The following is a 168,632-nucleotide window of genomic DNA, read 5'->3' on the forward strand; positions in this document are numbered from 1 at the left end:
ATCGGAAAGGACGACGGCGGTGCTCGCCTCGAGCCCGCGGGTGTACCCGTCGCTGAGCACATCCGAGCGGCCGCACCCGACGAAGACGAGCAGGTCAGCCTCGTCCAGCCTCTCCGCGAGGGTGTCCGCCCGGCCGTAGCCCAACCATCCTGCCCAGGCCGGGCTGGCGTGCGGCACGGCATCGTAGGCCCGCCAGTCCGCGGCCACCGGGATGTTCGCGTCCTCGGCCCAGCGGGCCACGGCCCCGGCGGCCTCCCCCGTCCAGCCGTCCCCGCCGACCACCAGCAGCGGGCGCCGGGCGGCGGCCAGCCGGCCCGTGAGTCCATCGATCGCGGCGGGCGCCGGCGCGGCGGCCGGAAGCGCGAGCGGCGGCACGGGCCGGGCCTCCGTGGTCCGGACCAGCACGTCCTCGGGCAGCCCGATGACCACCGGACCCGGCCGGCCGGAAACGGCCAGCCGCATCGCCTCCGCAACCATCTCGGCGGCCCGGTGTTCATCGTCGAGCACCATCACCCGCTTGGCTGTGGTGGAGAACCAGCCGGAGAGGCTGAATTCCTGGAACGAGTCCCGCTCCCGGTCGGCCACCGGAATCAGCCCCACGAAGAGCACCAGCGGGGTGGCGTCCTGCCAGGCCGTGTGGACGGCGATCATCGCGTTGGCCGCCCCGGGCCCGCGGGTCACCATGACGATGCCGGGAGTGCCGGTGAGCCGCGCCTCTGCCAGGGCCATGAACCCGGCCCCGCCCTCATGGCGGGAGACCACCGTTTCGATGGGCGAGTCGTAGAGCCCGTCGAGGACGTCGAGGAAGCTCTCCCCGGGGACGGCGTAGGCGCGGCGGACGCCGTGCTGCTCGAGCTGGCTGACGATCAGGTGGCCGGCGGTGCTGGACATGAAGCGTTGGTTCCTTCGTTTGGTGCTGGTGTGGAAGTCGTGCTGGCGGTGTTCGCGGTAAGTCTGCAAACGATTGGCCTGTAATGGCTGGAATGGACGTCCAAACGAGCCACTACAGGCCAATCGTTTGAGAGGGTCGCGGCGAGAGTGCCGCGACCCGAGGGCTGGCGTCTAGTGCTTGAACCCGGGCAGGTTCACGCTCATCCGCGGCGCGAGCACGCCGGCCACAGCGGTGAACAGGCTCAGGAAGACCAGCATCGCGGCGGCCGGCCACCAGTGATTGCCCACGGAAGCGACGAAGCCCGTGGCCAGCAGCGGGACGAAGCCGCTGAGCATGCCCGCGACGTTCTGCGCGAAGCCCACTCCGGTGTAGCGGGTGCGGGCCGGGAACAGACCGGTCAGCACGGTGCCCGAGGCCGCGTACGGGAAGGACAGGGTCGCGACCGCCAGGACCATGCCGGTGATCACGAGGAAGTCGTTGCCGCTCTCGACCAGGACGAAGGACGGCACGGCGGCGATGGCCGACAGGATGCCGCCGTAGATGATGACCTTGCTGGCTCCGAAGCGCTCGGCCAGCCGCCCGCCGGCGATCAGGACGGGGATCTCCACAACGGCGGCAATCATGCCGCCCGCGAGCATCAGCGAGGACTCGTAGCCCAGGATCTTCACGCCGTAGTAGACCACGAACGCGGTAACCAGGTAGAAGCCGCCGACACCCAGCAGGGCCGCCGCCATGCCCACGATGATGTGCTTCCAGCTCTCGCGCAGCACCGTCCGGATCGGCGCCTGCTCGGTCTCGCCGGCCTCCATCAGCTCGGTGAACACCGGGGACTCGTCGAGGCGGGAGCGGATGTAGAGGGCGAGCAGCAGCATCGGGAACGCGGCCAGGAACGGAATGCGCCAGCCGAAGGAGTCGAAGCTCTCCTGGGAGAAGAGCAGCGTCATCACGAAGAAGCCGCCGGAGGAGAGGATGGTGCCGATCGGCGAGCCGATCTGCGGCAGCGCCGCGTAGCGGGCGCGGCGCTCGAGCGGCGCGTTCTCCACCACGATGGTCATGGCGCCGGACCACTCGCCGCCCACGAACAGCCCCTGGGCGATGCGCAGCAGCACGAGCAGGATGGGGGCGGCAACGCCGATCGCCGCATAGGTGGGCAGCAGGCCGATCAGGCCCGTGATGATGCCGATGCCGACGATCGTGACCATCAGGGTCTTGCGCCGGCCGATCCTGTCGCCCATCGCGCCGAAGATCATGCCGCCGATGGGACGGGCCACGAGGCCGACGCCGAAGGTCGCGAAGGACGCCATGGCGGCCGCCGTCGCGTTTTCGTTGGTGAAGTACTGGACGTTGAAGACCAGGGCAGCGGCGGCGCTGAAGAGGAAGAAGTCGTACCACTCCATCGCTGTGCCGACGAGGGCACCGATGGCGACCTTGGTCGCCTCCTTGTCCGAGATCTTCCTGGTCGCCCCGGCTTCGAGGTTCAGGGATTGCGTCATGGTGCCTCCGCACACTAGTGGGCCGGCGTTACACGGTCGCCGCGGCCCTCGCCTTCGAATGCATACCAGCTTGCCAGAGTGCAGCAGATCACACCCGCACGAATCGGGGCGGGTTTGGAGGGGTAGGATGTGCAAACGCACAAGATTGGAGGGTCCTGACGCGGTGGAAACGCCTTCGAAACAGCGAATTAACGACGGCGGCGCGGCCGCCCGCTGGAACGAGCTGCTTGACCGGCTCTCCGTCGACGCCCTGACCGACGCGTTCCTCGAGCGCGTGCTGCAGTTGGAGGACTACCGTGACGGGGCGCTTCCGGCCAGCGAGATCCGCCGCACCGGCGCCGCCTCCTTCGAAGCGCTGATAGAAAGCCTGCGGCCCGGGGCCGACAGCAGCCGGTTGGTCAGCGAACGCCAGAACATCGCGCTGGACGTCGGCGTCTCCCGCGCCCGGGCCGGCGTCCCCGTGGAGACGCTGATGACCGCGATCCGGCTGGACTTCACCGTCCTCTGGAGCCACCTCATGGCCCTGGCCGAGCCGGAGGACGCGCCGCTGCTCGTGCGCCGGGCCGAGACGGTGTGGCAGGTCGTGGACACCTACGCCGCGCAGACCCAGGTGACCTACCTGGCGGAGCGGCAGCGCATGGCCCACGAAGTGTCCTCGGTCCGGCAGGGCTATGTGGCGGCCATCTTCGGCCCCGCGGCACCGGCGCCGGAGCTGGTCGAACGCATTGCCGCCGAGCTTGGCCTGGAGCGGGACGGTCCTTTCGGCGTCGCCGTCGCGACGGTCGAGAACGCCGCCGCCCTGCGGATCGTCATCGCTCAGGCCGCCCGCCGGGGCGGCGAAATCTTCACCCATCCGCTGGCCGACGCGCTCGTCGCGTTCTGGATGCTGGACGAGCGGCACGGGTCCGCGCTCTACGAAGCCGCCGAGCGGATCGGCCGGCTCCGCTGCGGCCTGATCGAACGGGTGGACGGCCTCGCGGACCTCTGGAACAGCGCGCGCCTCGCACGGGACCTCGCCCAGCTCGCGGAGCCCGAGGACGGGGGCGCGCTCACGCTCGGCGTCGCCTGGTCTCGGCTGGCCCGGCTCCGGCTCGCGGCCGCCAACCTCCCGATTGCCCCGGACGTGGAGAGCGCCCTGGCCGGCTGCGGACCGGTGGAACGCGAGCGGCTGATGGAAGCCGTGCGCGCCTACCTCGCCACCGGCAGCGTCACCGATTCGGCCGCCCGCCTCTTCTGCCACCGCAACACGCTGATGAACCGGCTGCGCCGCTTCGCCGAGCTGACGGGCGTCGACCCCACCGTGCCCGCCCAGGCCGCCCGGCTGGTCGTCGCCTGGCTCTAGCGGCTCAACGCCTCTCGCAGACGGCGCTGCGCCGCTACCTCCGCCCGGCCTCGCCCGACGCGCCCAGCTCCTTCCGCACCAGCACCCGGCGCGCGCCCCGGCGGTCGATCGGCTCGAAACCTGCGGCCAGGAAGGTGCCGAGGGTACCGTAGTACAGCTCCTGCGGCGGAGTCCGCTCCCCTGCGGTGTCCACCGGATACCCCTCGACGGCGCGGGCTCCGTTCCGCTCCGCATACTCCACCGCGGCCTTCAGCAGCGTCAGGCCCAGGCCGCGTCCGCGCCCGCGCCGATCCACATAGAAGCACGCCACGGTCCACAGCCCCGCGGCGTCCTCGCCAGGCGCCAGCCGCGCGACGCTGGAGCGCCGCAGCCGGACATGGCACTGCCGCGGGGCCACCGAAACCCAGCCCAGCGGCTCGCCGTCCACCTTGGCCACCAGCCCAAAGGGTTCGCCCGCCTCGACCAGCCCGCGCACCAACTCCTTGCGCCCGGCGCTGCCGGCGGCGGCATAGTCGCGCGACCCCATGCGGAACCAGGAGCACCAACAGCCACCCTGCACGCCGCCGGGGCCGAACAGCTGCTCGAAAACCGGCCACGCCGCCGTCGTTATTTCCACGATTTCCACCGCCGGATCCTGGCCCATGGGACCAGCTTGCCAGCCTGCACGGCAGTTGCGAAGGGTCGGTCGCGGCGGGCAAAGAACCAGGCTGCGCGCGGAGAGCGGAGCCGCGTGCACAACGTGCCCGGCTACGCACGGGCAGGGCCCGGCTATGCGCCGAACGCCATCCGCAGGCCCAGCGCGAACATCACCACGGCGATCAGCGCGTCCAGGACCCGCCACGACATCGGCTTCGCAAAGAACGGGCGCAGCAGCCGCGCGCCGAAGCCGAGCGCGCTGAACCAGAGGATGCTGCCCAGCATGGCGCCGCCGCCGAACCACCAGCGCGCGCCGGCGGCCTGGCTGTTGGCGACCGAGCCGAGCAGCAGGACCGTGTCGAGGTAGACGTGCGGGTTCAGCCAGGTCAGGGCCAGCACCGTCGCCACCGCCGCCTTCCGGCTGAGCGGCCCCTGCTGCGCCGCCGCGGTCAGCGCGCCGGGCCTGATCGCCCGCTTGGCAGCGAGGATTCCGTAGGCCAGCAGGAACGCCGCACCGGCAAAACGGATAATAACGACGGCGGCCGGGGCCGCTTCGATCAGCGTGCCGATCCCCAGGATGCCCGCCCCGATCAGTACCGCGTCGGACAGCGCGCAGATCAGCACTGTCACCACAACGTGCTCGCCCCGGATGCCCTGCCGCAGCACAAAGGCGTTCTGGGCGCCAATGGCCACGATGAGGGCCAGCCCGGTGCCGAGGCCGAGGAGCGCCGCCTGGAGCATGTCCGCTGGAATCACCACAAGAGGCTACTACGGCCACCGGCTGCACCTACGCCGCCCCACCGCAGGACAGCGCCGGGCTTCGGCGCGGAGTTGGCCCGGGGCATTCCCAACGGAGCAGGAGGCCGATAAGTTGGTGGATTGAATCCCGCTTTGCCCCTCAGGAAGGACATCCCGTGGCCAATCCCAGCCCGATCGACATCCAGAAGGCCCTCGGCGGCGTCGACTACCCCGCCTCCGCCGCCGACCTGGTCAAGAAAGCAGAGGACTCCGGCGCGGACAGCAGCGTCATCGAGGCCCTGCGCGGCCTGCCGGACCGGCAATACGAGACGCCGGCCGAGGTCAACAAGGCCATCGGCGGCAGCTGACCGCCCCTGCTCCGCGGATGGGCTGATCCTCCCGGCGACGTGCACCAACGCCGGGTGGAAATGCGCCGGCCGGCCGCGGCGGCTACCTTGGTAGGGATCCCTTTCCCCACCCGAGGACTTCCATGCCGCCCCGCACCTTGTTCCGGTCAGTTGCGTTTGCCGAAGCAGTAACTTGGACGCTGCTGCTCATTGCCCTGTTCCTGAAGTACGTCCTGCACACCGGCGAGGCCGTGATGAGCATCGCCGGCGGCCTGCACGGGTTCGTGTTCCTGTGCTATGTGGCGAGCACCTGCTTCACGTGGGTGAACCAGAAATGGACCACCGGAACGGGCCTGCTCACCGTGGCCTCCGCCGTCGTTCCCTATGCCACCATTCCCGCGGAAAGGTCGCTGGACCGCCGGGGACTGCTGGGCGGTGGCTGGCGGCTGGCCGCAGGCGGAGCAGAACCGCGCGGACCGCTGGAAAAGCTCCAGGCGTGGGTCCTGCGGAAGCCGGCCACCGCCGTCGTCGTCGCGCTGGTGGCCGTTGCCGCCGTCTTCAGTTTCCTGCTGTTCCTCGGCCCGCCGGATACCTGGTTCGCCTAGCCGCTAGGCCGCCAGGGCAACGTCGGAACCCGATGCCACGGACACGCTGGCCAGCTTGTCGGCCTCCTCGGCTGCTTCCGCGGACCGGGCCGGTTGGGCCGTCTTGACCGGAAGGACAGCGCTCAGGTTGCACGGAACCGGGTCCTGGCCGGCTCCCGCTGGCAGGGCCTGCGCGTCGGCACACTCCCTCAGCTCCTGGGCGGCCTCTCTTGTTGCGGAGGCCGCCGCGAGATCCAGGACGATCCCGAGGCCCGGCATGAGGGTGTTCACCCGCCGGGCCACGGCATGGAGTGCCTGCACATTCCGGGAATCCACGTTCCCCTTCACTTCGATCCTGGCGCTGTCGCAGTCCACGTCCATGCTCACCAGGACCTTGAGTTTGTCGCCCTCCATGCTAGGCGGCTTCCGCCTTGCCCACGGACGCCAGGGCCGGCTTGCGGGCCGCGCGGCTCGCTTCGGCCTTGCGCCAGGCTGCCTCGTCCTTGAGGATCTCCTCGAAGGACTCGCGGAAGCGCTCCCGTTCCGCGGCCGGCACCAGCTGCAGGTAGACGGGGTGGTTGAAGACGCGCTTGCGGACCTGGTGGCAGAACGGCAGCACGGACAGCCGGCGGCTGTGCGCGTCCGCCAACGCGGTGCGGATCAGCCGGTCCTCCAAGTCCGTGTCCCGGTGCTCCTGGTCCACCGCCGTGTAAAGGAGCCACATCTGGTCGCCCTCGATGCGGTAGTGCAGGGACCCTGCGACCGCTCCATCAACGTAGGCGTCGTACTGCGAAGCACCAAAGTTGTTTCGAATGACCTGCATGCTCTCTCCTCTGTTTCTCCCCTTCAGTCCCGACCGTAGCTGGGGGCCGGCATTACGGGCTGAAGAGTCAGCGGAGCCTCGCCCTCAAGGATCGGCCCCGCCATCGGATCTTGCTTACAGGGTAAGCAAAGCATGCTTACTTTATTTCTGCAAAACGTTCCACCGGATTTGGTCGAATTTTTCGTCAGTTGCGCAGCGCGTCGAGCCGCTCGAGCAGATGCTCCAGCGATTCCTCGAACTCCTGCTCGGCCCGGTCCTCGGAGAGCAGGGCCTGGAACCGCTGCAGCAGCGGGTACTCCGACAGGTCGGCGGCGCGGGGCGGACGCGGCTCGACCTCTTCGGTCGGCCCGACGTCCGCCCCCATGGCCGAAACCTCGAGCAGCAGATGCCCCAGCAGGAAACTGCTGAAGGCGCGGTAGGCATCGACGGCCGCCCGACGGCTGAAGCCCGAGGCCGTCAAGGCGGCGAGGAAGGACTCCACCCAGCGCAGGCTACGCAGCGGCGGCCTGACCCAAGGCGCCTCGGTCGGCCGCGTGGCAATCAACGGAAACACCTGCGGACGCGCCATCGCCAGCCGCCGCAGCCCGTGCGCCAGGCGCAGCAGGTAGTCCTGCCAGCCGTGGACGGGCTCCACGGTGACTTCCGGGTCGCTGTAGAGCTCGTCCACAACGGTTTCCACGATGCCGTCCAGCAGGTCTTCCCGCGAATGCACGTAGCGGTAGAGCGACATCGCTTCGACGCCCAGTTCCCGCCCAAGCCGGCGCATGGTGAGCTGCCGAACCCCGAAGCGTTCCACATATTCGACGCCGGCGTCCAGGATCATCCCACGCTCCAGGCGGGCACGTTCGGCGCCGGGCTCCTGGCTTCCGCCATGGCCTGCTGACGCTGGACCGGACACTGACAGCCCCTTCCCTGCGGCTCAGTCCAGCGTACGCGCCGCGGGCAATGCCTGTCTCAGCATCCGGAACATCGGCCTGGTCGGGTTATGCCGAAGGAGAACTGGCCCCCAGGCATTCGACCGGCCCTTGCTTACGCCGTAAGCTTTCGGTATGGACGAAGAGCTGAAACACGTTTGGGTCGCCTCGGCGGCGGTCGAATCCCTGCAGGGTGAAATCGACCAGGCCGAAAGCCACCTGGACACCGCCATCGATGAGGCGGTGAAGGCCGGCGCCGACCCTGACGCCATCGGCAACGCGGCAAACCTCACCGCTCGCGAGCTGAGCGAACGGGTTCCGACCCTGCCGGTCGAGCCGGCCTAAACACTCTCCGAGCGAGAGGCTGGCGCTTTGCAAGCCAGCAAAACGGAAGCACCGCCGCAACTGACGCTGCAGCGGTGCTTGAATCCCGTTCCATCCTGAGGCCGGACCGGCTCAGGCTACTGTGCCTGCTGCCGATTCGCCGGACAGGCTGACCGTGAACACGTTGGGTCCGCTGCGCGTAACCCGCACCCGGTCCCTCGGAGCATTCGCCTTGGTGGATACGTGCGCAATGGCGGCTTCCAGGGTGTGATCCATCGTGGAGTGGTCCCAGATCTTGAGCGTCATTGAGTGCGATTCAAAGTTCATGCACCGCTGCTTTCTTCGTCGATTTCCGCCACCTCGTCGCTGAGGAAGCGGGTCCACTCTATCCGGCGACGCCTGGTCAGCTCATCGAATGTGACCGAAAGTGACCGTACGCACAAGCTTTGACCTGCCGGGCATCCATGGGCAGATCGGCCCGGGAACGCGCCTACTACCCGCTCTCGACCGCCATGTTGGCGAACCGCGAGTAGTGGCCCTGGAAGCCCACCACGATGGTCTTCGTGGGACCGTTACGGTGCTTCGCCACGATCACGTCCGCCTCGCCGGCGCGGGGAGACTCCTTGTCGTAGATGTCTTCGCGGTGCAGCAGGATGACCATGTCCGCATCCTGCTCGATGCTGCCCGATTCGCGGAGGTCGGAAACCATCGGCTTCTTGTCGGTACGCTGCTCGGAACCACGGTTCAGCTGCGAGAGGGCAATGACGGGCACCTCGAGCTCCTTGGCCAGCAGCTTCAGCGCACGCGAGAATTCGGACACCTCCTGCTGGCGGGATTCGACGCGCTTGCCGGATGACATCAGCTGAAGATAGTCGAGGACCACCAGCTTCAGGTCGTGCCGCTGCTTGAGCCGGCGGCACTTGGCGCGGATCTCCATCAGCGACATGTTGGGGCTGTCGTCGATGAAGAGCGGCGCGTCGTTCATGCGGCCCATCGTGGTGGCGATCTTGCCCCACTGCTCGTCCTTGATCGTGCCCTTGCGCAGATCCTGCAGGCCGATTGTGGCCTCGGCCGACAGGAGGCGCATCGCAATCTCGTTGCGACCCATTTCCAGGGAGAAGAACACGGTGGTCATATTGTTCTTGATCGCTGCCGAACGGGCAAAGTCCAGCGCGAACGTGGACTTGCCGACGGCGGGCCTCGCGGCGATGACGATCATCTGGCCGCCGTGCAGGCCCTGGGTGAGCTCGTCGAGTTCATAGAACCCGGTGGGGACGCCGGTGAGCCCTTCGCCGCGGTGCCCGGCGGATTCGATCTCGTCCACCGTGGACTCGATGATGTCCTTGAGCGGAACGTAGTCTTCGGCGCTGCGCCGCTCGGCAACGGTGTAGATCTCCGCCTGGGCCTGGTTGACGATGTCGTCGACCTCGCCGTCCTGGGAGTAGCCGAGCTGGACGATCTTGGTTCCGGCATTGACGAGGCGGCGGAGCACCGCACGCTCGCGGACGATCTCGGCGTAGAAGCCGGCGTTGGCCGCCGTCGGAACGGACTGGATCAGGGTGTGCAGGTAGGCGGGACCGCCGATGCGGGTGATTTCGCCGCGCTTGGTCAACAGGTCGGACACGGTGACGGCGTCGGCCGGCTCGCCGCGGCCATAGAGGTCGATGACGGCCTCGTAGATGCTCTCGTGCGCGGGCCGATAGAAGTCGTTGCCGCGCAGGATCTCGACGACGTCGGCGATGGCATCCTTGGACAACATCATGCCGCCCAGCACCGATTGCTCGGCGACGAGGTCCTGCGGCGGCGTCCTGGCGAAATCCGGTTCCCGGCTTGTTTGGGCGGAGTCCGATTGAACTGCTGTCACCGCTGCCTGCTTTCTGTCCTCGATGCTGCTTTCTGCCAGCCGGCGCACTCCTCACGGAGCGGCCGGCGGATTCCTGTGTATCAACCGCTTCCGACACTTCCGCCCGGCGCCGGGCAGGGCTGTATAGCCCCGGACGACGCCGAAACAAGGAGGAATACCCGGTACGTTAGTCCTCTTTGTGCGCCCCGCAAAGCCAGTTATCCACCGTGCCTGTGGATACATTGTGGATTGGACGGCGTGTCTTGTGCACAGACTGTGTGGACAACTGTGGATAACGTTGTTAACTCAGCAGTAACATGCCTTTGACCTGCACAAATACCCTGCACAGCCTGTGGATCAAAGAAAATCATCCACATCTTTTCCCCAAAGCTGTGGGTTTGACAAGCATGGGAATGGGCCGTAGGGGCTGATTTTCCACATGGTTATCCACAGGCAAGGCGACTTCTCCCGTGGATAACGCCCTGGCTCTTCGGGGCTGGGCCTGCATCGATGCCTGCTGGGACACGTCCAGCGACCGGCATAGCCCCAAAATCGGGTGGCAGCCATTCCCGACCCCACCGTAGGGTCCTGCCAGCGGGCCCGTAGGATTAATCACATGGAGTCCTTCCTGATCCCCCTGCTGATTGTCGTCGTCGTTGTGGTGCTGGGTCTGCTGGCCATGAAGTATCTGGGCAGCCGTTCCAGGACGGAGAACGACGGCGCGACCCGCGGGCGGTCGTCCCGGGGACCGGCGGCGGTGGCGTCCCGGGAGGAGTCGGTCAAAGCCAGCGCGCGGCTGAACCAGCAGCAGCACTCGGCCATCTACGCGCTGCTGGCACGCGGCGATGCGCTGAACGCGATCATGGAGTACCGGAAGGCGACCGGTGCCAAACTCCGCGAGGCGGCGACCGCCGTCGCGAGCATGTCCACCTATCCGCAGGCCTACGGCGCGCCGCCCGCGCCCTCCACGGAAGCGACCGAGGACGCGCGCGGATCGGGCCGCCCCGGTGACGTCTCCGCTCCGGACCGGCCCGAAGGTGCTGGCCGTCCCGGCACGGCCGGGGAAACCGGTTCAGGCCTGCCCGGAGACGCCGCCGGTCGCGGCCAGGCCGGATCTCCGGGCTCCGGCCCGCTCGGCCCGCCGGCGCACCCCGTGATCCCCGATACTCCCGAATCGCTTGCCGGGCCGGCTCCCGCGCCGCGCCCGGAGGCCGCCGATGCAACCGCGTTCGTTCCGCGGCCGAAGGAGGCGGCAGGGGGCTACCGTTACCGCGCGATTGTGTCCCAGGGCGACGAGATCCGCGAGATCGCCAGCACCCGGCTCAACGACGATGTCTTCGCCCGAATCAAGGACCAGGCCCTCGGCGGCGATCGAGAGGCCGCCGTCCGGCTCCTGATGGAGCACTCCGATGCGGACGAGCAGCAGGCAAGGGACTTCGTCCGCCTGATCCAGCCCGAGCCGCCTGCCAAGCCCGAGGGCTAGGCGGCGAGGACTCTGGCAGACTGAGGCCATGGCTGAGAACAAGACTGCCCCGACGGACGTTCCGGTAGACGGTTTCCTGGCGGGCGTCGAGCATCCGGTGCGCCGCGCGGACGGCGAGGCGCTGCTGGACCTGATGCACCAGTGCACGGGCGAGGAACCGCTCATGTGGGGGCCCTCCATGGTGGGCTTCGGCAGTTACCACTACCGGTACGCGAGCGGACGCGAGGGTGACGCGCTGGCCGTCGGGTTCTCGCCGCGCAAGGGCAACCTGGCGCTATACGGTCTCACGTACGCCCCCGGATCGGCCGAGCTGCTGGCGAGGCTGGGCAAACACAAGACCGGAGCCGCATGCCTCTACATCAACAAGCTGGCGGACGTGGACCTGGATGTGCTGCGCGAACTAGTCACCCTCTGCTACCGATTCATGACCACCCACGACCACGAATCTCTGCAGAGCCGACACTGAGAGAGCGACACTGAGCAGGGGACGAAGGATGTGCGTCAACCGCGCTTTCCGGATTCCCGCTTCAGCCGGGAGGCAATCGCCGCCTTGCGGGCGGCGATGAACGGCTTCCACTGCGCCCGGGGCAGGCCCTTGCCGCCAGTCGGGTCGGACCCAGTGTCCGCGGGTTGGGCCCAGACTTGGATGATGGCCCAGGTCACCGCAGTCAGCGGCACGGCCAGCACGGCCCCGATGATTCCGGCGAGGATGACGCCGGCGGCCAGCGCCAGGAGGATGACCAAGCCGTGCAGGCGCAGCGACCTTCCCATCACAATCGGCTGCAGGACATGTCCGTCGAGCTGGTTGATGCCGATGACGATGGCCACGACAATCAGTGCCACGACGGGCCCGTTGGCAACCAGCGCGATCAGGGCGGCAAGTATCCCGGCCACCGTCGCCCCGACCATCGGGACGAAGGCGCCGAGGAAAACAATGACGGCCAGCGGAAGGGCCAGGGGCACCTGCAGGATGAACAGCGCCGTGCCGATGACAACCGCCTCGATCACGGCGATGATCGCCGTGCCCCGCACATACTGGCCCAGCACGACGAGGGTCCTGGCGCCGGAGCTGCGCAGTCTACGTTGGCGCTCACCGTGGAAGGGCCGAAGGAAGAAGTCCCAGATCCGTCCGCCGTCCTTCAGGAAGTAGAAGAGCACGACGGCGCTCAGCAGGACGCCCGTGATGACCTCAGCCGCCGTCGAAACCCCGGCAAGGGCGCCCGCCCCGAACTGGCTGCTGGTGGCAAACCCGGTCACCGCGTCGATGCCCCTGTCAATCATCGCCTGGTCGATGGGCAGTGGACCGGAAACGACGAATTTCCGCAGCTCCTCGAACCCGTCGGAGGCGGCGGTGACCAGCTCGTCCCATTCGCTGCGGACCGCGAAGACAATGCCGGTGACAATGCCCCCGAGGACCACGATGGCGGCCAGGAACGTGATCCAGGTCGCCAGTGCGTCTGGGAGCCCCTTGCGGCGCAGGAAGGCGACCACCGGGTTGAGCGCCGAGGCCAGGATGAGTGCCACCATGAGCGGGATCACGATGAGCTTGAGCTGTATCAGCCCGTACACGGCAACGGATACGGCGATCAGGAGCAAAATGAACTGCGCGGCGCGGGTCCCGACCCGGCCGAATCCGTCTGCCCATAGTCCTCGAGCCTTCAGAGCACCCACGGTGGACGAGGTTGTTGTCATGGAAACCATCCCCTTATCTACTGCTGTTGCTCCCAGAATGCTCCTTCTGGCGTGGCTGTCCAAGGATGCAGCGGTAACAGGGAAGTCAGTCCTATCCAGCGCCGCCGGGTAACCGGACTGGGCCGGCCCCTGCAGCACGTCTGACGGCCGGGGCAGGGTGCACGCGCGGGCTGGACGGCCGGCTTGGAGCGATTGCCCCCCGCCTGTCCGGGGGACAATCGTCACCACCGGTGGGAAAATGGGTGCATGAGCATCAACGTGTCTCCTCACGAACCAGCCGCAGACAGCTCGCCGGAGTCACCGCTGCGGTTGACCTCAGTGGTGGCGGTTTCGCGGGAACGCTACGCGGCTGATCCTCCGGACAGATATACGGTCTCGGTCGCTTTTTCCCGGCGGGTCCTTCCCGCGGAAGCGAGGCTAATCCAGGGGCCGGAGACACACGAGCGGCTCAGGGAGCACGGCTACGGGCACGTCAGCTTGGTGATCAACGAGGCGCGGCTGGATATCGTCAACACGAGTCTGGAAGAGCTGAAGGCCCGTCTGGCCCCGGCCATCGGCTCCCTGATCCGCAAAATCAGTGACCAGACTCGGCGCGAACGGGAACTGCGGGACGAAGCGGCCCTGTCAAAGCGCAGGGCCGATGAGGCACTGCGGCAGGAAATCGAGACGTTGGCGCACAGCATTTCCTTCGACTAGACCTGCCCGTCCCGCCACCGGCTACGGAACCGTTTCTGACTAGTGTCCGGGCGCTAGTGTCCCGGCGCGCGGTACGACGGCGTCTTGCCTGCCGCGGCGTCGAGATCTTCAGGCGTCATGAGGGGTGTCAGGCGCAAATCCACGGCCCCGCTTGAATTGATCATCAGGGACAGTGCGGCGGCGCTGGGCTGGTCGGGTATGTCGAAGACTCCGAGTACATCGGTCTCCCCGAAGGCGTAGTAGATGCATTCCAGCGACCCGCCGACCGATTCCAAGGCCTGGACCACAGCCTCCCTGCGTTTGGAGCCCCCTTCTTTCATGAGGCCTTTGATCCCCTCGCCCACATACTTACCCTGAAACAAGTACTTGGTCATGACTGCTCCTGTACTGGCTGTTCCAGACCGCGGGCCCCGCCCGGACGCGCCGGACGACCCCTGGGCAGCGGTTCCGGAGATCTTCCCGACTGGGCTGTGGGCCGAGTCTAGGCCCGCCTCGTGAAGGTTGGCAACAATCCCAACCGTTGTCGTCCTTCCGGCCAGCCCCCATAATGACGGTGTGGCAACGTCGCTGCTGTACGGCATCGTGACTTCCAGCGCCCTGGTGCTCGGCGGGGTTATCGGTGTGTGGTTCCAACTGCCCAAGCGCGTTCTGGCGATCATTCTGTCCTTCGCGGCCGGCGCCCTGGTCACCGCGCTGACGTTCGAGCTGTTCGCGGAAGCCTACGAGCGCGGCGGTATCTGGCGCGCAGCCGGCGGCCTGTTGGTCGGCGCGGTGGTATTCACGACCTTGAGCGCGCTGCTCGACCGCTGGGCACAGGCCGGATCGACATCGGTTCCGGCAGACGAGTACCGGGGCAGCGCCAAGCTGGACACGGACGCCGCCGCCGCTGGCCACGCGCCTGCGGCTGCATCCACCCGGGGCGCGGCGGGCCTGGCCCTGCTCGCCGCCGCGACGCTCGACGGCGTGCCCGAGAACCTCGCGCTCGGGGTGGCGCTCGGCGAGGGAAGCGGCGGGCTGGCGCTGCTGGCCGCAATCTTCGTCTCCAACCTGCCCGAGGCCCTGGTCGGCGCGGCATCCATGCGCGCCCAAGGCATGACGAGGGCGGCCATCATCGGGCTGTGGGGCGCATGCTCCGTGCTGCTCGTCGCCGCCGTGGTGGTCGGCGCCGGGCCGCTGTCCGGCAGCGACCCGGAGACGATCTCCCTGCCGCTGGCCTTCGCGTCGGGCGCCGTGATCGCAGCTCTGGCGGACACCCTGATGCCGGAGGCGTTCGAGCACGGCGGTCCGGCGGTCGCCCTGGGCACAGCGGCCGGCTTCGTGCTCTCGTTCGTGCTGTCCCTCGCGTGACCTTTTCGGCAGTCCGGTGCGGGTCAGCCGGCCAGGAGCCAGACCCAAAGCCAGACGGGCGGGACCGCGGCGACAGTTCCGATAACCAGGGCGGCTAAGGCGGTCTTCCGGCGGGACGTCCGCCGGGCCAGGGCGACGGCGGACAGCATCACCCCGATCAGCGCGAACATGAGGACCGGCAGTGCGACGAACGGAGCAAGCACAAGTCCAGCCCCCTCGGTGCCGAGCCCGTAGGCCAGCATCAGCGCGAGCAGCAGCGCCCCGAGGAGGGACGAGGCGAGGGCCCAGATGGCGGAGCGCGGGGAGGTGCGGGAGGCCGGTGCTACGCCGGTTCGTGCCGCGGCCACCTTAGAGTTCCACCGTTCCGCGGATGACGGCCTGCACATCGCCGCCGACCCAGATTTCCCCGTCCGAGGCGGAGACGTAGACGCGCCCGTCGCGGCCCAGCCGGGTTCCCTGCCGGGCCACATAGCTCTCGGGAGCGAGGCCGGCGCCGATCAGCCACTGTCCCAGCGCGGCGTTCAGGCTGCCGGTGACAGGGTCCTCCGCCGGCATGGCCTCGAAGCCCATCAGCCCGCGCACTTCGAAGTCGACGTCCCCGCCGGGCGGGTAGGCGCCGATGAGTCCGACGCCGAAGGGCGCCAGGGCGGCATAGTCCGGTTCCACGTCGAGCACCGCCTGGGCATCGGCCAGCTGGAGGGCCTGCCACCGCGGCCCGTTGTGCGCCCACTGGTGGCGCAGGACGTCTGACCGCTCCAGCCCGAGGGCGGCGCAGATCTTCTGGACGTTCTCCTCCGGCAGTTCCCCCGTCCGCTGCAGGACGGGCGCGGCGAAAGCCAACCGTCCGCCGTCGTTCTTGATCTCCACCAGGCCCGCCGCGCACTCCTGCACGATCCGGCCCTCGGCGCGTGGCACGCCGCCGCCGCGCAGCCAGACATCCGCGGTGCCCAGCGTCGGGTGGCCGGCGAAGGGCAGCTCGCCGCTCGGCGTGAAGATCCGTACGCGATAGTCCGCCTCGGGATCGGCGGGCGGCAGCAGGAACGTGGTCTCGGAGAGGTTGGTCCAGTTAGCGAAGGATTGCATCTGCGCGTCGGTCAGGGTTTCGGCACCGCCGACGACGGCGAGCGGGTTGCCTTTGCCGGGACCGGTAGTGAAGACATCGACCTGGGAAAATTCGTGGGTGCTCACCGGTTCAGCCTACCGCCGGCGGCGGGGCGGACGGCGTCCGGCCGGGACTCGGCAGCCCGGCCGGACACTGGGTCAGCGCTGGGGCCGGAGCGCCTTGCGCCAGAGCACCGTCTCCGCGGCGTCGCGCAGGCTGACCGTGAAGGTGTCGTCCTCGTCCAGCTCGACGTGTCCGAAGAACTGCCCTTCCCCGGTCCGCGGGGACTGGTTGGTGTAGCCGGCCTTGCTGAAGACCACCTCGGGACCGAAGGTCAGGTCCATGTCGTTGGGGCCGAAGCTGCCGGCGTTGATGGGCCCGGCGACGAACTCCCAGAACGGGTCGAAGTCCTTGAACGCGGCGCGCTCCGGCGAGTAGTGGTGGGCGGCGCAGTAGTGCACGTCCGCGGTCAGCCAGACGACGTTCTTGACCTTGTTGTCCTTGAAGGCCTTCAGCAACCGGGCGAGCTCCAGCTCGCGTCCGAGCGGCGCCCCGTTGTCCCGGTTCGCGATCGACTCCTGCGCCTTGCCGTCCGGCACGATGATACCCAGCGGCAGGTCGGAGGAGATGACCTTCCAGATGGCCTTGGACCGGGTGACCTCGCGGATCAGCCATTGCAGCTGCTCCTCCCCGAGGATGCTGGTGGCGTGCGGCTCCACGCCGGGCGTGTTCTCGCCCTTGAAGGTGCGCATGTCCAGGGCGAAGACGTCCAGCTGCGGGCCGCGCTCGATCTTGCGGTAGATGCGCGCGGGCTCGAAGCCCGTGCCCTTGCGCAGGGCGCGGGAATCGGCGATCGGCATGTATTCCTGCCAGGCCTGCCGTCCGCGGGCGGCGAGGGTATCGACGTCGCGCACCGTGTAGCGCGGGTCGTCGAGGGTTTCGCCGTGCCACCAGTTGTTGGTGGTCTCGTGGTCGTCCCACTGCGCGATGACCGGGACCTCCGCGTACATGGCGCGCAGGTTGGCGTCCATCATGTTGTAACGGTGCCGCCCACGGAATTCATTGAGCGTCTCGGCCACCTTGGAGACCTCTTCGGTCACCAGGTTCTTCCAGATCCTGCCGTCCGGCTCCACGACTTCACCGGTGATCGGGCCGTCGGCGTAGACCGTGTCGCCGGAGTGGATGAAGAAGTCGGGACGGGTGCGGTGCATCGCGCGGTAGCCGAGCATGCCACCGATCTCCTCGTTGATGCCCCAGCCCTGTCCGGCGGTGTCGCCGGTCCAGACGAAGCTCTGCCCGCGCGCAACCTGGTTCCCGCGCACGCTGCTGCGGCCCGCGGCGGACGGTCCCGCCGCCGTCGTCAGTGACCCGATGCCGGCCTCGCTGAGCGCCCCGGCCTCGTCTTCGAACTGCAGGGTGAGCTGGAAGCGGCTGCCGGCGGGCAGGTTCCCGGCGTTGACCTTGGCGGTGAAGTCGGTGTCGGCATGCGCCCAGCCGCCGCGCAGGACGCGCTCGTAGGCACCCTTGCCGCGGAGCACGCGGCCATCGGCTCCGACCGTGCGGAGCGTGGCGATGAGGCGGCCCGGACCCGAGGCGCGGGACCAGAGCACGGCGGAGTTGCTGGTGACGTCGCCGGTGGCGATGCCGCTGGGGAGCGTGAGGCGCTTGCGGACCAGGGGCACGGCGGCGGGGCGGGCGGCGGCCGACGCCGGTGCGGCACCGGCCGCGGCGACGGTTCCGGCGGCGGCCAGGGTGCCGAGGACGAGGGAGCGGCGGGAAATCTCAGTCATGGAACCCACCATGTCCGGCGGAGCTGACGGGTTTCTGTCCCGAAGGTGAACGTTTCAGGACGGTTCGGAGAGCAACCGCCCTCCGGCGGCCGGACCGGTTAAAGTCCGTTGGGCCCCTGCCGAAGCAGAGGCCCAACGAATCAGTCCAGCGAGGGACGAACTAGCCCGCGACGACCTGCAGGTCGATGACGGCGGAGACGTCCTCGTGCAGGCGCACGTTGGCCTGGTAGTTGCCGACCGACTTGATGTGCTCAGGCAGTTCAACCTTGCGCTTGTCGATGGAACCCAGTCCTGCGGCCTCAACGGCGGCAGCAATGTCGCCCTGCTTGACGGTGCCGAACAGGCGTCCGGACTCGCCGGCCTTGACGGTCAGCTTGACCGGCTTGGCGGACAAGGTTGCAGCCAGCTGCTGTGCCTCTTCGAGGGAGGCAATTTCGCGGGCAGCACGTGCAGCCTTGATGGACTCCACCTGCTTCTCGCCGCCCTTGGACCAGGTCAGGGCGAAGCCGCGGGGCAGAAGGTAGTTACGGGCGTAACCGTTCTTCACCTCAACGACGTCACCTGCGGTACCGAGACCGGTCACTTCGTGGGTCAAAATGAGCTTTGCCATGTTGGTACTCTCTCCTCTTCGCTTCGCTTAGCCGCGGCCAGCGCCGGAGTAGGGCAGCAGTGCAACTTCGCGGGCATTCTTGATTGCCAGGGCGATCTTGCGCTGCTCCTGCACGGTTACACCGGTAACGCGGCGGGCACGGATCTTTCCGCGGTCGGAGATGAACTTGCGCAGCAAGGCTACGTCCTTGTAGTCGATGACGGTGACGTCAGCGGCCTTCAAGGGGTTGGACTTTGGTTTGGGCTTACGGAGTTCAGCCTTAGCCATCGTGGAGCTCCTTTATCTTGTGGAGCCCGCAGAACGTTTCTGCGGGATGGGGTCGACGGCGGTTGCCGCCTTGGGGTGAGGGACGCCCGGGGCGTCCCTCGGGTTTAGAAGGGAGGTTCGTTGGAATCCGGGCCGTTGCCCCAGGTGTTGGAGCTTCCGCCACCGGTCGAGGCACCCCAGGGGTCTTCCTGCGGGGAGGACTGCTGTCCGCCGCCCCAACCTTGGTTGGAGTTTCCGCCGAAGCCGCCCTGGCCTCCGCCACCGAAGCCGCCCTGGCCTCCGCCGAAGCCGCCCTGCCCGCCGCCGGAGCGCTGGGTGCGGGTGACCTTGGCCGAGGCGTAGCGCAGCGAGGGGCCGATTTCGTCGACCTCAAGCTCGATGACGGTGCGCTTCTCGCCTTCCTTGGTTTCATACGAACGCGACTTCAGCCGGCCCTGGACGATCACACGGGTTCCCTTGGTCAGGGTCTCGGCGACGTTCTCGGCGGCCTCGCGCCATACCGACGCCCGGAGGAACAGGGTTTCCCCGTCCTTCCATTCGTTGGACTGGCGGTCAAAAGTGCGCGGCGTGGAGGCAACGGTGAAATTCGCCACTGCCGACCCGGACGGAGTGAACCTCAGTTCGGGGTCGCTGGTCAGATTGCCAACTACGGTGATGACGGTTTCGCCTGCCATGGTGCCTCCTGATGTCTCGCCCCGTCCGGAAACCGGCGGAGCTGCGTTCGTAAAGAGTGGGCCCGGTTCAGCGGGCCCGAAGATCTATGCCGGAGCTACCGAAGTTACTCGGCGGAGATCTTCTGCTCCTCCGGGCGGGTGATCTTGGTGCGCAGGATGGTCTCGTTGAGCCCAAGCTGGCGGTCAAGTTCAGCAGCGGTAGCCGGAGTAGCGGTGAAGTTGACGACCGCGTAGATGCCTTCGGACTTCTTCTTGATGTCGTAGGCCAGGCGGCGGCGACCCCAGATATCGACCTTGTCGATGGTTCCACCGTCATTGCGGACGACGTTCAGGAACTTATCGAGCTGCGATTCCACGGTACGCTCTTCGACCTCGGGGTCGATGATTACCATCAGTTCATAAGCACGCATGTGAACCCACCTCCTTTGGGCTAAGCGGTCACGGTCTTTCCGTAACAGGAGGTTCTATTGCGTTGTCCGCGTGCAGAACCGCCGGGCCGATCAGGTGCTTTGGTTATTCTCACCAAGATTAGCTGCCGGCGGGCGCGGCACAGACCTATCGAGCTTAGCGGATACCCCGCCTGCCGCGTAAATCCGGCCGCCGCAGTACTCCTCCACAGGGGCGTCGGCTACTGGGTCAGCCCCTGCACATCGAGGACCTCGCAGCGCTGCACCCACCATTTCTCGCAGCCGACGGTGAGCACCGCGATGCCGGGATCACCGAAGCCGGTGTCGACCGCGGCGCTGACCTCGACGACGGACAGCTGCTCAATGCGCTCTGTGCGGACGGAGTCGGTGATTTCGAACGTGCCCGGGACCTGATCCTCCAGGTAGGTCGAAGCGCTGAGGGCGGCCTGGTCCGTGGCGGAGTTCAGGTGCGCCAGCTGGGTCATGACTAAGACCGCCACGACCGCGAAGGCGCCGGCGGCCACCAGCGTGAAGCCCAGCGCGGCCGCCAGGTTCCGGCCCACCGCCTGCCTCTTGCCGGCCGGCGACTCGGTCTCTTCTTCGTGGACCCGCTGGTCCAGCTCCTCTAAGTTCACAGTGCCCGCGCCTCCCCCTGCTCCAGACAGCCAACTCTAGTCCGAAGCACCTTGGGAAAGGACTGGGTCGAAGGTCAGTAGTCCAGGCCCTGGGTCGGAACCACCAGCCCGGTTTCGTAGGCGTAGACCACGGCCTGCACGCGGTCGCGCAGGTGCAGCTTGGCCAGGATGCGCCGCACATGGGTCTTCACCGTCGCCTCGGACAGGAAGAAGCGGTGCGCGATCTCCGCGTTGGACAGGCCTTCCGCGATGGCGCCCAGCACCTCGAGCTCGCGGGGCGTGAGGTCGTCGAGCAGCGGGTCCCGCTGCGGCGGGGCGGCCGGGCCGCCGGCAGGCAGCCCGCGGACGTAAGTTTCCAGCAGCCGCTGCGTCACGCGCGGCGCCACGACGGCATCCCCGCTGGCGACCAGGCGCACCGCCTGCACGAGTTCCTCCGGCGCCACGTCCTTGAGCAGGAAGGCGCTGGCCCCGGCCTGCAGCCCGGCGAAGGCATATTCGTCCAGGTCGAAGGTAGTCAGGATGATGATCCGCGCGTTCAGGCCGGCCTCGGTGATCCGGCGGGTGGCCTCGATGCCGTCCAGCACCGGCATCCGCACGTCCATCAGCACCACCTCCGGCTCGAGCCGGCGCACCAGCTCCAGTGCCTCGGCACCGTGCGAGGCCTCGCCGGCGATTTCCACGTCGTCCTCGCCCTCGAGGATCAGCCGGAAGCCCATTCGCAGCAGCGGCTGGTCGTCCACCAGCAGGACCCTGATCGGGTCCGGCGAACCTGTATTTTCCTCACCCATGTGCAAGCTCCTCCCCCGGCCAATGCAACGTTGCTTCAACTATCCAACCACCCCCGGGCCGGGGCCCGCAGGCCACCTGCCCGCTGTAGATGGCCGCGCGTTCCCGCATGCCCGCGATCCCCTGCCCGGCACCCAGGGACTTCACGTTCGCCGGGGCACGGCCGTCGTCGGCCACGCAGATGTACACCTGGCCGTCCGAACGCGCCACCGTCAGCTCGACTTCGCTCATCCCGCGGGCGTAGCGCAGCACGTTGGTCAGCGACTCCTGGATGATTCGGTAGGCGTTGAGCCTGAAGTTCGGGTCCTCGGGCAGCGGCGGCCCGCTCGTGACCACCTTTAGCGGCAGCCCGGCGGCGCGGAAGCCCTCGACCAGGTCCGCCAGCTCGCTGCCGGCCGGTTCCAGCGGCGCCATGGGCTGCTGGCCGCCCTCGCGCAGCACCCCGAGCACCCGGCGCATGTCCGCGAGCGCGGTCCGTCCGGTGGTGGAAAGCTGTCCCAGCACCTCGCCGGCGCGCTGCGGATCCTTCTTAACGACGACGGCGGCCCCGTCCGAGAGCGCGACCATCACCGACAGCGAGTGGGCAACGACGTCGTGCATTTCCCGGGCGATCCGGTTGCGTTCCTTCGCCGAGGCGAGCATCGCGTTGTCCGCCGCCCAGCGGTGCAGCTCCATGTCGTGCAGCCGGTCCCGCCGGACAGTGACACCGATACCCGCCGCAATCACGTTGAACAGGATCATGATCACGCCGGAGACCAGGCCGACGTACGGCGGCAGTTCGCCGGAGGCGATGCTCTCGGAGATCTCGGGCGGCAGGTTGATCCCCATGGCGGCCACCAACAGGGCCCCGGCAACGACTGCGCTGGCCACCGCGACGGCGGCGCGCACCGTCGTGGCGAGGGTGTAGATGGCAATCCAAATCCCGATGGAGCTGCTGCCCGTGCTGGTGTACAGCACGGTCAGGACGTCGCTCACCGCGGCCACGGCCAGCACGGGCCATGGGAAGCGCCGCCGGAAGACGAGCGCCGTGCAGACCGCCAGCAGCAGGACCAGGGGCAGCCACTCCCCCTTGCCGAGGGTGACCACTACGTTCGGCAGGCCGAAGAGCGCGGTGGCGGCAATCAGGACCCAGTCCATCGCGACCGGGTGGGCATGGAAGTAGCGGCGGATCGGGCCGCGGCGCTTGGAAGAGATTTCGGCGAAGGAGACGGCGGCCGTTCGCTCCGCTGTCTCCTTCGCCGAAGACTGTGCACTCATTCAGATGAGCCTATAGGTAAGGGATCAGACATCCCGGGTCTTGGTCGTGAAGGCCGCTGCCACCAGCAGCACCGCTGCCCAGGCGGCCATGACCAGTCCGCCCTGGAGCTGTGTCAGCGCGTCCTCGGGGATCTGCAGCGCCACCAGCTGGCGGCCTGCGTTGGAGGGCAGGAAGGGCTCGACGCCGTCCTTCACCCAGTCGAACTGCAGCATGCTCGCGACGATCGGCAGCACCAGCAGCAGGGCGACCAGCGTGACGATGCCGCCGGCGCTGTTGCGCAGCAGCGAGCCTAGCGCCAGGCCCATCAGCGCCACCAGGGCAAGGTAGACGCCGGAGAGCAGGACGGACTGCACCAGGTTCTCCACGTCCAGTCCGTACTCCAGTCCGTACTGGGAAAGCACCGGCTGGCTGACGAAGTAGGTGGCGAAGCTGGAGACGACGCCGACGATGGCCGCGACGACGGCGACGACCACGGCCTTGGCGGCGAGGGCGGGAATCCGCCGCGGCACCGCCGTCATGGTGGAGCGGATCATGCCGGTGGAGTATTCCGAGGCGATCAGCAGGACGCCCAGGGCGCCGATGATGAGCTGGCCGAAGTCGAGGCCGCCGGTCGCCATCATGGGGATCATCGACGGATCCAGTCCGACCGAGGCCGGGTCCTGGCCGTCCGCGCGGAGCTGCTCGATGCCCGAACCCATGCCCCAGGCACCGAGCACGCCGATGCCGATGCTGACGGCGACGGTGGTCGCCAGCAGGATCCAGGTGGAGCGCAGGGTCGTGAACTTGATCCATTCCGAATGCAGGACGCGGGCGAAGCTGACGCCCTTTCCGGAGACCCGCGCGGCGGGGCGGTTCATGGTTGCGGTGCTCATGGCCTTACTTCCCTTCCCCGGAGGCTGCCCCGGCGCCGGCCAGGACTTCCTGCGGCCCGGCTGCGGTGCCGGTGTTATGGGTGTCGATGTTCTGCGAGTGGTACTCCACCTCGTCCTTGGTCAGCGCCATGTAGACCTCCTCGAGCGAAGCCTGCAGCGGCGTGAGTTCGTAGACCAGGACCTGGTGGTCCAGCGCCGCCCGGGCGATGGTCCGGGCGTCGACGCCGGCGATTTCCAGCAGGGCGGCGTCCCGGGCCTCGATCGTGACGCCCTCCGCGGCCAGCACGCGGCCGAGCACCTCCGGCTGGTCCGTGCGGACGCGGGTGCGGAGCTGGCCGCTGCGGGCCAGGAAGTCCTGCATCGAGGCGTCTGCGATGATCCGGCCACGGCCGATCACCAGCAGGTGGTCGGCGGTCTGGGCCATCTCGCTCATCAGGTGGGAGGACAGGAAGATCGTGCGGCCCTCGGCGGCGAGGGCGCGGACCAGATTGCGGACCCAGAGCACGCCTTCGGGGTCGAGGCCGTTGACCGGCTCGTCCAGGATGACGGTCTGCGGGTCCCCGAGCAGGGCGGCGGCGATGCCCAGCCGCTGTCCCATGCCGAGCGAGAATCCGCCGACCCGCTTCTTCGCCACGGCGCCCAGGCCGGTCAGGTCGATCACCTCGTGGACGCGCTTCTTGGCGATGCCGTGCGTTGCCGCCATGGCCCGCAGGTGGTTGTAGGCGCTCCGCGAGGAATGCACCGCCTTGGCATCAAGCAGGGCACCGACTTCGCGCAGCGGCGCCCGGTGCTCCGCATAATGCCGGCCGTTGACCGTGACGTCGCCGCCGGTCGGACGGTCCAGCCCCATGATCATGCGCATCGTGGTGGACTTACCCGCACCGTTCGGACCGAGGAAGCCGGTCACTTTGCCGGGCTGCACCGTGAAGGAAATCCCTTGCACCGCAGGTTTCTTGCCGTACATCTTGACCAGGCCGCGTGCCTCGATCATGTTTGCCGTCCTTAGTTTCGGGTTGGGGGCCAAGAGATTTCCCCGCACTGACTACGCTACGGATCGGACGGCGCGCGGTAACCGCACCACGGGATGATCTTGCCAACCGCCGTCGTACTCCTCAGGGACTACGCTATGGCGCGGGGCGGACGCGCCGCTGCCGGGTGATCCCCTGAACGCACCCTGAAGGCGACCCTGAGGTCAGCCCCGGACGGGCTGCTGTTCCCGGGCCGCCGGCGCGGTGAGCAGGGACGCGACCATGAGCACCGCCACGGCCAGCAGCGCATTGCGGATGCCGACGTGTTCGCCGAGGAAGCCCAGGAACGGCGGACCGGCGAGGAAGGCCACGTAGCCCAGCGTGGACACCACGGAGACGCGCTCGGCGGCGAGGGCCCGGTCATCCGCGGCGGCGGACATGCCCATCGGGAAGCCCAGCGCCGCGCCGGCACCCCACAGCACCGCGCCGGCAACGGCCAGCGGGACGGAGGGGGCGAACACAAAGACCAGCAGTCCGGCGAGGGCGACGGCCATGCTGGTGCGCAGCACGGCCACGCGCCCCCAGCGGTCGATGAACCGGCCGCCGACCAGCCGCAGCAGGGTCATCGCGGCGACGAAGATGCCGAACATCACCGCGCCCGTCGCCTCGGTGGCGTCGAGGCCCGCCACCGTGGCCTGGGCGATCCAGTCGTTGGCGGCGCCTTCGGTGAGGGCGGCGCCAAGAACGACGACGCCGATCAGCACCGTGCGCGGCTCGCGCCAGGGGGCGAACCGGCTGCGCCGGGACTCGCCGTCGTTAAGCCGCTCCGGGGCGTGCGGCAGGAAGTACTTCGGCACCACCAGCAGAACCACCGTGACGATCACCGCCAAACAGAGCAGGTGGACGGCGAGCTGCACGTTGAGCACCGAGAGCCAGGCGCCGATCATCGCCCCGGCGAACGCGCCGAGGCTGAAGGCGGCATGGAACTGGGGCATGATGGTGCGCAGCAGCCGCCGCTCCACGTCCGCACCCTCGATATTCTGCGCCACGTCCCACCACGCCACCCCGATGCCGTAGCAAAAGAGCGCCGCGGCGGCTCCGGGTGCGGAACCGGCGAAGAGGGCCAGCGCCAGGCCGGAAGCGGCAATGGCCGCGACGACGCCGCCGGCCCGCACCGTATTGGCGGTACCGATCCTGGCGGCGATGGGGCCGGCCAGCGGCAGGGACAGGACGGAACCGAGTCCGAGCGCCAGCAGGAGCAGCCCGATCTCCCCGGCGGTGATGTCCAGCGCGGTGGCCGCGGCCGGAATCCGGGCGGCCCAGCTGGCGAAGACGAGCCCGTTCAGGCCGAAGACGGCGAAGGTGGCGGCGGCCGCGGTCCGGGCGGTCCGATCCGCGCTCACGGGCGACGCTTCCAGGGGTCTCGATGCACCGTTCCAGTCTGCCATCGGCGTCCGGCGGGTCCAGCCCGCAACACGAACCCGCCCCGCGGGCGGAGAGTGCCGGCTTGCGGGCTCCGTGGGCAGGGGCATCGTTTTGGCCCCGGACGCGCGAAATGGCCTGAAGTCAGGCCTCCCCAGTAGCCAACTCACTTCAAGCCATTTCGCAAAAGCAGCCGCGAATCTCAGATGTTGCCACCTCAGCCGGTCACCCGGCCGCCCCCAAGCGGATTATGCTGCTGCCGGTTGCGGGCCGGTTTCCCTTTCCGCTTCCAACACAATTAGTGTGGCCGATCCATGGAGCGTTTGACCATAGCCTGCCACCCTAGTTCACAAACGCTGGGGTAGCCTTGGGATCCACGTTCCCAGGAAGCGCGCCGGTCGAGGTCCTAGGGCGCGCACCAGTCGAGCAGCTTCGGCAGAGGCCAGGTGTTGATGATCCGCTCCGCCGGGACGCCGTTGCGGGCGGCGCGCTCGGCCCCGTACTGCAGGAAGTCCAGCTGGCCGGGCGCGTGGGCGTCACTGTCGATGCTGAAGAGGCAGCCCGCGTCGAGGGCCAGCCGGATCAGGTCGTCCGGAGGGTCCTGGCGTTCCGGACGGGAATTGATTTCGACGGCGACGCGGTGCTCGGCGCAGGCGGCGAACACTCGCTCGGCATCGAACTCGGACTGGGGGCGGGTGCCGCGGGAGCCTTTGACGAGCCGCCCGGTGCAGTGGCCGAGCACGTTGGTGTGCGGGTCCTTGATGCCCTTGAGCATCCGCCGCGTCATCGGGCCCCTCTCGGCGCGCAGCTTGGAGTGCACGCTGGCCACGACCACGTCCAGCCGGTCCAGGAGTTCGGGCGCCTGGTCCAGCTCGCCGGACTCCAGGATGTCCACCTCGATCCCGGCTAGCAGGCGGAAGCCGTCCCCGCCGCCGTCGTTAATGCCCGCCACAACGTCCAGTTGCTGCTCCAGCCGCTCGGGGCTCAGCCCGTTGGCGATCTTGAGGTTGGGCGAATGGTCCGTCAGCGCCAGGTACTCCCGGCCCAGCCAGCGGGCGGCGGCGACCATCTCCTCGATCGGAGAGCCGCCGTCCGACCAGCTGCTGTGGCTGTGCAGGTCCCCGCGCAGTGCCGCGCGCAGCTCGGCGCCGCCCTCGGCGAGCGGCGCCGCCGAGCGTTCGCGCAGCTTGGCCAGATAGTCCGGCACCTCGCCGTCGACCGCCTGGCGGATCACCTCGAAGGTCCGCGCGCCGATCCCCTTCATGTTCTTGAGCCGGCCGTCCCTGGCCCTGGCCGCCAGGTCCTCCTCATCCAACCCACCGATGGTTCCCGCGGCGCGGCGGAAGGCCTGCACCTTGAAGCTCGGGGCCAACTCGCGCTCGAGCCAAAACGCGATCTCATTGAGGGCGTCGACAGCATCCATGGCACCATCTTCCACCACATGCCGCCGCCCGGGGCGGGGAACGTCGCTTCGGGTCAGGCGTCGTCCCGGGCGAGGTTGCTGGAGAGTCCGCGGTGGGCGTCTGCCTGCTCCTGGAGTTCCTTGGCCCGGGTCTCAAACACCTGGACGGCGTCCGCCCCGGCAGCGAACCGCAGCGGCGGTTCATCGAGTTCGGTTAGCTGGATGAGGGCGCCGGCGAGCTTGACCGGGTCCCCACCCTGCTTCCCGTCCATGCCTTGCCAGGCCGCGACGGTCTGCCGGGTGCGCTCGGCGTAGTCCTCAATGGTCGAATCCGCGTAGCTGGTGGATTCCGGGGTCAGCAGCTCTGTGCGGAAGAATCCCGGTTCCACGATCATGCTGCGAATGCCGAACGGGGCGACCTCAGGCGCCAGCGACTCCGCCCAGCCCTCCACCCCGAACTTCGATGCGGCATAGGCCGTGAGGAACTCCCCACCTGTGATGCCGGCGGTCGAGGAGATGGTCATGATCAGCCCGGAGCGCTGCGCACGCATGACCGGCAGCGCCGCCCGGGTAACGTTAATTGGCCCGAACATGGTGGTTTCGATCTGTTTGCGGAAGTCCTCCGGGCTGATTTCCTCGAAGAACCCGGCATAGAAATTGCCCGCGTTGTTCACGAGCACATCGATTCGGCCGAACCGGTCGACGGCGGCCCGGACTGCCCGTTCCGCCGCGGCCGGGTCTGTGACATCGAGCTTCACCGCCAGGAGGTTCTCATCTTCTCCCACCGCCCCGGCCACCTTGTCCTGGTCGCGGCCCGTGGCAACGACCAAGTGGCCGGCGGCCAGCGCCGCCTTCGCAATGTCCGTTCCCATCCCGCGGCCCGCGCCGGTGATGAACCAGACCTTCTTCTCAGTCATGGTGTCCTTCTGCTCAGTCATTTGATGGCTTGGCCTTTCCTGGGTTGGCTTTTCTTGGCGGCGCCTGTAGGCGCGCCTCAAGGTCGGTGGAGCCGCCTGCAGGATCGCCGGCGGCAGTAGTTTCGGGCGGCGGGGCCGCCCAACTGGCTAGGAATGCCAGCGCGTTTTCCGATGCGGAGCCCGGCTCCGCAGTGAAGGTGAATAGGGTTTGGCCCTCGTCGCCCGGAAGGTCCAATGTCTCGTACTGCAGGGACAACTCCCCGGCGACCGGGTGGCGGAAGCGCTTGGTCCCCGTGGTGTGGATCCGCACGTCGTGCCCGGCCCACAGCGCCGCAAACAGCCCGCTGCGCGTGGTCAGCTCCCCTACGAGCTCGTTCAGCGCCCGGTCCTGGGGGTTACGGCCCGATTCCAACCGCAGCATCGCCACAGTGGCGGCCGCGATCGCGCGCCAATCGGGATAAAAGTCGCCTGCCCCAGGATCGAGGAAGAGATACCGTGCCTGGTTGGGCAGCCGGCCCGGAGCATCCGTCCCTGACGGTTCCGTGAAGTCGAAGACCGGCGCGTAGAGGGCACGGCCCAGCAGGTTTGCCGCGAGCACGTCCGAACGACCGTTCTGCACCATGGCGGCGACACCGGTCATGCTCCCCAGCAGGCGCACCACGCCGGCGCGGACCCGTTGCTGCGGCGGCCGGCGCCTTGCCCGCCGCGACGGAACGTTGGCACCCCGCGCCAGGTCCATCAGGTGCGCCCGCTCGGCTTCGTCCAGCTGAAGAGCGCCGGCCACGGCCTCGAGGACAGAGTCCGAGACGCCGCGGATGCTGCCGCGTTCCAGCCGCGTGTAGTAATCCGTGCTCACCCCGGCGAGCTGCGCCACCTCCTCCCGGCGCAGCCCCGGTACACGACGCAGCTCCCCGTAAGTCGGAATGCCGGCGAGCCCAGGGGTGACCTTCGCACGGCGCGACATCAGGAACTCGCGAATTTCTTCTTTTCTACCCACAATCACCACGCTACGCAGGCCGCACTGTGGATGGCAGTGTCTGTCAGACACCCCCACATCTGCCGAAATCAGCAGGGCCGTACCGGCGATTTCCTTCATCAGCAACCCGCCAGGTACCCCGCTGCCATGATGGAAATCTGAGACCCACGTGTCAGACGAAGCTGCGGAGGATGCTGTGGACAAGAACGACGAACATATTCTCGGCGACCAGGTGACGCACGTGGTCCGGATCGGCAACACGGTGCGCCGCCCGGTACGGGAGTTCACGGCGACCATCCAGGCCTATCTGGGACACCTGCGGGATCGCGGTTTCCAGGACGCGCCGGTTCCGCTGGGCTATGACGACGCCGGACGGGAGGTTTTGTCCTTTGTCCGCGGCGAGGTGCCGCTAGAGCCCCTGCCCGAGGCCGCCACGGGAGTGGACGTGCTGCGGTCGCTGGCCCGGCTGATCCGGCGGCTGCACGACGCCGCCGAGGGCTGGGTTCCGCCGCCGGATGCGGTGTTCGGCGGCATTCCCGGCGGCCGTCCCGATGGATTGGAGCCGCTCTTCGCAGCACCGGAGCTGGTGTCGCACCAGGACTACTGCCCCGGGAACGTGGTGTTCCGCGCCAGCCTTCCTGCGGCGCTGATCGACTTCGACCTTGCCAGGCCCACCACCCGGGTCGCCGATCTGGCCAACGCCCTCTACTGGTGGGCGCCTCTGCTGCATCCGGCGGACCGCGCGCCGTCGCTGCGCGATGCGGACATCCCGGCGCGGGTGCGCGCCTTCGCGGACGCCTACGGCCTGGACCGGGAGCGGCGTCGGGCCCTCACCGACGTGGCCCTGGTCCGCAGCCGGAACGCCCTGCTGACCATGGCTGCGGCCGCCGGGGCGGACCCGGTGTTTGCGCGCTGGTGGGAAGAAGGCCTGAAGGACAAACTGCCGCGGGCCGAGGCCTGGCTGCGCTCGGCTGCCCGGCCGATCAATGACGCCCTGCTGGACTGACGGCTTAGTTGTACTGGGACATGACGTTCGTCGGGGAACGTTGTGCGACGCTGGATGCATGGATCTTGAGGTGTCGCATGCGCTCACGATTCCCGCGGCGGAACTCAGGTGGCGGTTCTCGCGTTCGTCGGGGCCGGGCGGCCAACACGTCAACACCTCGGACAGCCGTGTCGAGCTCTCATGGAATATCGACGACTCGACGGCGCTTTCGGAGGGCCAGCGGCTGGTCCTGGCCGCGCGCCTTAAACAACGCCTCATCGCCGGAGCGATCACCGTGACCGCCTCCGAGCAGCGTTCCCAGCTGCGCAATCGCGAGATCGCCCTGGCCAAGCTCCGCGACCTCGTCGAAGAAGGTCTTGCTCCCGAAGGTCCCCGCCGCCGCGCAACCAAACCCACCCGGGGCTCGAACCGCCGGCGCCTCGCGGCCAAGGCGCAGCGGGCGGCGACGAAACAGCAACGAAGGCGGCCCCCTGCCGAGTAGCACCCGGTCGGCACTCACCCGAGGGGCAGCCGGGGCACCTGGCCCACAGGCACCGGGGGCTGACGGCTAGTCCCGCGCGTCCATCGCCGAGGCGAGCTGCTTCCGGGAGGAGATCTCCAGCTTCGGGTAGGACCGCGAGAGGTGCCACTCCACGGCCTTGATGGTGATGAAGAGTTCGGCGGCGATCTGCCGATTGGTCATGCCCTTGGCTGCCAGCGAGCAGACCCGGAACTCCGCCGCGGTAAGCCGGTCAGCCTTGTTTTCCGCGAGCAGCGGCAGCTGCGCTTCCTGCCCCGCCAGGAGGGTGCCCAGCCGGCGCGCCACCGCGGCGGCACCGATCCGGTTGCCGAGCACAAGCCCCTTGCGGGCCGCGGCGAGCCCTTCCTGCCGGTGGGCCGCGAGGAAGGCGCGGTCCTCCCCCAGCAGGCAGATCTCGGCCAGGTCCGCGAGGGCGAGGGCTTGGGCATACCGCCCCTCGTGTGCCTCGAGCAGTCCGATGGCCTCGTGCAGCATGGACACCGCCGTTTCCGGCGGCTGGGCCAGAGCCGCCACACGCAGCGTGACGCCGGTGAGCCGGGGAGCGCCGAAGCCGCGCACCCGTTCCAGGGCCTCGTCAGCCAGTGCCGCGGCATACTCCGCCTGGCCAAGACGGGCGGCGGATTCGATGGCGCTCCGGGTCCAGGCATTCAGCGTCGGGCCCAGGCCCGGCGCCAGGTCCATCGCCGCCGTGAAGTGCTCCAGGGCTGCGGCGTGGTCCCCATGCGCGGCCCTGACCGTCCCGTGCAGCTGCAGGGCCATGGCCTGCACCAGCGGAACCCGGTCCTGGTCCAGCGGAACCCGGCCCAGCAGCGCATCCGCGGCCGGCACGTCATCCCGGGCGATGTACACGCTGGCCAGCAGGAAGGCGGCGACCTCGAGGTAGGTGCGCCAGCCGCTCTCCGCCGCCCGCAGGCTCGCCTCCAAGTCCACCTGGGCCAGGCGCAGCCGGCCGCGGTTCAGGTGGACCGAGCCGCGGCAGTACGCCAGCGTGGCGTGCGCCATGACCGAGGAATTGGCCCGGGCCTCGGCGATCGCCGCGTCCAGCAGTTCGAGTGCCTCCGCGTCCCGCTCCCCGGCGTTGAGCGAGCCCGTGACGTAGTTGATGATGTTGGATTCGGCGCCGTTTTCCGCCAGCAACCGGCCCTTGCCGAAGGCCCGCACCCCCAGCTCCCCGCTGAGCCTGGCGTTCTCCCCCATGATGGCCAGCCGCAGCGCCTCCTGGGCGAGTAGCAGGCGGTCCCCCGGGCCGTCCTCCGAGGGGTCCTGGGCGAGGATCCCGGCAAGCTCCGCGGAGTACCGCTCGGCGACTTCCATCTGCTGGAAGCCCGCCCCGCTGGCCAGGGCGACCACCCGCCGTCGCAAATCCGGATCGGGGTCCGGGTCCCGTTCCACTTCCTCCAGCGCCTGCGCGAAGTACTTCGACGCACGCTCCAGCTGGTTGACGTTGTAGAGGGTGACGGCACCTTCCAGCAGCAATTCCACGCGGTCTTCGGTGCCGTCGGTCAGCTCGAGCGCCGTTACGCCGTACTTCTCCGCGTCTTCAAGCCGGCCGCTGCCGGCATTGGAGTGCGCCGCCTCGATGAGCAGTTCGCGACGCAGCTCCCGCGGCAGGTCGGACTCCGCCATGGCCCTTTCGCAGTACTGTGCGGCGAGCGCATGGGCCCCCTGCCGGCGGGCCTGTCCGGCGGCGGCCAGCAGCGTCCGGACGCCTTCCTCGTTCCCGTCCGGCTCGGCCTTGAGCAGATAGCCGGCGACCAGCGCCGGGTCCGCCCCCTCCGCCATCAGCACCCCGGCGGCCCGGCGGTACAGCGGCGGAACCGCATCCCCGAGATCGGCGAGCAGCGCCTCGCCCACCAGCGCGTGCTGGATGGCGGGCCTTGGCTTGGCGCCCGCGAGGAAGCGTGCGGCACGGAGGCGGTCCAGGATGGCGCCCAGGCTGCCCGCGTACGGCTTCGCCAACGCCTTCAGCCGCGGCATCGTGGCGTCTTTGCCCAGTACGACGACGGCGCTAAGCACCACACGCTCTTCTTCCGTGAGCCGGCGCAGGCGTTCGGTAAGGACGCTCTCCTCGCTTCCGGCCGCCTCCGGCCGGGCCGCTGCCACGTCCCGTTCCAGCAGCTCCTCGACGAAGAACGGCACGCCGCCGCTGGCCGCCTGTATCCGCTCGGCATCGATCCGGGCGGCGTCCGCCTGGCGTTCCACGATCCAGGCCTGGATCGCGGCGGAGGTCAGCGGCTTCAGCTGCCAGTGCAGCGGGACGCCCGACGCGCTGTCCCTGTTTACGCGGGAGCCGTTAGCGCGCAGCAGGCCCGCGGTGTCGAGCCCCTCCGGATGCTCCGAACCCGGCCCCGTCCGCACCCCGCGCAGGAGCAGCACCGGTACGTCGATCAGGAGGCTGCCGATGTCCAGCAGGGCCGCAAGCGAGAGCTCGTCCAGCCACTGTGCGTCATCCACGGCCGCCACGATGGGCCGGGTCTGACTCCGCGAACGCAGCACCCAGGCCGCCGAGTAGCTGAGGGCATCGCGCTCCGCGGGGACACCGGTGGAGGCGACGAACTTGTGCAGCATGGCGCCCTGCCCGTCGAAGGGCGGAGAACCGGCGGGAATCCGCTGGACCAGCGGCGCGAACCATTGCCAGAGCATGGCACCGGGCAGCTGCCGCCGGGCGTCGCCGGTGGCCCGCATGACTTTCCAGCCGCGCGCGGCGGCGTCCGCACAGATGGCGTCCAGCAGGGAGGTCTTGCCGATTCCGGAGGGCCCGCTGATGGTCAGCTCCGCGTCCCGGCCGCCGGCCACCGAAGCGGCCAGTGCGCGCCAGTGCGAGAGCTCCTCATCCCTCCCGAAAAGCCGTGGCTGTCCCATAGACCCGATCGTATGGCCGGCTCCGACAAATTGTGATTGATGCGTCACTTTGACGCGCCGGGAGTCTTTCTCCGGTTCACATTTCCGTCAGGCTCAGTCCTCCGGCACGCAGCGGTTGCGCAGTTCACCGATCCCCTCGACGCGCGTGACCAGTTCGGCCCCGGCCGGAATCCATTCCCGCGGCTTGCGCGCCAGGCCGACGCCGGCCGGCGTTCCGGTGGCGATCAGGTCACCCGGCTCCAGGGTCATGAACTGGCTGATGTAGGAGACCAGCGTGGCGCAGGAGAAGATCAGGTCCGCCGTGGTGCCCGACTGCTTCTGCACGCCGTCGAGCTCGCATTCGACCGCCAGTCCCTTCTCCGGGTCCAGTTCGTCCGCGGTGACGACGACGGGGCCCACCGGCGTCATCCGGTCCCAGTTCTTGCCCTGGAACCACTCGGACGTCCGGCCCTGCCAGTCGCGGACGGAGACGTCGTTCATTACGGTGTAGCCGGCGATGGCGTCCTTCGCCGCGGCCTCGTCCGCCTTGCGCACGGTTTGCCCGATGACGACGGCCAGCTCGGCTTCCCAGTCGATCTTGCTGCTGGCCTGCGGCATGACGACGTCGTCCGCCGGGCCCACCAGCGAGTTGTGGAACTTGGTGAAGATGGTCGGGTACTTCGGCACGTCCTGCCCGACCTCTTCGGCATGCGCATAGTAGTTCAGCCCGGCGCAGAGGATCTTGCCCGGCCGCAGGATGGGCGTTGCCAGCTCTTCGGCGTCGGGCTCCGGTCCCGGCTCCCCCGCCAGCGTCCGCCAGTCGCCGCGGGCCAGCAGCTCGCCCACGTCCTTGACGGGGAGATAGGCAGTGCCGGCCTCGTCCTGCCGGAAAGCCTGCGTGCTCCCGTCCCGCCGCACCGTACCCAGACGCATCCGGTCCTCCTGTCCGCGGCCCAGGCGCCGCCGTCGTTGTTTGTCCGTTGTCGCTGATGGCGGGGATAACCCGCCCCTGTGGCAGACTACCCGCTCGCCTGGTGCGTGCCGGGCCAAAAGTCACGGTGAGGTGTTGACCTGCGGACATTCCGGCGCGCTTCATTGATACAACCGCAAAAACGGTCTGGACCATCCTGGGAGCGCGTTATGCATCCTGCTGTCATAGACCCCAACTCGACCGACATCGCGCCGGTGGCCTTCCACCCGGTGCTGTGGGTGGCGGCGGCCTGCGTATTCGCCGTCATCATCCTGCAATCGGTGATCTACCTCAGTGCCATCCGCAAGGCCGGCGCGGCGGCCCACCTGACCGATCAGCAGGTGGGCCGCGCCGTCCGTGCGGGCGCCGTGGCGGCCATCGGCCCCTCGCTGGCCGTCGCGCTGGTGGCGGTCTCCCTCCTGCCGCTGTTCGGCACGCCGGCCGTCCTGACCCGCATCGGCCTGGTGGGATCGGCCGCCTTCGATGTCGCGGCCGCGGGCCTCGCGGCGGGAACCCAGGGCGCCGAGCTCGGCGGTCCGACCTACACGCAGAAGGTCTTCGCCATCGGGTTCGCCGCGATGACGCTCGGCGGGCTCATGTGGATGGTCGCGGCGCTCGTCCTCACCCCGATCCTGTCCAGGGGCGACAAGGCGCTGCGCAAGGTCAATCCGGCGGTCATGACCGTCGTGCCCGCCGCGGCCCTGCTCGCGGCGTTCTTCACGCTCGCCTTCGCCGAGACGGTCAAGTCGCCCGTCCATCTGGTGACCCTGCTCGTCTCGGCGGCCGTGATGGGCCTCTGCCTGCTCGGGGCCAGATACCTCAAGAAGTCATGGCTGCACGAGTGGGGGCTCGGGATCGCGATCGTCGTGGCCCTGGCCGTCGCCTATTTCATGACCGCCAAGTAGGAGGCCAGGAGACCACATGTCCTCGCAGACCGGCAACGCACAGCTCACAGGGCTGGCCCAGTTCGACCGCACCACGTCCATCTGGGGCCCCATCACCCTGGCACTCGGCTTCCTCGTCTCGCTCGCCGCCGCCCTCTTTGTCGCCTTCGGGACCGGGCTGGGAATCACCGGCGCGGAGTTGTGGAAAGCCGTCGGCCTCGTCATCGTCACCTTCGGTGTCATCGCGGTCGTCGAGCCGATTGCCTACTATCCGATCCTCGGGCGCTCGGCGATGTACCAGGCGTTCATGATCGGCAATATCGCGAACAAGCTGCTCCCGGCGGCCCTCATCGCCCAGACCGACCTGGGCGAGAAACCCGGAACGCGCCGCGCCGAGCTCATCTCGGGCGCCGCGATCATCGGCGCGGCGTTCATCCACCTCATCACGCTCGTGGTCCTCGTTGGCGTCCTCGGCACGTTGCTCCTTGGAGCGCTCCCGCCGGACCTCGTCGCCGTCGCGCGGCTCTACATCCTGCCGGCGGTGTTCGGTGCCGTCACGGTCCAGGCCGTCGTCACGATGAAGAACGCGCGCATCACGATCATTGCCGCCGTCATCGCGGCGGCCCTCGTGTTCGTCGTCGTCCCGCTGGTCCCGGCCCTTGCGAACGCGGCCACCGCCATGGCCGTCGTCGTCTCGATCATCGCCGCGTGGTTCCTCCGCAAGCGCACGGATGGTCCGCCCGCGGCACCGCAGTCCATCGGCCACTGACCTTCCAAGTACGTGCCGCTCACCGACGCCGAGGCGAACATGCGCGACGGCACACTCACCGCGCCGCAGCCGGTGGCGGGTTGACCGCGTCGGCTGGTGGAAGGCGCTACGGCTTCAGCGACGGCATCGGGAGGCCGAAGACGTCCTTCAGCGCCAGCCGGGCGGCGTGGTAGCCGGCCATGCCGTGCACTCCCGGGCCCGGCGGAGTGGCGGCGGAGCAGAGGTAGACGCCGCCGAGCGGGGTCTTCCACGGCTTGGTCCCGGGGACGGGACGCGCCAGCAGCTGGCGGATGTTGACGGCGCCGGTGCCGAAGTCGCCGCCCACGTAGTTGGGGTTGTAGGCCTGGTAGTCCATGGCGCTCATCCCGCGGGAGGCAATTACGACGTCGGAGAAGCCGGGGGCTGCTTCCTCCAGTTGCGCGGTGATCACCCCGGTCATGTCCAGCGTGGAACCCTGCGGGACGTGGCAGTAGGCCCACAGGATGTGCCGTCCGGCCGGGGCGCGGGTGGAATCGAAGACGCTGGGCTGGGAGACGAGCACGAAGGGCTTGGCGGCATGCCGGCCGCGGGCGATCTCGTGCTCCGAGGCCGCCACCTCGTAGCGCGTGCCGCCTAGGTGCACCGTGCCGGCGCGGGCGAGGTCGGGCTCGGCCCACGGCACCGGTTCCGACAGGATGAAGTCCACCTTCGCGGCCCCGGGCCCGTACCGGTAGGCACCCAGGGCTGCGGCGTAGCTCCGGGGCAGGCGGCCGCCGGCCAGCCGGAGCAATTCCTGCGGTGCGGTGTCCAGCAGGATGGCGTCCGCGTCGGTCAGGTCGGCCAGCGAGTCCACCCGGTGCCCGGTGACGATGCGGCCGCCGTGCGCGGCAACGTCCTGCACCATCGCGTCGATGATCGCCTGCGAACCGCCGACCGGGAGCGGGTAGCCGACGGCGTGGGCAAGGGACCCGAGCATCAGTCCGGCGCCTGCCGCGACCGGACGCTGCACACCGCCCGGAGTGTGGGCGGCCACCCCGGACAGCAGGGCCGGAGCGAAGTATTCCTTGAAACGCATATCCCACCACGGGCTGCCCTGTTCCAAGGTGCCCAGTCCGTAGCGCAGGGCCGAGAGGGGATGATGCGGCACGCGCAGCAGCTGGTTCATGGTCAGGTCCAGCAGTTCGGCGGAATGGCGGGCCAGCGGTTCCATCAGCGCCCGGTAGGCGGGGCCGTCAATGCCGAGCCGCCCGGCCGTCCGTTCCACGTCTTGGTATGCGAATGCGACATGGTCCGGTCGGACGACGTGGGCATAGGCGATCTCGGGGTGGATCATGTCGACCCGGTCCGCCAGTCCGAAGTCGCGGAAGAAGGGCGCCGCCACCGCCATTGGATGCACGGCGGAGCATACGTCATGCCGGTGCCCCGGCTCGATGAGTTCCAAGGTCCGGGCGCCGCCGCCGGCAGTGGAGGCAGCCTCGTAGACGCTGACATCCAACCCGGCTCTGGCCATGATTACCGCAGCGGCCAAACCGTTGGGGCCGGCCCCAACCACTGCTACCTGTCCGCGTGCCATCAGTCCCGCCTTCCCTCCGCCGCGCTGGCTATCGGCTGTGCGCGATAGCGCCAGTCCAACACAAACCTGTCCGGAGCGTTGTCGAACGGCCCGCCCTGGGGGTCATCAACGTCCAGCCTCCGCACCACGTCATGCTCCGGATGGAGCATGGAGCGCACCACCCGGAACATCAGATATGCCGTGGCAGCAATATGTCCCAGGACGGCAAGGACGTAGTAGGGAGTGTCGATGTTGTGCTGCGGCTCCCCGCCACTGGTGATCCGGCCAAGGTACATCCAGATGGCCCACCAGTGCAGCACTTCGAAGAACTGCCAGAGAAGGAAGTCGCGCCAGCGCGGATGCGCCAGCGCGGCGAGGGGAACCAGCCAGACCACGAACTGCGGCGAATAGACCTTGTTGGTCAGCACGAACGCGGCCACGACCAAGAAGATAATGCCGGCCAGCCGGGGCCGCCGCGGGGCGGACAGGACCAGCACCGCGATGGCCAGGCAGGCCGCCAGGAACAGCAGGAGCGAGAGCGTGTTGGCCGGACCCGGCCCCAGTTGAGGCAGCCCGCCGCCCTCGGCCGTGACGTTGTAGGCGTACCAGAGAGAGGAATAACCGGCCTCGCGGTCCCGGGTGTAGCCGAGGAAGTGCGCCCAGGACTCGAAGCCGGAGACCATGAAGGGGACGTTGACCAGCAGCCAGACTGCCGCGGCCGAACCTCCTGTCACCAGCAGCGGCCGGAACCGGCCCGTGCGTATCGCCAGGAGGAGGATGGCGCCAAGCATCAGCACCGGGTAGACCTTGAGGGCGGCTCCGAGTCCGATCAGTACGCCGGCAGCCACCAGCCGCCCGCGCGCGAAAGAGAGCATGGCCAGAGCCAGCACCATTGCCGGCCAGAGGTCCCAGTTGACGGTGCCTGCCAGCACGATGCCCGGGGCCACCGCGACCATGGCCGCATCCCAAGGCCGCCGATGGCACATCCGCGCCGTGGCTATAACCGTGATGATCCAGACCACCGCCGCCAGGGTGGCATTGACGTCGAAGTAGGCCAGGGTGCGCTCCGGCGACGCCCCGGCGCCCGGCACCAGCAAAGCCGTCGCCCCGGCCAGCAGGCCCATCAGTACCGGGTATTCGAAGGAACTCCCCGGGGTGAGGAACGGCAGCACGCCGTCGGCCAGGCCACGGGATTCGAACAGGACCGGCCAGTCCGAATAGCAGCCCATGTAGAAATAGTCGGGCAGCGCCCAGCCGGCCACCCGGCACGGCGTCTTGGCCAGCACCGACAGCAGCGCGGCCAGCGTCGTCAGCAGGATCAGCACTCGCTCCACGGTGAAGAAGCCGGGCCGGACGATCCCGGGTGCGGTGCGGCGCCCCAGCGGGCCGCCGACGAATTCCGTGAACCGCCTCAGCAGCGGGTCATTGCGGCTGGGCACCACGATGCGCAGCGGGAGTCGACGGCGGGAGGAGGGCCCGGGCATGGCACCAACACTACTGGCGGCGCGTGGTTATCGCCGCAGGTTAACAAAACGTTGACTGGCGGCCACCTTCCCGTAACCGCCAGCACACCGTCCGGCCATTGAAGCTCCCTACGGTTGACCCAATGAGCAATACCCACCCCCACCAAGTACTGGTGGTGATCCCCGCCCGCGGCGGTTCGAAGGGGATCCCCTTCAAGAACCTCAAACCCGTTGCAGGACGCTCCCTGGTAGCCCGCGCCGTCGAGGCCGCACGGAACGCCGCCCGGGTGACGGACGTCGTCGTCAGCACCGATTCGCCGGATATCCGGTTCGAGGCCGAGCGCTTCGGCGCCCGCGTCATCGAACGCCCCGCGGAACTCTCGGGCGACACCGCCACCAGCGAGTCGGCCGTGCTGCATGCCCTGGCGAACACCGGCACGCGGCCTGAGGTCACGGTACTCATGCAGTGCACCTCGCCGTTCATCGATTCTGCGGATCTGGACGCGGCTATCGCCTCCGTGCTCGGCGGTGCGGACGTTGCGTTCTCCGTCGCAGAGAACCACAACTTCCTCTGGGCCAGGGACGCCGGCGGCACCGTCACCGCAGTCGGCCACAGCGCCGATTTCCGCCCCCGCCGCCAGGACCGCGAGCCGCAATACCGCGAGACCGGGGCCTTCTACGCGATGCGCACCGAGGGCTTCCTGGCCCGCGGGCACCGCTTCTTCGGCCGCCTCGAGTTCCAGATCGTGCCGGCGGAGCACGCCATCGAGATCGATTCGATCGAGGACCTGGAGATCGTCCGGGCGATGGATTCGCGTCCGGAGTCCACCGGAATCGACGTGGATGCGCTCGTCATGGACTTCGACGGGGTGCACACCGATGACCATGCCTTGGTCAACTTCCAAGGCGAAGAATTCGTCCGGGTCAGCCGCTCGGACGGAATGGGGGTGGCCCGGCTGCGCCGCGCCGGAATCCCCCAGCTGATCCTCTCCACCGAAACCAATCCGGTGGTGACCGCCCGGGCGAACAAGCTCGGCGTCGACGTCGTCCAGGACGTCTCGGACAAGGCCGCCGCGGTGACCGAATGGATCACCGCGAACGGGCTTGATCCAGAACGCGTTGCCTTCGTGGGCAATGACGTGAATGACCTGCCTGCCATGGGCCGGGTCGGTTGGCCAGTGGCCGTGGCGGATGCCCGGCCTGAGGTCAAGGCTGCAGCGCGCATTGTGCTGCAGCACAACGGCGGCGAAGGCGCAGTGCGCGAAATCTGCGAACGCGTCCTGGCCGCACAACCGGCAGCCCAACCGGCAGCCACAGCAATTCAATCCCGATGACAGAAAGAGCTTCGCTGATGACCACCGAAACCACCGCCCCCGCCGGAGCCCCGGCCCCCGTAGCCATCGGCGACGTCCAGGTCGGCGCCGGCCAGCCCGTCTACGTGATTGGCGAGATCGGCATTAACCACAACGGCGACATCGAAATCGCCAAGCAGCTGATCGACGTTGCTGCCGCCGCCGGCGCCAACGCCGTGAAGTTCCAGAAGCGCACCCCGGAAATCTCCACCCCGGTCGACATGCGCGACAAGATGCGCTCCACCCCCTGGGGCGACATGACCTACCTGGACTACCGCTACCGCGTCGAGTTCGACATGCCGATCTACCAGAAGCTGATCCAGCACGCGGCCGACAAGGGCCTGCACTGCTTCGCTTCGCCGTGGGACGTGCCCTCGGTCGCCTTCATGGAGGAAGCCGGCGCGCTGACCCACAAGGTCGCCTCCGCCTCCGTCACCGACATCGAGCTGCTGACCGCCCTGCGCGAGACCGGCAAGCCGATCATCCTCTCCACCGGCATGTCCACCATCGAGCAGATCGATAAGGCCGTCGAGACCCTGGGCACCGACAACCTGATCCTGATGCACGCCACCTCCACCTACCCGCTGCCCCCGGAGGAGGCCAACCTGCGCATGATCACCACGCTGCAGGAGCGTTACCAGGTTCCGGTCGGCTACTCGGGCCACGAGCGCGGCCTGCAGATCTCCCTGGCCGCCGTCGCACTCGGCGCCGTGACCGTGGAGCGCCACATCACTCTGGACCGCACCATGTGGGGCTCGGACCAGGCCTCCTCGCTCGAGCCCAAGGGCTTCGAGTCCCTGATCCGCGACATCCGCATCCTCGAAGACGCCATGGGCGACGGCGTCAAGAAGGTCTTCCCGGGCGAGCTGGCGCCGCTGTCCCGCCTGCGCCGGGTGGACGGCTAAGTTAGCCCTATGAACCAGCCATTACTGAGCGTCATCGTTCCAGCGAAAGACCAGGCACCTTTCATCCGTGACTCGATGACCAGCCTGACGCGCCAGTTCGATGATCCCTCCGTAATGGAAGTCATCGTCATCGACGATGGTTCAACCGACGGAACCGGGGAGCTGGCTGCCGCATTCGCCAGCCGGCTCCCCGGCCTGAAGATCCTCCGCAACGAGGCCGCGACCGGCGTCGCCTCCGCCCGTAACCGCGGGCTGGACGTCGCGGCCGGGCGCTTCATCACCTTCCTCGACCCTGATGACTGGTACGCCCCCGGGCACCTGTCCCGGATCACGGACGAGATCGCCGCGCTGGGCGTGGACTTCCTGCGGGTCGACCACGTGCGGCACACCGGCGGCGTGCGCACTGTCCACAAGGCGCCCCAGGCGCGCCGCGGGGTCAAGCTGGATCCGCGCAACGACATCGCGCCGCACAACCAGTCCACCATGGTGGACTACTGCTTCCCGCCGTTCGGAATTTTCGACGGCGGACTCAAGGACGCGGGCATGCTCCACTTCCTGGACGGCCGGCACACCGCGGAGGACCGCCCGTGGGTCTGGCGGCTCCACCTCAAAGCCGCCTCCTACGCCGTCAGCAACCAGCTCGGCGCGTTCTACCGGCGCGGCGTCGCGAGCTCCCTGACCCAGGTCTTCGACCGCCGCCAGCTGGACTTCCTGCCCTGCTTCGCCGAGGTGTTCCGCCTCGTCGCGGAGGACCCCGAAGCCGCCCGCTTCTGGCCCAAGGCCGTCCGCCAGTTCCTTGCCATCGCCTGCCACCAGCTGGACCGCTCCGGCGACATGGACAAGCAGGTCGTGGCGGAACTCCACGCGGGCATCCGCGCCGCCCTCGCGGGCCTGCCGGACGAGGTGCGCGAGCAGGGCCTGGCCGGCCTGGACAACAAGCGACGCAAGTTGCTCAAACCTGTGCTCCGGAGAGCTGCCGCATGAAAGAACTCTTTGTCGTTTCCACGCTGTACCAGTGCATCTCGCTGGCATCCGCCATCGACGCCGGCCGGATCCCGGACCGGGGCGCCGAGCGCATCCTGGTCCTGACCAACAGCGCCCTGATCCCCGAGATCACCGTGCCGTTCCACGAGGCTCCCGGCTTCGCGGAGGCGGCGGCCCGCTTCGACCGCACCGTGGACCTGAGCGAGCTGCTCTGGCCGCGCCGGCCCGGGCAGTTCAACCCGCGGGCCGAGGAGCTGGACCTCTGGGAGCGCCTGCTCCGGGCCGAATGGAACCTCGGCGACGCCGCCGTGAGCCTGTTCGTCGAGTCCATCCAGGTCAACCCGGCGGTCGCGCTGTGCCGCATCTTCGCCGACGCCGGCATCAGCGTGCACTCGGACGGCCTGATGAGCTACGGCCCCACCCGCAACCCGCTGCCGCGCGAACTGGCGCAGCGGCTCGAGACGCTGGTGTACGTGGACCTGGTGCCCGGTCTGGTGCCCCGGCTGCTGCGCGAACACAACCCGGCCCTGGTGCCCGTGGACCGCGCCGACCTGCGCCGCGGCATGGAAGCGCTGGCGCGGACCCTGCCCGAGGACGATGCGGTGGCCGCCGCCATCAGCGGGACCCCCGCGGCGGAGCTGGAAAAGCACAGCGCCGACCACGGCGCCTCCGGCAGCGCGCTGATCCTCGGCCAGTACCTCTCCGAGCTCGGCATCCTCTCCGCCGAGGAAGAGGTCGAGCTGCATCGGAACATGCTGCAGAAGGCCCTGGACCGGGGCATCCGCCACTGCGTCTTCAAGCCGCACCCCAGCGCCGGCCCCGGTGCCGTCACCTCCATCCAGGCCGCCGCCGCCGAACTCGGCCTGGAGCTCGAAGTGCTGACCTCGAGCAGCCCGGCGGAGGTCGTCATGCAGCGGCTGAAGCCGGACCTGGTGGTCAGCTGCTTCTCCACCGCCCTGATGACGGCGAAGCACCTCTTCGGCATTGACGCCGCTGCCGTTGGCACCGAAATCCTGCTCGAGCGGCTCACGCCGTACCAGAACAGCAATCGCATCCCGGTCACCATCATCGACGCCTTGCTGGAACGCGGCTACGCCGCCCCCGCCGAGGCGGCGGCGGAAGAGGCGGCGGAAGCGGCCGGATTCGAAGCCACCCGGACGCTGGACGCTTCGCCCGAGCGGTCGGCCCCGCTGCAGCAGCTGGTCGAGGCCGTGTCCTACTGCATGCAGCCGCAGACGCTTGAGCTGGCACGGCCCGCCGCCGAGGCCTTCCTGGCCGACGCCCAGCACACCGGGGACCTGCGCTACTTCAAGCGCCGCCGGCTGACCAAGCTGGAGCTGCCCGGCTCCCTGCCGGCCGCCAAGGTGCTCCATCCGCTGGGCCGCGCCCGCCGCGCCGGCGCCCGCCAGGTCAAGCGCGTCCTGACAGCGCTGGCGAAATGATGCAGGAAATCCTGCCCTCGATGCTGGTGGCCCGGCCGCGCTTCGGCCGTGCCACGGTCTGGGCCGAGTCCCCGCTGCAGCTGCTCAGCGCCGTGGAAGCCCACGGCGCCGGGCTGCTGGGCAACGAAACCGTCATCCACTCGCGCAGCGACGCTGTCGGCATGGACGCCACCCTGGCCGAGCTGCTGAGCCAGGTCCCGGAGGGCATCAGCTTCGCCGACCCCGGGTCCTCAGTGCCGCCGCTGCGCGTTCCGGGCCTGGACCGCTGGGTCATCGGGGACGCCTACTCCGGCATGGCGCAGGCGGAACTGCTGCGCGGAGTGGCGGACAAAGAGATTGTGATTGTCGACGACGGACTGGCCACGCTCAAGCTGCTGGCCACGCTGGCGAAGGACTCGCCGGCCCCGCTGGTGCGCCCGCGGGCAGCCGCCTCCTCCGTCCGCAAGGCGCTCGGCCTCGCGGTCTGGTTCCTGCTGCGCCGGCTCACCCGCCAGAGCCGCCTGCTGGTGGTCACGGCGCTGCCGGTGCCGCTGGACCTCGAGCAGCGTTTCCGCGCCGTCGGCGGCCAGCTGGAGCGCCACCGCTTCGAATGGCTGGGAACGCAGCCGGTGACGGAAGAGATCAACGAGCCCACCGTCGTCGTTGGTTCCGCGATGGCCGCGGACGGCCTCATCCGCGAGGAGCCCTACCTGGCGTGGGTCGAATCACTGACGGAGGACGGACCCGTGGGCTATTTCCCGCACCGGCGGGAGACGCCGGCCTCCCTCGCCAAACTGGACCGGCACCCGCTGATCCGCGTCAACCGGCACACCATTCCCGTGGAGATGCGCCTGCGCGGACTCCGCGCCGGACAGGTCGTCCGGGCGCTGCCGTCCACCGTGCTGGCCTCGCTCCGCCTGATCCTTGGACCCAACGGGGTTCCGCTGAAGGGCCACGCCGTGCCGGACAACTGGTGGCTGCCGCAGGCCTCGGACTCGCTGCGCCGGCACCTGAGCAGTTCCCTCGACGACGGCGGATCACCCGCATGAGCACCGAAAATTTGAACCCCTTGAAGGCGGCACGGAAGATGCGCATTGTCGCCATCGCTGACAGCGACTCCTACCTGAAGTTCGCCTGCGCCACGCTGGACGCCCTCGGCCCGGAATGGGAGCGCGAGGTCCTGCTGGTCCGCTCCCCCATCCAGCCGACCTTGGAACAGATGGCCGCGGCCACCGCCGGGACCTTCCTGCACGGCCGCGCCACCGCGGTGATCCCCGCTTCCGGCCTGCGGACCGCCCTGGCGGGCGCCGACGTCGTACTCGCCGCCGCCACCGGCCCCGTGGTCGAGGAGGTCTATCTGCACGCCGCCGCGCTGACCCCGCGCCCGGCGCTGGTGTCCGGGCTGCCCGGCGTCGCCTTCCCCGCCACCAAGAAGGCGCTGCGCTACCGGGCGCTCGGAGACGCCTTCATCACGCATAGCCACGCGGAGTGCCGGGCCTTCAGCGAACGCGCCGAGGGCCTCGAGCTTCCGCAGCGAATCCTGGTCTCCCGGCTGCCGTTCCTCTCCTCCCCCGAGGCGCCGGTACCCGATCCCACCCCGCTGAAGCGCGTGGTGTTCGCCCCGCAGGCCAAGGTGCCCGTGGAGAAGGACGAGCGGGTCGCCATCCTGCAGGCGCTGGCCGCACTGGCCCGCCGCACCGGCTTCACGGTGCGGGTGAAGCTGCGGGCCTGGGCCGGCGAGCCGCAGACCCACCTGGAGCAGTATCCGTTCGACACCCTCTGGAACGACCTGGTGAAGGCCCGCGCGGTGGCCGGCCATGAACTGGAGTTCTGCACCGGCTCGATGGCCGAGCAGCTGGTCCCCGGCACGGCCATGGTCACCGTCAGCTCCACCGCCGCCCTCGAAGCACTCGACGCCGGCCTGCAGGTGCTGATCCTGTCCGACTTCGGGGTCAGCGACGAGATGCTCAATAAGGTCTTCGACGGCTCCGGGCTGCTCGGCACCCTCGATGACCTGAAGGCCGGCCGCTTCTTCCACCCGGAGCACAGCTGGCTGCGGGACAACTACTTCCACCGGCAGGACGTGCCGCTGGGCCACGTGCTCGCCATCTACGCCGAGTGGGCCCGGACCGGCAAGCTCGCGCTGGACCCGGACCGGCTGGCGGCCACGCGAAAGCGGCGGCTGCGGCTGCGCCTGCGCACCCTCCTGCCGACGCCCGCACTGAAGGCCATCCGCTGGGTCCGCCAGCAGCAGCGGAACCACGACGCCCGCCGGATGGAGGCGGAGCAGGCCGCTCACAGCCTGCCCGCCTGACCATCCCGCGGGCGCCCGAACCTTAGCGGAGCGTCCCTTGCTCGGCGCCGGCCGGGAACCGCTCCCAGACCCGGTGCTTGGACAGCAGTTCCGCCATCCGCTCCAGCACCTGCGGACCGCTGCCCAGTACGACGCCGGCGGCGTCCTCCGGTACGGAGGCTGCGGCCAGTGCCTGGCCGGCGCTGTCCCACCCGCCGATCGGCTTGCAGTGCCGGTACGCCTCGGCCAGCAGCAGGGTGACCCGCGGGTCGACCCCGGGGTAGCCCGAGGGATCTCCGGCCTTGGCGTCCAGCCCCGGCGAAGCGTCCGGTGCCGGCTTGGCGGATCCGGCGACCACCACGGCGTCGAACTCCACCGAGCGCGCCGTCAAGTAAGTCCGCTGGACCGGCAGTCCGCCGGGGAGCTTGCCGCCGTGCGGGGCGATGATCAGCGGAACCATGCCGCCGGCGTGGATGGCCTCGCGCGCCGTCGCCAGCGCATCCTGGTCGCTGTATTCGTCCGCGATGATGCCCACGGTCCTGCCGGCCAGCGGCCAGCTTCCGCGCAGCTGCGACAGCGCGGCGCTGGGCTCCGGGTCGCCGAGCTCCACGGTCGGCGCGGGCGCCTCGAGCCCCAACCCGGCGGCGACCTTCGCGCAAAGGTCGGCGTCGATGTTCGCCAGGGCCTGCAGCTGCCGCTTGCGGATGTTCTCCTCGTAGCACTTGCCCAGTTCGAACGTGTAGGCCTGCGCCACGTGTTCCTGCTCGACCGGCGCCAGCGAAAGGTAGAAGAGCCGCGCCTGGCTGAAGTGGTCGTCGAAGCTCGCCGGCTTCTCGCGCTTCTTGGCCGAGGCCGGCAGTTCCTGCGGGACCTCGATGTAGGCACTCATGTCCTCGCCCGCGAGGAAGGGACAGCCGCCGTCGATCGAGTTGGGCCGGTACGGCGCCGCCCCCGCGTGCACCGCCATCTGGTGGAAACCGTCGCGGAACATGTCGTTGACCGGGGCATGCGGCCGGTTGATCGGGATCTGCGCGAAGTTCGGCCCGCCCAGCCGTGTGAGCTGCGTGTCCAGGTAGGAGAACAGCCGGGCCTGCAGCAGGGCATCGTTGGTCACGTCGATGCCGGGCACCAGGTGGCCGGGGTGGAACGCCACCTGCTCGGTCTCCGCGAAGAAGTTCGTGGGGTTCGCATTGAGGGTCATGGTGCCGACGACCTGCACCGGCGCCAGTTCCTCGGGCACGATCTTGGTCGGATCCAGCAGGTCGATCCCCTCGAATGTCTCGTCCGGGGTGTCCGGGAACGTCTGGATGCCCAGCTCCCACTCGGGGAAGGCGCCGGCCTCGATCGCATCCGCCAGGTCCCGCCGGTGGAAGTCCGGGTCGGTGCCGTTGATCATCAGCGCCTCCTCCCAGACCAGCGAGTGCACGCCCTGCTTCGGCTTCCAGTGGAACTTCACCAACGTGGTCTCGCCGGCGGCGTTCTGCAGCCGGAAGGTGTGCACGCCGAAGCCCTCCATGGTCCGGTACGAGCGCGGGATGCCGCGGTCCGCCATGAACCACATGGTGTGCGCCTGCGCCTCGGTGTGCAACGAGACGAAATCCCAGAACGTGTCGTGCGCGCTCTGTGCCTGCGGGATCTCCCGGTCCGGATGCGGTTTCGCCGCGTGGATGACGTCCGGGAACTTGATGCCGTCCTGGATGAAGAACACCGGGATGTTGTTGCCGACCAGGTCGAAGGTGCCCTCGTCCGTGTAGAACTTGGTGGCGAAGCCACGGGTGTCGCGGACCGTGTCGGCGGAGCCGCGGGAACCCACCACCGTGGAGAAGCGGACAAAGACGGGGGTCTCGACGCCGGACGCCAGGAAGCCTGCCTTCGTCACCCCGGCGGCCGCGCCGTTGGCCACGAACGTGCCGTGCGCGCCGGCGCCGCGGGCGTGGACCACGCGCTCCGGGATCCGCTCGTGGTCGAAGTGCATGATCTTCTCGCGCAGGTGGTGGTCCTGCAGCAGGCTCGGCCCGCGGGCCCCGGCCTTCAGGGAATGGTCCGTCTCGTACAGCCGGGCCCCCTGCGCCGTGGTCAGCCAGGAACCGCTCTGGCTGTGCAGCGATTTTTGCGCGCCGGTCGGAACACCGGTGGGCGTGACCGTCTCCGGCGCATCCTGGTCCGGCTTGGGCGGCAGCGGCTCGTGTGGCTCGGTCGGCTCGGCGAGCGCGGGCGGTTCCACCCCCGGCACTCCCGGAATGGGGATTTCGTTGGCCGGCGTGCTGTTCGTTGACATAGCTGTCTCCCTTTCGCAGGACCTGGTTTGGCCGGCGCCGTCGCGCCCTGCTCAGCACCCTACTAGAGTTAGTAAGCAAGCTGAACAACTTGGGCGGGATCCGCGGAACCGCGGTTTCCGGGCCGCCGCGGACCACCCGCGACGGCCAGGTCGGGCGCAGCAACCGGCGGCGAGGTGAGGAGAACAATGGCGACACAACAGGAGCGGCCGGCACCGAAAGCAAGGAAGCCGCGCCTGCGCCGCAGCAACTGCAACATGCCCGGCTTTAGCCGGCGCCGCCGCGGCAAGGGCTTCAGCTACGCCGCCGCGGACGGCAGCCGGATCGAGGACCGGGAGACGCTGGAGCGGATCAACCAGCTCGCCATTCCGCCGGCTTGGCGCGACGTCTGGATCAGCCCGGTCCCCAACGGGCACATCCAGGCCACCGGCGTCGACGCTGCCGGCCGGCGCCAGTACATCTACCACCCGCGCTGGCGGGAACTGAAGGACCGCGAGAAGTTCGACCGCGCCTTGGACTTCGCCGACACCCTGCCGCGGGCCCGCCCTGCCGTGACCCGGCTGCTGCGCGGGAGCGAGCCGACCGAGGAACGCGCCTACGCCGCCGCCTTCCGGCTGATCGACGAGGGCTCCCTGCGGATCGGCAACGAAGAGTACGCCCAGACCAACGGCTCCTTCGGCGTCACCACCATCCGGATCCGCCACATCCGGCTGCGCGAGGACATCGTGGAACTGGACTTCCCCGCCAAGAGCGGCCAGCAATGGAGCGGGCAGATCAAGGACGAGGACCTGGCCCACGCCCTCGAACCGCTGCTCAAGCGCGGCCCCGAGGAGCCGGCGCTTGCCTACCGCACGGACGGCGGCGAGTGGTCGCCGATCAGCGCGGCAGGCCTCAATGACTTCATCCGCGAGCAGTGCGGAGGGGACTTCACGGCCAAGGACTTCCGGACCTGGCAGGGCACGGTGGAGGCCGCCCTGGCCCTGGCCCGGCACAATCCGGAGCGCACCAGCCCGACGGCGCGCAAGAAGGCCGTCGCCGCGGCCATGCGGGACGTGTCGGAACAGCTCGGCAACACCCCCTCGATCGCGCGCAAGTCCTATGTGGATCCGCGGGTGCTGGACCGGTTCATGAACGGGGAAGTGCTCGACGCCGGCAGCTACCGGGCGGCGGAACGTTCCCTCCGGGACCTGGTCACCTAGCGCTCCTCCGGCATCCGCCGCTGGTTCAACCCGGTACCTGCCTTCCGGAACAGCCGCCGGACAGTACCGTTAGCCGCAGACCCACAGGGAGGCTTAGCGCATGGACCTGCAGCCAAGCCGCACCCGCGCACCCCGGGTGCTCACCGGCGTCGTTCTTGCCCTGCTCCTGGGCGGGTGCAGCAGCCTGAACCCGGGCACGGCCGAAGCCGCGGACACCGCCTCGCGGTTCCACGCGGACCTGGCGTCCGGCGATGCCCGAGCCGCCTGCGCGCTGCTGGCCCCCGGCACGGTCGAGAAACTCGAAGACGGGGCCGCGGGAAGCTGCGCCCGGAAGCTCGCGGACCTGGGACTGCCCGGGGCCGGCAACGTCCGCAGCAGCCAGGCCTTCGGCAGCAACGCCCAGGTTCGCTTCGAGGCGGACACGGCATTCCTCACGCTCTCGGGGCAGCACTGGAAGATCACCGCCATCGGCTGCACGCCGCGCGGCGAGAAACCCTACGACTGCGAAGTGGAGGGAAACTGACATGCGGTGGGCATTCTGGATCTGCCTGGGCGTCATCGTCCTCGGCCTGGCCTACATGCTGGCGATCGGGGTGCTGGCCAGATGAAGCACAATCCGCTGCTGACCAACGGGCTGAGCATCGCCTTCAGCCTGCTGTTCGCGTTCTCGCTGATCGGGCAGGCCTTCTCCGGGCTGGCCTACTTCAACGACCAGCAGCAGGCCTCCCAGCTGGAGCCGGTCGGGTTCTGGCAGTACGTCACGTCCTCGAGCTTCGCGGTGGACGTCGCCGAGAACTGGCAGTCCGAGTTCCTGCAGTTCCTGCTCTACATCTGGCTCACGGTGTGGCTGGTGCAGAAGGGGTCCCCGGAGTCCAAGGAGATCGAAAAGCGCGGCACGGAGTCGGACAAGGAGGAGCTGGTCGGCCAGTTCGCCACACCGGACTCCCCGAAGTGGGCCAAGGCCGGCGGGATGAAGACCCACATCTACTCGAACTCGCTGATCCTGGTTATGGGCGGCATCTTCCTCGGTTCCTGGTTCGCGCAGTCGGTCGCCGGCTTCAGCGCGTTCGCCGAAGAGCAGCTGGCCAACCTCCAGGACCCGGGAACCTGGGGCGAGTACCTGGTCTCCCCCGAGTTCTGGAACCGCACGCTGCAGAACTGGCAGTCCGAGTTCCTCGCCGTCTGGTCCATGGTGATCCTGTCGGTCTACCTGCGCCAGCGCGGCTCGCCCGAGTCCAAGCCGGTGGGCGAACCGCACGATTCCACGGGCGCGACCAACTAGGCCGGCTCGTACCCACCCCTCGCGGCACCCGGGCGGGGTGCGGACGCAAGCCGCCGGCCGCCGTCGCAGGTGCAACAATTCCCGGCGGGAATCACGGCCGTATGGTGAACGTTGCGCAACAAAGTAAACTAGAGAGGTTGCCTGCCCTCGGCAGGGCGGCATTCCAGGATTGTTGTTGAAGGAGAACCGTGGCAGAGAACCCCATCCGGGTCGCGATCGTCGGCGTTGGCAACTGTGCGGCTTCGCTGGTGCAGGGCGTCCAGTACTACCGGGACGCCGATCCGGAGTCGACCATCCCCGGGCTGATGCATGTGCAGTTCGGCAAGTACCACGTCAATGATGTGCAGTTCGTTGCCGCGTTCGATGTGGACAGCAAGAAGGTGGGGCTGGACCTGGCCGACGCGATCGGCGCCAGCGAGAACAACACCATCAAGATTGCCGACGTCCCGGAAACCGGTGTGGAGGTCCAGCGCGGCCACACCCTGGACGGCCTGGGCAAGTACTACCGCGAAACCATCGTCGAGGCCGACGAGGACCCGGTGGACATCGTCGCAGCGCTGCGCGAGGCCAAGGCCGATGTCATGGTCTGCTACCTGCCGGTCGGCTCGGAACAGGCCGCGAAGTTCTACGCCCAGTGCGCGATCGACGCCGGCGTGGCCTTCGTGAACGCGCTGCCCGTCTTCATCGCCGGCACCAAGGAGTGGGCTGACAAGTTCACCGCCGCGGGCGTGCCGATCGTGGGCGACGACATCAAGAGCCAGATCGGCGCCACCATCACCCACCGCGTGATGGCCAAGCTGTTCGAGGACCGCGGCGTCACGCTGGACCGCACGTACCAGCTCAACGTCGGCGGCAACATGGACTTCAAGAACATGCTCGAGCGGGACCGCCTCGAGTCCAAGAAGATCTCCAAGACCCAGGCCGTCACCTCCAACACCTCGGCCGAACTGGCCGCCGACGACGTGCACATCGGCCCCTCCGACTACGTCGCCTGGCTGGATGACCGCAAGTGGGCGTTCGTCCGCCTCGAGGGCCGCAACTTCGGCGACGCCCCGGTCTCGCTGGAGTACAAGCTGGAGGTCTGGGACTCCCCCAACTCCGCCGGCGTGATCATCGACGCCGTGCGCGCCGCCAAGATCGCCCTGGACCGCGGCATCGGCGGACCGATCCTCTCGGCTTCCAGCTACTTCATGAAGTCGCCGCCGGAGCAGTACAACGACGACGTCGCCCGCGAGAAGGTCGAGGCCTTCATCCGCGGCGACATCGAGCGCTAGCGCTTTGCGGCCTCCCACTGCTCGCAAGTTCGCAGCGGGGCCCTCGGCCGCTCGCTTATTGGGCCCCCGCGCCTGCCTTGGCCGACGCGGGGGCTCTTCCGCGCCATGACCCGGAACGCCCAAGCCATCCCCGCGACCAAGGTCGGACGGAACTACGCGCTGGACATCCTCCGGATCGTCAGCATCCTCGGCGTCGTCGCCATCCACGCCTACGGGGAAATCGTCGGGGACGCCGATCTCCGCGGACAGCCGCGCTGGCTGGCCGCCGCCATCATCGACATCGCGTTCATCTGGGTGGTCCCGGTCTTCGTCATCATCTCCGGCACCCTGACGCTGGCCCCCCGCGCGCACCGCGACGGCGCCCTCGCGTTCTACCGGAAGCGGGCGTTACGCCTGCTGCCCGCGCTGGTGTTCTGGCACCTCGTCTACATCTTCGTCGGCCGCGGCCTGCTGATGGGCCAGGAGCTCGAGCCCGCTGCCATCGCCGCCGCCGCGTTCAACACAAAAATCGCGCCGCATCTGTACTTCCTCTGGCTGATCCTCGGCCTCTACCTCGTCGCCCCGCCGCTCGCCCGCTTCCTGCAGCGCGTGAGCCTCCGGACCGCGGGAGTAACGACGGCGGCAATGCTGCTTCTGTGCCTGGCCATCTTCAGCGCGCAGGCAGTCAGCATCCAGTACGATTTGGGCTGGCGCTACCCGTGGAACGCGCTGACTCAGTGGTTCCCGTACGTCGGTTACTTCATGGCCGGCTGGGTCCTCGCCCAAATCCATGTGCGCAAAAGGTACGCCGCCCTCCTCGGAGGCGCCGCCGTCGTACTTTGCGCCTTCAACGTCTGGCACTGGATCCACCGCGACACCACGCCGCTGCTGAACGTTCTCACGCCGTCCAGCTATGTCGGCCTCGGCGTCATGGCCGCCGCCCTCGCCATCTTCACGTCGGTCTACCACCTGCTCCGCGGCTGGCACCCCCCGGCGCGCGCAGCCAAGACCATCACGGCGCTCTCCAACGCCTCCTTCGGCGTCTACCTGATGCACTACCTGATCCTGCTCTGGCTCACCTTCGTCGTCTTCGACGGCGCCGACCCCACCCTCGCCCTCGTCACCCTCAAATTCGCCATCGCCGCCCTCGGCTCCTTCGCCCTCTCCCTCGCCGCCCTCCGCATCCCCCTGGCCCGCTCCCTCGTGTAGCGCGAACCGCTTTCAGGGCAGCCTGGAGGGACGCTCGCTAAAATAGTCCAATGGGGACTGGAGAGACTGTGCAAGTGGCGGCGGGTGGAACGCCTGCCGGACTGGCCGGACAGTCTGCCGGACTGGCCGGACAGTCTGTATATCTGGACTACAACGCCACCACGCCCGTGGATCCGCGTGTCCTGGAGATTATGCTCCCGTATCTGGACACGCACTTCGGCAATCCATCCAGCGCCCACTCCTTTGGGCTCAAGCCCCACGCCGCCCTGGCGCGGGCCCGTGCACAGGTGGCGGCTTTGATTGGTGCCGCGCCGGCGGAGATCCTGTTCACCGGCAGCGGTTCCGAGGCCGATGCGACCGCGATTCGCGGAGTGGCCACCGCGGCCATCCGCAGCGGGGTGGGGCGGCCCCACGTTATCGCCCAGGCCACCGAACACCCTGCCGTTCTGGCAGCCTGCGACTATGTCCGGGACCATCACGGGGCGGAGGTGACCGTGCTGGGCGTAGACGCCCGGGGGCTGGTCGATCCCCGGGATCTGGCGGCGGCCCTTCGCCCGGAGACCGTGCTGGTGTCGATCATGCTCGCCAATAATGAGACGGGTGTTCTCCAGCCGATAGCAGAACTGGCAGGCATCACCCGCGGCCACGGTGCCTTGTTCCACACGGACGCTGCCCAGGCCGTCGGCAAGATCCCAGTGAACGTCACCGAGCTCGGGGTGGATCTGCTGACCCTTGTGGGCCACAAGTTCTATGCTCCCAAGGGCGTCGGTGCCCTCTACGTCCGCGAGGGAGTGGCGCTGGAGGCACTCATCGGCGGGGGCGGCCAGGAGCAGGGGCGGCGGGCCGGAACCGAGAATGTCCCGTACGCCGTCGCCCTCGGAGCAGCCGCGGAACTGGCAGCGGCCGATCTGGCAGCCGGCTCCGCTGACAGACTGGCGGAGTTGCGGGACCGGCTGCAGCGGGAACTCCAGATGCGGCTGCCCGGGCGGGCTCACGCCAACGGCTCGGGCGCCCCGCGGCTGCCCCAGACCCTGAACATCAGCATCGATGGAACGCTCGGCCATGCAGTGCTGTCCGCGTGCCCGAATCTTGCGGCGTCGACCGGCTCGGCCTGCCACGCCGGCACGCACCGTCCCTCCCCGGTGCTCGCCGCTATGGGGGTGGATGAGGAGCGGGGGCTGGCGGCCGTGCGCCTGACCCTGGGCCCGTGGAGCACCGAGGCCGATGTCCTCACCGCGGCCAAAGCAATCATCGAGGCTGCCGGGTAAGTCCCTGCCTGGCGTCGCGTACGGCCTTGTCTTCTTCTTCGAAGGACTTCCTGGAGGTTTCCGGCATGAGGAAGGTTGCGATGAGCGCAACGGCCGCGATGACGGTGAGATAGATGGCGGGTGCCAGTTTGTTGTTGGTGAGGGAGATCAGGAAGGTTGCCACGAATGGTGCTGTGCCACCGAAGATTGCGTAGCTGACGTTGTAGGTGACCGCGGATGAGGTGTATCGCACGGCGGTCGGGAAGGCCTCGCTGAGCAGCACGGCAGTGACGACGTTGGCGGTGACGGCTCCGACGGCGAGCAGCAGCTGGCCGCCCAAGGCGTTGGCGAAGCTTCCGCCGCCGGCCAGCAGGTATGCAGGTATTGCCAATCCGCCGAGCAGCACTGAGGAAGCGAACATGGTGCGGCGGCGCCCTACCTTGTCGCAGATGCGGCCGATGAACGGGGCGATGACGGCTGCGAATGTCAGTGCCAGGACGTTGCTCATCAGCACCAGTTCCGAGGGAAGTCCGACGACTTCGCCGAGGAAGGTGGTCATGTAGGTGGAGAACGTGTAGAAGGACAATGCGGTGAGGCTGATGTAGCCGGTGAGGATGGCCATCGGCTTCCACTGCTTCCGCAGTGTGGTGCTCAGCGGAGTATGCGTGGCGGCGGAGCTTTCGGATACCTCTTTGAACAGCGGGCTTTCGTCGAGTTTGCGTCGGATATAGAAGGCGATGAGTCCCATCGGGGCTGCGACGAGGAACGGAATGCGCCAACCCCAGCTGTCCATCGCCGCTGCCGGGAGGTTGGCGGTGAGCAGGTAGCAGAGCAGTGCCGCTCCTGCGAAGGAGGCAAAGGTTGATGCCGGCATCCAGCTGCTGTGGCGGGAGCGTTCATTCTGCGGTGAGTGTTCGATGACGTAGGTCACGGCACCCGCGTATTCGCCGCCAGCCGACAGGCCCTGCAGGCTGCGCGCCAAGGTCAGCAGGACCGCGGCCCAGATCCCGATTGTTTCGTAGGCGGGGAGCAGGCCGATGCTCATCGTGGCTCCGGACATGAGCAGTACGGTCAGGGCCAGGACTCGTTTGCGACCGATCCGGTCGCCGAGCATGCCGAAGAATGCACCCCCGATGGGCCGCAGGGCGAAGGCGACGGCGAAGACTGCGAATGTTTGCAGGAGCGCGACCACGGTGTCGCCCTCCGGGAAGAATGTCCTGGCGATGATGGGGGCCAGGAAGCCGTAGACGGCAAAGTCGAACCATTCGACGACAGTGCCGGCGGAGGCAGCGAAGGTCACTTTCCGCAGCGTGGCACGGGAGACGTTGGCCGTCCCTGCTGCGGAGGCCGAATAGGAAGTTGACGGGTTGTGGTCCAGTTGCATAGCTGCTCCCGATAGGAGGTGCCTTGCCGGCACCCGGCTTTGTAGACAGGACAAATCTGCGGACAATGGGCGTCGGCTGTAACTTTGGCTGTGCCCGATTGAGAGTGGCATTTCGCCTGAGGCTGTACACCCACTCTCTGGTTGCTTTTGCATCAATTTAGTTGCTTGAACAGCAACAGACAACAGTTTTTCTTCGTTTTTTCGGTATTCAGTTCGTGGCGGGGTGTAGGTGCTGCACACCGGCTCGGGCACCGCTCTGAGGTGGCACCCGCTTGGCGACTGCCGGTTGCGGGATCTTCCGCATCAGCACCCGGGCTGAAGCATATGATGGCCAGAAGAGTGGCGGGAGGTCACGCCAGGCGAAAGGATGCAGATGGCAGGCAGGCCGAGGCAGGACAACGGGCAGGTGCAGGGAGCTGCGGCTTCGCTGCTGAACGGGCTTGCTGTGTTGGAAGCCTTTTCCGTCCAAAAGCCGGTCCTGGGTGTGACCGAGGTCGCTCAGCGCGTGGGCCTCCACAAGAGCACGGTGTCTCGCATTCTCGGTGGCCTAACCGACGCCGGCTATGTCCAGCGGGATGAGGAGACAGGCCGGTACCGGCTCGGACTGGGCCTCATTGCGCTGTCCGGCCCTTTGCTGGCGGATCTGGATGTCCGCCGTGCTGCGGTTCCGTATCTGGAGGACTTGACCGAAAGCACCGAGGAGACCAGCGCAATCTCGGTCTGGAATGGCCATGAGGCCATCGTCGTGGAGCAGGTTGCCAGCCCGTACCAGGTCAAACACACTGCCGCGATCGGAACCCGGTACAACAAGTTCGAGAGTTCCTCGGTGCGGGTCTTCCTGGCGGAGCTGGCCCCGGCCCTCGCGACCGAACTGATCGAGTCCGGACGGATTGTACGCACCGCAGGAGACGGCCTGCCGTTGGATCACACGACCCACCTGCAGGAAGTCGCCCGCCAGGCCTACGCCGTCAATGACGGTTCGACTACCGAGGAGGAGTTCGGGGTCTCCGCTCCGGTGCGCGATTACCGGGGCAAGGTGGTTGGCTGCATTACGATATCCGCGCCCCGGTCCCGCGTGCACAAGAACGGCACCGGGGACGCTCTGGTCCAAGCCGTGCAACATGCTGCCTCGGAGGTGTCCATCCGCCTGGGCTGGTCGGCCGCTAGCTGAGGCGCGGAAAGCGGCCGCGCCTGACCTCCCATCCTCGCGGTTGATCCGGCCGGCAAAGGGGAAGGACCTCCTGCCCGGGCCTCCTTCGCGGACTTCACCGCCCACTGGTTGCGGGAAGCAGTGGCGCGGCACGCTTCGCCCGAGGATCCGTCATAACGGGCGGCGCACCGGATGTGTTTTCCGCCGGCCAACTGCCCAGCCGGGCGGACACACGGTCGGCGGCCCGAAGCACCGCATCGCGCAGAATCGACTGGCTCTGCTGGTATTGCACTCGGGATCGGGGCGCGCTGACCGTGATGCAACCTACGACCGCCCGGTAGTCCCGCACGGGTGCGGAGACGCCGTATTCCTCGAACGTGGTCTCGCCGTCGTTGACAGCGAACCCGTGATTCCGCACAGCGGCAAGCTGCTCATGGACCAGGTCCTCGAGACCTCGATAGCCGTCCCGCACCACCGTCCGGCCGGCCAGCAGCCGGTCCGTCTCCTCGGTCGGCAGCTCGGCGAGGAACACGCGCACCGAGGAGCTGGCGAACTTGTTGTAGCGCGTGCCGATCGCCGCACTGTGCTTGACCTGGTGCGGACTGGCCGTCTGTTCCACGACGATCGCGTTGGTGCCGTTCCAGATGGCGATCGCGGCCGTCTCCCCCGTGGCTTCTGTTAGTTCTTCGAGGTGCGGCAGCGCCGCCCGCCGGACGTCGAGCTCGGCCAGCAGCGGTCCGGCCAGGCCGATCATCCCGAGCCCGAGCCGGTACCGTCCCGTCTCGTCGTCGCGCTGGACGTATCCGGCTTCGGTTAGGCCGGTGAGCATCCGGGAGACGGTGCTCTTGTGCAGGCCGACAAGCTCGGAAATCTCCGTGACGCCCAGGAGCGATCGCTTGGCGACGGAGAAGGCCTCGAGGACCGCAAGACCGTTGAGCAGCGATGCTGCCGCCCCCTGCGGTTTGTCAGTAGTGGTTTGTGGGTCCAGCATGGGTTCTCCCTCCCAGGTGCCAAGTGCAGCCACCGACAGCAGCCGTCGTACGGTGCGCCCGCCCCGTCCCAGGAAGCCGGGACCGCCGCCCTCCGCGGGCAGAGCCACGACGTCACCGAACTTGGAGTCCATGTCGAACAGGTTCCAGGACACCACGCCCGGCACCCGCTGAGGGGTGCCGGGCTGTCGCCGGGTCGGCCTGGGAATGCCGGCCCGCGGGACTGCGACAGTACGGTGTGGCTCAGGCCGGATCCGCGGGGGCCTGGACCTCGGGCTGGGGATCCGAGAGGGTCTTCGGGACCGTGTCCTCGAACTGGGGGAGGCCGTTCAGGTACTCCACCACCGCATCCGTGGACTCCACGTCACCGAACTTGTTGTCGATGTCGTAGAGGTTCCACTGCACGACGCCCGGGACACGGTCGCCGATGGTCTCCCTGGGGATGATCGGGCGGAAGCCCTTCGCGATCGCGTCCTCGACGGTGTGGCGCACGCACCCGGCCGCGGTCGCACCGGTCACGATCAGGGTGTCGATGCGGTTGGAGGTCAGGAAGAGCTCGAGGTTCGTCCCCGGGAACGCCGAGGCGCGGTTCTTCTCGATCACGACCTCTCCGTCTGCGGGCGCGATGCGGTCATCGATCTGCGCCCAGTAGGAATCCGCCGGAAGGGTCTCCGTGGGGATCTTCGAGTACCACAGGCCCATGTCGTTCGTGCCGGATGTGGCGTCGCGGTTGCGGTACACGTTCGTGGTGTAGAACACCGGGACGCCCTTGGCGCGGGCAGCCTCGTTGATCCGCTGGACGTTGGGGATGATCTCCTCCATGCCCGGGCAGCTGAACGGGTGGCCCGGACGGGTCCAGGCGTTCGCGAGGTCGATGTGAATGACGGCGGGGCGGTTGCCATAGCCGATCCGGCGCTTGAAGCCGCGCTCGTTGTAGATGCCCGTGCCGGCTTCGAACGCCTCCTCCAGCACTGCTGCAAGACGGGCTTCGATGTCGTTGGTCGTAACTGTCATGACTCTCTCCACTCTCACGGTAAAACGTTGCTAAGCGAGCAACTTGGTTGCTGTGTTGACTACAGTAGCGCACGGCCCGGCGCAGCACCAGAGCTTCGCCGAATCTGTTTGTCCCGGACCAACGGCTCGGGTCGGGGCGGGCATCGGCAAGTGCGTCAGGTTCCGACTCGTCGGTCAGGCTGGCAACAGTCCTGGGCGGCGGGCTGTACGCGGTCGCCGGCCTGTCCGCCAACCGCCCCGGTAGTCCCGCACGGGCGCCGAGACGCCGCACTCCTGGCCGTCGTTGACGGCAAACCCTTGATCCCTCACGTCGGCGAGCTGTTGGTGGGTCGGGTCCTCGAGGCCCCGATAACCGTCTCGCACGACGTCCGGCCGGCTAGCAGCGGTCCGGCCAGACCGATCATCCCGAGCCCGAGCCGGTATCGCCTCGTCCCTTCATCGCGTTGGACGTATCCGGCTTCGGTCAGCCCGGTGCGTCGCCGGCTGCAGCGATCAGACCACGGGGCCCTTGGCAACAACGCCCGGGAGGCGGTCGCCCACGGCTTCCTTGACGATGATCGGCCGACTGGGGGCGATGCGGTCGTCAATCTTCACGGCGTCCGAGTTGTGTTCCGGAGTCTCGACCGAGGTTTTCTGGGACCACGGGTTCTGACGGATCGCCAACCGTCCCGGATCGCCGGGACAAACACCTCGGCTCGCCGTACGGTGCTCGATCCGACCTGCCCAACCGAACGCGCGGGCAAGACGGAATCCGCGAGAACGTGGGCGACCGGCTCCCCAATCGGACACGGAGCCCGGCCTGCCCACTGGAGCGGGCCGCAAAAAAGACACGTAATAACCATTGCGTGTTGTTGCTAGGGGAACTAAATTGCTTACTAAGCAACCAAAAGTGAGCTAGAGCACAACAAGTTGCGGGATTAGATTCCGGCCCGGGGGATTCGGGCTCCAATCCGGGGCAGAGCGGACCGGCCGACCCCGGCCTACCCTTCAACCCCAGTCCCTCCCTTCAACCAAGACTTTCCGTTCAACGCAGTCCTGAGCCCAACTTCCGAAAGGACCATCATGAAGCGCATCGGAGTAGACGTCGGCGGCACCTTCACCGACCTGTATTTCTCGGACGACGACCAGCGCATCGCCGTTGTGGAAAAGGTCCCATCCACTCCACACGACCCCTCTGAGGCCGTGGTCAACGGCATTAAGAAGCTCTGTGCAAAGGCCGGAGTGTCGCTCTCGGAGATCGACCAGCTGGTGCATGGGACCACGGTGGCAACGAACACCGCGCTGACGCACACCGGTGCGGAGGTCGGGATGATCACCACCGAAGGTTTCCGGGACATCCTGCACATCGCCCGCCACAAGAAGCCGCACAACTTCTCCCTGCAGCAGGACATGCCGTGGCAGACCAAGCCCCTGATCAAGCGCCGTCACCGGCTCACGGTCAAGGAGCGCATCACTGCCCCGAACGGCGACGTCCTGGTTCCCCTGGACGAGGATGAGGTCCGTGAGCGTGTGCGCGAGCTCAAGGCTGCCGGCGTCGAGGCCATCGCCGTCTGCCTGCTGCACTCTTACCTGAATGCCGCCCACGAGCAGCGGATCGGGGAGATCGTCGCGGAGGAGTTCCCCGAGGCCTACCTCTCCCTATCCAGTGACATCGTGCCCCTGTACCGGGAGTATGAGCGGTTCTCCACCACCGCCTTGAACGCCTATGTGGGGCCCAGGGTCTCGCGTTACCTTTACCGCCTGCAGGAGCAGGCCGAAACCCTGGGCTACCAGCGCGAGATCCTGCTCATGCAGTCCTCGGGCGGGATGGTCCCGATCAAGGAGGCCGCCAAGCGGCCCGTCACGCTCATGATGTCCGGACCGGTCGGCGGCCTGATCGGCGGCATGTGGGCCGGCCGACAGTCCGGATTCGAGAACGTCGTCACCCTGGACATCGGCGGCACCTCGGCGGACATCGGTGTGGCCTACCAGGGCGAGCTGCGCATGCGCCACCTGCTGGACACCAAGATCGGCGACCACCAGGCCATGGTCCCCATGGTGGACATCGACACCATCGGCGCCGGAGGCGGCTCCATCGCCTACGTCGACGCCGGCGGCGTCTTCCGGGTCGGACCGCAGTCGGCGGGCGCCGATCCGGGCCCGGTCTGTTACGGCCGCGGCGGGACGGAGCCGACGTCGACCGACGCCCAGGTGCTGCTCGGCCGCATGCGCCCCGACCGGGTCCTGGCCGGCTCAGGCATGGATCTGGATCTCGACGGCGCCCGAAAGGCCATGGAAGGTCTCGCCGGAAAGCTGAACATGTCGGTGGACCAGGCCGCCCTCGGCGCCCTGCAGATCCAGAAGTTCGGCATGACCCAGGCAATCGAGCAGAACTCCGTACGCCGCGGCTACGACCCGCGCGACTTCACCCTCGTCGCCGCCGGCGGCGCCGGCGCCCTGTTCGCCTGCGAAATCGCCGCGGAACTCGAGGTCCCGAAGGTGCTCATCCCGGCCCACCCCGGCATCATCGCCGCGACCGGCCTGCTGGCCACCGACGAAAAGTACGAGTTCGTCGCCACCCGGCGGTTCACCTTCGCCAACGCCGACCCCGCCGCCATCCAGGCCTCCTACGAACAACTCGAGCGCGAAGCCAACGCCCAACTGGATGCCGAGGACGTGCCGGCCGAACGCCGCAGGCTCGACTGGCTCGCCGACGCGCGCTACGAGGGCCAGGGATACGAAATCCGCTTCGATGCCCCCGAAGGACCGGTCAACCAGGCCTGGCTGGAAAAAGCCGAGGCAGCCTTCCATGCCGCCCACTTCGAAGAGTATGGCCACCAATTCAAGAACGGCACCGTGGAGGTCATCAACATCCGCGTCGAGGCCAGCGCCCTGATGGACGAACTGCCCACGCCGGCCGCGACGAAGTCCGGTTCCCTCGACGAAGCCCTGGTGGAAACCCGCCCGGTGACCTTCGAACAGGACGGCAAGCCGGTCACCCTCGACACCGGATTCTACGACCGCGAGAAGATGGGCGTCGGCACCGCCTTCGCTGGCCCCGCCATCATCGAGCAGTACGACTCCACCGTCGTCATCCCGCCGGGATTCTCCGGCACAGTCGACCCGGCCGGCAACCTCGTCGTCGACTGCCCCGCCGCCGCCCAGACGGCCGAGAAACTGGCCACCCCGATCCTGATGCGCGTGATCGGCGGCGCCCTGAACTCGGCGGCCAAGGAAATGGCCTCGGTACTGTTCCGCATGGCCTACTCCTCGATCATCCGCGAGTCCGAAGACCTCGGCGCCGGCCTGTTCGACAAGGACGGCAACGTGCTGGCCGAGTCCGACTCCACGCCGATGTTCATGGGCTCCATGCCCAAGATCGTCAAGGGCGTGATCTCGGTCCTCGGCGACGACATCCACGAGGGTGACGTCATCCTGCACAACGACCCGTACCTGGGGGCGACCCACTCCCCCGACGTGGCGATCATCGAACCGATCTTCCATGACGGGGAACTCGTCGGCTTCGCCGGCGCCTCCGGCCAGCTGATCGACAACGGCGGAGCGTTCTCCGGGCTGATGGTGGACATCCAGGACATCCAGTCCGAAGGCACTATCTTCCGGGCTGTGAAGATCTATGAGAAGGGCGTCCGCCAGGAATCGCTCATCCGGCACATCCTCAACAACACCCGGACACCAACCTCCAACGAGGGCGACTTCCAGGCCATGATCGCCGCCTGCGAGCTGGCCAAATCCCGCTACCTGGCCCTCATCGAGCGCTACGGCTTCGGCGCGGTGCGCGATGCCGGCCAGAGCTGGATCGACTACTCGGAGCGGATGCTGCGCCAGGAGATCGCCAAGATCCCGGACGGCGTCTACGAGACCGAGGTCGGCTACCTGGACGATGACGGCCGCAACTACGGCAAGAAGCTGCCAATCGTCGTGAAGGTGATTGTCGAGGGCGATGAGATCACCTATGACCTCACCGGGTCCTCGGAACAGGTGCCCACCGCCTATAACTGCGCCTTCGAGGGCACGACCGTATCGGCGTTCACGTTCATCACCCGCATGATGTTCCTGGACGAGGTCGCCTTCCCGGTGTTCGTGCCGCAGAACGAGGGCATGCTCAAACCGCTGAAGGTGATCGCCCCGGAGGGCACCATCTTCAACCCGAAGTACCCGGCCGCGACCTTCTCACGGTTCTCCCAGGTGCAGCGTGCCGTCGATCTGGCCCTGCGGGCCCTCGCCCCCGTCATCCCCGACAGGGTCACCGCCGGCAACTCCGCCCACATCCACTTCATCTCCTACTCCGGGTGGGACGAGAAGCAGGGCGAGTACTGGGTCTACCTCGAGGTCAACGAGGGCTCCTACGGCGCCCGCGCCACGAGCGACGGGCCGGACTCCGTGGACAACCTCATCGCCAACACCCGCAACAACCCGATCGAGGAGCTCGAGTGGCGGTTCCCGATGCGCACCGACCGTTACGAACTGCGCTCCGAACCGGCGGCCGCCGGCGAGTTCCGCGGCGGCATAGGTATCGTCCGGGAGAACACCTTCCTGACCGACACCGCGATCACCTGCGAGGGTGAACGCCACGAGTCGGACGTGCCGTGGGGCGCCTTCGGCGGCCATGAGGGCCTCAACGGCTCGCTCGTGAAGAACCCGGGCCGGGACGGCGAGGAATCGTGGCCGTCCAAGGTCACCGGTCGCCAGCTGCTGGCCGGCGATTCCCTCCAGATCACCGTGCCCAGCGGTGGCGGCTTCGGCGACCCGCACCTGCGGGACCCGCTGAAGGTCCTTGAGGACGTGCTGGACGGCTTCACGACCGCCGAGGCGGCCGCCCGGGACTACGGAGTGATTCTCAGGGAGGTCGACGGCCAGCTCACGGTCGACCTGAAGTCCACCGCCGAACGTCGCGGGATGGTGGTCGCCGAGCTGAGTTCCACCAGCTAAACCAGCAGCTGCAGCAGTAAGGGGCGGCCTGGAGGCCAGCTAGCAACGCTGGCCACCAGGCCGCCCCCTTTTCGTTCCGGAATCATCACATCGCTATCCCTATCCCAGTGAATTAGGAACCGTCATGTCCACTGCCCCAACCTCCCGCTTCGTCGAGTCTGATGTCAGGCCAAAGGACGTCCGGCTGGCCACCTGGATCTGCTTCTTCGCCTGGACCTTCGCCGTCTATGACTTCGTCCTCTTCGGCAACCTCCTGCCAAAGCTGGCCTCGGACCTCGGCTGGAGCCCGGCCCAGTCCACCGAGATCAACACCTGGGTGACCGCCGGCACCGCGCTCGTGGCCTTCGCGATCGGCCCGATCGTGGACCGGATCGGCCGCCGCAAAGGCATCCTGATCGCCGTCGCCGGTGCCGCAGTCGCCTCACTGCTGACCGCCGCTGTCGGCTGGGTCGTCGGCATCGCTGCCGGCCTCGGACTCGTCTTCCTGGTCCTTGTGCGTTCACTCGCCGGCCTCGGCTACGCCGAACAGGCCATCAATGCGGCCTACCTCAACGAGATGTTCGCGCACAACAGCGATCCTGCCAAGGCCCGGCGCCGCGGTCTCATCTACTCGCTCGTCCAGTCCGGCTGGCCGGTCGGCTCCGTACTGGCCGCCGGCTCCGTCTACCTACTGTTCCCCATCGGCGGGTGGGCGCTCTGCTTCGTCGTGGCCGCCATCCCTGCCGTCTTCATCATCATCGCCGGACGCTGGCTCAAGGAAAGCCCCCAGTTCACCCACCGACACCAGATCGACAAGATGATCAAGGACGGCAGGGTGGAAGAAGCGCAGCAACTCGGAAAGAAATACGGAATCGACGTCGCGGAGAAGGCCGCCCCGCTCGTCTCCGTCTTCCGCGGGGAATCGCTGCGATCCACTCTGACGATCGGCGGCGCCTTCCTCCTGAACTGGCTCGGTGTCCTGGCATTCGCGATCCTCGGCACCTCACTGCTTACAGCCACGGACGGCAAGAATATCGAGTTCGACAACGCGCTGCTGATCCTCATCATCTCCAATGCCACCGCCTTCGCCGGCTACCTGTTCCACGGCTGGCTGGGAGACCGGATCGGACGCCGCAACGCGATCGGAATCGGCTGGATCCTGTGTGCCGTCTCGTTCTTCACCATGCTCCAGGCCCCGAACGGGAACTTCCCGCTCATCATCGGGCTCTACAGCGCCGGACTGTTCTTCCTCATCGGCCCCTTCTCCGCCCTGCTGTTCTTCACCGGCGAAAGCTTCCCCGTCCACACCCGGGCAACGGGAAGTTCCATCATCAACTCCTCCGGCCAAGTCGGGGCGATCATCGGCGGCCTGCTGATCACCGCCACCCTCGCCGCCGGCGGCGGCTGGATCAACGCGACATTATGGTGGGGCGTCCTCCCCATCCTGGGCTCCGGCCTGCTGATCTTCGCCGCCCGGAACGTCGACCCGAGCAAGGTCCGCACAGACTGACAGACCCGGACTCCCAGCACAAACGCATCCGCCCGGCGACAACTCCTGGCCCCCCAGAGAGTTCCCGCCGGGCGGATGGCTTTAATCCGCTGGGCCACAGCAGCCCGTTCCCCTCGGGTGCGGACACCAGGGGCCAGCGCCTGTGCGGATTGTCACACCCTACGCCGGGGAATAGCCGCGCGGCCGAGGACGTTGTACAGCATTCATCCACCTCGAGAAAAGAGATCAAACCAAGTGGCAACCGATTACGATGAGGTCCGAGCCGACGTCAAGGAGTCCCAGGACAAGTCCCTGCAGGCAGTACGGTCCGCAAATGCGCCGGGCGCCCGCAGCGTTGTCCTGGAGCTGGATGAGGCCGACGGCCTCGACGGAGCCGGCGTCCCCGGCGGCGAGTTCATCGCCGAGGAACTCAACGTTCAGGTCATCCCGCAGGCCGAGGACGAATTCACCTGCTACTCATGCTTCCTCGTCCGGCACCGCTCCCAGCTCGCCCGGCAACAAGGCTCCCACGCCTACTGCAGCGACTGCGAGGGCTAAATCCCGCCAGACGAAACGCCGCGTACATAACTCCGGCACGCCCGTCCGGGTGAACTACTCCCCTGCCCGTCCACTCGGCTTCGCAGGCACCCGCTCCTCCTTCCCCTGCCACGGCCACCTGCCTGTGATTTCGAGCTCCAGCGACCAGCTCAGGAATGTACGGATCAGCACGATCACGGCCAGCGCCGCTACGCTTTCCAACGTCGGACTGATGGCCACGGTGCGGATGATGTCGGCCGCCACGAGTAGTTCAAGCCCCAAGAGGATCGAACGTCCAAGGAACCGGCGGAATTCCTCGTATACCCCGGCCTGCCTGCCGAGGAGCTTTGGCACAGCGAACATTGCAGCCAGGACGGCACCGATCACCATGGCAGCGACACCAGCTGCATCAATAATGCGGCCAGCCGTCTCGATCAGTTCTCTGAAATCCATGCGCCCACGCTACAACTGAGTTACGCCCGCGCAACCCCTAGCGCCGTCGCGCCTGCCACTGCGCCGAGATCCACCAGTACGGCGCGCCGGGCCTGGACAGGACGGTCAAGAAGTAGTCCTTCCGGACCTTGGGACCAACGACGGCGGGCCTCCGGCTTCTGGGCACACTGATCGAACGGTTTCCGCCGACGAACCGCGGTCGGCATCCCTGAAGGAAGCCGACGACAAGGTCATCGACGAGGGCTCGCGACGCTCGCGAAAACCTGGCTTTGAGGGCAGGCGACGGGCGGCTGATTCAGCTCCAGTCGTAGAAACCCTTGCCGGTCTTGCGGCCCAGCTCGCCGGAGGCGACCTTGTCCCGCAGGATCTGCGGCGGCGCGAACCGGTCACCCAGGGTCTTGTGCAGGTACTGCGCGATGCCAAGCCGGACGTCGAGGCCCACGATGTCCGTGGTCTTCAACGGACCGGTCGGGTGCTTGTAGCCGAGCACCATCGCGTTGTCGATGTCCTCGGCCGACGCGACACCCTCCTCGACCATGCGCATGGCTTCGAGCGCGATCGCGACGCCCAGCCTTGAGCTGGCGAATCCCGGTGCATCGTTGACGACGACGGCGGTCTTGCCCAGCGCCTGGACCCAGCCGCGCGAGGTCTCGACGAGTTCGGGCCGGGTCTGCCGGCCTATAACGACCTCGATCAGCGTCGAGGCGGGAACCGGATTGAAGAAGTGCAGCCCGAGGAAGTCCCGGGGCCGGGCCAGCTGTTCTGCCAGGTCGGACACGGACAGGGAGGACGTGTTCGAGGCCAGCACGGCGCCGGGCGCGAGCCGCTCCTCGACCGCACGCAACGATGCGACTTTCAGGTCCCAGTCCTCCGGCACAGCCTCGACCACCAACTCGCGGTCCCCGAAGTCCGCGTAGTCCACCGAGACGGTCAGTCGGGAGGCCATTTCGTCGAGGTTGCCGTCTTCCACGCCGCGCTCGATCGATTTCGCCGCGGACGATTCGACGCGTTCGCGGGCCGCCTGCGCCGCGGCTTCGTCGCGCTCAACCACTACGACGTCCGCCCCTTTGATGAGGAACGCGTGGGCGATGCCCGCACCCATGCGGCCTCCGCCGAGCACGCCGACCTTGGTGGGAAGCCCTGCGGGATGTTTGGAGTTGCTCATGGCTACTTCTTCTTCCTGTCGAGGAACGCCTGCATACGTTCGAATTTGGCCGGGGACTCGAAGAGCATGCCCTGGGCTAGCGTATCGACCAGAGGGTGGACTTCGCGCGGGGTGTGGAAGACCGCCTTGGAAATCCGGACCGCCAACGGGTCCTGCGCAGCGATAGCGTCCGCCAGCGCGTTGCCCCGCGTCCAACAGTACATCCGGCTCCACGAGCTCCGTGATCAGCCCGACGGCTAGGCATTCCTCCCCCGTCAGGATCTTGCCCGCCAGCAGGATGTGCTTGGCCATCGGCTCGCCGACGAGTTCCTTCAGGCGCCAGGTGGCACCGGCCGCCGCCAGGATGCCCAGATTGGTTTCCGGGTTGCCCATCCGCAGCGCGGGCGTCCCGATGCGGAAGTCGGCCGCATAGGCCAGTTCCGCACCGCCGCCGAGCGCATAGCCGTCCAGGGCGGCAATGACGGGCATGGGCAGCTTCGCCATCCGGTCGATAATTCCGGAGTTGATCCCGGCCAGCGCGTCGTCGCGGCGCCGTTCGCGCAGCTGCGCGATGTCGGCACCGGAGGCGAAAATCCCCTTAGCCCCGGTCTCCGGGTCCCCCGGTGTACCCGAAAGGATCAGGATCCTTGGGGTGCGCTCAAGGTACGAGCACACCGTGTGCAGATCGTCGACCATCGCCTGGCCGATCGCGTTCCGGACCTCGGGACGGTGCAGCCGGACGGCCAGCCGGTCCTCGCGCTCCTCGCCCAGGAGGGCCTCGAAACCGCCGGTACCCAGCCGCGCACTTGAGTCATTGAGGACCTCCGTCATCACACGCCCTCCAGCAGCAGGGCCGTTCCCTGGCCGACGCCGACGCACATGGTGGCGAGGCCGAGCTTGCGGTCCTGACCGGCTGCCGCTTCCCGCTCGAGGCGGCCGAGCAGGGTGATGACGAGGCGCGACCCGGAGGAGCCCAGCGGATGGCCCAAGGCGATCGCGCCGCCGTCGTTGTTCACAATGTCCTCATCCAGCTTCAGCTCGCGAATGCAGGCCAGGGACTGCGACGCGAAGGCTTCATTAAGTTCGACGGCGGCGAGGTCGGCCACCGCGTAGCCGCTGCGGTCCAGGACCTTCCGGGTGGCCGGAACCGGGCCGATCCCCATGATCTCCTGGGCGACCCCGGCGGAGGCACCGTCCAGGATGCGCGCCCGGGGCGACAGGCCGTACTTTGCGACGGCAGCCTCCGAAGCCACGATGATCGCCGAGGCGCCGTCGTTGAGCGAAGACTCGGTGCCCGCGGTGACGACGCTGCCGCCCTTGACCACCGGCCGCAGGCCGGAGAGCACGTCCATGGAGGTTCCCGGGCGGGGGCCCTCGTCGGTGTCGACCACGGTCTCGGCGCCCTTGCGTCCCTTGACCGCCACAGGAACGATCTCGTCGGCGAACCGGCCGGCCTCGATCGCCGCGAGTGCCCGCTCGTGGGAGCGCACCGCGAAGGCATCGCAGTCCTCGCGGGAGGTCCCCAAGACACGGGCGACTTCCTCGGCGGTCTCCGGCATGGAGTAGGTGGCCTTGCCGTCCCGGGAGTACTCGCCGGAAAGGAACGCCGGGTTGGGGAAGCGCCAGCCGATCGAGGTATCGAACACGGCGCCGGGCTCGGCGAAGGCCTTGTCCGGCTTCTCCATCACCCACGGCGCGCGGGACATGAACTCGACGCCGCCCAGCAGCGGCATGAGTACGACGGCGGACATCACCACGTGCACGAATGCGTTCCACGTCGTCGTGTAGGAGGCCGTAACTGGAACGCCGGGTCAACAACACTTTATGGACGGGTAGGAGGCGCAGCTCCGCAGTCAGCGCAAGGCAGAGTCGGAATGCCCTGTCGACATAGGGCACGGGCGCCGATTCTTGATTCAGGAAGGACACTGCTGCCTGTTCGGCCTGCCGGTCTCCTCCGAAACAATACGAGAGGAAGTCAGATGGACGTGCGGATCGTGGAGAGCGTGGCAATGTTCGGCATCGGCGACGGGTTACTCACCGTGCTCTTCCCCGACGAGCACTGTTCCCGCTGGGCAACGGGCCCGTTCCAGCCGATTATGGGGTGGTGCCGCCAGCACCCTGGACTAACGCGGACTCTTGGTGCGGTGCAGCTCGTCGCCTGTACGGCCCTCGCCGCGAGCCTGTCGAAGGAACCCGGCCCGGCAAGGCTGCGTTCCTAAGTAAGCGGAGCAGGACCTCCCGCATCTTGAATGCCGGTAACCGATTCCCCTCCGCAGGGTGCGCTAGAAGAGGCCGGTGATCTCACCGTCGTCGTTCACGTCCATGCGCATGGCGGCAGGTTCCTTGGGCAGGCCGGGCATGGTCATCACGGCGCCGGTGAGCGCGACGATGAAGCCTGCGCCGGTCCTGGGGATCAGCTCGCGCACCGTGATGGTGAAGCCGGACGGCGCGCCGAGGCGGGTGGCGTCGTCCGTGAACGAGTACTGGGTTTTGGCCATGCAGACCGGCAGCTTGCCCCACCCGTTGGCGTCGATCTCGGCCAGCCGGTTCTTGGCGAGGGTGGAGAACTCGACGTGGTCGGCGCCGTAGATCTGCTGGGCGATGGTCTCGATCTTCTTGTCCACCGACAGGTCCAAGTCGTACAGCGGCGCGAAGTGCTGCTCCGCGCCGATGGCCTGCGCGACCTTGGCGGCCAGCTCGTCACCGCCGTCGCCGCCACCGCCATGGCCCCAGACATCCGCCGAGGCGGCCTCGACGCCCTTCTGCCGGCACCACTCAAGCACCCATTCGACCTCCTCGTCCGTGTCCGATGTGAAGCGGTTGATGGCCACGACCGGCGTGATGCCGAACTTCACGGCGTTGTCGAGGTGCCGCTCGAGGTTCGCGGTCCCCTCCTGCAGCGCGGCAAGGTTCGGGGCCGACAGCTCCCCCTTGGGCACGCCGCCGTGCATCTTCAGCGCGCGGATGGTAGCGACGATGACGATCGCTGAGGGGGCGAATCCGGCGGAGCGCGCCTTGATATCCATGAACTTCTCGGCGCCCAGGTCCGAGCCGAAGCCGGCCTCGGTCACGACGACGTCGGCCAGCCTGCGGGCGGTCTGGGTGGCGATGACGGAGTTGCAGCCGTGCGCGATGTTGGCGAACGGGCCGCCGTGGACAAGGGCCGGCGTGCCCGCGATGGTCTGGACCAGGTTCGGCTTGATGGCGTCCTTGAGCATCATGGTCATGGCGCCCTCGGCCCCGAGCTGGGCGACGGTCACGGGCTTCTTGTCATAGGTGTAGCCGAAGGTGATCCGCGACAGCCGCCGCTTGAGGTCCTTCAGGTCCGTGGCGAGGCAGAAGACGGCCATCACCTCGGAGGCGACCGTGATGTCGAAGCCGGCCTCGCGCGGGACGCCCTGGCCAGGCCCGCCGAGGCCGATCACGATTTGCCGCAGTGCCCTGTCGTTCATGTCCAGCACGCGCCGGAAGGACAGCCGCCGCGGATCGATGTTGAGCGCATTGCCCTGGTAGATGTGGTTGTCCACCAGCGCCATCAGCGCGTTATTGGCGCTCGTGATGGCGTGGAAGTCGCCGGTGAAATGCAGGTTGATCTGGTCCATCGGCAGCACCTGGGAATAGCCGCCGCCGGTGGCGCCGCCCTTCATGCCCAGGATCGGTCCGAGCGAGGGCTCGCGCAGCGCAATCATGGTCCGGTGGCCGGCCTTGGCCAGGGCGTCCCCCAGGCCCACGGTCACGGTGGACTTGCCTTCTCCAGCCGGCGTCGGAGACATGGCGCTGACCAGCACCACCTTGCCGCGGGGCTGGGCTTGGTCCGGGCCGAGCCTGGCCGGGTCGATCTTGGCCTTGTAGTTGCCGTAAAGCTCGACGGCGTCGCCCGGAATCCCGGCGGCCAGGGCCACCTCGGCGATCGGCTTCAGCGTGGCGCGACGGGCAATTTCAAGATCGGAAAGCGGAGCCGGGTCAGACATCATTGTCCTCCAAACTGGTGCGTCAGCGAGCGACGGCCGGGGCCGTCACAGCCAACGTACCAGCCGATCAAGCCGCCGTCACGGGCGAGGGAACCCGGTGGTTCAGCGGATGAGCTGCCGGTACGCCAGCAGTTCGTCGCGGGCCTCGTCCAGCCTTTGCTCGTCGATGCTTGTGCCCTGTATCCGCTTCCAGAACGAGTAACTCTGGCGAAGTTTGCGGATCACGATATTCACCTCTTCCCGTTCCAGGTAGTTCGGCATGGCCGAGCCGGGGCTGGTGGAGCCGTCCACGCCGCTCAGGGAGCCGGCGGTAACCAGCTCACCGTGGGGTTCCGGGCCGCGGCCGCGGGAGTCCTGGCTGGCCCGTTGGGCCGGTTGCGCCGGCTTCATCGAGTTCATCGAGCGGACGTCGGGGCGGATGGACTGTTCGGGGGCCGGACGGACAGCGCTGTCCAACGGTTTCATGAGTGGTTCCTCTTTCGGGCAGGACTCCGAAGGCAGACCCCAATGCGGGAATGGTCGGCCGACGGATATATGCGAGTGCGGCAAGCAGAGGCGTGGCCAAGGGCTTGCACAGAAGGCGCCGGCAAACGTAGGGCCCTCGAGGGGATTACGTGCGGGAGCCGAAGGAGGCTGGCTTTTCAGCTGGAGCGGCCCGGCGGACGGCCGGGTGCTGCGGTGGAAAAGCTAATGCGCAGCGAGGAGCGGCGAGATGCCCCGGAGGCGGGCAGCAACGGCAAACGTTCCGGCCGGCGTGAGGATAATCTTCACGGGACTCACCTCTCTTTCCTGCACTGCATCGGTCATGAAAAGCCCGGGCCGACCCGTGATTGGGAAGGCTCAATCGGACAGGTTTTAGGCTACCCCAAGCCAGCCTTTCTTGCCTAGTGGAGAAGGAAAAAAGAGGCGGAACATCCCTTTCCCCCGGCGTGTCCGCCGAGACACGCCGAACCTTTCGACGCCGGGGCTTGAGTTCGGCGTCGAAGACGCCTGTCGCCGGGGTATTGAACGTGCAAGACTGAAGCGGCCGAACTCGACCTGCACGTGCCGATGAACAGGAAGCAGCATGACGGGCAGACCCTTGGACCGCATCCCGGCAGCCTCTGCCGGAGCGGTGCAGCGTGTGGCGGATCTGGACGCACTGCGGGCTTTCGCGCTGCTGGGCATCCTCTGCGTCAACATCTGGTACTTCGCCGACCCGTACGCGATCACCGGCATCCCGAATCCGGACTACAGCAGTCCGGTGGACACCGCCGTGCGGTTCATGGCCAGCGTCTTGTTCGAGGCCAAGTTCTACATCCTGTTTTCATTCCTTTTCGGTTACAGCTTCGTCCTGCAGTGGGCATCCGCTGCCGCATCCGGCGCATCCGAAGTCGGCCGCACCCTGCGCCGGGCCGCGGGCCTGGTTGTCCTCGGGCTCTGCCACGGACTGTTCCTCTTCTACGGCGACATCCTGCTGACGTACGGACTGCTCAGCCTGGTCCTGCTCGGTACGCGGTGGATCTCCGGCAAGGCCGCCGTGACCTCCGCTTCCATCCTGATCGGCGCGATGGGCGTGTTCGTGCTGCTGACGGGCGTCATAGCGGCCGCCTTTGAGCCGTCGGCACCCACAGACGCCGGGACCCTCCCGCCCGCCTTCGGGCTCGCCGGCCCGCCCGCCGAGGTTATCGCGCAGAACCTCGCCCTTTATCCGATCGTCGGCGTCAACGTCCTGTTCCTGCAGGGACCGATTGCCCTCGGCGCCTTCTATGCAGGGCTGGCCTGTGCGAAACAGCGGGTATTCGAGCACGGACTCAGTCCCCGCCTGCTGCGCCGCCTGACAGCCATCGGACTCCCGATCGGCCTGACCGCTGCCATTCTGCAGGCCTATCTGGTGCACTACGTAGGCGGCACGGGCACGGCCCTCATAGCGTTCGGCATCTCCACCTTCACCGCACCAGCGCTCACCGCAGGCTACGTGGCCCTGCTGCTTCTGGCGTTCCGCACGCGGCGCGGCCAACGGCTGCGAGCACTGCTGGCCCCGGCGGGGAAGCTGGCTCTTTCCAACTACCTCGGGCAGTCGGTTCTGATGCTGTTGGTCTTCACCGGGTTCGGGCTCGCCCTGACCAATCGGTTGCCGCCGCTCGCCGTACTCGGCGCTGCGGCGCTCATCTTCGTCCTCCAACTGCTGGCCAGCTATGGCTGGGTCAGGCAGTTCCGGTACGGTCCCCTGGAAGCACTGCTGCGGGCGCTGACGTATTGGCGCAGGCCGACATTGTCCGGAGCCACGACAGAACGGTCAGAGTCCTTATAGTCCATCCGTGGAATCGGCTCCCGGAATCAGATGTTCCAGCCTGTGACCGCCGGAGTCTGCTTGTCCCAGCCCAGGCTGCAGACCGCCGCGGTGTCGAGGACAAAGCGGCGCCCCTCGACCGGCGGCAAGTCGAGCCAGCGGGCGGCCAGCACGCGGAGAAAATGTCCGTGCGCCACCAACAGCACGTTGCGCTGGACTATGGGATCCGGTTGAAATGGAGGCTCGGAAGGACTGTCCAGCACTTTGGCAATGACATGGTCGGCCCGGTCGGCTACCTGCTCGAGCGTTTCACCGCCGCGCACGCCGTGGGTCCAGATCAGGTAGGACGGGTCCTTGGCGCGGATCTCGGCGCTGCGCAGCCCCTCGTACTCGCCGTAGTCCCACTCATGCGCGTAAGGAACAATCTCCGGATCGGAAAATCCCGCAAGCTCAGCGGTTCTTACCGCACGCTTCAGCGGGGATGACAGCACCGTTGAGAATTTGAGCCCTGACAGCTTCCTTCCGGCCTCCCGGGCCTGCAGCACCCCGTTTTCGGTCAGTTCCAGATCGGTCAGGCCCGTGTACTGGCCGCTCCTGGACCACTCCGTCTCCCCATGACGCACAAGCCAAAGCTTCGGATAGTCATTACTGACAGGCAGGTAGCTCATGAGCCATCCGCATCTGATGCGGATTCCGGCTGTTGGGTCCACCACTCCAGAAGCTTCTTCTCGGCAACGTCCGGATCCTGCGGCCCGTTCTCCATCCGCTCGTCGAGCAGGAACTTGTAGGCCCGTCCCACCGCCGGGCCGGGCTTGATCCCGAGCAGGGCCATGATCCGCTGTCCGTCCAAATCCGGCCGCACGGAATCGAGCTGCTCCTGCTCCTTCAGCGCAGAGATGCGCTGCTCCAGGTCGTCGTACGCGAACGCGAGCCGCTCGGCCTTGCGTCGGTTGCGGGTGGTGACGTCCGAGCGCGTGAGCCGGTGCAGCCGCTCGAGTAGCGGTCCGGCATCCGTCACGTACCGGCGGACCGCCGAGTCCGTCCAGCCGGCCTCGCCATAGCCATAGAACCGCATATGGAGTTCCACGAGCCGCGAGACGGCCTTGATGGTGTCGTTGTCGAAGCGTAGCTTCTTCATCCGCTTGGCGGTCAGCTTCGCGCCGACTGCGTCGTGGTGCCGAAAGCTGACGGCGCCCGAAGGCTCGAACCGCCGCGTCGCCGGCTTGCCGACGTCGTGCATTAACGCCGCGAACCGCAGGACGAAGTCCGGGCCGGGTACCGCACCGCCGTCGTCGGTTTCCAATTCGCACGCCTGCTCCAGCACGGTGAGCGAATGCTGATACACATCCTTATGCCGGTGGTGCTCATCGATTTCCAGCTTGAGCGCCGCAACCTCCGGCAGCACATACTCGGCTAGTCCGGTTTCCACCAACAGATCGATGCCGGCCCGCGGGTCCTTGCCGTTGATCAGCTTGACCAGTTCGTCGCGCACACGCTCGGCCGAAATGATCTCGATCCGCTCGGCCATGTCCGTCATTGCCGCGGCCACCTCGGGGGCCACTGAGACGTTGAGCTGGGAAGCAAAGCGCGCGGCGCGGAGCATGCGCAGCGGGTCATCGGAGAACGACGTCGAGGGCTCCCCCGGGGTGCGGACCATGCCGGCATGCAGGTCCCGGACGCCGCCGTACGGATCGACCAGTTCCAGGGAGGGCAGCCTTAGCGCCATGGCGTTCATGGTGAAGTCGCGGCGGAAGAGGTCATCCTCCAGGGACTTGCCGAACGCGACCTGCGGCTTGCGGGAATCCGGGTCATAGGCATCGGCCCGATAGGTAGTGACCTCGATGGTGAAGTCGCCCTTGCGGAGGCCGATGGTCCCGAAGTCACGGCCGATTTCCCAGAAGGTGTCGGCCCATTTGCGGATGACGGCGACGATGGCGTCCGGGTCGGCGTCGCTCGTGAAGTCCAGGTCCGGCGACACGCGGCCCAGGAAGAGGTCCCGCACCGGCCCGCCCACCAGGGACAGTTCATGTCCGGCGTCCACGAACCGCTGCCCCAATTCCATGACGACATCGGGCAGCTGCAGGGCGGAAGTCCCGGGGGCGTTTGCCGGGCCAAAAACGTGAACCATAGTGACTTAAGGGTGCCAGAAACCCATCCCTCGCGCTGAAGAATTCCGGCACCCCGCGGTGTCATCATCCTCGGCTACCAAAAATCGTTAGAGTGGACTGCATGGCATATCCGGTCCCAAGTGCACCAAAGCGCACTCCGCTAACAGCGGCAGTGGGCAGCACCGCGCCCGGACACCATGCCCTGCCCACGGTGGAGGAGGTTTCCGCCGGCGGCGTCGTCGTGGATACGGCCACCGATGAGCTGCGCGTGGCCATCATCGCGAGGTTCAACCGCGGCGGACGACTGGAGTGGTGCCTGCCGAAGGGCCACCCCGAGAACGCGGAAACCAACGAGGAAGCGGCCGTCCGCGAGATCGAAGAGGAAACCGGAATCCAGGGCAAGGTCCTCGCCACCCTCGGCAGCATCGACTACTGGTTCACTGTCAGTGGCCACCGCGTCCACAAGACCGTCCACCACTTCCTGCTCCGCGCCACGGGGGGCGAACTGACCATCGAGAACGACCCGGACCACGAGGCAGTCGATGTCGCGTGGATTCCGCTGGCCGAGCTGGGGCGGAAGCTTTCTTTTCCCAATGAGCGCCGCATCGTCGACCTGGCCCGGGAAGTCCTGCCCGAGTACCTCTGACCAGTGGTCGGAGCAGTCGCCGGCCCGGCCGTCGAGCCGGGAACACGATCAGGCTGGGTGTTGTCTGGACGGCCGCGGCGGCCCTCAATGAGACGATAGACAACGATGTCTGCTTCCCGCCCCCAAAGCACAGCCCGCGCCAGCGCCATCATGGCCGCCGGCACCATGGTCTCGCGCGTGCTCGGCTTCGTCCGCACGTCGCTGCTGGCCGTCGCCATCGGCGCGAATACGACGATGGGCGACATTTTCGAAAAAGCCAACACCATTCCGAACATCATCTACCTGCTGCTCGCAGGCGGCGTGTTCAATGTGGTGCTGGTGCCGCAGATCATTAAGGCCAGCAACAACAACGACGGCGGCGCCGACTATGTCTCGCGCCTGCTGTCCCTCACGGTGCTGGTCTTGGGAGGCATCGCCCTCGCGGCGACGGCGCTGGCCGGGCCGATCATCTCGACGCTGACCACCGGCTGGACCCAGCCCATGCTGGAACTGGGCACGATCTTCGCCCTCTGGTGCCTGCCGCAGATCTTCTTCTACGGCCTGTACGCCGTCGTCGGCCAGGTGCTGAACGCCCACGGCCGCTTCGGCTGGTACATGTGGGCCCCGGTGGTGAACAACGTCGTTGCCATCTCGGTCCTGGTGCTCTACATCTTCCTCTTCGGCTCCTACACGCCCCAGGGAGACCATCCCGAGGCGTGGACGTCGCCGCAGACCATGGTGCTGGCGGGCGGGACCACGCTCGGAATCGTGCTGCAAAGCCTGGTCCTGCTGTGGCCGCTGAGCCGGCTGGGCCTGGGCCTGAAGCTGAAGTTCGGCTGGCGCGGGATCGGCCTGCGGCAGGCAGGCAAGGTGGCAGGCTGGACGCTGGGTACCATGGTCGTCGGCAACTCCGCCTACCTCCTTTACGGCACCATCGCGTCCGCGGCCACCGCCGGCCGCCAGGAGCTGGCCGACGGCGGCGCCGGCGTCCCCGGTGAATATGCGCTGAACACCGGAACCCTGATCGCGATGCTGCCGCACTCCGTTTTCGTGCTCTCGCTGGCCACCGTCCTGTTCAACCAGCTCTCGCGCTCCCAGGCGACGGGCGACATGGAGGCCGTCCGCGGAACCATCAACTCCGGCCTGCGCACCATCGGCGTGGCCACCATGTTCGGCGCCGCGGTCCTGGTGGTCCTCGCCGGGCCGCTGGCCCGCCTCTTTGCCGGTTCCGGCCCGACGGCGGAGGCCTCGGCGGGCGCGATGGGCCAGATCGTCGCGGTGCTGGGCGCCGCCATGCCGTTCATGAGCATCTACTTCTTCCTCAGCCGCGTCTTCTACGCCGAGGAGGATGCGAAGACGCCGCTGATCATGCAGTCGATCCTTTCCGGCACCTGTGCCGTCATTGCGATCGTCCTGGGCCAGTTGCTGCCCTCTACCCAGATCGTCTTCGCGCTGGCCATCCTGTTCGCGATCTTCCACCTCTTCTCGGCCGCCCTCGCGCACCTCTTCGCCGTCCGCCGCCTCGGGGACTACGGCACCGCTGGCGTCGCGGAGAGCTACATCCGGTTCGGCTACGCCGCCCTCGGTTCCGCCGCCGCCGGCGCAGCCGCCCTGTGGCTGCTCGGCGGCTACCAGTCCGGCGGCTTCGCCATGGGCAGCATCGTCGCCGCCGTCGTCAGCCTGGCCATTTGCGGCACCGTCATGGCCGCCGTCTATCTCCTGCTGCTCAAACTGCTGCGCGCCTCCGAGCTGGATGGCTTCCTGGCCCCGATTCTTGCGCGGCTGCCGGGACGCGCCTGAATGCGCCCCATCCCGCCAGTACCACCCGGTAGCATGGAAACAAAGTACCTACTCATCGGCGCCAGCCTGCCGACTATCCGCCTGGAGGAACACCCGTGCCACTACCAGTAGATGTGGGGACCTTGCTTGGAGGCCGCTACAAGGTTACCGGCCAAGTCCTCGCATCCGCCGAGCAGGACCTGGTGCTCAACGGCATCGACCAGGTGCTGAACAGGCCGGTAAGCATCCTGGTGGCCGCGCCGGAAAACGCCAGTCAGGCCGCCATGAGCGCACGTGAAATCGCCACCGGCGAGCGTACTGGCAACGTCCAGGTGCTGGATCTTGGCATCACGGACGGCTACACGTACCTCATCACCAACCAGGCCGAGGCCGCTGACCTGCTGGATCTCGTCATCCAGCAGGACGCCCCCTACGTGGAACCGTTCTTCACCGAGACGCTCGGTTCGGAAATCTTCGGCAAAGCCCGTACCTATGAGCCGGAGACGTACGAGGATGAGGACTACTACGACGAAGAGGAAGAGGACGAGCCCCGCGCCAGCCTGCGGGACCGCCTGAACCGGCTGGAGCTGCCCAAGCTGGGACGGGGCAACGCTAACGACGGCGCCGGCAAGCCATTGTTCGGGCGTCGCCCGGGTGCCGGTGCGGCTGCGGGCGCCGGAGTTGCCGGAGCTGCTGCGGCGGCCTCCGTTGCGGGGCAGGGCCGGGCGGACACCGGCCAGTTTGACCGTGCGGAGACCGCCTGGCAGGACCACGCGGACACCGGACGCCCGGAATCCGTTGCCTCGCCGCGGCAGACCATCGCGCCGCCGCCTCCGGCTTCCCCTCCGCACGTCCCCGCGGACGCCGATGCCCCTGCAACCGCGCCCGTTGGCCGGCAGACCACCGGGAATCCCAAGGTCAGCCTCTGGCAGGACCAGGAAGACTATGCTCCCGCTGCCGAGCCTGCCCGCCCCTCCGCCCGACGCGGCGAGGACGAGTATGGCAGCGCTGCCTCCGTGTTCCCCGCGGGAGCCGGCGCCGGCCCGACCCAGCCGGAGGACTATGACTACGATTACGACGACGACGAGCGCAACCGTCCGCGGACCTCGCGCCTGCTGATCGGCGGGCTCCTCGCCGTGCTGCTCATCGTGGCCGTCGTCATCGCCGTCAATCAGCTCAACCTCTTCCGCGGCGGCCCCGTGGCCGGAGAGAACCAGGAGACGAACAACTCTGCTCCGGCGACCGAGCCCCAGGGCAGCGAGGAAACCAGTGCGCCGGCCGAGGAAGTCGTCGAACCCGCGATTGCCGGCCTGAGCCGCCTTGTGCCGGACATGCCGGAACTGGATGCCGAGAACGACGGCCGCTTGCCGCAGGCCATCGACGGGAACCCTGCGACCTACTGGACGAGCTTCCAGTACCAGTCGGACGACTTCGGCCGCTACGCATCGAACCTTGCGCTGGTCGTCGAGCTGGAGGAGTCCTCGAGCATCAGCTCCATCGAGCTGACCCAGCTCAGCGGCAGCGGCGGAAAGTTCTCGGTCATGCTCAACGACACGGCATCGCTTGAAGGCGCCACCCCGGTCGCCCAGGGCAGCTTCACGGCCCAGAACACCACCATCCCGGTGCCCGAAACCGACGGCGCGGCCCCCAAGGCCCAGTACGTCATCATCGATTTCACCCAGTTGCCCCGCCTGGCCAACCCGCAGGGCGGCCCGCCCTTCGGCATCCGCATGGCGGAGATCGAAATCTCCTGACCCTTTAGGCAACAGGATCCACCTTCACAACAGCGCGGAATAAGCTGGGTAGACCGCTCGTTGTGAGAAATGGCTGCCCGGGCCGCCGAACAGGCCCCAGCGCAACGTAAGCAGAACAGGAAGAGGTTCACACGCAGTGAGCACAGAAACCAACCAGTCCGTGCGCGACGTCATCATCGTCGGCTCCGGCCCGGCCGGCTACACGGCCGCCGTGTACACCGCACGAGCCAACCTGAAGCCGCTGCTGATCGCCAGCTCTGTTGAAGCCGGCGGTGAACTGATGAACACCACCGACGTCGAAAACTTCCCGGGTTTCCCTGGCGGCGTGATGGGCCCCGACCTGATGGACCAGTTCCAGAAGCAGGCCCAGCGCTTCGGCACAGAGATCCTCTTCGAAGACGTGACTTCCGTGGACCTGCAGGGTCCGGTCAAGCGCGTCACGATCGGGACCGGCGAGACGTTCGAGGCCAAGGCCGTCATCATCTCCACCGGCTCTGCCTACCGCGAGCTGGGCCTCGAGGATGAGAAGCGGCTCTCGGGCCACGGCGTCAGCTGGTGCGCAACCTGCGACGGCTTCTTCTTCAAGGGCCAGGACATCGCCGTCATCGGCGGCGGCGACTCCGCGATGGAGGAAGCCCTGTTCCTGACCAAGTTCGCCAACTCGGTCACCGTCGTCCACCGCCGCGACTCGCTGCGCGCTTCCAAGATCATGCAGGATCGTGCCCTCGCCCACGAGAAGATCAACTTCCGCTGGAACTCCGAGGTCGTGGGCATCGACGGTACGGATAAGGTCACCGCGCTCCGCCTGCGCGACACCACCGACGGCACGGAGAGCACGCTCGCTGTCACCGGTGCCTTCGTCGCTATCGGCAACGACCCCCGGGTCGCTTTGGTCAAGGACCAACTGGAGCTGACTCCTGAAGGAACCATCGCCGTCCAGGGCCGCTCGTCCAAGACCACCGTCCCCGGCGTTTTCGCCGCGGGCGACGTCATCGATCCGACCTACCGCCAGGCAATCACCGCCTCCGGTTCCGGCTGCGTGGCCGCGATCGACGTCGAACACTATCTTGCAGAGGTAAGTGACCTGCCCGACCTGGTCACCGAGACTGCTGCCGTCTAACACCCAACCCCGGAAAGAGAGATACCCATGAGCACTGCAAAAGACGTTACCGACGCCAGTTTCGACGCCGACGTCCTGAAGTCCGACAAGCCGGTCATCGTGGACTTCTGGGCTGAATGGTGCGGCCCCTGCCGCATGCTGTCGCCGATCCTCGATGACATCGCGCAGGAGCACGCCGGCAAGGTCGAGGTCGTCAAGCTCAATGTAGACGACAACCCCGCCACCGCAGCCCAGTACGGCATCACCTCCATCCCGGCGGTCTACGTCTTCAAGGACGGCCAGGTCGCCGCAACCTCCATCGGCGCCAAGCCGAAGCAGGTTATCGAGCAGGAATTCGCTGAGTTCCTCGGCTAACTGAATGATGGAATCTGACGCTGCAGACCGCAGTCTGCGCCGTTCCGACGCTAGCCCGCGCGTAGTAGCCCTCCGCGAGAGGCTGCTGCGCGCGGGTGTTTCCATGGCCTACCTGGCACCGGATCAGGTCAATGACGCCTCCGTCTTTGACGACCACGTCGACGCAGCCGTCCGGACCTTCCAGCAGGCGCGCGGGCTCATGGTGGACGGAGTCGCCGGCCCCGAGACACTGCGGGCTCTCTCGGAGGCACAGTTCAACCTCGGCGACCGCCAGCTCGCTTGGTTCCCGGGAGCCGATCTGATCCGCGGAGACGACGTCGCCGAACTGCAGCGACAGCTGTCCTACTTGGGCTTCTACTACGGTCATATCGACGGCGAGTTCGGCGAACGCTGCTACTACGCCGTGCGCGAGCTTCAAATGAACCTCGGCTTGGAAGTAACCGGAGTTTGCGACGCTCCGCTAATCGGTGCCATGGCCCGCGTCAGCCGGACCATTAGCCCGAGCCAAGCCTTCTCCCTGCGCGACTACGAACATCTACACCAGTCCTCAGCCGCTTTGAAGGGCCGGGTCGTTTGCTTGGGAGCAGGGCAGGGGTCGGCGAAGGCCGAACACGCCATCGACAGGGCCAGCGGTCAGGCACTGTCCCAGTGGTCCGTGGCATCCGACATCACGCACCGCATCGAAAGCATTCTTTCTGCGCTCGGCGCCGACGTCACCGTCATCGGGGACACAGCAGAGATGCCACACGCCGAGCGAATGCAAAGAATCAAGAGCTCAAATGCAAGCCTAAGCGTGACTATCAACTGTGACTGGTTGGACCAGCCGGCGGCTAACGGCGTTTCAGCCTTTTACTGGGGAAGACCGGAAACAGGTGAAATCCGATCGCCGATCGGGCACCGGGCAGCCGAGTTGGTCCTCAAAGAGATCCTCGCCCGTACATCCATGACGGATCTCGGTATCCACGGCAGAAGCTGGGACATTCTGCGGATGACATCGGTACCGTCCATCGAACTCGATCTCGGCTACCTCAGCAGCCCGGTCGACAGCGAACGGCTGGCCGATCCCGTCTTCCGTCAGGTCCTGGCGGATGCCGTTGTCATTGCCATTCAGCGGCTTTACCTCCTGGAAGAAGAGGACGAGCCAACGGGAACACTAGCTGTCGACGACGTCCTACGCTTCAACCCCGGCCTCTGACAAAGCCCTGCCAGGGGTAGGGGACGCCTACCCACAGTTCGCCGCGCTGCCGCCTTGGAGCCTGGGGCGAAGGACGTCTCGCGGCCTGGGGAGAAGAGCGTGACGCAGCTGCCGCCCGAGCGCTGAATCGCTCAATAGAGGACGCCGCTCGGAACTCCGGACGAGAACCCGCCCTCGGCCCGTAGAGGTCCCATTAGCGTTCCACGCCAGTTGGATGATCGCGTAGCTGCAGAAATGCCGGAGCAATTTTCACGGCTCCAACGGGATGCTCTTGCCGGCCTGGAAGACGGGCCGCTTCGCCCTGAGAAGGAGTCCCACCACCCCTCCGCTAAAGAGAATCCGATTGCCTCTGCATGTTGAACGCCACGGATCTCTGTTCGCCCTGACTGTTCCACGTGAAACCGCACCCGTCCCGTCGTAACCGTTCCTCGTGAAACCGCACCCGTCCGGTCGTAACCGTTCCTCGTGAAACCGCGCCCGTCCGGTCGCAACCGTTCCACGTGAAACCGCACCCGTCCGGTCGTAACCGTTCCACGTGAAACCGCACCCGTCCGGTCGTAACCGTTCCACGTAAACCGCACCCGTCAGGTCGTAACCGTTCCACGTAAACCGCACCCGTCAGGTCGCAACCGTTCCACGTGAAACCGCACCCGTCCGGTCGTAACCGTTCCTCGTGAAACCGCGCCCGTCCGGTCGCAACCGTTCCACGTAAACCGCACCCGTCAGGTCGTAACCGTTCCTCGTGAAACTGCTGCGGGTGGATTGGCGTGGCTACGAGACGACTCGCGCCCGGCTGTCGCAGATGCCGGAGGGGTACGGCGTTCGCCGCACGAGATGCTCGGCAGCGTCGCCTCTGCAAATAAGTTGCTGCCTTCTCGAATTCCGCTGTCGGAACGATGGTTTCACAAGGTTGAGAAGGAAAGTGCGAATAGTGCAGGGCCACTTAGGCTCTTACCTACTCACGGCGCAAAATGGAGAATGCGGTTTGACCGCTATCTCCTCGAGAGTATTGTTTTCGCTTTTCGGGTGGAGATGCGGCCGCGGAGATGCCGTCATGGCCCGATGCGCCGAGGGCCGACAGGCGGCACCCCAACTGTAGCTCGGCATCCGTTCTTCGCATTCCGTCCGGGAAGGACTAGAGAGAGAACGCGCTACCTGGCTGCCAATCACTCCATAGTCGATCGCCGACCGCCTAACCATCATAAGGAGGTACCCAAATTGTCGTTCACGCATGTCTTCTTGGGAGCACCCGCTCCTAATGACCACCGGTGTCGATCGTCGCCGCCCTACTCAACCAGGCGCGTACTCAACCACGCGTGTCGGCACCAGACGGGCCGAGCAGAGGCTCCCTTCCCGATGCAACGAACGCTCCTTTTCGTCTCCATGCTTCCTGGAGATCAAGGACCAACAACCCCCCTCACGCGGGCAAGGTGATGCAATGTACTGGAGATCGTGGGTGGCACGGGAAGCGAGAAGGGCACGCCCAATGAGCACTGACAAACAATCAAGCGACGGCCGAGCGGCGTTTCACGTGGAACGCCGCGCCGGTCCTGAGCGGCGGGGCACCCACCTTCGCCTGCTCGGCGCTTGCGTCAACATGCAAAGGAGAGGGGCTACGCGAGTTCCACGTGAAACACATGTAGGGAACTAATCGACTGCTCAAACCCGGCGCGATCCCAAGGGAGCCGCGCGGATCGACCGGGCTCCGCAGTCCACCGACGGCGACAGGTAACTACACAGAAGCGGACTTCAGTCGGTCGGTCCGATCTCCATTACCTCAAACCAAGGGGGAAGCTAGAAGCGCGCCAACCTCCTGCAGCAGATGGCCTGAGTGATTCTGCAGCATCCCGAAGAAGCACGGCGGAGCAAAGTCCTCGAAGAACCCTTCTTGAACGAAGCATTTCTTCCTCGAAAGAGTGCTTCTGAGCACGACGCCTTTACGACGCGCGCAGTGATTTTCTAACGCAGAGGCCGCTCCGCAGGCCTGGCAGGTAGAAGCTAGCATTTCCCGGATCCCACCCGTCGTCTACTCACAGCTCGAAAGAGACCATATCCGGGGCGAATCTGGGGAGTGACGCAGAGAGGCTGTCACTGATCCCTCATCAGAAGGCGATGATCGATCCATATGCTTAGCTGTGCAACGCATCTCTGTGCCCCATATGGTCAGTACGTTCCACGTGAAACACGGAGATTGAACGCAGAAGTATTAGGCCGTCAGCCTCGCCCCGATTCATTTGGAAACTCAACCCTCCCGGATGGAGCATATCTGTAATGTGGAGGAGAGCAACGCGATAGTCCTCGGCCCGGGCGAGCACGGGCTACTTCGAGCCCAGGCCGAGTTGGTTCGCGGCCCTTCGGAGTCCTCGGCGTCGATGTGAGCGCCAGGATGTTGTCATGATCCGTGCGTACAGCCCTAGACGCCTGCCCCATGCGCATTTGGGTGTTGTGCTCGAAGGGGTGTTCCACGTGAAACGAAGCCCCCTCCGCCCATTTTGCCGGTAGAGCCATCACAATGCAGCGGCCTCAGGAGCGTATGAGAAGAATGCTGGTGCCCGGCCACGATTCGCAAAGCGGTCGGGCGTTGCAGCATCCAATCGAAATCTTCCGCGGCCACTGGGGCCGCCGCGGCCCTTGGCGGGGTCTCCACCGCCGAAGGGCAACGATGGTTCGAAGAGCTAAGGAATGTGGGGCGGGCTAAGTGTATCCACAGTGGAAATGGCACTCTGCTCAGGGCTTGCTATATGACCACACGCATCTGGCGTACGGAGTTGAACCGTCATTCCCGCACTAGACTGGTGGGCCGGCGCGTAGGCACAGTCCTGAGGACTGTGTCAGACACGATGCCGACCGACAGAAGGTGATTCACCTACCCCTCTTCGGGACGAACAGAGATCTGGGCAGCGTCTTCCACCACAAGGTCCGTTTCACGTGGAACAGCGTCTTTCGCAGGGGGCTCCCCATGCGACACGCAGAAATGAGAACGGAGTGTGTAAACCCCTAGCAGTGGGTTCAAGGTGCTCCTTCGACGCTAACCAATAGCTACTCAGCGGAAGGACAGGATAAAACGAGTGGGCCAACTGTGTTCTCTCGGCAGGCTCAACATCATCCCAATCACACCATCCACCTAGTTCGCCTTCCGAAGGGTTCGATCACTGTCAGAAGCGTACTATCCCTATCGACGGTACTCATGTGAAAGACATACATTGGGCACGGCCATTGGGCCCGTGGTGGATGCACTCTGCAAGCCTAGCCAGCGATCCAGACGACTGGGCGTACTCTTGAATCCCAGCAGTCAACAGCGCCCGCGGCTGCTGCTGCCCGGATCAGTAGTTTTAGAAGAGTCCGAAGCGGAGGGCTCCAATTTCGATCCGGATTCCACACAAGGAGTAGCTCTGACGTGGAAGTAGGAATCGGATGCGCAAGTAGGTCAGGCCGGGGCCACTGGCAATCGCTCGTCTCGGACACAATCGACGCGCCGTTCCTTCTGCGTTCAACCCCTCCATGCGACGATGCCTCCTTCCCGTGACACGTCTCCTTCGGACGCTGGTTTCACGTGGAACAACATCCCGCGCGCGCGAGGGAGAAGGAGACTGTCCGTTATCGATATCCCAACGCACTTGCCCATGGGTGACTGACGCCTACGTATATCGCGGAGGCCTACACGGATGTTGGCTCTGTTTCCCGTAGTAGGGACTGCATTCTAGCATTGCTCCTCGTTGGGGCAGCACCGACAAATTCGATGCCCCATCCCAGCCGCTGATTGTCCTGTGCTGAAACTACTACTTGGCCGCAACAAATCCGTCAGTTCAGACCGAGCGCACGGGCAGTCATGTTTCACGTGGAACAGCTACTCCGAGGGCCAAACGCCAGAACCTTCAGGCTGCTGGGCGGGCCCTCGGTCTGAAACTGCGCCCTCGCCTACCTGGGCGCGGGCCCTCTTCCGGCGGATCCTCCCCCCACTGAACGTGCAGGCGAAATTCAGGGCAGAATCAGAACACTCGTGATCTGGAGAGCCGGACTGAGCAACAGCATGCACGATCTCCGTGTCACTCTTGCTAGTAGCGCTACATCCAGCCCAGCGAATTGAGTCTTGAACTGCGCAGCAGTACCGACGCGGGATGCAAAGAGGATGACGTCACATCTGGTCCCGGTTTGGCCTGCTCCTCCCAAACGCCAACTTGCGTCATCCCCACACGCACGAGCAATGCCGGCCTACAGTCTATGGAGGCAGGAGATGGTTGCACGTGAAACGACCGATTGTTGCACCGAACCAGTGAAAATTTGTACCTGACCGACTCAGCACCTTATATTCTGCGGAATCTTCCTAGACGCTGACACCCGGCATCTGATGTGACCATCTGAACGCCCAGCGAGGCGAAGTGGCAGTAGAGGCGGAATCAGATTCTGGTCCTCTAGCTCGCAGGCAGCGCGGTCGCCGGGCGGGGCGGAGCGAGCGAGCAGTCCCTATGCAGCCAGTGCGAGGCCTCGGATGAGGTGCCTGGACGAGTCCAGAATCTGAATTGCCCACCCGCCTCGGCTGCGGGAAAGCCAGGCAGGGGCCTCACGGCACCCCTCTAAACCCGTCTTCTACGACCGAAACTACCCACACTACGGCTGAGTGCTGGTCAAGACCTGTTCCACGTGAAACCGAACTGCTTTATGTTTTGCCCATGTAAACGCCCGCCGTGCCACCGAAAAGGAGAGGGAATATGCAAGAAGGGTGGCGCCGCGTGAGCGGGGCCACCCTTCTCGGATGCTGGCGAGGCTTAGTTCTCTGACGGACTAAGCACACCCATGATGCGATTGAGGTCGTCAACGCTGGCAAACTCAATACTGACGCGCCCCTTTTTCGCCCCCAAGGTGATCTTCACATTCGTATCCAAGCGATCCGACAACGATGTAGCTAGGAAATCTAGGCGCTCGTGCCGAGCGCCTAAACGAGGCTTGGTCTCCCGCTTCGGCCTGCGGAGACTGTCACTGAGGGCGACAATCTCCTCGGTGGCCCTTACAGACAAACCCTCGGCAACGATCTTCTGTGCCAGCTTCTCCATCTCCGCGGGATCCGCTAAACCGAGCAGGGCACGCGCGTGCCCTGCCGAGAGCACTCCCGCCGCTACGCGACGCTGCACCAATGGCGGAAGCTTCATCAAACGGATCGTATTGGACACCTGCGGGCGTGAACGGCCGATTCTGTCAGCCAACTCATCGTGCGTGCAGCCGAAATCCTCAAGCAGTTGTTGGTAGGCCGCTGCTTCCTCGAGTGGATTCAGTTGACTGCGGTGGAGGTTCTCCAAGAGGGCATCACGAAGCAGGTCATCATCAGACGTAGAACGAATGATCGCCGGCACGGCTTCGAGTCCTGCCTGCTGGGCCGCGCGCCATCGGCGCTCACCCATGACCAGTTCGTACTCGTGATCGTTCTGCTCAGAGGAAGGCCGAACGACGATGGGCTGCAAGATGCCGATTTCGCGCACCGAGTGCACAAGTTCGGCCATGTCCTCTTCATCGAAGACCGATCTGGGCTGCTTGCGGTTCGGATGAATGGATCCGACAGGGACTTCCGCAAACTTGGCGCCCGGTACCTCCACGAGAGTTTCACGTGAAACGTCGTCCGTGGCGGGATCGGACTGTCCACGGGTGTCGTCAGATTCGGACTTCTCAAGGTTTCCACTGGACTCGCGCGGGACAACGGCGTTGGGGGCATCGCCCTCTAGGCTCGCCTCTACCTCGAGCGGATCTGCCTTGGAGTCCGCTGTCTCCGTCTCCTGGGCTGTCTCGGGCTTGTTGGTCTTTGCCCCTTTTGCACCGCCCGCAGCAGCGCTCTTGCGGCCCCCTGCGGCCGATCGGCGGGGCCCACGCAGCACTTCTGCGACCTGAGCAGCGGACGAAGAGGGACGTCCCGCGGCACGGTCGGCCTCTCCGGTGCCCTCAAGATAGGGACGGGTACCGGCCGAGGGGAAAAAGACGTCGACAGGCCGCCCCTTCGGTGCGTTCGAACCGCCTTCCGGCGCTGAGTCTTCAGTGGCCACTGCAGCATTCGGAATCAAAGCGCCTAGGCCCCTGCCCAAACCGCGGCGTTTCTCACTCATCAAGGATCCTTCCTGAATGCATGCCTACATGCATTGTTGCGATCTAAGCAGTCATTCTACTGGGGGACGTTGCCACCCATACGGAACTAAGCACCGCGTTCTGCTATTTCCGCAGCCGCTTCCTGATACGAGAGTGCACCACTCGACGATGGGTCATACGTAATCACGGTCTGCTGGTAGCTGGGCGCTTCGGAAATGCGGACCGACCGCGGAACGACCGCGCTAAGGACTTGATCCGGGAAGTGCTCACGGACTTCCGCGGCAACCTGGGCAGCCAGATTCGTCCTGCCGTCATACATGGTCAGGAGAATAGTCGATACAACCAGTTCTGCGTTCAGATGCTTCTGGATCATTTCGATGTTGTTCAGAAGCTGGCTGAGACCTTCCAGTGCGTAGTACTCACACTGGATGGGGATAAGCACCTCTTGGGCGGCAACGAAGGCGTTGACCGTAAGCAGTCCGAGGCTGGGAGGACAGTCGATGAAGACATAGTCCAAGCGCTCCAAGCCAGCCTTTTCGCGCTCACGACCATAGACTTCTATGGCCCGCCGCAGCCGCTGTTCCCTTGCGACGAGAGACACGAGCTCAATTTCAGCTCCGGCCAAATGAATGGTTGCAGGAGCGACAATCAGATTCCTGATATCCGGGCAGGGCGCAACCACGTCTGCCAGCGGCATGTCATTGATGAGCACATCGTAAATACTGTCGACCTCCGCATGGTGCTCTACACCCAATGCTGTGGAGGCGTTGCCCTGCGGATCAATATCCACTACGAGGACGTTGAGGCCCGCCATGGCGAGGGCGGCGGCAATATTCACCGTCGTCGTGGTCTTGCCGACTCCGCCCTTTTGATTGCTGACAGTCAGCAGACGGGTCCTGGTCGGCCTTGGCAGCGGGCGGCCCCGGAGTCGTTCGCGGCGTCGGTTCTCGTTGGCTAGTTCCCGTGCCAGTGGAGTAGTTTCGTCGATCGTATCCATAACGTTGGGAACCGTAACCTCTGCTGTGTGTATATCGCCCATGTCTTGTGTTTCACGTGAAACGGCCGATTCATTCACCGCGTACAACCTCAATCAGTTGCCTGCGGCCGGGACGTTCGACGGTCTTAGCCACTGGCTGGCAGCCAGTATCAGAGATGGTTGACTCGAATCGCACCTGAACCTGCTCACTTCCGTTCTCGTGGCCTCAGTGTCTCTAGCCTATCCGCATATACCGATGGAGCCGTCCAAGCACGCCGTCCAGCCCCTAGCAGAGTCGCGGGGCACTAGGGAATTAGTGGCCGACTACGATGCGGACCACCGTCGTCGGTTCTTCAAGGAGAGCGGATCCGACGCTCACAACAGAAGTTTCGGTACCGCCCAGCTTCCGGATCACCTTCGCCGCTTTTTCAAGCTCTTCCGCAGCGCTCCTGCCCTTGATCGCGAGCACTTCGCCTCTACCCTCAAGCAGCGGGATGGTCAACGGTGCGAGCTTATTTAGCGCGGACACGGCTCTCGCGGTAACTACGTCAGCTTTGACCTGGCCAACCGCAGCCTCCGCGCGCGCACGCAATACGCTGACATTCTCAAGTCCGAGGTCCTCGATGACCTCATTCAGCCAGTTGACGCGTCGTTCCAGAGGTTCGATGAGGGTGATCTTCAGATCAGGACGAGCCAGGGCGAAAGTCAGACCGGGCAGCCCAGCCCCGCTGCCGACGTCAGCGACGAATGCATCGGCCGGAATCAGTTCCGCTACGACCGCACAATTGAGGACGTGGCGTCCCCACAAACGTGGAACCTCGCGAGGACCCAACAGCCCCCGTTCCATGCCGGAGGTGGCCAAATGCCCGACGTAGCGTTCCGCTAGGTCCAGACGGTCCTTGAACACTACTTCGGCAGCAGACTTTTCCTGTGCCGTAATTTCGACCACGCGCAGACTTTCTCCCGTTAAGCGGATCTGAGGATCAGGAATCGATGGATACGACGATGTGGCGGTTTTCGCCTTCGCCTTCGGACTCGCTGACAAGACCTAGGTCGGCGACGGCGTCGTGAACGATTTTCCGTTCGTAGGCGCTCATCGGCTCCAGTGCAACATCCTCGCCCGAATCCTTGGCCTTAGCGACAGCTTCCTCTGCAATGCGGTGCAGCTCGACGCTGCGCTCCTTGCGGTAATCGCTCACGTCCAGGACAAGCCTGGAGCGGTTGTCGGTTGCCGTCAGGACTGCCAGCCGCGCGAGCTCCTGGAGGGCCTCCAGCACCTCGCCGTCGCGGCCGATGAGCCCTTCCAGAGCGTCATTGTCGTCCTCTTCCGAGACGATGGAAATGTAGGTCCTGCCGTTGCGGACTTCGATGTCGATATCGCCATCGATGTCGGCGATGTCCAGAAGCTCTTCAAGATAATCCGCAGCGACGTCACCTTCTTCTTCCAGGCGACCCGCCGCCGAAGTGCTCGTGGCTTCCTCGTCAGCGTTATCCGTGACGGTCGGCTCAGCCGACGTTTCCGAGACGCTTTCAGTGCTCATTTTCTCTTCCTGTTCTTACGCTGCGGCTGCTGGCGCTGGATTTTCGGACCGGCCGGCGCCTCGACTGCGGGTTCCTCGGACTTCTTCTCACCGAGCAGGGGAACCATGGGCAGCCCCTTCTTGGCACGGCGTTCGGCAAGAGCCTTAGCCGCCGGCGACCCTGGCGTGGGCATACGGCGGATCACGATGAACTGCTGCGCCATGGTCCAGAGGTTGGTGGTGGTCCAGTAGATCAGGACACCGATCGGGAAGTTGATGCCACCGATACCGAAGACCAAGGGCAGAATGTAGAGCATCATCTGCTGCTGCCGCATAAAGGGGCTCGCCAAAGCCTCTTCGGACATGTTCTTCGCCATGATCTGCTTCTGCGTGATGAACTGCGAGGCAGTCATTGCCAGGATCATGAGGATGGAGAGGACGACGACGGCGACCTGGTTATCGCCCCCGCCGCCGTGAAGCAGTGAAGCCGAAAGGGGCGCGCCGAAAATGGTGGACTCATCGAACTGGCGGATGTCTTCGGGACTCAGCGCGCCGATGCCCTCGCCGCCCCCGCTGGCCTTGGACGTGTTGTTCAGGACATTGAACAGTGCGAAGAAGAAAGGCATCTGGATAAGCAGCGGCAGGCACGCGGAGAACGGGTTGGTCCCGTGCTTCTTGTAAAGAGCCATCTGCTCTTGTGTCATCGCCTGACGCGAGAGCTGATCAGTCTTGCCCTTGTACTTCTGCTGGAGCTTACGCAAGTCAGGCTGCAGAGCCTGCATGCCGCGCTGCGCTTTGATCTGCTTGACGAAGACGGGGATCAAGGCAGCCCGGATAACCAGAACAAGACCGATGATGGACAGGGTCCAAGTCCAGCCGCTCGCAGGATCCATACCCAGCCAGCTGAAGGCTTCGTGGAAGGCCCGCAAGATCCAGGACACGACCCACGTAAAAGGCGTCAGTAGCGCGTTGATGAAGTCCATGATTTTTCTTCTAGCTCCTCAGACCGCGGGGCGGCCATCATCGTCAGCCGGAATCACCGGGTGGTTGAGTACCAATATCCGTGGGGTCAGCGAAGGATTCTCCCGCAGTCTCCGCTCGAAACCAGGAGAGGTCGGCACATGGTCCACGCCGCCCTCATTCCACGGATGGCAGCGTAGGATTCGCCTTCCCGCGAGCCAGCTGCCCTTGACAGCGCCATGAACTGTCACTGCTTCCAATGCATAAGCGGAGCAAGAGGGGAAAAAACGGCAGACCTGTCCATACAGGGGTGAGATCGTTTTGCGATAGCCAATGAGCAGGAGGATGAGGGACCTTTGGGGCAACGTCCAGATGAACCGCGCGACGGTCTTGCCGTCAAGCGCGCGCTCCGGGGAATGGCCTGAAGCGGTCATTCGGCGGATCCCTTCTGTTCAACTGGCGGCTCGGCCTGCCTGGCTTTCGACACTACTGTAGAGAACGCCTTGCGGAAGTCCTTTGCTAAAGCATTGAAATCGGAAGCACCCGCCGACGGAAGCGCACGTACGACGACGGAGAGTCCCTGAGGGTATTCTTCCAGAATCCGTGCAGCTATTTCCCGGAGTCTCCTCTTAACGAGGTTCCGGGTAACGGCGTTCCCGATCGCTTTGGACACGATGAAGCCAAAAGACGAGGGCAGGCCGGCTTCCCGACTTGTCGCATATAACACTAAGTTCCGGCGCCCAGAACGGGCGCCGGAACGTACAGTATGGGAGAAGTCCGTCGAACGACGCATCCGGTTCCTGCTGGAAAGCATGACCGCCTATCTGATGCCGGGCCGCAGTTGGAAGGTAGCGGCCTGATTCGACAAACTGCCGCTATTTAGGCCGACAGTTCGCTGCGGCCCTTGCTGCGGCGTGCGGCCAGGATGGCGCGGCCTGCACGGGTACGCATGCGAAGGCGGAAGCCATGCTTCTTGGCACGACGGCGGTTATTCGGCTGAAAAGTCCGCTTGCTCACGGTGGTTACTCCAAGACGATCGACAGATTTGCCTGGCCCCGTGTTGCTCCAAAGGTGCAGGAACGGGAAGGCGCTCTATTGGGCATCTGATTCGCTGACCCGCAAAAGGCATGCATGAGCGCACGAAACAGACACAAGGACTACATAACGTTAGGGGTTGGGAGGCCTCCCCGTCAAATGAGGCGTCCACAACACATTATCCACCAGTGGATTAACACCTGTGGACAACTACTGCGGTCCGGGCTCCTCGGGGTGCCGAAGGCAGGCGTTCCCGCCCCAAACTTCCCGGCTGTCTTATGCCCGATTCATCATCTACCCTTGCAGGAGCACTTTATCCACTGTCTGTGCATAACTCTGTGGATGAAGGCCCCGAATCCGGTACAACCGGACGTGGAGGTTTATTGCACGACAGTTATGAGGGGTACTCAGTGGACGCGGACCAGATCAACGACGTCGGAAGCTCCTGGCGCAAAGTGGTTCGGACGCTGGAGCGTGACGACAGGATCAGCCCCAGAAACCGCGGTTTCGTGGGGCTTGCGCAGGCAAAGGGCCTGATCGGCACGACGCTGCTGGTGGCGGTTCCCAATGAGTTGACCCGAGAGGTCTACCAGTCGCAGCAGCTCAAGAGCCCTCTGCAGGAAGCCCTTCGGGAAGTTTTCCAGGACGACATCCTCTGCGCTTTTTCCGTCGACACCGACATGATGGCTGTGGAGCCGGAACCCGAACCCGAGCCGGCTCCCGTCCCGAATCGTGCCTCGGCGGCTGCCGAGAACCGCGCCCAGCCTTCACCCCCCAGCACCTCGCAGGAGTTCGGCCGGCTCAATCCGAAGTACATTTTCGACACGTTCGTTATTGGTTCTTCCAACCGGTTCGCCCACGCAGCCGCCGTCGCGGTGGCCGAAGCGCCTGCGAAGGCCTACAACCCGCTGTTTATTTACGGGGATTCCGGGCTGGGGAAGACCCACCTGCTGCACGCCATCGGACATTACGCCAGGCATCTCTACAACGGCATCCGTGTCCGCTACGTCAATTCGGAAGAATTCACGAACGACTTCATCAACTCGATCCGCGACGACGAGGGCGCCAGCTTCAAGCATCTGTACCGCAACGTGGACATCCTCCTCATCGACGACATCCAGTTCCTTGCCAATAAGGACGCGACGCAGGAAGAGTTTTTCCACACCTTCAACGCGCTGCACAACCACAACAAGCAGGTGGTCATCACCTCCGACCTTCCGCCGAAGCAGCTGTCAGGCTTCGAAGAGCGGATGCGTTCCCGCTTCGAATGGGGACTCCTGACCGACATCCAGCCGCCCGAGCTGGAAACCCGCATCGCGATCCTCCGCAAGAAGGCAATCAGCGAAGGCCTGTCCGTACCTGACGAAGTCCTGGAATACATCGGCACCAAGATCTCCACGAATATCCGCGAACTCGAAGGCGCCCTGATCCGCGTCACAGCTTTCGCCAGCCTCAACCGCCAGGCTGTGGACATGGGCCTGGCCGAGATTGTCCTCAAGGACTTGATCACCGACGACGGCGCCCAGGAGATCACGTCGGCCACGATCCTGGGGCAGACAGCTGCCTACTTCAAGCTGAGCCTTGATGAGTTGAAGAGCAAGTCCCGGACGCGCACGCTGGTCACTGCACGCCAGATCGCGATGTACCTGTGCCGCGAGCTGACCGACATGTCCCTGCCCAAGATCGGGCAGGAACTTGGAGGACGCGACCACACCACCGTGATCCACGCGGACAGGAAAATCCGGGAACTGATGGCAGAGCGGCGCGCCATCTACAACCAGGTGACGGAACTGACCAACCTGATCAAGCAACAGCAGCGCGACAACTGAAACCCGGGCCAGTCGGCAAGGGCGGTACCTCACGACTCCCGGTTCCTGAACTACGCGGGCCGGCCGGAGGGCAAGCTTTTGCTTGCCGTCCACAGATAGATCCCTCCAGCGCCCGACTCAGCCCCCTGCACTCCAGCGCACCATGGCATTCCTGGCCGTTGGAGGGAAAGCCACTAAACAAGCACCCTGCCTTGAGCCATCCAGGCGGACGGGGCGCCGCGTCCCGGAGATCGCCTTAGGCAGTCAGCCCCTTGGGCAGCGCTCCGAATGCCCGATTTCGTGCCGTTTCTGTTCAACACCCCGAAATTAACAGGTGTGGACAAACCTGTGGATTCTTAAGTGGAGAACCACCACCCATCGAGGGAAAACTGAGGGGGTTGCTGTGGATCTGCGGAACACCGGGATTTTTCATCCACAAGATGTGCCTCCTGAACCCCTCTATGGATGCACATCTTGTGAACAGCCGAATTTCGCGTGCTGACGGGGCCAAGTGGAGTTATCCACAGTTTCCACAGTAGTTATTAACACTACGAATCCCATTTTTTGGGCTTTGCCAAATAACATCTGCTTTCCCACCAGCCTCGAACCTTCGCAAACCCACAGACCGCTACCGCTCGATGCGTGAACCGCCGCGCGGCGGCTAAGCTTGCACAGAGAATTGTTGTCATTGGCCTTCCGCTGCCGAACCGCCCCGACTGGAGCCGGCCGGAGAACGCCAATGACCTTCCCCGGCATGTTCGTTGCGAAAGGCGGCACACTTCAGTGAAGTTCAGAGTTGATCGGGATGTCCTGGCTGAGGCCGTTACGTGGACAGCCCGCTCGCTGTCTCCTCGCCCACCCGTACCCGTGCTTTCGGGCCTGCTCATCAACGCCGAAAACGGCACGGTCAGCCTGGCCAGCTTCGACTACGAAATCTCGGCACGCCTACAGATTCCAGCCGACGTCAGCGAAGAAGGAACGATCCTCGTCTCCGGCCGGCTGCTGGCCGACATCTCACGCAGCTTGCCGTCGGCACCGGTCGATATCGAAACGGACGGCTCCAAGGTCACGCTGACCTGCCGCAGCAGCCGGTTCAACCTGGCCACCATGCCGGTTGCGGACTACCCCGAGCTGCCCGCGTTGCCGGAAACCAGCGGAATTGTCGACGGAGACGCCTTCGCCGAAGCCGTCAGCCAGGTCATCATTGCTGCCAGCCGTGATGACACCTTGCCGATCCTCACCGGCGTGCGCATGGAGATCGAGGACGACCAAATCACGCTGCTCTCGACGGACCGCTACCGGCTTGCCCTTCGGGAACTGAAGTGGCGGCCCGCCACACCGGGCATTTCCACCAGTGCCCTGGTCAAGGCCAAGACCCTCAGCGAAGTCGCGAAGACTCTTGGCGGAGCGGGCGATCTCAGCATCGCGCTGTCCGACAACAGCGAACTCATCGGCTTTGAAAGCGGCGGCCGGCGGACAACGTCGCTGCTCGTGGACGGCGACTACCCCAAGATCCGTTCGCTGTTCCCGGAGAACACCCCGATCCATGCCACCGTGGAAACGTCAGTCCTGGTTGAGGCAGTCCGGCGCGTCTCGCTGGTGGCCGAGCGGAACACCCCGGTGCGGCTTGCCTTCACCCAGGGCCAGCTGGCCCTCGACGCCGGCACCGGCGAAGATGCGCAGGCCTCCGAGGTGCTTGAAGCCGCGCTGATCGGCGACGACATCACGGTCGCCTTCAACCCGCATTACCTGTCCGAAGGCCTGAACGCGTTCAGCAGCAAGTACGTCCGGTTCTCTTTCACGACGCCGCCAAAGCCTGCCGTCCTGTCGGCCCAGGATGACCTCGAGGGCCAGGACCGGGAAGACTATCGCTACCTGCTCATGCCGGTTCGCCTGCCCAACCAGTAGGCGGCGCCCCACCCACCGCCTGCACGTCCGGCCACAACCGCGGAAAGAGGGATCCACATGCACATAGGCCTGATCGGCCTCGGCAGAATGGGTTTCAACATGCGCAAACGCTTCCGGGAAGGCGGGATCGAGGTCACCGGGTATGACCGAAATGCGGACGTGACCGACGTCGAAACCCTCGACCAGCTGGTGGCGGCTCTTCCGGCTCCGCGGACCGTGTGGGTGATGGTTCCGGCCGGCGAGGTCACTGCATCGGTTATCGCCGATCTTGCGGACAAGCTGGCGGCGGGCGACCTCGTGATCGACGGCGGCAATTCGAAGTACACCGAGGACCAGAAGCACCATGAGTTGCTCGCAGCGCGCGGGATCGATTTCATCGATGTCGGCGTTTCCGGAGGCATCTGGGGCCTGGCCAACGGCTACGGCCTGATGGCCGGCGGCAGCCCCGAACGTATCGCCGCCGCAATGCCGTTGTTCGACGCGCTGCGACCGGAAGGGCCGCGCGAACAGAGTTTCGTCCATGTCGGTGAAATCGGGGCCGGGCACTACGCGAAGATGGTGCACAACGGCGTCGAGTACGGACTTATGCAGGCCTATGCCGAAGGGTACGAGCTGCTCGAGGCCAAGGACATCGTCAAGGATGTTCCCGGGACCTTCCGAGCTTGGCAGAAGGGCACCGTAGTGCGGTCCTGGCTGCTCGATCTGATGGTGAAGGCCTTGGAGGAGGATCCGGGCCTCGCCCGGACCGCCGGCTACGTCGAGGATTCGGGCGAGGGCCGATGGACCGTCGCGGAAGCCCTCGACAACGCCGTTCCCGCCCCGGCCATTACGGCCGCGGTTTTCGCCAGGTTCGCCTCAAGGCAGGAAGACGCCCCGGCCATGAAAATGGTGGCGGCCCTTCGCAATCAGTTCGGCGGACACGCCGTACGCAAGCCCGGTCAAGGCCGGGAGACCAACCAGAAGTAGCCCGTTCAAGGTGTTTGTAGAGTACTTATCGCTGACCGATTTCCGGACCTACCCGCAGCTTGACCTCGCCCTGCAGCCGGGGACAACCGTGCTGGTCGGCCCCAACGGCATCGGCAAGACCAACATTGTCGAAGCCATCGGCTACCTGGCCTCGCTGTCGTCCCACCGCGTGAGCTCGGACGGACCGCTGGTTCGGTTCGGAGCCGAGCAGGCTCTGGTCCGGGCCAAAGTGGTCCGCGGCGGACAGGCCACCTCTCTTGAGCTTGAACTCAATCCCGGCAAGGCGAACCGGGTGCGCATCAACCGGGCCAACCCGGTGCGGGCCCGGGATTCCCTGGGCATCCTGCGGACGGTCTTGTTCGCGCCGGAGGACCTGGCACTGGTGAAGGGCGACCCGGGAAACCGACGCCGCTTCCTCGACGAACTGCTCACAAGTCTGGTTCCCCATCACGCGGCGACCCGGAGCGACTTCGAGCGGGTACTCAAGCAGCGCAACGCCCTGCTCAAATCCGCCCGCAGCAGCGGTCGCTTCACGGCAGCCCACGAGTCGACGCTTGAGGTCTGGGACCAGCACATGGCACAGGCCGGCGCCGCCCTGCTGCGCGGCAGGCTGGATGTGGTGCGGCTGGTCCAACCGCACCTGCACGCCGCGTATGCCTCGCTGACCGACGGGTCCAAGGCCGCGCAGGCTGTCTACAGGTCCACGATCGACACCCAGCTTTCGGACGACGGGGAGATAGAGAACGACGGCGGAGCATCACCGGGGCTGCTGGAGGACCTGAGCGTTCCTGAACTGGCGCAAAAATACCTCGACGAGTTCAAGCGACAGCGGAAAAAGGAAGTCGAGCGCGGTGTTTCGCTGGTCGGACCGCATCGTGACGAGCTGGAGTTGTTGCTCGGTCCGGCGCCGGCCAAGGGGTATGCGTCGCACGGCGAAACCTGGTCGATGGCGTTGTCGCTTCGGCTCGCCTCCTACCATGTCTTCTGCGAGGACGACCGGTCGCCGGGAGCGACTCCGGTGCTCATCCTGGACGATGTCTTCGCCGAGCTGGACACCGGCCGCAGGAACCGGCTGGCCGAGGTGGTCTCCGGGGCGGAGCAGGTCATCGTCACGGCCGCTGTCGCGGAGGATATTCCGGCGGCGCTCCAGGGCGCACAGCTGGTGGTGGTTTCCGGGGGTGTGACCGCCGGTGCCAGCTAAGGAACCTCATCCTGAGGAACGCGACGAGATCGACGCCGCCAAGGCGATGCTGAACCGGGTCAGGGAGGCGGCCACCAACCGCGGCGAGGTGCGCGCCCGAGGCGGGAACCGCCGTCGTACTTCCGGCAAATCCCCCGTTGAGCGCGGCACCCTTTCCCACAGCGGCGGGCGTGATCCACAGGGGCTCGGCACGGTCTTCGGCCGCCTGGTCCGCGACCGGGGCTGGGCGTCCCCCGTTGCGGTGGGTTCGGTCATCTCGCGCTGGGACGAACTCGTCGGCGGGGACATCGCCGCGCACTGTCGGCCGGAAAGCTTCCAGGATTCGACCGTGCAGGTGCGCTGCGATTCCACGGCCTGGGCGACGCAGCTGCGGCTGCTCACCACCCCTTTGCTGAAGCGGTTCGACGAGGCTCTGGGCCCCGGCGTCGTCACTAAAATCCAGGTCTTGGCGCCGGCTGCCCCGAACTGGCGCAAGGGCAAGCGGACTGTGGGCGGCCGCGGACCGCGCGATACCTACGGCTGATTTCCACAGAGATATCCACAATCCGGGCCGAGGCAGCGGCGGAATGCGCAGGCGGCGTGTAGAGCGTAGCGGAGCCCTCCGGACATACCGGCCCCCATCCGGCACCCGGAAAATGCCGCACGTGCCATGTTCTTGCCCGTTCAGGGGCATTTAAGGCAAGATTCCACCCCGCGACACGGTAGAATTGCGGGTGCGGCGCCTTTCCCGTACGGGAGGGCGCCGGAACATGAGACGGAACTTGAGGAGTCGACGGCAACTGTGGCGCAGGACAACGAGCAGGCAAACACCGGCCCAGAATCTCCGGAGCAGCAGGAAACCCCCGCGCACGGGTACGGCGCCGGCGACATCACCGTCCTCGAGGGGCTCGAGGCAGTCCGCAAGCGCCCGGGCATGTACATCGGTTCCACGGGACCGCGCGGCCTGCACCACCTGGTGTACGAGGTGGTCGACAACTCGGTGGACGAGGCGCTGGCCGGCTACTGTGACACCATCGACGTGACGCTGCTGGCCGACGGCGGCGTCCGGGTGAGGGACAACGGCCGCGGCATCCCGGTGGACATGCACCCGAGCGAGGGCCGTCCGACGGTCCAGGTCGTCATGACCATCCTGCACGCGGGCGGCAAGTTCGGCGGCGGCGGCTACGCCGTCTCCGGCGGCCTCCACGGCGTGGGCATTTCCGTGGTCAACGCGCTCTCCCGCCGGGTCGAGACGGAGGTGCGGCGCCAGGGCTTCGTATGGCACCAGTCCTTTGCCGACGGCGGCAAGCCGGTCGGTGACCTGCGCAAGGGCGAGCCGACGGAAGAGACCGGCACCATCCAGACGTTCTGGCCGGACCCGGAGATCTTCGAGGTCACCGAGTTCGATTTCGAGACGCTCCGCGCGCGCTTCCAGCAGATGGCGTTCCTGAATAAGGGCCTGAAGATCACGCTGACGGACGAGCGCAACCCGGAATCCAACATCTCCGAGGACGAGGACGTCAACCTGGACGCCACGGCGTCGGACGTGGAGATGACCCCCGAGCACCGCAAGGTCGTCTACAAGTATGACAACGGCCTGCTGGACTACGTCACCCACCTGAACTCCTCGAAGAAGGTGGACGTGATCCACCCGGAGGTGATCGCGTTCGAGAGCGAGGACCCCGAGCGGCGGATGTCGGTCGAGGTCGCGATGCAGTGGACCACGTCCTACTCGGAGAGCGTCCATACCTACGCCAACACGATCAACACGCACGAGGGCGGCACCCACGAAGAGGGCTTCCGCGCCGCCATGACCACCCTGATCAACCGCTATGCGCGGGAGAAGAACCTGATCAAGGAGAAGGAAGACAACCTCACCGGCGAGGACATCCGCGAGGGCCTGACCGCGGTGATCTCGATGAAGCTGGGCGAGCCGCAGTTCGAGGGCCAGACGAAGACCAAGCTCGGCAACTCGGAGGCGCGCGGCTTCGTCCAGCGCGTCATGGGCGAAGAACTGAGCGACTGGCTCGAGCGCAACCCCGGCCCGGCGCGGGACGTCATCCGCAAGTCCGTCCAGGCCTCGCAGGCCCGGCTGGCCGCGCGCAAGGCCCGGGAATCCACCCGCCGCAAGGGCCTGCTGGAATCCGGCGGCATGCCGGGCAAGCTCAAGGACTGCTCCTCCAAGGATCCGTCCGTGTCCGAGATCTACATCGTGGAGGGTGACTCGGCCGGCGGTTCTGCCGTGCGCGGCCGGAATCCGGAAACCCAGGCGATCCTGCCGCTGCGCGGCAAGATCCTGAACGTGGAGCGGGCCCGCCTGGACCGGGCGCTCGGCAACGCCGAGGTCCAGGCCATGATCACCGCGTTCGGCGCAGGCATCGGCGAGGACTTCGACGTCGAAAAGGCCCGCTACCACAAGATCGTGCTGATGGCGGATGCGGACGTGGACGGCCAGCACATCACCACGCTGCTGCTTACCCTGTTGTTCCGCTACATGCGGCCGCTGATCGAGGAAGGCTACGTGTACCTGGCGCAGCCGCCGCTGTATCGCATCAAGTGGTCCAACCATGCGCACGACTACGTGTTCAGCGACCGGGAACGGGACGAATGTGTCCGCAAGGGCCTGGCCAACAACCAGCGCCTGCCCAAGGAGAACGGCATCCAGCGCTACAAGGGCCTGGGCGAGATGGACTACACGGAACTGTGGGATACCACGATGGATCCGGAGCACCGCACGCTGCTGCAGGTCACCATGGAGGACGCCGCAGCCGCGGACCAGATCTTCGCCGTGCTGATGGGCGAAGACGTGGAGTCGCGCCGCACCTTCATCCAGCAGAACGCGAAGGATGTGCGGTTCCTGGACATCTAGTCCGGCCCGCATCATCCCTGCCTCGGCGACCCCTGACTTTCACAGAAGGAACTGATTTATGAGCGACGAAGAGACCCCGGACCTGCCGGAGAACGCAACCGGCGGAGACGCTCCCTTGGAGGGGGAGGTGCTGACGGACCGGGTGGAGCAGGTGGACCTGCAGACCGAGATGCAGCGTTCCTACCTCGACTACGCCATGGCTGTCATCGTGGGTCGTGCGCTGCCGGACGTGCGGGACGGCCTCAAGCCCGTGCACCGGCGCGTGCTGTACGCAATGTTCGACGGCGGCTACCGGCCGGAGCGCGCCTTCAATAAGTGTGCGCGCGTGGTCGGCGAAGTCATGGGCCAGTACCACCCGCACGGCGACTCGGCTATCTACGATGCCTTGGTGCGCCTGATCCAGGACTGGATCATGCGGTATCCGCTGGCCCTCGGCCAGGGCAACTTCGGTTCCCCCGGCAACGACGGCGCGGCCGCCCCGCGTTACACCGAGACCAAAATGGCGCCGCTGGCCATGGAGATGGTCCGGGACATCGACGAGGAAACCGTCGATTTCCAGGACAACTACGACGGCAAGAACCAGGAACCGACCATCCTGCCGGCGCGCTTCCCGAACCTGCTGGTCAACGGCTCCTCGGGCATCGCCGTCGGTATGGCCACCAATATTCCGCCGCACAACCTGCGCGAGGTGGCCGAGGGTGTGCAGTGGTACCTGGACCACCCGGAGGCCAGCCGCGAGGAGCTGCTCGAGGCACTGCTCCAGCGGATCAAGGGCCCGGACTTTCCGACGGGTGCCCAGATCCTGGGGCACAAGGGCATCGAGGACGCCTACCGGACCGGCCGCGGCTCAATCACCATGCGCGCCGTGGTCAATGTCGAGGAGCTGCAGGGCCGCACATGCCTGGTGGTCACCGAACTGCCGTACCAGGCCAATCCGGACAACCTTGCGGTCAAGATCGCGGACCTGGTCAAGGACGGCAAGGTCGGCGGCATTGCGGACATGCGCGACGAGACGTCCGGCCGCACCGGCCAGCGGCTGGTCATCGTGCTCAAGCGCGACGCCGTCGCCAAGGTCGTGCTGAACAACCTCTACAAGCACACGCAGCTGCAGGAGAATTTCGCCGCGAACATGCTGGCGATCGTCGACGGGGTGCCGCGTACGCTGACGCTGGACGCCTTCGTCCGCCACTGGGTCACACACCAGCTGGAAGTCATCGTCCGCCGCACCCGGTACCGGCTGCGCAAGGCGGAGGAAGAGGCACACATCCTGCGCGGCCTGCTGAAGGCGCTGGATGCGCTGGACGAGGTCATCGCCCTGATTCGCGCGTCGGCCACCACCGAGGAAGCGCGTGACGGCCTGATTGGGCTGCTGGACATCGACGAGCTGCAGGCCCGGGCCATCCTCGATATGCAGCTGCGCCGGCTGGCCGCCCTCGAACGGCAGAAGATCCAGGACCGGCACGCCGAACTCGAGCGGATGATCACGGAGTTCAACCGGATCCTCGCGTCCGAGCAGGTCCAGCGCGGGATCGTCAGCGACGAGCTCGCAGAGATCGTGGCCAAGTACGGCGACGACCGCCGGACCCAGATCATGATGGGCTACGGCGGCGATATGAGCATGGAGGACCTCATCCCCGAAGAGGAGATGGTGGTCACCATTACCCGCGGCGGGTACGTCAAGCGCACGCGCAGCGACAACTACCGGTCCCAGCAGCGCGGTGGCAAGGGCATCCGCGGCGCGCAGTTGCGCGGCGATGACATCGTGGAGCACTTCTTCGTGACGACGACGCACCACTGGCTGCTGTTCTTCACCAACCTGGGCCGCGTGTACCGGGCCAAGACGTACGAGCTGGCCGAGGGCGGACGGGACGCGAAGGGCCAGCACGTGGCGAACCTGATGGCGTTCCAGCCGGACGAGCGGATCGCCCAGGTCCTGGACCTGAGGGATTACCAGCAGGCTCCGTACCTGGTCCTGGCGACGAAGCGCGGGCTGATCAAGAAGACCCGGCTGGAGGACTACGACACCAACCGGTCGGCCGGCGTTATCGCGATCAACCTGCGCGAGGGCGACGAACTGGTGTCGGCCCGCCTGGTTTCCGAGACGGACGACCTGATGCTGGTTTCCGGCCGCGGGCAGTCGCTCCGGTTTACCGCGACGGATGAGGCTCTGCGCCCGATGGGCCGCGCGACCTCCGGCGTCACTGGCATGAAGTTCCGCGAGGACGACGAGCTCCTTGCGGCCGATGTGGTGACCGATGAGTCCTTCGTCTTCATCGTCACGGCCGGCGGCTACGCCAAGCGCACCAAGGTCGAGGAATACCGGGTGCAGGGCCGCGGCGGCCTGGGCATCAAGGTCGGCAAGTACCAGGAAGAACGGGGCCACCTGGTCGGGGCCCTCATCGTCCAGGAAGAGGACGAGGTCCTTGTGGTCATGGCCAGTGGAAAGGTCGTCCGTTCCAGCGTGACCGGCGTGCCTGCCAAGGGCCGGGACACCATGGGCGTTATCTTTGCTAAACCGGACAAGAAGGACCGCATTATCGCCGTCGCACGCAACACCGAGCGCACCCTCACGGTTGAGGACGACGACGAGCAACCGGCCGAGGGATTGGTAGAGGTCTCGGTCGTGCCGGAATCTGCGCAGCAGGCTACGGATGAAGTACCGTTGAATGCAGATCAGCTGCCGGCTGAGGCAGATGGTGCCGAGCAGGGGCCCGAAGACGGAGGTAACGAGTGAGTACGCCTAACACGCCACGGCCGGGTGCCCGGCCGGCCAACGCACCACGGGCGGGAACAACTCGCACTGCTACACCGGCCAAGCCGACCCAACGGCCCTCCGCCGGAGCGGCCCAGAAGCCGGGCGCCGCGCGCCAGGTACCTCAGCGTCCCGCCCAGCGGCCGAGCAACGGGCAGGGTGGCCGGCCCGGACTGGTGCGGCCCGCACCGAAGGCCAAGGCCCGGCGGGCGCGCCTGCTGGTCAGCAAGGTCGATCCGTGGTCGGTGCTGAAGATGGCCTTCCTGCTTTCCGTTGCCCTCGGCATCGTCACGGTGGTCGCATCCATCGTGCTGTGGACCACCCTGGACATCACCGGCATCTTCGACCGGGTCAATGACCTGCTGACCGAGATTGCCGGCACCGAAGGCGGAGCCTTCGACCTCCGCGCCTATGCCTCGCTGGGACAGGTCGCCTCGTTCGCGACGATCATCGCCGTCGTCAATGTGGTCCTCCTGACCGCACTGGCCATGCTCTCCGCGGTGCTCTACAACATCTCGGCCACACTGGTCGGCGGCATCGGCGTCACGCTGACCGACGACTAGGATCCGAAGCGGCAGGCCCCTCTCCCAGGAGAGGGGCCTACCGCTTTAACCAGGGGTTCCTGTACCCGCGGGACCGCCGATTTGAAGTTCGGCGGAGGTGTGCTGTAGAGTCTTATCTCGGCCCGAGAGGCAAGAGGGCGTATAGCTCAGGCGGTTAGAGCGCTTCGCTGATAACGAAGAGGTCCCAGGTTCAAGTCCTGGTACGCCCACGGAAATCCTGTTTCCGATCCCACGGGAGGACACTGTGAAGAAGTTGCTGGTATTGGCAGCGGCGATCGCGGGTGCCCTCGCCTACAAGAAGTGGCAGGAATCCGAAGCGGAGAAGTCCGCTTGGAGCAAGGCGACCGATAAGGTCGACTAGCTCAAGTTTCCGCCGGCACTGTCAGCGGAAATCCCCTCGGGGGCATGGCGCAATTGGTAGCGCACCTGCTTTGCAAGCAGGGGGTTAGGGGTTCGAGTCCCCTTGCCTCCACCGAGAAGAGATCCCGGTCCACACGGACCGGGATCTTTTGCTATCCGGACTGAACCCGGGTCCGGTCCGCGGGTTCCGCTGGCCGGGCTCACAAGCAGGCGCTGCCGGCCCGCCGCGGCTCACATCCCGCCGCGCGGGACGACTTGGCGCGTCCTGGCCTGATGCACCCTCCGCAGGAGCTTGGCGGGGTAATAGACGCCCATGAAGATGAGCCTCGGCGCCCGCAGGAGGCGCTTCCTGATTTTGTGGTTGGCGTAAGTCCGGTCGAAGCGCGTGACGTAGTAGCGGTAGTCCTTCGGCGAATCCTCGAGCCTCCGCGCGGACATTCCGCTCACCATCTCCGGGACATAGAGGATCTTGAGCGCGTGGTCGGCCAGATGGACGGAGATGTCGATGTCTTCGTGCATCTCGTCGGTCTCATCGCGGCAGACATCGTTCCGGATGACCATCCAGGCTTCACGGCGGACGGCCATGTTGGATCCGAAGAGGAAGTGGTACTGCTTCTTGGCCAGCTTCAGCACGAACCTGCGCATCTGATCGTCGGCCTGCAGGCCGAAGCGCCGCAGCGGCATGTCGTAGTACAGAACGGGGCCGGTGGCCGCCATGACTTCCGGGTCCGAAAAGGCGTTCTGGACCTGCTCGACCCAGTCTGGTTCCAGAATTGAGTCGGCGTCTATGCGGCCGAGTACGTCGCCCTCAGCCCGGTCCAGTCCGAAATTCCGGGTAGGGATCAGGCCTTGCTCCTCGTCCTGCCGCAGCAGCTTCAGGGGCGCGTCGGGGTACTCGGCCTGCACTTGCCTGACGAGGTCGGCGGTGCCGTCCGTTGATTTATTGTCGACGACGATGATCTCGGCGGCGGGCACGGATTGGTAGAGCGCGGCGAAGAGGCATTGGCGGATGACGGATTCTTCGTTGAAGGCGGGGATCACAATCGAGATGCTCGGTTTGGCTGGCTCCACGCCCCGAATCTATCAATCCGGCTACTGGGGACAAAGAGGGGCCCCTGCTTCACTGAAGCAGGGGCCCCGATTCGAACGGCAGGTCCTACAGCGAGGTATCCTTGCCGTTCTCCTTGGCCTTGGCAGCCTCGTCGGCCGAGGCACGCGCCACGCGGGCTGCGCCTTCCGCCGCGCTGCCGGTCTTGGCAGCATCGGCAGCAGCACTGTTGGCGTCGCCGGAAGCCGCAGCGGCTTCGTGGGCAGCCTCAGCTGACTTCTTGGCAGCGCTTTCCTGAACATCCGCGGCATGGCGGGCGGTCCCGGCTGCCGTGGACGTGCTGGCCTCCGACGGTGCCGTGAAGCCAACAGTCTTCGCGGTTTCACCAGCCGGCGATGCGGATGTGGCCGACGTGCTGGGAACGGCTGCCGGAGTCGGAGTCACCGGTGTCTTCCACGGATCTTCGACGGGCCGGGCCGCGCGCCATGCGGCGATGCCTGCGGCAACGGCAGCAGCAATGACGCCCAGGATCAGCCAAACCTTGCCCTTGCCCGACTTCTGCTGGCTCCGCAGGTCCTTGGCAGCCTGCTTCGCAGCCGCGGCGGCCGCCTTCCGGCCCTTGCGGACGGCCTTCTTGGAGCCCGTGAGCGTGACGACAGCGCTTTCCACCTTGCCGGCGCCGTAGCCCTTGTCCAAGCTGCGGGAAACGTTGTCCGCAGCGGTCCCGAGTTTGGTGGACAGGGTCGGGATGTAGCCGCCGACCACCTTGTCCTTGGCGTGGGTCAGTGCCGGGGCGGCCTTGTCCAGCGTGACCTGGAGGCGCGGGGCCGCGTCGTCGACGATCTGGGAGATCTTCGGAGCGATCTTCTCCAGTTCTTCCTGGATCTTCGGAGTCACGGTTGTGACGCCCAGCGAAAGCTCATGCGCAGCCTTCTGGATTCCTTCCTGAATCCGCGGGGACGCGGTCTCGATGCCCTTCTCAATGCGGGGCACGGCCCAGTTCCGGGCTGCTACCACTCGGGGTGCGGCCCACCCTTTCGCGTTTTCCACCCCGATGACCACGGTGCCTTCAAGGTCACGGGCAATTCGTTCGTTTCTCTTCACTACTACCTCCCGGAGATGGCAACGGTTCTTTCTTAGCCTACGTTGTGCCCCGCGGAGGTGCTATGCACCGCACGGAATATTCGGGAGTTTCACTGAGCGCGGAACCGTCGGACAGAGGATGATTCCCGCGTCTTGCGTGGAAGAATGAGCCTATGACTGCTATTCCCACAGCCAAAGCCACTATCCACACGAACCACGGCGACATCGTGGTCAACCTGTTCGGCAATCACGCGCCCAAGACCGTGAAGAACTTCATCGGACTGGCCACGGGCGAGATCACATGGAAGCACCCGGCTACGGGCGAGGAATCCAACGCGCCCCTGTATGACGGCGTGATTTTCCACCGCATCATCAAGGACTTCATGCTGCAGGGCGGCGACCCGCTCGGCCAGGGTGTCGGCGGCCCCGGTTACCAGTTCGACGACGAAATCAATCCCGACCTCGACTTCACCCAGCCGTACAAGCTGGCCATGGCGAATGCAGGAATCCAGGGCGGCCGCGGCACCAACGGCTCCCAGTTCTTCATCACGACCGCGCCGACGACCTGGCTGCAGGGCAAGCACACCATCTTCGGCGACGTGGCGGACGAAGCTTCCCGCGCCGTCGTCGACAAGATCAACAACGTTGCCACGGACATGCGCGACAAGCCGCTCGAAGACGTGGTTATCAACAACATCAGCGTCGAGAAGCTCTAGCCACCTCTTTGTCCCCGCCCCGTCTTCCATGACCGGGCGGGGACAACTTTTTGCAGGAGAACTTTCCCATGTCCTTTGGAATGCAGGCGCAGCCACCGACGTCGGCGGTCCCCGTGTGTCCCCGCCACCCCGACCGGGTTTCGTACGTGCGTTGCCAGCGGTGCGGCCGACCGGCCTGCCCGGAGTGCCAGCGCAGCGCCGCGGTCGGAGTCCAGTGCGTCGACTGCGTGCGGGAAGCCTCCCGCAGCATTCCTGTGACCCGCACGGTGTACGGCGGAGCCGTCGCTCCGGGGAGGCCACTGGTTACGATCGTGCTGATTGCGATGTGCGCCGGGGCCTACCTTATGCAGTGGCTGGTGCCAGGCTTCACGGAGATGTTCTGGTACGCCCCGCTCTACACCTTGCCTAACCCCGTCTACGACGCCGAGCCGTGGCGCATGCTCACCAGCGCGTTCCTGCATTCCCAGGGATTCTTCCTGCACATTGCCTTCAACATGTATGCCCTGTGGATCCTCGGCAGCCATCTCGAACCGCTGCTCGGCCGCGCCCGGTTCCTGGCCCTGTACCTGCTTTCCGCTATCGGTGGATCCGTCGCCGTCCTGCTGTTGTCTTCGCCGAATGTTCCCGTCCTTGGAGCCTCCGGGGCGGTCTTCGGCCTCTTCGGCGCGCTGTTCATTGTCCAGCGGCAGCGCGGCGGAGAGGTTAAGTCGCTGCTGATCCTGATCGGCATCAACGTGGTGCTGGGCTTCGTGGTCTCCGGCATCTCCTGGCAGGCCCACCTGGGCGGCCTGGTCACAGGGACGCTGGCGGCGCTCGTCCTGGCCTACGCGCCGCGGGGCAAGAACCGGACGCTCCTGCAGAGCGGCGGCCTCGTGCTTCTGTTCCTGATCCTGGCGGGCGTGACCGCCTTCACCGCGAGCGGTTAGGAGCGGGGCCCTGCGGCCGGTCTGCACATTGCCCTTTGGGCGGTGCAGGCCGGCCGTTCTTTTTAAGCCGGGCGACTGGACCTGTTTCTCCCCCGGGCAGCGTGCGGCGGCTCTATTTGAGACCTTCTCCCGGGGTTATCCACATGGTGTGTCCACAGCGGGGATAACTTACACACATGTCATTCCACACGTGTGGAAACCGTCGTGGCGGCGATTAAGGCGTGGAAGTGATCTTCACCAGCCCAAGTTATGCACTCCTGTGGAAAACTCTGTGCACAAGTGTGAACAAGATGGAGCGGGTACTGCAGGGCGCCGCCCTGTCGCGCCATTGCTGGAACGTCGTCTTTGGTGCTGCTCAGATGGGGGGCGCTCGCCGCGCTTCTGATCGGGCCCTTGAGTCGGGTCTCCGGGCCACTCGTTCGAATCGCACTCCGTCACACTTGCGGGGCAGTTCAGGGCATCTACACGTTTGGGAGGCGCGGCTGTGGAGAGCTCCTGCCAGGCGGACCAGCGGAAGCGTTAGGCGGCTTCCACAGACCGCCTGCGGGCGCCTGACCGTCCACAGCCCCGCCGGGATCGGACGTGCGGGATCGGACACGCTTCCACAGTCCCGGCGCGTTTGAATCTTCATGGAGGGCTGGAGGGCTGGAGGGCTGGAGGGCTGGCGGGAAAGCCGGGCCCGCCTCGCATGTACGAAGTGCGGCCCTGGGAAGCTGTGGGAATCGAGAAAGCCTGAGTCGCTGGTTTTGGCGAGGGAGCCCACGTTCCCGAGCCTTCGCAACCAAGTCCGGGCAGGACTGCCTGTCAATTTGCCACCTTGAAATGGCCGATTCCAGTGAGTCCCCGACTGGATTTCCCCAGCCGACTTCACATCTGTGGATAGTTATCCACACGAGTTATGCACAGAGTGGAAAACTTACACTTCTGTAGTTTCCCCTCCGAGTCGCTCTATCGGGCCCTAGAAGCCGATCTTGGGACTAAGGTCCTCCAGAGTTTTGCACCGCTGTGGATAACTCTGTGCACATCTGTGCAAACTACATGTCTTGAGAACTCTCGGTTCGTAGACCGCTGAATGCAGTGAGCGGAACGCTGGGAATTCCTTCATCCGAACATGACGTGTGCGAACGGACCGAGGGTGCGCAGCGGGAGGAACGGAGCCAGGGAACTCGGGTGCAGAAGGCCGACATTCGGGAAACATTGGCATAACAATCGGAAATGTGACGGGGTGGGCCTGTCCGATCCGGTAACGTGGAACAACCAGTGTCCGGCTCGACCAGCCGGATCCTCCAGACGGTCGCCGGCGGAACCGGGCGGCGGTCGAGCAAGTAACGCTGTGCGTACCGCATCTGAGGACAGCCGCCAGCCGCGGCTCCTGCCAGGTAGAGGAACAGCCCTCCTGTACTTCGAGCCGTATGCACGCGCCGCGTTGCCCGACCATGATGACTCTTCCGGATAGCCGGAGCAGAGGAAAAGGAATTCAAGTGACTGCCGAAGCCATCAGCACCTCTCCGATCGAACTGACCAGCGAAGAAATCTTCGCCGCGCACGAAGGTGGAAAACTCGCCGTCGGACTCACCGCACCGCTGGAGTCGAAGCGCGACCTCTCCATCGCCTACACGCCGGGTGTCGCCCAGGTCAGCCGGGCGATCCACGCCGACCCGGAGCTCGCCCGCCAGTACACCTGGGCTTCGCGGCTCGTCGCCGTCGTCAGCGACGGCAGCGCCGTCCTCGGCCTCGGCAATATCGGCGCCAGCGCCTCCCTGCCTGTCATGGAGGGCAAGTCTGCGCTGTTCAAGCAGTTCGCCGGCCTGGACTCCATCCCCCTGGTCATCGAGTCCAACGACGTGGATGAGATTGTCGAAACCGTCGTGCGGATGCGCTCGAGCTTCGGTGCGGTCAACCTGGAAGACATCTCGGCGCCGCGCTGCTTCGAGATCGAAGCCCGCCTGATCGAGGCGCTGGACATGCCCGTCATGCACGACGACCAGCACGGCACGGCCGTGGTGGTCCTCGCTGCGCTCATGAACTCGGCCACCTTCGTGGGCCGCGAGCTCTCGTCGCTGAAGGTCGCCATCTCGGGCGCCGGCGCTGCGGGCATCGCGGTAGCCGAGATCCTGCTGTCCGCAGGGATCGCAGACGTGACGATCCTGGACTCCCGCGGCGTTATCCACACCGGCCGCGAGGACTTGACGCCGATCAAGGCGGAGTACGCCGCCCGCACCAACCCGCGCGGTACGACCGGGGGCATCGTTGAGGCGCTTGACGGCGCCGACGTCTTCATCGGCGTTTCCGCCGGCACCATCCCGGAGGAGGCGCTGGCGGGGATGTCCGACGACGCGATCGTCTTCGCGCTGTCCAACCCAGATCCGGAGGTCCACCCGGAGATCGCGGCGAAGTACGCCAAGGTCGTAGCCACCGGCCGCAGCGACTTCCCGAACCAGATCAACAACGTGCTGGCATTCCCGGGCATCTTCCGGGGCGCCCTCGATTCCGGAGCCCGGCGCATCACGTCCGGCATGAAGGTGGCCGCGGCCAACGCCATCGCCGGCATCGCCGCGGAGGAGCTGAGCGCCGCCTACGTCATTCCGAGCCCGCTGGATCCCCGGGTCGCTCCGGCCGTCACCGCGGCCGTGAGCGCGGCGGCCGAGGACGCCAAGGCCTGAGCCCAAGATCCGAACCGGTGCCCGCCCCTCTTCGAAGAGCGGCGGGCACCGGCCTTTAAAGCCACCTGTTGCGTCTGAACGCGACGTACAGCCCCAGGCTCATGGCGAGCATGAGCAGCAGTGCCAGCGGGTACCCCCAGAGCCAGTGGAGCTCAGGCATGAAGCGGAAGTTCATGCCGTAGACGGTCCCGACCAGCGTCGGTGCGAAGAGAATGGCGGCCCAGGCCGAGATCCGCTTGACCTGTTCGTTCTGCCGTACCGAGGTCTCGGTCATCCGCTCGGCGGCCAGCGTGGCACTGAGGCTCAGCGCATTCTGCAGCAGGGACCGGAAGGCCTGGGCCTGCTGCTTCTGGCGTACGGCCAGGTCCTGGACATGCCGCAGCCGGTGTCGCACCACCGGGTTGGACTCCGGCCCGTCCAGCTGGTCATGCATCCCGGCGAGAACCGGCTCGTAATCGGTCGTCACACGGTCGAGGATGCCGGTGAAGGCCGCCAGCGGTCCCTGCCGCAGCAGGTGCGGATTCGCTTCCAGCGCCTGGAATACCTGGTCGAGGTCGGGAAAGTTGTCCTGTTGGACGGTGATGATGAAGTCCGGCCCCAAAAAGACGTGGAGTTCGCTGAACCTGACGCGGTTCCCGTCCTCCACATAGCGGGCCGGGCGCAGGACCGCCAGCAGCGTGGACTCGAAATGTCCCAGCTTTGCCCGGGGATGGCCCAGGCGGGCGTCGTCGACGAAGAGCGCGGGAAGGCTGAATTCCCTGGCCACGGCCTCGAGTTCAGCTGGATCAGGCTTGTGCAGGCCGATCCAGCTGGTGCCGGTGAGCCGGCGGCGCGCCTCGAACGCCTCGTCGAGGCTGTCGGGGCTGAGCACCCGGACGCCGTCGACGAAGATCTTGTTCCCGGTCAGCGCCACGGCCGCTGCCGTCTTAGGAACGCCAGCGCGTAGTCATCATGAAGCCCACGATCGCGATCCCGAACCCGATGAGGATGTTCCAGGACCCGGCCGCCGCGATCGGCCACTGGGCCTCGGTGATGTAGAACACGATGATCCAGAACAGGCCGATCACCATGAGGCCGAACATCACCGGCTTGAACCAGACGGGGTTCGGCTTGTACTGCGGTGCCGCCGCCGCCTCGGGCCTGCGCTCGGTCCGCTTACGGGGCTTCGACTCTGGCACTGATCCTCCTTGCGGTCCGGCACCAAGCCGGGCGGGCCGCCGTCGTTATGGGAAAAACGGGAAATTCCGGCTGGCCGTACAAGGTATTCTGCATAGTGAGACTTTGGAAAACCAGCACCTTCTTGCGGTTTCAGTCTAGCTAATACTGCCGGCGGCCGGCGCCAGCCCACGGGCGTATGCCTGCGGCCGCGGCAGACGGGTGATGCGTGGAGGACCATGACGGACGTGAAGGATGCAGCTGCGCCGACACGCCGGGCTGCCCACGGCAAAGCCAAGGGAAACGAACGACGGCGGCGCAGTCCGTTCCGGGTCATCGTTCAGGTGTTCGGCGAGCTGATGATTACGGCCGGGCTCGTGCTGCTGCTGTTCGTGGCCTGGGAGCTATGGTGGACCAACATCGAGTCGAACCAGAAGCAGGACGAGGCGCTCAGCAGCCTGTTCGAGGAGTTCCAGCAGGCACCCGCCGTGCCGGTGCCGCAAAACAGCGATGGCGGGGACTCGCCTGAGCCGGCCGCCCCGCCGGTGCTGGACGAACCGGCGGAGGGCGAGACTTTCGGCGTCATCTACATTCCGCGGTTCGGCGAGAATCACGCGCGGCCGCTGACCGGCGGGGTCGGGCTCGACGTGCTCGACACGCTGGGCCTGGGGCACTACCCCGGGACGCAGATGCCCGGAGAAGTCGGGAACTTCGCCGTCGCCGGCCACCGGCAGACCCATGGGCAGGTGCTGGACCTTATCCACACCCTGGTGCCAGGCGACAAGATCTACATCCAGACCAAGGATGGCTTCTACACCTACGTGTTCCGCAACAACCAGATTGTGATGCCGGACCAAGTGGATGTGATCGCGCCGGTGCCCACGCTACCCGACGCCAAGCCGACCGAGCGGTTCCTGACGATGACCAGCTGCAACCCGCGGTTCGGCGCCGAAGAGCGGATCATCGCCTACGCCGTCATGGACAATTGGCAGCCGGCTTCCCAGGGGCCGCCGAAGGAAATAGCGGAGCGCGTTGCCGAGTTCTATGGAAAGGGAGGCTGATCCATGTACGCCTGGATCTTCCGGCATCTGCCCGGACCGCTGTGGGTGCGGATCATCCTGTCCTTGCTGCTGGTGGCCGCCGCCGTAGTACTGCTGATGGAGTACGCGTTCCCCTGGCTCTCGCAGTTCAATCCCTTGACCGACTCGACGATTGGCATTACTGAATAACCATGACCACGACCCCGCGCATTCTAGTTGTCGACAACTACGACAGCTTTGTCTACACCCTGGTGGGCTACCTGCAGCAACTCGGTGCCGAGACCACCGTTGTCCGCAATGACGACGTGACCCTCGAGGAAGCCGCCGAACTGGCCACTTCCCGCGACGGCGTCCTCATCTCCCCCGGCCCGGGCAACCCCGCCGAGGCCGGCGTGTGCATCGACCTGATCAAGTGGTGCGGCGACCGGGACAAGCCGATGCTCGGAGTCTGCCTGGGCCACCAGGCGCTGGCGGAGGCCTATGGCGGCACCGTCACGCACGCGCCCGAGCTGATGCACGGCAAGACCTCGCAGGTGCTGCACCGCGGGCAGAACGTCTTCGCCGGCGTGCCAAGCCCGTTCACCGCCACGCGCTACCACTCGCTGGCCGCGGTGCGCGAAACCATCCCCGCGGAGCTGGAGATCACCGCGGAGACCGAGGGCGGCGTGGTGATGGGCCTGGCGCACCGTTCGGCGCCGCTGTGGGGAGTGCAGTTCCACCCGGAGTCCGTGCTGACCGAGTCCGGCTACCTGATGCTGGGCAACTGGCTCGAGTCCCTCGGCATGGAGGGCGCCGCGGCCAGGGCCGCCGAGCTGAGCCCGCTCATCACGAAGTAGCCCCTGACCGGCCCGGCGGCAGATAACGGCCGCCGGGAGCAGCTGCCGGGGTAACGGGTGGCTACAAGTGGTCGCGGCCCGCCGCTGCGGGGCGCCAGCGGATCGGTTAGTCTCCGCTGTCCCCTTCGTCCTTCGTGTCGTCGCCGCTGTCAGAGTTGCTGGACTTGTCGTTGGTTTCCTTGGGCTTCGGCGTCTGCGTCGGCTTTGACGTTTCCTTCTCCGGCTCGATCGCGACGCTGATCGTGATCTCGGTGCCCTGGTCCACGTCACCGCCCGCGGCGTGGCTCTGCGCGACAACGGTGCCGGGGGCCACCACCTCGTTCTCGACCCGGACCACGTGGTACGGGAGCGCCACGGCCGGATCGTCCCTCAGGAGGCTGATGGCCTCGTCCTCCGTCGTGCCCACCAGCTCGGGCACGGTGACCATGCCGGTGGAGATCACCAGGTCCACGGTGGAGCCGGTCTTGACCTTCTCGCCCGCCCTGGGATCCGTGCCCACGACGTTGCCGCGCGGCACGGTGGCGCTGTTGGCCGAAATGTTCTCCCCCGGTGTCACGCCGATCTGGCGCAGCATGTCGCGAACCTCGCCCTCCGTACGCCCGCTGAGGTTTTCCGGAATTTCGGCGAACTCTTTGCCCTGCGAGACCAAAACGCGCACTTCGCTGTCCGGCAGCGCCATCGCGCCGGCAGCGGGATCCGAGTCGATCACTTCGCCGACCGCGACGTCTTCGCTGAATTGCTCCTCGACGATGGGTCGGAGGCCCGCCCTGGTGATGGCGTTGGCCGCGTCCGTCTCCTCCATGCCCGCGATGGACGGTACCGCGACGGCATCCGGCTCGGCGTTCTGCAGGAAGTTGACCAGGAAGAACGCGCCGGCGGCCAGCAGCAGCAGCATCGCGATGAGCAGCGTGGTGATCCAGGCCCGCCGGCGTGAACGACGGCTGGAGGCTTCTTCCGCGTCATTATCCGGCCGCATCCCGAGGGACAGGGCGGCCGTGTGCTGCTCGGCCGTGTCCGTGCCGGCGAAGCCCTCGTCGTCGTACGCTTCCTCCGGCGAGACTGCAGCCTCCGGCGTGTACGGCGCCATCCCGCCCGCCTGGGGGACGGGGACGGGATAGGGGGCCGCGCTCAGGGCGGCCGTGGGTGCGGGCTGCGCCGGCATCGCTTCGGTCCGCGTATCCGCGGTGCTGACGACGGCGACGCCCGCCTTGGCGCCTTCGAGGGCCGCCCTGAACGACGCGGCGTCCTGGAACCGGTCCGCCTTGTCCTTCTGCAGGCCGCGGGCCAGCACCGAATCCAGGGCTGCACTGACTTTAGGGTTGTACCGGCTCGGCGGGTCCGGATGCTCCCGGACATGCTGGTAGGCGACGGAGACGGGGCTCTCGCCGACGAAAGGCGGCCGGCCGGCCAGCATTTCGTAAAGCAGGCAGGAGGCGGAATACAGGTCGCTCCGGGCGTCCACGGTCTCTCCGCGGGCCTGCTCAGGCGACAGGTACTGCGCCGTGCCCAGGACCGCCTGGGTTTGCGTCATGGTCGCGGCCGAATCCGCCAGCGCCCGGGCGATGCCGAAGTCCATGACCTTGACGTTCCCGTCCGGCGTCACCATGACGTTGGCGGGCTTGATGTCGCGGTGGACGATGCCGGAGCGGTGGCTGTACTGCAGGGCGGACAGGACCCCGAGGGCGTAATCGATGGCCTGGTCAATGCCCAGTTCGCCGGACTTGATCAGGTCCCTCAGGGTGCGGCCCCTGACGTACTCCATGACGATGAAGGGGGCCTTGACGTCGTGGGCCGCGGCGCCGGGCAGTTCCTGCTCGCCCGTGTCGTAGACGGCGACGATCGCCGGATGGTTCAGCCCGGCGACGGCCTGGGCCTCCCGGCGGAAGCGCGACTGGAAGACCGGGTCGCGGGCCAGGTCGGCGCGGAGTTCCTTGATCGCCACGGTACGCCCAAGGCGGATGTCACGGCCGAGGTGCACATCGGCCATGCCACCGCGGCCGATGAGTTCACCTACTTCGTAACGTCCGTTGAGGATCTGTGGCGTTTCCACCGAATACTTACCTTCCATGTTCCGATCAGCGCGAGCCGTTAGCCGCTAGTCTTCCGGCGTGGGCTGGGTTGTCGATTCCGAGGGCGTCTCCGTCGGAGTGGGTTCTTCGGACGGGCCGCTTGAAACGACGTAGCTGACCGTGGCCCCCTCGGAGACCTCGGAGCCTTCGGCCGGGTCCACGCTCAGGACCGTACCGGCCGGCTGGTCGCTGGCCTCTTCGCCGGCCTTCTGCGGGACCAGCCCGAGTCCGATCAGCGCCTCGCGGACCTGCTGCTCATCCTGTCCGGCCAGGCCGCCGGGAACGCTGATGGTCCCCGGGCCCTGGGAGTATGTGACGGTGATCGTGGCGCCGGGCTCGACGGCCCCGGCGGGATCGATGTCCAGCACCGTGCCCTCGGCCGCCGAGTTCTCCACCGGCTGCCCGCGCACGGCGAAGCCCATTCCGGACAGCTCGCTCCGTACTTCGTCGAACGGGCGGCCCTGGTAGGCCGCCGCCACCAGCTGGATGGTTTCGGGCGTCTGGGGCTGGGTGGGCGTCTGCGTTTCCTGCGTTTCCTGCGTCGGCTCGGCGCTCGTGGTGGTCGGCGAGGCCGAGCGGGTCGCTGTAGTGGTTCGTGTCGCGGGGGCGGACTCGGTCGATTCGCCGTCGGCGGTCAGCATGGGCACCAGCCAGGCTCCGAGCAGCGCGAAGAGCACCAGCAGGATGAGTGCCACGAATGGCCACGTCCAGGGGCTTCGGCGCTTGGGCTTGGAGGCCTCCGGCGGGGCTTGTTCACTGTCGTCGTCGAGGTCCGACTCACGCCAGGCGCGCTCCGCGCCCAACGGGCGTTCCGCGGCCCGGGCCGCTCCTGCCGCCCCCGCAGCGCCTGCGGCAGCGCCGGCTGCTGCTCCCGCACCGACGGCGGGGAACTGCGACGTGCCGGAGTCGACGACGCGGGTGGGCGAGGTGCCGGCGGTGGGCACCGGAGCGGTCATCGCGCTGGTGGCGGAATCGGGACCGTCGAAGAGCAGCATGCCGGGCACCGCCGCTTCGGCGGCGCGGATGTTGCCCGCGCGGATGGCGTCGGCGGCCTCGGCCAGCTTCTCGGCGTTGGCCGGGCGGTCCGCCGGATCCTTGGCCAGCATGGACATCAGCAGGGCGCGCACCGGCCGCGGCAGGCTCTCGGGCAGCGGCGGCGGCGTGTCATTGACCTGCGCCAGCGCGATGGCAATCTGCGACTCTCCGGAGAACGGGCGTGCCCCGGCGAGGCACTCGTAGCCGATGACGCCGAGCGAGTAGATGTCGCTCTGGCCGGTGGCCGTCTGGCCGGTGGCCTGCTCCGGCGCCAGGTACTGCGCGGTGCCCATCACCTGGCCCGTGGCGGTCAGCGGCACCTGGTCCGCGAGGCGGGCGATGCCGAAGTCAGTGACCTTCACCCGGCGGTCCGGGGTGATCAGCAGGTTGCCGGGCTTGACGTCTCGGTGTACAAGGCCCTGCGCGTGCGCGACGGCGAGGGCACGGGCGGTCTGCGAAATGATGGAGAGCGTCCGGTCCGGCGAGAGCACCTTTTCGCGCTCGATGATCGTGGACAGCGGCGGACCCTGCACCAGCTCCATGACCAGGTAGGCCGAGCCCTCCTCTTCGCCGTAGTCGAAGACGTTGGCGATGCCTACATGGTTCAGCAGTGCCGTGTGCCGGGCCTCGGCGCGGAAGCGGTTCAGGAATCCAGGGTCCCCCGTGTATTCCTCCTTGAGGATCTTGATGGCGACAAGGCGTCCCAGGACCTGGTCCTGTGCCTTCCAGACCTCACCCATACCGCCGATAGCGATACGTTCAGTGAGCTGGTATCTGCCGCCTAACGTGATACCTGATGTAGGCCTCACTTATTCAACACCGCCTCTAGGAGTTGCCGAGCGCTTGGACTTGTCAGTTGGGACCCGGTGGCCAGATCGACGTCTTCGATGACGACGCTCACCACGGCCTCCGGGTCATCCGCCGGCGCGAACCCGGTGAACCAGGAGTTGTTGCCTTCGCTGCCGGCCAGCAGCTCGGCCGTTCCGGTCTTGCCTGCGACCTCCACGCCCGGGATGGCGGCGCGGTTCGCGATGCCGCGGTCGACGGCGTTGACCATCCACTGCTGGATCAGCTGGGCGTTCTCGGCCGACAGGGAGCGCTGCAGCTCCTCGGGCTTCGGACTGTCGAGGACGCGCAGGTCCGGCGCCCTGACGGTACGGACGAGGTTGGGCTTCATCAGCATGCCATCGTTGGCGATCGCGCTGGTCATCATGGCGACCTGCAGCGGCGTCACGCGGACGTCGTACTGGCCGATGGCGGCCTGGGCCAGCAGGTCGTCGCTCATGCCAGTCGGGAACTGACTGGCCGTGACATTGACCGGAATATTGTAGGACTCCCCGAAGCCGAACTTCGCGGCCTGGTCGGCGATTGCATCCTCGCCCAAATCCATGGCTATCTGCGCGAACGGCGTGTTGCAGGACTGCTCCAGCGCGAACGAGAAGTCAGCGGTGGTCCGCGCACTGCAGCCGCCGTTGACGAAGTTGGGCAGGCTGACGTTGGTGCCCGGCAGCGGCAGTTCGGCGGGATTGTCCAGCTTGCTGTTCTCGTCATACTTGCCGGATTCGAGCGCGGCGGCCGTGTCGACCAGCTTGAAGACCGATCCCGGGGCCAGCAGGCTCTCGGTTGCCGGGTTGGTGAACGGGGACAGCCCGGGGACTTCCTCGAGCTCTGCCATGTTGGCGGCGACCTCGTCCGTATTGTGGCCCGCCAGCTGGTTCGGATCGAAGCTGGGCTTCGACACCATCGCCAGGATATTGCCGGTCTTCGGCTCCATCACGACGATCGAGCCCTTCACCCCGTCGGGAATGCTGTCATAAGCGAGCTTCTGCAGCTCCGGGTCGATGGTGAGCTCAACCGAGGCGCCGGCGACCTGCGAACCCGAGAAGAGCTGCAGGATGCGGTCGTAGAAGAAATCGTTGCTGCTGCCGGACAGCTCTCCGTTCATCGCCGATTCCATCTGGGTGGCACCGTAGACGAGCGAGTAGAAGCCGGTGAGGGGCCCGTAGAGCTCCGGGTCGTTGTAGACGCGCTGGAACTCGAACTCATCATCGGACGACGGCACCGATTCCGCGATCGGGTTGCCGGCCACCAAGATGGCCCCGCGGTTCTTGTCGAAGTCCTTGTACAGAGTGCGGCTGTTCCAGTCGTTGGCATTCAGATCGTCCGCCTCGAAGAACTGCACGACGGTGAGCGAACCGAACAGCAGGGCGAACATGGCGATGGCAATAATCCAGGTGTTGCGGATGGCCTGGTTCATGGTTGCTTCACCTCCCTGGTGTTGTGTGTTCGGTTTCCATCAGTGCGGGTGCGGCTTGTCGAGCTGCGCCCTTGCACCCCGGAAACTGGCCGCGGTGGCTGCCCGGCGCCGGAGTGCCCGGGAATGGCCGGCCTGCGGGCGGCGTCGGAGATCAAGAGCAGCAGTCCGATGATCAGCCAGTTGGCGAGCAGCGAGGAGCCGCCGGCCGCCAGGAACGGAGTGGTGAGGCCGGTCAGCGGGATCAGGCGCGTCACGCCGCCGATCACCACGAAGCACTGCAGAGCCAGCGTGAAGGACAGGCCCGTCGCCAGCAGTTTGCCGAACGAATCCCTGGTCCCCAGGGCGGCACGGATGCCGCGTGTCACCAGCAGGACGTAGAGCAGCACGATGGCCGACAGGCCGACCAGCCCCAGCTCCTCCCCAAGCGCGGCAATGATCATATCGCTGTTCGCGAATGTGACGATGTCCGGCCGGCCCTGGCCGAGGCCCGTACCGGTGAGCCCTCCGCTGGCCAGCCCGAAGAGGCCTTGGACGATCTGGTGGCTGCCGCCGATCCGGTTGTAGACCTCGGGATCGAAGGCATTGATCCAGCCGTCGATGCGGGCCGTGACATGCGGGAAGAGCTTGAACGCCACGAAGCCGCCGAAGGCGATCATCAGCAGGCCGATGAGGATCCAGCTGATGCGGCTGGTGGCCACGTAAATCATGACCATGAAGAGGCCGAAGAACAGGATCGAGGAGCCGAGGTCCCGCTGGAAGATCAGCACGCCGATGCTGACGAGCCAGGCGACGACCATCGGGCCGAGGTCGCGCCAGCGGGGCAGCTGCAACGGGCCCACCTTCTTGCCCGCCAGCAGGATCAGATCCCGGTTGGTGGATAGATACCCCGCGAAGAATATAGCCAAGGTGATCTTTGCGATCTCACCCGGCTGGAACGTCGCGAACCCTAGGTTGACCCAGATCCGGGCGCCGTTAAGCTCCACGCCGACGCCGGGAAGCAGCGGTAGCATGAGCAAAACGGCGCTGATTATCAGCGAGATATACGTGAACCGACGCAATATGCGATGGTCCCGCAGGAGCCAAATGAGGGCGATCATGGCGGCGATTGCGAGCCCGGTCCACATCAGCTGGCGTGCGGCGGCGGCATCGCCGGTGGCGATGTCCAACCGGTGGATCATGGCCAGTCCGATGCCGTTGAGGGCGATCACGATCGGAAGTATTACCGGATCGGCATACTTTGCCCTGAGCCGCAGCACGATATGCACGGCCAGCGCCACCGCGGACAGAGTGATGCACTGCGCGAAGAAATCCTGGTCGAAGGCGCGGTCCTGGTCGAGGCCCACCAGCATGTTCGCACCCACGCCTACAACGAGGGCAAGCAGGAGGAGCAGAAGCTCCGTATTGCGGCGGGACTTAGGGGCGGTCTGCAGTTCACTCATTGGTTCCACCTATGCACTCGGGCGGAATGGAAGGGCTCGGTTTCGGGCTCGCCTTGCCGGACGCGGAGGCGCTCGGAGACGCGGTGGCGGCCGGGATGGGTTCGGGGCAGTTGCGTCTGCTGGTAATACGCAGTTCCTCCACGATGGTTTCGGCGTGCTCCAGGTCCCGGGCCGCGATGCCGGAATCAAGGCGCTGCTGCTGGTAGAGCGGCAGGCTTTGCAGGGAGATGTTGTAGGCAGTGTCAAGGCGTGAAAGATGGATCGGCCCGAGGTCTTGGGAGACCCCGTTGAAGATCGCGACGCGGCCTTCGAACTGGGTGACGTAGTACTGGGTCTGGGTCCAGAGGTAGCCGAACCACAGGACGGCTACCACCAGCAGGGACATGACGGCCAGGAAGGTGGGGACGATCCAGCCGCGGCGCAGCGGAGTGGTCTCTTCTGCCTCGTCACCCTCCGCCGGCTGGCTAGGAGCCGCTTTATGGGTCAGCAGGGCGGCGGCCCGGCGCTCGGTCGAGTGCTTGGTGACGATCGGGATCTGGCCGGTGTGGGTCGCCAACGCTGCCGCACCCACCAGCACATGCGGTTTGGTGGCCAGCTCGAGGCGGATCAGGTCCGCACGCACCGCCTCGACCGCGCCTTCGGTGGAGCCGTCGGCCTCCTCGGCGGCCGCGTCGAGGGTGTCCCCGTCGTCGTTATTGCCCTCGGGGGTCTTAGTTGTAGGCGGAGGGGTGGCCGCTGTGCCGCGGACCGCTTCCGTAGGATTGGCGGCGGCAGCCAGGGCTTCCGCCTGGGCGAGTTCTTCCTTGGTGGCTTCGGCTACCTCGATCATGACGACGGTGACGTTGTCCGGCGCGCCCCCATCGAGGGTGAGCTGCACCAGGCGGTCGACGGCATCCTGCAGGGAGTCCGAGTAGCGCATCGCGTCTTCGATGACATGGTCCGGGACCACCGTGTCCAGGCCGTCGGAGGAAAGGAGCCACCGTTCGCCCGGCTCGGCCGGATGGGACGCCAGGTCCAGTTCAGGGCTGGCGTCGACGTCGCCGAGGACGCGCATCAGGACGTTGCGGTGGGGATGCACGTCGGCTTCCTCCGGCCGAAGCCGGCCTTCGTCGATCAGCCGTTGGACGAACGTGTGGTCCACGCTGACCTGTTCGAACACGTTGTTCTTGAGTCGGTAGGCACGGGAGTCGCCGATGTGGGCGAACTCGAGCCTGTCATCGTGCAGCAACAGGGCGGTGACGGTGGTGCCCATGCCGGCGAGCTTGGGGCTGGTGCGCACAAGTTCGGAAAGGATCGAATTGGCGGTCTGGATCTCGTCCGCCAGTACATTTGCAGGGTCCTCATGGCCGGTGCGGTCAAGATGGATCAGGTCGAGGACCGTGGAGGCTGAGGCGACGTCGCCGCCGGCGTGGCCGCCCATGCCGTCGGCGACAACGGCAAGATGGTGGCCGGCGTAGGCCGAATCATCGTTCTTGGAGCGGGACTTGCCGACATCCGACCGCGCCGCATAGCGCAGAATCAGTGCCATGGCTATGGCCTCAATTCAATGACCGTCTTGCCGATCCGGATGGGCACACCGGGTTCCACAGGCAGTGCACGAGTGAGCTGTGTATCCCCCAGGAAGGTTCCGTTGGTGGAACCAAGATCTTCGATGAACCAGCGGCTGCCTTGCGGGAACAGCCGCGCGTGCCGGCCGGAGGCATAGTCGTCCTCGAGGACCAGCGTGGCTTCTTGGGCGCGGCCCAACAGGATCGGGCTGGCGGACAGCGGCAATTCGCTGCCGGCCAGCGGCCCCTCGATCACGGACAGCCGATGGGCCTGGACCTTCGGCGGGCTCGGTTGCTGGGTGGCGAGCTCGGGATTCTTGCGCACCTCACGCGCGCTGGGTTGTCCGGTCTTGACCTTTTGGCCGATCATCAGGTCGCGGCGAAGCGCTGAAACGATGCTGATGATCAGGATCCACAGCAGGATCAGGAATCCAAAACGCAGGGCGGTGACGGCAAGGTCGCTGAGCATCAGTGTCCGCCGCTCCCCGCCGGCAGCAACCGGAAGGTGATCCGGGTGCGGCCCATGGTGATAACTGTTCCGTCGGAGAGTTCCTCGGGCTGTCCTATGCGCTGGCCGTTGACGAAGCTGCCGTTCGTGGAGCCAAGGTCAACGGCGACGGCGGAGCCGCCTGAGGTGCGGATTTCCAGGTGGCGGCGGGAGACGCCGGTGTCGTCAATCAGGATGTCTGCCTCCGAGGACCGTCCCAGCACAACCGAAGGGGCGTTGAGGGAATAGCGCTGGCCGTTGATTTCCAGTACCGGCTGGAGCCGGGTCGGCTGGCGCGCTGGTGCCGGCGGGCCTGCCGGACGTTGCTGTTGCTGCGGAGCCGAGCCTGACTTCTCCACGGACGAGTCGATCTCGAAGTCCCCGGGCTTGAGGCTTTCATCTTCGTTGAACGAGACGCGTACCGGCCCCTGCAGCGTGTACTTCTGGCTATTGACGTGATTGATGACCACGTCGCAGAGTTCTTCCGCCAAGGTGGCGCCCCACTGCTGCGCGATCGAATAGTCGGATCCGCTGAGCCGGATGTCGAAGACATTGGGAGCGAGGGTGCGTCCCTGGGCCAGCGTGATCGAGTGGTTGTCCAGTTCCCGGCGCAGCCGGCTGGCAATTTCCACCGGCTGGACCTGGTTCTTGCCACCCACGGAGAAGGCGCCGCGGACCATCTTTTCGATGCCACGTTCCACGTTGTCCAGTAAGCCCACTAGGGTTGCCTCCTCTCCGTCGTCGATACGGCACGGCATGGGCCGCGGGGCACGCCGCTGAGACGTGCACCAAAACCGATACTACTTGCGACTCATCCAAATGGCCTTAACCGGCAACGAGCCGCGGACCGAAAAAAGTGCCCCGCTATGGGGAAGGTCACGTAATGACTCCAAGCCTTACAGGAGGCGGGGCGGGGCAGGAGGGCCGGGCCTGCGGCACCGCGGGTCGGCCGGTGGTGGCGGCCTGCGGGTCGATGCACACGGGTTCTGGCCTGCGGGTTTGACCGCTCTCGCGCCTCGGGACTGCGCCGCGTCCGCCTGCGCCGCCCGGCCTCTGCAGAGGGAAATCCTCGGCCCAGCGAGCCGATTTGGGAAATCCGGCCGGTTTCGCCTAGTATTGATCTCGCTGTTCTTACGGAAACTCTTCGGTAAGAAATTTGCGCGAGTGGCGGAACGGCAGACGCGCTGGCTTCAGGTGCCAGTGTCCGAAAGGGCGTGGGGGTTCAAATCCCCCCTCGCGCACCAAGGGAAGCTGTATTGGTCCCGAAGTGCGATGAAAAACCGGCTATCCCGAGGGGTAGCCGGTTTTTTGCTGTCCCGGGGCGCGATTCTCCACTGCTTTTCCCTGGCGACGGGCTGTCGGCGTCGGTTGGCGGCACCTGCGCCCGCCCGGTTCCATGGTTAACTGCCTGCAGAGCAGAACCCGGTGGACCGACGTGGAGGACAGAAGACTCATGGCATATGGCGAGCTCGACCCCTCGTCGGGCGTACCTCTGTATCGCCAGATCAAAGAGATTCTGCGCAGGGAAGTCGCCGACGGGACTGCGGATCCCCGGAAACCGATGACCGAGGTACAGCTGCTCGACCGTTTCGAGGTCAGCCGTGCGCCTATCCGGCAGGCGCTGCAGGAACTCGCCAGTGAAGGGTACGTCTACAGGAAACAAGGCAAGGGGACGTTCCCGGTCACAGGCATCCGAGTGCGGCGGCCGGCGGACGTGCAGCCGGGTGCGTTGCACGAATACCTCTCCGACAGCGGACTGCATCCGGCATCGAGGGTTTCAGGCATCGAACGGGTGGAACCGCCCGCCGCGATCGGGGACCGCCTGGGGCTCGAGGAGGGGGAGCGGCTCCTGCATTTCACCCGCTTGATCTCGGTCGAGGACGCACCGCTGCTCGAGGCCAGCGTGTATATGCGCGCACCCGAGGACTTCACCCCCACGGCCGAGGAACTGGAAGACGAGGGCTCGGCCTTCAAACTGCTGGAGAGGCGGTTCGGCATCACGCTCGACCGCGCCGAGCACGAAGCCTGGGCGACGGCGGCATCCGCTGACCGCGCGGCGACGTTCGGCGTAGGCGAGGGGAGCCCGTTGCTAGTCATCGAGACTATCTTCTTCACGACCGGGGGCCGGCCCGCCGGGTGGCGATCCGCGGTTCACCGGGCCGAAGATTTCAAGTACCGATTCACCACCAGCCGCTGAACACCGGCCCCTTCCCGAGGCCACTTCCGTACCGAGGAGCGCTTTGGAACCACCCTTGACTTTCACACAACACCGTGTAAACCTAGTGGACAGGTAATCAGGGTCACATAGGGCAGTGGGCTGCGGCTCATGGACAAACTCCTTTGTCTTTGCCTCCTTCGATTACCACTGCCTGCACCGAGTTCGGCGAGGAATCAATCCAGAGGTCGCGGTGCATGATCCTTCCAGTGCGTGGCGTCGTGAACGCCACGCTGACGAAAGGTTGTGCCAATGACGGATACAACAACTTCCACTCCCACCGTCAATACGGTCCTAGGCCCCGTCTCCGCCGATGAACTGGGTGTGGTCGCGGTCCACGAGGCTCTGCTCTCGGTGGTCCCAGGCGCGGAGCATGCGTACGACGTCACCATGGATCGTGCGGAAATTTTCGAGATCCTGGCCGGCAAGCTGCGCGACTTCCGCGCACATGGCGGCGGGACCATCGTGGACAGCACCGGTATGTTCCACGGCCGCGACGTGAACCTGTACGAGGCGCTCTCGCGCTCGACCGGAGTGCACATCGTCGCTTCCACCGGCATGGGCCCCGAGGAGATGCTCGGCGGCTACTTCCTGACGCCCCAGACCAACCCGCCGACGCCGTGGCCGGCCGAAAAGTTCGCCGACCTCTTCACCAAGGAGATCGCCGAGGGCATGGTGGTCCCCCGCGTCGAGCGCCGCGGCGCTGCCGGCCTCGTGGCCAGCACCGCCACCGCTGAGGGCATGACCGCCACGGACGAGAGCCTCTTCCGCGGGGCTGCCCGGACCGCACTGAACACGGGTGTCCCGGTCTCCATCCGCTACGGCAAGGACGCGCTGGGAGACCTCGGCGTGGTTCTGGACGAGCAGTTGCCTGCCGACCGGATCATCGTCGGCGGACTGGACCGCAGGGACGCCGCGGCCGCCGGCGCACCGCTTGAGGTCGCGCAGCGGGGCGCCTTCGTGGCGCTGGACCATGTGGGACTGGACGACGACGACGCTTACCTCACCGACCGGGAGCGTGCCTCACTGGTACTGGACCTGGTCAAGGCCGGCCATGGAAACCGCATCCTGCTCTCGAGCAACGCGATCGGCGTTGCCAAGGGCCAGCCGGACTACGACCTGCCCTTCAGCTATGTCGTTTCGAAGTTCGTGCCGTTCGCGAAGTCGCAGGGACTCTCCGACGAGGACGCGCGGCGGATCCTCGTGGACAACCCCCGCGACCTGCTGACCCTGCGCTGAGACCAGCACGCCCACACATTCTTTTCAACTTTTGAGGTGAATCTCTTGTCGAGAATCAACACAGTGCTGGGACCGATCTCAGCGGAGGAACTCGGACTCGTTGCCATCCATGAGCACATCGGTTACGGAATGCCGGGCTCGGAACTGGACACCAAGTGGTGGAAGACGCCGGAGGAACGGTACGAGGAGACCGTGCCGAAGCTGCGGAAGTTCCATGAGAACGGCGGCGGCACGTTCGTCGACGCCACCGGCATCTGCAACGGCCGCGACATCGACTACTACAAGTCGCTCTCCCGCAAGACCGGGGTGCACATCGTGGCCTGCACCGGCTTCGTCGGCGGCGACACCGCCCTGCCGCACTTCGCCCGGGCTTCCGTCGACTACCTGGCGCGCCACTTCATCCACGAGATCACCGTCGGCATCGGCGACACCGGCAGCAAGGCCGGCGTCATCAAGGTCGGCGTGAGCCGCGGCGGGCGCATGACGGAGCTGGACAAGCGCATCTACCGCGCCGCTGCCCGCGCCGCCGTCGCCACCGGGGTGCCGATCCTGACTCACCTGGCCATCGATGCTCGGCCGGCCATCGACATTTTCAATGAAGAGGGACTCCCGCTGGACCGCGTGCTCTTCGGCCACGTGGACGACGGCGTGAACGCCGAAAGCACCCCGGACACCTGGATCATCGAGCAGGGCGGCCGGCTGGGCTTCGACACCTTCGGGTACGAGACCGAGCTCCCGGACCCGCCGTTCTGGGCCCGCCCCCGGAAGGACCGCATGGACCACTTCCTCCGCTTCGTCCAGGGCGGCCACGCGGGCAAGGTACTTGCCTCGGCCGACGCGAACTGCAGCCCGCTGGGCTGGCCGGGCGTCAAGGGCCACACCGTGAACTACATCTTCGAAGTGCTGATCCCGGACCTGCGCAACAACGGCGTCGACGAGGAGACGATCAACAAGATCTTCGTCGAGAACGCCGCCGACTTCCTGTCGATCCGCAACTAACCCCCCGGCGGGGCAACCACCCATCCAAGCTTTTCCAGGCACAGCCCTGGGTCAAGAAAGAGAATGAAAAATGAAGGCTTCTGAAATCAAGAACCTGAAGATCGCGATCGTCGGCGCAGGATACGGCGGCGCCGCAGCTGGCAAGGCCCTAAGCCTCCTGGGTGCGGACGTCACGGTGTACGAGCAGGCGCCCGCGCTGGGCGAGGTCGGCGCCGGCATCGGCCTGCGTCCGGCCACCATGGCCCGGTTCCGCCAGTGGGGGATTTTCGACGCCATCGCGAAGGTGAGCTCGCCGAGCGACTACTTCGAGATCCTCACCGCCACCGGCGAGCCGATCATGAAGGACACCTGGCCGGAGGCAGGCGAGGAGAAGCAGACCTACCTGATCCACCGCGGAGACTTCATCGCGGCGTTGACCGGGGTGCTCCCCGAGGGCATGGTCCAGCTCGACCACAAGCTGGAGAAGATCGAGGACAAGGGCGACCGCTCGGTCCTGACCTTCGCCAACGGCAAGACCGTCGAGGCGGACCTTGTGGTCGGTGCCGACGGCATCCGGTCCACCGTGCGCAAGCAGCTGTTCAGCGAGAAGGAACCCGTGTTCTCCGGCGAGCACGCCTACCGCGCGGTCATCTCGATGGACGACGCACAGGGCATGGTCAGCGACGACAACCTGCGGATGTACATCGGCAAGGGCACGAAGGTCTACCTGCTGCCGCTGCGCCACCGCAACCAGCTGTCCTTCGACATCACCGCGCTGAACCCGGACAGTGCCTGGGCCCCGGCCATCTCGTCGGACGACATGGTGGCTACCGTGGCCGGCTTCGACGAGCGGATTGTGGAGATCACCCGCGGCCTTGACCTGAAGGCGGTCACCATCCGCTCGGTCTGGGATATCGACCCGGTCGACAACTGGCACACGGACTCCGTCGTCATCATGGGCGACGCGGCCCACTCGATGCTGCACCACCAGGGCCAGGGTGCGAACTCGGCCATCGAGGACGCGGGTGCCCTCGCCGACGCTCTCGCCGAGGCCGGTTCCGTCAAGGAGGCACTGGCCCTCTTCCAGGCAACCCGCAAACCGGTGACGGACGAACTGCAGCGCATCTCACGCCAGGGCTGGACCGAGGACGAGGTCAACGACGTCTTCCCCGGCCAGAAGCCCGCGTCGCAGAGCCCCGCGGCCGCCAAGGAGGCGTAGCCCAGTGCCGATCCATCCCGAAATCGCCAAGATCCTCAGCACCCTCCCGGCGCCCGACGGCTCGCCGCTGAACCCGCAGGCCATGCGCGCCGGCGAGGCGGCACAGGTCCCGCCGCTGGAGGACCGGATTCCGCTGCACGCAGTGGAGGACGCTACGGCCGCGACGCCGTCCGGCGACGTGCCGGTGCGGATCTACACGCCGGCCGAAGCGGACGCCTACGGAGTGCTGGTGTACTTCCACGGCGGCGCCTTCTTCCTCGGCAGCCTGGACACCCACGACCACGTCGCACGGTCGCTGGCCAAGGAGACCGGCTATAAGGTCATCTCGGTCGGTTTCCGGCTGGCGCCCGAGGCCGCCTTCCCGGCCGGCCTGGACGACTGCTACGGAGTGGTCCGCTGGGCCGCCGAGCAGGGCGAAACCCTGCGCTGGGACGGGCAGAACCTCGCCATCGCGGGCGACAGTTCGGGCGGCACCTTCGCGGCCGCCGTCGCTGCCAAGGCCCACGACGACGGGTTCGACCGGATCACGCACCAGATCCTGTTCTACCCGTCGCTGGACCTGGACTTCGACGTCGACCGCTACGAATCGCTGCGCGAGAATGCCGAAGGCTACGGGCTGGAAACCGCCGGCCTGAAGCCCTTCAACGCCTTCTACATAGACAGCGGCGCGGATCCGGCGGATCCGCTGGTCTCTCCGATCAAGCGCGAGGACCTCTCCGGCCTGCCCAAGGCCCTGGTCATCACGGCGGAGTTCGACCCCCTGCGGGACGAGGGGGAACTCTACGGCCAGCGCCTGAAGGACGCCGGGGTCGACGTGAAGGTCAGCCGCTATGCGGGGGCCAACCACGGCTTCGTCCAGAACTTCTCCTGGATTCCGGAGTTCTACCGGGCTATCGAAGAGACTGCCGATTTCTTGAACCAGGATTAGCCGACCGGGGCCCCTCCCCACCCCCACTGCGGCGGCACGAGTCCTCTGGGCTCGTGCCGCCGTCGTGTCTCCACCTCATCGTTACGTGCCGCTCCCCGCGGCACCGTCAACCATCGGGAACCACCATGACAACAATCAACATCAGGGACTTCATCAGCGGGGCCGGCTTCGGCCGCTTCCACGTCGGCATGCTCTTCTGGGCCTGCTTCATCATCACCTTCGACATGTACGACCTGGTCGTCTACGGCTCGGTATTGCCGGTGCTGATGAAGGAGTGGGGCCTGGGGCCGGTCGAGGCCGGCGCCATCGGCAGCTACGGGCTCTTCGGCATGATGGTCGGCGCCATCCTCTTCGGAATCCTGGCCGACCGCTTCGGCCGGAAGCGCATGCTCACCGCCAGCATCGTCCTCTTCAGCGCCGCGACAGCCCTCTGCGCCGTCGCCCCGGGCCCCGTCGAGTTCTCCGTCCTGCGCGCCCTCGGCGGCCTCGGGATCGGCGGCATCCTGCCCAGCGTCATCGCCATGCTGACCGATTATGCGCCGAAGAACCGGGCCAGCAGCCTGGTGGCGGTCGTCATGTGCTTCTTCTCGGTGGGCGGCATCCTCGCCGCCTTCGTCGCGATGGTTTTGCTGCCCTCATTCGGCTGGCACAGCGTCTACTGGGTGGCCCTGATTCCGCTGCTGTTCCTGCCTTTCATGACCAAGTACTTCCTCGACTCGCCGGCCATGCTCCTCGAGCAGCGGCGGTTCGACGAGCTTCGTTCGGCCCTGTCCAAGGTCAACGGCCGGGCCCTCCCGGCGGAGGTGGAATTCACCGGACTCCAGGAGAAGGAACCGGGCAGCCCGGTCGGCGCGCTGTTCAAGAACCGCCGCGCACTCGGCACGTTGATGATCTGGGTCGCCTTCTTTATGTGCCTGCTGATGGTCAACGGCCTGACCACGTGGCTCCCCAAACTGATGGTCGAAGCCGGCTACGCGATGGGCTCCAGCCTGACGTTCATGATCGTCCTCAACGTGGGGGCCATAGTCGGCACCCTGGTGCTGGGCCGGCTCGCCGACAAGTGGGGCGTCAAGAGGGTGCTCGTCCCCATGTTCGCAATCTCCGCGGTCTCGCTGGCCCTGCTGGGCTTCGGCAACAACATGGGCGTCCTGCTGCTGCTCGTGGCGCTTACCGGTGCGTGCACCATGGGCTCGCAGAACATTTCCTACGCCTTCGTCTCCCAGTACTACCCGTCCTTCATGCGGTCGACGGCGATCGGGCTGGCCTCGGGCGTCGGCCGGATGGGCGCGATCGTCGGACCGATGTTCGGCGGCGTGCTCCTGACGCTCAGCCTTCCGGTCGAAATGAATTTCCTCTTCTTCGCCATCCCCGGCCTCGTCGCGGCGCTGGCATTCCTGTTCGTACCGCTCTCCCGGGGCAAGGGCCGGGCTGCGGGCAGCGAAGTTGCCGCGGAGGAGGCGCCCGCTTCCGCGTCGTAACCCGGAGAATACGACGGCGCGGGCTCGACTCACCGGTCCCGTGCGTCGGAGCGGCAGGACCGCGGCAGTTCAGATCACGACGGCGGGATCCGGCCTTCCCGTTCCTGCTCGCCACGGCGGCGCGCACCTGGCGAAAGGTGCGCGCCGCCGTCGTTCTCCGGGGAAAGATCCCGGGCCGACGGCCGCGGACTACCCAATGAGAATCACCGGGCGGCGTCGAACCGCTGGCGGTAGCCGTCGAGGGTGGTGAAGAACGGGGAAGGCTCCAGCGTGGGGTCGCCGGTGTAGCCGAGCTCCTCGGCGACCCGGGCGAACGGGGAATAGGGCGAGTCCGTATCCTGCAGGCCGTCCTTCAGGCAGCGCCGGGCGGCGTCGGCGATGCGGGCCTCGAGGTCGATGCTCTGCTGCAGGGCCTGCCGGGCACCCTCCCGGTCCAGGCCGATCTCGTAAGGCTCTCCGCCCGGACCGCGGTAGGGGTGGCCCAGGAACAGGCGGTTCGGCCGGATTTCGTCGCGCAGGTACTCCAGGCTCGAGCGGTAGGCGGCCGGGTCTTCGTAGCCCGGGAAGCCGTTGGCGGCGCCGTGGGCCTGGACCGCGTCCCCGACGAAGACGTCGTCCTGCCCGTCGATGACGTAGGCGACGGATCCGGCGGTGTGGCCCGGGATATGGTGCACGGACACGGAGACGTCCCCGCCGAGGGACAGGGTCTCGCCGCCCTTGACCAGCCTGGTCGGCTCCATCTCGCCCGAGATGGCCTGTTGGGCCATGCCGGTCTGCTTGGCCTCGGCCTCCGGGTCCTGCAGGTACTGCTGCCGCACGGAGAGGTACTGGTCAACGTGTGCACGGCGGGAGCGCAACAGGGGTGCGTCGGCCTGATGGATCACGACCTGCGCGCGTCGGCCGGTGAGCTCCCACAGCGCGTGGGCGCCGCCAAGGTGGTCGATGTGGCCGTGGGTCAGCAAGATCCAGCGCACGTCCTCGATGCTGCGGCCGAGCTTTTCGAGGGCCGGGGCCATGCCCTCCGGGGGAGACGAGGCGATTCCGGTGTCCACAATGGCCGGCTCGGGTGCGTCGATAAAAAAGCTGTACAGGCCGAAGCGGCCCCAGGGCGACACCAGCGGATGGACTGGCACTTCTTGCGTCATCATTCTCTCCTCGGCTCCGCGACCCATTTCCGGGTCCGATGGTCGGCGGCCACGTCGGGGGAGGGCCGGTGCCCCCGCTCCGAGCCTTTCAGCGCCGCGAGCGGATCGCAACGACGATATGGCCTTGCACACACCGACTTTATTATAATAATATGCTTGAGTCACGCCGGGGCTAGCACCTCGGCGGACACTCATTGTTTGCTAAGGAGCTGCACACTCATGACTGATTTCACGACGTGGAATGCGGGCGGGGAGAAGATCGCCATCCGCAAGGACCTGCGGATCCCGATGCGGGACGGCGTTGAGCTCGCCGCGGACACCTACCAGGGCCTCGAGGACAAGCCGCGTCCGGCGCTGGTCGCGCTGAGCCCCTACGGCAAGGAACTGCAGGCGCTGGCGCTCACCACTCCGCCGCAGCGCCGTCCGAGCCCGATGTGGGACGGCTGCATCGAGGCCGGCGACATTGCCCGCATCGTCAAGGAGGACTACGTCCACGTCATCGGCGACCTGCGCGGTTCCGGCGCTTCCGGCGGTGAGCACATCGGCAACTACAATGCCGGCGGTGTCTCCCTGGGCCAGGACGCCTACGACTTCATCGAGTGGGTCGCGGCGCAGCCGTGGTGCGACGGCAATGTCGGCATGGTCGGCATCTCCTACTTCGGTTCCATGCAGGTGCTGGCTGCGGCCGAGCGCCCGCCGAGCCTGAAGGCGATTTTCGTTTCCGGCGGACACTACGACTTCTACGAGACCACCTACCACGGCGGCGTCATGTGGTTCATGCCGCGCGCCGCCCGCGAGGGCCGCGGCGGCGACTCCGGCTGGGCATTCACCGACAACGTCAAGTCCCGCATGATCGAGAAGTACTCTCCCGAGGAACTGAAGAAGCTCGTCGAGAAGCGCCTCCAGGACCCGGACGTCGCCGCGTGGCCGAACCTGGTGCACGTGCTGAACTACCCGAAGAACCACGAGGCCTGGTTCGACATCGTCATGAACGAGCTGGACGGGGACTGGTACGAGGAGCGCAATCCCATCACGCTGGCCCCGAACATCGACATTCCGGTCTGGCTGCAGATCGACCAGGGCCGCGGCTGGACCATGGACGGCACCATCGAGCTGTTCAATGAACTGAAGGGCCCCAAGAAGCTGACCATCGGCCCCTACCCGCCGATGCAGTCCCGCCCCTTCATCGAGGAACACGACAAGATGTTCCGCTGGTACGACCACTGGATCAAGGGCATCGACAACGGCGTCATGGATGAGCCGGCCGTCAGCGTCTTCGTCGAGGGCTCGCGCGAAATCGCCACCGCGGACCAGTGGCCGCCGAAGGACGTCGAGTACAAGTCCCTCTACCTGCGCCCCCGCCACAAGCTCTCGACCGAGCCGGAGCTGATGGGTGCCGAGTACGCCGCCCCGGACGGCTTCTACCAGGCGCCGCTGACGGTGACGGACAAGGTGGAGATCATCAGCTGGAGCACCGCGCCGTTCGAAGAGGACACCGAGATGATCGGCACCGGTGCCGCCCACATCTTCGCCGAGATCGACCAGCCGGACACCAACTTCATCCTGCGGCTGTGGGACTACGCCCCGAACGGGAAGCGCCAGCTGATCACCAGCGGCTATCTCAAGGCCTCGCACCGCGAGCTCGACGACCGCACAACCGAGGGAAACCCCTACCACCCGCACAGCCGTACGGTACCGGTGGAGCCCGGGCAGATCGAGGAGTACGTGCTGCGTCTTTACCCGTTCGCCAACACGTTCAAGCCGGGCCACAAGCTGACGGTGGAGCTGTCCAACGCCGAACCGCTGGCCGACGAGCACAACGCGCTGCTGCCGCCGGACGCCTTCCACCTGCCCGTCGGCCGGCCGGTCACCCACAAGATCTACCGCGACGCCGCCCACCAGTCCCGGCTGGTCCTGCCGTTCACCACGCGCAAAGCGGCGGAAGGCCAGGTCGGCTAGCACCTCGCAGAAGGCCCGCTGCTGGCCAGGCTGGCTGAATCAGCCGACACCCAGGTGGCAGCAAGGTCCCGGTCTTCGGACCGGGACCCTTGCTTTTTGTCCGGGGTACTCGGGTTGGCAGCGGGTCCGCGATAGGCTCACACAATGCGGATCAAAATGTGCAGCATCCATGTCAAAGACCCGGCGGAAGCGTTCAAGTTCTACACCGAGGTATTGGGCTTCGAAGAGCTCGTCGCGATGCCTGAGTACTTCCTCTACATCGTGAAGTCACCCGAGGAGGGGCAGGGGACCGGCCTGCTGCTGGAGCCGAGCGACAACCCGCTCGGCGAGGCCTACATGAAGGGCGTGTACGACGCCGGCATGCCCACCATCGTTTTCGGGGTCCCCGATGTGCAGGCAGAGTATGAGCGGTTGAGCGCCAGGGGCGTGAAGTTCACCGCCGAGCCGCAGCCGGATCCCTCGGGCATCCTGTCCGCGGTGTTCGACGACGGCTGCGGCAACCTCGTCCAGCTGCACCAGGACTAGTATCGCAGGACCGTTCCGGCGGGCCCGGGCCCGGCGGCCAGCCTGGTCCGATGGATTGAGCTGGTTCGACGGCCGGTCCGGCAGGGGCCTAGCTCGAGGCGGTGTCGGTGCGCTGCTTGAGCCGCTGCTCCTCGGCGCGGACGGCGGCGAAGGACGCGCGCTCGGCGACCAGCCACTGGGGCGGATCCTGCAGCAGCGCGGTGATTTCCGCCGTCGTCAGCGGATCCGTGATGCCGCCGCGGGCGAGGCCGCCGATGGAGACGTTGAGCTTCCGGGCGACCTCCGGCCGGGGGTGCGGCCCGTTGCGCCGCAGGTCCTGCAGCCACTGCGGCGGATTTGCCTGGAGCTGGTCGAATTCCTCGCGCGAGACGGGGTTGTCCTGGAACTCCTGAGGTGCCGCCGGCAGGTAAATGCCCAGCTTCTTGGCTGCTGTGGCCGGTTTCATGGTCTGGGACGGTCGCGCGGTTGTCATGGGACCAGCGTAGCCGCCCTCGGCTAATCTATTGAAGGACCGGGCCCGCCGGGCGCGCAGCCGAGAGGAACCCATGGACACGGACACCACCGGGCAGCGGACGCTGACCATCGGCCTGGTCCCCGGCGTCGTCCCGGACAAGTGGACGCGCCGCTGGGCGGACCGGATGCCGGACATCCCGCTGCGCGTGCTGGCCTGCGGCGAGGACGAGCAACTGCAGGTCCTGCGCGACGGCCGGGCGGATATGTGCTTCATCCGGCAGGCGGCGGACGCCGAGCGGCCGACGGGTCCGGAGGAACTGAGCCTGATCCCGCTGTACACCGAGCGGCCGGTCGTGGTGGCGCCGAAGGACCACGAGCTCGAGCTCTATGACGAGGAGGTCCCGGCCGCGGAGCTGGCCGCGTTCACGGTGCTGGACCCGGCGGAGATGGGTGGAGCCAGGACGGGCGTGGAAGTGGTGGCCTCGGGGGCCGGAGTCATGGTCCTGCCGATGTCCGTGGCGCGGCACTACAGCCGCAAGGACGTCATCAGCCGGATCGTGGCCGACTACCCGGAGACGAAAGTCGGCCTGGCCTGGCTAACGGAGCGGACCGACGAGGTCATCGAGGAGTTCATCGGCGTGGTGCGAGGACGCACGGCCCACAGCTCGCGCCAGCCCTCGGTGCGCCGCGAGGCCGAGGCGAAGAAGGACACCCGGGGCCGGAAGGGCGCCGGCGCCGGCGGGCAGGGCGGCACCCCGGCAGGCGCCAAGGGCGGAGCCAAAAGCGCTGCCAAAAGCGGCACTAAGGGCGGCCAGGGGACCAAGGGCAAGAGCCCCAAGGGCCGGCAGCCGCCGAAGGGCCGGCGCCCCAAGCGTCACGGACGGTGACCGGCCGCCGTTAGGCTGGTGCCATGACGCTGCCGCAGAACCCTGACCATCTTGACGATGCCGAGCTGGCCGCCTGGCTGGTGCGCTCCGCGGCCCAGCTGGCCGCGCGAATGCGCTCCGACGTGACGACGTTCGAGGAGAAGACGAGCATCTCCGACGTGGTGACGGCGGCGGACATGGCGGCCGAGAAGCTGGTGGTGGACACGCTGCGCCGGGTGCGGCCCCAGGACAGCATCTTCGGCGAGGAGGGGTCCGAGTTCACCGGAACTTCGGGCCGGACCTGGGTGATCGATCCGGTGGACGGGACCTACAACTTCTTTACCGGGGCGACGTACTGGTGCGCCGCTTTGGCCCTCAAGGACGACGGCGGGGTGCAGCTGGGCGCCGTGTACCACCCCGCGGAGGATGCCCTCTGGCTGGGCGGGCAGGACCGTCCGACCACCCGCAACGGGGTCCCGGCATCCGTACTGGCCAATGCCCCGCTGGACCAGAGCTGCGCCGCGGCCTACCTGCACCACACCTACCTGCGCGACGACAACGCCGCAGAGCCCTACCTCGCGGCGGTGCTCGGGGCGGCCACCTATCGCACCTGGGGCTCCGCCTCCTGCGAGCTCGCGGCGACGTCCGCTGGCATCTTCGGGGTGTGGCTGCAGCAGGGGCTGCCGGAATGGGACTGGCTCCCCGGCAAGGCGCTGGTGGAAGCGGCCGGCGGGGACACCGCCGTCGTGCAGGTCAAGGGGTACCGCTGGCACGTGGCCGGCGGGCAGCAGCAGGTGGCCGACACGGTGCGCCTGCTGGAGTCGCAGGCGTAGGCGTAGTCAACGGGACGGAAGAGGGCAGGACCGGTATGCAGCAGTACGAGACATTGAAGATCGAGCGGGCCGAAGCGCTGGCCACCGTCACGCTGGAGCGGCCGGAGGCCATGAACGCGCTGAGCAGCCGCGTGGTGGCCGAGCTGGCGCGCATGGTGGAGGAACTGGGATCGCCGGAGGCGGCCGGGATCCGCTGCGTGCTGCTCACGGGCTCGGGCGCCAAGGCGTTCGCGGCGGGCGCCGACATCCGCGAGCTGGCCGACATGACCGGGGAGCAGGCCGCCGGGTACAGCGGCGCCATGCTGGAGGTCACGCGGGCGCTGGAGCAGCTGCCCGTGCCGGTGATCGCCTGCGTCAACGGCTTCGCCCTGGGCGGCGGCCTGGAGCTGGCGATGGCCTGCGACTTCATTTACGCGACGGCGAACGCCAGGTTCGGCCAGCCGGAGGTGAACCTGGGCCTGATTCCGGGCTTCGGCGGAACGGTCAGGCTGCCGCAGCTGGTGGGTCCGGCCCGGGCCAAGGAGCTGATTTACAGCGGCCGCGCCATCGACGCGGCGCGCGCCTTGGAGATTGGCCTGGTCAACCAGGTTTTCGACACCCGCGAGGAGATGCTGGAAGCGGCGGCCGCCACCGGAGCGGAAATCGCTGCCAAGTCGCCGGCGGCGGTTGCGCGGGCCAAGCGCACCGTGGACGCCGTGGCCGCACTGCCGACCGCGGAAGGCCTGCAGCTGGAGCGCGAGGCCTTCGCCGCCGCGTTCGGCACCGAGGACGCCCGCATCGGCACGCGGTCCTTCCTGGCCAAGGAAAAGCCGGAGTTCACGGGGAGGTAGCCTCGCCGTCGCCTCCGCTCCATCATCGGGCGGAACTATTGCAGCGGCGGCAGCGTGATGCATGTTATGTTGACGCATCAACTAATTTGCCGCTACAGTTACATACGAAAGCATGAATATGCTGTCGGATACGCAACGCCTAGGAGGCACTCATGGCCATCGAACTCAGCCCCGGAACCTGGAACCTGGACCTGGCCCACAGCGAGGTCGGCTTCATCGTCCGCCACGCCGGCATCAGCAAGGTGCGCGGCCAGTTCACCGACGCGGAGGGCACCCTGGTGGTCGGCGAGACGCTCGAGGGTTCGTCCGTGCAGGCCGTGGTGAAGACCTCGTCCTTCGACTCCAACGATGACAACCGCGACGCCCACGTCAAGGGCGCCGACTTCTTCGACGTCGAGCAGTACCCGAACATGACCTTCAAGGCCAGCGGCGTCGAGGGCACCCCGGAAGAGTTCAAGCTGACCGGCGATCTGACCATCAAGGACACCACCCTGCCGGTGGTCTTCGACGTCGAGTTCGGCGGCATGGCGGTCGACCCGTTCGGTGCCACCCGCGCCGGCTTCTCCGCCACCACCCAGATCTCCCGCAAGCAGTTCGGCATCACCTGGAATGCCGCGCTGGAGGCCGGCGGCGTGCTGGTCGGCGACAAGGTCACCATCAACGTTGACGCCGCGTTCGTCCTGCCCTCGAACTAAGGCAGCCCGCAGCCCGCAGCCCGCTGCGCAGCACGCAAAGCACTGACGACGGCGGACGGTTCCCTCCCGCAGCGAAGGGAACCGTCCGCCGTCGGGCTTTAATGGGCGGGAGCGGCGGGCAGTCCCGGCATTCCGTTGCCGGGCCGGGGCTTGTTGCGTACGGTGGGACGAAACGTGAAGGTCCGGAAGACGACGAGAGGAAGCCAAGCATGCGGCACAGGGGCGAGGGCGAACCGGACGCGGGCGGCCGGGGCAAGGCGAAGGACGAACTGGGCAGCACGGACTACTACGGCGGAACGGGGGCCGGCGGTTTCCCGCCCGGTGCCAGCGGCAAGGACGACCTGCCGATCGAGGATCCGGCGGCGAAGTCGGACAAGGCCGCCGGCTCCGCCCCGGTCCAGGACGTCCCGGGCGGCACCCTGAACGACCCGGACAACGAGCCGGAGGCCGGCGAGGCCTGAGCCGCGGCCGGACCATTGCCGCGCGTGCCGGTGCTGGGTACCGTTGATTTATCGTCAGTGGAGGGATTCCCATGGCACGCATCGAAGAGACCATCGACCTTACCCTCGGCGCGGAGGACGCGTACGGCCAGTGGCTGGATTTTGAAGCCTTCAGCCTGTTCATGCGCAGCGTAGAGCGGGTAATCCGGACCGGCGACGGGGCCCATCACTGGGTGGTCAAGATCGCGGGACGGCGCCGGGAATTCGACACGCGCATCACCTCGGACGATCCGGGCAAGCGCGTGGCTTGGGAGGGGACCGGGGACATCCCGCACAGCGGCGTGATGGTGTTCACCCCGATCGACAATGGGCACACCCGGATGTCCGTATCAATCGACTGGCAGCCCGGCTCCGTGGTGCAGAAGGCCGGCCACCGCGTGGGCTCGGACCACCGGGAGGTCCGCAACGAGCTGTGGCGTTTCAAGGACTTTGTCGAGTCCGGCGGCACGCTCACCCACCACGGGGTTCCGGAGCATGGCCTCGGCAGCCACGATTACTTTGGCGGCACGGCCGGCGGCGGCTTCCCGCCCGGTGTCACGGAACTGCCGGACATCCCGATGCAGGACCCGGCGGCGGCCAAGGACCAGCCGGGCGGGCACGGCGAGATGGGCGAGGCCAGCCCGCGCCACCGGGCCGCGGATGCCGCCGGGGCCCGAGGCGCCGGTCCGGCGCCGGAGGCGGCGAGGGACCCCGAAGGCGGAGCTACCGGGCGCTGATCCGGTCCACCGACTCGATCGCCTGCGTCGAGAGGCGCTCGGAGAGGGGCGCGGACTTGGCGGACTCGGCGGCCGCGGCCTGGCCTTCCTGGCTCAGCACGTAGTTGGCGAAGGTCTTGGCGAGTTCGGCCCTGTGCGCGTCCTCGTAGCTGCTGCAGTACACGTGGTACGAGACGAGCAGAAGCGGGTAGGCTCCCGCCGCCGTCGTGGTCCGGTTCAGTTCCAGTGCCAGGTCGCCCTCGGGCCGATCCTCAACGGGCTTCGATTGATCCAGGGCCTTGGCCGCCGCTTCGGCGGTCACCGGCACATAGTCGTCTCCGACCTTGAGGTTCACCTTGCCCAGCGGGGGTCCGACGGCCGAGTCATCGGCGTAGGTTACGGCCCCTTGGGTACGCGCGACCTGGCTGACGACGCCGGCATTGCCCTGGGCGTTTTCGCCGACGTATTCGGCGGGGAAGGCGTCGGAAGGATCTGGGGTCCACGCCTCGGGGGCCGCGGCATGCAGGTACTCGGTGAAGTTCTCGGTGGTGCCTGAGTCGTCGCCGCGGGTGACCGGGGAGACCGGCAGGTCCGGCAGTTCCACTCCGGGATTCTGGCGGGCAATGGCCGGGTCGTTCCAGGCGGCGATCTCGCCCTTGAAGATCCGGGCAATGGTCGCCGCATCCAGGTTCAGTTCGCTGATGCCGGGGAGGTTGAAGCCGACGGCGATCGGCGACACGTAGGCAGGAACGTTGAAGGCACCGCCGGATCCGCAGACATTCTTGGCGAGTTCCATTTCCTCGTCGTCCAAATACGCATCCGAGCCGGCGAAGTCCACGGCCCCGGCCAGGAAAGCCGTGCGGCCGGCCCCCGAACCGTCCGGCGAATACTGCATCTGGACCTTCGGATTCAGCTGGGCGAATTCCGCACGCCAGGCGTCCATGGCGGCGTTCTGTGCGGAAGAGCCGGCGCCGGACAGCGTGCCCTCCAGATCCGAGCCATGCTGCGCGGCGGATTCCTGTTCTGCCCCCAGCGGGTAGTCGGAGCCACAGCCTGCCAGCGGCAGCGTGAGCAGGGCGGCGGCGAGGACGGTCGGGCGGAGTTTTTTGCGTGCCATCGCCTCGAGCCTAGCGTTAACGGCCGGTGAACAGGGAGTGAAGGCCGCATGGCGTGGTTCAGGGCAGCATCGGGTGCGTTATTTCACCTCAAGGTCGCGCGTCGCCGGTCCCTCCAGTACCGTGCCGTCCGGCGCGAAGCGGGAGCCGTGCAGCGGGCAGTCCCAGCTGCACTCCGCGTCGTTCCAGTTCAACACGCCGCCCAGATGGGTGCAGATGGCGCTGACCCGGCGGGTGGTCCCGTCCACGGTGCTCACCCCGACGGGCCGCGCATTCCCCCGCACTACGGTGCCTTGGCCCTCGGGCGGGGACGTCTGGGAGGTGCGCGTCAGGCCGCCGAGCCAGCCAGCTACCAGTTCCAGGCCGACCTCGGCGTTGGTCTGGACCGTGGAGAGCGCGTCCTGGGGCGCGATCCCTGCCTTGTAGAGTTTCGCGGCCCAGGGCTTCGCGCCGCCGAGCAGGGTGGAGGACAGGGCCAGCGCCGCGGCCGCCGCATTGGTCAGGCCCCACTTATTGAAGCCGGTGGCCACCAGGATCCGGTCCTCGGCGAAGGACAGCCGGCCCACGTAGGGGACCGCGGCGGCGGGCTCGTAGTCCTGCGCGGACCAGCTGTGCGTCAGCTCGGCGCCGGGGAACTGGTCTTTGGTCCAGCGGACCAAATCCTCGAGGTTGCCCTTGGTATGCTGCTGCCGGCCGACGCTGTGCCCGTTGCCGCCGACAACGAGCACCTGCCGCCCGGCGTGCGCGGCGGTGCGGAGGCTGCGGGTGGGGGCATCGATGGAGAGGTACATGCCGGACGGGATGCCGCCGGGCACGTTGAACGCGGCCGCGTAGGAGCGCTGCGGCTTGAGGACGCTGAAATGCCCGCCGCGGTTCAGGATCGGCGTGCCGGTGGCCAGCACCACGTGCTCCGCGGTGACTTGGCCGGCCGCGCTGTGCACGGTCAGCCTGCGGCCGGCCTGCCCGCCCTCGGCGCGGCGGGATCCGCTGGCATCCCGGGTGACCGAGACGTTCGTGGCGCGGATCCGCTCGATCAGCACCCCGCCGCGTTCGCGCAGCTCGGCGGCCAGCCCGGCGAGCAGTTCCATCGGGTGCACCTGGGCCTGGTCCGCGAGGCGCAGCGCCCCGGCAACGGGAAAGGGCAGTTCCGGTGCCGCTTCGACGTATTCTCCGCCGAGCCCGGCGTCGGTGGCGGCCTGCAGCTCGGTGCGCAGGTCGGCGACGCCCTGCCCGGTGGCTGCGTAGGTGTACGCGTCGCGCCGCTCATAGGCCATGTTGTGTTCCTCGCAGAAGCGCAGCAGCCACGCCTGGCCCTCGCGCTGCGCCTCCACGTAGGCCCGGGCGGTACCGGCGCCGTGGTGCGCGGTGATCCTGGAGAGCTGGCGGCCCTGCAGCAGCGAGACCTTCGCCGTCGTATTGCCGGTGGTCACCGCCCCGGTACTGCGCGCTTCGAGGATGGCGACGCGCTGGCCGGCGCGCGCCAGCAGCACGCCGGTGGCGAGGCCCGTGAGCCCGGCGCCGGTGATGACGGTGTCGTACTCGGCTCCCGGCTCGAAGGAATCGGCGGGAATGGCGGGCGCGGTGTCTAGCCAGAGCGATTTCATCCAACTGTCCTTTCTGCAAAGGTCAACTCCCACCCCACCCTGTTGGACGCAGGCCGTCAAGGGATAGCTAAGCTTGCTTTCAAAATGGGTGGAAATGGTTGGAAACCTTAGGAGGATCCATGGACAGCTCCGGGACGGCCGTACTGGTCATCGACATGCAGAAGGCCTACTTCGAGGCTGAGGCCCTGCGCAGTCGGCAGGACGAGGTGGTGGCGGCCTGCAACCGCCTGGTCGCCGCGGCCGCCGCCAACGATGTTCCGGTGCTGCTGGTCTGCACCGAGCACGAGCGGGACAAGTCCACCTGGACGCTGAGCATGCTCGACGACGACCAGGGCTTCATCTTCTCCGGGAGCGAGCAGGCCGAGTTCGTCGACGGCCTGCGGCACGAGGGCCTGCCGCGCATGGTGAAGACCCGGGACAGCGCCTTCATGGGCACGGACCTGCTGCTGCGGCTGCGGAATTTCGGCGCCGGCCGGCTGGTCCTGGCGGGGGTGGCGACCCACAACTGCGTGGCCCAGACCGCGGCCGACGCCTTCGCGAACAACTTCCGTGTGGTGTACGCGGCGGACGCGATGGCCTCCACGAACGAAGAGTATGCCGACGCGATGCGGAGCATCCTCAGCGACGAATACCGCCAGCCCGTGCTCGGGGAGGCGGAGGTGGAAAAACTGCTGGCCGGGAGCGGCAAGCCTCAGTAGCCTGATAACCGAGCCAGCAAGCCGGAGCGAGCAGGAGGTCCACCATGGACGACGATATCCACCGCCGGATCGAAGACCTGATCCAGCAGGAGCAGCGTTTGCGCGAGATCGGCGCCGAGGACAGCGAGCAGGCCGAGGCCCGCGCCGCCGACTTGGCCCGGCTGGAGGAGCAGCTGGACCAGTCCTGGGACCTGCTGCGCCAGCGCCGCGCGAAACGGAAGGCCGGCGACGATCCAGAGGACGCCCGCGTCCGCCCGGTTGACGAAGTCGAGAGCTACCGCCAGTAGCGCGCGTCAGGCGCCCTTGCTGGCCTTGGCCCGGGGGCGCTTCGGCGCGGCCTCTTCGTCCTCCTCCTTTTTCGCGGCGGTCTTCCGGCCGGACGTCTTCGACGCCGGTTTGGCCTTGGGCTCCTCCGCCGCCTTCTCCTTCGCGGCCGCAGGCTTCTTGCCCTCGCGGTTCTTTTCCACGCTGCGCCGCAGCGCCTCCATCAGGTCCAGGACCTTGCCGCCCTCTTCCTCGCCTTCCTCGCCGAACGTGGCCTCGGTGTCCAGCGACTCGCCCTGTTCGATCTTGGCGTCGATCAGCGTGCGGAGCTGCTCCTGGTATTCGTCCGTGAACTCGTCGGGCTTGAAGTCGCTGGAGAAGGACTCCACCAGCGCGGCCGACATATCGCGCTCCTTCGCCGAGATCCGCACCGTCTCCTCCAGCGAGGGGAAGCTGGCCTCGCGGACCTCGTCCTCCCAGAGCAGCGTCTGCAGCATCAGCACATCCCCGCGCACCCGCAGCGCCGCGAGCCGCGTCTTCTGCCGCAGCGCGAACTTCACCACTGCCGTCCGGTCCGTGTCCTCGAGCGTCTTGCGCAGCAGCACGTAGGCCTTGGTGGACTTCGAATCCGGCTCCAGGTAGTAGCTGCGGTCGAACATGATCGGGTCGATCTGGTCGCTCGGGACGAACTCGACGACGTCGATCTCCCGGTTTTTCTCCACGGGCAGCGATGCCAGGTCCTCGTCGCTGAGCACGACCGTGCGTTCGCCGTCGTCGAAGGCCTTGTCGATGTCCTTGAACTCGACCACTTTCCCGCAGACCTCGCAGCGGCGCTGGTACCGGATCCGCCCGCCGTCCTTCTCGTGGACCTGGTGGAGCTTCACGTCATGGTCTTCGGTGGCGCTGTACAGCTTGACCGGGACGTTGACCAGCCCGAAGGCCACGGCCCCTTTCCAGATGGCTCGCATGGGTCAAGTCAACACCAAGCATGCTGGCAATTACTAGCTATCGGGGCGCTAATTGGCAAGACTAAGCCTATGGCCAGGACAAGCAGTGCCCAGCGGCAGATCGTCGAGGTGGACGGGCACCGCCTGAGGCTGACCAGCCTGGACAAGGTCATTTACCCGGAGACCGGCACCACCAAGGCGGACGTCCTGTCCTACTACTCAAGCATCGCGCCGTACCTGATCCCCCACGCAGCGAACCGGCCGGTCACGCGCAAGCGCTGGGTCGACGGCGTCGGCACGGCGGCCAAGCCGGGCGAAGTGTTCTTCCAGAAGAACCTGGAGGACTCGGCGCCCTCGTGGATCAAGCGGCACGCGATCGAGCACAAGAGCGGCACCAACGTCTACCCGATGGTCAACGATCTGGCCACGCTGACTTGGCTGGCCCAGATCAGCGCGCTGGAGATCCATGTGCCGCAGTGGAAATTCGGCCCGCGCGGAAAGCGGAACAATCCGGACCGGATGGTGCTGGACCTGGACCCCGGCGAGGGCACCGGCCTGGCCGAGTGCGCCGAAGTGGCCCGGCTGGTCCGCAGAATCCTGGAGGACATGGGGCTGGACCCGCGGCCGGTGACCAGCGGCTCGAAGGGAATCCACCTCTACGCCGCGCTCGACGGAAGGCAGACCTCCGAGGAGGTGTCCGACGTCGCACATGAACTGGCGCGCATGCTGGAGGCGGACCACAAGGACCTGGTGGTCAGCGACATGAAGAAGACGCTGCGGCAGGGGCGGGTGCTGCTCGACTGGAGCCAGAACCACTGGAACAAGACCACCATTACCCCGTATTCGCTGCGCGGCCGGCTGCATCCCATGGTCGCGGCGCCGCGGACCTGGGAGGAGCTCGAGGACCCGGACCTAGGCCATTTGGACTACCGTCAGGTGCTGGACCGGGTGGCGGAGTTCGGCGATGTGCTGGCCGGGATGGGTACCGGAACGGTGGCGGAGGAGTCGCTGGAGGAGGCCCGGGACGCCGCTGCGGAGGCGGAGGGGAACGACGGCGGCGCGGGGCCGGCCTCGGACCGGTTGAGCAAGTACCGTTCCATGCGGGATGCGTCGCTCACCCCCGAGCCGGTGCCGGAGGCCAGCCCGGTTGACCGGGCCGGGAACACCTTCGTGATCCAGGAGCACCATGCCCGGCGGCTGCACTACGATTTCCGGCTCGAGCGCGAGGGCGTCCTGGTCTCCTGGGCGGTGCCGAAGGGGCCTCCGCCGGGCACCGGCAATAACCACCTCGCCGTGCAGACCGAGGACCACCCGCTGGAATACGGCGGATTCGAGGGCAGCATCCCCAAGGGCGAGTACGGGGCCGGCGAGGTCACCATCTGGGATGCGGGGACCTATGACCTGGAGAAATGGCGTGACGGCAAGGAGATCATCGTCATCCTGCACGGGCGCGAGGACGGCGGGCTCAGCAGGGACGGCGGTCCGGCGGGGCCGCGGCGTTATGCGCTGATCCACACCGGCGGGGAGCGCGGCGAGAACAACTGGCTGATGCACCTGATGAAGGACCAGACGCCGGGCTCCTACCGCAAAGGCACGTCGCACGAGCGGCAGGACGACGACCTGGCGAAGGACGCCGAGCCGCAGTTCGTGAAGCCGATGCTGGCCTCGCAGGGCGGCGGCGCGGACATCACCGACGAGGACGAGTGGGCGTTCGAGATGAAGTGGGACGGGATCCGGGCGATCGCGATCATCGAGGACAACGGAGTCCGGCTGATCAGCCGCAACGGCAACGACCTCACGGCCGCCTATCCGGAGCTGGCGGATTTGCCGGATGCGGTGCACGCCTCGACGGCGGTGCTGGACGGCGAGATCGTGGCGCTGAACAAGGCCGGGCGCCCCGACTTCGGCCTGTTGCAGACCCGCATGAACCTCACGAAGAAACGCGAGATCGACCAGGCCGCCAGGAGCACGCCGGTGCACCTGATGCTGTTCGACCTGCTGCACCTGGACGGGCACTCGCTGCTGCGACTCGAGTACTGCCAGCGCCGGGAGATCCTCGCCAAGGCCGTGGAGGCGGGCGGGCATGTCCAGGTGCCGCCTGACGCGGACCTCACCCTGGCCCAAGCTATCGCCACCAGCAAGGAGCTCGGCCTGGAAGGCGTTATCGCCAAACGGGTGGACAGCACGTACACGGACGGAGCACGTTCGAGGAGTTGGATCAAGATCAAGCACCAGACGACCCAGGAAGTGGTCATCGTCGGCTGGCGGCCGGGCAGGGGAAGCAGGGAGCGCAAGATCGGCTCGCTGCTCGTGGCCGTGCCGGACGGGCCGGAGCTGCGCTATCTCGGCCGCGTCGGTTCCGGCCTGACCGAGCGGGACCTGGCGGCCGTGGGGGCGCGGCTGAAGAAAATGGCCCGCAAGACGCCGCCGCTGGCCGGCGTTCCCTCCGCCGACGCGGCCGATGCGCACTGGGTCCGGCCCGCGCTGGTGGGCGAGGTGCAGTTCAGCGAACGCACTGAGGCCGGCAAGCTGCGCCACCCGGTCTGGCGCGGCTTCCGCCCGGACAAGAAGCCGTCCGACGTCGTCGTCGAAACCGAACCTCGAACCGAACCCCAAACCGGAACAGCAGCCGAAGCCTGAACCGCCAGCGCAAGCACCAAAACCAGCACCAACAAGGAGTGAGCACGTGACCGAACAGCAGGAAGCACTGACCAACCCGGGTGCCGACCAGCGCAGCCTCGGCAGGCTTGAGGGGGTCGACCTGTGGTGGCGCGCGGCCAACTACCTGAGCGCCGGCCAGATCTACCTGCGGGACAACCCCCTGCTGCGGCGGCCGCTGGAACCGGCGGATGTCAAGGCGCGGCTGCTGGGGCATTGGGGCACGACGCCGGGGCTCAACTTTGTCTACGCGCACCTGAACCGGGTGATCGCCGAGACCGGGCAGGACTTCCTCTTCATTACCGGGCCTGGCCACGGCGGGCCGGCTAACGTTGCCAACGCGTGGCTGGAGGGCACGTACTCCGAGATCTACACGCATGTGGGGCAGGACGAAGCCGGGATGCGCGCCCTGTTCAAGCAGTTCTCCTACCCCGGCGGCGTCCCCAGCCACGCCGCCCCGGAAACGCCGGGGTCCATCAACGAGGGCGGCGAGCTCGGCTACTCGCTGGCGCACGCCTTCGGGGCGGTGTTCGACAACCCGGACCTGGTGGCGGCCTGCGTCATCGGCGACGGCGAGGCGGAGACCGCGGCCCTGGCCGGCAGCTGGCATTCCAGCTCCTTCCTTAACCCGGCCGTGGATGGCGCGGTGCTGCCCATCCTGCACCTGAATGGCTACAAGATCGCGAACCCCACTGTGCTGGCCCGGATGCCCGAGGAGCAGTTGGCGGCGCTGATGGGCGGCTACGGCTACGAGCCGCACTTCGTCACCGTGGCGGATCCGCGGGACACCGCCCGGGCGCACGAGGAGTTTGCCCATGCCCTCGAGACCTGCCTCGCCGGCATCCGTCGCATCCAGGCCGAGGCCCGTGCAGCCGGCGGCGGCAGGCCCGCGGGGGAGAGTGCGCCGGTCTGGCCGATGATCGTGCTACGTTCGCCCAAGGGCTGGACCGGTCCGGAAACGGTGGACGGCAAGCCGGTGGAGGGGACGTGGCGGGCGCACCAGGTGCCGCTGTCCGAGGTGCGGACCAACCGTGCGCACCTGGAGCAGCTGGAGCAGTGGCTGCAGTCCTACCGTCCGGAGGAACTGTTCGACGGCGCCGGAGGGCTGCGCGCGGAGATCGCGGCCCTGGCGCCGGCCGGCAACAGCCGCATGAGCGCCACCCCTTATGCCAACGGCGGCCGGCTGCTGCATGACCTCGTGCTTCCCGAATACGGCGACTTCGCCGTCGTCGTTAAGGAACCGGGCACGGAACGCGTCTCCCCGATGGCGAACCTGGGCGGCTGGCTGCGCGAGATCATCCGGCTGAATCCGCACAACTTCCGCCTGTTCGGCCCGGACGAGACGGCCTCCAACCGGCTCCAGGCGGTCTACGAGGCCACGGACAAGGTCTGGCAGCAGCGCATCGAGGACGTGGACGAGCATCTGGCCCGGGCCGGGCGGGTGATGGAGGTGCTCAGCGAGAACCTCTGCCAGGGCTGGCTGGAAGGGTACCTGCTGACCGGTCGGCACGGCGTCTTCAACTGCTATGAGGCGTTCGTGCACATCGTCGACTCGATGTTCAACCAGCACGCGAAGTGGCTGCAGGTGCACCGGGAACTGCCCTGGCGGCAGCCCGTGGCGTCGCTGAACTACCTGCTCTCCAGCCACGTCTGGCAGCAGGACCATAACGGCTTTTCGCACCAGGACCCGGGCTTCATCGACCACGTCATGAACAAGAAACCCGAGGTGGTCCGGGTCTACCTGCCGCCGGACGCGAACACGCTGCTGGCCGTGGCCGAGCACTGCCTGACGTCCCGGGACTACGTGAACGTGGTCGTCTGCGGCAAGCAGCCGTCGCTGACCTGGCTGGCGCCGGAGGACGCCCGCAACCATGCCGAGCGGGGCATCGGGGTGTGGGAGTTCGCGGGAAGCGAGCGGCCCGGCGAGGAACCCGACGTGGTCCTGGCCTGCGCCGGGGACGTGCCGACCACCGAGGCGGTGGCGGCGGCGCGGATCCTGCGCCGGCAGCTGCCGCAGCTGAAGGTCCGCCTGGTCAACGTGGTGGACCTGATGCGGCTGCAGGATGCCAAGGAGCACCCGCACGGGCTGGAACACCGGGACTTCGACCGGCTGTTCACCACCGACAAGCCGATCATTTTCGCCTACCACGGCTACCCGTGGCTGATCCACCGGCTGACCTACCGGCGCACGAACCACGAGAACCTGCATGTGCGTGGCTATGTCGAGGAAGGCACCACCACCACGCCGTTCGACATGGCGATGATGAACCGGATCGACCGCTTCCAGCTGGCCATTGACGTGATCGACAGGGTTCCTGCGCTCGGATCGTCCCAGACCGGCCTGCGGCAGCGGCTGCAGGACATGCGCATGCGGGCGCGGCGACACACCCGGGAGTTCGGCGAGGATCCGGCGGAAATAGCGGACTGGAGCCTCTGAGCGGAACGTTTCAATATTTCTCCAAGGTCCGGGCCTGTCAAATGGACGCGAAATCGTTACGCTTGACCCAGGGGGGCCAATCTGTTGGGGGAGAGAGTGTTCAGGCCATGGGGAGTCTATTCAAGCCGACCATCCGCGATGTCGCGGAGAAGGCCGGCGTTTCACTAGCGACAGTTTCTTATGTGCTGTCGGGACGCAGCGGGGGATCCACGCGGATCAGCGAGCCGACCAAGGAGCGTGTCCTGCAGGCGGCGAAGGACCTGGGCTACGTGCCGAACCGTGCCGCGCAGGGCATGCGGCGCGGCCGGACGGACACCGTCGCGGTCGTGATCGAGTCCTTGGAGTCGCCGTGGGACAGGGCGTTGGTGGAGACCGCCAACCAGATCCTGCCGTCGCACGGGCTGCGGGTCGTGATCCTGCTGGGGCAGGACGCGTGGCGCAACTTCATGCTCTCCGGCGGGGCGGACGGGGTCATCCTCGGCTTCAGCTCGGAGTCGGAGGAGGAGACCCGGACCATCGAGGATCTGGCGCGGCGCGGCGTGGCCCAGGTGGTGGTTTCGCAGTTCCTGGAGCCGAAGGGCTTCGACGTGCTGGCCATCGATGCCGAGGGCGGGCTGGCCGAGGCGGCCAGGTACCTGGCCGCGAGGCACCAGAGGATCGGCGTGATCCACCGGGGGCTGGCGACGGCCAGCCGGCGCGGCACGCGGTTCGAGCTGTTCCGTGCGGCGATGCAGAAGGCCGGCGTCGAGCTCGATGACCGGCTGGTCCGGGCCTCGGGTGGCAACTGGCGCACCGCCGTGAATGACGCGATGGAGCTGCTGAGCCTGCCCGAACCGCCGACGGCGTTCTTCACGACGGCGGACATGGAGGCCTTGTGCGTCTCCGGCGCGGCCACGTTGAAGGGCCTGAACATCCCGGAGGACCTGGAGATCATCGGCGTGGAGAATTCCGAACTGGGCCGGGAGTCCAATCCCACGCTCAGCACGGTCGGGCCGGATCCCAGCGAGCATATCGCGGTGGACCTGCTGCTGCAGCGGCTGCAGGGGAAGGGGCCGCAGGAGGGCCGCCGGGTCCCGGTGCCGTGGAAGCTGCACCTGCGCGGCACGACGGCGCACGACGTCGCGGGCTCGGAATCGAACGGCAACGACAGCCCGATCGTCGGGGCAGGCACGGGCAGCTAAAGTACTGCGGATGGAGCCCATCCGCTATGGCTACGGCCCGAATCCCAGCCAGTACGCGCAGCTGTACCTGCCCGCCGAACCCCGGCGCGCCGTCGTCGTTATTGTCCATGGCGGCTACTGGCGCGCCCGCTATACCGCCGAACTGGGCCAGCCCGCGGCACTGGACCTGGCGGCGCGCGGCTGGGCCTGCTGGAACCTCGAGTACCGGCGTGCGGGCAACGGCGGGGGCTGGCCGGGGACCTTCGAGGACGTGGCCGCCGGCATCGATGCCCTGGCCGGCGCCGCGGTCGAACACGGCTTGGCGCTGGACGCGGTGGTCGGGCTGGGCCACTCCGCCGGCGGGCAGCTCGCGGCGTGGGCCGCAGGACGCGGCGGCCTGCCGGCCGGAAGCGCCGGGGCGGATCCCGTGGTGCCGCTGACCGCGGTGCTCAGCCAGGCCGGGGTGCTGGACCTGCGCCGGGCGTGGGAACTGGGGCTGAGCGACCAGGCGGTCCGGAACTTCCTGGGCTGCGGCCCGGAAGACGAGCCGAACAGGTTCGCGCTGGCGGACCCGATGCGCCGGCTTCCGCTGCCGGTGCCCGTCTACGCCTTCCACAGCAGGCAGGACGAGGCGGTGCCGTTCGAGCTGTCCGAGCGCTATGTCGCCGCCGCGCGGGCTGCCGGTGGCCGGGCGGAACTGGTCCCGGTGCCGGGCGGCCACATGGACCTTATCGATCCCGCCAGCCCGGCATTCGAGAGTGTCCGCGGAGTGCTCGGGCGCCTGGATCCGGGTCCGTCCTAGGCCTGCCGCCGGCGGACTTGCTCTGCTACGTTGACACTGTGCTGACAGTAATCGGGGAAGCCCTCGTAGACGTCGTCTCCAGCGACAACACCGCGCCGCTGTCCCATGTGGGCGGCAGTCCGTTGAACGTGGCCGTGGGGCTGGCCCGGCTGGGGCAGCCCGTGCAGTTCGTGGGCCGCTACGGCCGGGACGACTACGGCAACATGATCCTGCACCATCTGCGCCGGAACTCGGTGCTGACGCCGCTGGAGCCGGACTCCCAGCCCTCCAGCGTGGCCCTGGCCAGGCTGGACAAGTCGGGAACGGCGCACTACAGCTTCGACCTGCTCTGGGAGCTGCCCTCCCTGGACCGCGCGGCGCCCCGGCTATTCGAGGACACGCAGTGGCTCCACACCGGCTCGATCGCCGCCATGCTGGAGCCCGGGGCGCACACGGTGCTCGCCGCCGTCGAACGCGTCCACCCGCGCGCCCTGGTCAGCTACGACCCGAACTGCCGGCCGACGATTATCACCGACCGGGATTTCGCCCGCCGCCAGGTGGAGAAATTCGTGGCGCTCAGCGACCTGGTGAAGGCCTCGGACGAGGACCTGCGCTGGCTCTACCCGGACCGGCATCCGGAGGACACCGCGCATGCGTGGCTGGACAAGGGCCCTGCCATGGTCGTGGTCACGCGCGGCGCGCGGGGGCCGTGGGGCGTGGTCCGGGACGGAGCGGCCGAAGTGGCGGCCCCGGCGGTGGATGTCGCGGACACCGTGGGCGCCGGCGACTCCTTCATGGCCGCGCTGCTGGCCACCCTGATGGAGCGGGGTTTCGGCGGCTCCGGCCGGCGGGATGCCCTGCAGGCCTTGAGCGCGGAGCAGCTCGAGGAAGTGCTGTCCTTCGCTGCCCGCGCGGCCGCCGTCACGGTGTCACGGCCGGGGGCCAATCCGCCCACGCGCCAGGAACTCGGCCTGGGCGAGTGACCGAAGCGCGAAGAGGCAGCGGCGCGCAGGCACCGGGCACGGCGGCACCGGCGGACCGCCCTAGGATGGGCACTATGCGTTTGATTGCCAGTGACCTGGACGGGACCATCATTGGCCGGGACGGAAAAATCAGCGACCGCACGGTGCGCGCCTTCAAGGACGCGGCCTCGGCGGGCATCGAAGTAGTCTTTGTCACCGGACGCCCGCCGCGCTGGCTGGACCCGCTGCGCGAGCGGATCGGCCACGAGGGCAAGGTCATCTGCTCCAACGGTGCGGTGGTGTACGACCTGGCCACGGGCGAGGTCCTGACCGCCCGGGCGCTGCCGCACCGCAACATCTTCGCGGCCCGGGACGCCATCCTGCACCTGCACCCGACGACGACGTTCGCCGCCGAAACGACCACGGGCTTCCTGCTGGAACCGGGGTTCGTGGACTCGGGATCTGTGGAGCTGCTGGACGGAATTACCCCGGCGCCGCTGGAGGCCTCGCTCACCGAGGAGGACGCCGTCGTCAAATTCCTGGCCCGCGGCAAGGAACAGGACCCGGACGCCTTCCTGGCCGAAGTCCACGCCGCCGTCTCGCACCTCGCGGCGGTGACCCGCTCGGCGCCGACGGAGGCGCTGCTGGAGATGGCGCAGCCGGGCATCAACAAGGCCGTCACGCTGGCCGAATACGCGGCGTCGCTGCGGATCGGGCCCCAGGACGTGGTGGCCTTCGGTGACATGCCCAACGACATCGAGATGCTGCAGTGGGCCGGCTCTGGTTATGCCATGGGCTCGGGCCACCCGGAAGTCATCGGCGCCGCCCGCTACCGGGCACCGTCCTTCGCCCAGGACGGCGTGGCCCAGGTGCTCGAGGCGCGGCTGGCGGAACTGGAAGGGCCGTGACCGGCGACTTTCCGTACCTGAGCAATTCCTTCGGCGCTCCCGCCGGCTCCGAGCCCTGGCCGCTGGCCTTCGCGCACCGCGGGTTCTCCCCGGAGGGGCTGGAGAATTCCATGGCTGCGTTCCATGCCGCCGTCGAGCTCGGCTTCGGGTACGTGGAAACGGACGTGCGCACCAGCGCCGACGGGGAACTGATGGTGTTCCATGACGAGACGCTGGACCGGGTCACGGACGGCACCGGCCGGCTGTCCCGCCACACCGCCGCGCAGCTGCGGCAGATCCGGATCGGCGGGGTGGAGCCCATCCCGCGGCTGGAGGACGTCCTCACCCGGTGGCAGGACCTGAAGCTCAACGTGGATGTGAAGGACGCGGCCGGCGGGCCAGTGCTGGCGCGGTTGATCGAGGACCACAAGGCCCACGACCGGATCCTCGTCACGTCCTTCTCCGACCGCCGGCGGCTCGCGGCGTACCGCGGGCTGACCCTCCCCGCGGCGAGCTCGGGCGGTGTCACGTCCCTCGCCGCGCTCGTGGGACTGGGCCGGGTCGGCCTGACCCGGGCCGTGGGCCGCGCCGCCCGCATGAACGCGGTCCAGGTGCCGGTCCGGTACGGGCGGGTCGCCGTCGTCACGCCCGGGTTCGTGCGGCGCTGCCATGCCGCCGGACTCAAGGTGCATGTCTGGACGATCAATGAGCGCGCGGAGATGGAGCGGCTGCTGGACCTCGGCGTGGACGGCATCATGTCGGACCGCGCGGACATACTGGCTCAGGTGATGGATGAACGCGGCTTCTGGCCGCAGAGGGGACGGGCATGAGGGTTCTGGTAGCACCGGACAAGTTCAAGGGGACGCTCTCCGCGGCGGAGGCCGCGGCGGCGATGGCCGAAGGAGCGCTGCGCGTCTACCCGGATGCCGAGGTCCGGACCGTGCCGGTGGCGGACGGCGGCGAAGGAACGCTGGAGGCGGCCCTTGCCGCGGGTGCCCAGGAGCATACCGCCCGGGTCCGCGGGCCGCTGGAGAAGGAGGTCACGGCGTCCTGGGCGATGCTCGAGCGGGGCGGCACCAGGACCGCGGTGATCGAGACGGCGAGGGCCTCCGGGATGCTGCTGACCGAACCGTCGGTCCAGACCGCGCTGGCCGCGCATTGCTACGGCAGCGGCCAGCTGATTGCGGCCGCGCTGGATGCCGGGGCGACCGAGATCGTGCTGGGCCTGGGCGGTTCCGCCATGACCGACGGCGGCGCGGGAGCCCTGTGCGCGTTGGGGCTGGAAATTTACGACGGCGCCGGTGCCCGCCTTCCGCTCGGCGGAGCGGAGCTCGGGGTCGCCCGGCGGGTGGACGCCACCCGCCTGGACCCGAGGCTGCAGGGCGCGGTGCTACGGATCGCCGCCGACGTGCAGAACCCGCTCTACGGGCCGGAGGGCGCGGCCCGGATCTTCGCGGCGCAGAAGGGCGCGGACCTGACGTCGCTGGAGGTGCTGGACGCAGGCCTGCGGCGCTGGGCCGCGCTGATCGAGGAAGCGACCGGGCGGGACGTCAACGTCCCCGGGGCGGGCGCAGCCGGCGGTTTCCCGGCGGCCTTCCTTGGCTTCACCGGGGCGCGGCTGGAGAGCGGGTTCGAGCTGGTGGCCGAGCTCACCGGACTGGACGCGGCACTCGACGAGGCGGACCTGGTTATCACCGGTGAAGGCGCGCTCGACGAGCAGTCCGAATACGGGAAAGCACCTCTGGGCGTGGCGGACCGCGCGCACGCCAAGGGACTCCCCGTCGTCGTTATTGCCGGGAAGATCACGCTGGATCCCCGCCGCCTGGCGGCCCACGGCGTCGAGGCGGCCGTGAGCCTGCTCGACCTCGCCGGCAGCCCGGACGAGGCGTTCGCCCAGGCCGCCAAGTACGTCACGTGGGCCACGCAGCAGGCGCTGGAAGGGGCCTGAGGCTAGTCGCGGGGAGCGGGTTCGGGCGGCAGGAAACCGTCCTGGCCCGGCTCGGCGGCGCGTTCCGGGTTTTCGGAGGCCTTGTACTCGCCCTCAGGGCTGAGGCCGGGGACCCGTTGGCCTGCATTCAGCTGGCCCGAGGTGAAGGCATCCTCGTCGAACTCGGCGGCTGATTCCTGCTTCGGCGCCGGAACCCCGACGTCCTCGCGCAGGTGCTCGTCCCGGGGCAGGTCTTCGCTGGGTTGCTGGCTCATCACTCCAGCCAACCACCGGCGGCGCCGGCGCACAACGGGTTGGGCGTAGGAAGCGGCCCGGTTTTGCGGCAGACTTAAACCATGTCCGCACAGATGACCGTGCTGTCCGGCGGGCCCGCCCTCGCGGCGGACCTGCATATCCCCGCTGGCGCCCGGGGGATCGTGGTGTTTGCCCACGGCAGCGGCAGCAGCCGAAGGAGTCCGCGCAACATCGAGGTGGCGCGGACCCTGCACTATGCCGGGCTGGGCACGCTGCTGTTCGACCTGCTGACGGATGCGGAAGAACGCCGGGATGCCGTGGACGCGTCGCTCCGGTTCGACATCGGCTTCCTCACCGAACGGCTCACGGCGGTGGTGGACGAGGTCAAGACGCGCCCCGACACGGCCGCGCTTCCGATCGGGTTGTTCGGGGCCAGTACCGGCGCCGCAGCCGCCCTCGGCACCGCGGCTGCCCGGCCCGAAGCCATCGCGTCCGTGGTGTCCCGCGGCGGCCGGCCGGACCTCGCTCCGGACCTGGCCGGGGTGGAGGCTCCGACGCTGCTGCTGGTCGGCTCCCGGGACACCCAGGTGATCGAGCTGAACCGGAGCGCCGCGGCGCAGCTGGGCGGGCCGCACGAGCTCTACATCGTGGAAGGGGCCACGCACCTGTTCGAGGAGCCGGGCACCCTGGACGTGGTCGCGGAACGGGCTGCCGCCTGGTTCATCCGGACCATGCCCGTCCGCGCGCACTGAAGGCGCGGGCACACCAAAGGTTCGGACGGGCCGAGGGTCCCGGCGCACTAAGGCCCGGGCTCATTGAAGGCCCGGGCCCGCTGGCGCCTGGAGTTCCGGCCCCGGAGTTCCTGCGGAGTGCCGGTCAGGAACCCTCGTGCCGGAAGCCGAGCTTGATCGTGACCTGCCAGTCCGCCACGGCGTTGTCCTTGAGATGGCCGCGGACCTCCTTGACCTCGAACCAGTCCAGGTTGCGAAGCGTCTTGGAGGCCTCGGCTACGGCGTTGGAGACGGCGGCGTCGATGCCGTCCGGGGACGAGCCGACGATTTCAGTGACGTTGTAGACGTGGTTGGCCATGCTTCCTCCTTGCGGATGGGCCCGGGTCGGACCCCGGGGCACGTGCCTGCCACGCTAGCCGCGTTACCGCCGCCGGTCTAGGGCTCGCGGCATCCCGGCCTCCCGGGCGGTGCTCGGCATCGGCCGACGGAAGTTGCAGAGCGCCCGAGCGTCGGGAATTTACCCCTTTGTGATAGCCGACACATGCAGTATCCTCATTGAGTCGGAATACGAACATTTGTGCGGATAGCGTACGGAAAGCTCTAGTTATCTCCGGTTGCGGGATCCCGCCCGCCCGATTCCAAAGGATCTCCTATGTCCCATGAGACAGGACGACAGTCTGCTGAGCCGAGCACCACTGCAGAGCAGCAACGCCGGCTAAAGCGCGCCAAAAAGGCCGCACTCGCTGCCTTCCTGGGCGGCATGCTCGAGTACTACGACTTCTTCGTCTATGCCACGGCCGCCTCCCTGGTGTTTTCGCAGATTTTCTTCCCGGCGGGCGATCCGACCGTGGCCCTGATCGCGTCGTTTGCGACCTTCGGCGTCGCCTACATCGCCCGCCCGTTCGGCGCAATTGTCTTCGGGCATCTGGGGGACCACATCGGCCGGAAGAACACGCTGGTGCTGACGCTGGTGCTGATGGGTGCTGCGACATTCCTGATCGGCCTGCTTCCCGACTTCAACACCATCGGATACTGGGCGCCGGCCCTGCTGGTCCTTCTGCGCCTGATGCAGGGCCTCTCCGCGGGTGCTGAGACGGCGGGGGCGTCGGCGTTGACCATGGAGGAATCCCCCGTCGGCCGGCGGGCCTTCTTCCCGTCCTTCGCGATGAGCGGCATCTCCGCCGGCATCGTGCTGGCGTCCCTGGCCTTCCTGCCCGTCGCCGCGATGTCGGAAGAGGACCGGCTGGCCTGGGGCTGGCGGATTCCCTTCCTGCTCTCCCTTGTCGTGCTGATCGTGGCCTACCTGGTCCGGCGTTCGCTCGACGAGCCCGAAGTTTTCGAGGAGACGGCCAAGCATCACGACCGCGCCAAGCTGCCGTTCATAGAAATGCTGCGCACGCACCCGGCCCAGTTTTTCCAGGTAGCCCTGATGTCTTTCGAGACGGTGACCAACACCTTCATGCAGGCCTTCGGGCTCGCCTACGCCGTTTCCGTCGGAATACCGGCCCAGACGATGCTGTTCGTGAGCATCCTGGGCAACGTTATTGCGATGGCCAGCCAGCCGGCTATGGCCCTGCTGGCCGACAAGTTCGGGCGGCGCCCCGTCTTCATCACCGGCGTGCTGGGGTCCGGCATGCTGATCTTCGTCTACTTCTGGGCCATCTCCACGGCACAGATCGGGCTGGTCTTCGCCGTCAGCACGCTCATCACGGCAGGCACGTACGCCATGTCCAACGCCATCTACCCGGCGTGGTTCTCCGAGCTCTTCAACGTCCGCGTGCGCTATAGCGGGATGGCCATCGGCCTGCAGGTGGGTATCCTGTGCGCCGGGTTCACGCCGCTGCTGGCCACCGCGCTGGTGGGAGGAGTGCCCGCGAACTGGGGCCCGGCCGCCTGGATCGTGGCTGGTTCATCGGTCCTCGCCCTGATCGGGGCGCTGTGGGCGCGGGAAACCTACCGCACGCCGATCCGCGAGCTGGGAAACCCGCTGCACGGGCGGATGCACGCGACCGTCTAGCGGCGCTCAGCCCAGCTTGGAGGGGGTGGCTCCGGTGTCCTCGGCGGCGTCCAGCGGCTCGGTGCCGCGCCAGCGGGCGACAAGGCCCATGCCATGGAAGATCAGCAGCGCCGCGGCCGTGCCCAGGGCGATGCCTTCGAAGGTCAGCTCGCCGATGGACCAGGTGAAGTTGGCGATGCCGATCACCAGCGAAACGCCGGCCACGGAAAGGTTGATGGGATTGGCGAAGTTGACCCGGTTCTGGACCCAGATCCGCACGCCGAGGATGCCGATCATGCCGTAGAGCACCACGCCGGCCCCGCCCAGCACGCCCGGGGGAACGGTGGCGATGAGCGCGCCGAACTTGGGGAACAGGCTCAGCAGCACGGCGATGATGCCGGCGACCCAGTAGGCCGCCGTCGAGTACACCTTGGACGCTGCCATCACGCCGATGTTCTCGGCATAGGTGGTGGTTCCGGACCCGCCGCCGGTGCCTGCGAGGACCGTGGCCAAGCCGTCCGCCATCAGCGCGCGGCCGGTATAGGGGTCGAGGTTCTGCCCGGTCATGGCCGCCACTGACTTCACGTGCCCGATGTTCTCCGCCACGAGCACCAGCACCACCGGGACGAACAGGCCGATGAGGGAAATGTGGAACTCCGGGGTGTGGAACTGCGGCAGGCCCACCCACGCGGCGTCGTTGATGGCGGAGAAGTCCACTTCGCCGCGCAGCACGGCAGTCAGGTAGCCCGCCAGCACACCGACCAGGATGGAGAGCCGGCCGAGCAGGCCGCGGAAGAGGACGGCGGCCAGCAGGATCGCGACCACCGTGACGACGCCGGTGACGGCGCCCTGCTCGAAGTTGGTCTTAGCCGTCGGCGCCAGGTTCAGGCCGATCAGCGCCACGATGGAGCCGGTCACCACCGGAGGCATCACGACCTGGATCCAGTGCGAGCCGGCCTTATGGACGATGAAGCCGATGACGAACAGCACCGCCCCCGCCATGATCAGCCCGCCCAGCGCACCGCCCATGCCGTGCTGGTTCATGGCGGCGCCGATCGGCGCGATGAACGCGAAGCTGGAGCCGAGGTAGCTCGGGATCCGGCCGGCCGTGATGACCAGGAAGAGGATCGTGCCGATCCCCGAGAACAGCAGGGTGGTGGACGGCGGGAACCCGGTGATCAGCGGCACCAGGAAGGTGGCGCCGAACATGGCGACCACGTGCTGCGCGCCGATCCCGATGGTCCGGCCCCAGGTCAGCCGCTCCTGCGGGGAGACCACCGTGCCGGGCGCAATGCTCCTGCCGTCGCCGTGCAGTTGCCAACGGAAGGGGGAGGACTTCTCGGTCGTGCTCATGGAGGGCCTCTCGGGACGTGGGAAGAGCTTGGTCTGGAAGCATCCTACTGCCGCCGGCCCTTCCCGCGCGCCCGAGCTGTGGCGCCGCTCCCGCGCCCGCCCTAGGGCCGGGTCAGCCGATGACCCCGTCCACCAGCGCCTTCGCCTCGGCCTGCACCTGCTTCAGGTGCTCGTCGCCCTTGAATGACTCGGCGTAGATCTTGTAGACGTCTTCGGTGCCGGACGGGCGGGCTGCGAACCACGCGTTTTCGGTGGTGACCTTGAGCCCGCCGATCGCGGCGCCGTTGCCCGGTGCCTCGGTCAGCTTTGCCGTGATCGGCTCGCCGGCCAGCTCGGTCGCCGTCACGTCGGAGGCGGAGAGCTTGCCGAGGGCGGTCTTCTGTTCCCGGGTGGCGGCCGCGTCGATCCGCGCGTACGACGGCGCACCGAACTTCGCGGCCAGCTCACCGTAGAGTTCGGACGGGGACTTGCCCGTGACGGCCTTGATCTCCGAGGCCAGCAGGGCCAGCAGGATGCCGTCCTTGTCCGTGGACCACGGCTGGCCGTTGAACCGGACGAAGGACGCGCCGGCGGATTCCTCGCCGCCGAAGACGCCCTCGCCGGAGAGCAGGCCGGGCACGAACCACTTGAAGCCGACGGGAACCTCCACCAGCTTGCGGCCGAGGTCCGCCGCCACGCGGTCGATCATCGAGGACGAGACGAGCGTCTTGCCCACCGACGCGCCCGCGGGCCACTGCGGCCGGTGCGTGTAGAGGTACTGGATCGCCACCGCCAGGTAATGGTTCGGATTCATCAGCCCCGCATCCGGGGTGACGATCCCGTGGCGGTCCGCATCGGCGTCGTTCCCGGTAGCAATCTCGAACTCGGCGGAACGGCCGATCAGCGACGCCATGGCGTAGGGCGAGGAGCAGTCCATGCGGATCTTCTCGTCCCAGTCCAGCGTCATGAACGCCCACTGCGGGTCCACTGTCGAATTGACCACCGTCAGGTCCAGGTTGTGCCGCTCTCCGATCGCGCCCCAGTAGTCCACCGAGGCACCGCCCATCGGGTCCGCGCCGATGCGGACGCTGGCGTTGCGGATGGCCTCCAGGTCCAGCACCTGCGGCAGATCGTCCACGTAGTTGCTGAGGAAGTCATAGGTCCCGACGGCGCCTGAGAACTGGGCCTGGCCGAGCGGGATCCGTTTGACCCCGCGCAGACCCGACTCGAGCAGCTCGTTGGCGCGGTTGGCGATCCAGCCCGTGGCATCCGAATCCGCCGGGCCGCCGTGCGGCGGGTTGTACTTGAAGCCGCCGTCCCCGGGGGGATTGTGCGAGGGCGTGATGACGATGCCGTCGCCCTGCCCGTCCGGGTTTGCGGTGTTGTGCTTGAGGATGGCGTGGCTGACGGCCGGCGTCGGGGTCCAGCCGGTCCTCGAATCCACCCAGACGGTGACGCCGTTGGCGGCGAGGACCTCCAGCGCCGTGTTCTGCGCCGGGTCGGAGAGGGCATGGGTGTCCTTGCCCATGAACAGCGGACCGGCGATGCCCTGGCCGGCCCGGTATTCCACGATCGCCTGCGTGATGGCGGCGATATGGTCCTCGTTGAAGGAACCCTTCAGGCTGCTGCCGCGATGGCCGGACGTGCCGAAGGCCACGCGCTGCGTCGGCTCCTTCGGATCGGGCTTCACGTCGAAGTACGCGTCGAGCAGCGCGGTCAGGTCAACAAGGTCGCTGGGTTGGGCCACTGTGCCCGCACGGTTTGCCATGCCCCAAGCATGCCAAACATCACAGACCGGGAACCGGGTCCGTCACCAGAAGTTCACAACATTACGACGGCGGGCGGTCGGCCCGGCCGGACGATGTTGCGCCGGATGACGGCGGACTTGCCGTTCGTGACGAAACATTCCGTGCCGGGGAGCAACACTTCGACGCATCCCGTGCAGGTTTGCCCTTCAACGCCCGTCGCTTCCTAGAGTGGACGCATTAGCCATCCAGAGCGGCCGAGAGATCTGGCTCGTTGACGCCGCAGCAACCATCCGGGTAAGCCTCCGAGAGGAGACGGACCGGAACGGTGCTACCGCCAGGACCGATGGAGACGCGCCAGCGACACCACCAGGGCCTTCACCTGCCCGGCGTGGAAAACGGCTGGTCCTTTCAGCAGCGCAGCGGCGCACTCCCTCGGCACGACCGAGGAGCGTACATGACCCTGGCAGCACGGACAGCCGTCCCGCCGTCGTTGTCCTACGAGCTGTATCCGCCCGCCAACGCGCAGGCCGAAGCCACGGTGCTTCGGGCCATCGAGGAGCTTGGCGGCACCCATCCCGACTACGTTTCAGTGACCTACAGCGGCACGCCCGAACGGCGCCGCGCCTCGATCCAGCTGATCGAGCATCTGGTGGGCGCCACCAGGCTGCGACCGCTGGCACACCTGACCTGCGTCGGGGAGACCCGCGAAAGCCTGGAGCTGCTGGTGTGCCAGTTCGTCGGGCTGGGCGTGCGCGGCGTGCTGGCGATGCGCGGGGATCTGCCAACCGACCCGGAGACGTTCCGCGGCGACCTGCCCTTCGCGCGCTACCTGGTGGAACTGATCCGCAGCGTCGAGTGCCGGCATTCCGCGACACTGGCCGGCGGCCGGATGGCCGTCGGGGTGGCCGCCTACCCGAACCGGCATCCGGAGTCCCCTTCCTTCGAGCACGACGTCGAGGTGCTCGTCTCGAAGGAACGCTCGGGGGCCGACTTCGCGATCAGCCAGGTGTACTTCGACCCGGCCCACTACGTCCGCCTGGTGGCCGCCGCCCGCGCGGCCGGCGTGACGATCCCGATCATTCCCGGGGTCATCCCGATGTCGAGCGTGCGCCGGCTGGAGCGGCTGGCCGTGATGACCGGCGTCCGCCCGGATCCGGCGCTGCTGCACCGGCTCGAGACGGCGTCCTCGGACGCCGAGCGGCGCCGGATCGGGGTCGCCGCCGCCGCGGAGCTGGCCCGCGCCGCCTTCGATGCCGGGGCGCCCGGCGTGCACCTGTACACCTTCAACGATGCGCGCGCCTCCATCGAGGTGGTCGAGGCGCTCGACCTGCCCTCCACCCGCACCCTTTCCGCTTCCGTACCCGCCTGAACCCGCATAAACCCGCCCGACAGGAGAACATCATGACCGCCAAGAACACCTTCCCCGCCGCCACCATCCTGGGCTACCCGCGCATCGGCCCAAACCGGGAACTGAAGAAGGCCCTCGAAGCCCACTGGAGCGGCAGGCTCGACGAGGACGGCCTGCTCTTCGAGGCCCGGAAGGTCCAGGACCGGACCGTCCGCCGCCTGGTCCAGCTCGGCCTGGACGCCGCCGATTCCTCCATTCCCGCCGACTTCGCGCTCTACGACCAGGTCCTCGACACCACGGCCGCCCTCGGCGCGCTGCCGTCCCGTTTCGCGGACCTCGCGGATAGCGACGGCGGCGTCGGCACCGCAGCGTCCTTCGTGCTGGCCCGCGGCTACGGCGAACGCGCGCCCCTGGAGCTGACCAAGTGGTTCGACACGAATTACCACTACCTCGTGCCGGAGATCGGCCCGGAAACCCGCTTCGCCGCCGTCGCTCACCAGTTGGCCGGGATCATCCGCCGGCAGAAGGACCGCGGCGCCGTGCTGCGGCCGGTCCTCGTGGGCCCGGTGACCTACCTGCTGCTCGCCAAGGCGGAGGACGGCGCGCCCGAGGGCTTCGACCCGCTGACCCGGATCGACGACGCCGTCGCGGCCTACGTGGGGATCCTCGGCCAGCTGGCCGAGGCCGGCGCCGAGTGGGTGCAGCTCGACGAGCCGGGCCTCTCCACGGACGCCGGCGCGGCGCTGGCCGCTCCCGGCGGGCTGGTGGAGCAGGTATACCGGAAGCTGGCCGAGGCCCCGGTGGCCGCCGCGGGCCGCCACGCGAACGGCCGCCCGGCCCTGCTGGTCACCACCGGGTACGGCACCGCCGGGGATCCGGCCCGCGCCGGCGAGGCCCTGGCCGTGCTGGCCGCCGTCGGCGTCGAAGCCGTCCACGCGGACCTGGTCCGCGGCGCGCTGCCCTCCGCCGAAGCGCTGCGCGCGCTCGGTGGCACCCGCTTCGTCGCCGGTATCGTGGACGGCCGCAACGTCTGGCGGAACAACCTCTTGTCCTCGCTGGACGTGCTCGAGGACCTGCAGGCGCAGTCCGGCGCGGCCGTCTCGGTCGGCACCTCCACGTCGCTGCTGCACGTGCCGCACGACGTCGCCGCCGAGTCCGCGCTTCCGGCGCACCTGCCGGCCTGGCTCTCCTTCGCGGACCAGAAGGTGCGCGAGGCGGCGGCGCTGGCCCGCGGCCTGGCCGGAGGCCGCCCGTCCATCGCCGCGGAACTGCAGGACGCGGAGGCGGCCCTGCGGTCACGCGCCAAGTACGACGGCGTGCTGTCGCCGGCTGTCCGGCAGCGCACCGCGGCGCTGGGGGAGGAGGACTTCACCCGGGGCCCGGCCGAGCGCCGCGCCGAACTGCAGCAGGCCAAGCTGGGGCTGCCGGTCCTGCCGACCACCACGATCGGCTCCTTCCCGCAGACCGGAGAGGTCCGCCGCGCCCGTGCCGCCGCACAGAAGGGCAGCATCGCCCAGGCGGAGTACGAGCAGTTCCTCAAGGACGAGATCGCCCGCGTGGTGGCATTGCAGGAGGAACTGGGGCTGGACGTGCTGGTGCACGGCGAGCCGGAGCGCAACGACATGGTCCAGTACTTCGCCGAGAACTTCGACGGCTTCGCGGCCACGGGCAACGGCTGGGTCCAGTCCTACGGCTCGCGCTGCACCCGGCCCTCCATCCTCTGGGGCGACGTGTCCCGACCGGCTGCGTTCACCGTTCCCTGGACCAGCTACGCGCAGTCGCTGACCCGGCGGCCGCTGAAGGGCATGCTCACCGGCCCGGTCACCATCCTCGCCTGGTCCTTCGTCCGCGACGACCAGCCGCTGGCGGAGACCGCCAACCAGGTGGCCCTGGCCCTGCGCGACGAGATCGCGGACCTGGAGGCCGCGGGGACCGGCATCGTGCAGGTGGACGAACCCGCCCTGCGCGAACTGCTGCCGCTGCGCGCCGCGGACCAGCCGGCGTACCTCGACTGGTCCGTCCGCGCCTTCCGGCTCGCCACCTCGGGCGCCGGCGACGCGACCCAGATCCACACGCACCTGTGCTACTCGGAGTTCGGCGAGGTCATCGCCGCGATCGACGCCCTCGACGCGGACGTGACCAGCATCGAGGCCGCCCGCTCGCGGCTCGAGGTCGTCGCAGACCTGGCCGGCTTCGGCTTCCGCCGCGGGATCGGCCCCGGCGTCTACGACATCCACTCGCCCCGGGTTCCCTCCACCGAGGAAGTCGCCGGGCTGATCGAAACCGCGCTGGACGCCATCCCGGTGCGCCAGCTGTGGATCAACCCGGACTGCGGGCTGAAGACCCGCGGTTACGAGGAAACCCGCGAGTCCCTGCGCAACGTCGTCGCCGCCGCGAAGGCAGCGCGCGAAACCCTGGCCGTCCGCGCCTAGCGGTCCGGCCGCAGCGTCCAGCAGAAGGAGCCCCTTCCCATGAGCATTCCCGACGGCGGTACCGCCACTGCGCAGATCCACGCCGGCTACGAACCGCAGGCCCCGCACCGGCCGGTGACGGTGCCGCTCTACCAGAGCGCGGCCTACGAGTTCCCCGACTACGAATCGGCCCGGCGAATGTTCGCATTGAAGGAGGCGGGCTTCACCTACACCCGGACCGGCAACCCGACCGTGGCCGTGCTGGAGCAGCGCGTGGCCGCCCTGGAGGGAGGCACGGGCGGTTTGGCCACGGCCACGGGGCAGGCCGCCGTCGCCGTGGCCCTGCTGGCGCTGGTGCGCGGCGGCCACCACCTGGTCGCCTCCTCGAAGCTGTACGGCGGAACCGTGGACTTGCTCACGGACACGTTCGGCGACTTCGGGATCGAGGTCAGCTTTGCCGATCCGGCCGACGTCGGGGCCTGGGCCGCGGCGGTGCGTCCGCAGACCAGGGCGTTCCTGACCGAGGCCATCGGGAACCCGCTGGCCACGCTGCAGGACCTGCCGGCCATTGCCGCCGCCGCGCGCAGCGCCGGGGTGCCTCTGGTCGTGGACAACACGCTGGCCACCCCGGTGCTGTACCGCCCGCTGGAACTGGGCGCCGACGTCGTTGTCCACTCGGCGACTAAGTTCCTCGGCGGGCACGGCACCTCGCTCGCCGGGGTGGTGGTGGACGGCGGCCGGTTCGACTTCTCCGCCGACCCGGAGAAGTGGCCGCAGCTCACGCGGCCCAAGCGCCGCTACGGCGGGGACACCCTGTGGGAGCGGCACGGCCGCGGCGCCTACCTGGCGCTGGCGCGCAGCAAGTACCTGCACGATCTGGGCCCGTCGCTCTCGCCGTACAACGCAGCGCAGGTGCTGCAGGGACTCGAGACGCTGGATATCCGGGTGGCGCGGCACGGGGAAAACACCCGCGAGGTGGCCGGCTTCCTGGCCGCCCATCCGGCCGTCGCCGCTGTGCACTACCCCTCGGTGCCGGGGCATCCGCAGGCGGCGCTTGCGGCCCGGGACTTCCCGCGCGGCACCGGCAGCGTGTTCTCCTTCGATCTCGCCGCGGACCCGGCCGAGGTGGGGCCGTTCATCGACCGGCTGCGGCTGTTCAAGCTGGTGGCCAACGTGGGGGACACCCGGTCGCTGGTGGCTCACCCGTCGGCCATGACCCACTGCCGGCTCTCGCCCCCGCAGCGGGCCGCGGCGGGAATCGGCGAGACCACCATCCGGCTCTCGATCGGACTGGAAGCCGCCGCGGACCTGGTCGCCGACCTGGCCCAGGCGCTGGCCCCGCTCACCGCAACGCTCCCGACGTCCGGTGCCCCGGCCGCCGTCGTCAACGCCTAGAACGTCAACGTAAGAAAGGAGGCTGGCATGCCCGGATTCAACACCACCGCCATCCACGCCGGCCAGGAGCCGGACCCGCTGACCGGCGCCGTGATCCCGCCGATCTACCAGACCTCGACCTTCGTGCAGGACGGCATCAACGTGCTGCGCGCCGGGCACGAGTACAGCCGCGGTTCCAACCCCACACGCAACGGCTTCGAGGCGCAGCTGGCGGCACTGGAACGCGGCACGGCGGCCTTCGCGTTCGCCTCCGGCCTGGCCGCGGAGGACGCCCTGCTCCGCGCGCTGCTGCGGCCGGGCGACCACATCGTGCTCGGCGGAGACGGCTACGGCGGCACCAACCGGCTGGTCAACCACCTGCTGGGACCGTGGGGCGTCGCCAACACCGCCGTGGACATCACCGACCTGGACGCTGTTGCGGCGGCGGTCCGGCCGGGCGAAACCGCGCTGCTGTGGGTGGAGACGCCGTCGAACCCCCTGCTGGGCATCGCGGACCTCGCCGGGTGGGCCAGGCTGGCCCACGACGCCGGGGCCCTCCTGGTGGTCGACAACACCTTCGCGTCGCCTTACCTGCAGCGGCCGCTGGAGCTCGGCGCCGACGTGGTGGTGCACTCCACCACCAAGTACATCGGCGGGCACTCGGACGTCCTCGGCGGTGCCGTGGTGGTGGCAGACCGGGCCTTCCGCGGCAAGCCCCTGGCCGAGGCGGTCGGATACCAGCAGTTTGCCGGCGGCGCGGTGGCTGGGCCGCAGGACTGTTACCTGGCCGCGCGCGGGCTGAAGACCCTCGGCCTGCGGATGGAGCGGCACGGCAGCAACGCCCTGGCCCTGGCCGAATGGCTGCGGGACCAGCCCGGGATCGCCGAGGTGCTCTACCCGGGACTGCCGGACCACCCGGGGCATGAGCTGGCCGCGCGCCAGATGTCCGGCTTCGGCGGCATCGTCTCGCTGCGCTTCGCCGCCGGCGAGTCCGCCGCCCGCGCCTTCGCCGAGTCCACGCGGCTGTTCGCGCTGTCCGTCAGCCTTGGCGGGGTGGAATCGCTGGTCTGCTACTGCTCGGAGATGACGCACGCCTCGGTCCGCGGCACGGAGCTGGCGGTGCCGACGGACCTGGTCCGGCTGTCCGTCGGCGTTGAGGACGTCGCGGACCTGCGCTCCGACCTGGCCGCCGGGCTCGAAGCGGCGAGGGCTGCAGTGCCCGCCCGGCCGCTGCTCAGCGCCGTGTGAGGCCGAGCGGGAGGGGCCGCCCCCTCCCTCCCG

152 protein-coding genes, 3 tRNA genes, 1 pseudogene and 1 riboswitch (1 of these 157 running past the window's edge) are annotated in these 168,632 nt (G+C 67.2%); of the genes and pseudogenes, 84 read left to right on the forward strand and 72 right to left on the reverse strand.

Annotation, left to right across the window (positions count from 1 at the left end; genetic code table 11):
* Both OC550_RS16595 and OC550_RS16600 read right to left on the reverse strand, forming a co-directional pair.
* Positions 1–891, reverse strand: the 5' portion of a protein-coding gene (locus tag OC550_RS16595) for a thiamine pyrophosphate-dependent enzyme (RefSeq protein WP_262107019.1). Its footprint begins 825 nt before the window's first position; the window shows 891 of its 1,716 coding nt (coding positions 1–891); the start codon lies at positions 889–891; the stop codon falls past the left edge of the window.
* Positions 892–1,062: 171 nt separating this feature from the next.
* Positions 1,063–2,385, reverse strand: coding sequence for an MFS transporter (locus OC550_RS16600; protein ID WP_262107020.1), 1,323 nt, complete (start codon positions 2,383–2,385; stop codon positions 1,063–1,065).
* Positions 2,386–2,548: 163 nt separating this feature from the next.
* Between OC550_RS16600 and OC550_RS16605 the strand changes: the two genes are divergently transcribed.
* A complete protein-coding gene (locus tag OC550_RS16605) occupies positions 2,549–3,727 on the forward strand; it encodes a CdaR family transcriptional regulator (RefSeq protein WP_262107021.1) in 1,179 nt (392 codons plus the stop codon).
* Positions 3,728–3,761: 34 nt separating this feature from the next.
* Here OC550_RS16605 and OC550_RS16610 read toward each other — a convergent pair whose 3' ends face one another.
* Positions 3,762–4,370, reverse strand: coding sequence for a GNAT family N-acetyltransferase (locus OC550_RS16610; RefSeq protein ID WP_262107022.1), 609 nt, complete (start codon positions 4,368–4,370; stop codon positions 3,762–3,764).
* 125 nt (positions 4,371–4,495) lie between these two features.
* Positions 4,496–5,104: a LysE/ArgO family amino acid transporter gene (locus OC550_RS16615; RefSeq protein ID WP_262107192.1), complete on the reverse strand. Its 609-nt coding sequence runs from the start codon at positions 5,102–5,104 to the stop codon at positions 4,496–4,498.
* A 173-nt stretch (positions 5,105–5,277) separates the two neighbouring features.
* On the opposite strand from OC550_RS16615, the gene OC550_RS16620 reads away from it, so the two are divergent.
* Positions 5,278–5,469, forward strand: coding sequence for a DUF2795 domain-containing protein (locus OC550_RS16620; RefSeq protein ID WP_262107023.1), 192 nt, complete (start codon positions 5,278–5,280; stop codon positions 5,467–5,469).
* A 122-nt stretch (positions 5,470–5,591) separates the two neighbouring features.
* Positions 5,592–6,053 (forward strand): DUF3817 domain-containing protein, encoded by a 462-nt coding sequence (locus tag OC550_RS16625; protein ID WP_262107024.1) that lies wholly within the window; start codon positions 5,592–5,594, stop codon positions 6,051–6,053.
* Positions 6,054–6,056: 3 nt separating this feature from the next.
* Here OC550_RS16625 and OC550_RS16630 read toward each other — a convergent pair whose 3' ends face one another.
* The 3 genes from OC550_RS16630 to OC550_RS16640 form a co-directional block, all read right to left on the reverse strand.
* The gene (locus tag OC550_RS16630; RefSeq protein ID WP_262107025.1) at positions 6,057–6,446 is read right to left on the reverse strand and encodes a hypothetical protein; all 390 of its coding nucleotides are present in this window, start codon (positions 6,444–6,446) and stop codon (positions 6,057–6,059) included.
* Position 6,447: 1 nt separating this feature from the next.
* Positions 6,448–6,855, reverse strand: coding sequence for a GNAT family N-acetyltransferase (locus OC550_RS16635; protein ID WP_262107026.1), 408 nt, complete (start codon positions 6,853–6,855; stop codon positions 6,448–6,450).
* Positions 6,856–7,039: 184 nt separating this feature from the next.
* Positions 7,040–7,753: a TetR/AcrR family transcriptional regulator C-terminal domain-containing protein gene (locus OC550_RS16640; RefSeq protein WP_262107027.1), complete on the reverse strand. Its 714-nt coding sequence runs from the start codon at positions 7,751–7,753 to the stop codon at positions 7,040–7,042.
* 151 nt (positions 7,754–7,904) lie between these two features.
* Between OC550_RS16640 and OC550_RS16645 the strand changes: the two genes are divergently transcribed.
* Positions 7,905–8,114 (forward strand): hypothetical protein, encoded by a 210-nt coding sequence (locus OC550_RS16645; protein ID WP_262107028.1) that lies wholly within the window; start codon positions 7,905–7,907, stop codon positions 8,112–8,114.
* A 111-nt stretch (positions 8,115–8,225) separates the two neighbouring features.
* Here the strand turns inward: OC550_RS16645 and OC550_RS16650 are convergent, their stop codons facing one another.
* Positions 8,226–8,420, reverse strand: coding sequence for a hypothetical protein (locus tag OC550_RS16650; protein ID WP_262107029.1), 195 nt, complete (start codon positions 8,418–8,420; stop codon positions 8,226–8,228).
* A gap of 166 nt (positions 8,421–8,586) precedes the next feature.
* A complete protein-coding gene (gene dnaB, locus OC550_RS16655; protein ID WP_262107030.1) occupies positions 8,587–9,957 on the reverse strand; it encodes a replicative DNA helicase in 1,371 nt (456 codons plus the stop codon).
* 595 nt (positions 9,958–10,552) lie between these two features.
* Between dnaB and OC550_RS16660 the strand changes: the two genes are divergently transcribed.
* Both OC550_RS16660 and OC550_RS16665 read left to right on the forward strand, forming a co-directional pair.
* Positions 10,553–11,419, forward strand: a complete 867-nt coding sequence (locus OC550_RS16660; protein WP_262107031.1) for a hypothetical protein — start codon at positions 10,553–10,555, stop codon at positions 11,417–11,419.
* A gap of 28 nt (positions 11,420–11,447) precedes the next feature.
* Positions 11,448–11,885, forward strand: coding sequence for a DUF1801 domain-containing protein (locus tag OC550_RS16665; protein ID WP_262107032.1), 438 nt, complete (start codon positions 11,448–11,450; stop codon positions 11,883–11,885).
* A gap of 35 nt (positions 11,886–11,920) precedes the next feature.
* Here OC550_RS16665 and OC550_RS16670 read toward each other — a convergent pair whose 3' ends face one another.
* A complete protein-coding gene (locus OC550_RS16670; protein WP_262107033.1) occupies positions 11,921–13,111 on the reverse strand; it encodes an AI-2E family transporter in 1,191 nt (396 codons plus the stop codon).
* A gap of 246 nt (positions 13,112–13,357) precedes the next feature.
* Between OC550_RS16670 and OC550_RS16675 the strand changes: the two genes are divergently transcribed.
* On the forward strand, positions 13,358–13,807 hold the full coding sequence (locus OC550_RS16675) for a hypothetical protein (RefSeq protein ID WP_262107034.1): 450 nt from the start codon (positions 13,358–13,360) through the stop codon (positions 13,805–13,807).
* A gap of 53 nt (positions 13,808–13,860) precedes the next feature.
* Here the strand turns inward: OC550_RS16675 and OC550_RS16680 are convergent, their stop codons facing one another.
* Positions 13,861–14,181 carry a GYD domain-containing protein gene (locus OC550_RS16680; RefSeq protein ID WP_262107035.1) on the reverse strand — a complete coding sequence of 107 codons (321 nt, stop codon included), beginning with the start codon at positions 14,179–14,181 and terminating at the stop codon, positions 13,861–13,863.
* A 181-nt stretch (positions 14,182–14,362) separates the two neighbouring features.
* On the opposite strand from OC550_RS16680, the gene OC550_RS16685 reads away from it, so the two are divergent.
* Complete coding sequence (locus tag OC550_RS16685) at positions 14,363–15,154, forward strand: ZIP family metal transporter (RefSeq protein WP_262107036.1); 792 nt, start codon at positions 14,363–14,365, stop codon at positions 15,152–15,154.
* 23 nt (positions 15,155–15,177) lie between these two features.
* On the opposite strand, the gene OC550_RS16690 is transcribed toward OC550_RS16685, so the two are convergent.
* The 16 genes from OC550_RS16690 to OC550_RS16765 form a co-directional block, all read right to left on the reverse strand.
* Complete coding sequence (locus tag OC550_RS16690; protein WP_262107037.1) at positions 15,178–15,501, reverse strand: hypothetical protein; 324 nt, start codon at positions 15,499–15,501, stop codon at positions 15,178–15,180.
* Position 15,502: 1 nt separating this feature from the next.
* Positions 15,503–16,342, reverse strand: coding sequence for a PhzF family phenazine biosynthesis protein (locus OC550_RS16695; RefSeq protein WP_262107038.1), 840 nt, complete (start codon positions 16,340–16,342; stop codon positions 15,503–15,505).
* Positions 16,343–16,414: 72 nt separating this feature from the next.
* Entirely contained in the window at positions 16,415–18,046 is a 1,632-nt protein-coding gene (locus OC550_RS16700; protein WP_262107039.1) for an alkaline phosphatase, read from the reverse strand.
* A 160-nt stretch (positions 18,047–18,206) separates the two neighbouring features.
* The gene (rplI, locus tag OC550_RS16705) at positions 18,207–18,656 is read right to left on the reverse strand and encodes a 50S ribosomal protein L9 (RefSeq protein ID WP_262107040.1); all 450 of its coding nucleotides are present in this window, start codon (positions 18,654–18,656) and stop codon (positions 18,207–18,209) included.
* Between the two features lie 27 nt (positions 18,657–18,683).
* Positions 18,684–18,923 (reverse strand): 30S ribosomal protein S18, encoded by a 240-nt coding sequence (gene rpsR, locus OC550_RS16710; RefSeq protein ID WP_026543915.1) that lies wholly within the window; start codon positions 18,921–18,923, stop codon positions 18,684–18,686.
* A gap of 104 nt (positions 18,924–19,027) precedes the next feature.
* Positions 19,028–19,597: a single-stranded DNA-binding protein gene (locus OC550_RS16715; RefSeq protein WP_262107041.1), complete on the reverse strand. Its 570-nt coding sequence runs from the start codon at positions 19,595–19,597 to the stop codon at positions 19,028–19,030.
* 104 nt (positions 19,598–19,701) lie between these two features.
* On the reverse strand, positions 19,702–20,007 hold the full coding sequence (gene rpsF, locus OC550_RS16720; RefSeq protein WP_262107042.1) for a 30S ribosomal protein S6: 306 nt from the start codon (positions 20,005–20,007) through the stop codon (positions 19,702–19,704).
* Between the two features lie 218 nt (positions 20,008–20,225).
* Positions 20,226–20,639: a hypothetical protein gene (locus OC550_RS16725; RefSeq protein WP_262107043.1), complete on the reverse strand. Its 414-nt coding sequence runs from the start codon at positions 20,637–20,639 to the stop codon at positions 20,226–20,228.
* Positions 20,640–20,713: 74 nt separating this feature from the next.
* Complete coding sequence (locus OC550_RS16730; RefSeq protein WP_262107044.1) at positions 20,714–21,427, reverse strand: response regulator transcription factor; 714 nt, start codon at positions 21,425–21,427, stop codon at positions 20,714–20,716.
* Entirely contained in the window at positions 21,420–22,682 is a 1,263-nt protein-coding gene (locus OC550_RS16735) for a sensor histidine kinase (protein ID WP_262107045.1), read from the reverse strand. Before OC550_RS16735 ends, OC550_RS16730 begins: the two co-directional genes overlap by 8 nt.
* Positions 22,683–22,706: 24 nt before the next feature.
* On the reverse strand, positions 22,707–23,555 hold the full coding sequence (locus OC550_RS16740) for an ABC transporter permease (RefSeq protein ID WP_262107046.1): 849 nt from the start codon (positions 23,553–23,555) through the stop codon (positions 22,707–22,709).
* A gap of 4 nt (positions 23,556–23,559) precedes the next feature.
* Positions 23,560–24,546 carry an ABC transporter ATP-binding protein gene (locus OC550_RS16745; protein WP_262107047.1) on the reverse strand — a complete coding sequence of 329 codons (987 nt, stop codon included), beginning with the start codon at positions 24,544–24,546 and terminating at the stop codon, positions 23,560–23,562.
* A 201-nt stretch (positions 24,547–24,747) separates the two neighbouring features.
* On the reverse strand, positions 24,748–26,055 hold the full coding sequence (locus OC550_RS16750; RefSeq protein ID WP_368736943.1) for an MFS transporter: 1,308 nt from the start codon (positions 26,053–26,055) through the stop codon (positions 24,748–24,750).
* 296 nt (positions 26,056–26,351) lie between these two features.
* Positions 26,352–27,368 carry a PHP domain-containing protein gene (locus OC550_RS16755; protein ID WP_262107049.1) on the reverse strand — a complete coding sequence of 339 codons (1,017 nt, stop codon included), beginning with the start codon at positions 27,366–27,368 and terminating at the stop codon, positions 26,352–26,354.
* A gap of 53 nt (positions 27,369–27,421) precedes the next feature.
* Positions 27,422–28,285, reverse strand: a complete 864-nt coding sequence (locus OC550_RS16760) for an SDR family NAD(P)-dependent oxidoreductase (RefSeq protein ID WP_262107050.1) — start codon at positions 28,283–28,285, stop codon at positions 27,422–27,424.
* Positions 28,278–29,261, reverse strand: a complete 984-nt coding sequence (locus OC550_RS16765; protein WP_262107051.1) for a helix-turn-helix transcriptional regulator — start codon at positions 29,259–29,261, stop codon at positions 28,278–28,280. Before OC550_RS16765 ends, OC550_RS16760 begins: the two co-directional genes overlap by 8 nt.
* A 148-nt stretch (positions 29,262–29,409) precedes the next feature.
* On the opposite strand from OC550_RS16765, the gene OC550_RS16770 reads away from it, so the two are divergent.
* On the forward strand, positions 29,410–30,246 hold the full coding sequence (locus OC550_RS16770) for a phosphotransferase enzyme family protein (RefSeq protein ID WP_262107052.1): 837 nt from the start codon (positions 29,410–29,412) through the stop codon (positions 30,244–30,246).
* Between the two features lie 58 nt (positions 30,247–30,304).
* Entirely contained in the window at positions 30,305–30,727 is a 423-nt protein-coding gene (arfB, locus tag OC550_RS16775) for an alternative ribosome rescue aminoacyl-tRNA hydrolase ArfB (protein ID WP_262107053.1), read from the forward strand.
* A gap of 66 nt (positions 30,728–30,793) precedes the next feature.
* Here arfB and OC550_RS16780 read toward each other — a convergent pair whose 3' ends face one another.
* Positions 30,794–33,628 (reverse strand): LuxR family transcriptional regulator, encoded by a 2,835-nt coding sequence (locus tag OC550_RS16780; RefSeq protein WP_262107054.1) that lies wholly within the window; start codon positions 33,626–33,628, stop codon positions 30,794–30,796.
* Positions 33,629–33,721: 93 nt separating this feature from the next.
* Positions 33,722–34,540, reverse strand: coding sequence for a fumarylacetoacetate hydrolase family protein (locus OC550_RS16785; protein WP_262107055.1), 819 nt, complete (start codon positions 34,538–34,540; stop codon positions 33,722–33,724).
* A 207-nt stretch (positions 34,541–34,747) separates the two neighbouring features.
* On the opposite strand from OC550_RS16785, the gene OC550_RS16790 reads away from it, so the two are divergent.
* Positions 34,748–35,482: a DUF5058 family protein gene (locus OC550_RS16790; RefSeq protein ID WP_262107056.1), complete on the forward strand. Its 735-nt coding sequence runs from the start codon at positions 34,748–34,750 to the stop codon at positions 35,480–35,482.
* A 16-nt stretch (positions 35,483–35,498) separates the two neighbouring features.
* Positions 35,499–36,230 carry a hypothetical protein gene (locus OC550_RS16795; protein ID WP_262107057.1) on the forward strand — a complete coding sequence of 244 codons (732 nt, stop codon included), beginning with the start codon at positions 35,499–35,501 and terminating at the stop codon, positions 36,228–36,230.
* Positions 36,231–36,336: 106 nt separating this feature from the next.
* Here OC550_RS16795 and OC550_RS16800 read toward each other — a convergent pair whose 3' ends face one another.
* On the reverse strand, positions 36,337–37,782 hold the full coding sequence (locus OC550_RS16800; protein ID WP_262107058.1) for an NAD(P)/FAD-dependent oxidoreductase: 1,446 nt from the start codon (positions 37,780–37,782) through the stop codon (positions 36,337–36,339).
* Entirely contained in the window at positions 37,782–39,245 is a 1,464-nt protein-coding gene (locus OC550_RS16805; RefSeq protein ID WP_262107059.1) for a glycosyltransferase family 87 protein, read from the reverse strand. Before OC550_RS16805 ends, OC550_RS16800 begins: the two co-directional genes overlap by 1 nt.
* Before the next feature lie 122 nt (positions 39,246–39,367).
* Between OC550_RS16805 and OC550_RS16810 the strand changes: the two genes are divergently transcribed.
* The 6 genes from OC550_RS16810 to OC550_RS16835 are packed head-to-tail and all read left to right on the forward strand — an operon-like array spanning position 39,368 to position 46,200.
* A complete protein-coding gene (locus OC550_RS16810) occupies positions 39,368–40,558 on the forward strand; it encodes an acylneuraminate cytidylyltransferase (protein ID WP_262107060.1) in 1,191 nt (396 codons plus the stop codon).
* 17 nt (positions 40,559–40,575) lie between these two features.
* Positions 40,576–41,481, forward strand: a complete 906-nt coding sequence (locus OC550_RS16815; protein WP_262107061.1) for an N-acetylneuraminate synthase family protein — start codon at positions 40,576–40,578, stop codon at positions 41,479–41,481.
* Positions 41,482–41,490: 9 nt separating this feature from the next.
* On the forward strand, positions 41,491–42,465 hold the full coding sequence (locus OC550_RS16820) for a glycosyltransferase family 2 protein (RefSeq protein ID WP_262107062.1): 975 nt from the start codon (positions 41,491–41,493) through the stop codon (positions 42,463–42,465).
* The gene (locus OC550_RS16825) at positions 42,462–43,907 is read left to right on the forward strand and encodes an alpha-2,8-polysialyltransferase family protein (protein ID WP_262107063.1); all 1,446 of its coding nucleotides are present in this window, start codon (positions 42,462–42,464) and stop codon (positions 43,905–43,907) included. The genes OC550_RS16820 and OC550_RS16825 overlap by 4 nt, the downstream gene beginning before the upstream one ends.
* Positions 43,904–44,935 (forward strand): hypothetical protein, encoded by a 1,032-nt coding sequence (locus OC550_RS16830; RefSeq protein ID WP_262107064.1) that lies wholly within the window; start codon positions 43,904–43,906, stop codon positions 44,933–44,935. The genes OC550_RS16825 and OC550_RS16830 overlap by 4 nt, the downstream gene beginning before the upstream one ends.
* The gene (locus OC550_RS16835) at positions 44,932–46,200 is read left to right on the forward strand and encodes a DUF6716 putative glycosyltransferase (protein WP_262107065.1); all 1,269 of its coding nucleotides are present in this window, start codon (positions 44,932–44,934) and stop codon (positions 46,198–46,200) included. Before OC550_RS16830 ends, OC550_RS16835 begins: the two co-directional genes overlap by 4 nt.
* Before the next feature lie 22 nt (positions 46,201–46,222).
* Here the strand turns inward: OC550_RS16835 and OC550_RS16840 are convergent, their stop codons facing one another.
* On the reverse strand, positions 46,223–48,457 hold the full coding sequence (locus OC550_RS16840; protein WP_262107066.1) for a catalase: 2,235 nt from the start codon (positions 48,455–48,457) through the stop codon (positions 46,223–46,225).
* Positions 48,458–48,643: 186 nt separating this feature from the next.
* Between OC550_RS16840 and OC550_RS16845 the strand changes: the two genes are divergently transcribed.
* From OC550_RS16845 to OC550_RS16870, 6 genes are all read left to right on the forward strand, one after another.
* Positions 48,644–49,654, forward strand: coding sequence for a DNA topoisomerase IB (locus OC550_RS16845; RefSeq protein ID WP_262107067.1), 1,011 nt, complete (start codon positions 48,644–48,646; stop codon positions 49,652–49,654).
* Positions 49,655–49,754: 100 nt separating this feature from the next.
* On the forward strand, positions 49,755–50,177 hold the full coding sequence (locus tag OC550_RS16850) for a hypothetical protein (RefSeq protein WP_262107068.1): 423 nt from the start codon (positions 49,755–49,757) through the stop codon (positions 50,175–50,177).
* Between the two features lie 81 nt (positions 50,178–50,258).
* Positions 50,259–50,936 (forward strand): DUF6766 family protein, encoded by a 678-nt coding sequence (locus OC550_RS16855; protein ID WP_262107069.1) that lies wholly within the window; start codon positions 50,259–50,261, stop codon positions 50,934–50,936.
* Between the two features lie 188 nt (positions 50,937–51,124).
* Complete coding sequence (locus tag OC550_RS16860; protein ID WP_262107070.1) at positions 51,125–52,210, forward strand: inositol-3-phosphate synthase; 1,086 nt, start codon at positions 51,125–51,127, stop codon at positions 52,208–52,210.
* A 105-nt stretch (positions 52,211–52,315) separates the two neighbouring features.
* Positions 52,316–53,398, forward strand: a complete 1,083-nt coding sequence (locus OC550_RS16865) for an acyltransferase (RefSeq protein WP_262107071.1) — start codon at positions 52,316–52,318, stop codon at positions 53,396–53,398.
* Between the two features lie 50 nt (positions 53,399–53,448).
* Entirely contained in the window at positions 53,449–54,666 is a 1,218-nt protein-coding gene (locus tag OC550_RS16870) for a cysteine desulfurase family protein (protein ID WP_262107072.1), read from the forward strand.
* Here OC550_RS16870 and OC550_RS16875 read toward each other — a convergent pair.
* A complete protein-coding gene (locus OC550_RS16875) occupies positions 54,647–56,029 on the reverse strand; it encodes an MFS transporter (RefSeq protein WP_262107073.1) in 1,383 nt (460 codons plus the stop codon). The genes OC550_RS16870 and OC550_RS16875 overlap by 20 nt on opposite strands.
* Before the next feature lie 373 nt (positions 56,030–56,402).
* Here OC550_RS16875 and OC550_RS16880 point away from each other — a divergent pair, with 373 nt between their 5' ends.
* The gene (locus tag OC550_RS16880; RefSeq protein ID WP_262107074.1) at positions 56,403–57,200 is read left to right on the forward strand and encodes an IclR family transcriptional regulator; all 798 of its coding nucleotides are present in this window, start codon (positions 56,403–56,405) and stop codon (positions 57,198–57,200) included.
* Positions 57,201–57,294: 94 nt separating this feature from the next.
* Here the strand turns inward: OC550_RS16880 and OC550_RS16885 are convergent, their stop codons facing one another.
* From OC550_RS16885 to OC550_RS16895, 3 genes are all read right to left on the reverse strand, one after another.
* Positions 57,295–58,326 (reverse strand): IclR family transcriptional regulator, encoded by a 1,032-nt coding sequence (locus OC550_RS16885; RefSeq protein WP_262107075.1) that lies wholly within the window; start codon positions 58,324–58,326, stop codon positions 57,295–57,297.
* Between the two features lie 85 nt (positions 58,327–58,411).
* On the reverse strand, positions 58,412–59,182 hold the full coding sequence (locus OC550_RS16890; protein WP_262107076.1) for an N-carbamoylsarcosine amidohydrolase: 771 nt from the start codon (positions 59,180–59,182) through the stop codon (positions 58,412–58,414).
* 492 nt (positions 59,183–59,674) lie between these two features.
* The gene (locus OC550_RS16895) at positions 59,675–59,845 is read right to left on the reverse strand and encodes a hypothetical protein (RefSeq protein ID WP_262107077.1); all 171 of its coding nucleotides are present in this window, start codon (positions 59,843–59,845) and stop codon (positions 59,675–59,677) included.
* 399 nt (positions 59,846–60,244) lie between these two features.
* On the opposite strand from OC550_RS16895, the gene OC550_RS16900 reads away from it, so the two are divergent.
* The 3 genes from OC550_RS16900 (at position 60,245) to OC550_RS16910 (ending at position 66,137) form a co-directional block, all read left to right on the forward strand.
* Positions 60,245–64,111: a hydantoinase B/oxoprolinase family protein gene (locus tag OC550_RS16900; RefSeq protein WP_262107078.1), complete on the forward strand. Its 3,867-nt coding sequence runs from the start codon at positions 60,245–60,247 to the stop codon at positions 64,109–64,111.
* A gap of 124 nt (positions 64,112–64,235) precedes the next feature.
* Entirely contained in the window at positions 64,236–65,600 is a 1,365-nt protein-coding gene (locus tag OC550_RS16905; RefSeq protein ID WP_262107079.1) for an MFS transporter, read from the forward strand.
* A gap of 234 nt (positions 65,601–65,834) precedes the next feature.
* Complete coding sequence (locus tag OC550_RS16910) at positions 65,835–66,137, forward strand: DUF4193 domain-containing protein (RefSeq protein WP_262107080.1); 303 nt, start codon at positions 65,835–65,837, stop codon at positions 66,135–66,137.
* A 54-nt stretch (positions 66,138–66,191) separates the two neighbouring features.
* Here OC550_RS16910 and OC550_RS16915 read toward each other — a convergent pair whose 3' ends face one another.
* The 4 genes and pseudogenes from OC550_RS16915 to OC550_RS16930 form a co-directional block, all read right to left on the reverse strand.
* Positions 66,192–66,569 carry a DUF1622 domain-containing protein gene (locus OC550_RS16915; RefSeq protein ID WP_262107082.1) on the reverse strand — a complete coding sequence of 126 codons (378 nt, stop codon included), beginning with the start codon at positions 66,567–66,569 and terminating at the stop codon, positions 66,192–66,194.
* A 295-nt stretch (positions 66,570–66,864) separates the two neighbouring features.
* Positions 66,865–67,734 carry a 3-hydroxyacyl-CoA dehydrogenase family protein gene (locus OC550_RS16920; RefSeq protein ID WP_262107083.1) on the reverse strand — a complete coding sequence of 290 codons (870 nt, stop codon included), beginning with the start codon at positions 67,732–67,734 and terminating at the stop codon, positions 66,865–66,867.
* Between the two features lie 2 nt (positions 67,735–67,736).
* A pseudogene (locus OC550_RS16925) lies at positions 67,737–68,544 on the reverse strand (enoyl-CoA hydratase/isomerase family protein).
* Entirely contained in the window at positions 68,544–69,464 is a 921-nt protein-coding gene (locus OC550_RS16930; RefSeq protein WP_262107193.1) for an acetyl-CoA C-acyltransferase, read from the reverse strand. Before OC550_RS16930 ends, OC550_RS16925 begins: the two are co-directional and overlap by 1 nt.
* Before the next feature lie 228 nt (positions 69,465–69,692).
* Here OC550_RS16930 and OC550_RS16935 point away from each other — a divergent pair, with 228 nt between their 5' ends.
* Positions 69,693–69,932, forward strand: coding sequence for a hypothetical protein (locus tag OC550_RS16935; protein WP_262107084.1), 240 nt, complete (start codon positions 69,693–69,695; stop codon positions 69,930–69,932).
* A gap of 63 nt (positions 69,933–69,995) precedes the next feature.
* On the opposite strand, the gene OC550_RS16940 is transcribed toward OC550_RS16935, so the two are convergent.
* Together OC550_RS16940 and OC550_RS16945 are read right to left on the reverse strand one after the other, a co-directional pair.
* The gene (locus OC550_RS16940) at positions 69,996–71,684 is read right to left on the reverse strand and encodes a formate--tetrahydrofolate ligase (RefSeq protein WP_262107085.1); all 1,689 of its coding nucleotides are present in this window, start codon (positions 71,682–71,684) and stop codon (positions 69,996–69,998) included.
* Between the two features lie 102 nt (positions 71,685–71,786).
* Positions 71,787–72,149 carry a hypothetical protein gene (locus tag OC550_RS16945; RefSeq protein ID WP_262107086.1) on the reverse strand — a complete coding sequence of 121 codons (363 nt, stop codon included), beginning with the start codon at positions 72,147–72,149 and terminating at the stop codon, positions 71,787–71,789.
* Between the two features lie 601 nt (positions 72,150–72,750).
* On the opposite strand from OC550_RS16945, the gene OC550_RS16950 reads away from it, so the two are divergent.
* Positions 72,751–73,977 (forward strand): DUF418 domain-containing protein, encoded by a 1,227-nt coding sequence (locus OC550_RS16950; protein ID WP_262107087.1) that lies wholly within the window; start codon positions 72,751–72,753, stop codon positions 73,975–73,977.
* Between the two features lie 26 nt (positions 73,978–74,003).
* Here OC550_RS16950 and OC550_RS16955 read toward each other — a convergent pair whose 3' ends face one another.
* On the reverse strand, positions 74,004–74,624 hold the full coding sequence (locus tag OC550_RS16955) for a histidine phosphatase family protein (protein WP_262107088.1): 621 nt from the start codon (positions 74,622–74,624) through the stop codon (positions 74,004–74,006).
* Complete coding sequence (locus tag OC550_RS16960) at positions 74,621–76,084, reverse strand: CCA tRNA nucleotidyltransferase (RefSeq protein ID WP_262107089.1); 1,464 nt, start codon at positions 76,082–76,084, stop codon at positions 74,621–74,623. Before OC550_RS16960 ends, OC550_RS16955 begins: the two co-directional genes overlap by 4 nt.
* Before the next feature lie 101 nt (positions 76,085–76,185).
* On the opposite strand from OC550_RS16960, the gene OC550_RS16965 reads away from it, so the two are divergent.
* From OC550_RS16965 to OC550_RS16990, 6 genes are all read left to right on the forward strand, one after another.
* Complete coding sequence (locus OC550_RS16965; protein WP_262107090.1) at positions 76,186–76,710, forward strand: NUDIX hydrolase; 525 nt, start codon at positions 76,186–76,188, stop codon at positions 76,708–76,710.
* 105 nt (positions 76,711–76,815) lie between these two features.
* On the forward strand, positions 76,816–78,489 hold the full coding sequence (murJ, locus tag OC550_RS16970) for a murein biosynthesis integral membrane protein MurJ (protein ID WP_262107091.1): 1,674 nt from the start codon (positions 76,816–76,818) through the stop codon (positions 78,487–78,489).
* Between the two features lie 95 nt (positions 78,490–78,584).
* Positions 78,585–80,222: an ABC transporter substrate-binding protein gene (locus OC550_RS16975; protein WP_262107092.1), complete on the forward strand. Its 1,638-nt coding sequence runs from the start codon at positions 78,585–78,587 to the stop codon at positions 80,220–80,222.
* Between the two features lie 136 nt (positions 80,223–80,358).
* Entirely contained in the window at positions 80,359–81,342 is a 984-nt protein-coding gene (gene trxB / locus OC550_RS16980) for a thioredoxin-disulfide reductase (protein WP_262107093.1), read from the forward strand.
* A 27-nt stretch (positions 81,343–81,369) separates the two neighbouring features.
* Entirely contained in the window at positions 81,370–81,696 is a 327-nt protein-coding gene (gene trxA / locus OC550_RS16985; protein WP_262107094.1) for a thioredoxin, read from the forward strand.
* Positions 81,697–81,700: 4 nt separating this feature from the next.
* A complete protein-coding gene (locus OC550_RS16990; RefSeq protein WP_262107095.1) occupies positions 81,701–82,891 on the forward strand; it encodes a peptidoglycan-binding protein in 1,191 nt (396 codons plus the stop codon).
* A gap of 4,766 nt (positions 82,892–87,657) precedes the next feature.
* Here OC550_RS16990 and OC550_RS16995 read toward each other — a convergent pair.
* The 8 genes from OC550_RS16995 to rpmH form a co-directional block, all read right to left on the reverse strand.
* Positions 87,658–88,980: a ParB/RepB/Spo0J family partition protein gene (locus tag OC550_RS16995; protein ID WP_262107096.1), complete on the reverse strand. Its 1,323-nt coding sequence runs from the start codon at positions 88,978–88,980 to the stop codon at positions 87,658–87,660.
* An 86-nt stretch (positions 88,981–89,066) separates the two neighbouring features.
* Positions 89,067–89,957 carry a ParA family protein gene (locus OC550_RS17000; RefSeq protein ID WP_306556943.1) on the reverse strand — a complete coding sequence of 297 codons (891 nt, stop codon included), beginning with the start codon at positions 89,955–89,957 and terminating at the stop codon, positions 89,067–89,069.
* 292 nt (positions 89,958–90,249) lie between these two features.
* A complete protein-coding gene (gene rsmG / locus OC550_RS17005) occupies positions 90,250–90,885 on the reverse strand; it encodes a 16S rRNA (guanine(527)-N(7))-methyltransferase RsmG (RefSeq protein ID WP_262107097.1) in 636 nt (211 codons plus the stop codon).
* Between the two features lie 34 nt (positions 90,886–90,919).
* Positions 90,920–91,477, reverse strand: a complete 558-nt coding sequence (locus OC550_RS17010) for a R3H domain-containing nucleic acid-binding protein (protein ID WP_262107098.1) — start codon at positions 91,475–91,477, stop codon at positions 90,920–90,922.
* The gene (gene yidC, locus OC550_RS17015; protein ID WP_262107099.1) at positions 91,474–92,439 is read right to left on the reverse strand and encodes a membrane protein insertase YidC; all 966 of its coding nucleotides are present in this window, start codon (positions 92,437–92,439) and stop codon (positions 91,474–91,476) included. Before yidC ends, OC550_RS17010 begins: the two co-directional genes overlap by 4 nt.
* Positions 92,440–92,457: 18 nt before the next feature.
* Complete coding sequence (yidD, locus tag OC550_RS17020) at positions 92,458–92,850, reverse strand: membrane protein insertion efficiency factor YidD (RefSeq protein ID WP_262107100.1); 393 nt, start codon at positions 92,848–92,850, stop codon at positions 92,458–92,460.
* Positions 92,847–93,230 carry a ribonuclease P protein component gene (gene rnpA / locus OC550_RS17025; protein ID WP_262107101.1) on the reverse strand — a complete coding sequence of 128 codons (384 nt, stop codon included), beginning with the start codon at positions 93,228–93,230 and terminating at the stop codon, positions 92,847–92,849. Before rnpA ends, yidD begins: the two co-directional genes overlap by 4 nt.
* 65 nt (positions 93,231–93,295) lie before the next feature.
* Positions 93,296–93,433, reverse strand: a complete 138-nt coding sequence (rpmH, locus tag OC550_RS17030) for a 50S ribosomal protein L34 (protein WP_005268235.1) — start codon at positions 93,431–93,433, stop codon at positions 93,296–93,298.
* Between the two features lie 428 nt (positions 93,434–93,861).
* Here rpmH and dnaA point away from each other — a divergent pair, with 428 nt between their 5' ends.
* From dnaA to OC550_RS17085, 11 genes are all read left to right on the forward strand, one after another.
* Complete coding sequence (gene dnaA / locus OC550_RS17035; RefSeq protein ID WP_262107102.1) at positions 93,862–95,280, forward strand: chromosomal replication initiator protein DnaA; 1,419 nt, start codon at positions 93,862–93,864, stop codon at positions 95,278–95,280.
* Between the two features lie 762 nt (positions 95,281–96,042).
* Positions 96,043–97,167 (forward strand): DNA polymerase III subunit beta, encoded by a 1,125-nt coding sequence (gene dnaN / locus OC550_RS17040; RefSeq protein ID WP_262107103.1) that lies wholly within the window; start codon positions 96,043–96,045, stop codon positions 97,165–97,167.
* A 57-nt stretch (positions 97,168–97,224) separates the two neighbouring features.
* A complete protein-coding gene (gene gnd / locus OC550_RS17045; protein ID WP_262107104.1) occupies positions 97,225–98,133 on the forward strand; it encodes a phosphogluconate dehydrogenase (NAD(+)-dependent, decarboxylating) in 909 nt (302 codons plus the stop codon).
* 10 nt (positions 98,134–98,143) lie between these two features.
* The gene (recF, locus tag OC550_RS17050; RefSeq protein WP_262107105.1) at positions 98,144–99,334 is read left to right on the forward strand and encodes a DNA replication/repair protein RecF; all 1,191 of its coding nucleotides are present in this window, start codon (positions 98,144–98,146) and stop codon (positions 99,332–99,334) included.
* Between the two features lie 46 nt (positions 99,335–99,380).
* On the forward strand, positions 99,381–99,857 hold the full coding sequence (locus tag OC550_RS17055) for a DUF721 domain-containing protein (RefSeq protein ID WP_262107195.1): 477 nt from the start codon (positions 99,381–99,383) through the stop codon (positions 99,855–99,857).
* A gap of 258 nt (positions 99,858–100,115) precedes the next feature.
* Positions 100,116–102,182, forward strand: coding sequence for a DNA topoisomerase (ATP-hydrolyzing) subunit B (gyrB, locus tag OC550_RS17060; RefSeq protein WP_262107106.1), 2,067 nt, complete (start codon positions 100,116–100,118; stop codon positions 102,180–102,182).
* A gap of 58 nt (positions 102,183–102,240) precedes the next feature.
* Positions 102,241–104,916: a DNA gyrase subunit A gene (gene gyrA / locus OC550_RS17065; protein ID WP_262107107.1), complete on the forward strand. Its 2,676-nt coding sequence runs from the start codon at positions 102,241–102,243 to the stop codon at positions 104,914–104,916.
* A complete protein-coding gene (locus tag OC550_RS17070; protein ID WP_262107108.1) occupies positions 104,913–105,497 on the forward strand; it encodes a DUF3566 domain-containing protein in 585 nt (194 codons plus the stop codon). Before gyrA ends, OC550_RS17070 begins: the two co-directional genes overlap by 4 nt.
* Positions 105,498–105,632: 135 nt before the next feature.
* Positions 105,633–105,706, forward strand: a tRNA-Ile gene (locus OC550_RS17075).
* Between the two features lie 35 nt (positions 105,707–105,741).
* Complete coding sequence (locus OC550_RS17080) at positions 105,742–105,858, forward strand: DLW-39 family protein (protein WP_262107109.1); 117 nt, start codon at positions 105,742–105,744, stop codon at positions 105,856–105,858.
* 38 nt (positions 105,859–105,896) lie between these two features.
* Positions 105,897–105,969: transfer RNA gene (locus OC550_RS17085), tRNA-Ala, on the forward strand.
* A 119-nt stretch (positions 105,970–106,088) separates the two neighbouring features.
* On the opposite strand, the gene OC550_RS17090 is transcribed toward OC550_RS17085, so the two are convergent.
* Positions 106,089–106,928 carry a glycosyltransferase family 2 protein gene (locus OC550_RS17090; protein WP_262107110.1) on the reverse strand — a complete coding sequence of 280 codons (840 nt, stop codon included), beginning with the start codon at positions 106,926–106,928 and terminating at the stop codon, positions 106,089–106,091.
* An 85-nt stretch (positions 106,929–107,013) separates the two neighbouring features.
* Positions 107,014–108,009: a hypothetical protein gene (locus OC550_RS17095; protein ID WP_262107111.1), complete on the reverse strand. Its 996-nt coding sequence runs from the start codon at positions 108,007–108,009 to the stop codon at positions 107,014–107,016.
* A gap of 152 nt (positions 108,010–108,161) precedes the next feature.
* Here OC550_RS17095 and OC550_RS17100 point away from each other — a divergent pair, with 152 nt between their 5' ends.
* The 3 genes from OC550_RS17100 (at position 108,162) to OC550_RS17110 (ending at position 112,293) form a co-directional block, all read left to right on the forward strand.
* Positions 108,162–108,704 (forward strand): peptidylprolyl isomerase, encoded by a 543-nt coding sequence (locus OC550_RS17100; RefSeq protein WP_262107112.1) that lies wholly within the window; start codon positions 108,162–108,164, stop codon positions 108,702–108,704.
* A 254-nt stretch (positions 108,705–108,958) separates the two neighbouring features.
* Positions 108,959–109,630, forward strand: coding sequence for a rhomboid family intramembrane serine protease (locus OC550_RS17105; protein ID WP_306556942.1), 672 nt, complete (start codon positions 108,959–108,961; stop codon positions 109,628–109,630).
* A 1,481-nt stretch (positions 109,631–111,111) separates the two neighbouring features.
* Positions 111,112–112,293 carry an NADP-dependent malic enzyme gene (locus OC550_RS17110; RefSeq protein WP_262107114.1) on the forward strand — a complete coding sequence of 394 codons (1,182 nt, stop codon included), beginning with the start codon at positions 111,112–111,114 and terminating at the stop codon, positions 112,291–112,293.
* 55 nt (positions 112,294–112,348) lie between these two features.
* On the opposite strand, the gene OC550_RS17115 is transcribed toward OC550_RS17110, so the two are convergent.
* Together OC550_RS17115 and OC550_RS17120 are read right to left on the reverse strand one after the other, a co-directional pair.
* Positions 112,349–113,206 (reverse strand): CorA family divalent cation transporter, encoded by an 858-nt coding sequence (locus tag OC550_RS17115; protein WP_262107115.1) that lies wholly within the window; start codon positions 113,204–113,206, stop codon positions 112,349–112,351.
* Between the two features lie 13 nt (positions 113,207–113,219).
* Positions 113,220–113,471 carry a cell division protein CrgA gene (locus OC550_RS17120; protein WP_262107116.1) on the reverse strand — a complete coding sequence of 84 codons (252 nt, stop codon included), beginning with the start codon at positions 113,469–113,471 and terminating at the stop codon, positions 113,220–113,222.
* A 216-nt stretch (positions 113,472–113,687) separates the two neighbouring features.
* Here OC550_RS17120 and OC550_RS17125 point away from each other — a divergent pair, with 216 nt between their 5' ends.
* The 3 genes from OC550_RS17125 to OC550_RS17135 are packed head-to-tail and all read left to right on the forward strand — an operon-like array spanning position 113,688 to position 115,324.
* Entirely contained in the window at positions 113,688–114,509 is an 822-nt protein-coding gene (locus OC550_RS17125) for a class E sortase (RefSeq protein ID WP_262107117.1), read from the forward strand.
* A gap of 3 nt (positions 114,510–114,512) precedes the next feature.
* Complete coding sequence (locus tag OC550_RS17130) at positions 114,513–114,677, forward strand: hypothetical protein (protein WP_262107118.1); 165 nt, start codon at positions 114,513–114,515, stop codon at positions 114,675–114,677.
* Between the two features lie 2 nt (positions 114,678–114,679).
* Positions 114,680–115,324, forward strand: a complete 645-nt coding sequence (locus OC550_RS17135; protein WP_262107119.1) for an aminodeoxychorismate/anthranilate synthase component II — start codon at positions 114,680–114,682, stop codon at positions 115,322–115,324.
* 106 nt (positions 115,325–115,430) lie between these two features.
* Here OC550_RS17135 and pknB read toward each other — a convergent pair whose 3' ends face one another.
* Genes pknB through OC550_RS17170 form a run of 7 tightly spaced genes read right to left on the reverse strand, consistent with a single transcriptional unit; the run spans position 115,431 to position 124,877 of the window.
* On the reverse strand, positions 115,431–117,374 hold the full coding sequence (gene pknB / locus OC550_RS17140) for a Stk1 family PASTA domain-containing Ser/Thr kinase (protein WP_262107120.1): 1,944 nt from the start codon (positions 117,372–117,374) through the stop codon (positions 115,431–115,433).
* 45 nt (positions 117,375–117,419) lie between these two features.
* Positions 117,420–119,237 carry a protein kinase gene (locus OC550_RS17145; protein ID WP_262107121.1) on the reverse strand — a complete coding sequence of 606 codons (1,818 nt, stop codon included), beginning with the start codon at positions 119,235–119,237 and terminating at the stop codon, positions 117,420–117,422.
* Positions 119,234–120,685 (reverse strand): penicillin-binding protein 2, encoded by a 1,452-nt coding sequence (locus OC550_RS17150; RefSeq protein WP_262107122.1) that lies wholly within the window; start codon positions 120,683–120,685, stop codon positions 119,234–119,236. The genes OC550_RS17145 and OC550_RS17150 overlap by 4 nt, the downstream gene beginning before the upstream one ends.
* On the reverse strand, positions 120,682–122,124 hold the full coding sequence (locus OC550_RS17155; RefSeq protein WP_262107123.1) for an FtsW/RodA/SpoVE family cell cycle protein: 1,443 nt from the start codon (positions 122,122–122,124) through the stop codon (positions 120,682–120,684). The genes OC550_RS17150 and OC550_RS17155 overlap by 4 nt, the downstream gene beginning before the upstream one ends.
* Entirely contained in the window at positions 122,117–123,652 is a 1,536-nt protein-coding gene (locus OC550_RS17160; RefSeq protein WP_262107124.1) for a PP2C family serine/threonine-protein phosphatase, read from the reverse strand. Before OC550_RS17160 ends, OC550_RS17155 begins: the two co-directional genes overlap by 8 nt.
* 2 nt (positions 123,653–123,654) lie before the next feature.
* A complete protein-coding gene (locus OC550_RS17165) occupies positions 123,655–124,140 on the reverse strand; it encodes an FHA domain-containing protein (protein WP_262107125.1) in 486 nt (161 codons plus the stop codon).
* On the reverse strand, positions 124,140–124,877 hold the full coding sequence (locus tag OC550_RS17170) for a DUF3662 and FHA domain-containing protein (RefSeq protein ID WP_262107126.1): 738 nt from the start codon (positions 124,875–124,877) through the stop codon (positions 124,140–124,142). Before OC550_RS17170 ends, OC550_RS17165 begins: the two co-directional genes overlap by 1 nt.
* Before the next feature lie 439 nt (positions 124,878–125,316).
* Between OC550_RS17170 and OC550_RS17175 the strand changes: the two genes are divergently transcribed.
* The 7 genes from OC550_RS17175 to OC550_RS17205 all read left to right on the forward strand — a co-directional run bounded on the left by OC550_RS17175 (position 125,317) and on the right by OC550_RS17205 (position 132,215).
* Positions 125,317–125,402 (forward strand) — tRNA-Leu (locus OC550_RS17175).
* Positions 125,403–125,611: 209 nt separating this feature from the next.
* The gene (locus OC550_RS17180; protein WP_262107127.1) at positions 125,612–126,355 is read left to right on the forward strand and encodes a GntR family transcriptional regulator; all 744 of its coding nucleotides are present in this window, start codon (positions 125,612–125,614) and stop codon (positions 126,353–126,355) included.
* A gap of 270 nt (positions 126,356–126,625) precedes the next feature.
* Positions 126,626–127,612, forward strand: coding sequence for a phosphotriesterase (locus OC550_RS17185; RefSeq protein ID WP_262107128.1), 987 nt, complete (start codon positions 126,626–126,628; stop codon positions 127,610–127,612).
* Positions 127,613–127,648: 36 nt separating this feature from the next.
* Positions 127,649–128,611: a phosphotriesterase gene (locus OC550_RS17190; protein WP_262107129.1), complete on the forward strand. Its 963-nt coding sequence runs from the start codon at positions 127,649–127,651 to the stop codon at positions 128,609–128,611.
* 70 nt (positions 128,612–128,681) lie between these two features.
* Entirely contained in the window at positions 128,682–129,809 is a 1,128-nt protein-coding gene (locus OC550_RS17195) for an NAD(P)/FAD-dependent oxidoreductase (RefSeq protein ID WP_262107130.1), read from the forward strand.
* A gap of 4 nt (positions 129,810–129,813) precedes the next feature.
* Entirely contained in the window at positions 129,814–130,737 is a 924-nt protein-coding gene (locus OC550_RS17200; protein ID WP_262107131.1) for an alpha/beta hydrolase, read from the forward strand.
* 125 nt (positions 130,738–130,862) lie between these two features.
* Positions 130,863–132,215, forward strand: a complete 1,353-nt coding sequence (locus OC550_RS17205; protein ID WP_262107132.1) for an aromatic acid/H+ symport family MFS transporter — start codon at positions 130,863–130,865, stop codon at positions 132,213–132,215.
* Between the two features lie 203 nt (positions 132,216–132,418).
* On the opposite strand, the gene OC550_RS17210 is transcribed toward OC550_RS17205, so the two are convergent.
* Positions 132,419–133,360 carry an MBL fold metallo-hydrolase gene (locus tag OC550_RS17210; protein WP_262107133.1) on the reverse strand — a complete coding sequence of 314 codons (942 nt, stop codon included), beginning with the start codon at positions 133,358–133,360 and terminating at the stop codon, positions 132,419–132,421.
* Positions 133,361–133,579: 219 nt separating this feature from the next.
* Between OC550_RS17210 and OC550_RS17215 the strand changes: the two genes are divergently transcribed.
* Together OC550_RS17215 and OC550_RS17220 are read left to right on the forward strand one after the other, a co-directional pair.
* On the forward strand, positions 133,580–135,319 hold the full coding sequence (locus OC550_RS17215; protein WP_262107134.1) for a CocE/NonD family hydrolase: 1,740 nt from the start codon (positions 133,580–133,582) through the stop codon (positions 135,317–135,319).
* 144 nt (positions 135,320–135,463) lie between these two features.
* Positions 135,464–135,844, forward strand: a complete 381-nt coding sequence (locus OC550_RS17220; RefSeq protein ID WP_262107135.1) for a VOC family protein — start codon at positions 135,464–135,466, stop codon at positions 135,842–135,844.
* An 88-nt stretch (positions 135,845–135,932) separates the two neighbouring features.
* Here OC550_RS17220 and OC550_RS17225 read toward each other — a convergent pair whose 3' ends face one another.
* Entirely contained in the window at positions 135,933–136,316 is a 384-nt protein-coding gene (locus OC550_RS17225) for a DUF5997 family protein (protein WP_262107136.1), read from the reverse strand.
* Positions 136,317–136,389: 73 nt separating this feature from the next.
* Here OC550_RS17225 and OC550_RS17230 point away from each other — a divergent pair, with 73 nt between their 5' ends.
* From OC550_RS17230 to OC550_RS17255, 6 genes are all read left to right on the forward strand, one after another.
* Positions 136,390–137,184, forward strand: a complete 795-nt coding sequence (locus tag OC550_RS17230; RefSeq protein ID WP_262107137.1) for a LysR family transcriptional regulator substrate-binding protein — start codon at positions 136,390–136,392, stop codon at positions 137,182–137,184.
* Positions 137,185–137,207: 23 nt separating this feature from the next.
* Positions 137,208–137,996, forward strand: a complete 789-nt coding sequence (locus tag OC550_RS17235; protein ID WP_262107138.1) for an inositol monophosphatase family protein — start codon at positions 137,208–137,210, stop codon at positions 137,994–137,996.
* A 35-nt stretch (positions 137,997–138,031) separates the two neighbouring features.
* A complete protein-coding gene (locus OC550_RS17240; protein ID WP_262107139.1) occupies positions 138,032–138,826 on the forward strand; it encodes an enoyl-CoA hydratase/isomerase family protein in 795 nt (264 codons plus the stop codon).
* A gap of 152 nt (positions 138,827–138,978) precedes the next feature.
* Positions 138,979–139,521: a YceI family protein gene (locus OC550_RS17245; protein ID WP_262107140.1), complete on the forward strand. Its 543-nt coding sequence runs from the start codon at positions 138,979–138,981 to the stop codon at positions 139,519–139,521.
* Between the two features lie 209 nt (positions 139,522–139,730).
* A complete protein-coding gene (locus OC550_RS17250; RefSeq protein ID WP_262107141.1) occupies positions 139,731–139,982 on the forward strand; it encodes a hypothetical protein in 252 nt (83 codons plus the stop codon).
* Between the two features lie 71 nt (positions 139,983–140,053).
* The gene (locus OC550_RS17255; protein ID WP_262107142.1) at positions 140,054–140,737 is read left to right on the forward strand and encodes an SRPBCC family protein; all 684 of its coding nucleotides are present in this window, start codon (positions 140,054–140,056) and stop codon (positions 140,735–140,737) included.
* Here the strand turns inward: OC550_RS17255 and pstS are convergent.
* Entirely contained in the window at positions 140,724–141,833 is a 1,110-nt protein-coding gene (gene pstS, locus OC550_RS17260; protein ID WP_262107143.1) for a phosphate ABC transporter substrate-binding protein PstS, read from the reverse strand. The two genes, OC550_RS17255 and pstS, sit on opposite strands and share 14 nt — an antisense overlap.
* Positions 141,834–141,911: 78 nt before the next feature.
* Positions 141,912–143,435 carry an FAD-dependent oxidoreductase gene (locus OC550_RS17265; RefSeq protein WP_262107144.1) on the reverse strand — a complete coding sequence of 508 codons (1,524 nt, stop codon included), beginning with the start codon at positions 143,433–143,435 and terminating at the stop codon, positions 141,912–141,914.
* 119 nt (positions 143,436–143,554) lie between these two features.
* On the opposite strand from OC550_RS17265, the gene OC550_RS17270 reads away from it, so the two are divergent.
* The gene (locus OC550_RS17270) at positions 143,555–144,133 is read left to right on the forward strand and encodes a cysteine hydrolase family protein (RefSeq protein WP_262107145.1); all 579 of its coding nucleotides are present in this window, start codon (positions 143,555–143,557) and stop codon (positions 144,131–144,133) included.
* A gap of 44 nt (positions 144,134–144,177) precedes the next feature.
* Positions 144,178–144,420: a DUF2630 family protein gene (locus OC550_RS17275; protein ID WP_262107146.1), complete on the forward strand. Its 243-nt coding sequence runs from the start codon at positions 144,178–144,180 to the stop codon at positions 144,418–144,420.
* A gap of 6 nt (positions 144,421–144,426) precedes the next feature.
* On the opposite strand, the gene OC550_RS17280 is transcribed toward OC550_RS17275, so the two are convergent.
* Positions 144,427–145,365 carry a Ku protein gene (locus OC550_RS17280; protein ID WP_262107147.1) on the reverse strand — a complete coding sequence of 313 codons (939 nt, stop codon included), beginning with the start codon at positions 145,363–145,365 and terminating at the stop codon, positions 144,427–144,429.
* Positions 145,366–145,434: 69 nt separating this feature from the next.
* Between OC550_RS17280 and OC550_RS17285 the strand changes: the two genes are divergently transcribed.
* The 8 genes from OC550_RS17285 to OC550_RS17320 all read left to right on the forward strand — a co-directional run bounded on the left by OC550_RS17285 (position 145,435) and on the right by OC550_RS17320 (position 156,177).
* Complete coding sequence (locus OC550_RS17285) at positions 145,435–147,984, forward strand: ATP-dependent DNA ligase (protein ID WP_262107148.1); 2,550 nt, start codon at positions 145,435–145,437, stop codon at positions 147,982–147,984.
* A gap of 46 nt (positions 147,985–148,030) precedes the next feature.
* Positions 148,031–150,439 carry a phosphoketolase gene (locus OC550_RS17290; RefSeq protein ID WP_262107149.1) on the forward strand — a complete coding sequence of 803 codons (2,409 nt, stop codon included), beginning with the start codon at positions 148,031–148,033 and terminating at the stop codon, positions 150,437–150,439.
* A 107-nt stretch (positions 150,440–150,546) separates the two neighbouring features.
* Positions 150,547–151,620 carry a LacI family DNA-binding transcriptional regulator gene (locus tag OC550_RS17295; RefSeq protein ID WP_262107150.1) on the forward strand — a complete coding sequence of 358 codons (1,074 nt, stop codon included), beginning with the start codon at positions 150,547–150,549 and terminating at the stop codon, positions 151,618–151,620.
* A 10-nt stretch (positions 151,621–151,630) separates the two neighbouring features.
* Entirely contained in the window at positions 151,631–152,401 is a 771-nt protein-coding gene (locus OC550_RS17300; protein WP_262107151.1) for a S9 family peptidase, read from the forward strand.
* Between the two features lie 38 nt (positions 152,402–152,439).
* Positions 152,440–153,363 carry a carbohydrate kinase gene (locus tag OC550_RS17305; protein WP_262107152.1) on the forward strand — a complete coding sequence of 308 codons (924 nt, stop codon included), beginning with the start codon at positions 152,440–152,442 and terminating at the stop codon, positions 153,361–153,363.
* Positions 153,364–153,437: 74 nt separating this feature from the next.
* On the forward strand, positions 153,438–154,250 hold the full coding sequence (locus OC550_RS17310) for an HAD family hydrolase (protein ID WP_262107153.1): 813 nt from the start codon (positions 153,438–153,440) through the stop codon (positions 154,248–154,250).
* Positions 154,247–155,059, forward strand: coding sequence for a glycerophosphodiester phosphodiesterase (locus tag OC550_RS17315; RefSeq protein WP_262107154.1), 813 nt, complete (start codon positions 154,247–154,249; stop codon positions 155,057–155,059). The genes OC550_RS17310 and OC550_RS17315 overlap by 4 nt, the downstream gene beginning before the upstream one ends.
* Entirely contained in the window at positions 155,056–156,177 is a 1,122-nt protein-coding gene (locus tag OC550_RS17320) for a glycerate kinase (RefSeq protein WP_262107155.1), read from the forward strand. Before OC550_RS17315 ends, OC550_RS17320 begins: the two co-directional genes overlap by 4 nt.
* 2 nt (positions 156,178–156,179) lie before the next feature.
* Here OC550_RS17320 and OC550_RS17325 read toward each other — a convergent pair whose 3' ends face one another.
* Positions 156,180–156,431, reverse strand: coding sequence for a hypothetical protein (locus tag OC550_RS17325; protein WP_262107156.1), 252 nt, complete (start codon positions 156,429–156,431; stop codon positions 156,180–156,182).
* A gap of 81 nt (positions 156,432–156,512) precedes the next feature.
* On the opposite strand from OC550_RS17325, the gene OC550_RS17330 reads away from it, so the two are divergent.
* On the forward strand, positions 156,513–157,163 hold the full coding sequence (locus OC550_RS17330; protein WP_262107157.1) for a dienelactone hydrolase family protein: 651 nt from the start codon (positions 156,513–156,515) through the stop codon (positions 157,161–157,163).
* Between the two features lie 124 nt (positions 157,164–157,287).
* Here OC550_RS17330 and OC550_RS17335 read toward each other — a convergent pair whose 3' ends face one another.
* Positions 157,288–157,500 carry a dodecin gene (locus OC550_RS17335; RefSeq protein ID WP_262107158.1) on the reverse strand — a complete coding sequence of 71 codons (213 nt, stop codon included), beginning with the start codon at positions 157,498–157,500 and terminating at the stop codon, positions 157,288–157,290.
* A 294-nt stretch (positions 157,501–157,794) separates the two neighbouring features.
* Here OC550_RS17335 and OC550_RS17340 point away from each other — a divergent pair, with 294 nt between their 5' ends.
* Positions 157,795–159,159 carry an MFS transporter gene (locus OC550_RS17340; protein ID WP_262107159.1) on the forward strand — a complete coding sequence of 455 codons (1,365 nt, stop codon included), beginning with the start codon at positions 157,795–157,797 and terminating at the stop codon, positions 159,157–159,159.
* Between the two features lie 6 nt (positions 159,160–159,165).
* Here OC550_RS17340 and OC550_RS17345 read toward each other — a convergent pair whose 3' ends face one another.
* Together OC550_RS17345 and pgm are read right to left on the reverse strand one after the other, a co-directional pair.
* Positions 159,166–160,491 (reverse strand): uracil-xanthine permease family protein, encoded by a 1,326-nt coding sequence (locus tag OC550_RS17345; RefSeq protein ID WP_262107160.1) that lies wholly within the window; start codon positions 160,489–160,491, stop codon positions 159,166–159,168.
* Positions 160,492–160,603: 112 nt separating this feature from the next.
* Positions 160,604–162,238 carry a phosphoglucomutase (alpha-D-glucose-1,6-bisphosphate-dependent) gene (gene pgm, locus OC550_RS17350; RefSeq protein ID WP_262107161.1) on the reverse strand — a complete coding sequence of 545 codons (1,635 nt, stop codon included), beginning with the start codon at positions 162,236–162,238 and terminating at the stop codon, positions 160,604–160,606.
* 218 nt (positions 162,239–162,456) lie between these two features.
* Positions 162,457–162,568: riboswitch (SAM riboswitch) on the forward strand.
* A 104-nt stretch (positions 162,569–162,672) separates the two neighbouring features.
* Here pgm and OC550_RS17355 point away from each other — a divergent pair.
* From OC550_RS17355 to OC550_RS17370, 4 genes are read left to right on the forward strand one after another with little or no spacing between them, the layout of a single operon-like run.
* The gene (locus tag OC550_RS17355) at positions 162,673–163,587 is read left to right on the forward strand and encodes a methylenetetrahydrofolate reductase (protein WP_262107162.1); all 915 of its coding nucleotides are present in this window, start codon (positions 162,673–162,675) and stop codon (positions 163,585–163,587) included.
* A gap of 32 nt (positions 163,588–163,619) precedes the next feature.
* Entirely contained in the window at positions 163,620–165,998 is a 2,379-nt protein-coding gene (metE, locus tag OC550_RS17360; protein ID WP_262107163.1) for a 5-methyltetrahydropteroyltriglutamate--homocysteine S-methyltransferase, read from the forward strand.
* A 39-nt stretch (positions 165,999–166,037) separates the two neighbouring features.
* Positions 166,038–167,372: an O-acetylhomoserine aminocarboxypropyltransferase/cysteine synthase family protein gene (locus OC550_RS17365; RefSeq protein WP_262107164.1), complete on the forward strand. Its 1,335-nt coding sequence runs from the start codon at positions 166,038–166,040 to the stop codon at positions 167,370–167,372.
* A 27-nt stretch (positions 167,373–167,399) separates the two neighbouring features.
* A complete protein-coding gene (locus OC550_RS17370) occupies positions 167,400–168,599 on the forward strand; it encodes a cystathionine gamma-synthase (RefSeq protein WP_262107165.1) in 1,200 nt (399 codons plus the stop codon).
* Positions 168,600–168,632: the final 33 nt, after the last annotated feature.

Source organism: Arthrobacter sp. Marseille-P9274 (assembly GCF_946892675.1).
Lineage (GTDB): Bacteria > Actinomycetota > Actinomycetes > Actinomycetales > Micrococcaceae > Crystallibacter.

What these genes read in the sequence shown, in the direction of transcription:
- OC550_RS16835 (WP_262107065.1), top strand. Translation starts at nt 44,932, where the DNA reads ATGAGCACCGAAAATTTGAACCCCTTGAAGGCGGCACGGAAGATGCGC.
- OC550_RS16820 (WP_262107062.1), top strand. Translation starts at nt 41,491, where the DNA reads ATGAACCAGCCATTACTGAGCGTCATCGTTCCAGCGAAAGACCAGGCA.
- rplI (WP_262107040.1), bottom strand. Translation starts at nt 18,656, where the DNA reads ATGGCAAAGCTCATTTTGACCCACGAAGTGACCGGTCTCGGTACCGCA.
- OC550_RS16625 (WP_262107024.1), top strand. Translation starts at nt 5,592, where the DNA reads ATGCCGCCCCGCACCTTGTTCCGGTCAGTTGCGTTTGCCGAAGCAGTA.
- OC550_RS17355 (WP_262107162.1), top strand. Translation starts at nt 162,673, where the DNA reads ATGACCCTGGCAGCACGGACAGCCGTCCCGCCGTCGTTGTCCTACGAG.
- murJ (WP_262107091.1), top strand. Translation starts at nt 76,816, where the DNA reads ATGTCTGCTTCCCGCCCCCAAAGCACAGCCCGCGCCAGCGCCATCATG.
- gnd (WP_262107104.1), top strand. Translation starts at nt 97,225, where the DNA reads ATGCACATAGGCCTGATCGGCCTCGGCAGAATGGGTTTCAACATGCGC.
- OC550_RS17245 (WP_262107140.1), top strand. Translation starts at nt 138,979, where the DNA reads ATGGCCATCGAACTCAGCCCCGGAACCTGGAACCTGGACCTGGCCCAC.
- OC550_RS17345 (WP_262107160.1), bottom strand. Translation starts at nt 160,491, where the DNA reads ATGAGCACGACCGAGAAGTCCTCCCCCTTCCGTTGGCAACTGCACGGC.
- OC550_RS16840 (WP_262107066.1), bottom strand. Translation starts at nt 48,457, where the DNA reads ATGTCAACGAACAGCACGCCGGCCAACGAAATCCCCATTCCGGGAGTG.
- OC550_RS17210 (WP_262107133.1), bottom strand. Translation starts at nt 133,360, where the DNA reads ATGACGCAAGAAGTGCCAGTCCATCCGCTGGTGTCGCCCTGGGGCCGC.
- OC550_RS17155 (WP_262107123.1), bottom strand. Translation starts at nt 122,124, where the DNA reads ATGAGTGAACTGCAGACCGCCCCTAAGTCCCGCCGCAATACGGAGCTT.
- OC550_RS17125 (WP_262107117.1), top strand. Translation starts at nt 113,688, where the DNA reads ATGACGGACGTGAAGGATGCAGCTGCGCCGACACGCCGGGCTGCCCAC.
- OC550_RS17160 (WP_262107124.1), bottom strand. Translation starts at nt 123,652, where the DNA reads ATGGCACTGATTCTGCGCTATGCGGCGCGGTCGGATGTCGGCAAGTCC.
- OC550_RS17130 (WP_262107118.1), top strand. Translation starts at nt 114,513, where the DNA reads ATGTACGCCTGGATCTTCCGGCATCTGCCCGGACCGCTGTGGGTGCGG.
- OC550_RS17285 (WP_262107148.1), top strand. Translation starts at nt 145,435, where the DNA reads ATGGCCAGGACAAGCAGTGCCCAGCGGCAGATCGTCGAGGTGGACGGG.
- OC550_RS16815 (WP_262107061.1), top strand. Translation starts at nt 40,576, where the DNA reads ATGACCACCGAAACCACCGCCCCCGCCGGAGCCCCGGCCCCCGTAGCC.
- OC550_RS17150 (WP_262107122.1), bottom strand. Translation starts at nt 120,685, where the DNA reads ATGAACCAGGCCATCCGCAACACCTGGATTATTGCCATCGCCATGTTC.
- rnpA (WP_262107101.1), bottom strand. Translation starts at nt 93,230, where the DNA reads ATGCTTTCCAGCAGGAACCGGATGCGTCGTTCGACGGACTTCTCCCAT.
- OC550_RS16665 (WP_262107032.1), top strand. Translation starts at nt 11,448, where the DNA reads ATGGCTGAGAACAAGACTGCCCCGACGGACGTTCCGGTAGACGGTTTC.
- OC550_RS16830 (WP_262107064.1), top strand. Translation starts at nt 43,904, where the DNA reads ATGATGCAGGAAATCCTGCCCTCGATGCTGGTGGCCCGGCCGCGCTTC.
- OC550_RS16800 (WP_262107058.1), bottom strand. Translation starts at nt 37,782, where the DNA reads ATGGCACGCGGACAGGTAGCAGTGGTTGGGGCCGGCCCCAACGGTTTG.
- OC550_RS17320 (WP_262107155.1), top strand. Translation starts at nt 155,056, where the DNA reads ATGAGGGTTCTGGTAGCACCGGACAAGTTCAAGGGGACGCTCTCCGCG.
- OC550_RS16700 (WP_262107039.1), bottom strand. Translation starts at nt 18,046, where the DNA reads ATGACTGAGATTTCCCGCCGCTCCCTCGTCCTCGGCACCCTGGCCGCC.
- OC550_RS17265 (WP_262107144.1), bottom strand. Translation starts at nt 143,435, where the DNA reads ATGAAATCGCTCTGGCTAGACACCGCGCCCGCCATTCCCGCCGATTCC.
- trxA (WP_262107094.1), top strand. Translation starts at nt 81,370, where the DNA reads ATGAGCACTGCAAAAGACGTTACCGACGCCAGTTTCGACGCCGACGTC.
- rpsR (WP_026543915.1), bottom strand. Translation starts at nt 18,923, where the DNA reads ATGGCTAAGGCTGAACTCCGTAAGCCCAAACCAAAGTCCAACCCCTTG.
- OC550_RS17235 (WP_262107138.1), top strand. Translation starts at nt 137,208, where the DNA reads ATGACGCTGCCGCAGAACCCTGACCATCTTGACGATGCCGAGCTGGCC.
- pgm (WP_262107161.1), bottom strand. Translation starts at nt 162,238, where the DNA reads ATGGCAAACCGTGCGGGCACAGTGGCCCAACCCAGCGACCTTGTTGAC.
- OC550_RS16630 (WP_262107025.1), bottom strand. Translation starts at nt 6,446, where the DNA reads ATGGAGGGCGACAAACTCAAGGTCCTGGTGAGCATGGACGTGGACTGC.
- OC550_RS16965 (WP_262107090.1), top strand. Translation starts at nt 76,186, where the DNA reads ATGGCATATCCGGTCCCAAGTGCACCAAAGCGCACTCCGCTAACAGCG.
- OC550_RS17180 (WP_262107127.1), top strand. Translation starts at nt 125,612, where the DNA reads ATGGCATATGGCGAGCTCGACCCCTCGTCGGGCGTACCTCTGTATCGC.
- OC550_RS17220 (WP_262107135.1), top strand. Translation starts at nt 135,464, where the DNA reads ATGCGGATCAAAATGTGCAGCATCCATGTCAAAGACCCGGCGGAAGCG.
- OC550_RS16945 (WP_262107086.1), bottom strand. Translation starts at nt 72,149, where the DNA reads ATGAAACCGTTGGACAGCGCTGTCCGTCCGGCCCCCGAACAGTCCATC.
- OC550_RS16915 (WP_262107082.1), bottom strand. Translation starts at nt 66,569, where the DNA reads ATGGATTTCAGAGAACTGATCGAGACGGCTGGCCGCATTATTGATGCA.
- OC550_RS17000 (WP_306556943.1), bottom strand. Translation starts at nt 89,957, where the DNA reads ATGGATACGATCGACGAAACTACTCCACTGGCACGGGAACTAGCCAAC.
- OC550_RS16855 (WP_262107069.1), top strand. Translation starts at nt 50,259, where the DNA reads ATGAAGCACAATCCGCTGCTGACCAACGGGCTGAGCATCGCCTTCAGC.
- OC550_RS17330 (WP_262107157.1), top strand. Translation starts at nt 156,513, where the DNA reads ATGTCCGCACAGATGACCGTGCTGTCCGGCGGGCCCGCCCTCGCGGCG.
- OC550_RS17325 (WP_262107156.1), bottom strand. Translation starts at nt 156,431, where the DNA reads ATGAGCCAGCAACCCAGCGAAGACCTGCCCCGGGACGAGCACCTGCGC.
- OC550_RS17255 (WP_262107142.1), top strand. Translation starts at nt 140,054, where the DNA reads ATGGCACGCATCGAAGAGACCATCGACCTTACCCTCGGCGCGGAGGAC.
- OC550_RS17280 (WP_262107147.1), bottom strand. Translation starts at nt 145,365, where the DNA reads ATGCGAGCCATCTGGAAAGGGGCCGTGGCCTTCGGGCTGGTCAACGTC.
- OC550_RS16760 (WP_262107050.1), bottom strand. Translation starts at nt 28,285, where the DNA reads ATGACTGAGCAGAAGGACACCATGACTGAGAAGAAGGTCTGGTTCATC.
- OC550_RS16735 (WP_262107045.1), bottom strand. Translation starts at nt 22,682, where the DNA reads ATGAGTGCACAGTCTTCGGCGAAGGAGACAGCGGAGCGAACGGCCGCC.
- OC550_RS16755 (WP_262107049.1), bottom strand. Translation starts at nt 27,368, where the DNA reads ATGGATGCTGTCGACGCCCTCAATGAGATCGCGTTTTGGCTCGAGCGC.
- OC550_RS16930 (WP_262107193.1), bottom strand. Translation starts at nt 69,464, where the DNA reads ATGTCCGCCGTCGTACTCATGCCGCTGCTGGGCGGCGTCGAGTTCATG.
- OC550_RS17165 (WP_262107125.1), bottom strand. Translation starts at nt 124,140, where the DNA reads ATGCTCAGCGACCTTGCCGTCACCGCCCTGCGTTTTGGATTCCTGATC.
- OC550_RS16960 (WP_262107089.1), bottom strand. Translation starts at nt 76,084, where the DNA reads ATGGTTCACGTTTTTGGCCCGGCAAACGCCCCCGGGACTTCCGCCCTG.
- OC550_RS16810 (WP_262107060.1), top strand. Translation starts at nt 39,368, where the DNA reads ATGAGCAATACCCACCCCCACCAAGTACTGGTGGTGATCCCCGCCCGC.
- OC550_RS17010 (WP_262107098.1), bottom strand. Translation starts at nt 91,477, where the DNA reads ATGAGCACTGAAAGCGTCTCGGAAACGTCGGCTGAGCCGACCGTCACG.
- OC550_RS16610 (WP_262107022.1), bottom strand. Translation starts at nt 4,370, where the DNA reads ATGGGCCAGGATCCGGCGGTGGAAATCGTGGAAATAACGACGGCGGCG.
- OC550_RS17335 (WP_262107158.1), bottom strand. Translation starts at nt 157,500, where the DNA reads ATGGCCAACCACGTCTACAACGTCACTGAAATCGTCGGCTCGTCCCCG.
- OC550_RS16905 (WP_262107079.1), top strand. Translation starts at nt 64,236, where the DNA reads ATGTCCACTGCCCCAACCTCCCGCTTCGTCGAGTCTGATGTCAGGCCA.
- metE (WP_262107163.1), top strand. Translation starts at nt 163,620, where the DNA reads ATGACCGCCAAGAACACCTTCCCCGCCGCCACCATCCTGGGCTACCCG.
- OC550_RS16950 (WP_262107087.1), top strand. Translation starts at nt 72,751, where the DNA reads ATGACGGGCAGACCCTTGGACCGCATCCCGGCAGCCTCTGCCGGAGCG.
- rpsF (WP_262107042.1), bottom strand. Translation starts at nt 20,007, where the DNA reads ATGCGTGCTTATGAACTGATGGTAATCATCGACCCCGAGGTCGAAGAG.
- OC550_RS17275 (WP_262107146.1), top strand. Translation starts at nt 144,178, where the DNA reads ATGGACGACGATATCCACCGCCGGATCGAAGACCTGATCCAGCAGGAG.
- pstS (WP_262107143.1), bottom strand. Translation starts at nt 141,833, where the DNA reads ATGGCACGCAAAAAACTCCGCCCGACCGTCCTCGCCGCCGCCCTGCTC.
- OC550_RS16730 (WP_262107044.1), bottom strand. Translation starts at nt 21,427, where the DNA reads ATGGGTGAGGAAAATACAGGTTCGCCGGACCCGATCAGGGTCCTGCTG.
- OC550_RS16890 (WP_262107076.1), bottom strand. Translation starts at nt 59,182, where the DNA reads ATGACAGTTACGACCAACGACATCGAAGCCCGTCTTGCAGCAGTGCTG.
- OC550_RS16900 (WP_262107078.1), top strand. Translation starts at nt 60,245, where the DNA reads ATGAAGCGCATCGGAGTAGACGTCGGCGGCACCTTCACCGACCTGTAT.
- OC550_RS16875 (WP_262107073.1), bottom strand. Translation starts at nt 56,029, where the DNA reads ATGCAACTGGACCACAACCCGTCAACTTCCTATTCGGCCTCCGCAGCA.
- OC550_RS17100 (WP_262107112.1), top strand. Translation starts at nt 108,162, where the DNA reads ATGACTGCTATTCCCACAGCCAAAGCCACTATCCACACGAACCACGGC.
- OC550_RS17300 (WP_262107151.1), top strand. Translation starts at nt 151,631, where the DNA reads ATGGAGCCCATCCGCTATGGCTACGGCCCGAATCCCAGCCAGTACGCG.
- OC550_RS17310 (WP_262107153.1), top strand. Translation starts at nt 153,438, where the DNA reads ATGCGTTTGATTGCCAGTGACCTGGACGGGACCATCATTGGCCGGGAC.
- OC550_RS16795 (WP_262107057.1), top strand. Translation starts at nt 35,499, where the DNA reads ATGTCCTCGCAGACCGGCAACGCACAGCTCACAGGGCTGGCCCAGTTC.
- OC550_RS16865 (WP_262107071.1), top strand. Translation starts at nt 52,316, where the DNA reads ATGACCCGGAACGCCCAAGCCATCCCCGCGACCAAGGTCGGACGGAAC.
- OC550_RS16995 (WP_262107096.1), bottom strand. Translation starts at nt 88,980, where the DNA reads ATGAGTGAGAAACGCCGCGGTTTGGGCAGGGGCCTAGGCGCTTTGATT.
- OC550_RS16880 (WP_262107074.1), top strand. Translation starts at nt 56,403, where the DNA reads ATGGCAGGCAGGCCGAGGCAGGACAACGGGCAGGTGCAGGGAGCTGCG.
- OC550_RS16785 (WP_262107055.1), bottom strand. Translation starts at nt 34,540, where the DNA reads ATGCGTCTGGGTACGGTGCGGCGGGACGGGAGCACGCAGGCTTTCCGG.
- OC550_RS17240 (WP_262107139.1), top strand. Translation starts at nt 138,032, where the DNA reads ATGCAGCAGTACGAGACATTGAAGATCGAGCGGGCCGAAGCGCTGGCC.
- OC550_RS16670 (WP_262107033.1), bottom strand. Translation starts at nt 13,111, where the DNA reads ATGACAACAACCTCGTCCACCGTGGGTGCTCTGAAGGCTCGAGGACTA.
- OC550_RS16845 (WP_262107067.1), top strand. Translation starts at nt 48,644, where the DNA reads ATGGCGACACAACAGGAGCGGCCGGCACCGAAAGCAAGGAAGCCGCGC.
- OC550_RS16615 (WP_262107192.1), bottom strand. Translation starts at nt 5,104, where the DNA reads ATGCTCCAGGCGGCGCTCCTCGGCCTCGGCACCGGGCTGGCCCTCATC.
- OC550_RS16870 (WP_262107072.1), top strand. Translation starts at nt 53,449, where the DNA reads ATGGGGACTGGAGAGACTGTGCAAGTGGCGGCGGGTGGAACGCCTGCC.
- OC550_RS17185 (WP_262107128.1), top strand. Translation starts at nt 126,626, where the DNA reads ATGACGGATACAACAACTTCCACTCCCACCGTCAATACGGTCCTAGGC.
- yidC (WP_262107099.1), bottom strand. Translation starts at nt 92,439, where the DNA reads ATGGACTTCATCAACGCGCTACTGACGCCTTTTACGTGGGTCGTGTCC.
- OC550_RS16940 (WP_262107085.1), bottom strand. Translation starts at nt 71,684, where the DNA reads ATGTCTGACCCGGCTCCGCTTTCCGATCTTGAAATTGCCCGTCGCGCC.
- OC550_RS16935 (WP_262107084.1), top strand. Translation starts at nt 69,693, where the DNA reads ATGGACGTGCGGATCGTGGAGAGCGTGGCAATGTTCGGCATCGGCGAC.
- OC550_RS16635 (WP_262107026.1), bottom strand. Translation starts at nt 6,855, where the DNA reads ATGCAGGTCATTCGAAACAACTTTGGTGCTTCGCAGTACGACGCCTAC.
- OC550_RS17055 (WP_262107195.1), top strand. Translation starts at nt 99,381, where the DNA reads ATGCTGAACCGGGTCAGGGAGGCGGCCACCAACCGCGGCGAGGTGCGC.
- OC550_RS16740 (WP_262107046.1), bottom strand. Translation starts at nt 23,555, where the DNA reads ATGAGCACCGCAACCATGAACCGCCCCGCCGCGCGGGTCTCCGGAAAG.
- OC550_RS16990 (WP_262107095.1), top strand. Translation starts at nt 81,701, where the DNA reads ATGATGGAATCTGACGCTGCAGACCGCAGTCTGCGCCGTTCCGACGCT.
- OC550_RS16645 (WP_262107028.1), top strand. Translation starts at nt 7,905, where the DNA reads ATGGACGAAGAGCTGAAACACGTTTGGGTCGCCTCGGCGGCGGTCGAA.
- OC550_RS16825 (WP_262107063.1), top strand. Translation starts at nt 42,462, where the DNA reads ATGAAAGAACTCTTTGTCGTTTCCACGCTGTACCAGTGCATCTCGCTG.
- OC550_RS16600 (WP_262107020.1), bottom strand. Translation starts at nt 2,385, where the DNA reads ATGACGCAATCCCTGAACCTCGAAGCCGGGGCGACCAGGAAGATCTCG.
- OC550_RS16850 (WP_262107068.1), top strand. Translation starts at nt 49,755, where the DNA reads ATGGACCTGCAGCCAAGCCGCACCCGCGCACCCCGGGTGCTCACCGGC.
- OC550_RS17270 (WP_262107145.1), top strand. Translation starts at nt 143,555, where the DNA reads ATGGACAGCTCCGGGACGGCCGTACTGGTCATCGACATGCAGAAGGCC.
- OC550_RS16955 (WP_262107088.1), bottom strand. Translation starts at nt 74,624, where the DNA reads ATGAGCTACCTGCCTGTCAGTAATGACTATCCGAAGCTTTGGCTTGTG.
- OC550_RS17230 (WP_262107137.1), top strand. Translation starts at nt 136,390, where the DNA reads ATGGACACGGACACCACCGGGCAGCGGACGCTGACCATCGGCCTGGTC.
- OC550_RS17215 (WP_262107134.1), top strand. Translation starts at nt 133,580, where the DNA reads ATGACTGATTTCACGACGTGGAATGCGGGCGGGGAGAAGATCGCCATC.
- OC550_RS16650 (WP_262107029.1), bottom strand. Translation starts at nt 8,420, where the DNA reads ATGAACTTTGAATCGCACTCAATGACGCTCAAGATCTGGGACCACTCC.
- OC550_RS16920 (WP_262107083.1), bottom strand. Translation starts at nt 67,734, where the DNA reads ATGAGCAACTCCAAACATCCCGCAGGGCTTCCCACCAAGGTCGGCGTG.
- OC550_RS16750 (WP_368736943.1), bottom strand. Translation starts at nt 26,055, where the DNA reads ATGCCCCTGCCCACGGAGCCCGCAAGCCGGCACTCTCCGCCCGCGGGG.
- OC550_RS16660 (WP_262107031.1), top strand. Translation starts at nt 10,553, where the DNA reads ATGGAGTCCTTCCTGATCCCCCTGCTGATTGTCGTCGTCGTTGTGGTG.
- OC550_RS17340 (WP_262107159.1), top strand. Translation starts at nt 157,795, where the DNA reads ATGTCCCATGAGACAGGACGACAGTCTGCTGAGCCGAGCACCACTGCA.
- OC550_RS16715 (WP_262107041.1), bottom strand. Translation starts at nt 19,597, where the DNA reads ATGGCAGGCGAAACCGTCATCACCGTAGTTGGCAATCTGACCAGCGAC.
- OC550_RS17295 (WP_262107150.1), top strand. Translation starts at nt 150,547, where the DNA reads ATGGGGAGTCTATTCAAGCCGACCATCCGCGATGTCGCGGAGAAGGCC.
- OC550_RS17365 (WP_262107164.1), top strand. Translation starts at nt 166,038, where the DNA reads ATGAGCATTCCCGACGGCGGTACCGCCACTGCGCAGATCCACGCCGGC.
- OC550_RS16805 (WP_262107059.1), bottom strand. Translation starts at nt 39,245, where the DNA reads ATGCCCGGGCCCTCCTCCCGCCGTCGACTCCCGCTGCGCATCGTGGTG.
- OC550_RS16745 (WP_262107047.1), bottom strand. Translation starts at nt 24,546, where the DNA reads ATGATCGAGGCACGCGGCCTGGTCAAGATGTACGGCAAGAAACCTGCG.
- OC550_RS17250 (WP_262107141.1), top strand. Translation starts at nt 139,731, where the DNA reads ATGCGGCACAGGGGCGAGGGCGAACCGGACGCGGGCGGCCGGGGCAAG.
- OC550_RS16780 (WP_262107054.1), bottom strand. Translation starts at nt 33,628, where the DNA reads ATGGGACAGCCACGGCTTTTCGGGAGGGATGAGGAGCTCTCGCACTGG.
- OC550_RS17135 (WP_262107119.1), top strand. Translation starts at nt 114,680, where the DNA reads ATGACCACGACCCCGCGCATTCTAGTTGTCGACAACTACGACAGCTTT.
- OC550_RS17205 (WP_262107132.1), top strand. Translation starts at nt 130,863, where the DNA reads ATGACAACAATCAACATCAGGGACTTCATCAGCGGGGCCGGCTTCGGC.
- arfB (WP_262107053.1), top strand. Translation starts at nt 30,305, where the DNA reads ATGGATCTTGAGGTGTCGCATGCGCTCACGATTCCCGCGGCGGAACTC.
- OC550_RS17370 (WP_262107165.1), top strand. Translation starts at nt 167,400, where the DNA reads ATGCCCGGATTCAACACCACCGCCATCCACGCCGGCCAGGAGCCGGAC.
- OC550_RS16675 (WP_262107034.1), top strand. Translation starts at nt 13,358, where the DNA reads ATGAGCATCAACGTGTCTCCTCACGAACCAGCCGCAGACAGCTCGCCG.
- OC550_RS17195 (WP_262107130.1), top strand. Translation starts at nt 128,682, where the DNA reads ATGAAGGCTTCTGAAATCAAGAACCTGAAGATCGCGATCGTCGGCGCA.
- OC550_RS17225 (WP_262107136.1), bottom strand. Translation starts at nt 136,316, where the DNA reads ATGACAACCGCGCGACCGTCCCAGACCATGAAACCGGCCACAGCAGCC.
- yidD (WP_262107100.1), bottom strand. Translation starts at nt 92,850, where the DNA reads ATGACCGCTTCAGGCCATTCCCCGGAGCGCGCGCTTGACGGCAAGACC.
- gyrA (WP_262107107.1), top strand. Translation starts at nt 102,241, where the DNA reads ATGAGCGACGAAGAGACCCCGGACCTGCCGGAGAACGCAACCGGCGGA.
- OC550_RS16680 (WP_262107035.1), bottom strand. Translation starts at nt 14,181, where the DNA reads ATGACCAAGTACTTGTTTCAGGGTAAGTATGTGGGCGAGGGGATCAAA.
- OC550_RS16790 (WP_262107056.1), top strand. Translation starts at nt 34,748, where the DNA reads ATGCATCCTGCTGTCATAGACCCCAACTCGACCGACATCGCGCCGGTG.